At 66.1% G+C, this 230686-nt stretch carries 206 protein-coding genes, 7 tRNA genes, 1 other RNA gene and 6 pseudogenes (2 of these 220 only partly in view); 145 read left to right on the top strand and 75 right to left on the bottom strand.

What is annotated here, in order from left to right; genetic code table 11:
• From ACZI8W_RS12745 to ACZI8W_RS12710, 8 genes are all read left to right on the top strand, one after another.
• On the top strand, positions 1–69 hold the end of the coding sequence (locus ACZI8W_RS12745; RefSeq protein ID WP_463368846.1) for a DUF3152 domain-containing protein. The gene continues 972 nt to the left of window position 1, outside the view; only the last 69 of its 1041 coding nucleotides appear in the window; its start codon lies off the left edge, out of view; it ends in the stop codon at positions 67–69.
• Positions 70–245: 176 nt separating this feature from the next.
• Positions 246–1430 (top strand): adenylyltransferase/sulfurtransferase MoeZ, encoded by a 1185-nt coding sequence (gene moeZ / locus ACZI8W_RS12740; RefSeq protein WP_463368881.1) that lies wholly within the window; start codon positions 246–248, stop codon positions 1428–1430.
• Between the two features lie 159 nt (positions 1431–1589).
• On the top strand, positions 1590–2444 hold the full coding sequence (locus ACZI8W_RS12735) for a TIGR02569 family protein (RefSeq protein WP_463368845.1): 855 nt from the start codon (positions 1590–1592) through the stop codon (positions 2442–2444).
• Positions 2445–2590: 146 nt separating this feature from the next.
• On the top strand, positions 2591–4021 hold the full coding sequence (locus ACZI8W_RS12730; protein ID WP_463368844.1) for a nitrate/nitrite transporter: 1431 nt from the start codon (positions 2591–2593) through the stop codon (positions 4019–4021).
• Positions 4022–4071: 50 nt separating this feature from the next.
• Entirely contained in the window at positions 4072–6606 is a 2535-nt protein-coding gene (nirB, locus tag ACZI8W_RS12725; RefSeq protein WP_463368843.1) for a nitrite reductase large subunit NirB, read from the top strand.
• A gap of 88 nt (positions 6607–6694) precedes the next feature.
• Positions 6695–7132, top strand: coding sequence for a nitrite reductase small subunit NirD (gene nirD / locus ACZI8W_RS12720; RefSeq protein WP_463368842.1), 438 nt, complete (start codon positions 6695–6697; stop codon positions 7130–7132).
• A complete protein-coding gene (locus ACZI8W_RS12715) occupies positions 7129–8262 on the top strand; it encodes a uroporphyrinogen-III synthase (RefSeq protein WP_463368841.1) in 1134 nt (377 codons plus the stop codon). The genes nirD and ACZI8W_RS12715 overlap by 4 nt, the downstream gene beginning before the upstream one ends.
• Positions 8259–9011 (top strand): sirohydrochlorin chelatase, encoded by a 753-nt coding sequence (locus ACZI8W_RS12710; RefSeq protein WP_463368840.1) that lies wholly within the window; start codon positions 8259–8261, stop codon positions 9009–9011. The genes ACZI8W_RS12715 and ACZI8W_RS12710 overlap by 4 nt, the downstream gene beginning before the upstream one ends.
• Here ACZI8W_RS12710 and ACZI8W_RS12705 read toward each other — a convergent pair.
• From ACZI8W_RS12705 to ACZI8W_RS12695, 3 genes are read right to left on the bottom strand one after another with little or no spacing between them, the layout of a single operon-like run.
• The gene (locus tag ACZI8W_RS12705) at positions 9000–10742 is read right to left on the bottom strand and encodes an NTP transferase domain-containing protein (protein ID WP_463368839.1); all 1743 of its coding nucleotides are present in this window, start codon (positions 10740–10742) and stop codon (positions 9000–9002) included. The two genes, ACZI8W_RS12710 and ACZI8W_RS12705, sit on opposite strands and share 12 nt — an antisense overlap.
• A gap of 43 nt (positions 10743–10785) precedes the next feature.
• Complete coding sequence (locus tag ACZI8W_RS12700) at positions 10786–11079, bottom strand: MGMT family protein (protein WP_463368838.1); 294 nt, start codon at positions 11077–11079, stop codon at positions 10786–10788.
• A 2-nt stretch (positions 11080–11081) separates the two neighbouring features.
• Positions 11082–11870: an alpha/beta fold hydrolase gene (locus tag ACZI8W_RS12695; protein WP_463368837.1), complete on the bottom strand. Its 789-nt coding sequence runs from the start codon at positions 11868–11870 to the stop codon at positions 11082–11084.
• 84 nt (positions 11871–11954) lie between these two features.
• On the opposite strand from ACZI8W_RS12695, the gene ACZI8W_RS12690 reads away from it, so the two are divergent.
• Genes ACZI8W_RS12690 through ACZI8W_RS12680 form a run of 3 tightly spaced genes read left to right on the top strand, consistent with a single transcriptional unit; the run spans position 11955 to position 19314 of the window.
• Positions 11955–15281: an ATP-dependent helicase gene (locus ACZI8W_RS12690; RefSeq protein ID WP_463368880.1), complete on the top strand. Its 3327-nt coding sequence runs from the start codon at positions 11955–11957 to the stop codon at positions 15279–15281.
• Entirely contained in the window at positions 15278–18631 is a 3354-nt protein-coding gene (locus ACZI8W_RS12685) for an ATP-dependent helicase (protein ID WP_463368836.1), read from the top strand. The genes ACZI8W_RS12690 and ACZI8W_RS12685 overlap by 4 nt, the downstream gene beginning before the upstream one ends.
• Positions 18628–19314 carry an alpha/beta fold hydrolase gene (locus ACZI8W_RS12680; protein ID WP_463368835.1) on the top strand — a complete coding sequence of 229 codons (687 nt, stop codon included), beginning with the start codon at positions 18628–18630 and terminating at the stop codon, positions 19312–19314. The genes ACZI8W_RS12685 and ACZI8W_RS12680 overlap by 4 nt, the downstream gene beginning before the upstream one ends.
• Positions 19315–19324: 10 nt before the next feature.
• On the opposite strand, the gene ACZI8W_RS12675 is transcribed toward ACZI8W_RS12680, so the two are convergent.
• Positions 19325–19711 (bottom strand): DoxX family protein, encoded by a 387-nt coding sequence (locus tag ACZI8W_RS12675; protein WP_463368834.1) that lies wholly within the window; start codon positions 19709–19711, stop codon positions 19325–19327.
• Positions 19712–19777: 66 nt separating this feature from the next.
• Between ACZI8W_RS12675 and ACZI8W_RS12670 the strand changes: the two are divergent.
• Together ACZI8W_RS12670 and nudC are read left to right on the top strand one after the other, a co-directional pair.
• Positions 19778–20482 (top strand): annotated as a pseudogene (locus ACZI8W_RS12670) (potassium channel family protein); the annotation flags it as partial.
• A 10-nt stretch (positions 20483–20492) separates the two neighbouring features.
• Positions 20493–21392: an NAD(+) diphosphatase gene (gene nudC / locus ACZI8W_RS12665; RefSeq protein ID WP_463368833.1), complete on the top strand. Its 900-nt coding sequence runs from the start codon at positions 20493–20495 to the stop codon at positions 21390–21392.
• Here nudC and ACZI8W_RS12660 read toward each other — a convergent pair.
• On the bottom strand, positions 21382–22005 hold the full coding sequence (locus tag ACZI8W_RS12660) for a TetR/AcrR family transcriptional regulator (protein ID WP_463368832.1): 624 nt from the start codon (positions 22003–22005) through the stop codon (positions 21382–21384). The two genes, nudC and ACZI8W_RS12660, sit on opposite strands and share 11 nt — an antisense overlap.
• A 117-nt stretch (positions 22006–22122) precedes the next feature.
• Between ACZI8W_RS12660 and ACZI8W_RS12655 the strand changes: the two genes are divergently transcribed.
• Positions 22123–23025, top strand: coding sequence for an SDR family NAD(P)-dependent oxidoreductase (locus ACZI8W_RS12655; RefSeq protein ID WP_463368831.1), 903 nt, complete (start codon positions 22123–22125; stop codon positions 23023–23025).
• On the opposite strand, the gene ACZI8W_RS12650 is transcribed toward ACZI8W_RS12655, so the two are convergent.
• Positions 23003–23272 (bottom strand): mycoredoxin, encoded by a 270-nt coding sequence (locus ACZI8W_RS12650; protein ID WP_463368830.1) that lies wholly within the window; start codon positions 23270–23272, stop codon positions 23003–23005. The two genes, ACZI8W_RS12655 and ACZI8W_RS12650, sit on opposite strands and share 23 nt — an antisense overlap.
• A gap of 130 nt (positions 23273–23402) precedes the next feature.
• Here ACZI8W_RS12650 and ACZI8W_RS12645 point away from each other — a divergent pair, with 130 nt between their 5' ends.
• Entirely contained in the window at positions 23403–25538 is a 2136-nt protein-coding gene (locus ACZI8W_RS12645; RefSeq protein WP_463368829.1) for an ATP-dependent DNA helicase UvrD2, read from the top strand.
• A 3-nt stretch (positions 25539–25541) separates the two neighbouring features.
• Here the strand turns inward: ACZI8W_RS12645 and ACZI8W_RS12640 are convergent, their stop codons facing one another.
• Both ACZI8W_RS12640 and ACZI8W_RS12635 read right to left on the bottom strand, forming a co-directional pair.
• Complete coding sequence (locus ACZI8W_RS12640; RefSeq protein ID WP_463368828.1) at positions 25542–26537, bottom strand: alpha/beta hydrolase; 996 nt, start codon at positions 26535–26537, stop codon at positions 25542–25544.
• Positions 26538–26701: 164 nt separating this feature from the next.
• Positions 26702–27061, bottom strand: a complete 360-nt coding sequence (locus tag ACZI8W_RS12635; RefSeq protein WP_463368827.1) for a VOC family protein — start codon at positions 27059–27061, stop codon at positions 26702–26704.
• A 109-nt stretch (positions 27062–27170) separates the two neighbouring features.
• On the opposite strand from ACZI8W_RS12635, the gene ACZI8W_RS12630 reads away from it, so the two are divergent.
• Both ACZI8W_RS12630 and ACZI8W_RS12625 read left to right on the top strand, forming a co-directional pair.
• Complete coding sequence (locus ACZI8W_RS12630; RefSeq protein ID WP_463368826.1) at positions 27171–27341, top strand: hypothetical protein; 171 nt, start codon at positions 27171–27173, stop codon at positions 27339–27341.
• 123 nt (positions 27342–27464) lie between these two features.
• Complete coding sequence (locus tag ACZI8W_RS12625; RefSeq protein WP_463368879.1) at positions 27465–27776, top strand: WhiB family transcriptional regulator; 312 nt, start codon at positions 27465–27467, stop codon at positions 27774–27776.
• Positions 27777–27821: 45 nt separating this feature from the next.
• On the opposite strand, the gene ACZI8W_RS12620 is transcribed toward ACZI8W_RS12625, so the two are convergent.
• From ACZI8W_RS12620 to ACZI8W_RS12610, 3 genes are all read right to left on the bottom strand, one after another.
• Entirely contained in the window at positions 27822–29147 is a 1326-nt protein-coding gene (locus tag ACZI8W_RS12620; protein WP_463368825.1) for an ABC1 kinase family protein, read from the bottom strand.
• 40 nt (positions 29148–29187) lie between these two features.
• A complete protein-coding gene (locus ACZI8W_RS12615) occupies positions 29188–30087 on the bottom strand; it encodes a TOMM precursor leader peptide-binding protein (protein WP_463368824.1) in 900 nt (299 codons plus the stop codon).
• A gap of 94 nt (positions 30088–30181) precedes the next feature.
• Positions 30182–31609 (bottom strand): zinc-dependent metalloprotease, encoded by a 1428-nt coding sequence (locus ACZI8W_RS12610; RefSeq protein ID WP_463368823.1) that lies wholly within the window; start codon positions 31607–31609, stop codon positions 30182–30184.
• A gap of 87 nt (positions 31610–31696) precedes the next feature.
• On the opposite strand from ACZI8W_RS12610, the gene ACZI8W_RS12605 reads away from it, so the two are divergent.
• Positions 31697–32722 carry a YlbL family protein gene (locus ACZI8W_RS12605; protein ID WP_463368822.1) on the top strand — a complete coding sequence of 342 codons (1026 nt, stop codon included), beginning with the start codon at positions 31697–31699 and terminating at the stop codon, positions 32720–32722.
• 52 nt (positions 32723–32774) lie between these two features.
• Here ACZI8W_RS12605 and ACZI8W_RS12600 read toward each other — a convergent pair whose 3' ends face one another.
• Positions 32775–33374, bottom strand: a complete 600-nt coding sequence (locus ACZI8W_RS12600; protein WP_463368821.1) for a PPA1309 family protein — start codon at positions 33372–33374, stop codon at positions 32775–32777.
• A gap of 165 nt (positions 33375–33539) precedes the next feature.
• Here ACZI8W_RS12600 and ACZI8W_RS12595 point away from each other — a divergent pair, with 165 nt between their 5' ends.
• Both ACZI8W_RS12595 and ACZI8W_RS12590 read left to right on the top strand, forming a co-directional pair.
• Positions 33540–36569 (top strand): UPF0182 family protein, encoded by a 3030-nt coding sequence (locus tag ACZI8W_RS12595; RefSeq protein ID WP_463368820.1) that lies wholly within the window; start codon positions 33540–33542, stop codon positions 36567–36569.
• Positions 36570–36783: 214 nt separating this feature from the next.
• Positions 36784–36860: transfer RNA gene (locus tag ACZI8W_RS12590), tRNA-Met, on the top strand.
• 177 nt (positions 36861–37037) lie between these two features.
• Here ACZI8W_RS12590 and ACZI8W_RS12585 read toward each other — a convergent pair.
• From ACZI8W_RS12585 to hisN, 3 genes are all read right to left on the bottom strand, one after another.
• Positions 37038–38249, bottom strand: a complete 1212-nt coding sequence (locus ACZI8W_RS12585; RefSeq protein WP_463368819.1) for an acyl-CoA dehydrogenase family protein — start codon at positions 38247–38249, stop codon at positions 37038–37040.
• Between the two features lie 29 nt (positions 38250–38278).
• On the bottom strand, positions 38279–39670 hold the full coding sequence (locus tag ACZI8W_RS12580; RefSeq protein ID WP_463368818.1) for an acyl-CoA dehydrogenase family protein: 1392 nt from the start codon (positions 39668–39670) through the stop codon (positions 38279–38281).
• Between the two features lie 148 nt (positions 39671–39818).
• Positions 39819–40607: a histidinol-phosphatase gene (hisN, locus tag ACZI8W_RS12575; protein ID WP_463368817.1), complete on the bottom strand. Its 789-nt coding sequence runs from the start codon at positions 40605–40607 to the stop codon at positions 39819–39821.
• Between the two features lie 39 nt (positions 40608–40646).
• Between hisN and prfB the strand changes: the two genes are divergently transcribed.
• The 12 genes from prfB (at position 40647) to ACZI8W_RS12515 (ending at position 50471) form a co-directional block, all read left to right on the top strand.
• Positions 40647–41765, top strand: a complete 1119-nt coding sequence (gene prfB, locus ACZI8W_RS12570; protein WP_463368816.1) for a peptide chain release factor 2 — start codon at positions 40647–40649, stop codon at positions 41763–41765.
• A 105-nt stretch (positions 41766–41870) separates the two neighbouring features.
• Positions 41871–42707: a mechanosensitive ion channel family protein gene (locus ACZI8W_RS12565; protein ID WP_463368815.1), complete on the top strand. Its 837-nt coding sequence runs from the start codon at positions 41871–41873 to the stop codon at positions 42705–42707.
• Positions 42704–43147, top strand: a complete 444-nt coding sequence (locus ACZI8W_RS12560) for an Rv3103c transmembrane domain-containing protein (RefSeq protein WP_463368814.1) — start codon at positions 42704–42706, stop codon at positions 43145–43147. Before ACZI8W_RS12565 ends, ACZI8W_RS12560 begins: the two co-directional genes overlap by 4 nt.
• Positions 43148–43178: 31 nt before the next feature.
• The gene (ftsE, locus tag ACZI8W_RS12555; RefSeq protein WP_463368813.1) at positions 43179–43868 is read left to right on the top strand and encodes a cell division ATP-binding protein FtsE; all 690 of its coding nucleotides are present in this window, start codon (positions 43179–43181) and stop codon (positions 43866–43868) included.
• Positions 43869–43924: 56 nt separating this feature from the next.
• On the top strand, positions 43925–44830 hold the full coding sequence (gene ftsX, locus ACZI8W_RS12550) for a permease-like cell division protein FtsX (protein WP_463368812.1): 906 nt from the start codon (positions 43925–43927) through the stop codon (positions 44828–44830).
• 68 nt (positions 44831–44898) lie between these two features.
• Complete coding sequence (smpB, locus tag ACZI8W_RS12545) at positions 44899–45372, top strand: SsrA-binding protein SmpB (protein WP_463368811.1); 474 nt, start codon at positions 44899–44901, stop codon at positions 45370–45372.
• 104 nt (positions 45373–45476) lie between these two features.
• Positions 45477–45847, top strand: a transfer-messenger RNA (tmRNA) gene (gene ssrA / locus ACZI8W_RS12540).
• A 190-nt stretch (positions 45848–46037) separates the two neighbouring features.
• Positions 46038–47666 (top strand): phosphoglucomutase (alpha-D-glucose-1,6-bisphosphate-dependent), encoded by a 1629-nt coding sequence (gene pgm / locus ACZI8W_RS12535; protein ID WP_463368810.1) that lies wholly within the window; start codon positions 46038–46040, stop codon positions 47664–47666.
• A gap of 63 nt (positions 47667–47729) precedes the next feature.
• The gene (locus tag ACZI8W_RS12530) at positions 47730–48965 is read left to right on the top strand and encodes an MFS transporter (protein WP_463368809.1); all 1236 of its coding nucleotides are present in this window, start codon (positions 47730–47732) and stop codon (positions 48963–48965) included.
• A gap of 25 nt (positions 48966–48990) precedes the next feature.
• Positions 48991–49521, top strand: a complete 531-nt coding sequence (locus ACZI8W_RS12525) for a MauE/DoxX family redox-associated membrane protein (RefSeq protein WP_463368808.1) — start codon at positions 48991–48993, stop codon at positions 49519–49521.
• The gene (locus tag ACZI8W_RS12520; RefSeq protein WP_463368807.1) at positions 49518–50267 is read left to right on the top strand and encodes a DsbA family protein; all 750 of its coding nucleotides are present in this window, start codon (positions 49518–49520) and stop codon (positions 50265–50267) included. Before ACZI8W_RS12525 ends, ACZI8W_RS12520 begins: the two co-directional genes overlap by 4 nt.
• A 131-nt stretch (positions 50268–50398) precedes the next feature.
• Positions 50399–50471: transfer RNA gene (locus ACZI8W_RS12515), tRNA-Ala, on the top strand.
• Positions 50472–50649: 178 nt separating this feature from the next.
• On the opposite strand, the gene ACZI8W_RS12510 is transcribed toward ACZI8W_RS12515, so the two are convergent.
• Complete coding sequence (locus ACZI8W_RS12510) at positions 50650–51249, bottom strand: TetR/AcrR family transcriptional regulator (protein WP_463368806.1); 600 nt, start codon at positions 51247–51249, stop codon at positions 50650–50652.
• Positions 51250–51287: 38 nt separating this feature from the next.
• Between ACZI8W_RS12510 and ACZI8W_RS12505 the strand changes: the two genes are divergently transcribed.
• The 3 genes from ACZI8W_RS12505 to ACZI8W_RS12495 all read left to right on the top strand — a co-directional run bounded on the left by ACZI8W_RS12505 (position 51288) and on the right by ACZI8W_RS12495 (position 54410).
• Positions 51288–52364, top strand: coding sequence for a GNAT family N-acetyltransferase (locus ACZI8W_RS12505; protein ID WP_463368805.1), 1077 nt, complete (start codon positions 51288–51290; stop codon positions 52362–52364).
• Between the two features lie 9 nt (positions 52365–52373).
• Complete coding sequence (locus ACZI8W_RS12500) at positions 52374–53033, top strand: Uma2 family endonuclease (RefSeq protein ID WP_463368804.1); 660 nt, start codon at positions 52374–52376, stop codon at positions 53031–53033.
• Positions 53034–53132: 99 nt separating this feature from the next.
• Positions 53133–54410, top strand: a complete 1278-nt coding sequence (locus tag ACZI8W_RS12495) for a helix-turn-helix transcriptional regulator (RefSeq protein WP_463368803.1) — start codon at positions 53133–53135, stop codon at positions 54408–54410.
• 41 nt (positions 54411–54451) lie between these two features.
• Here ACZI8W_RS12495 and ACZI8W_RS12490 read toward each other — a convergent pair whose 3' ends face one another.
• On the bottom strand, positions 54452–56221 hold the full coding sequence (locus tag ACZI8W_RS12490) for a cutinase family protein (protein WP_463368802.1): 1770 nt from the start codon (positions 56219–56221) through the stop codon (positions 54452–54454).
• Between the two features lie 279 nt (positions 56222–56500).
• On the opposite strand from ACZI8W_RS12490, the gene ACZI8W_RS12485 reads away from it, so the two are divergent.
• The 3 genes from ACZI8W_RS12485 to ACZI8W_RS12475 all read left to right on the top strand — a co-directional run bounded on the left by ACZI8W_RS12485 (position 56501) and on the right by ACZI8W_RS12475 (position 59379).
• On the top strand, positions 56501–57586 hold the full coding sequence (locus tag ACZI8W_RS12485) for an S-(hydroxymethyl)mycothiol dehydrogenase (RefSeq protein ID WP_463368801.1): 1086 nt from the start codon (positions 56501–56503) through the stop codon (positions 57584–57586).
• Positions 57583–58221: an MBL fold metallo-hydrolase gene (locus ACZI8W_RS12480; protein ID WP_463368800.1), complete on the top strand. Its 639-nt coding sequence runs from the start codon at positions 57583–57585 to the stop codon at positions 58219–58221. The genes ACZI8W_RS12485 and ACZI8W_RS12480 overlap by 4 nt, the downstream gene beginning before the upstream one ends.
• Positions 58222–58356: 135 nt before the next feature.
• Positions 58357–59379, top strand: a complete 1023-nt coding sequence (locus ACZI8W_RS12475; RefSeq protein WP_463368799.1) for a CobW family GTP-binding protein — start codon at positions 58357–58359, stop codon at positions 59377–59379.
• 13 nt (positions 59380–59392) lie between these two features.
• Here the strand turns inward: ACZI8W_RS12475 and ACZI8W_RS12470 are convergent, their stop codons facing one another.
• The 4 genes from ACZI8W_RS12470 to ACZI8W_RS12455 form a co-directional block, all read right to left on the bottom strand.
• Positions 59393–60832: a DEAD/DEAH box helicase gene (locus tag ACZI8W_RS12470; RefSeq protein WP_463368798.1), complete on the bottom strand. Its 1440-nt coding sequence runs from the start codon at positions 60830–60832 to the stop codon at positions 59393–59395.
• Between the two features lie 282 nt (positions 60833–61114).
• A complete protein-coding gene (locus ACZI8W_RS12465; RefSeq protein ID WP_463368797.1) occupies positions 61115–61531 on the bottom strand; it encodes a molybdenum cofactor biosynthesis protein MoaE in 417 nt (138 codons plus the stop codon).
• Positions 61524–62525, bottom strand: coding sequence for a bifunctional molybdenum cofactor biosynthesis protein MoaC/MoaB (moaCB, locus tag ACZI8W_RS12460; protein ID WP_463368796.1), 1002 nt, complete (start codon positions 62523–62525; stop codon positions 61524–61526). Before moaCB ends, ACZI8W_RS12465 begins: the two co-directional genes overlap by 8 nt.
• Positions 62522–63715, bottom strand: a complete 1194-nt coding sequence (locus ACZI8W_RS12455; protein WP_463368795.1) for a molybdopterin molybdotransferase MoeA — start codon at positions 63713–63715, stop codon at positions 62522–62524. The genes moaCB and ACZI8W_RS12455 overlap by 4 nt, the downstream gene beginning before the upstream one ends.
• Before the next feature lie 89 nt (positions 63716–63804).
• On the opposite strand from ACZI8W_RS12455, the gene moaA reads away from it, so the two are divergent.
• Together moaA and ACZI8W_RS12445 are read left to right on the top strand one after the other, a co-directional pair.
• The gene (moaA, locus tag ACZI8W_RS12450) at positions 63805–64863 is read left to right on the top strand and encodes a GTP 3',8-cyclase MoaA (RefSeq protein ID WP_463368794.1); all 1059 of its coding nucleotides are present in this window, start codon (positions 63805–63807) and stop codon (positions 64861–64863) included.
• Positions 64856–65131, top strand: coding sequence for a MoaD/ThiS family protein (locus ACZI8W_RS12445; protein ID WP_463368793.1), 276 nt, complete (start codon positions 64856–64858; stop codon positions 65129–65131). The genes moaA and ACZI8W_RS12445 overlap by 8 nt, the downstream gene beginning before the upstream one ends.
• Positions 65132–65134: 3 nt before the next feature.
• Here the strand turns inward: ACZI8W_RS12445 and nadE are convergent, their stop codons facing one another.
• On the bottom strand, positions 65135–65974 hold the full coding sequence (gene nadE, locus ACZI8W_RS12440; RefSeq protein WP_463368792.1) for an NAD(+) synthase: 840 nt from the start codon (positions 65972–65974) through the stop codon (positions 65135–65137).
• Between the two features lie 164 nt (positions 65975–66138).
• On the opposite strand from nadE, the gene ACZI8W_RS12435 reads away from it, so the two are divergent.
• Positions 66139–66687, top strand: coding sequence for a nucleosidase (locus ACZI8W_RS12435; RefSeq protein ID WP_463368791.1), 549 nt, complete (start codon positions 66139–66141; stop codon positions 66685–66687).
• A 15-nt stretch (positions 66688–66702) separates the two neighbouring features.
• Here ACZI8W_RS12435 and ACZI8W_RS12430 read toward each other — a convergent pair whose 3' ends face one another.
• Genes ACZI8W_RS12430 through ACZI8W_RS12420 form a run of 3 tightly spaced genes read right to left on the bottom strand, consistent with a single transcriptional unit; the run spans position 66703 to position 68991 of the window.
• On the bottom strand, positions 66703–67497 hold the full coding sequence (locus ACZI8W_RS12430) for an META domain-containing protein (protein ID WP_463368790.1): 795 nt from the start codon (positions 67495–67497) through the stop codon (positions 66703–66705).
• Between the two features lie 45 nt (positions 67498–67542).
• Complete coding sequence (gene fepB, locus ACZI8W_RS12425) at positions 67543–68367, bottom strand: Fe2+-enterobactin ABC transporter substrate-binding protein (RefSeq protein WP_463368878.1); 825 nt, start codon at positions 68365–68367, stop codon at positions 67543–67545.
• A gap of 21 nt (positions 68368–68388) precedes the next feature.
• Positions 68389–68991 (bottom strand): TetR/AcrR family transcriptional regulator, encoded by a 603-nt coding sequence (locus tag ACZI8W_RS12420; RefSeq protein WP_463368789.1) that lies wholly within the window; start codon positions 68989–68991, stop codon positions 68389–68391.
• A 91-nt stretch (positions 68992–69082) separates the two neighbouring features.
• On the opposite strand from ACZI8W_RS12420, the gene ACZI8W_RS12415 reads away from it, so the two are divergent.
• From ACZI8W_RS12415 to nrdF, 7 genes and pseudogenes are all read left to right on the top strand, one after another.
• A complete protein-coding gene (locus ACZI8W_RS12415; protein WP_463368788.1) occupies positions 69083–69646 on the top strand; it encodes an NAD(P)H-dependent oxidoreductase in 564 nt (187 codons plus the stop codon).
• A gap of 194 nt (positions 69647–69840) precedes the next feature.
• Positions 69841–70251, top strand: a pseudogene (locus tag ACZI8W_RS12410) (molybdopterin cofactor-binding domain-containing protein); the annotation flags it as partial.
• A 289-nt stretch (positions 70252–70540) separates the two neighbouring features.
• Positions 70541–70771, top strand: a complete 231-nt coding sequence (locus ACZI8W_RS12405; protein WP_463368787.1) for a redoxin NrdH — start codon at positions 70541–70543, stop codon at positions 70769–70771.
• Between the two features lie 79 nt (positions 70772–70850).
• Complete coding sequence (gene nrdI / locus ACZI8W_RS12400) at positions 70851–71303, top strand: class Ib ribonucleoside-diphosphate reductase assembly flavoprotein NrdI (protein WP_463368786.1); 453 nt, start codon at positions 70851–70853, stop codon at positions 71301–71303.
• A gap of 97 nt (positions 71304–71400) precedes the next feature.
• Positions 71401–71916, top strand: a pseudogene (locus ACZI8W_RS12395) (ribonucleotide reductase N-terminal alpha domain-containing protein); the annotation flags it as partial.
• A 54-nt stretch (positions 71917–71970) separates the two neighbouring features.
• Positions 71971–74718: an LAGLIDADG family homing endonuclease gene (locus ACZI8W_RS12390; RefSeq protein WP_463368877.1), complete on the top strand. Its 2748-nt coding sequence runs from the start codon at positions 71971–71973 to the stop codon at positions 74716–74718.
• Positions 74719–75251: 533 nt separating this feature from the next.
• On the top strand, positions 75252–76226 hold the full coding sequence (gene nrdF / locus ACZI8W_RS12385) for a class 1b ribonucleoside-diphosphate reductase subunit beta (RefSeq protein ID WP_463368785.1): 975 nt from the start codon (positions 75252–75254) through the stop codon (positions 76224–76226).
• A 70-nt stretch (positions 76227–76296) separates the two neighbouring features.
• On the opposite strand, the gene ACZI8W_RS12380 is transcribed toward nrdF, so the two are convergent.
• A complete protein-coding gene (locus ACZI8W_RS12380; RefSeq protein WP_463368784.1) occupies positions 76297–77313 on the bottom strand; it encodes a hypothetical protein in 1017 nt (338 codons plus the stop codon).
• Between the two features lie 55 nt (positions 77314–77368).
• On the opposite strand from ACZI8W_RS12380, the gene ACZI8W_RS12375 reads away from it, so the two are divergent.
• On the top strand, positions 77369–77959 hold the full coding sequence (locus ACZI8W_RS12375) for a TetR/AcrR family transcriptional regulator (RefSeq protein ID WP_463368783.1): 591 nt from the start codon (positions 77369–77371) through the stop codon (positions 77957–77959).
• 236 nt (positions 77960–78195) lie between these two features.
• On the opposite strand, the gene ACZI8W_RS12370 is transcribed toward ACZI8W_RS12375, so the two are convergent.
• Both ACZI8W_RS12370 and ACZI8W_RS12365 read right to left on the bottom strand, forming a co-directional pair.
• Positions 78196–79293, bottom strand: coding sequence for an HtaA domain-containing protein (locus ACZI8W_RS12370; RefSeq protein ID WP_463368782.1), 1098 nt, complete (start codon positions 79291–79293; stop codon positions 78196–78198).
• Positions 79277–80335, bottom strand: a complete 1059-nt coding sequence (locus ACZI8W_RS12365; protein ID WP_463368781.1) for an ABC transporter substrate-binding protein — start codon at positions 80333–80335, stop codon at positions 79277–79279. The genes ACZI8W_RS12370 and ACZI8W_RS12365 overlap by 17 nt, the downstream gene beginning before the upstream one ends.
• Positions 80336–80659: 324 nt before the next feature.
• Here ACZI8W_RS12365 and ctaD point away from each other — a divergent pair, with 324 nt between their 5' ends.
• From ctaD to ACZI8W_RS12350, 3 genes are all read left to right on the top strand, one after another.
• Positions 80660–82429, top strand: a complete 1770-nt coding sequence (ctaD, locus tag ACZI8W_RS12360; RefSeq protein ID WP_463368780.1) for an aa3-type cytochrome oxidase subunit I — start codon at positions 80660–80662, stop codon at positions 82427–82429.
• A 122-nt stretch (positions 82430–82551) separates the two neighbouring features.
• The gene (gene serB / locus ACZI8W_RS12355) at positions 82552–83841 is read left to right on the top strand and encodes a phosphoserine phosphatase SerB (protein ID WP_463368779.1); all 1290 of its coding nucleotides are present in this window, start codon (positions 82552–82554) and stop codon (positions 83839–83841) included.
• Positions 83834–84598 (top strand): peptidyl-tRNA hydrolase, encoded by a 765-nt coding sequence (locus ACZI8W_RS12350; protein WP_463368778.1) that lies wholly within the window; start codon positions 83834–83836, stop codon positions 84596–84598. Before serB ends, ACZI8W_RS12350 begins: the two co-directional genes overlap by 8 nt.
• A 55-nt stretch (positions 84599–84653) precedes the next feature.
• On the opposite strand, the gene glgX is transcribed toward ACZI8W_RS12350, so the two are convergent.
• Positions 84654–86816 carry a glycogen debranching protein GlgX gene (gene glgX, locus ACZI8W_RS12345; protein ID WP_463368777.1) on the bottom strand — a complete coding sequence of 721 codons (2163 nt, stop codon included), beginning with the start codon at positions 86814–86816 and terminating at the stop codon, positions 84654–84656.
• A gap of 42 nt (positions 86817–86858) precedes the next feature.
• On the opposite strand from glgX, the gene ACZI8W_RS12340 reads away from it, so the two are divergent.
• Genes ACZI8W_RS12340 through ACZI8W_RS12320 form a run of 5 tightly spaced genes read left to right on the top strand, consistent with a single transcriptional unit; the run spans position 86859 to position 91604 of the window.
• On the top strand, positions 86859–87692 hold the full coding sequence (locus ACZI8W_RS12340) for an ABC transporter ATP-binding protein (RefSeq protein ID WP_463368776.1): 834 nt from the start codon (positions 86859–86861) through the stop codon (positions 87690–87692).
• 43 nt (positions 87693–87735) lie between these two features.
• Positions 87736–88572 (top strand): NUDIX hydrolase, encoded by an 837-nt coding sequence (locus tag ACZI8W_RS12335; RefSeq protein WP_463368775.1) that lies wholly within the window; start codon positions 87736–87738, stop codon positions 88570–88572.
• Between the two features lie 52 nt (positions 88573–88624).
• Positions 88625–89404: an enoyl-CoA hydratase-related protein gene (locus tag ACZI8W_RS12330; protein WP_463368774.1), complete on the top strand. Its 780-nt coding sequence runs from the start codon at positions 88625–88627 to the stop codon at positions 89402–89404.
• A gap of 52 nt (positions 89405–89456) precedes the next feature.
• On the top strand, positions 89457–90434 hold the full coding sequence (locus ACZI8W_RS12325) for a methyltransferase domain-containing protein (RefSeq protein ID WP_463368773.1): 978 nt from the start codon (positions 89457–89459) through the stop codon (positions 90432–90434).
• Positions 90435–91604, top strand: coding sequence for a THUMP-like domain-containing protein (locus ACZI8W_RS12320; protein ID WP_463368772.1), 1170 nt, complete (start codon positions 90435–90437; stop codon positions 91602–91604). It begins immediately after the preceding gene.
• Positions 91605–91726: 122 nt separating this feature from the next.
• On the opposite strand, the gene ACZI8W_RS12315 is transcribed toward ACZI8W_RS12320, so the two are convergent.
• On the bottom strand, positions 91727–93040 hold the full coding sequence (locus ACZI8W_RS12315) for an outer membrane protein assembly factor BamB family protein (protein ID WP_463368771.1): 1314 nt from the start codon (positions 93038–93040) through the stop codon (positions 91727–91729).
• A 94-nt stretch (positions 93041–93134) separates the two neighbouring features.
• Here ACZI8W_RS12315 and ACZI8W_RS12310 point away from each other — a divergent pair, with 94 nt between their 5' ends.
• Positions 93135–93899 (top strand): acyltransferase, encoded by a 765-nt coding sequence (locus ACZI8W_RS12310; protein ID WP_463368770.1) that lies wholly within the window; start codon positions 93135–93137, stop codon positions 93897–93899.
• Positions 93900–93920: 21 nt separating this feature from the next.
• Complete coding sequence (locus ACZI8W_RS12305; RefSeq protein ID WP_463368769.1) at positions 93921–95426, top strand: amidase; 1506 nt, start codon at positions 93921–93923, stop codon at positions 95424–95426.
• 2 nt (positions 95427–95428) lie between these two features.
• On the opposite strand, the gene ACZI8W_RS12300 is transcribed toward ACZI8W_RS12305, so the two are convergent.
• Genes ACZI8W_RS12300 through ACZI8W_RS12290 form a run of 3 tightly spaced genes read right to left on the bottom strand, consistent with a single transcriptional unit; the run spans position 95429 to position 99080 of the window.
• Positions 95429–96676: a glycosyltransferase family 4 protein gene (locus ACZI8W_RS12300; RefSeq protein WP_463368876.1), complete on the bottom strand. Its 1248-nt coding sequence runs from the start codon at positions 96674–96676 to the stop codon at positions 95429–95431.
• A 20-nt stretch (positions 96677–96696) separates the two neighbouring features.
• Positions 96697–98220 carry a 1,4-alpha-glucan branching protein domain-containing protein gene (locus ACZI8W_RS12295; RefSeq protein ID WP_463368874.1) on the bottom strand — a complete coding sequence of 508 codons (1524 nt, stop codon included), beginning with the start codon at positions 98218–98220 and terminating at the stop codon, positions 96697–96699.
• A gap of 26 nt (positions 98221–98246) precedes the next feature.
• Positions 98247–99080: a class I SAM-dependent methyltransferase gene (locus ACZI8W_RS12290; RefSeq protein WP_463368873.1), complete on the bottom strand. Its 834-nt coding sequence runs from the start codon at positions 99078–99080 to the stop codon at positions 98247–98249.
• Between the two features lie 176 nt (positions 99081–99256).
• Between ACZI8W_RS12290 and ACZI8W_RS12285 the strand changes: the two genes are divergently transcribed.
• The 8 genes from ACZI8W_RS12285 to ligA all read left to right on the top strand — a co-directional run bounded on the left by ACZI8W_RS12285 (position 99257) and on the right by ligA (position 108390).
• Positions 99257–100042 (top strand): electron transfer flavoprotein subunit beta/FixA family protein, encoded by a 786-nt coding sequence (locus ACZI8W_RS12285; protein WP_463368768.1) that lies wholly within the window; start codon positions 99257–99259, stop codon positions 100040–100042.
• A gap of 48 nt (positions 100043–100090) precedes the next feature.
• Entirely contained in the window at positions 100091–101050 is a 960-nt protein-coding gene (locus ACZI8W_RS12280; RefSeq protein WP_463368767.1) for an electron transfer flavoprotein subunit alpha/FixB family protein, read from the top strand.
• Positions 101051–101186: 136 nt separating this feature from the next.
• Positions 101187–102008, top strand: coding sequence for a GNAT family N-acetyltransferase (locus ACZI8W_RS12275; protein ID WP_463368766.1), 822 nt, complete (start codon positions 101187–101189; stop codon positions 102006–102008).
• Positions 102005–102862 (top strand): lysophospholipid acyltransferase family protein, encoded by an 858-nt coding sequence (locus ACZI8W_RS12270; RefSeq protein ID WP_463368765.1) that lies wholly within the window; start codon positions 102005–102007, stop codon positions 102860–102862. Before ACZI8W_RS12275 ends, ACZI8W_RS12270 begins: the two co-directional genes overlap by 4 nt.
• Before the next feature lie 25 nt (positions 102863–102887).
• Positions 102888–104123, top strand: a complete 1236-nt coding sequence (locus tag ACZI8W_RS12265) for a cysteine desulfurase family protein (protein ID WP_463368764.1) — start codon at positions 102888–102890, stop codon at positions 104121–104123.
• The gene (gene mnmA, locus ACZI8W_RS12260) at positions 104120–105235 is read left to right on the top strand and encodes a tRNA 2-thiouridine(34) synthase MnmA (protein ID WP_463368763.1); all 1116 of its coding nucleotides are present in this window, start codon (positions 104120–104122) and stop codon (positions 105233–105235) included. The genes ACZI8W_RS12265 and mnmA overlap by 4 nt, the downstream gene beginning before the upstream one ends.
• Positions 105232–106260, top strand: a complete 1029-nt coding sequence (locus ACZI8W_RS12255) for a uroporphyrinogen decarboxylase/cobalamine-independent methonine synthase family protein (RefSeq protein ID WP_463368762.1) — start codon at positions 105232–105234, stop codon at positions 106258–106260. Before mnmA ends, ACZI8W_RS12255 begins: the two co-directional genes overlap by 4 nt.
• Positions 106261–106296: 36 nt before the next feature.
• Complete coding sequence (gene ligA, locus ACZI8W_RS12250) at positions 106297–108390, top strand: NAD-dependent DNA ligase LigA (RefSeq protein WP_463368761.1); 2094 nt, start codon at positions 106297–106299, stop codon at positions 108388–108390.
• 45 nt (positions 108391–108435) lie between these two features.
• Here the strand turns inward: ligA and ACZI8W_RS12245 are convergent, their stop codons facing one another.
• Complete coding sequence (locus tag ACZI8W_RS12245; protein ID WP_463368760.1) at positions 108436–109077, bottom strand: hypothetical protein; 642 nt, start codon at positions 109075–109077, stop codon at positions 108436–108438.
• A gap of 185 nt (positions 109078–109262) precedes the next feature.
• Between ACZI8W_RS12245 and ACZI8W_RS12240 the strand changes: the two genes are divergently transcribed.
• From ACZI8W_RS12240 to ACZI8W_RS12220, 5 genes are all read left to right on the top strand, one after another.
• The gene (locus ACZI8W_RS12240; protein ID WP_463368759.1) at positions 109263–110543 is read left to right on the top strand and encodes a metal-dependent hydrolase family protein; all 1281 of its coding nucleotides are present in this window, start codon (positions 109263–109265) and stop codon (positions 110541–110543) included.
• A 95-nt stretch (positions 110544–110638) separates the two neighbouring features.
• Positions 110639–111421, top strand: coding sequence for an ATP-binding cassette domain-containing protein (locus ACZI8W_RS12235; RefSeq protein ID WP_463368758.1), 783 nt, complete (start codon positions 110639–110641; stop codon positions 111419–111421).
• Between the two features lie 3 nt (positions 111422–111424).
• Positions 111425–113410, top strand: a complete 1986-nt coding sequence (locus tag ACZI8W_RS12230) for a YhgE/Pip family protein (RefSeq protein WP_463368757.1) — start codon at positions 111425–111427, stop codon at positions 113408–113410.
• Positions 113411–113498: 88 nt separating this feature from the next.
• A complete protein-coding gene (locus tag ACZI8W_RS12225) occupies positions 113499–114881 on the top strand; it encodes a glutamate decarboxylase (protein ID WP_463368756.1) in 1383 nt (460 codons plus the stop codon).
• A gap of 243 nt (positions 114882–115124) precedes the next feature.
• Complete coding sequence (locus ACZI8W_RS12220; RefSeq protein WP_463368755.1) at positions 115125–117512, top strand: helix-turn-helix transcriptional regulator; 2388 nt, start codon at positions 115125–115127, stop codon at positions 117510–117512.
• 5 nt (positions 117513–117517) lie between these two features.
• On the opposite strand, the gene ACZI8W_RS12215 is transcribed toward ACZI8W_RS12220, so the two are convergent.
• Positions 117518–118168, bottom strand: coding sequence for an ACT domain-containing protein (locus tag ACZI8W_RS12215; RefSeq protein WP_463368872.1), 651 nt, complete (start codon positions 118166–118168; stop codon positions 117518–117520).
• Positions 118169–118513: 345 nt separating this feature from the next.
• Here ACZI8W_RS12215 and gatC point away from each other — a divergent pair, with 345 nt between their 5' ends.
• Both gatC and gatA read left to right on the top strand, forming a co-directional pair.
• Complete coding sequence (gatC, locus tag ACZI8W_RS12210) at positions 118514–118813, top strand: Asp-tRNA(Asn)/Glu-tRNA(Gln) amidotransferase subunit GatC (protein WP_440125216.1); 300 nt, start codon at positions 118514–118516, stop codon at positions 118811–118813.
• The gene (gene gatA / locus ACZI8W_RS12205) at positions 118810–120285 is read left to right on the top strand and encodes an Asp-tRNA(Asn)/Glu-tRNA(Gln) amidotransferase subunit GatA (protein WP_463368754.1); all 1476 of its coding nucleotides are present in this window, start codon (positions 118810–118812) and stop codon (positions 120283–120285) included. Before gatC ends, gatA begins: the two co-directional genes overlap by 4 nt.
• Before the next feature lie 11 nt (positions 120286–120296).
• Here the strand turns inward: gatA and ACZI8W_RS12200 are convergent, their stop codons facing one another.
• Both ACZI8W_RS12200 and ACZI8W_RS12195 read right to left on the bottom strand, forming a co-directional pair.
• On the bottom strand, positions 120297–121688 hold the full coding sequence (locus ACZI8W_RS12200; protein ID WP_463368753.1) for an alpha/beta-hydrolase family protein: 1392 nt from the start codon (positions 121686–121688) through the stop codon (positions 120297–120299).
• Entirely contained in the window at positions 121685–122302 is a 618-nt protein-coding gene (locus tag ACZI8W_RS12195; RefSeq protein WP_463368752.1) for a phospholipase A2 family protein, read from the bottom strand. The genes ACZI8W_RS12200 and ACZI8W_RS12195 overlap by 4 nt, the downstream gene beginning before the upstream one ends.
• A 154-nt stretch (positions 122303–122456) precedes the next feature.
• Here ACZI8W_RS12195 and ACZI8W_RS12190 point away from each other — a divergent pair, with 154 nt between their 5' ends.
• From ACZI8W_RS12190 to ACZI8W_RS12170, 5 genes are all read left to right on the top strand, one after another.
• Positions 122457–123641: a sensor histidine kinase gene (locus ACZI8W_RS12190; RefSeq protein ID WP_463368871.1), complete on the top strand. Its 1185-nt coding sequence runs from the start codon at positions 122457–122459 to the stop codon at positions 123639–123641.
• Between the two features lie 9 nt (positions 123642–123650).
• Positions 123651–124346 (top strand): response regulator, encoded by a 696-nt coding sequence (locus ACZI8W_RS12185; RefSeq protein ID WP_463368751.1) that lies wholly within the window; start codon positions 123651–123653, stop codon positions 124344–124346.
• A 159-nt stretch (positions 124347–124505) separates the two neighbouring features.
• Complete coding sequence (locus tag ACZI8W_RS12180) at positions 124506–125537, top strand: 6-phosphofructokinase (RefSeq protein WP_463368750.1); 1032 nt, start codon at positions 124506–124508, stop codon at positions 125535–125537.
• Between the two features lie 27 nt (positions 125538–125564).
• Complete coding sequence (gene gatB / locus ACZI8W_RS12175) at positions 125565–127076, top strand: Asp-tRNA(Asn)/Glu-tRNA(Gln) amidotransferase subunit GatB (RefSeq protein WP_463368749.1); 1512 nt, start codon at positions 125565–125567, stop codon at positions 127074–127076.
• Between the two features lie 25 nt (positions 127077–127101).
• Entirely contained in the window at positions 127102–128313 is a 1212-nt protein-coding gene (locus ACZI8W_RS12170) for a cation:proton antiporter (protein WP_463368748.1), read from the top strand.
• A gap of 13 nt (positions 128314–128326) precedes the next feature.
• Here the strand turns inward: ACZI8W_RS12170 and ACZI8W_RS12165 are convergent, their stop codons facing one another.
• The 7 genes and pseudogenes from ACZI8W_RS12165 to ACZI8W_RS12135 all read right to left on the bottom strand — a co-directional run.
• Positions 128327–129109, bottom strand: coding sequence for a hypothetical protein (locus ACZI8W_RS12165; RefSeq protein ID WP_463368747.1), 783 nt, complete (start codon positions 129107–129109; stop codon positions 128327–128329).
• Positions 129106–131511 carry a TPR repeat domain-containing protein gene (locus ACZI8W_RS12160; RefSeq protein ID WP_463368746.1) on the bottom strand — a complete coding sequence of 802 codons (2406 nt, stop codon included), beginning with the start codon at positions 131509–131511 and terminating at the stop codon, positions 129106–129108. Before ACZI8W_RS12160 ends, ACZI8W_RS12165 begins: the two co-directional genes overlap by 4 nt.
• Positions 131508–131819: a hypothetical protein gene (locus tag ACZI8W_RS12155; RefSeq protein ID WP_463368745.1), complete on the bottom strand. Its 312-nt coding sequence runs from the start codon at positions 131817–131819 to the stop codon at positions 131508–131510. Before ACZI8W_RS12155 ends, ACZI8W_RS12160 begins: the two co-directional genes overlap by 4 nt.
• 313 nt (positions 131820–132132) lie before the next feature.
• Positions 132133–133071, bottom strand: coding sequence for a hypothetical protein (locus ACZI8W_RS12150; protein ID WP_463368882.1), 939 nt, complete (start codon positions 133069–133071; stop codon positions 132133–132135).
• A gap of 117 nt (positions 133072–133188) precedes the next feature.
• Positions 133189–133395: pseudogene (locus ACZI8W_RS12145) on the bottom strand (hypothetical protein); the annotation flags it as partial.
• A 71-nt stretch (positions 133396–133466) separates the two neighbouring features.
• A pseudogene (locus tag ACZI8W_RS12140) lies at positions 133467–133832 on the bottom strand (DEAD/DEAH box helicase); the annotation flags it as partial.
• Positions 133833–133888: 56 nt separating this feature from the next.
• Positions 133889–133996 (bottom strand): annotated as a pseudogene (locus ACZI8W_RS12135) (type II toxin-antitoxin system PemK/MazF family toxin); the annotation flags it as partial.
• A 73-nt stretch (positions 133997–134069) separates the two neighbouring features.
• Between ACZI8W_RS12135 and ACZI8W_RS12130 the strand changes: the two are divergent.
• A complete protein-coding gene (locus ACZI8W_RS12130; RefSeq protein WP_463368744.1) occupies positions 134070–135581 on the top strand; it encodes an HNH endonuclease signature motif containing protein in 1512 nt (503 codons plus the stop codon).
• A 145-nt stretch (positions 135582–135726) separates the two neighbouring features.
• Here the strand turns inward: ACZI8W_RS12130 and ACZI8W_RS12125 are convergent, their stop codons facing one another.
• A complete protein-coding gene (locus ACZI8W_RS12125; protein WP_463368743.1) occupies positions 135727–136872 on the bottom strand; it encodes a PQQ-dependent sugar dehydrogenase in 1146 nt (381 codons plus the stop codon).
• A gap of 77 nt (positions 136873–136949) precedes the next feature.
• On the opposite strand from ACZI8W_RS12125, the gene ACZI8W_RS12120 reads away from it, so the two are divergent.
• The gene (locus ACZI8W_RS12120; protein WP_463368742.1) at positions 136950–137726 is read left to right on the top strand and encodes a DoxX family protein; all 777 of its coding nucleotides are present in this window, start codon (positions 136950–136952) and stop codon (positions 137724–137726) included.
• 28 nt (positions 137727–137754) lie between these two features.
• On the opposite strand, the gene ilvD is transcribed toward ACZI8W_RS12120, so the two are convergent.
• A complete protein-coding gene (ilvD, locus tag ACZI8W_RS12115) occupies positions 137755–139626 on the bottom strand; it encodes a dihydroxy-acid dehydratase (protein ID WP_463368741.1) in 1872 nt (623 codons plus the stop codon).
• A 111-nt stretch (positions 139627–139737) separates the two neighbouring features.
• Positions 139738–140277, bottom strand: a complete 540-nt coding sequence (locus ACZI8W_RS12110; RefSeq protein WP_463368740.1) for a PH domain-containing protein — start codon at positions 140275–140277, stop codon at positions 139738–139740.
• Between the two features lie 263 nt (positions 140278–140540).
• Between ACZI8W_RS12110 and ACZI8W_RS12105 the strand changes: the two genes are divergently transcribed.
• From ACZI8W_RS12105 to ACZI8W_RS12075, 7 genes are all read left to right on the top strand, one after another.
• Positions 140541–142469: an acetolactate synthase large subunit gene (locus tag ACZI8W_RS12105; RefSeq protein WP_463368739.1), complete on the top strand. Its 1929-nt coding sequence runs from the start codon at positions 140541–140543 to the stop codon at positions 142467–142469.
• The gene (gene ilvN / locus ACZI8W_RS12100; RefSeq protein WP_463368738.1) at positions 142466–142969 is read left to right on the top strand and encodes an acetolactate synthase small subunit; all 504 of its coding nucleotides are present in this window, start codon (positions 142466–142468) and stop codon (positions 142967–142969) included. Before ACZI8W_RS12105 ends, ilvN begins: the two co-directional genes overlap by 4 nt.
• A gap of 50 nt (positions 142970–143019) precedes the next feature.
• The gene (gene ilvC, locus ACZI8W_RS12095; protein WP_463368870.1) at positions 143020–144021 is read left to right on the top strand and encodes a ketol-acid reductoisomerase; all 1002 of its coding nucleotides are present in this window, start codon (positions 143020–143022) and stop codon (positions 144019–144021) included.
• Positions 144022–144126: 105 nt separating this feature from the next.
• Complete coding sequence (locus ACZI8W_RS12090; protein WP_463368737.1) at positions 144127–145908, top strand: SulP family inorganic anion transporter; 1782 nt, start codon at positions 144127–144129, stop codon at positions 145906–145908.
• Positions 145909–145995: 87 nt separating this feature from the next.
• Positions 145996–146943 carry a hypothetical protein gene (locus tag ACZI8W_RS12085; RefSeq protein WP_463368736.1) on the top strand — a complete coding sequence of 316 codons (948 nt, stop codon included), beginning with the start codon at positions 145996–145998 and terminating at the stop codon, positions 146941–146943.
• A gap of 145 nt (positions 146944–147088) precedes the next feature.
• Positions 147089–148681 carry a phosphoglycerate dehydrogenase gene (gene serA, locus ACZI8W_RS12080; protein ID WP_463368735.1) on the top strand — a complete coding sequence of 531 codons (1593 nt, stop codon included), beginning with the start codon at positions 147089–147091 and terminating at the stop codon, positions 148679–148681.
• 77 nt (positions 148682–148758) lie between these two features.
• Positions 148759–149769, top strand: a complete 1011-nt coding sequence (locus ACZI8W_RS12075) for a 3-isopropylmalate dehydrogenase (RefSeq protein WP_463368734.1) — start codon at positions 148759–148761, stop codon at positions 149767–149769.
• A gap of 49 nt (positions 149770–149818) precedes the next feature.
• Here ACZI8W_RS12075 and ACZI8W_RS12070 read toward each other — a convergent pair whose 3' ends face one another.
• Positions 149819–150994: an MFS transporter gene (locus ACZI8W_RS12070; protein ID WP_463368733.1), complete on the bottom strand. Its 1176-nt coding sequence runs from the start codon at positions 150992–150994 to the stop codon at positions 149819–149821.
• A gap of 110 nt (positions 150995–151104) precedes the next feature.
• Here ACZI8W_RS12070 and ACZI8W_RS12065 point away from each other — a divergent pair, with 110 nt between their 5' ends.
• From ACZI8W_RS12065 to ACZI8W_RS12045, 5 genes are all read left to right on the top strand, one after another.
• Positions 151105–151881 (top strand): fumarylacetoacetate hydrolase family protein, encoded by a 777-nt coding sequence (locus ACZI8W_RS12065; protein ID WP_463368732.1) that lies wholly within the window; start codon positions 151105–151107, stop codon positions 151879–151881.
• An 83-nt stretch (positions 151882–151964) separates the two neighbouring features.
• Positions 151965–153437 (top strand): glutamate--tRNA ligase, encoded by a 1473-nt coding sequence (gene gltX, locus ACZI8W_RS12060; RefSeq protein WP_463368731.1) that lies wholly within the window; start codon positions 151965–151967, stop codon positions 153435–153437.
• A gap of 264 nt (positions 153438–153701) precedes the next feature.
• A tRNA-Gln gene (locus ACZI8W_RS12055) sits at positions 153702–153773 on the top strand.
• Positions 153774–153858: 85 nt separating this feature from the next.
• Positions 153859–153934, top strand: a tRNA-Glu gene (locus tag ACZI8W_RS12050).
• Positions 153935–154022: 88 nt separating this feature from the next.
• Positions 154023–154095 (top strand) — tRNA-Glu (locus tag ACZI8W_RS12045).
• A 51-nt stretch (positions 154096–154146) separates the two neighbouring features.
• On the opposite strand, the gene ACZI8W_RS12040 is transcribed toward ACZI8W_RS12045, so the two are convergent.
• From ACZI8W_RS12040 to ACZI8W_RS12030, 3 genes are all read right to left on the bottom strand, one after another.
• Entirely contained in the window at positions 154147–154314 is a 168-nt protein-coding gene (locus ACZI8W_RS12040; protein WP_463368730.1) for a DUF5302 domain-containing protein, read from the bottom strand.
• 67 nt (positions 154315–154381) lie between these two features.
• Entirely contained in the window at positions 154382–154894 is a 513-nt protein-coding gene (locus ACZI8W_RS12035; RefSeq protein ID WP_463368729.1) for a pyridoxamine 5'-phosphate oxidase family protein, read from the bottom strand.
• 79 nt (positions 154895–154973) lie between these two features.
• A complete protein-coding gene (locus ACZI8W_RS12030) occupies positions 154974–155675 on the bottom strand; it encodes an IclR family transcriptional regulator (protein WP_463368728.1) in 702 nt (233 codons plus the stop codon).
• Between the two features lie 129 nt (positions 155676–155804).
• Between ACZI8W_RS12030 and leuC the strand changes: the two genes are divergently transcribed.
• The 3 genes from leuC to ACZI8W_RS12015 all read left to right on the top strand — a co-directional run bounded on the left by leuC (position 155805) and on the right by ACZI8W_RS12015 (position 158725).
• A complete protein-coding gene (gene leuC / locus ACZI8W_RS12025; protein ID WP_463368727.1) occupies positions 155805–157223 on the top strand; it encodes a 3-isopropylmalate dehydratase large subunit in 1419 nt (472 codons plus the stop codon).
• 24 nt (positions 157224–157247) lie between these two features.
• A complete protein-coding gene (gene leuD / locus ACZI8W_RS12020; RefSeq protein WP_463368726.1) occupies positions 157248–157844 on the top strand; it encodes a 3-isopropylmalate dehydratase small subunit in 597 nt (198 codons plus the stop codon).
• Positions 157845–158014: 170 nt separating this feature from the next.
• Positions 158015–158725, top strand: a complete 711-nt coding sequence (locus ACZI8W_RS12015) for an HU family DNA-binding protein (RefSeq protein WP_463368725.1) — start codon at positions 158015–158017, stop codon at positions 158723–158725.
• A gap of 133 nt (positions 158726–158858) precedes the next feature.
• Here the strand turns inward: ACZI8W_RS12015 and ACZI8W_RS12010 are convergent, their stop codons facing one another.
• From ACZI8W_RS12010 to cofC, 3 genes are read right to left on the bottom strand one after another with little or no spacing between them, the layout of a single operon-like run.
• Positions 158859–159845 carry an NUDIX hydrolase gene (locus ACZI8W_RS12010; RefSeq protein ID WP_463368724.1) on the bottom strand — a complete coding sequence of 329 codons (987 nt, stop codon included), beginning with the start codon at positions 159843–159845 and terminating at the stop codon, positions 158859–158861.
• 11 nt (positions 159846–159856) lie between these two features.
• Positions 159857–162049, bottom strand: a complete 2193-nt coding sequence (locus ACZI8W_RS12005) for an RNA degradosome polyphosphate kinase (RefSeq protein ID WP_463368723.1) — start codon at positions 162047–162049, stop codon at positions 159857–159859.
• Between the two features lie 37 nt (positions 162050–162086).
• Entirely contained in the window at positions 162087–162758 is a 672-nt protein-coding gene (gene cofC, locus ACZI8W_RS12000) for a 2-phospho-L-lactate guanylyltransferase (protein WP_463368722.1), read from the bottom strand.
• A gap of 214 nt (positions 162759–162972) precedes the next feature.
• Between cofC and ACZI8W_RS11995 the strand changes: the two genes are divergently transcribed.
• From ACZI8W_RS11995 to holA, 14 genes are all read left to right on the top strand, one after another.
• Complete coding sequence (locus tag ACZI8W_RS11995) at positions 162973–163971, top strand: NAD(P)H-dependent glycerol-3-phosphate dehydrogenase (protein ID WP_463368721.1); 999 nt, start codon at positions 162973–162975, stop codon at positions 163969–163971.
• Between the two features lie 4 nt (positions 163972–163975).
• Positions 163976–165100: a cystathionine gamma-lyase gene (locus ACZI8W_RS11990; protein WP_463368720.1), complete on the top strand. Its 1125-nt coding sequence runs from the start codon at positions 163976–163978 to the stop codon at positions 165098–165100.
• Between the two features lie 53 nt (positions 165101–165153).
• On the top strand, positions 165154–166260 hold the full coding sequence (locus tag ACZI8W_RS11985) for a D-alanine--D-alanine ligase family protein (protein WP_463368719.1): 1107 nt from the start codon (positions 165154–165156) through the stop codon (positions 166258–166260).
• A gap of 80 nt (positions 166261–166340) precedes the next feature.
• Positions 166341–167636 carry a glutamate-5-semialdehyde dehydrogenase gene (locus tag ACZI8W_RS11980; protein ID WP_463368718.1) on the top strand — a complete coding sequence of 432 codons (1296 nt, stop codon included), beginning with the start codon at positions 166341–166343 and terminating at the stop codon, positions 167634–167636.
• A gap of 45 nt (positions 167637–167681) precedes the next feature.
• Positions 167682–168578 carry an AAA family ATPase gene (locus tag ACZI8W_RS11975; protein ID WP_463368717.1) on the top strand — a complete coding sequence of 299 codons (897 nt, stop codon included), beginning with the start codon at positions 167682–167684 and terminating at the stop codon, positions 168576–168578.
• A 1-nt stretch (position 168579) separates the two neighbouring features.
• Positions 168580–170028 carry a vWA domain-containing protein gene (locus tag ACZI8W_RS11970; RefSeq protein ID WP_463368716.1) on the top strand — a complete coding sequence of 483 codons (1449 nt, stop codon included), beginning with the start codon at positions 168580–168582 and terminating at the stop codon, positions 170026–170028.
• Between the two features lie 19 nt (positions 170029–170047).
• Positions 170048–170701: a nicotinate-nucleotide adenylyltransferase gene (nadD, locus tag ACZI8W_RS11965; protein WP_463368715.1), complete on the top strand. Its 654-nt coding sequence runs from the start codon at positions 170048–170050 to the stop codon at positions 170699–170701.
• Positions 170702–170723: 22 nt separating this feature from the next.
• Complete coding sequence (gene rsfS / locus ACZI8W_RS11960; protein ID WP_463368714.1) at positions 170724–171125, top strand: ribosome silencing factor; 402 nt, start codon at positions 170724–170726, stop codon at positions 171123–171125.
• 71 nt (positions 171126–171196) lie between these two features.
• A complete protein-coding gene (locus ACZI8W_RS11955; protein ID WP_463368869.1) occupies positions 171197–171775 on the top strand; it encodes a histidine phosphatase family protein in 579 nt (192 codons plus the stop codon).
• Positions 171762–172529 (top strand): diglucosylglycerate octanoyltransferase, encoded by a 768-nt coding sequence (gene octT, locus ACZI8W_RS11950; RefSeq protein WP_463368713.1) that lies wholly within the window; start codon positions 171762–171764, stop codon positions 172527–172529. The genes ACZI8W_RS11955 and octT overlap by 14 nt, the downstream gene beginning before the upstream one ends.
• 5 nt (positions 172530–172534) lie before the next feature.
• Entirely contained in the window at positions 172535–173353 is an 819-nt protein-coding gene (locus ACZI8W_RS11945) for a DegV family protein (protein ID WP_463368712.1), read from the top strand.
• Between the two features lie 97 nt (positions 173354–173450).
• Positions 173451–174266 (top strand): ComEA family DNA-binding protein, encoded by an 816-nt coding sequence (locus ACZI8W_RS11940; RefSeq protein WP_463368711.1) that lies wholly within the window; start codon positions 173451–173453, stop codon positions 174264–174266.
• On the top strand, positions 174263–176653 hold the full coding sequence (locus tag ACZI8W_RS11935) for a DNA internalization-related competence protein ComEC/Rec2 (protein WP_463368710.1): 2391 nt from the start codon (positions 174263–174265) through the stop codon (positions 176651–176653). Before ACZI8W_RS11940 ends, ACZI8W_RS11935 begins: the two co-directional genes overlap by 4 nt.
• Entirely contained in the window at positions 176650–177621 is a 972-nt protein-coding gene (gene holA, locus ACZI8W_RS11930) for a DNA polymerase III subunit delta (RefSeq protein ID WP_463368709.1), read from the top strand. Before ACZI8W_RS11935 ends, holA begins: the two co-directional genes overlap by 4 nt.
• A 117-nt stretch (positions 177622–177738) precedes the next feature.
• Here holA and rpsT read toward each other — a convergent pair whose 3' ends face one another.
• A complete protein-coding gene (rpsT, locus tag ACZI8W_RS11925) occupies positions 177739–177999 on the bottom strand; it encodes a 30S ribosomal protein S20 (RefSeq protein ID WP_169686152.1) in 261 nt (86 codons plus the stop codon).
• 149 nt (positions 178000–178148) lie between these two features.
• Positions 178149–178727 carry a type II toxin-antitoxin system PemK/MazF family toxin gene (locus ACZI8W_RS11920; protein ID WP_463368708.1) on the bottom strand — a complete coding sequence of 193 codons (579 nt, stop codon included), beginning with the start codon at positions 178725–178727 and terminating at the stop codon, positions 178149–178151.
• Positions 178728–178914: 187 nt separating this feature from the next.
• Here ACZI8W_RS11920 and lepA point away from each other — a divergent pair, with 187 nt between their 5' ends.
• The 3 genes from lepA to ACZI8W_RS11905 all read left to right on the top strand — a co-directional run bounded on the left by lepA (position 178915) and on the right by ACZI8W_RS11905 (position 182719).
• A complete protein-coding gene (lepA, locus tag ACZI8W_RS11915; RefSeq protein WP_463368868.1) occupies positions 178915–180699 on the top strand; it encodes a translation elongation factor 4 in 1785 nt (594 codons plus the stop codon).
• A gap of 23 nt (positions 180700–180722) precedes the next feature.
• The gene (locus ACZI8W_RS11910; protein WP_463368707.1) at positions 180723–181655 is read left to right on the top strand and encodes an NAD(P)H-dependent flavin oxidoreductase; all 933 of its coding nucleotides are present in this window, start codon (positions 180723–180725) and stop codon (positions 181653–181655) included.
• Between the two features lie 68 nt (positions 181656–181723).
• Positions 181724–182719, top strand: coding sequence for an ABC transporter substrate-binding protein (locus tag ACZI8W_RS11905; protein ID WP_463368706.1), 996 nt, complete (start codon positions 181724–181726; stop codon positions 182717–182719).
• 6 nt (positions 182720–182725) lie between these two features.
• On the opposite strand, the gene ACZI8W_RS11900 is transcribed toward ACZI8W_RS11905, so the two are convergent.
• Entirely contained in the window at positions 182726–184666 is a 1941-nt protein-coding gene (locus tag ACZI8W_RS11900; RefSeq protein WP_463368705.1) for a glycoside hydrolase family 15 protein, read from the bottom strand.
• A gap of 67 nt (positions 184667–184733) precedes the next feature.
• Here ACZI8W_RS11900 and ACZI8W_RS11895 point away from each other — a divergent pair, with 67 nt between their 5' ends.
• The 6 genes from ACZI8W_RS11895 (at position 184734) to ACZI8W_RS11870 (ending at position 189133) form a co-directional block, all read left to right on the top strand.
• Positions 184734–184967, top strand: coding sequence for a hypothetical protein (locus tag ACZI8W_RS11895; protein ID WP_463368704.1), 234 nt, complete (start codon positions 184734–184736; stop codon positions 184965–184967).
• 60 nt (positions 184968–185027) lie between these two features.
• Positions 185028–185198 (top strand): Ms4533A family Cys-rich leader peptide, encoded by a 171-nt coding sequence (locus tag ACZI8W_RS11890; protein ID WP_463368703.1) that lies wholly within the window; start codon positions 185028–185030, stop codon positions 185196–185198.
• Between the two features lie 229 nt (positions 185199–185427).
• Positions 185428–186462 (top strand): sulfate ABC transporter substrate-binding protein, encoded by a 1035-nt coding sequence (locus ACZI8W_RS11885; RefSeq protein ID WP_463368702.1) that lies wholly within the window; start codon positions 185428–185430, stop codon positions 186460–186462.
• Positions 186463–186471: 9 nt separating this feature from the next.
• The gene (gene cysT, locus ACZI8W_RS11880; protein ID WP_463368701.1) at positions 186472–187323 is read left to right on the top strand and encodes a sulfate ABC transporter permease subunit CysT; all 852 of its coding nucleotides are present in this window, start codon (positions 186472–186474) and stop codon (positions 187321–187323) included.
• Entirely contained in the window at positions 187320–188129 is an 810-nt protein-coding gene (gene cysW, locus ACZI8W_RS11875; RefSeq protein ID WP_463368700.1) for a sulfate ABC transporter permease subunit CysW, read from the top strand. The genes cysT and cysW overlap by 4 nt, the downstream gene beginning before the upstream one ends.
• Complete coding sequence (locus ACZI8W_RS11870; RefSeq protein WP_463368698.1) at positions 188126–189133, top strand: sulfate/molybdate ABC transporter ATP-binding protein; 1008 nt, start codon at positions 188126–188128, stop codon at positions 189131–189133. The genes cysW and ACZI8W_RS11870 overlap by 4 nt, the downstream gene beginning before the upstream one ends.
• A gap of 22 nt (positions 189134–189155) precedes the next feature.
• Here ACZI8W_RS11870 and ACZI8W_RS11865 read toward each other — a convergent pair whose 3' ends face one another.
• From ACZI8W_RS11865 to ACZI8W_RS11835, 7 genes are all read right to left on the bottom strand, one after another.
• Entirely contained in the window at positions 189156–190031 is an 876-nt protein-coding gene (locus ACZI8W_RS11865) for a universal stress protein (RefSeq protein ID WP_463368697.1), read from the bottom strand.
• Between the two features lie 99 nt (positions 190032–190130).
• Complete coding sequence (gene ppk2 / locus ACZI8W_RS11860) at positions 190131–191021, bottom strand: polyphosphate kinase 2 (RefSeq protein WP_463368696.1); 891 nt, start codon at positions 191019–191021, stop codon at positions 190131–190133.
• 115 nt (positions 191022–191136) lie between these two features.
• Positions 191137–191883 carry a sirohydrochlorin chelatase gene (locus tag ACZI8W_RS11855; protein ID WP_463368695.1) on the bottom strand — a complete coding sequence of 249 codons (747 nt, stop codon included), beginning with the start codon at positions 191881–191883 and terminating at the stop codon, positions 191137–191139.
• Positions 191880–193193: a sulfate adenylyltransferase subunit 1 gene (locus ACZI8W_RS11850; RefSeq protein WP_463368694.1), complete on the bottom strand. Its 1314-nt coding sequence runs from the start codon at positions 193191–193193 to the stop codon at positions 191880–191882. Before ACZI8W_RS11850 ends, ACZI8W_RS11855 begins: the two co-directional genes overlap by 4 nt.
• A 2-nt stretch (positions 193194–193195) precedes the next feature.
• Entirely contained in the window at positions 193196–194140 is a 945-nt protein-coding gene (cysD, locus tag ACZI8W_RS11845) for a sulfate adenylyltransferase subunit CysD (RefSeq protein ID WP_463368693.1), read from the bottom strand.
• Complete coding sequence (locus tag ACZI8W_RS11840) at positions 194137–194844, bottom strand: phosphoadenylyl-sulfate reductase (RefSeq protein ID WP_463368692.1); 708 nt, start codon at positions 194842–194844, stop codon at positions 194137–194139. The genes cysD and ACZI8W_RS11840 overlap by 4 nt, the downstream gene beginning before the upstream one ends.
• Entirely contained in the window at positions 194841–196553 is a 1713-nt protein-coding gene (locus ACZI8W_RS11835; protein WP_463368691.1) for a nitrite/sulfite reductase, read from the bottom strand. The genes ACZI8W_RS11840 and ACZI8W_RS11835 overlap by 4 nt, the downstream gene beginning before the upstream one ends.
• Before the next feature lie 335 nt (positions 196554–196888).
• On the opposite strand from ACZI8W_RS11835, the gene hemW reads away from it, so the two are divergent.
• The gene (gene hemW / locus ACZI8W_RS11830; RefSeq protein ID WP_463368690.1) at positions 196889–198151 is read left to right on the top strand and encodes a radical SAM family heme chaperone HemW; all 1263 of its coding nucleotides are present in this window, start codon (positions 196889–196891) and stop codon (positions 198149–198151) included.
• Here the strand turns inward: hemW and ACZI8W_RS11825 are convergent.
• The gene (locus tag ACZI8W_RS11825; RefSeq protein WP_463368689.1) at positions 198148–198525 is read right to left on the bottom strand and encodes a type II toxin-antitoxin system VapB family antitoxin; all 378 of its coding nucleotides are present in this window, start codon (positions 198523–198525) and stop codon (positions 198148–198150) included. The two genes, hemW and ACZI8W_RS11825, sit on opposite strands and share 4 nt — an antisense overlap.
• Positions 198526–198671: 146 nt before the next feature.
• On the opposite strand from ACZI8W_RS11825, the gene hrcA reads away from it, so the two are divergent.
• The 6 genes from hrcA (at position 198672) to ACZI8W_RS11795 (ending at position 204863) form a co-directional block, all read left to right on the top strand.
• Positions 198672–199715, top strand: coding sequence for a heat-inducible transcriptional repressor HrcA (hrcA, locus tag ACZI8W_RS11820; protein ID WP_463368688.1), 1044 nt, complete (start codon positions 198672–198674; stop codon positions 199713–199715).
• Positions 199716–199757: 42 nt separating this feature from the next.
• Positions 199758–200903 carry a molecular chaperone DnaJ gene (gene dnaJ / locus ACZI8W_RS11815; protein ID WP_463368687.1) on the top strand — a complete coding sequence of 382 codons (1146 nt, stop codon included), beginning with the start codon at positions 199758–199760 and terminating at the stop codon, positions 200901–200903.
• Between the two features lie 9 nt (positions 200904–200912).
• A complete protein-coding gene (locus tag ACZI8W_RS11810) occupies positions 200913–201674 on the top strand; it encodes a 16S rRNA (uracil(1498)-N(3))-methyltransferase (protein ID WP_463368686.1) in 762 nt (253 codons plus the stop codon).
• 63 nt (positions 201675–201737) lie between these two features.
• Entirely contained in the window at positions 201738–202508 is a 771-nt protein-coding gene (locus ACZI8W_RS11805; RefSeq protein ID WP_463368685.1) for an alpha/beta hydrolase family protein, read from the top strand.
• A gap of 27 nt (positions 202509–202535) precedes the next feature.
• Entirely contained in the window at positions 202536–202958 is a 423-nt protein-coding gene (locus ACZI8W_RS11800; RefSeq protein WP_463368684.1) for a hypothetical protein, read from the top strand.
• Positions 202959–203009: 51 nt separating this feature from the next.
• Entirely contained in the window at positions 203010–204863 is a 1854-nt protein-coding gene (locus ACZI8W_RS11795) for an HNH endonuclease signature motif containing protein (RefSeq protein WP_463368683.1), read from the top strand.
• Between the two features lie 176 nt (positions 204864–205039).
• Here ACZI8W_RS11795 and ACZI8W_RS11790 read toward each other — a convergent pair whose 3' ends face one another.
• On the bottom strand, positions 205040–206617 hold the full coding sequence (locus tag ACZI8W_RS11790) for an MFS transporter (RefSeq protein WP_463368682.1): 1578 nt from the start codon (positions 206615–206617) through the stop codon (positions 205040–205042).
• 123 nt (positions 206618–206740) lie between these two features.
• Here ACZI8W_RS11790 and ACZI8W_RS11785 point away from each other — a divergent pair, with 123 nt between their 5' ends.
• The 5 genes from ACZI8W_RS11785 to era all read left to right on the top strand — a co-directional run bounded on the left by ACZI8W_RS11785 (position 206741) and on the right by era (position 211431).
• A complete protein-coding gene (locus ACZI8W_RS11785) occupies positions 206741–207379 on the top strand; it encodes a TetR/AcrR family transcriptional regulator (RefSeq protein ID WP_463368681.1) in 639 nt (212 codons plus the stop codon).
• A 166-nt stretch (positions 207380–207545) separates the two neighbouring features.
• Positions 207546–208550, top strand: a complete 1005-nt coding sequence (locus tag ACZI8W_RS11780; RefSeq protein ID WP_463368867.1) for a PhoH family protein — start codon at positions 207546–207548, stop codon at positions 208548–208550.
• Positions 208551–208599: 49 nt separating this feature from the next.
• Positions 208600–209142, top strand: a complete 543-nt coding sequence (gene ybeY, locus ACZI8W_RS11775) for an rRNA maturation RNase YbeY (RefSeq protein WP_463368680.1) — start codon at positions 208600–208602, stop codon at positions 209140–209142.
• Between the two features lie 58 nt (positions 209143–209200).
• Positions 209201–210517: a hemolysin family protein gene (locus ACZI8W_RS11770; RefSeq protein WP_463368679.1), complete on the top strand. Its 1317-nt coding sequence runs from the start codon at positions 209201–209203 to the stop codon at positions 210515–210517.
• Positions 210514–211431, top strand: a complete 918-nt coding sequence (gene era, locus ACZI8W_RS11765; protein ID WP_463368678.1) for a GTPase Era — start codon at positions 210514–210516, stop codon at positions 211429–211431. Before ACZI8W_RS11770 ends, era begins: the two co-directional genes overlap by 4 nt.
• Before the next feature lie 23 nt (positions 211432–211454).
• Here the strand turns inward: era and ACZI8W_RS11760 are convergent, their stop codons facing one another.
• Entirely contained in the window at positions 211455–212015 is a 561-nt protein-coding gene (locus ACZI8W_RS11760; RefSeq protein WP_463368677.1) for a TetR/AcrR family transcriptional regulator, read from the bottom strand.
• A 1-nt stretch (position 212016) separates the two neighbouring features.
• The gene (locus ACZI8W_RS11755) at positions 212017–213435 is read right to left on the bottom strand and encodes an amidase (protein WP_463368676.1); all 1419 of its coding nucleotides are present in this window, start codon (positions 213433–213435) and stop codon (positions 212017–212019) included.
• A 126-nt stretch (positions 213436–213561) separates the two neighbouring features.
• On the opposite strand from ACZI8W_RS11755, the gene recO reads away from it, so the two are divergent.
• Genes recO through ACZI8W_RS11740 form a run of 3 tightly spaced genes read left to right on the top strand, consistent with a single transcriptional unit; the run spans position 213562 to position 215559 of the window.
• The gene (recO, locus tag ACZI8W_RS11750; RefSeq protein WP_463368675.1) at positions 213562–214377 is read left to right on the top strand and encodes a DNA repair protein RecO; all 816 of its coding nucleotides are present in this window, start codon (positions 213562–213564) and stop codon (positions 214375–214377) included.
• On the top strand, positions 214343–215140 hold the full coding sequence (locus ACZI8W_RS11745; protein WP_463368674.1) for an isoprenyl transferase: 798 nt from the start codon (positions 214343–214345) through the stop codon (positions 215138–215140). Before recO ends, ACZI8W_RS11745 begins: the two co-directional genes overlap by 35 nt.
• Entirely contained in the window at positions 215137–215559 is a 423-nt protein-coding gene (locus ACZI8W_RS11740) for a hypothetical protein (protein WP_463368673.1), read from the top strand. Before ACZI8W_RS11745 ends, ACZI8W_RS11740 begins: the two co-directional genes overlap by 4 nt.
• 4 nt (positions 215560–215563) lie before the next feature.
• Here the strand turns inward: ACZI8W_RS11740 and ACZI8W_RS11735 are convergent, their stop codons facing one another.
• Both ACZI8W_RS11735 and ACZI8W_RS11730 read right to left on the bottom strand, forming a co-directional pair.
• Positions 215564–215980 carry a Fur family transcriptional regulator gene (locus ACZI8W_RS11735; protein ID WP_463368672.1) on the bottom strand — a complete coding sequence of 139 codons (417 nt, stop codon included), beginning with the start codon at positions 215978–215980 and terminating at the stop codon, positions 215564–215566.
• A gap of 8 nt (positions 215981–215988) precedes the next feature.
• Positions 215989–216372, bottom strand: coding sequence for an ArsR/SmtB family transcription factor (locus tag ACZI8W_RS11730; protein ID WP_463368671.1), 384 nt, complete (start codon positions 216370–216372; stop codon positions 215989–215991).
• A gap of 163 nt (positions 216373–216535) precedes the next feature.
• On the opposite strand from ACZI8W_RS11730, the gene ACZI8W_RS11725 reads away from it, so the two are divergent.
• Positions 216536–217927: a glycine--tRNA ligase gene (locus ACZI8W_RS11725; RefSeq protein WP_463368670.1), complete on the top strand. Its 1392-nt coding sequence runs from the start codon at positions 216536–216538 to the stop codon at positions 217925–217927.
• Positions 217928–217965: 38 nt separating this feature from the next.
• On the opposite strand, the gene ACZI8W_RS11720 is transcribed toward ACZI8W_RS11725, so the two are convergent.
• Positions 217966–219972, bottom strand: a complete 2007-nt coding sequence (locus ACZI8W_RS11720; RefSeq protein ID WP_463368669.1) for a TPM domain-containing protein — start codon at positions 219970–219972, stop codon at positions 217966–217968.
• Between the two features lie 117 nt (positions 219973–220089).
• Here ACZI8W_RS11720 and ACZI8W_RS11715 point away from each other — a divergent pair, with 117 nt between their 5' ends.
• The 3 genes from ACZI8W_RS11715 to dnaG are packed head-to-tail and all read left to right on the top strand — an operon-like array spanning position 220090 to position 224023.
• On the top strand, positions 220090–220752 hold the full coding sequence (locus ACZI8W_RS11715) for a YdcF family protein (protein ID WP_463368866.1): 663 nt from the start codon (positions 220090–220092) through the stop codon (positions 220750–220752).
• 31 nt (positions 220753–220783) lie between these two features.
• A complete protein-coding gene (locus ACZI8W_RS11710) occupies positions 220784–222055 on the top strand; it encodes a deoxyguanosinetriphosphate triphosphohydrolase (RefSeq protein ID WP_463368668.1) in 1272 nt (423 codons plus the stop codon).
• A 48-nt stretch (positions 222056–222103) separates the two neighbouring features.
• Positions 222104–224023, top strand: coding sequence for a DNA primase (gene dnaG, locus ACZI8W_RS11705; protein WP_463368667.1), 1920 nt, complete (start codon positions 222104–222106; stop codon positions 224021–224023).
• Between the two features lie 2 nt (positions 224024–224025).
• Here dnaG and ACZI8W_RS11700 read toward each other — a convergent pair whose 3' ends face one another.
• Positions 224026–224271 (bottom strand): hypothetical protein, encoded by a 246-nt coding sequence (locus ACZI8W_RS11700; RefSeq protein WP_463368666.1) that lies wholly within the window; start codon positions 224269–224271, stop codon positions 224026–224028.
• A 149-nt stretch (positions 224272–224420) separates the two neighbouring features.
• On the opposite strand from ACZI8W_RS11700, the gene ACZI8W_RS11695 reads away from it, so the two are divergent.
• A tRNA-Asn gene (locus tag ACZI8W_RS11695) sits at positions 224421–224493 on the top strand.
• A 198-nt stretch (positions 224494–224691) separates the two neighbouring features.
• A tRNA-Ile gene (locus tag ACZI8W_RS11690) sits at positions 224692–224765 on the top strand.
• A gap of 41 nt (positions 224766–224806) precedes the next feature.
• Here ACZI8W_RS11690 and ACZI8W_RS11685 read toward each other — a convergent pair.
• Together ACZI8W_RS11685 and ACZI8W_RS11680 are read right to left on the bottom strand one after the other, a co-directional pair.
• Positions 224807–225022 (bottom strand): hypothetical protein, encoded by a 216-nt coding sequence (locus tag ACZI8W_RS11685; protein WP_463368665.1) that lies wholly within the window; start codon positions 225020–225022, stop codon positions 224807–224809.
• 20 nt (positions 225023–225042) lie between these two features.
• The gene (locus ACZI8W_RS11680) at positions 225043–225621 is read right to left on the bottom strand and encodes a hypothetical protein (protein WP_463368664.1); all 579 of its coding nucleotides are present in this window, start codon (positions 225619–225621) and stop codon (positions 225043–225045) included.
• 75 nt (positions 225622–225696) lie between these two features.
• Here ACZI8W_RS11680 and ACZI8W_RS11675 point away from each other — a divergent pair, with 75 nt between their 5' ends.
• The 4 genes from ACZI8W_RS11675 to ACZI8W_RS11660 all read left to right on the top strand — a co-directional run bounded on the left by ACZI8W_RS11675 (position 225697) and on the right by ACZI8W_RS11660 (position 228949).
• Positions 225697–226299, top strand: coding sequence for a hypothetical protein (locus ACZI8W_RS11675; protein WP_463368663.1), 603 nt, complete (start codon positions 225697–225699; stop codon positions 226297–226299).
• 50 nt (positions 226300–226349) lie between these two features.
• Positions 226350–226847, top strand: a complete 498-nt coding sequence (locus tag ACZI8W_RS11670) for a DUF4274 domain-containing protein (protein ID WP_463368662.1) — start codon at positions 226350–226352, stop codon at positions 226845–226847.
• A 104-nt stretch (positions 226848–226951) separates the two neighbouring features.
• Positions 226952–227911, top strand: a complete 960-nt coding sequence (locus ACZI8W_RS11665) for an endonuclease/exonuclease/phosphatase family protein (protein ID WP_463368865.1) — start codon at positions 226952–226954, stop codon at positions 227909–227911.
• A 99-nt stretch (positions 227912–228010) separates the two neighbouring features.
• Positions 228011–228949: a cyclase family protein gene (locus ACZI8W_RS11660; protein WP_463368661.1), complete on the top strand. Its 939-nt coding sequence runs from the start codon at positions 228011–228013 to the stop codon at positions 228947–228949.
• A 196-nt stretch (positions 228950–229145) separates the two neighbouring features.
• On the opposite strand, the gene ACZI8W_RS11655 is transcribed toward ACZI8W_RS11660, so the two are convergent.
• Positions 229146–229718 (bottom strand): TetR/AcrR family transcriptional regulator, encoded by a 573-nt coding sequence (locus tag ACZI8W_RS11655; RefSeq protein ID WP_463368660.1) that lies wholly within the window; start codon positions 229716–229718, stop codon positions 229146–229148.
• 76 nt (positions 229719–229794) lie between these two features.
• Between ACZI8W_RS11655 and ACZI8W_RS11650 the strand changes: the two genes are divergently transcribed.
• Positions 229795–230686, top strand: partial view of an alpha/beta hydrolase fold domain-containing protein gene (locus ACZI8W_RS11650; protein WP_463368659.1) — the 5' portion only. Its footprint extends 101 nt past the window's final position; 892 of the gene's 993 nt are visible here — the first part of the coding sequence; the start codon lies at positions 229795–229797; the stop codon falls past the right edge of the window.

Raw genomic sequence — 230686 nt, 5'->3', positions numbered from 1 at the left:
GACGGGATCGTCCCCGCAGACGGCAAGGTCTGCAGCTACAACCCGTGGCCGTTTCCTCGCGGAGGATGATCGCCTCGCCCCGCCGAGCGTGACCTCTTCGGAAGGCGGTCGTCGACGGTGGGACAATCGGCGGCGTACCCGCAGAGGAGTGGATCGTGACCGAACTGTCGTCGGTGGAACCGACTCTTGCCGTGCCGCTGGAACCGACTCTTGCCGTGCCGCTGGAACCGACTCTTGCCGTGCCGCTGGAACCGGGTCTTGCGCTGCCGCCGCTGGTGGAACCCGCAGGTGAGCTGACCCGCGAGGAGATCGCGCGGTACAGCCGGCATCTGATCATCCCGAATGTCGGGGTCACGGGCCAGAAGCGGCTCAAGAACGCCAGGGTGCTGTTCATCGGGGCAGGCGGTCTCGGATCGCCCGCCCTGCTGTATCTTGCCGCTGCCGGTATCGGCACGATCGGCATCGTCGAGGACGACCACGTCGAATCCTCGAACCTGCAACGGCAGATCATTCACGGGCAGGCGGACATTGCGCGTTCGAAGGCGGAGAGCGCGCGGGACAGCATCCGTGCCGTCAACGACAACATCACGGTGCGTCTGCATCAGGAGCGACTCGATTCGAGCAACGCCGTGGCGCTGTTCGACCAGTACGACCTGATCTTGGATGGTACCGACAACTTCGCGACCCGCTATCTCGTCAACGACGCCGCAATCCTCGCCCGGAAGCCGTACGTGTGGGGGTCGATCTTCCGGTTCGAGGGCCAGATCTCCGTGTTCTGGGAGGACGCTCCGAACGGTCGGGGGCTCAACTACCGCGATCTCTATCCCGAGGCTCCGCCGCCCGGGATGGTGCCCTCGTGTGCAGAAGGCGGCGTGCTCGGTGTCCTTCCGGGCACGGTTGGCACGATCATGGCCACCGAAGCGCTCAAGCTGATCACCGGGATCGGCGACCCGTTGCTGGGCCGCCTGATGATCTACGACGCACTCGCCATGACTTTCCGCACGGTCACGCTGCGACGCGACCCGGGGCGAATGCCGGTGACCGAGCTCGTCGACTACGACGAGTTCTGCGGGATCGTGCCGGAGAGTGCGGTCGCCGCGGGCGCGGATGCGACGATCACGGCGACCGAGCTGCGGACGATGATCGATTCCGGTCGCGATCTCGCCCTGATCGACGTTCGTGAGCCGGTGGAGTGGGACATCGTCCACATCGACGGTGCACGACTCGTTCCGAAGGGCCGGATTCTGTCCGGCGATGCGCTGGCGGAGTTGCCGCAGAACACACCGCTCGTGCTGTACTGCAAGACGGGGGTCCGGTCGGCCGAGGCCCTGGCCGCAGTCAAACGAGCCGGGTTCGCCGACGCGACCCATCTGCAAGGCGGTGTTGTGGCCTGGGCGCAGCAGGTGGACACATCCCTGCCGTTGTACTGATACTGGTGGAACACTGATATTGGTGGAGCGCGGCAGAGGGAGCGGGTCGCGCGTCTGCGAGGTGGATGCAAGATCTCGGGGTGGATCGGTGCCAACTTGTGACCTGAGTGCCGGGGTGCCGTCCCTGTTGTTTCGCACACCGGCGGTACCGTTGGCCGCGTGAGTTCGCTCGAACCCCCGCAACATGTGTGCTCCACGTTCGGTCTCCGCGACGTCCAGCCGGTCCCGCTGGGGGCGGACTGGGACGGTGGCCACCGATGTGGAGATGTGGTCCTGTCCAGGGTGGCCGACCATGCGCGTGCGGCATGGTCGGCGAAAGTCCGGGAGACCCTCACGGTGGATGGGGTCCGGCTGGCCCGGCCGGTCCGGGCGACCGACGGACGATATGTGGTGTCCGGCTGGCGTGCGGACACCTACATTGTCGGCACCTCCGAACCTCGTCACGACGAAGTGGTGTCCCTGTCGCTGCGGCTGCACGCCGCTACCTCGCAGCTCGAGCGTCCCCGATTCCTGATGCAGCCTCCTGTCGCGCCGTGGGCGGACGTGGACGTCTTCGTCGCTGCGGACCGGGCCGCGTGGGAAACGGTGCCGTTGCGTTCGGCTCGCGCTGCCGGTGCGCCCGAAACGGTCACCCCCGACGGACGTAAGAGCCTCGACCTGATCGCGCAGCTCGCCACGTTCCGCAAGCCGGTGCATCTTCCCGACCAGCTCGTCCATGGCGACCTGTTCGGCACGGTGCTGTTCGCCGGCCGAGCCGCTCCGGGGCTGACCGACATCACTCCGTACTGGCGACCGGCGTCGTGGGCTGCAGCGGTGGCCGTCGTCGACGCTCTGTCGTGGGGCGGCGCCGACGATGCATTGATCGGCAGGTGGGAGGACTTGCCGGAATGGCCGCAGATGCTCCTGCGTGCGGCGATGTTCCGGCTGGCGGTGCATGCATTGCACCCGCGGTCCACGGAGGAAGCGTTTCCGGGTCTCGCGCACACCACAGACCTCGTGCGTCTGCTCCTCTGATTCTGCTCTGCCGTCCCCGGGACGGCCTCACACCGGACGCCGGAGTTCGGTGAGGAACTCTTGACGTTCCAGTCATCGCAGGCAGCACCGCGGCAACACCCGTTCCATACCTTGGGTTCATCAGAAACCTGAGAGGGGTGGCCGGCGTGAGTGTTGTACTCGAAAAAGAGCCGCTGCGAAGCAAATTCGCGCGCAAGCACTACATCGACAAATGGGACGCCGAGGATGTCGACGCGTGGGAGGCGGGCGGCAAGGACGTTGCCAAGCGCAACCTGATCTGGTCGGTGATCGCCGAACACGTGGGCTTCTCGGTGTGGTCGATCTGGTCGGTGATGGTGCTGTTCATGCCCACCGAGATCTACGGCATCGACGCTGCCGGCAAATTCTTCCTCGTCGCGGTACCCACCCTCGTCGGTTCGATCCTGCGCATCCCGTACACAGTCGCGACCGCGAAGTTCGGCGGGCGCAATTGGACGATCTTCAGCGCGCTGGTCCTGCTCGTCCCAACCGTGGCAACGCTGTACCTGATGCTGAACCCGGGTCATTCCTACACCACGTTCATGCTGGTCGCGGCCCTCGCGGGTGTCGGCGGCGGCAACTTCGCATCGTCGATGACGAACATCAACGCGTTCTATCCCCAGCGACTCAAGGGGTGGGCCCTGGGCTTGAACGCGGGCGGCGGCAACATCGGTGTGCCCGTGATCCAGCTGATCGGCCTGCTGGTCATCGCGACCGTCGGGAACACCGAACCGTGGATCGTCTGCGCGATCTACCTGGTCCTCTGCTCGGGAGCGGCCCTCGGCGCAGCCCTGTTCATGGACAACCTCGGTGACCAGCGCGCCGATCTCCGGGCGATGGGCGAGAGCTTGAAGTTCAGCGAATCCTGGGTCATCTCCTTCCTCTACATCGGTACTTTCGGTTCGTTCATCGGGTTCAGTTTCGCCTTCGGTCAAGTGATGCAGATCAATTTCCTCGCCGGTGGTGACACCCCCGCGCAGGCCGCCCTCCACGCCGCGCAGATCGCCTTCATCGGCCCCCTGCTCGGCTCGGTGGCGCGTCCCCTCGGCGGCAAACTCGCCGACCGCATCGGTGGGGGACGGATCACCGTCTGGACGTTCGTCGCCATGGCGTTGGCTGCCGGTGTCCTCATCGTCGCGGGCACTCTCGACGACGCCACCGAAGGTGCCGCATCCGGTGGGATCATGGCCGCGTTCGTCCTAGGATTCGTCGCGCTGTTCCTGCTGTCCGGTCTCGGCAACGGCTCGGTCTACAAGATGATCCCGTCGATCTTCGAAGCGAAGGCACAGGGTTTCGAGCATCTCGATCGGGCCGGAAAGGCAGCCTGGTCGCGCAGCATGTCCGGTGCACTCATCGGCTTCGCCGGTGCCATCGGCGGTCTGGGTGGGGTCGGTATCAACCTGGTGCTCCGCGCCTCCTATTCCGGTGAAGCACAGTCCGCGACGATGGCCTTCTGGGTCTTCGGTGCCTTCTACCTGGCCTGCATCGTCGTGACCTGGGCGGTATTCCTGCGGGTCCCGCGGCAGAACGCGGAAATCGAGCCGGCCCCGGCCCCCTGACCTGCACCACCAGCACCTGCACCACCTGCACGAAGAGAAAGCGAAGAACCATGAGCCGCAAGAACGTACTCGTCGCCGGTCACGGCATGGTCGGACACCGTTTCGTCGAGGCACTGCGCGCCCGCGACGATCAGGACGCTTGGTCGGTCACGGTGCTGTGCGAGGAGACGGACCCGGCCTACGACCGTGTCGGCCTGTCCTCGTATGTCGGCTCGTGGGACCGCAAGGAACTCGCCCTCGCCGGCAACGACTACCGCGGTGACGACCTCGTCGATCTTCGGATCGGGGCCCGTGCCGCGTCGATCGACCGGTCGGCGCGCACGGTAACCACCGGCGATGGTGACGTTCTGCCCTACGATGCGCTCGTCCTCGCGACCGGTTCGTTCGCGTTCGTGCCGCCGGTCCCCGGCCACGACCTGCCCGGATGTTTCGTCTACCGCACGCTCGACGACCTCGACGGCATTCGCGACGCCGCAGCACGGACCGTCGCCGAGGCCCAGACGACCGGGCGCAGCGCGGACGGCATCGTGGTCGGAGGTGGCCTGCTCGGCCTCGAGGCCGCGAACGCCCTGCGTGGCATGGGTCTGACCGCACACATCGTCGAGTACAACGACCGGCTCATGCCCGCCCAGGTCGATGAGGGCGGCGGCAAGGTTCTGGACCGGCTCGTCACGGGCATCGGTCTGGTCACGCACACCGGGGTCGCCACCGAGAAGATCGAACCGGGCTCCTCAGGTCTGCAGGTGTCACTGTCCGACGGCAGCGTCATCGACGCAGGGCTGGTCGTGTTCTCGGCGGGTGTGCGCCCCCGAGACGAACTCGCACGGGAGGCCGGACTCGACCTCGCCGGCCGAGGCGGCGTGCTCACGGACCTCTCGTGCCGTAGCACCAACGACGAGGCCGTCTACGCGATCGGTGAGGTCGCCGCAGTCGACGGAGTCTGCTACGGACTCGTCGCGCCCGGCTACAGCACCGCCGAAGTCGTCGCCGATCGGCTGCTCGGCGGTGACGCCGAGTTCCCCGGTGCCGACATGTCGACCAAACTCAAGCTCCTCGGGGTCGACGTTGCGAGCTTCGGTGACGCACACGCACGAACCCCCGGCGCACTCGAGGTGGTGCTGTCGGACTCTGCCAAAGGCACGTATGCGAAGCTCGTCGTCTCGGATGACGCCAGAGTCCTGCTCGGCGGCATCCTGGTCGGAGATGCCTCGGCGTACGGTTCGCTCCGGCCCCTGGTGGGTCGTGAACTGCCCGGTGACCCGGCCTCGCTGATCTCACCCGCGGGCGAGAAGCCCGGAGCCGGAGCATTGCCCGACGACGCCGAAGTGTGCTCGTGCAACGGCGTCACCAAGGGGGCGATCTGCGGGGCGATCGCCGAGGGCGCATGTGATATCGCGCAGATCAAGGCATGCACCACCGCCGGCACCACCTGCGGGGGCTGTCTCCCCACCGTCAAGCAACTGCTTGCGTCGTCGGGGGTCGAGATGTCCAAGGCGCTGTGCGAGCACTTCGGCCAGTCTCGCGCCGAGCTGTTCCAAATCGTGCAGGCCACCGGAATCCGCACGTTCTCGGCGTTGATCGAGCGGCACGGTACCGGCCGCGGCTGCGACATCTGCAAGCCGGTGGTCGCCTCGATCCTGGCGTCGACGGACTCCGACCACATCCTGCACCGCAGCCAGGCGGGGCTGCAGGACACCAACGACCATTTCCTCGCGAACATCCAGAAGAACGGGACGTACTCGGTGGTGCCGCGGATGCCCGGTGGTGAATGCACCGCCGAGCAGCTCATCGTCATCGGCGAGGTGGCGCGTGACTTCGGGCTCTACGTGAAGATGACCGGCGGACAGCGCGTCGACCTGTTCGGTGCCCGTGTCGAGCAGTTGCCGCAGATCTGGAAGCGATTGGTCGACGCAGGGATGGAATCCGGCCAGGCCTACGGAAAGTCGCTGCGGACCGTCAAGAGCTGTGTCGGTTCGACCTGGTGCCGCTACGGTGTGCAGGACTCGGTGGGCATGGCCGTCGATCTCGAGAACCGCTACCGGGGATTGAGGTCTCCGCACAAGCTCAAGTTCGGTGTGTCCGGGTGCGCGCGCGAATGTGCCGAGGCCCGGGGTAAGGACGTCGGCATCATCGCCACCGACGGCGGCTGGAACCTCTACGTGTGCGGCAACGGCGGTCAGTCGCCCACGCATGCGCAGTTGCTCGCCGGCGGGCTCGACGACGAGACCCTCGTCAAGTACATCGACCGATTCCTCATGTTCTACGTGCGGACCGCCGATCGGCTCCAGCGCACCGCGCCGTGGCTCGACGCACTCGACGGCGGGCTCGATCACCTGAAGTCCGTCGTCTGCGAGGACAGCCTCGGCATCGGCGACGAACTCGAGGCATCGATGGCCAAGCATGTCGCCGGGTACAAGGACGAGTGGGCCGGCGTGCTCGAAGACCCGGAGAAACTGGCGCGCTTCGTCTCGTTCGTCAACGCTCCCGACGAGTCCGATCCCACCGTGCAGTTCGACGACTCCGGCGCACGCAAGGTGCCTGTTCTGATGGGTATGCCCGGGGTGAGGACCGGGGAAGCGGAATGAGACGTGATTACCCGGTGGGAACCGCCGGGTAACGCCGTCGAAACACCGCAGGATCAGAATTTCGGGTAACAAGTCTCGAGGAGGACCCATGACCGTCATCGCGATGCCGACAGCGGAGACCACGACACGCAGAAGCGTGCTGAACGGCCGGCTGGAGTGGACATCGGCCTGCCCCCTGAGCCACCTCATCCCGGGCAGAGGAGTGGCCGTGTTGCTGCGAGGCGGAGAACAGGTGGCCCTGTTTCTGCTCGACGACGGCACCTTGCGTGCGGTCGGCAACATCGACCCGATCGGCCGCGCTGCCGTGATGTCGAGGGGGCTCGTCGGTGACCGTGCCGGTGAACCGACCGTCGCATCGCCGCTGCTCAAGCAGGTCTACTCGCTGAACGACGGTCGCTGTCTCGATGATCCCACCGCGAGCCTGCCGGTGTACGACGTCCGCGTGTGGGCGGGGGTCGTGCAGGTCCACAGCCCGCTCCGCGGTCGCGGCGGCGTCGAGGCCGTGGATACCGGCGTCGTTTCGTGAGCTCCGAGAACACGCCACTGCGCGGGTTCACCATCGGAGTGACGGCGTCGCGGCGCGCGGACGAGTTCGCGACGCTGCTCACCCGGCGCGGCGCCGAGGTCGTCCATGCCCCTGCGATCCGGATCATCCCGCTCTCCGACGACGCGGAACTCGAGCACGCCACGCGCGCCATCGTCGCTACTCCGCCGGACGTGACCATCGCTACCACTGCGATCGGCTTCCGCGGGTGGGTCGGCGCGGCGGATGGATGGGGGCTCGCGGACGATCTGTCGCGGGCGCTGAGCGCGAGCCGCATCCTTGCGCGCGGACCGAAGGTGACGGGGGCGATCAGGGCTGCGGAACTGCGGGAAGAATGGTCGCCGGAGTCCGAGTCTTCGAGCGAGGTTCTGGAGCACCTTCTTGCGGAAGGTGTTGCGGGAAAGCGGATCGCTGTGCAACTCCACGGGGAACGGACCGAATGGGAACCCGGTGAAGACCTGTGCGACGTGCTGCGGGCCGCCGGAGCCGATGTCGTATCGGTTCCGGTGTACCGCTGGACGCCGCCCGAGGATTCGACGTCACTGGACCGGATGATCGAACAGATCAGCGACCGCGCACTCGATGCTGTCACCTACACCAGCGCACCGGCGGTCGCCTCGATGCTGATGCGGGCCAAGGCAACGGGGATGCTCGAACCGATGTTGGAGGGGTTGCGCACCGGAGTCACCGCGGCATGTGTGGGTCCGGTGACCGCCACACCGTTCGCCGAACTCGACGTGCCCGTGACGATGCCGACACGGGCGAGGCTCGGATCGCTTGCACGTCATATCGCGGAGGATCTACCCCGGCGGGCCGTTCGTATCAGCATCGGCGCGCACGTGCTCGGGCTGCGGGGTCGGTGCGTCGTCGTCGACGACGATGTGCGCTGCCTCGCTCCTGCGGGCATGGCACTGATCCGCGCTCTGGCGGCGAAGCCCGGAAACGTGGTCTCCAGGGAAGAACTGCTGACGGCCCTGCCCGGAGGTGGTGGTGACACCCACGCCGTCGAGACTGCGGTGGCACGGCTGCGTTCGGCGCTCGGTGTGCCGACGCTCGTGCAGACCGTCGTCAAACGTGGATACCGGCTGGCCGTGGAGTTGGAGGAACTGTGAACGAGGCTGACCCGGCGCTGCTCCTCGTCGCCCACGGCACCCGGAATCCCCGGGGAGTCGAGATGATCGCCCAACTCGCGGGTGAGGTGTCGCGCACCGCGGGGCCGACTCGTGTGGCGTTCGTCGACGTCCTCGGACCATCACCCGCGGAAGTGCTACGTGACAGTGACCGCCCGACCGTGCTCGTCCCGGCCTTTCTCGCGTCGGGTTATCACGTGCACACCGACGTACCCCGGGAGGTGGCCGACAGCGGTCACCGCGATGTCGTGGTGACCGATGCTCTGGGGCCGGATCCGGTGCTGGCGCGCGTGCTGGTGTCGCGCTTGCGGGACGCAGGATGGCGACCCGGCGACGCGGTGGTACTCGCGGCGGCGGGATCATCCGACCCGCGGGCACTGTGCGACGTCAGGTCCGCCGCGCGGATGCTGGCGTCGCTGACTCGGACCACGGTCAGGATCGGATACGTCGCGACCGGACGTCCCCGGGTGGTCGACGTGGTGAACACCCTGCGGGCGCAGGGAGACCGCAGGGTGTTCATCGCGTCGTACCTGCTCGCCGAGGGGCTGTTCCACAGCAGGCTGTTCGAGTGCGGCGCCGACGGTGTCGCTGCGCCACTCGGGGTGACGGACTCGATCGTCGAGCTGGTCGCACGGCGCTACCGGACGGCCATCACCAGCTCGTCCCGCTCGAACTCGTCCTGCTCGAACTCAGCAAGCGTGTACACCGCTCGGCGGTTGTCAGCGGGGTAGGAGCACGAGCTCGACCACGTCGTCGTCGGCGGCATTCGGCGGCACCAGGGCGATGGCGGAACGGCCGATGAGGCCGGCCAGGTGGGACGTTCGAATCGTGTTGTCGCATACCCACTTGCCGCCTTCCAGCTGTCGCGCCGGGAGGAATCGGGTGACGTCCCCCGCAACCTCCGCCGCGTTCGCCAGTGGCGCCGTCAGGGGCGTCGCCGACGTGCGGAGGGTGCGCCCGTCGACGATCGCGGGCAACATCACCAGTAGAGTCGCCAGTGCCGCAACGGGATTGCCGGGAAGGCCGAGCACCGCTCGACCGTCCGGAAGGATAGCCGCCACCTGGGATCCCCCCGGCTTGCAACGCACTCGTTCGACGACCATCGAGGCTCCCGCCCGGTCGAGTGCACCGCGCAGCTGATCCGCCGCCCCGCGTCCGGTCGCGCCGACGATCACGATCGCGTCGGAACCGGTGGTCGTGCGCAGCAGAACGTCGAATGCGTCGGCCGTGTCGCGCAGATGCCCGTCGCCGGCCACCTCCGCGCCGCACCACGACACGAACCGCGGAAGAATCGGGCCGAGTGAATCGCGGGTCTGTCCCTCGCACAGCGGCCCGCTGCGACGGATCTCGTCGCCGGTGAGCGCCAGGTGGACCCGCACAGGGCCTCGTACGTCGACGTGCGACACCTCGCCGCTCGCTGCCGTCGAGACGACTGCCGGCGTCACAGCCGATCCTGCTTCCGCCAGGACATGACCGGGTTCCCACTCCTCGCCGATGTCGCGGAAGTCGTCACGTACCGGCGTGTCCGTGATTCGTGTGACGATCCCGTCCTCGACGACGACGTACTCGTCGCGCACCACCGACGTCGCACCCGAGGGCAGATGCGCGCCCGTAGCGATACGGGCGGCCTCCCCGGGATCCAGCACGAATTCACCTGCCGCCCCCGCGTACCGGACCTCCGTCCGCAGAGTCCACGGGCTGTCCCCGGACACTGCGTACCCGTCCATGGCGGACGTCGCGGCCGGCGGCAGCGGCGCCGCGGCAATGAGTGGTGACGCGAGCGTGACTCCGAAGGCCTCGCCGGGCGCAACACTGCGAATCGGCAACGGACGCTGAGCATCCCGAAGAAGCCTTCGCGCTTCGTTCGGGTCCACCGGGGTGCCCGTGGCTACCCGGGCTCGACGCAGGTCATCGGGTGTGTCGCAGTCCTCGGCGCCGGGCACGGCCACGGTGACGTAATGCTCAGGCAGGAGCGCCTTCATCGGCCGGCCGGACGGATCGGGTCCGAGCACCGACAGACGCGTGGCCAGGGCGCGTCCACGCCATGCTGCAAGCAGGAACTGCAGGTTCCCGTCGTTGTCGACAGCAAAGGCCGCGTCCGCGTCGGGCGCGGCGTCGAGCGCGCCGACCAGAACGGCGATCGACTCGGCGGTGACGAACGGGAGATCGGCCGCGAGGATCACGACGATCTCCGCGGTGGGGTCGGCGGAGGCCAACGCGGCGACGGGCCCGCCGCCCGCCGGAGACTCCCGAGTCTGGACGACGGTGGGATCGAGATCATTGCGGTGCGGCCCCACGAGCGTGATGCGGGGAAAACCTTCCACCGCGGCGAGCGCGGCGTCGAGCATCGATCGACCCCCGACCACGAGTGCGGGCTTGTCGACGCCACCCATCCGGGTGGCGCGCCCGCCCGCGACGATGACAGCCTCGGACCCGGACACAGAGTCGGACAGCATGGACATGCACTCATGCTGCCCGACACCGTCCGAGGATGTGCGCGCGCCGTCAGAAAGTGTGACGCGCACGGCGCATATCGACCCGATCGCCGGTGATCGGTGTGCCCTCGAGCGCGAGCCTGGACAACTGACGACGGGCGAGATGGGGGGCCGGTGTGCCGGACGCCGGGACCACGCGGTGCCACGGCAGATCGGAACTGTCGGTCCGCATGATCCACCCGACGGTGCGAGGACTGGACAGCCCCGCCGCGTCGGCGAGGTCGCCGTAGGTCGCCACGGACCCCGCGGGAATCGACGCGACGAGCGCGCGTACGTGCTCGATCTGGGCGTCCGTGGTGACCACGCCTACACCACCTTCCTGACCAGTGCTGCCGTGCTCGCCGGCATCGCCTGGTCGATCATGTGGTCGCAGTCGAGTCCGAGCATCGTCAGGTGCGAACCGAGCCGCTCCGCCAGTGCCGCGAGGAACTCGTCCGACGTGTACGCGGGACGGACCCTGTCGGCACGTGCGAGGACCGTGGGGATATGGGCGGGCGGCAGCACGAACTCGCGTGCGAGCTCGCCCCACGACGCCACCAGGGCCGGCACGCAGTAGCGCCAATTCACTCGGCCGGAGTCGAGCGCGACCAGATGCTCTGAGATCTCCGCGTCGAGAAGTTCGGGAGCCACCTCACCCCAGTCGCCGTGCACTTTTTCCGACCGGGCCTCGGCCTCATCCGTGTAGTCGGGAAAGCGCACCGTCAGCTCCGCGACCTCGAGGAGCCGGCCCGGCGGCAGTGCAATCGCAGGATCGAGCAGGACGAGCGCGCGGACCCGGTCGGGTGCTGCGGCGGCGAGGTGCAGTGCCAATGCGCCACCGAACGAATGGCCCACCACCGTGACGGCCGTGCGAGCGTACGAGTCGAGGACACCCAGCAGATCGTGAACGTGGGATTCGAAACTCCACGGCGGCTCCCACGGCGACCGGCCGTGACCCCGTAGATCCGGGGCGATCACGCGGAGGTCCGGGAGGTGCCGGTCTGCCAGGTTCTGCCAGCGTCTGCCGTGGCCGGTCAGGCCGTGCAAAGCCAGCACAGGCGGACCAGCGGCGGGTCCGAACAGGTGGGTGTGGAGGGGCGATGCGGAAGCGCTCACCTCGTTCACTATGGCACCCGGGTGACTCCGCGGGCGACAGAGGTGGTGCGCGTGCCTGTCGGACCCTTCTGGTGGGATATCGGTATGACCGACGCCGAACTCCGCACGGGGCCGCGGGGCGCTTCCGAGCGGCCGCGCCGCCCCGCCGCGCGGCTCGTCCGGCGGCCGGAAGACACGTCCCCGACCCGCGAGTGGACACAGGACGTCCAGCAGGTCTTCGCCGACGCTCCGCCCGCGCCACAGTGGCGTCCGTGGCAGGTCCTCGGCGGTCCAGGCACCGGGAAAACCTCCCTGCTGGTGGACCTCGCAGTGCATCGCATCGCCTCCGGGGCTCAACCCGACTCGGTGCTCGTACTCACCCACTCCAGGCGTGCGGCCACCGCGGTGCGCGAGGCGATCACCGCGGGTCTCCTGAGGGCAGGTGCGGCGACCGCCTCTCGCGCCACCCGCGAGCCACTCGTCCGCACGGTGCACTCCTACGCGTTCGCCGTGCTGCGTCTGCAGGCGTCCGCGCACGGGAATCCTCCGCCGCGGTTGATCACGGGTGCCGAGCAGGATGCGGTTCTGCGTGAGCTGTTGCGCGGCGACGTCGACGACGGCGCGACGATGTGGCCGGAGCGTCTCCGTCCCGCACTCGGCATGACCGGTTTCGCTGTGGAACTGCGCGATCTGATGTTGCGGGCCAACGAGCGCGGTCTGGGTCCCGAAGACCTCATCGAGCTCGGTGAGCGCCGTGAGCGCCCCGAATGGGTCGCCGCGGGGGTGTTCGCGCAGCGGTACGAGCAGGTGATGCTCCTGCGGGGCGCGGTGGGGCTCGAAGCCCCCGAAGCCACCGCTCCGGCGCTCGACGCTGCAGAACTGGTCGGTGCAGCACTCGCGGCGTTCGCGACCGACCCCGCGCTGTTGGCGGGGGAGCGCACTCGCATCCGGCATCTTCTCGTCGACGACGCTCAGCATCTCGATCCGCAGGCCGCGCACCTCGTGCGGGTCATCGGAACGGGTACACGGACGAGCACGGTCGTGGGCGACCCCGACCAGAGCGTGTTCACCTTCCGAGGAGCCGACCCGGAATTCCTCACCGGGCTCGCCGAGCACGATCCGCAGCGTCGCATCATTCTGGGCACCGCTTTCCGCGCAGCAGCGGAGATCGCGTCCGTCACAGATGCCATCGCCGGCCGTCTCCCCGGTCTTCCGCCGCACCGCGGCGCCTCGGTGCCCGAGCCGCCCGGCGCCGATGACACCGGGCAGGTACGCGTGGCGGTGATGTCGTCGCAGGCGAAAGAAGCCGCCGTCGTCGCCGATACCTTGCGCCGCGCCCGTCTTGTCGACGAGGTGCCGTGGTCGAAGATGGCCGTGATCGTCCGATCGGTTCCGCGGGTGCTCGCGCCACTTCGCCGGGCACTTCTCGCAGCCGGTGTGCCGATGACCACGGCCGCGTCCGAATTACCTCTGGCCCGGCAGCACAGCGTCGCCGGGATGCTCCTGGTGCTGCGGGCGGTGTCCGAACGCCGGTTCGGTCCCGAGGAAGCGCTCGCGTTGTTGTCGGGTCCGGTCGGGGGCGCCGAACCGGTCGCGCTGCGTCGACTACGGCGCGGACTGCGCCGGATCGAACTCGCCTCCGACGGCGACCGCGACTCGGCCGAACTCCTCAGGGCGTTGCTCGTCGAAGACTCCGCTGAATCCGACCGGATGACGCGAGGCCTGACCGACGTGGAGGCAGCGCCACTGAAACGGGTGCGGTCGGTGGTGGCCAAGGCTCGATCGGCGTTGCTGCGGGGCGGTGGTCTCGAGGACGTGTTGTGGGCTGCATGGCAGGCGACCGGCCTGGAACGACGCTGGGTGGCGGCTTCCGCGCGTGGCGGTCCGGTCGGTGCGCAAGCCGACCGCGACCTCGACGCGGTCGTGGCGTTGTTCGACGCGGCCGCCGATTACGTCGATCGGCTTCCACGCGCCCAGGTCTCCGGATTCGTCGATTATCTCACCGAACAGGAGATCCCGGGCACGGTGCGCAGCCGCGCCGCGGCCGAATCCGAGGCCGTCACCATCCTGAGCGCGCACTCTGCGGCGGGCCGGGAATGGGATGTCGTCGTGGTTGCCGGCGTGCAGGAAGGGCTGTGGCCGAGCCTGCGCGCGCGGGGCACCTTGCTCGGCATCGAAGCACTCATCGACGCGGTGTCCGGGGCCGACGGAGGCGACAGCAGCACCACCCGCCTTTCGCGTACAGCGCCGTTGCTTGCCGACGAGCGGCGGCTGTTCCTCGTCGCCTGTAGCCGCGCCCGAATGCACCTGCTCGTCACCGCAGTCGACTCGGTCGGCGGCGACACCGAACTCGTGCGATCACGGTTCGTCGACGAACTCCTCGGATCCGACGACGAGAACGGTTCCGAGGAGCCGGTCGTGCCCGACGAGGTGCGCACGCGTGTACTGGCCCTGCCCGCACTCGTCGCGGAGCTACGTTCCGTCGTCTGCGACCAGGTGCTCGCCGAGCACGAACCCGACCGGGTGCATCGTGCCGCCGTACAACTCGCGCGGCTCGCCCGCGCAGGAGTGCAGGGTGCTCACCCCGACAAGTGGTACGGCACAGCGGATCCGAGCACAGCGCTGCCGCTGTGGGAACCGGACGACGACGTAGTACGCCTGTCCCCGTCCACCGTCGACCAACTCGTCACCTGCCCGCTGCGCTGGATGTTCGAGCGACACGGCGGATCCGATGGCGAGAACTCGCACGCAGTGACAGGCACGCTCGTACACACCCTCGTCCAGGCGCTCGCGGGGCGCATTCCCCCGGACCGGATCGACCAGGCGCTCGAGAATGCCTGGAGTTCGGTTGAGCTCGGTTCCGACTGGTACGCGCGACGCGAACTCGAACGTACGCGCAGAATGCTCGACACCTTCTCGACGTGGCTTCAGGGCACTCGCAGCGAACTCCAAGAAGTGGGCGTCGAGGTCACCGTCGACGGAATGATCGAACCCCGTGAGGCCGGTGCACCCCGAATACGGTTGCGCGGCCGCATCGACCGGCTCGAGCGCGACCCCGACGGGCGCCCCGTGGTGGTCGACGTCAAGACCGCGAAGAATCCCGTGTCGAAGGACGCCGCGCGCGATCACGCACAGTTGGCGACCTATCAGGTGGCCGTCGCCGAAGGTGCCGTTGAAGGGGAACCCGCCGCGGCGCCCGGCGGTGCGCGGTTGGTGTTCGTCGCCAAGCCGCACAACAAGGAAGGGGCAACCCAACGGGTGCAGCCACCGCTCGACGAGGCCGGGCTCGAGCACTGGCGTGAGGTTGTCCACGAGGCGGCAGCCGCAACTCGCGGACCGCACTTCCTCGCTCAGGTCAACGATGGATGCCGGCACTGCCCGGTCCACTCGAGTTGCCCCGCGCACGATGAAGGCAGGCAGGTGACCGGATGAACCGGGCCAGGGTGAGCGCGGAGCACCTCGCCGAGGCACTCGGCCAACCGTCCCCGACCACAGAACAGGCCGCCGTCATCGAGGCATCGATGGGGCCGCTCCTCGTCGTGGCCGGGGCCGGGGCCGGCAAGACCGAAACCATGGCCGCCCGGGTGGTGTGGCTCGTCGCGAACGGCTTCGTGGAGCCGGAACAGGTGCTCGGCCTGACCTTCACCCGCAAGGCCGCGCAGCAGTTGACCACCAGGATCCGTCGGCGGCTCGCGAAGCTCGCCGGGTCGCCGCTGATCCGCGATCTCGACCCCACCGGCGGCCTGCGCAGCCGTATCCTGGGCAGCGAACCCGAGGTGGGAACGTACCACGCGTACGCGGGACGACTCCTGGGCGAGCACGGGCTGCTGCTGCCGATCGAACCGTCCGCGGCGTTGCTGTCCGAAACCGAGCTGTGGCAGATCGCGTACCGCGTGGTCAGCGCGTGGGACGGCGATCTCGACACCGATCGGAATCCCGCGTCGGTCACCGAGTCCGTCCTCGCGCTGTCCGGTCAGCTCGCCGAGCATCTCGTCGATCCAGAGCAGCTGACCGAAGCACATACCGAGCTCGACAAGCTGATCCACACGTTGCCGGGTGGGCCGGGGCAACGCGGTGGGCCGTCGAAGACACTCCTCGGTTACCTCGAGACCCAGGATGCTCGTGTGCAACTGCTCCCTTTGGTGCAGCGACTCGCCGAAACTCTGCGCCGTGAAGGCGCACTCGACTTCGGTAGTCAGATGTCCCTCGCGGCACGTGTTGCCCGAGATCATCCGGAGGTCGGGGAAGGCGAACGTGCGCGGTTCAGGGTGGTCCTGCTCGATGAGTACCAGGACACCGGGCATGCTCAGCGGGTTCTGCTGTCTGCATTGTTCGGTGCCGGCCAGGACGGTGGTCTCGCCGTCACCGCCGTGGGTGATCCCATGCAGTCGATCTACGGCTGGCGTGGCGCCTCGGCAGCGAATCTTCCGCGTTTCGCGACCGACTTCAGGCTTCCCGACAGCGCACCCGCGCCGAAACTCGAACTCCTGACCAGCTGGCGTAATCCACCGGAGGCACTCGAGCTCGCCAATGTGTCGTCCGAACCGCTGCGCGAACGCGGTGTCTCCGTGAGCAGGCTGAGGCCACGCCCCGATGCGGCCCCCGGCGACGTACGGATCGCGCTGCACACCGATGTCGACGCCGAGCGCAGGTGGGTGGCCGAGCTGATCGCCGCTGAGTACGCGGCCGCGCGCGCCGAGGGCGCACCGCCGCCCACCGCGGCGGTTCTGGTGCGCCGCAACGCCGACGCTGCACCGATCGCCGAGGCGCTCCGTGCCCGCGGGCTGCCGGTCGAGGTGGTCGGCCTCGGTGGCCTTCTGCACACGCCCGAGGTCGCCGACGTTCTCGCGATGCTGCGTCTCGCCGCCGACCCGATGGCCGGGAGTGCCGCCGTGCGGGTCCTGACCGGCGCCAGGTGGCAGCTCGGCGCCGCCGACCTGCGTGCTCTGTGGCGGAGAGCGCAAGAACTGGCGATCACCGCCCGGCACGGCGTCACCGGCGCAGTCACGGATCCCGATGCGCTCGACGACGCCCTCGATTCGGCCTTGCCCGGTGAGTACGCGGATCAAGCCGGGCTTGCCGATGCGATCTCCGATCCCGGCCGGCCGGAGCAGTATTCGAAGTTCGGATTCGCACGGATCACGGCCCTTGCCCGCGAACTCGCGTCGTTGCGCGAACGGCTGGGGCAGCCACTGACCGAACTCGTGGCCGAAGTCGAACGTGTCCTCGGCATCGGTATCGAGGCGCAGGCCAGGGTCGGCAGCCGCAGCGGGGTGGCCGGCCGCCAGCACCTCGATGCGTTCGCCGATGTCGTTGCGTCCTTTGCCGGTCGCGGCCACGCGACATTACCCGGCCTGCTCGCCTACCTGTCGGCAGCCGAGGAGATCGAACAGGGGCTCACACCGGGGGAGGTCGAGGTGGACCCGGAACGAGTGCAGATCCTGACGGTGCACTCGGCGAAGGGCCTCGAATGGCAGGTTGTGGCCGTCCCGCACCTGAGTGCCGGAATCTTCCCGTCAACCACCGGAATATCGACGTGGCTCGGCGCGCTCGCCGAACTCCCGCCGGGGCTCCGCGGCGATCGTGCACAGCCGGGAGACGAACCGGGCGGGAGCACCGACGGTGTGCCCGTGCTCGATCTCGCCGACCTGTCCGATCGCAAGATGCTCGAGAACGCGATCAATGCCCACAAAGACGCCCTCAAACGGCGTAAGCACGACGAGGACCGGAGACTGTTCTACGTTGCGTTGACCAGAACCGAGCGGGCGCTGTACGTGTCGGGACACCACTGGGCCGATACCGGGTCGGAGCCCAAGGGGCCGTCGGAGTTCCTCACGGAATTGCATGCGGTGCTGACCGCACACCCGGAACTCGGTGCGATCGAGCGGTGGGACCCCGCACCCGAGCCGGATACCGCCAATCCGATGACCGAGACACCGCGCAGCGCCGTGTGGCCGCGAGACCCCCTCGGGTCGCGCCGTGGCGAGGTCGAACGCGGTGCAGCGCTGGTCCTCGACGCGGTGGCGGCCGGTGAACCCGAGCAGCTCGACGGTCCCGACGACCCCGATGAGTGGGCGGCAGACGTCGATGCCCTCCTCGCGGAGCGAGAACAACGCGCTGAACTCGGGGCCGAAGTGGTGCTGCCCGCGCAGCTGTCGGTCAGCCAGCTCGTGGACCTCGCCGCGGATCCCGACGCCCTCGCATCACGTCTGCGCCGCCCCCTGCCGTTCCGGCCCAACCCGCTCGCGCGACGCGGTACGGCGTTCCACGCGTGGCTCGAACGCCGTTTCGGTGCGACGCGGTTGCTCGATCTCGACGAACTGCCCGGCGCCGACGACGAAGACGGTGACGAATCCGACTTCGACAGGTTGCAGGAATCTTTCCTGCGGTCGTCGTGGGCTACACGCAACCCGATCGAGGTCGAGGTGCCATTCGAAACCTTCTTGGCCGGTACCGTGATCCGTGGCCGGATCGACGCTGTCTTCGAGGATCCGGACGGCGGTTGGACAGTGATCGACTGGAAGACCGGCGCCGAACCCGACGCCGACAAGCTCGCGTCGGTGGGGATGCAACTCGCTGCGTACAGGTTGGCGTGGGCGAGGTTGATGGCGACCCGTACGGCGCGGATCACCGGGCGACCCGCCGATCTTCCGCTCGACAAGGTCCGTGCGGCATTCCACTATGTGAGGACGGGCAGAACCGTGGCGCCCGACGACCTACCGGGCGCCGATTTCCTCGAACGGCTCGTGCAGTCGGCGGGCGCCGAGAACGGGAGGCGATGATGTCGACATTCGTATTGTTGCCGGGCGCGGGATCCGATTCGTGGTATTGGCACCGAGTGGTGCCGTTGCTCGAGCAGCGCGGACACACGGCGCTGCCGGTCGACCTTCCGTACGGCGACGATCAGGCGGACCAGCGCGTCTACGCCGACATCGTGGTCGCCGCGGTCCGAGGCGCCGAGCGACCGCTGATCGTCGTGGGGCAGTCGATGTCGGCGTTCACCGCGGTCCTCGTCGCCGAGCGTGTTCCCGTCGACGAACTGATCCTGGTAGCGCCGATGATCCCCGCACCAGGCGAATCACCCGGGCTGTGGTGGGGCAATGTCGGGCATGAGGACGCCAAGCGCACCGGGGACCTTCTCGACGGACGCGATCCCGATGCGGCACCCGACCCTCTGGAGTTGTTCTTCCACGATGTGCCCGCGGAGTTGCGCGACGAGGCATTCGCGCGTGATGAGAGTCGGTTGTCGGATACGGCCTTCGAACCGCAGTGGGCTGCGGTGAAGTGGCCCGACGTGCCGGTGCGGGTCATCGCCGGCCGCAACGACCGGCTGTTCCCGCTCCCGTTCCTCACGCGGTTGGCGAACGACAGGCTCGGTGTCGAGCCGGAGACGGTCGAGAGCGGTCATCTGCCTGCGCTTGTATGCCCGTCGGAGCTCACCGAACTCCTGCTGGCACGCCGGTAGGAGGACGCCGCTAACTGGCGGCGCGCCGGACCTTCACCGCTTCTGTGATCAGTGGGATCTGCAGGGGAAGGCGCGCCACGGCCAGAGCCTTCGCCGCGGGGGAGACACGGTTGCTGCGAAGCCAGCTCACCGCCATCTGTACGTTCGCGGGAAACACGGCGACGAACAACGCCGCGGCCAGGGTGCCGCCGAGCCTGCGCGTGCGGGGAACCGCCAGCGTCGTCGCGACGGCCAGCTCGGCGACACCCGATGCATAGGTGTAGTGACGTGCATTGCCCGGCAACTGTTTCGGCACGATGCTGTCGAATGGTGAGGGTCGGACGAAGTGCATGACGCCGGCGCCGGCGAGCAGAACGGCCAGGCGCAGCGCCGGGCCACGGGAACGTTGCGTAGACATGCACGCCACAGTAGCGCTCTGCGCGTAGGCTGCCGTCTGACCGGTGCGACACGCTCGGGACCGGCCGAGACTCCGCGACAGGCATTCGAGATTCAGTGATGGAGGCGCCGCGTGCGTAATCACACCGTCGTCATCGGTTACGGCACCAAGGGGCAGACCGCCGTCGATGCGATGCTCGGCGACGGGGTTCCCCCGTCCGAGATCGTGGTGGTGGACACCGACCCCCATGTCCTCGAAGCTGCGGAGCGGCAGGGACTCGTCACGGTGCAGGGTTCGGCCACGAAGTCCGATGTGCTGCGACTCGCGGGTGTTCAGCACGCCGCCGCTGTGATCGTCGCGGCGAACCGGGACGACACCGCCGTCCTGGTGACTCTCAGCGCACGCGAGATCGCGCCGAAGGCGAAGATCGTTGCGGCGATTCGTGAATCGGAGAACACCCATCTGATGAGGCAGTCGGGAGCCGATTCGGTGGTGATTTCGTCCGAGACCGCGGGCCGGCTCCTCGGTATTGCCACGACGACCCCGAATGTCGTCGATGTGATCAAAGATCTGCTGACGCCCGAGGCGGGTTTCGCGATTGCCGAGCGCGATGTGGACGAGAGCGAGGTAGGTGGGTCCCCCCGCCATTTCAAGGACATCGTTCTCGCGGTGGTGCGCGACGGCCGCATGTGGCGGATCGGTTCGCCGCAAGTCGATGCGATCGAGCCCGGCGACAAGCTCCTGTACATCCGGCTGGTGTCCGGTTCGGCTTCCGGGGCGATGCGCGGTTAGTGTGCACGGTGTGACGGCATTCGCATTGGGTGAGACACCGCTGTTGTCGCGCACGGTCGTCGAGCGTGCCGAGGAACTGCGCTCCGACGTCGACGCGTTGCGCGCCGGATGGGCAACAGCGAAGCTCCTGCGGATCGATCGCCGCGGCCAGGCGCCCGTCGACGGATCGGTGCTCGTGTTCGCCGACGCCACCGAACTGGGGTCCGAACCGGTATCCGGCGCGGTGTTCCTCGGGATTCGCGACGGTCTGCACGTGTGGGCGGTCCGTGTGCTTGCGCAGACCGGACCGGTCGGAGACCTCCGCCGGGTGGGCGAGGATCTCGGTGATGCCGACGCCGATCTGTTGGTCAGTGCCGTGGCGCTGCTCAACTGGCACGATCAGGCCGGGTTCAGCGCTGTCGACGGTTCTCCCAGCGAGCCCACCGTCGCGGGCTGGTCGCGCATCAGTACCGCGACCGGCCACGAGGAATTTCCGCGAACCGATCCGGCCATCATCTGCCTCGTGCACGACGGCGGCGGCCGTGTCCTGCTGGCCCGCCAGCCGTCCTGGCCCGAGCGTCGTTTCTCCGTGCTGGCGGGATTCGTCGAGGCAGGGGAGTCGCTCGAAGCCTGCGTCGTGCGGGAGATCCGTGAAGAAGTCGGCCTCGACGTCCACGACGTGCAGTACCTCGGAAGTCAGCCGTGGCCGTTTCCCCGCTCGTTGATGCTCGGATTCTCGGCGGTGGCGGACCCGGAGCAGAACGTCGAGTTCCTGGACGGTGAGATCGCGGAGGCGCGGTGGTTCACGCGCGAGGAGGTGCGCACTGCCCTCGAGGTGGGCGACTGGGCGTCGTCGGCAGCAGTACCGTTGTTGCTGCCCGGTGCGATTTCGATAGCCCGCGGGTTGATCTCCGGGTGGGTCAACGGTTGATCGCCTGCCCTGCCCGGCGTAGCCCGTCCAATGCGACGTCGACGATGTGGTCGGCGTAGTAGGCCGTCAGAGGCCCGGTCCGGAACAACCATCGCTGGCTCAACGGCGAGAAGATCGCGTCGAGAGCTGCGTCGAGGTCGAGGTCGTCCGGTAGCTGGCCGGATTCCTGCGCCGACCGGAGTCGCTGCTTCTTCAGCTGTCGCGTCGGCGCCTCGAACCGCTGCAGATACTCCTCGGCGAGTGTGTCGTCGGTGAGGACCGCGACGGTCAGCGCGCGGAGAGGTTTCTCGAAGGCGGGGTCGTGTAGTTCCTCGATCGTCGCGCGCATCACTGTTTTCAGGTCCGCGTCGAGATTTCCGGTATCGGGAAGACCGGGCGGACTCTCGGAGGTCTCCTCACCGGCGTTCTTGCGCAGGAAGGCGTCGAGGAGCACCGATCCTTTGGACGCCCACCAGCGGTAGATCGTCTGTTTCCCGACGCCGGCGCGCGTGGCGATTGCTTCGATCGACAGGCGCGCGTAGCCGACTTCAGCCACGAGTTCGATTGCCGCATCGAGGATCGCGGTGTGCGAGGCGACGCTGCGTCGTGACCGGTTCGGTTCGATGGAGGGCATGGCCTGATCATACGTCTGGTCAAGACGAGACGGACCGTCTTGACTCGCGCGAGGGATGTAACTACTGTTTCGTCTATAGCGAGACGGATCGTCTCGTCTTATTTCGAGGAGGCGCAGATGGCTCGATCGGATGCACGACGGCGCGTGTGGTTCGTCACCGGAGCGAGCCGCGGACTGGGTAGGGCGTTCGTCGATGAAGCACTCGCCGCGGGCGATCGCGTGGTTGCGGTCTCTCGCACGATCGACACCGTCACCGATCTCGACGACGACAGAGTGCTCAGACTCCCCATCGACGTTACCGACCGCGCCGCAGTTTTCGGAGCGGTCGATACCGCCGTCGAACGTTTCGGTCGCATCGACATCGCGATCAACAACGCCGGAACCATGTGGTCGGGGTTCGTGGAGGAGTTCGACGAAGCGCAGGTGCGCGCTCAGATGGAGACGAACTTCTTCGGGGCGCTGTGGGTGAGCCAGGCGGTCGCCGGCGCGATGCGTCGCCAGCGCGGCGGCCACCTCGTGCAGATCTCGAGCATCGGCGGTGTCGTCACTGGGCCGACCTCCGGAATCTACAGCGCCAGCAAGTTCGCTCTCGAAGGCGCGAGTGAGGCACTTGCCGCGGAGCTCGCGGAGTTCGGCGTCGCCGTCACCATCGTCGAACCCGGCGGATACTGGACCGACCTCTACGCCGGGATGGGATTCACCGAACCGTCCGACGACTACGCGCAGCTCCGCGCCCGTATCGCCGAACAGTTCGCGGACGCCGGTATCGACAGCGAACCGGCACTCGCGGCCACGGCGATCAGTGCACTCGTGGATAGTGATGAGCCACCAGTGCGTCTCATTCTCGGCAGTGCGGTACTCGACGCGGCCGTCGACGCAGCGAAACAGCGCGTCGACACCTGGTTGGCGTGGCAGGAGGTGAGCCGGGCCGCGGAGTCGGCTGTGCCGGGGCCGACGCCGCAGGCGTCACGAAAACCTCCGCCGTCGACCGGCCGATCTACAGACCCAGCGCCCGCTTGACGGCGGACAGCGGCGGATTGGTCGCAGTGCTTCCGTCCGCGTACTTCACCGTCGGGACTACATGGTTGCCGTCGTTGACACTACCGACGAACTCTGCGGCTGCGGGATCGACCTCGATGTCGATCTCGGCATAGCCGATGTCGTTCTCGTCGAGCTGCTTCTTGAGGCGCTTGCAGTACCCGCACCACGTGGTCGAGTAGATGGTGAGCGCGGGTGTGTCGGCGGTCGTCAGTTCGGAGGTCGTCATGACGGCGACAACGTCCCATGGGCACCGATCTGTTCCGTTTTCCCCGAACTGTGTTCTCCGACACAGTCGACGCGCGCGGTGGCGACGCCGGTCGATCGCGCTGTCGGTTCGCACTGCCATGATGGGGGCCATGCGTGTGGAAGCGGCGGTCGATGGTCTCGATCCGGAACAGGCAGCAGCAGTCCTCGCACCGCGGGGCCCAGTGTGCGTGCTCGCCGGCGCCGGTACCGGCAAGACTCGCACCATCACCCGCCGGATCGCTCACCTCGTGTCCGATGGACACGTCTCGGCCGGGCAGGTCCTCGCTGTGACCTTCACGGCGCGCGCTGCGGGGGAGATGCGTTCGCGTCTCCGGGAGCTCGGAGTCGGCGGATCGGGCCCGCAGGTGCAGGCCCGCACCTTCCACGCCGCCGCTCTGCGGCAGCTGCGCTATTTCTGGCCGCAGGTCGTGGGCGACATTCCGTGGCATCTGCTCGATCGCAAGTTCGCGGTCGTGTCGCAGGCGGCGCATCGCGCCGGTTTCCCCACCGACACCGACACGGTCCGTGATCTTCTGTCCGAGATCGAATGGGCGAAAGGGTCGCTCCACGCACCGGAGAACTACCCAGCGGCCGCCGCCCGGGCACGGCGCGAACCGCCCGCCGACGCCGAGCGGGTCGCGAAGGTCTACGCAGCATACGAATCCCTCAAGAACCGGGGCGAAGACGGTATCTACCTCGACTTCGACGATCTGCTACTGCAGACGGCGGGCGCACTCGAAGACAATCCGACGGTGGCGGAGGAGTTCCGCGACCGGTATCGCTGTTTCGTCGTCGACGAATACCAGGACGTCACCCCGTTGCAGCAGCGAGTGCTCGATGCGTGGCTCGGCGACCGGGACGACCTGACGGTGGTCGGCGACGCAAACCAGACGATCTATTCGTTCACGGGAGCCTCGCCGAAGTATCTGCTCGACTTCTCCCGCCGGTTCCCCGAGGCCACCATGGTCCGGCTCGAACGCGACTACCGGTCCACTCCGCAGGTCGTCGACCTCGCGAACCGGGTGATCGGTCACGCGCGGGGCCGGATCGCCGGCACCAGACTCCAGCTGATCGGTCAGCGCCCGCCCGGGCCCGAACCGGTCTTCGCCGAATACGACGACGAACCGGCCGAAGCAAACGCCGTCGCGAAGGCCATCGCCACGCTGCTGCGCGACGGCGTGGCGGCGTCCGAGATCGCCGTGCTGTACCGGATCAACGCGCAGTCCGAGGCCTACGAGCAGGCCTTCACCGAAACCGGCATTCCGTATCAGGTTCGCGGGGGCGAAGGGTTCTTCCAGCGCGCCGAGGTGCGTCAGGCGGTGAACGCCCTGCGTCAGACCGGCTCTCGCGACGATCTGCCCGACGACGCCGACCGCGGAACCAACCTGGTCAACTTGGTCCGGGCCACTCTCGTTCCGCTCGGCCTGACCGATGCCGAACCCGCAGGCGCCCAGGCACGCGAGAGGTGGGCGTCGCTCACCGCCCTCGTGCAACTCACGGTCGAGCTCCTCGAACACGAACCGGACCTCACACTCGCGAGCCTGCTGCGCGATCTTGCGGCGCGCGCCGAGGCCAGGCAGCCGCCGACCGTGCAGGGCGTGACCCTCGCGTCGCTGCATGCGGCAAAGGGGCTCGAGTGGGATGCGGTGTTCCTCGTGGGGCTCACCGACGGCATGCTGCCGATCACACACGTCACCGGCGACAAGGACACCGCACCCGACGAAGCCGGTATCGAGGAGGAACGTCGACTGCTCTATGTAGGGGTGACACGCGCGCGTGTGCATCTGCAGTTGTCGTGGGCGTTGTCACGCACCGAGGGCGGGCGGAAGACCCGCCGCCGGTCACGATTTCTCCTTGGGCTGATCCCCGACAGTTCACCGGCGTCGAAGATCATCGAACCGGTGCCGTCGAAGAAGAAACGCCCGCAATGCCGGGTGTGCGGCAAGCCGCTGATGAGTTCGACGTCCACGAAACTCGGCCGGTGCGAAGGATGTCCGTCGGATCTCGACGAGGACCTGCTGATGGCGTTGAAGGACTGGCGACGCGACCGATCCAAGGAACTCAAAGTTCCCGCGTATGTGGTGTTCACCGACAACACCCTGGTGGCGATCGCCGAACAGCAACCTGCCGACGATCGGGCGCTCGTCTCGATCCCAGGCATCGGGGCGAGGAAACTCGAACAGTTCGGGGCCGAGGTCCTCGCGCTCGTGCGTGGTGAGCGGACTGCCGACTCCCTCGACCTATAGGGCTCAGCGCGTCTGCAATGCCGGGGCGATCGTGGTGCTCCATGCTTCGCGCAGTTGATCTTCGAACAGTGCCCAGGTGTGGGCACCGGTGTCGCGCATCGACACCGTCGCCGGGACACCCGCTGCTTCGAGTGAATCGACGAACATTGCGGTGCATTGGTGGACGAGTGCTTCGACGACCATCCCGCCGACCGGTGGGATCGCGCCTTCGGGGATCTGGTCCACCGCACCCACGGCCCCGCGGGATGCGCTGACGTACACGGCGGTACCCGCCAGTTTCGCGGCGTTGGCGGCGGGATCGTGTGCTTTCCAGGCACGGCTGCCGGGCGGGCCCCACATATTGAACGGGTTGTTCAGCCCGCTGGCGATCATGGTCGAGATGCCCACGCTGGCAAGGAGATTGCTCGGGGCAGGGCACCCGCTGAACGATGCGGCGGCCTGGTACACCTCGGGTGCTTGGATCGCGAGATCCAGCGCGGGCCCACCGCTCATCGACAACCCCGCGACGGCATTGAGTCCGGTTCCGCCGAACTCGCGGTCGATCACACCCGGTAATTCCCGAGTCAGATAGGTCTCCCACATGTTGATGCCCAGGATCGGATCGGGGGCACCCCAGTCGGTGTAGAAGCTGAACCGCCCGCCGATGGGTAGTACGACGGTGACGTCCTTGTCGGCGAAGAATGCGGGAGCCTGCGAATTGTTCATCCAGCCGACACCGTCCTCGCCGCCGAGTGCACCGTTGAGGAGATACAGCGTGGGGAGCGAGCCGCCGTGTGCGGGCCGGAGAACGTCGTTGGAGATCACCCGATCCATTGCCGGGGAGTAGACGTCGACGACGGTGTGAGTGGGGGAGAGTTGCCGTGTCCCCACCACATGCGGAGCGCTGTCCGATGCAGCGGTACTCTCGGACGGCTGTGGTTCCGCGGGGGGCTGCGCCGCGGCGAGGCTGTCCGCGCTGATGGCGAGCGCTAACGCTGCAGCCGACGATACAGACAACACACGCAACATTGACCTCATATACAACTTCCGCATCACTCGATGGTCGCATTCGACACGACGCCCGGGGTTGCGTGGCGGTGTGGGGTCGGTTGCAATCCGGTCTCGTCCGGCCGTTGATCACTGATCCCGTGGCCGGAACGACCGACTTGTCGCTTCTGTCGCGGTCAGCACGAACAGAGGCAGAAGTGGTGGCCCGCCGGGTCGCGGAACACCCGGAACGTCGTCGCTGTCGACGGACCGTGGATGCGGGTGGCGCCGAGGTCGAGTGCGACCCGCTCGGCGTCGTCGAGATTCGGGACGGTGACGTCGAGGTGGGCGATGACGCCTTCGTCCGGCCATCGCTGCGGTACGAAGTCGGGTGCGAGCTGGAACGCGATCGCGGTGCTGTTGTCCCGGGCGAGTTCGACCCACTCGTCTCGGTCCGTCTCGATCTGCCACCCGAGCAGGTCGCGATAGAAGACGGCGAGTGCTCGTGGGTCGGGGCAATCGAGTACTGGAATGAATCTCGTCGTTGCGAGTGCCATGTATCCACGGGTAACCGGCGTCGGAGACGAACAAACCTGCAGGTAGAAAATAACTTGTGTCATTCGTGGGGGCATCACTACTCTGGATGACGATGTCACGGGAGAGCCCGTGCACGAAACATGGCAGGAGGTAGCACCGATGCTCGGCTTCACAGCGCTCGCGCTCATCGCTGCCCCCGCCGCCGGGGCAGCCGACGTGGCTGCTCCGCGCGCCCGTCGTGTGCGTGCAGCAGCCGTCTCGTCCGTGGCCAGGAGTCTGTCCGAGGTTTGCCTCCGGTAGACGATTCTCGAATTCCAGGCCACGGACACCGCCCAGCGGACCGTGGCCTTCTTGCTTTTCGGCCCGGTTCGCACCGCAATTCATCCGAACCATCGAAAAGGAGCTCTCGTGCCGAGCGACACCCTGTCGACCGCCCCGCACGATTCCGACGGAGATACCGGTGCGCGTGCCGGGATTCTGCCGTGCCACAACGACGACCCGGACCTGTGGTTCGCGGAGACGCCCGCCGACCTCGAACGCGCCAAGGAACTGTGTTCCGCATGCCCTGTGCGTTCGCGGTGCCTCGCAGCCGCCCTCGACCGCGAGGAGCCATGGGGAGTGTGGGGTGGCGAAATTCTCGACCGCGGGGCGGTTGTCGCACGCAAGCGCCCTCGGGGGCGTCCGCGCAAGCATCCCGTCGTCACCGACCCCGACAAGGAATTGGTGTGTGCTTGAACCTCTCCGGCGGCCGCGGGAACTCATCCCCGGCCGCCCGGACGGTCACCTGTCAGCGAATCCCGGCAGCCACTCGGTGAGGATCCGCATGTAGGGCGCGTATGCGTCCAGTTGAGCGCAGATCCCCACCGAACCCAACAGAACCCGGAAGATGCTCAGATACTCGGGCGGAAGATTCAACGTGCGGGCAGTCCGGAACTGAGGACCGGAGAAGTCGGTGGCCACACCCGCGGCTTGCTGCAGCCAGGACCGGGTGAAATGGAACGACTCGGTTCGGATCGGGTCGGTGAACGGACGGAGATAGTCGGCGATCTCCTGGTCCGTCACCGTCCGGCCGGGTAACACGAACTTGCTGTCGTACAACAGTTGCGTCAGCTCGTCGAACCGTTCGTCGAGTGCCAGCCGGACCATCCGTCCCAGTACCGGTGGGAAACCGTCCGGCATCGCTGCGGTGGCACCGAAATCGATGACGCCGAGACGCCCGTCCTCGAGGAGCATGAAATTGCCCGGGTGCGGATCGCTGTGCAGTAACCCCACTCGTGCCGGCGAGGAGAAGTGGAACTCGGCGAGCAGGGCGCCCGCCCGATTACGTTGCTCCCGCGTCCCGCCCGTGATGATCGACGACAATGGAGTGGCGGAGAGCCATTCGGTCACCGTGACTTTGGGGGCACTCGCGACCACACGTGGCACCACGAACTGCGGGTCATCGTCGAACGCTTTCGCGAAGGCGCGCTGATTGTCGGCCTCGGTGCGGTAGTCGAGTTCCTCCTCGGTACGCGCTGAGAGTTCGTCGAGGATTGCACGGATATCGGTACCCGGCATCACGGTGGAAAACAGGCTCGCGAACCGCGACAGCGTCTTGAGGTCTGCACGCAGGGCTTCGTCGGCGCCCGGGTACTGCACCTTGACGGCAACACCGCGGCCATCGGACCACACCGCCCGATGAACCTGGCCGATGCTCGCCGACGCGGTCGGAACATCGTCGAACGACGTGAAACGCTCGCGCCACTTGGTGCCGAGCTGTTGGTCGAGGACGTGATGCACGGCCTTGGCAGGCAGAGGCGGAGCCTCCGCCTGGAGTTTCGTCAGGGCCTCTCGATACGGTTCGGCGAACTCCTCGGGTACCGCAGCCTCCATCACGCTGAGCGCTTGCCCGAGCTTCATGGCGCCACCCTTGAGCTCGCCCAGCACGGTGAACAACTGCTCGGCAGCCTTCGTTGTCATCTCGGCGTCGATCTCGTCGCGATCGCCCCCGGTCAAGCGCCTGCCGAAGCCCACTGCGGCGCGTCCCGCGATGCCCAGAGGGATGCTCGCGAGTTTGGCGGTGCGGGAAGAGCTTCTGCGAGGGATGTCGGCCACGCACACCATCATGCCTGACCGAGCTGCATCCTCCCCAGCTCCGGGGGAGGACTCACCCGGAGCACTCGCAGTCCGGGTGACGAAACCAGCGGCGCCTCGACAACCGGTACGACGACAGATCGACTTCCACGGTGTGATCGACCACAGCCGGAGACACGGAGCCGGCAAGAGACACGGAGCCGGCAAGAATTGTATCGAGCTCTCCCAACGCGATGGCAGCGGTGGCGAGAACCACCGCGCGCTCGGCGTGCACGGGACGATCCCACAGCTGGGCGGCGAGGACGGGCCATGACGGATCGAGATCTGTGCGGGTCAGATCCGCACATCGCAGACAACTCGTACGCCCCGGGACGACGAATGGCCCGACGATCCCGCGCCCATCTCTCGTACGAACCGTCAGATGCGGCACACGGTGCCGCATGAGGTCGCGCACCACGAGTGGATCGGGCACCTGAATGTCGGCGAGGACCACACAGGCGAGACCCTCCTGGAGACGTTCGTCGCCGGTGTACCTCCCGGCCCGGAGCCATTTGGTGTCCCGCAACGACAGCTGCGTGCACAGTGCATCGGCGAGGGGACCGTCGCCGTAGATCCGGATCCGCTGCGCGGGCTCGGGGGCGACACGGGTCCGTGGCGGTGCAGACTTCCGGACGATCCCTGTGGCGACGAGGTCGTCGAGCAGCAACCGAACGTCGGCGGCATCCGCGCCGCGTTCGACCGCAGTCTCGACGACCTCGTCGTCCGTGTGCCGACCGTCCAGCAACTGAAGGACGGAACGCACGTCGAATTCGTCGAGACCTTCGGGTGGGACGACGACGCGGGCGGTCTCGGGCCCCCATCCCAGCTGCACACGACCATCGGCGCGTCTCAACACGAGCAGTGCGGGATCGAACAAGAGACCGTGCTGTGTGTCGGCATCGACCGCCGCTTCGATACGAACGGAACTACTCATACCGGGAAGCGTGCCAGCTCTCTCGACTGACCCGGGGTCGTTCAGGCCGGGTTATCCACAGGTGTCACGCCTTGTGACCAGCGTAAAGAAGGTTTCAGTTCGATTCGTCGGGATTCTTGTCGTCCGAGTCCTTCTCACGCTCGGCCTTCTCGCGATCCATCGTCGCCTTCAACTGCGCGATGGGGTCGTCGAACGCGTCGGTTCCGCCCCCGATCACGCGGTCGACGAACGCGGCGGGATTGTCGAGGTCGGAGGAGTCCGGCAGTAGGTCCGGGTGTGCCCAGACCTTGTCGCGCGCATCCGTTCCGGCATCGGTGGTGAGGCGTCGCCACAGCGTGGCTGCCTCCCGCAGCTTCCGCGGCCGGAGTTCGAGGCCCACCAACGATGCGAAGGTCTGTTCTGCGGGTCCGCCCGTGGCGCGCCGCCGGCGGAGTGTTTCGCTCAACGCAGACACGCCCGGGAGGCGGTCGCCGAGAGCGTCCGACACGACGATCTCGACCCAGCCCTCGACCAGCGCCAGCATGGTCTCGAGACGCTCGAGTGCGGCCTTCTGTTCCGGCGTGGTCTGGGGTTCGAACGCGCCCTGGCCCAGGAGCTCCTGGATCTTCGAAGGATCGGTCAGCGTTGCCGGGTCGATGCCCTGCGCGAGATCTTCGATGGCCGAGAAGTCCATCTTGATTCCGCGTGCGTACTCTTCGACAGCGCCGAGCAGTCGCTGACGCAACCACGGCACGTGGCTGTAGAGGCGCTGGTGGGCAGATTCGCGTGCTGCAAGGAACACCAGCACTTCCTGCGCCGGTTGCTCGAGCCCCTCACCGAACGATTCGACGGCCACCGGCATCAGCGCCGCAGTACCCTCGGGTCCGAGGGGGATCCCGATGTCGGTCGAGGTGAGCACTTCTTTCGAGAGTTGCCCGAGGGCTTGGCCTAGTTGCGAACCGAATGCGAGTCCGCCCATCTGGGCGAACATGCCCATCATCGGCCCCACCATCGCCCGGGCCTCCTCGGGAAGCCCCTGCACCATCATGCCGTTGACCTGCTCGGCGATCGGGTCGGCGAGACGCTTCCAGGTGTCGAGCGTGTTGTCGAGCCAGTCGACCGGTGTCCAGGCCACAGCCTTGGTGGCGCCGGCAGGCAACGTCGTCGCAGCATCGAGCCACAACTCCGCGAGGCGTGCCGCGTCGCGGACGGCATCGGTGGTACCCGCGGACACCGGGGTGACCGACCCGATCTGCTGGCGGGCCAGCTTGGTGGCGACGTCGTAATTGACCGGCCCGGAGTCGCCGGTACCCATCGCGCTGCCCATCCCGCTGAGCATCTGGCCGAACTGGCTCAGCATCTGCCCGAGCTGGGACGGATCGAAACCCTGCGCACCGAACGGGTTGTCGCCGCCGCTGCCGGGGGCTCCGAAGCCGAACGGGAATCCGCTCTCGGAGCCGCTTGCGCCGCTGCCGGACCCCCCGTCCTTCTTGCGGTCGGGATCGTCGTCGGGATTCGAGAATCCGAAGGGCGTGTCGCTCATACTCTCAACGGTACAAGGGACCGAGCGGGGAAACGGGCGGTGTGGTCACGCTGAACGCGAACACTGCGTGCCCGCTACCCTGGCCGGGTGAATCGACGCTTCGTGATGCCCCTTGCCGTTCTGCTCCCGGTAGTGGTCCTCGCGGTGCTGGCATTCAATGTCCGCGTGCCCTACGTTGCGCTCGGTCCGGGGCCGACCTTCGACACGCTCGGCGACGTCGAGGGGACACCGGTCATCGAAATCGAGGGTGTCGAACCTGACCCCACGACCGGTGAACTCGTGATGACGACGGTCGGTGTCACCGACAACCTGACCCTGGCGCAGACCGTTCTGGCCTGGTTCAGCGGCCGCTACGGTCTGTCGCCGCGTGAACAGGTGTATCCGCCGAGCCGCAGCAAAGACGAGGTCAAGGCAGCAGATCACGCACAGTTCGCGCAGTCCGAACGCAGCGCCGAACTGGCGGCACTCCACTACCTGGACATGCCCGTCACCCTCCGTGTCGCGCAAGTGGCCGACGACGCCCCGGCCGCGGATCTCCTCCAGGAAGGCGACCGGATCCTTGCGGTGGATGGCAACGCGGTCAGCACTGCCGGTCAAGTCCAGCGCGCGGTCGGCGATACCGTACCGGGCAGCGACGTGGAGATCACGATCGAACGTGACGGGGTCGAAGAGGTCGTCTCCGTTGTCGTCGGACGACGCCCGACCGAGCCGGACAAAGGCTTTCTCGGAATCGGCACCGAGGAGGTTCCGGATGTGCCGTTCACCGTCTCGTTCAACCTCGCCGATGTCGGTGGCCCGTCGGCGGGGCTGATGTTCAGCCTTGCCCTCGTAGACAAGCTGAGCCCGGGCGAACTGAACGGGGGCAAACTCGTTGCGGGCACCGGCACCATCGACTCCGACGGTGTTGTGGGGCCGATCGGCGGTATCACCCACAAGCTGACTGCGGCCGCGGAAGGCGGCGCCGAGTTCTTCCTGGTTCCGGCCGACAACTGCGCGGAAGCGCTGTCCGACACGCCCGACGATATCCGGCTGATCGAAGTGGAGACCCTCGAGGGCGCAATCGACGCACTCGCGTCCGTCTCGTCTGGTGGCGACGCGCCCACCTGCGGCTGATCGATCAGGGGGCGGCTGGTCGATACGGAGGCGGTCGGGGAGGAAGACGCGTTCAGTCGTCCTCGGCGGCTTCGAGGGTCGCATACAGAGCCTCGACGACATTCGGCGCGAGATCGTCGGCGATGCGTAGTTCGGCGCCCGCGAACGGATCGTCGTCGGTGGGACGAAGCTCGAGCAGGCTCATCGACGGGCCGTCGCGCAGCACCGCGGTGATCAAGCGCGCCTCGCGACGGCCGGAATGCGCTCGCGCGGTGCCGAGCGCCGCGTCGTCGGCCGCGTGTCGGTCGGTGAGCCGCGGGAGCATCGCGTCGTTTTGATCGGTTTCCGCGTTCGGGGGGAGCACGACAATCTCCTGCACGAGCGCGCACCCGGACACGGTGGCCGGCCAGCTGGTGGTCGCGAGGAACTCGTCCAGTGCCGGACCGCCACCCTCGATGTCGTCGGGCAGCAGATCCTGGACGATCGGCGTGTACTCACGGCCGTCGTCGAGTTGGTCGCTCAAGGTGGGTTCCGCGGCTGCGAGCAGTGCGGTGGGGACCAGCGCGAACATCACTGGCGGCCGGTCCCAGCCTTCTGCATCGACAAAGTCGATGATCTCGTGGACGGCATGCGAGAGCGCATCGGGGGAAGGGACGCGAAGAGGATCGTTCACATGCCTATCCTGGCATTCGAGAGTCCGCGATGTATCCACCGCAGCGGGCGGGTGCACTCACTGGACGCGGATTCCGTAGAGTAGGGCGAAACGGTCACCGGGTTGTGACACGAGGTGGAGACGGCGCGGATCGCCGCGTCGCCGTACGAGTTGGGAGCGTGGCACGTGGGCATGAGGCCCCCGACCGGAGTACCGAGTCTGACCAAGCGGAGCAAAGCTCTGTTGATTCTCGCCTTGGTGGTGGCCGTGTTGCTGCTTCTCGGTCCGAGAATCCTGGATACCTATACCAACTGGCTGTGGTTCGGGTCCGTCGATTTCCGTAGCGTTTACGTCAAAGTCCTTCTGACACGTGTGGCGTTGTTCCTCGCCGTCGGTGTCGTGGTGGCGGCGGTGGTGTGGCTGGCGCTGCTCCTCGCCTATCGTTCACGACCGGTATTCGTGCCCGCAGCCGGCCCCGGAGACCCGATCGCGCGGTACCGGACGACGGTCATGTCGCGGATGCGCGCATTCGGACTCGGCATCCCGATCGGTATCGGAGTGCTGTCCGGCCTTATCGCCCAGTCGAGCTGGGTGACGGTCCAGATGTTCTTCAACGGGGGGTCGTTCGGAACCACCGACCCGCAGTTCGGGTTGGACGTCGGATTCTACGCGTTCGACCTGCCGTTCTTCCGTTTCGTTCTCAATTGGCTGTTCGTCGCGATCATCCTGGCGTTCTTCGCGAGCCTGGTCACGCATTACATCTTCGGCGGAATCCGCCTCGCGGGCCGGGGCGGAAGCGGCGGCCACATCTCCAACGCGGCGCGTATCCAGCTGGCCGTCCTTGCCGGCCTGTTCGTCGCGTTCAAGGCGGTGGCCTACTGGCTGGACCGGTACGAACTGCTGTGGAGTGGCCGGAAGGAACCCACGTTCAGCGGCGCGGGATTCACCGACATCAACGCGGTGCTGCCCGGCAAGCTGATCCTCACGGCGATCGCCATCATCTGTGCGATCGCGTTCTTCGCGGCGATCGTGTTCCGCGATCTGCGGATCCCGGCCCTGGCGACGGCGCTGCTGGTGCTCTCGTCGATTCTCGTCGGCGCGGTCTACCCGCTCATGGTCGAGCAGTTCTCGGTCCGGCCGAACGCCGCAGAGAAGGAACGCGAGTACATCGAACGGAACATCGCGGCCACGCGTGAGGCATACGGAATCACCGACGACAAGGTGACGTACGAAGACTATCCGGGGGTGGGCACGGTCTCTCCCGAGGATGTTCCGGCCGACATCACGACGATTGCGAACACCCGCCTTCTCGATCCGAATGTGCTGCCGCGAACGTTCACCCAGCAGACGCAGCTCAAGAACTTCTACGGCTACCCCGAGTCGCTGGATATCGACCGCTACGAGATCGACGGCCGGGTCGAGGACTACATCGTCGCGGCTCGTGAGTTGTCGCCCACGAGCTTGACCGGAAACCAGACCGACTGGATCAACCGCCACACCGTGTACACGCACGGCAACGGCCTCGTCGCGGCTCCTGCGAACCGCGTGAATGCCGCGGCGAGTACCTCCGCGGAAGAGGCTGCGAACAGCAACAGCGGCTACCCGGTCTACATGGTCAGCGACCTCGCGTCCCAGGCGGCCGGCAACCAGGTCATTCCCGTCGACCAGCCACGCATCTACTTCGGTGAGGTGATCTCCGAGGCTGATCCCGACTATGCGATCGTCGGTGGCAGTGAGGGCTCAGCGCCCCGTGAGTACGACACCGACACCGAGACATACACCTATACGGGTGAGGGTGGCGTCGACATCGGCAACTGGATCAATCGCTTTGCTTTCGCCGCCACATACGCCGAGCGCAACATTCTCTTCTCCAGCGCCATCGGCAGCGAATCGAAGATTCTGTACAACCGCGACCCGCGCGAGCGCGTGACGAAGGTTGCGCCGTGGCTCACCGCCGACGGCGATGCCTACCCGGCAGCGGTGGACGGCCGCATCGTGTGGATCGTCGACGCGTACACCACGCTCGACAACTATCCGTACGCCCAGCGCAGTTCGCTCGAAGGTCTCCTCGAGGACAGCATCGATCAGAACACCGGACGCCTGCTGCCCCGCAAGGAGGTCTCGTACATCCGTAACTCGGTGAAGGCGACCGTCGATGCGTACGACGGCAGCGTCACGCTCTACCAGGTCGACGAGCAGGATCCCGTCCTCAACGCGTGGATGGGAGTCTTCCCGGACGCCGTGACATCGGAGGACCAGATCTCCGACGAGCTCCGTTCGCACTTCCGCTACCCCGAGGATCTGTTCAAGGTGCAACGGGAGATGCTCGCGAAGTACCACGTCGACGAACCGCTCGAGTTCTTCACCAACAATGCGTTCTGGTCGGTTCCGGCGGACCCGACGGTGGATACCAGCGCCAATCAGCCGCCGTACTACCTGCTGATGGGTGACGAGGAGACCGCCGACGCCAGATTCCGACTGACGTCCGCCATGGTGGGCTACAACCGACAGTTCCTGTCCGCCTACATTTCGGTGGAGGCCGACCCGGAGAACTACGGGCAGTTCAACATTCTGCGGTTGCCGACCGATACCCAGACATTCGGTCCGGAACAGACGCAGAATGCGATGATCTCCGACACCCGTGTCGCGTCGGAGCGGACGTTGCTCGAGAGATCCAACCGGATCCAATACGGCAACCTCTTGACTTTGCCGATCGCGGAAGGCGGCATTCTGTACGTCCAGCCGATGTACACCGAGCGCAACGCGACGGGTGGTAGTACATCGACGTTCCCGCAGCTCTCGCGTGTACTGGTCAGCTACCGCGAGCCGGGTGCCGGTGGCGGCGTGCGGATCGGTTACGCACCCACTCTGGCTGCGGCGCTGGATCAGGTGTTCGGGCCGGGCGTCGGTGATGTCGCGACAGCTCCGGGCGGTTCGGCTGTGTCGAGCGCGGAGGTCGAGGACGACACTCGCGATGAAGCGATCGAGGGAGGTACGGTCGTAGAGGGTGCGGTGCCTGACGGAAGTCAGCAACCGGAGCCCGGAACGCCCCCTGTGACGGTTCCGCCCGCGAGTCGTGAGGCCGCGGTGACCGAGCTCGATTCGGCACTCGACGATCTCGCCAACGCGCAGCGCAGTGGTGACTTCGACGCGTACGGCAATGCTCTTGCCCGGGTGCAGCGCGCCGTCGAGGGTTACCAGTCGAGTGGGGGCTGACCACCGGCTGTGCACGCGGTGGCGCCACGCCACGTGACGAGATGACGACGTCGCGCCGATCGGCGCGACGTCGTCATGTCTCGGTAGGTGCGGGCATGGCCGGAAGTGGTTCAGGGCCGGAAAGTGGTGCAGGTCACCGAATTCCGTGTCGGAGGCGGGGATGTCCAGGCGATTTGCCTTTCGTTTCCCCGCTCGTGTAGCTTTGTTCTTGCAACGCGGGGTGGAGCAGTTCGGTAGCTCGCTGGGCTCATAACCCAGAGGTCGCAGGTTCAAATCCTGTCCCCGCTACCATGAAGGTCCGGAACGGTCATGGCCGTTCCGGACCTTTCTTTTGCCCGTCGAGGGGAAAGAGGCTGAGGGGTCATAGGCCCGAAAAGAAGGATCGATGATCGACCCGGTGCGACGAAGCCCTCGCCACCTGCAGCGGTGGCGAGGGCTTCGCTCCATCCCCGATGGGCCTCCGAAGAACTACTTCAGTTCGGAGGACGACTTGCCGAGTACTCGGCGGGCCACGATCAGCTGCTGGATCTGCTGTGTGCCCTCGAAGATGTCGAGAATCTTCGAATCACGTGCCCACTTCTCCAGCAACGGACGCTCCGAGTATCCGTAGGTGCCCGCGAGCTCGACGGCTTTGAGCGACACGGCGGTACCGGTGCGACCGGCCTTCGCCTTCGAGATCGACGCCTCGAGCGAATTCGGCTTCTTGTTGTCGGCCATCCACGTCGCCCGCAATGCGAGCAGGTAGGCGGCTTCCCAATCTGCTTCGAGCGCGAGGAATTCGGCGGCAGCTGCGTGCTGGTTGTTCGCCGGAATGTCGTAGCTGACCTCGACGCCTGCCTCGGACAGGATGCCGCGTAGCTCTTCGAGTGCGGCACGACCGAGGCCGATCGCCATTCCGGCGACGATCGGGCGGGTGTTGTCGAAGGTCTGCATGACCCCCGCGAACCCCTTCTCGACGTTGACCTCGGGCGACCCGAGGACGTTGTCCTTGGGTATGCGGCAGTCCTGGAACAGCAGCACCGCGGTGTCGGATGCCTTGATGCCGAGCTTGTGCTCGAGCCGGGCGACACTCAGCCCGGGAGCGTCGCGCGGGACGACGAACGACTTGATCGCGGCCCGGCCCTTCGTTTTGTCCACCGACGCCCACACGACGACGTGGGACGAACGCTCGCCGGAAGTGACGAAGATCTTCTCGCCGTTGAGGACCCACTCGTCGCCGTCGAGGACGGCGGTGGTGGTGACGGCGGCCGAGTCCGACCCGAAGCCGGGTTCGGTGATGGCCATCGATGCCCACGCCTTGCCGAAACGTTCGAGTTGCTCGTCGGTCGCGACCGCTGCAAGAGCCGAGTTGCCGAGGCCTTGGTACGGGATGGACAGCGTCAACCCGACGTCGCCCCAGCAGGTTTCGATGACATTGAGGAGTCCGGCCATGTTGCCGCCGTTGGCATTGTTGCCGCTGGGCTCCTTGGCTTTGTCGTCGCGTCCGAGTGTCGCGCCGGCAGCGCCCTGCCCGGAATCGTTGAGCGCCTCGACCATTGCCGCCATCGTGTCGAGTTCCACGGGGTACTCGTGTTCGGCGAGATCGTACTTGCGGGAGACCGGCCGGAAGATCTCGGCAGCGACCTGGTGGGCCTGATTCGCGGAAGCCTTGAGCTTCTTGGGAAGTTCGAGATTGATCATCACAGGTTCCTTGTGTGTGTCCGGGCCGCTCAGACGAGGACGACGCCCTCGGCGACGCCGATGGCGCGCAGGTCGCGGTACCAACGCTCGACGGGATGTTCCTTGGTGAAGCCGTGGCCGCCGAGCAACTGGACGCCGTCGAGGCCGATCTGCATTCCCTTGTCTGCCGCGAGCTTGCGGGCGAGCGCGGCCTCGCGGGCGAACGAGAGGCCCTGCTCGGCCCGGGCAGCGCCGCGCAGTGTGACGAGTCGCAGTCCGTCGAGTTCGATCTTGATGTTCGCGACCATGAACGCGACTGCCTGACGGTGGCTGATCGGCTCGCCGAATGCCTCCCGCTCGTTCACGTACGGTACGACGTAATCGAGGACAGCTTGGCCGGTGCCGATGGCGAGCGACGCCCAGCCGAGACGCGACAGCCGCACTGCGTCGGCGTACTGCTCTGCGCGGACGTCCGGTTTCTCGTCGCCGAGCAGGGCCGATTGTGGCACTGCGACATCCTCCAGCAGGAGACGGCCGAGTCCGGCGGCCCGCAGGCCCATGCTCGGGTCGGCTTCGATGACGACGCCCTTGTTCTTGGCCTCGACGATGAAGAAGGCCGGCTTGCCGTCGAGTTCCGCGGCCACGATGAACAGTTCGGCGCTGCCTGCTGCCGGAACGAGGGCCTTGACGCCGTTGAGCCGGTACCCGCTCGGGGAGCGTACGGCCTTCGTGTGCAGCGCGAACGGGTCGAACAGTGCGCGGGGCTCGGCGATGACGACGGATGCCTGCGGAACATCTTCGCCGGCGAAGGCGGGCAGGTAGGTCTTCTGTTGCTCGTCGGTGCCCCACTCGGTCAGTGCTACGGCGACGCCGCTCGGCGCGAGGATCGGCAGTGCGAGACCCATGTCGCCGTGCGCGAGAGCTTCGGCGACCAGGCTGTTGGTCACGACCCCGCGTTCGGTGGCGGCGCCGTCGAACGCCTCGGGCACGTTGACGAGCGTGATGCCGAGTTCGGCAGCGCGTGCGAGCAGGTCGGCGGGCGCGGCTGCAACCTCGTCGGCGTCGCGCGCGGCCGGACGCAGGATTTCGCCGGCGAACTCACGCACCGTCTCCGCGATCATCTGCTGGTCGTCGGTGGGGGTGAGATCGAAGTAGTCGGCGTTCTTCGCGGTGGAGAGACGCTCGGGGCCCTTGCCTCCGGACACCTTCTTGAAGGTGCGGGTCGCGGCGCCGAGGGTTTTGAAGCCGGTTTTCGTGGACTCGTACGTCACGCGGTCGATCGTCTGCCGGAAGTTGTAGCGGTCGGCGAGTTCGGAGCCGGTGATCCGCGTGAGCACGCGCATCGCTGCTCCCATCGCGTCCCGCTTGATCGGGTTGAGACCGACGGCGGACGTGTCGCGGGGGGTATTCCGGGCCACACTGTCTTGCTTGCTCATGATCACCAGAAGTTTCTTGTATCGGAGCGGACGACCACCAACCTTACTCTGGAGTAAGGTTGGTGTCTACTTCCAAGTAGGTCCACGTGAATTCGGCACGTCGAGACCGCCCGCACTGCAGGTGAGGCGCAGTGCAGGCGGTCTCGGATGAGGGTCAGGAATTCAACCGGGTGAGGACCTGGTCGTGAAGCGAGGTGTTGGTTGCGACGGCACTTCCGCCGTGCGGTCCCGCCGTGCCGTCGAGATTCGTGAACACACCACCTGCCTCGCGGACGAGTACGTCGAGCGCCGCCAGATCCCACAGTGACACCTCGGGTTCGAGGGCGATCTCGAGCGCGCCCTCCGCCAGGAGGCAATAGGAGAAGAAGTCGCCGTACGCGCGCACGCGCCACACCTCATCCGTCAGGGCGATGAACCGATCGCGGATGTTGCGGTCCTTCCAGCCCGACAGGCTCGAGAAGCTCAACGAGGCCGACCCGAGCGAACGCACGTCGGAGACGGTGATGAGGCGCGGCTCTCCGCCGTCGTGCGACGTCCACGAGCCGAAGCCCGAGCAGGCCCACCACCGGCGGTTGAGCGCCGGAGCGCTGATCACGCCCACGACCGGCACCCCGTCGACGAGCAGCGAGATGAGGCTCGCCCACACGGGCACGCCCCGCACGAAGTTCTTGGTGCCGTCGATCGGATCGACCACCCACTGCCGCCCTTCGAATACCGGATCACCCCCGAACTCCTCGCCCAGGATTGCGTCGCCCGGTCGCTCGGAGGCGAGTGTGCCGCGGATCAGACGTTCCACCGCGAGATCGGCGTCGGACACCGGCGTCAGATCGGGTTTGTCATCGACTTTCAGATCCAGCGCGCCGAAACGGTCGCGGGTGAGTGCGTCGGCGGCGTCGGCGAGGCGCAGAGCGAGATCGAGATCGGCGGTGTAGTCGGTGGCCATGCGTCAGACGCTATCCGCTAGCCGGTAGCCTAGAGAATCGTGCACCCCGATGTTTCCGCAGACCTGGCCGAGCTCGCTACGACCCTCCAGACAGTGGAGTCGGTTCTCGATGTGGAAGAACTCCGTCGTCGAATCGACGAGCTCGAACACCAGGCCGCGGATCCCGACCTCTGGAACGACCAGGAACACGCCCAGCAGGTCACCAGCCAGCTCTCCCACGCACAGAGCGAACTGCGTCGAGTCGAGGAGTTGCGGCAGCGTCTCGAGGATCTGCCGGTGCTCTACGAGCTCGCCGACGACGAAGAGGGTGACGCCAAGGCATCCGCGCTCGCCGACGCCGACTCCGAGCGCGAGAGCCTGCGCACCGATATCGAGGCGATGGAGGTGCGGACGCTGCTGTCGGGCGAGTACGACCAGCGCGACGCACTCGTCAACATCCGCGCTGGTGCCGGTGGAGTCGATGCCGCGGATTGGGCCGAGATGCTGATGCGCATGTACATCCGCTGGGCCGACAAACACGGCTACGGTGTCGAGGTCTACGACACCTCCTATGCCGAAGAAGCCGGCATCAAGTCGGCCACCTTCGCGATCAAGGCGCCCTACACCTACGGGACCCTGTCGGTCGAGATGGGCACGCATCGGCTCGTCCGCATCAGCCCGTTCGACAACCAGGGCCGGCGGCAGACATCGTTCGCCGAGGTCGAGGTGCTGCCGGTGGTCGAGACGACCGACCACATCGACATCGACGAGAACGACGTCCGCGTCGATGTGTACCGTTCGTCCGGCCCGGGTGGGCAGTCGGTCAACACCACCGATTCCGCCGTACGCCTGACGCACGTCCCCACCGGCATCGTCGTCACTTGTCAGAACGAGAAATCGCAGCTGCAGAACAAGGTCGCGGCAATGCGCGTCCTGCAGGCGAAGCTCCTCGAGCGCAAACGTCAGGAAGAGCGCGCCGAGATGGATGCGCTCAAGGGCGACGGCGGAAGCTCCTGGGGTAACCAGATGCGCTCCTACGTGCTGCACCCGTACCAGATGGTCAAGGACCTGCGCACCGAGTTCGAGGTCAACAACCCGTCCACAGTGCTCGACGGCGACATCGACGGTTTCCTCGAAGCCGGGATCCGCTGGCGGATGAGCGAAGAACAGCGGGCGTGAACCAGTAGGTCCGGGACCTCGTATGTCCTGGCTCGGGTCTGCCTCCGGAGGGGAGGAACTCTGTTTCCTACGGAAACCCTGCTGAACTGGGTTACCTCCAAGGGCTTGCTGATTGCCCTGACGATCCTGGGCTCCGTCATCATCGCGCGGTTCGTGGCGTGGGTCGGTGACCGGGTGACTCGACGGATCGATGATCGCTACCGGCTGTCCGAGGATCTGGTGCGCTCGGAGGCCACGAAACATCGGCATTCGGTGGCACAGGTCGTCACCTGGATCGTGATCGCGTTCGTGTACATCATCGCGACGCTCAAGGTCTTCGACTACCTCAGCCTGCCGATCGGCTCTCTCGTTGCCCCGGCCACCGTGTTGGGTGCAGCGCTCGGTTTCGGTGCGCAGCGCATCGTTCAGGACATCCTCGCCGGCTTCTTCATCATCACCGAACGCCAATACGGTTTCGGCGACACGGTGCAGATCTCGGTCACGGGGTCGTCCGAGGATGCTGTCGGGACCGTCGAGGACGTCACCCTTCGTGTGACGCGGGTCCGCAGCACCGCAGGTGAGGTGATCACCGTGCCCAACGGCCAGATCAACAAGGCCATCAATCTGTCGAAGGATTGGGCACGTGCTGTTGTCGATGTGCCCATCCCGGTCAGTGCCGACATCGGTGTGGTCAACGACATCCTCCGAGATGTCGGCATCGCCGCCTACGAGGAACCGCGGGTGCGCGAACTCCTGCTGGACCAGCCCAGCGTCATGGGTGTCGAGAGCCTCGAGGTCGACCAGGTCAGTGTGCGTATGGTGGCCCGTACCCTGCCGGGGAAGCAGTTCCAGGTAGGTCGCCTGCTGCGTGCCCGGATCGCCGGCGCCTTGCGTGCGAAGGGGATCACGGTGAGCCCGCAGCTCGACACCGTGAGTGTCGTCGAACGATCGGAGGAACCGTGACGGACGACCAGGGTTCCCGCCGCGTACGGATCCCGACCCATGTGTTCAACGGGCGTGTCCGCACCGGCACCATCGTGCTGTGCCTGGTGTGGCTCGCGCTCGGGGCGACGCATCTGTTTCTCAACCAGCCCGAGGACGCTCCTGCTGGTGCTGTGTTCATCTCCGAGACCCCGTACGTCCCCTACACGCCGTCCGAGAACACCTCCGAGCAGTGGTATCCGACGACCACGGAGGCTGCCCCGACAGGTTCGCCCACCGTCACGACGACACCGGGAGAGACGCCCACGACGCAGGGCGACACGCCCACACCCGATACCGGTACACAGCAACCCACTGTCACCACGACCGATGCGAATCCTTTCCGATTGCCGGTGATTCCGGGACTCCCGGGTTTCGATGGAGAATCGGGAACGGAGCAGACCGGGGAACCGGGACAGTAGGTCACTTTCGGGTAACGGCTAGCATGGCGTCGTGATCCGCCTGGAAAATGTGTCCAAGTCCTACAAGACGTCGACCCGGCCCGCCCTCGACGGCGTGTCCGTCGAGGTGGGCAAAGGGGAGTTCGTCTTCCTCATCGGGCCGTCCGGGTCCGGCAAGTCGACATTCATGCGCCTTCTGCTGAGGGAGGAGACCCCCACCGGCGGCGAGATCCACGTCGCGGACTTCCACGTGAACAAACTGTCGGCGCGACGTGTACCGAAACTGCGCCAGAACCTCGGTTGCGTCTTCCAGGATTTCCGCCTGTTGCAGCGCAAGACCGTGGCGGAGAACATCTCCTTCGCGCTCGAGGTCATCGGCAAACCCCGTTCCGTGATCGAACGCACCGTGCCCGAAGTCCTCGAACTGGTCGGATTGTCCGGCAAGGCGGGGCGTTTGCCCACTGAACTCTCGGGCGGTGAGCAGCAGCGTGTCGCGATCGCCCGGGCATTCGTGAATCGGCCGCTGGTACTGCTGGCCGACGAGCCCACCGGCAACCTCGACCCCGAGACCAGCCAGGACATCATGCTGCTTCTCGAACGCATCAACCGCACCGGCACCACCGTGCTCATGGCCACCCACGATCACCACATCGTGGATGCGATGCGGCGGCGCGTCGTCGAACTCGACCTGGGCCGGGTGGTCCGCGACGAAGCCCGTGGTGTGTACGGCGTGGGTCGCTGACCCGGTCGTCCGTTCCGAGACCCGTCTATCCGGCAACCGAAGGACCTTGACTTCCCATGCGCGCCAGTTTCCTGTTCAGCGAGGTCAGTACCGGCCTGCGCCGCAATCTCACCATGACCGTCGCGATGATCCTCACCACCGCGATCTCGCTCGCGCTGTTCGGCGCGGGTCTGCTGGTCGTCCAGATGGCAGGCAAGACTCAGCAGATCTTCCTCGACCGCGTGGAGATCCAGGTGTTCCTGACCGAGGACATCTCGTCGCTCGATCCGGACTGTGAGCAGGACATCTGCAGTACGCTCCGCACCGACCTCGAGAACACCGAGGATGTCGTGTCCGTGCAGTACCTCAGCCGCGACGACGCCGTGGTGGACGCGACCGATCGCGTCTTCGCCGACCAGCCGGAGCTGGCCGAGTTGGTCAGCCCAGAGAGCTTTCCTGCGTCGTTCAAGGTGAAGATGTCGGATCCGTCGAGTTTCGCGATCATTCAGACCGATTTCGCGGAGCGGCCAGGTGTGGACAGCGTCCTCAATCAGCAGGATCTCGTCGAGCGTCTGTTCGGAGTACTCGGGGGGATCCGGAACGCGGCGTTCGCGATCGCGACGATCCAGGCCGTCGCGGCGATCCTGCTGATCGCCAACACGGTGCAGATCGCCGCGTTCACTCGTCGCACCGAAGTAGGAATCATGCGGCTCGTGGGTGCCACCCGTTGGTACACCCAGCTTCCGTTCCTCGTCGAGGCCGTCGTTGCTGCGATCATCGGTGCCGGCCTCGCCATCGGGGGGTTGTTCGCTGCCAAATCGCTGTTCCTCGACGACATGCTCGCCGAGGTCTACGGCGCGAACATCGTTGCGAGGATCACCGACAGTGACATTCTGCTCGTGTCGCCGTTCCTCGTCCTCGTCGGCGTCGGTATGGCCGCGATCACCGCGTACGCGACGCTGCGCCTGTACGTGCGTGAATAACGATTTGTGCGGGTTCCTATGCTGGAGTGTGTTCTTGTTCGACCGATGTGAACCTGAAAGGCCTGCACGTGAAGGAAAAGGGCCGGAAGGTCATCGCCACGAACCGTAAGGCGCGGCACAACTACGCCATCCTCGACACGTACGAGGCGGGCATCGCGCTTGTCGGTACCGAGGTGAAGGCCCTCCGGGAAGGGAAGGCGTCACTCGTCGACGCGTTCGCGACGGTCGACGACGGTGAGGTGTGGCTGCGCGGGTTGCACATCCCGGAGTACGGGCACGGCACCTGGACCAACCACACCCCGCGTCGAACCCGCAAGCTGTTGTTGCACCGGCGCGAAATCGATGCGTTGGTCGGCAAGACTCGCGAGGGCAACCAGACGTTGGTCCCGCTGTCGATGTACTTCTCCGACGGCAAGGTCAAGGTCGAGTTGGCGCTCGCCAAGGGCAAGCAGGACTACGACAAGCGCCGGGATCTAGCTCGCCGTACTGCCGAACGTGAGGTGACCCGCGAACTCGGCCGACGGGTGAAGGGAATGCGCTGACCGGATGGTGTGATCGGAATCATTCGGACATTGCGAAAACGGGAATGACATAGCGTGTACATGGCGTTAATGTAGGTAGTCCTGCGAACGTCGCAGGCGCGTACGGGGCTGAACGGTTTCGACTACGTACGTTGAGTCAAGGGAAGCGTGTCGGTGCAGGCAAGAGACCACCGTAAGCGTCGCTGCAACCAATTAAGCGCCGATTCCAATCAGCGCGACTACGCTCTCGCTGCCTAAGTAGCGAAGCGTGTCTGTCAGTCCGATCTCGCCCTCGGGTCGGGTACTGGCATCAGCTAGAGGGCTTCACCTACCGGCTCGGTCACGGAGTCGGATGGGACATCACACAGTGACTGGGATCGTCATCACGGCTTGTTCGCGAGACCGGGAGATCCAAGCAGAGACATAGCGAACTGCACACGGAGAAGCCTTGGCGAGGCGGCGGAGGACCCGGGTTCGATTCCCGGCAGCTCCACCCTCAGGCCCCCGATCTGGACACCAGGTCGGGGGCCGTTTTTCTGTATTGGGCCCGATCTGCCGACGTACCGGAGTCCCGTTCGGTTGCCGCACTGCCGGTGCTGGGGATATCACCGGGGATTGCCCAACTCGCGCGATGGCGCCCCCGCCCGGGCAAGATGGTCACCACACGTGTTCGACGAGGAGGACCCATGGCGCACGAACGAGCCGGACAACCGGCCGCACCCGAGGATCTGGTGGACCTTGCGCATCTGGTGACCGCGTACTACACGGTTCGACCCGACCCCGAGAACCCACTTCAACAGGTGGCCTTCGGAACTTCCGGGCACCGCGGATCCAGTCTCGACGCGGCCTTCAACGAACAACACATCCTCGCCACCACCGCTGCCATCGTCGAGTACCGCGCAGCGCAGGGCACGACCGGGCCGCTGTTCCTGGGCCGCGACACACACGCCCTGTCGGAGCCCGCATGGACGACCGCGCTCGAGGTCCTGGTCGCCCACGACGTCGCGGTGGTGATCGATTCGCGCGACCGATACACACCGACGCCGGCGATCAGCCATGCGATCCTGCGGCACAATGCCGGCGTCGGAGCGTCCGCAGACGGCATCGTCGTGACGCCGTCGCACAACCCGCCCCGCGACGGGGGTTTCAAATACAACCCGCCGCACGGCGGACCCGCCGACACCGACGCCACCTCCGTCATCGCGGCTCGTGCCAACGAACTCCTCGCGGCGGGTCTTGCGGGCGTCAAGCGTGTACCGGCGGCCGACGCGATGGCAGCGGCCGGTCGCTACGATTTCCTCGGCACCTACATCGACGACCTCCCGAACATCGTGGACATCGACGCTATTCGGGCGGCCGGCCTGCACATCGGAGCCGACCCGCTCGGCGGAGCGTCGGTCGACTACTGGGGTGAGATCGCCGACCGGCACCGCCTCGACCTCACCGTGGTCAACCCGCTCGTCGACGCCACCTGGCGATTCATGACACTCGACACCGACGGCAAGATCCGGATGGACTGCTCGTCACCCAATGCGATGGCGTCGCTCATCGGCGCTCGCGACAAGTACGATCTCGCGACCGGCAACGACGCGGACTCGGACCGTCACGGCATCGTCACTCCCGACGGCGGCCTGCTCAATCCCAACCACTACCTCGCGGTGGCCATCGACTATCTCTTCCGAAACCGGCCGGGCTGGCCCGCGGGCAGTAAGGTCGGCAAAACGCTGGTGAGTTCGTCGATGATCGATCGTGTTGCGTCGGGGATGGGACGTGACTTGCTCGAAGTACCGGTGGGCTTCAAGTGGTTCGTGCCGGGTCTGCTCGACGGCAGTCTCGGATTCGGGGGAGAAGAGAGCGCGGGTGCTTCTTTCCTGCGTCGCGACGGCTCGGTGTGGTCCACCGACAAGGACGGCATCGTGCTGGCTCTGCTGGCCGCCGAGATCACGGCGGTCACCGGTGCGACGCCCTCTGCGCGGTACGCCGAACTTGCCGGCCGGTACGGAGCTCCGGCCTATGCGCGGGTCGATGCACCGGCCACGCGCGAACAGAAGGCGATTCTCGCGAAGCTGTCGCCGGAGCAGGTGAGCGCCACCGAACTTGCGGGTGAGAAGATCACCGCGACACTCACCGAGGCGCCCGGCAACGGCGCGGCGATCGGCGGACTGAAGGTGACGACCGAGAACGCATGGTTCGCGGCACGCCCGTCCGGCACTGAGGACGTGTACAAGATCTACGCAGAATCGTTCAAGGGCCCCGAGCACCTCGCGCAGGTGCAGGATGCGGCGCGGGAACTGGTGTCGTCGGTGCTGGGCTGACGGCGGGCGGCACGTCGGGCTCGAACCCGGCCTGGTCGTGCGCGTCGCTAACATTGCCGCATCATGCGTACACGTGAGGTGGCTCTGCCGCGGGAAATCTGGGTTCTGGTTGCGGCGAGTTTCGTCATCGCCCTCGGTTTCGGTCTCGTCGCTCCCGCTCTGCCGCAGTTCGCGCGGAGCTTCGACGTGGGTATCACCGCAGCGACGGTCGTCATCTCGGCGTTTGCCTTCATGCGGCTCGCGTTCGCGCCGGCCAGCGGCTTGCTCGTCCAGAAGCTCGGCGAGCGACCCATCTACATCACCGGCGTGCTCATCGTCGCTGTGTCGACGGGGGCGTGTGCCTTCGCGCAGACGTACTGGCAGCTCCTGGTCTTCCGAGGGCTCGGCGGGATCGGCTCGACGATGTTCACCGTCGCTGCCTTGGGGTTGCTCGTGCGGATCGCACCGCCCGATGCGCGCGGCCGTGTGTCGGCGCTGTATGCGACGAGTTTCCTCCTCGGCAACATCACCGGGCCGCTCCTCGGCGGGGCTCTTGTCGGGCTCGGGCTGCGTGCCCCGTTCCTCATCTACGCGGTCGCGCTGCTCGTGGCGGCCTCCGTAGTCGGGATCAGCCTGCGCAAGTCGCATCTGGCGCAGCCGGCTTCGGGCGACGGTGCTCCGGTGATGCGCCTACGTACCGCGCTCCGGTCGTCGACCTATCGGGCGGCACTGACCTCGAACTTCGCCAACGGCTGGGTGGTGTTCGGTGTCCGCGTCGCGATGGTCCCGCTGTTCGTCGTCGAAGCCCTGAACCAGAGCGAAGGAATCGCGGGTGTCGCACTGACCGCATTCGCGGTGGGCAACGCGATCGTGCTGGTCAAGTCCGGCGCGTGGTCGGACAGGTACGGTCGGCGCCCGTTCGTTCTTGCGGGGCTCGTCGTCTGCGGTGTGAGCACCGTCGTGATGGGGCTGTCCTCCGACCTCACGGTGTTCCTGATCACGTCCTTCGTGGCAGGCATGGGGTCGGGCCTGATCAACCCGTCGCAGCAGGCCGCGATCGCCGATGTGGTGGGCAGCAAGGCGCGCGGGGGTCCGGTGCTCGCCACGTTCCAGATGACCTCGGACGTCGGGGCCGTGATCGGCCCGATCGTCGCGGGCATGATTGCCGAGCGATGGTCCTATTCGGTGGCGTTCGGCGTGACCGGCGCGATCATGTTGGCGGCGACGATTCCGTGGGTGCTGGCACGGGCGCCACGTCAGGATGCGCCGATCGTCGAACCGGTCGCCGAGAAACCTGTGACAGGGGATACGGAGCGCTGACCGTTTCGTCTGTACTGTCGTCCGCGTGTGGATTCGCATCGTCTCCGTGGCGGCGCGGCTGGGCCTGGCCGCGGTCTGGCTGATATCCGGGTGGATCAAATTCTCCGATCCGACCCAGACCGTCGTTGCGGTGCGCGCCTATCAACTTCTTCCCGGCGACCTGGTCAGGCCTGTGGCCGCGGTACTCCCGATGGTCGAACTGGTACTCGGACTGTTGCTGCTGGTCGGACTGGCGGTGCGACCGGCGGGCGTGTTGTCCGCGCTGACGCTCGTGGTGCTGATCGGTGCGATCGTGTCGGCCTGGAGCCGGGGATTGTCCATCGACTGCGGATGCTTCGGGGGCGGCGGCGTGGCAGAAGGTATAGATGGTGGTGATTACGCCCGCGAGATTGCCCGCGATGTGGGTTTCCTCGCGCTGTCGGTGTGGTTGGTTGTGTTTCCGCGCACACCCCTTGCGCTCGGCCCGCGGTCCCGGGCCGATCTCAGGACGAACTCAGGCCCCGGTGGCACAGTGAAGCCGGATTATTCACCGATCAACGAAGGACAGCATTCGTGAGTGCGAAGAAGATCAAGCCGGTCAAGTACTCGCCGGAGCCGACATCGAACACATCCACCTACATCCTGGGTGGTATCGCGGTCGTGATCATTGCGGTACTCGTCATCGGCGGAGTGCTGTGGCAGTCGGGTAGCACCGAGTCCCGCAACGACGGGTACGGCGCCGTCAGCAACAGCGCCGTAGAGGTGTCCCTCGACGACGACGGCACGATCCTGCTGGGGTTGCCGGATGCCGCGACTACCATCGACGTCTTCGAAGATCCGATGTGCCCGTACTGCGCCGAACTCGAACACAGGCACGGACAAGAACTGGCACAGGAGATCGACGAAGGGTCCATCGCGGTGCGCTACCACATCCTCGCGTTCCTCGACCGATTGTCCGGCAGCGGCGACTACTCGACCCGGGTCGTGGCAGCAAACCAGTGTGTCGCTCAGACCGGTGACGCGATCGCGTTCTCCGCATTTCACAATGCAGTGTTCTCCCCGGACAATCAGCCCGCGGAAGGCGGCAGCAGCGATCACAGCAACGAGCAGCTCGCGCAGATGGCCCGCGATGCCGGAGCATCCGAAGACGCGGTGTCGTGCATCGCGGACGGTGCTCGCGTCGAGCAGGCCGCGGAGGCTGCTGAGGCGGGTCGTCAACTGCTTGCCACCACGGGCGCTGCGGGCACTCCCGCCGTCATCCAGAACGGAACCGTCATCGATGCGTTCGGCAACGACAACTGGGTGTCCGAGCTCGCTGGCTGACCGGCCGGGGCGGTGACGGGCACTCGTGCTCATCATCGCCCTGACCAGGCGATTTGTTGGCTCAAAGACCGATGGTGTAGTTTTTCTTTCAGTGCGCGAAGGGGTCACCCTGGTCGCGGAGAAAAGAATATGGGGCTATGGCGCAGCTGGTAGCGCACCACACTGGCAGTGTGGGGGTCAGGGGTTCGAGTCCCCTTAGCTCCACCGGGAAACGAAAGAACCTTGTCACTCGTGATCGAGAGACAAGGTTCTTTCGTTGTGTGACCGTCTCTCAGTCGAGGTGTCCTTTCAGTCGAGATGGCCTCACCCGTGATTCGCAGCGGGAGCGTCCGTGGGTGTGCCGGAGGGTGATCGGCTGGCGTTCTCCCGCCCAGGAGAGGTGTCAACGCCGGAGTAGGGCCCGGAGGCCGGCATCGGTGATGGCTTCGTTGTCGACTCGGTGGGTCGCGTGGAGTGATGCGTAGAGCGGCGCAATCGCGCTGTCGACAGCGGTTGCTCGCTCATCGTCTGCCACCGGGGTTGTCGTGGCGCACCCGATCACGAAGTTCGACAGTGTGTAGGCGTCGCCGAGGGGATCTGCCGAGCCGTCCTCGGCCAGGAGCGCGCACATACGCTCGGACAAGCGCAGATAGCTGGGCCCTCTGGGGGCGCGCATGGCGATCACCTGGCAGGCCCAGGGGTGCTGAACAAGGTGGCGGTAGTAGGTGAGCATCAGGGCGTGCAATCCGCTGTGGTCGACGGCGTCCTGAAGCCGGGTGTCGTGACCGAGCGCAGCGTCGAGCGCGAGGTCGAACAGATCGTCGACCGACGTGACCCTCGAATACAGGCTGGCCGGGGCGACATCGAGTCGGAGTGCCACTGCGCGGATGGTGAGCGCGCGTAGACCACCCTCGTCCAGTAGGTCGACGGCGACGTCGGCGATCTCGCGCACATTCACGGCGCGCGTCCTGCGGACGGGTTTGCGATGCTCCCAGTAGCTCACACTTCTCACCTTATCCGATCTATGTTAGCTTTATAAACGTGTTGTGCGACAGACTTCTTCCGCTTCGCAGCGACCGGGCGGTGGTGCGTGCGATGCGTCCGAGCGACGCAGGCGCATACGTCTCGGGTACTGCAGACCCTTCGGTGCGCCGGTTTGCGCACCTTCCGGAGCCGGATTACACCGAGGAGTCGGTGATCGCGCTGATCGAGGGGACGATCCGTGAAGGACTGGAGCGCGGCGACCTTGCGGTGCTGACGATCGGCGACCCCGTCACGGACGACTTCGCCGGCAGTCTTGTGCTGTTCGGTGTCGAGGAGGCCGCTGTCGAGGTCGGCTTCTGGGTGCATCCCGCGCACCGGGGCAAGGGGATTGCTGAGGCCGCACTCGCTCTCTCAGTCGAATTCGCCAGAAGAAGTGGGTTCACACGGGTCACCGCTCGCACTGTTCCCGAGAACCAGGCATCTCAGCGGGTACTCGAACGATCTGGTTTCGTTCACGGGGAAGCGACACGTGATGTTGCTCCGTCGGGGCAGGAACTCGTCTTGCTGCACTACCTGCGTGACATCGAACCGATCACACTGTTCCCCATGGAGACGGCGCGGCTGCGGCTGCGGCTGCACGAACATGCCGATGCGTCGGCGTTGCAGCACATCTACAGTCGCGGCGATGTTGCCCGGTATCTGCTCGATGAGCCGTGGTCGGAAGCAGACGCCACGCGCCGCCTCGGTGAACGGATGGCGAAGACCGGCGTTGATGCTGGAGGTGCTGTCGCACTGATCATCGAGCACGACAGTGCGGTCATCGGTGACGTGCAGCTCTGGCCTACCGACGTAGCGGGTCGAGTCGCTGAGATCGGCTGGGTGCTCGACCCGGCGTACGGCGGCAGAGCCTTTGCGACCGAAGCCGTGCAGGCCGTGCTCCATCTGGCGTTCGGCCGGTACAAGCTTCATCGGGTCACGGCTCAGATGGATGCCCGCAACGGCGCCTCCGCTCGACTCGCGCAGCGCGCCGGAATGCGGCAGGAAGCGCATCTGCGACAGGACTGGTGGAGCAAGGGTGAGTGGACGGACACGCTCATCTACGGCGCACTGTCCACTGACCCGGTCGGTCGGTAGCATGTGCCCATGCTCCCGCCGAGCGCTCGCAGCGCTGAGCATCCTGACCTTCCCGAGTTCATGACATGGGACGAATTGGAGGAGTTGCCCTACGAGGTCGCTTCGCGGATCGAGTTGTGGGATAGGCGAGTGGTGTGGCTACGCCGGGGTCCTGGCGAGCACCAGACGGCGATGCGTCGCGTGACGAACGAACTCGAGCGCTGTGCCCGCAGCGATATGGTTGAGCATCCAGAGGGGTGCTGGCGGGTGAATCTCGAGACCAATGTCTTCTTCGGGCACACCGGCAAATCCGACTTCGTCACCCCCGACTTCCTGGTACATCGATGCCTCCCGCCGGGCTCCGATGTGCGGGCAGGCGATACCGCCCTCGTCGGTGAGGTGCTCTCACCGTCGAACACACCGGGAGACGTCGAAGCGAAGAAGGCACGGTACTCGAGCGCTGGCATTCCCTCATACTGGGAGGTCGAACTACTACAGGATCTCACCGGTATCGGAGCCCTGCGTGTGTATGTCCTCGAAGTCGGCCACGCAGAACTCCCCGCGCGAGTACGGCCGCTCCGGTCCGCGAATTACCTGCTTGCAGGGCAGTGGGGGCCGGGGGCAGTGTCCGGCATTTCTTTCCCGTATCCGTTCCAGATCGAGATTTCCTGGTCGTCGCTGGCATTCTGATCGTCTGGCAGACCGACCGTTCGCGCACTGACGTTCCACACTGCGAGCGCTGCCACTGGTGATCGGAAGAGAGACGATACCGGCCGATATCGTGGGGTGGTGAGTACCGCACTGCCTCGTCCCGAGATTCTGATCACCGACCTGCGGGACGCGCTGGTAGGCCCGCTGACCGAGATCGGTCAGCGGTTCTCGGTGCTGATCGACGCATACGTTCCACACAGCGCTCTCGTGGTGTTCACACGCGAGTGCACCGGACGGCCACGCAAGGTGGCCGGCGATCCCGCGATCGTCGATCGGGTCACGATCGCGGAACTCGACCGTATCCGCACCGAGCTGACGGCAGGCGAGATCCGGCGCGGTCCGGCACGGGTCGCGGGGCGAGACCGGGACGTGTGCGTGATGCTGGATCGCACCGACACCCTCCTCGTTCTGGTACCGCATGGAGCTCGGGCTTCCGCGGCGTCCCTCGAACTGGTGCGGTCGCTGTTCACGATCGTCGCGACCGGAATCCAGCTCCAGGTGCACAGTGCCAGCCCCGCGTACCTGGCGGAGTCGAGGGCAGCGTCCGCGGAGCGTGCGCGTACCGTCGCCGAGCTCACGGAAGCGCACGCTGTCACGCTCGAAACGATCCTGGCGACGCTGCGTTCGAAGGATCTCGACGACGCTCGTGCGCGCGCCACGGCACGCGACACCGCGACGGGTGCGTTGATCGCGTTGCGCTCGGCGGTCGATGCACACCGTGAGCTGGCGGAGGAGGCGGTGACAACAGCGTTTGCCCGGATGCACGGCGAATTGCGGACGCTTGTTCGGCACCGAGATCTCGACCTGGAGATGGTGGCGCCACCCGGCCACGGACGCGCCCTTCCCGGTGAGGTCGCGCACGCTGCCCGCGCGCTGGCCCGCGGGGCCGTCCTCGCTATGTCGGCGCAGAGCGAAGTCACGCGTATCCGAGTCGCGTGGAGCTGTGACGGCGCGCACTTGGGTGTCGACATTCGGGACGACGGCAGAGGTGAGGCCGACGCCGCCGAACTCGAACGTCAGCTACGTGACCGGGTCGAAACGATGGGCGGCACCATCGAATCCGAGTCGACGGACGGATGGGGGTGCCGCGTGAGTGCGTCACTGCCCTTGGATCTTCCGGTCGGGCTGACCGACGGTGCCGCGGTGGACGCCTTGGCCGGGCTCGGCGCTCGCGAGATCGAGGTACTCGAACACCTCGTGGCGGGACGACGTAATCGGGTGATCGCCGAACGCCTGGGTGTCAGTGAATCCACGGTCAAGTTCCATGTTGCGAGCCTGCTGCGAAAACTCGATGTCAGTACCCGCGGCGAGGCAGCGGCACTCGGTGCCGAGGCGGGTGTCAAAGCTGCGGGCTGACGTCGGAGTTCGTGACGAGGGCAGATCTCACAGGTGGCACCTCAGGCCGCTGCAGGTTGCCGCGGCGTCGTGGTGCTCGTCGGGTTCGGTGCTGTGGTCGTCGTGGTGGAACCCGAGACCTGCGGCTCGGGTGAGGTCACGCTGCCGTCACCCGCCGGTGGAGCCTGCGTGGTCGTCGTGGGTGCCGGGGTCAGCCCGGGTGCCGGGATGTCGAGTCCCTCGGACGGTGCAGTTGCCGGGTCGGTCGCGCCGGGAGCGGGGACGGTGAGCGGGTCCACCGGTGCGGCGGTGTCGACAGGTGCGGGAACCCCGGCCTCCGGCAGTGGTGCGGTGCCCTCTGTGGAGGTGACGGTGTCGGTCGCGGCAACCTCGGTCGGCGAGCTGGTGGCCGTGGTCGAGGTGGTCTCGACCATGAGCGCCTCATCACCTGCGATACCGAGCTTCGCGGTGTTCGGGTCCACGTCGGTCTTCACGGACTCACCGTTCTTCGCCTGTTCGGCGAGGTGAGTCAGCCATGCGGCCGCGTACTCGGCGGAGGTCAACGGCTTGCCTTCGCCGTTGTCGCGCCAGTAGTCGAAGTGGTGACCGGTATCGGGGCCGAGAGTTTGCTGGTACGGATCGCTCAGCGCCACCTGGAGAGTGTTCTGGTTGTCCTCGATGAATCCGACGACCTCCTTGAGGAGCTTCTCCGGCAAGTACGCCAGGTTCGCGAGACGGTCGGCCGGGATCGGCTCCTCGGTGCTCTCGGTGCCGTCAGCTGAGACATTCTTCACCGCGGGGTCGTTCGGAACGTACGCCGGATCCGACACCTTGATCAGGACATCGAGGAAGGTCTCGTCCGATCGCATCCACTCGTCGTTCGCGCTGATGTCTGCGAGAGCGGCAAGGGCCACACCACTGAGCACCTGGGCGACGTTCATTCCGGTTTCCGGGGTGAGTCCGTCACGCTGCAATGCATCGATGTTGAGCTGCCGGCCGACGTTGATCGCGAGCTCCAAGAGCGCGATATTCTCAGGTGCCGAGCAGGTCAGATCTCCTTCGGAGCAGAACGACGCGACCTTGCCGTCGAGCGCACCGAACCCGCCCCCGGTACCCGGCAGAGCGCCACTCCCGGACGCGCTGTCGTTCCCGTCCTGGTACTCGCGGTCGAATCCGTCGGGATTGCGGTACTCGTTCTCGGCGCCCGGGAACGGGCCCTCACCTGCCCCGCGACCGGCATCTGCGAGGATCACCACGCCGACGACGGAATCGGGGTCGATGATGTCGTACGACCCGTCCTCGTTCGGTTTCTGGTTGCCGATCTCCTGGGCTGCCCGACGCGCGACGTCGGCGCCCTGGCTGTATCCGACGATGGCGAACTTCGTGTCGGGGCACGAAACCTGGATGGCCTGGATGATCGTCTTGGTGTTCTCGACGCCCCCGTTGACGGCATCCTCGTAAGAGTCCATGTGAGCCGGGTAGTCGACGTAGACGGCCGCGTAGGATTCGTCACCCACAGTGTCCCGCGGTGCATTGACAACCGGGTCGACCCAGTGACTGTGGTAATCGTCCGACAGCGCTGCGGGCAGCGTGGTCCCGTCCGGCGTGACCAGCATCTTGCTCTGGTCGCGCGGCGCGTCGCCCCTGCCACCGAGCGAGATGGTCACCATGTCGTAGCAATCCTGTGTCGACACCACGAGTGCGGGGTCGGCGGTGGTGGGCACGTTGGGCTGCGCCACGGTGACCGCGACGATGGCCGCGACGCCGAGTGTCACAGGAGCCAGGATGCCGGCGAGAATCCGGCGTCGGGACGACGAGTTACGAGTTGCCATGGGTTATTACCAATCCGATCTCACCAGTCGGAAAATCCGGGCGGGAATTGCGAGCGGGTCAACACAGACGTCGCCGGAACCGACTGCGGCGTTACAAATCGATCGGTACTCCACATCGACCGGCGTTGTATCCCCACGATTTGTCCGACGACCACCACAGGCTGTTCGTTCGGACAGGTAGGTCTCGTCGTTCGAACAGGTCCAGAGAGTCGCGGCGGTGGATAGGGTCGTGTGGGAGCCCACCCAGGCTCCCGCCACAGTCACGAAGGAGACATCACCATGTCGCAGACAGTCCGAGGAGTCGTTGCACGCGCGAAGGGTGCTCCCGTCGAGGTCGTGCCCGTCGTCATCCCTGATCCGGGACCGGGTGAGGTGGTCGTCGCGATCGCGGCGTGCGGTGTGTGCCACACCGACCTGCACTACCGCGAAGGCGGCATCAACGACGAGTTCCCGTTCCTGCTCGGCCACGAAGCGGCCGGCGTCGTCGAATCCGTCGGTGTCGGCGTCGACTCGGTGGAGGTGGGGGACTTCGTCGTTCTGAACTGGCGCGCCGTGTGCGGTCAGTGTCGTGCCTGCAAGCGTGGTCAACCGCAGTACTGCTTCTCGACGTTCAACGCCACCCAGAAGATGACCCTCGAGGACGGCACCGAACTGTCGCCGGCGCTCGGCATCGGCGCATTCGCCGACAAGACGCTCGTCCACGCGGGGCAGTGCACCAAGGTCGATCCGACCGCCGATCCGGCAGTCGTGGGACTGCTCGGCTGCGGCGTGATGGCAGGCCTGGGCGCTGCCGTCAACACCGGCGGAGTCACCCGCGGTCAATCCGTCGCCGTCATCGGTTGCGGCGGTGTCGGTGATGCCGCGATCATGGGTGCACGGCTCGCGGGTGCCGGCACGATCATCGCGGTAGACCGCGACGACACGAAGCTTGCATGGGCCACCGATCTCGGCGCCACCCACGTGATCAATTCGACCAGCGTCGATCCGGTGGAGCGCATCCAGGAGATCACCGGTGGTTTCGGCGCCGACGTCGTCATCGACGCGGTCGGTCGTCCCGAGACCTACAAGCAGGCGTTCTACGCCCGCGACCTCGCGGGCACGGTCGTGCTCGTCGGTGTGCCGACCCCCGACATGACCCTCGAGATGCCACTGATCGACTTCTTCTCGCACGGTGGGTCGCTCAAGAGTTCGTGGTACGGCGACTGCCTGCCCGAACGCGACTTCCCGACCTACGTCGACCTCTATCAGCAGGGACGGCTTCCGCTCGAGAAGTTCGTCACCGAGCGCATCGGCATCGACGACGTCGAGAAGGCCTTCGAGACGATGCACCACGGTGAAGTCCTGCGTTCGGTGGTGGTGTTGTGAGCGCGACGAGCCCGATCAGGGTCGACCGTGTCGTCACCTCGGGCGTGTTCGCGCTCGACGGCGGCGAGTGGGAGGTCGACAACAACATCTGGCTGGTCGGCAACGACGACGAGGTGGTGGTGATCGACGCAGCGCACACCGCGCAGCCGATCATCGACGCCGTCGGCCACCGTCGGGTGGTGGCGATCGTGTGCACGCACGCGCACAACGACCACATCACCGTCGCTCCCGAGTTGTCCGAGAAGCTCGACGCGCCGATCCTGCTCAACCCGGCCGACAACATGCTCTGGGAAGCCACCCATCCGGGGGTCGCGCACGGCACGCTCGAGGACGGCGACAGAATCAGGGTTGCGGGCACCGATATCCAGGCGATCTCCACGCCCGGCCATTCGCCGGGCTCGACCTGCCTGTATCTGCCGGAAGCCGGGGAACTGTTCACCGGCGACACCCTGTTCTCGGGTGGGCCCGGCGCGACGGGTCGCTCCTTCTCGGACTTCCCGACGATCATCGGATCGATCCGCGACAAGCTGTTCGTTCTCCCGGCGGAGACGACGGTGCACACCGGGCACGGTGACGGCACCACGATCGGTACCGAATCGCCGCACCTCGAGGAGTGGATCAGGCAAGGCGGCTGACGCCACCCGTGCGTGGTTCCGGTAGCACCGGCTACCGGAACCACGCACCGGCGTGTCGAGGGTGGGTGAGGAGGCCGACGCGTGCACGTCCTAGCATGGGTTGCCCGGGCGAACGACGGTCGAGGAGGAAAGCGCGTGGCGAAACGGAAGATTCCGGTCGTCGTTGTTGCAGGCTTCCTCGGATCGGGAAAGACCACCCTGCTCAACCATCTGTTGCGCAATACCCGGGGCGCTCGAATTGGAGTGATAGTCAACGACTTCGGCGCCGTGAACATCGATTCGATGATGGTCGCGGGGCAGGTCGACTCGATGGTTTCGCTCAGTAACGGATGCCTGTGCTGCGCGGTCGATGTCAGTGAGATGGACGCGATGCTCGACAAGCTTGCGCACCCGAAATCCGATCTCGACGTCATCGTCGTCGAAGCAAGCGGGTTGGCGGAACCGCGCAACATGATCAGGCTCGTTGTCAGCACGGAGAACGAACACATCACCTACGGCGGACTCGTGCTCGTCGTCGACGCATACGAGTTCGACACCACGCGGGAGCGGCACCCCGAACTCGACCAGCACGTCGCGATGGCCGACTTGATTCTCCTGAACAAGACCGACCTCGTCGACAGCGATGCTCATGACGACCTGCTCGGTCACCTGTGCCGACTCAATGCACGGGCGGCGGTGGTGTCGACCGACCACAGTCGGATCGACCCGGGTCTACTGTTCGATTTCACCGAGCGCACCGAGGCGAAGCCGGGCGAACAACTGACCCTCGACGACCTGCTGCGGGAGTGCAACGAACACCGGCATCGACACCTGCACGACGGATACGACTCGATCACGTTCGAAAGCGACGCGCCACTGCATCCGCGCGTGCTCGTGAACCTTCTGGAGAATCAGCCCGCGGGAGTCTTCCGGATCAAGGGCTACGTGACAGTTACCGCGGGACTGCGCTCGACGAGGTATCTGTTGCAGACCGTCGGCGACCACATCCGATTCGAACCACCCGGACGTGGTGACGAGGCTCCGGGCACCACCCGGCTCGTCGTCATCGGGGCCGATCTCGATTCCGACGCGGTACGCGATCGGTTGCGTCGATGTGTCGCGGGCGAACCGGTGTCGGCGGACGCGATGTACGCCGTCCACCGGTTCACGGCGACCTGAAGAACTCCCCTGCCTAGCGGGCGGCTGCGCTGCGGCGTGGTGCCCGACGCTGGCCGCCACCCGCCGCGCCCTGTCCGGCCGCGGCACGACGGCCCCCCGTACCACCCTGGCGTGCGGCGGAGCCGGTGCGTGCACCCGAGCCCTGCCGACCGGATCCACCCTGGCGTGCTCCACCTTCGTTGCGTGCACCGCCACTCTGTCGGGATCCGCCGGTGCGGCGGGCACCACCCGAGCGTGACGGCCGGTTCGATCCGGACGTCGCTGCCTGCTTCGGTGCCGGCGGCACGTGCGGTGCGATCTCGCCGACGAGCGCGAGGACGTGCTCGGAGCTGGCGGTGGACTTCACCGGAGTGACGCTGATCGATGCCTTGCGCATGATCGTCGCGAGGTCTTTGCGCTGATCCGGGAGCACGAGCGTCACCACGTCACCGGTGCTGCCTGCGCGCGCGGTCCGGCCGGACCGGTGCAGGTACGCCTTGTGCTCGGCGGGCGGATCCACGTGCACCACCAGCTGTACATCGTCGACGTGCACACCGCGTGCCGCTACGTCGGTCGCGACCAGCACGCGTGCTGCGCCCGACGAGAATGCCGCCAGGTTCCGGTCGCGTGCGTTCTGCGACAGGTTGCCGTGCAGATCTACCGCGGGGATTCCGGAGTCGGTGAGCTGCTTGGCGAGCTTGCGCGCCTGATGCTTGGTGCGCATGAACAGGATGCGGCGCCCCGTACCCGAAGCGAGGGTGCGGACGAGGTCCTTCTTCGCGTCGACGCCGGCAACGTCGAACACGTGGTGGGTCATCGCGGCGACGGGGGAGTGGGCCTCGTCGACCGAGTGGAGAATCGGATTCTTCAGGAACTTCTTGACGAGCTTGTCGACACCGTTGTCCAGCGTCGCCGAGAACAGGAGTCGCTGCCCGCTCGTGGCGGTGGCGTTCAGAATGCGGGTGACCCCGGGGAGGAATCCGAGGTCGGCCATGTGGTCGGCCTCGTCGAGGACGGTGAGTTCGACGGCATCGAGGCTGATGAAGCCCTGACGCATCAGGTCCTCGAGACGACCCGGGCAGGCGATGACGATATCGACGCCGCGTCGGAGGGCCTCGACCTGACGGTTCTGCGACACCCCACCGAAGATGGTGGTGACCCGCAGGCCCGCGGTGTGTGCGAGGGGTTCGACCACCGCGGCGATCTGCGTTGCGAGTTCGCGGGTGGGAGCGAGCACGAGGCCGCGGGGACGCCCGGCCGCACGCGTCGAGCCTCCGGAGAGACGAGCGGTGAGCGGGATGGAGAACGCCAAGGTCTTACCGCTACCGGTTCGGCCGCGGCCGAGAACGTCGCGACCTGCGAGGGAGTCGGGAAGGGTGTCTTCCTGGATGGGGAACGGGCTGGTGATACCCGAGTCGCTCAGTGCGGCGACGAGCGGACGGGGAACCCCGAGATCGGAAAAGGATGTGGTCATGGAACAGCGCTGCCTTTCACTGCGGCGTGTATGCACGCATGCGGGAGTGAACCCGAATGGTGCGGTGTGATCGCCGCGAGGAAGGCCGATGCGTGTCCTTGCTTGCGGGCCGGGCACGATCCCGGGCCGCCGGTATCCCACGACGGTGGGTGTCGTCGTGACACCCGAACCGGATCAGACTACCTCACCCGTCGCCGAATCCTGCTCCCGCTTCAGAACGAATGGATCCTTCGATCGGTCTGACGAGACGAACGATTCGTTCGTTCGGAAGGGAAGGGGCGGTCAGCAGACCCCGACCCACTCGGAGATGCCGTCGGCGAACTGCTGCCGTTTCCAAATGGGCACTTCATGTTTGATGCGTTCGACGAGTTCGGCGCACGTCGCGAAGGCCTCTGCTCGATGCGGTGCGGCGACTGCCGTGACGATCGCGAGATCGCCGATGGTGAGTTCGCCCACCCGGTGGACCGCAGCGACCGGAAGACCGGATTCTGCGGCCACCTCCTCGCAGACCCGTCGCAGGAATGCCTCGGCGTCCGGATGCGACCTGTACTCGAGCGCCGTCACCGCCTGGCCGCCGTCGTGGTTACGCACCGCACCGGTGAACACCACCACTGCGCCGTGCTCGGGTCCGGCAACCGCGGCGTCCACCGCGGCAGGATCCAACGGCTCCGACGAAATTCTTGCCAGCAGGTCACTCATGGGCTCCGCCTCCGGACACTTGCGCCAACAGATGATCGAGGATCGGGTCGAGTGCGGCGAGTCCGTCCTGGACGCCGCCCGGTGATCCGGGCAGGTTCACCACGACGGTGAACCCGGCCAGACCGGCGACGCCGCGGGAGAGCACCGCGTGCGGGGTGACGTCGAGCCCGCGCCGCCGAATCGAATCGGCGACGCCGGGCAGCTCACGGTCGAGGACTCCGAGGGTGGCCTCGGGTGTCCCGTCTGTGGGCGACGCTCCGGTACCGCCGGTGGTGATGACCAGGGCGGGACTGCCGGTGAGAGCGTCGGCCAGGCCAGCGCTGATCTGCGCGTCGGCGTAGATCAGCGGGCCTCGCACCGAGAAGCCGCGTTCGGTGAGCCACTGTTCGATGACCGGGCCGGTCTTGTCGTCGCGCGTGCCCGCGGCCACACCGGTCGAGGACACCACGACGACCGCGGAACGCGCGGATGCCGTGTCGAGTGCCGGTGTGTCGGTTGGTGTCGACGCCTCGTGCGCGGAGGCCTCGTCACGAAACCACCGTCCGCGCTTGCCACCTTCCTTCGAGACCAGGCGTACTCCGTTGAGAACCGCTGCAGGATCGACGGCCTTGACCATGTCGTGCAGGGTGAGTCCGGCGACAGCCACCGCGGTGAGCGCCTCCATCTCGACACCGGTCGGGCCGGTGGTCTTCGCGACCGCTTCGATCGTGATCGCGGTGTCGGTGAAACCGAAGGTCACCTTCACCGTCGACAGCGCCAGCTGGTGGCACAGGGGAATGAGTTCCCACGTACGCTTGGCGGCGCCGATGCCCGCGATGCGGGCGGTGGCCAGTACGTCCGCCTTCGGCATGTCGTCGGCGCGAACGAGTGCGATCACCTCGGCGGTGGTCGCCAGCTCGCCGGCAGCGACAGCGACTCGATGAGTGTCGTTCTTCGTCGAGACATCGACCATCCGAGCGCGGCCCTGATCGTCGAGGTGGCTCAATTCGCTCACAGTGGAAGCACTTTCACGAGGTCTCCGGATTCGAGGGTGGTGATGTCGGGATCGATGTCGAGAAGTGCATCGGCGGTGGCCAGGCCCGCGACGAGATGAGAACCGTGTCCGGCAAGCGGTATCACACCGTCTCCGTCGAGACACGCCCGTAGGAACTGACGACGGCCCGCGATGGACGTGACGCCGGTGGTCAGCGGTCGTGTGCCCGAGGCGATGGCCGGCAGACCTGCGATGTCGCGCAGTAACGGACGGGCGAACACCTCGAACGAGACGAGCGCGCTCACGGGGTTACCCGGGAACGTCAGGATCGGTACGCCGTCGACGATGGCGGTTCCCTGTGGCCCGCCGGGCTGCATCGCCACCGACACGAAGCTACCGCCGCGCGGCTCGAGGGTGTCCTTGACGACCTCGAAATCTCCCTTCGAGACGCCACCGGAGGTGAAGACCACGTCGGCGACCGCCACCGCGTGGGCGATCATGGCCGCGAACTCCTCGGGGTCGTCATCGCAGTGTGCGATCGACACGACCTCGGCACCGTTCGCGGCGGCGCTGGCCGCGAGCGCCGGACCGTTCGAGTTGTAGATCTTCCCGGGCCCGAGGTCTTTACCGGGAGTGACAAGCTCACTGCCGGTGGAGATCACCGCGACCCGGGGTCGCGCCCGAACCGGAATGTCGGTCAGGCCCACCGCGGCGAGGACCGAGATGTGCCGGGCCGCCAGGACGGTGCCCGCCGGGAGCAGGAGTTCACCGGCGTGCACATCGCTGCCGGCTTCGCGTACATAGGTGCCTGGCGTGGTTGTGCGATGCACGGTGACGGTGCCGGCATCCTCGTCCGTCTCGGTGTCCTCGATCGGAACGATCGCATCAGCGCCGTCGGGGATCGGGGCGCCCGTCATGATCTTGAGGGCGGTGCCCGCGGACAGGGTGGAGACGGCATCGCCGGCGGCGATGACGGCCTGCACGGGCAGGGTCGCCGGCACCGTGCCCACCGACGTGGCGTCGACGGCGTAACCATCCATCTGTGAGTTCCGGAACGGGGGGAGTGAGATCGGTGCATGGACCGGCTCGGCGAGTGTCCGGTCCAGTGCGCGTGCAAGCGGTACCTGCACAGGAGATATCGACCGTAGCGGCTCGAAAAGCGTCGCTACGTGCTGTGCATGTTCCTCCACGGACCGCCTGCCGCCTGCCATGGCGACTACCGTACCGGTGTCCCTTCCGGGGCATTCGTATCCCCGGTTGCGTTTCATAGGCATACTGGCGATATGAGGCCGGTGGTTCTGTGACAGCAGTGGATGTGGGAATGCCGTCCGTCCGCGCGGAGACGGACGACGTGTCCGACCGTCCTCACGTGCCCGACCTGCTCGACCGGTTCGGCCGCGTCGCGCGAGATCTGCGCGTCTCCATCACCGAGAAGTGCTCACTGCGCTGCACGTACTGCATGCCAGAGCAGGGCCTGCCCGCCATCCCGCGCGAGCAACTGCTCGACACCGCGGAAATCGTGCGGTTGGTGGGGGTCGCCACCGGCCTGCTCGGGGTGCGGGAGGTGCGGTTCACCGGCGGTGAACCCCTGATGCGACGCGACCTCGAAGACATCATCGCGGGCTGCCGCCGAGTTGCCCCCGACGTGCCGTTGGCACTGACCAGCAACGCGGTCGGACTCGCCCACCGGGCACAGGGCTTGCGTGACGCCGGCCTGTCTCGGGTGAACATCTCCCTCGACACCGTCGACCGTGATCATTTCGCCCGGCTGACCCGCCGCGACCGGCTCGATTCGGTGCTCGCAGGCATCCGCGCGGCCAAGGCCGTCGGGTTCACCAGGGTCAAGGTCAACGCGGTACTCATGCCGGACACTCTCGATGGCGCCGCAGACCTGCTGCGCTGGTGTCTCGATGAGGGCGTCGAACTGCGGTTCATCGAAGAGATGCCCCTCGACGCCGACCACGAGTGGGCCCGCGCGAACATGGTCACCGCACAGCGCCTGCTCGAGGTACTCGGCGCCCACTTCACCTTGACGGAGGAGCCCCGTGAGGATCCGTCGGCTCCCGCGGAACGGTGGTCTGTCGACGGGGGTCCGGCGACCGTGGGGATCATTGCCTCGGTCACCCGGTCGTTCTGCTCGGACTGCGACCGTACGCGCCTCACCGCAGAGGGCACTGTCCGATCGTGCCTGTTCAGCGATCGTGAAACCGATCTGCGCGCGGCGGTGCGCGGTGGTGCGACCGACGACGAACTGGCCGCGCTGTGGCGCGGCGCGATGTGGAACAAGTGGGCCGGACACGGCATCGACGCGGCGGATTTCGTTCCGCCGGAGCGCAGTATGGGAGCTATCGGTGGTTGAACGGGTGACCGGGGTCGAGGTGCGGTACTTCGCGGCAGCTGCAGACGCGGCCGGACGTGAGAAGGAGACGATCGACCTCGCCGTGGGCTCCGACCTCGCAGCGCTGCGCGCGGCTCTGATCGAGCGACACGGGCCCGATATGGAACGGGTCCTGTCGGTTGCCGCCTATCTCGTCGAACCGGGGCCGGACGGCGGCGAACTCACCCGCGACCCGACCCACCCGGCGGGAGCGAAGGTGGACGTGCTGCCACCCTTCGCCGGTGGGTAGCTCTCAGCGCCACCAGGTGTCGAGCGGAGTGACGGGCACGGTCCGCTTGTGCCTCGTCGCGAGGAACACCCGCTCGATCTTGTCTGCCACCTCCGCTGTGACGTCCTCACCTTCGAGGTAGTCGTCGATCTCGGCGTAGGTCATGCCGAGTGCGACCTCGTCGGGCAGGGCAGGCCGGTCGTCCTCGAGATCTGCCGTCGGAACCTTCTGCCACGTGCTGTCCGGTGCCCCGAGCTCACGGAGGAGTGCCGCGCCCTGCCTCTTCGTCAACCCGGTGAGTGGAGTGATGTCCACCCCGCCGTCCCCGAATTTCGTGAAGAAGCCGGTGACGGCCTCCGCCGCGTGGTCGGTGCCGACCACCAGGTAACCGAGCTCGCCCGCGATGGCGTACTGCAGCACCATTCGCTCGCGGGCTTTGATGTTGCCGCGGACGAAATCGCGGAGTGCGGCGCCGTGTCCGAGGAGTTCACCGATGCCCTGGGCTGCCTCGACGGCAGTCGCGTCGGCGCCGGGCTTGACATTGACCCGGAACTCGCGATCGGGCCCGATGAAGTCGAGGGCGATCCGCGCATCGTGTTCGTCGGCCTGCTCACCGTACGGGAGGCGGACGGCGACGAATTCGGCGTCGTGCCCTTCGGTACGCAGCGTGTCGACGGCAAGCTGGGTCAGCTTGCCAGCCAGCGTGCTGTCCTGACCGCCGCTGATGCCGAGTACGAATCCCTTGGCGGGAGTCGACCGAAGGTAGTCGGCGAGAAACTGTACCCGAGAGCGGATTTCGTCGTGGGGAACAACGGTGGGCCGGACGCCGAGTTCATCGATGATCCGAGCGCGAAGGTTCGTCATCTGGGAACTCTAACCTGGGAATTCGACACCATTGACAATGCCGTGGTGGCAGGGCCGGACGCGCACCCCGTTCTCTCTCCGCGGGCCCGCGCCCGGCGGGATACGGTCGTGTACTGCACCGGGCCGCGGACGCGAACCGGGACACGGAGGCGGAAGGACAGCGGGTGAAGGACATTCTCGTCGTGTCGGCGACGAAGGCAGAAGCTGCCCACGTGCCGGATCGGTTCGACGTGCTCGTCGTCGGGATCGGCAAGGTCGACGCGGCAGTTGCGGTGACGGCGACCCTCGCGCGATATGCGGTGTCCGAACGGCCCCTGGTGGTGAACATCGGGACCGCTGGCGCCCTCCACGACCAGCACAGCGGCATGTTCGTACCGTCGACGGTGATCAACCATGATTTCAGCGGGGAGGTCCTGCGGAGCCTGGGGTACCCCGCCCGCGACACCCTGGCACTCGACGCCGGCGACGGAACCGTTCTCGCCACCGGCGACGCGTTCGTCTCGGACGCCGAGGTCCGCGCCGCACTTGCGGCGCGTGCCGACCTCGTCGACATGGAGGGCTACGCGATCGCTCATGCCGCGGCGCACATGGGTGCGCGGTGCCGGTTGGTCAAGCACGTCAGCGACAACGCTGATGAGTCGGCGATGGACTGGCCCGATCGGGTCGACGCGAGTGCGCGGGCGCTCGCACGATGGCTCACTGATCGGTACTGACGCCGATGGAGCCGGTCAGCGGGCGGTGAGACCCACGCCGTTCATCCCGTCGGCGGCGGTGATGATCATCGTGGAGCTGTCCACGGAGTAGGTGGTCTCCCCGGCCAGAACCGCAAGAATGTGGTGTTCGATGTCGGTGGTCTCCGGGTCGCTGCACGCGATCGTCGTGGTCGCCAGAGCACCGAACGTGATGGTTCCCTCACCCACCTCCGCGGGGCCGGAGAACCGATTGCATCCGGCGTTGCCGCTGACGGTGCCGTCATCGGCGATCGTGAGTGTCGGTGCTGCAGACTCGAGCGCGAGCGAGGAGATGACGGCATCCGGGGTGCGTAGCGTGGTGACCGTCCATTCGGTGCCCGTGACCGGTCGGTCGGGCTCGACGACTTTCTTGTCGCCGAGAGTGACGGTGGTGTCGCCGCCGGTGAGCGTGAGAACGTCACCGTCGAGTCGCCACCGGGGGGAGGACTCGAACAGAGTGCTCAACCACTGGTCCGCGCCATCGCGCGGCGGAGGACACGCCATCATCGTGCTCGCCAGGCTCGGCGCAGTCAGCGTGTCGTCAGCGAGATCGACGGCTCCGGTGAATTGGTTGCAGCCGGCGGTGGCGGCGATCCGCCCGGGTTCGGGGAACTCGACCGTCAGCGGCCCCTCTCCCGGAATGGGAGCGCCTGTGACCTCGGTGGAGAGGAAGGTGCGACCGGTGAGGTCATCGATCGAGCCAGTCCCGGAGGGGTCGGGTGGGCTGGTACTGCATGCGGAGACACCGACTGCCACGGAACACAGTGCGAGGACACCGAGGATACGAGTCATCCGCCCACGCTACGTGGAGTGTTGTGCCCTCGGGTTCATGCGGGATCAGCCGAGCGCGTCGATGATGCGGTCGACAACGTTGTTCGCACTGTAGTAGTCGAGGCGGAAGCTGTCGTAGCCCAGCGCGTAGACAGAGTCGTTCTGGACCGACTTCGTGTTGGCCAGCGTCGGATCGGCCTTCAAGCGGTCGGCGTCCTCTGGCAGGGCGTTGATGATGAACGTGGTTCCGCCGGTCAGAGCCAGCGGCAGGTTCTCGGTTGCCACGGCGATGATGTCCGAGCGTCCGGCAGCGGCCGCTCCTGCTGTCTCGGGAACCGCCGCGATCTCGAAGCCCAGCCGCGTCGCGAGGCGGCCCTGAGCGGACTCGTCGGTGAAGATCCGGGAATCCTCTGGCGAATTGTAGGTGAGGATGCTCACCGTGTTGTCTCCGGCGAGGGCAGGTTCGATCGTGCCCTTCGCCTCGTCGACCCTGCTGTCGAATTCTTCGAGAAGTTCGGCTGCGCGTTCCTCGGCGCCGACCGCCTCGGCCATCTGCGTGGTCAGGTCCTGCCACGACTTGTCCGAGTAGTCGTAGACGAGGGTGGGTGCGATCTGGGAGAGCAGCTCGACCTGATCGATCGTGGAATCCGCTCCGCTGGACGAGACGACGATGAGGTCCGGTGTCGCGGCGGTGATCGCCTCGAGGCTCGGCTCGCCCTGGTAGAGGACCTCTACGTCACGCTCGGTTGCGACGTCGGCCCACTGTGTGAACAGACCGTCCTCATTGGTCACGGTGCTCGGAGGCTGTGCAGCGGTGCCGTATAGCGGCGCATCGAGGGCGAGCAGTGTGCCGGTGAGGGCTGCTCGATACCCGACATCAGATCTCCGCAGATGCTGGTGTGCGTGGCGTTGCTACGGGTGGTGACCGACGACACGCCGGGACAGATCGGCCCAGTTGTCGCCCAGTCGACGCAGCGAATACCCCGCGTCGCGCCACAGGTGCAGCACCAGCGTCGCCTCGAGGGATGCCAGCAGGGACTCTGAGAGGAGTCGGGTGTCGCCGTCGACGTCCATTTCACGGAGCAGCGATTCGACATGGACGAGCGAGACCTGCCGCGCGGGCACGGAGTACCGGGTGTCGACCCCCGCCTCGACCGCGCGCAATACCTCACCTTGGATTTCGACGAGATCAATGCGGGCCCGTCCGAAGGCGATGAGCCGTTCGAGGGCAGGCGCACCAGGGCCCAGCGGTGGCGGACCATACAGGAACGCCTGTTGGAACTCGCGTTCGCTGTGGTCGAGAAGTGCTGCCATCAGTCCTGCACGGGATCCGAAGCGTCGGAATACTGTGCCCTTGCCGACTCCCGCGCGCCCCGCCACGGCGTCCATGGACACACGGTCGGCGCCGTGCTCGGAGACGAGCAGCGCGGCCGCGTCGAGCAGACGTCTGCGGTTGCGGGCGGCGTCGCACCGCTCGGCGTCGTCGGAGTCGGCGCGAGGCAGTGGCTTGTTCACAACGTCACACTTTAACGGGTCGACTACACAATTGGACCGCGGTCCGCTTATGATTGCGTAGTCAATTACTCCGCACGCTGAAGGACGCATCATGACCCAGACCCGCGTAATCGCACTCACCGGTAGCCTGCGCACCGGTGCCGTCTCCCGTCAGCTCGCCGAGACCGCTGCCGCAGTCGCCCCGAATGGCGTCGAGGTCACCGTCTACGACGGACTTGCCGACATTCCGTTCTACAACGAGGACCTCGACGGCGAGAACGTCCCCGCTGCTGCCGTCGCACTGCGTGACGCTGTCGCGGAAGTGGACGCAGTCCTGCTCGTCACTCCGGAATACAACGGGACAACCAGCGCCGTCCTCAAGAACGCCATCGACTGGACATCGCGTCCATACGGCGCGGGTGCCTTGCGTGGCAAGCCGGTCGCTGTCATCAGTCAGTCGCCGAGTGCAAACGCCGCGAAATGGGCGCTCGACGACACGGTCAAGGCCACCGGCATCGCGGGCGGCACCGTCGTCGAGGGTGCCTCGCTGGCCGTCGGTGAGACTTTCGGCAAGTTCGCCGGGGCACACGCGAAGGACCACGGTGAAACCGCCCAGCAGATCGCAGCGGTCGTCGAGACTCTCGTCGCTGCAACCGAGGTGCTCGAGCACGCCTGACGGCCAACGCGAATGATCGCGGGTCGGGAAGGGGTCCGGCTACGCGATCATTCTCGGCCCTGTTGGACCACAAGACTGTTGGATCACAAGACTGTTGGACCACAGGCCGATGCAGCGGATGAATGAGGGTTCCCGACCAGGGCATGCCGACCGACGTCAGCCGGCCCATAGCTGACAAAGGGTTCCCGGGAAATCGTCCGGTGGACCAGTGGTATTCCACACCCGAAGAACACAACAATCCGCTCGAGTCACACACCGTCGTCGCCCGTTGGGCCGATGACACCTTGACGACGTACGACTCGACGCAACACCCGCACGGCGTGGTGAAGGCGCTCGCCCCCGTGCTCGGACTCGAGCTCCCGGATTCGGGTCATCGCTCCGTACATCGGTGGCGGATTCGGCTCCGAAGGAGCCCTGCACGCCCACGACGTGCTTGCGGCGATGGCCGCGCTGACGCTCCCCGGGGTCGCCGTGAAATTCGCGGTGTCGCGGCAGGGCATGTTCGCTTACGTCGGGCACCGGGCCCCACTGTGTCGCACGTGCGTATCGCCGCGACACGGGACGGCGACATCACCGGAATCGTCCACGACGCCTATTTCCGCTCACTCGACCGTCCTTGTCGGTGGGGTGCGTCACACTGGTGCACGACACGCCGAGTCACCCCGCGGGGCCGGCAGAATCACGAGGGCGACCTGGGAATATCATGCATGTAAGTCACAACATCCTGGGTTCTATGTATCTGTCGGGCACAAGGTGTAGTGTCGAGACCGTTGGAAGCCCATACGGCATGAATCTCTCGGGGAAGTGAGATTCACGCGAGTTCGGTGGGTATTCGAGCATCGCGCAGCAGTCAGTCGTCCGGCCCGTCGCGGCCGTGTTGAAGAGGGGAATCCTATGAACATCACCGTCTACACCAAGCCTGCCTGCGTCCAGTGCAACGCCACCTATCGAGCCCTCGACAAGGCCGGAATCGAGTACTCGGTCGTCGATATCTCCGAGGACCCCGAAGCCCGCGACTACGTGATGGCCCTGGGTTACCTCCAGGCTCCCGTCGTTGTGGCGGGCGAAGACCACTGGTCGGGTTTCCGTCCCGACCGCATCAAGGCGCTCGCGGTCGCTGCCTGATCCCGCACGGATCACTGCAACGGCAGGCACTGTACGACGGGCAGCCTTTCGTAATCGACCGAAAAGTTGGTGAGTACCGATGACCTCGCAGGGGTCTACCCCGGGGACGTCTCTGGTGTACTTCTCGAGCGCATCCGAGAACACCCACAGGTTCGTGCAGAAGCTCAGGCTTCCGGCTACCAGGATCCCGCTGCACGACCGTGAGGGCGTGTTCGAGGTCCACGATCCGTATGTGCTGATCTTGCCCACATACGGGGGCGGCACCACCATCACCGGCCGCGACACGAATTTCGTGCCCAAGCAGGTGATCCGCTTCTTGAACAACCGGCGCAACCGAAGCCTGATCCGCGGGGTGATCGCGGCAGGAAACACCAACTTCGGTGAATCGTTCTGTTTCGCGGGCGACATCGTCTCGCGAAAGTGCAAGGTGCCGTACCTGTATCGGTTCGAACTGATGGGCACGGCCGACGACGTCGAGCGTGTCCGAGATGGTCTCACGCAATTCTGGGGGCAGAACCTCCGGACGGCATGAATGCACAGGCGGGTCTTCGGTCCGCCGTCTACGAGTACCGCGCGCCAGTCGGCCGCGCGGCTGATTTTCATACCTTTCGATATGTAGGGGCAGCACTGTGACCATTACCGATCCCGCTCGGACGACGAGTGCCGCGGCAGACGAATCGCTCGACTATCACGCACTCAACGCGATGTTGAACCTGTACGGCCCCAATGGTGAAATCCAGTTCGACAAGGACGTGGCCGCGGCGCGCCAGTACTTCCTGCAGCATGTGAACCAGAACACCGTCTTCTTCCACAACATCGACGAGAAGCTCGACTACCTCGTCGAGGAGAAGTACTACGAACCGGAGGTGCTCGACAAGTACTCGCGAGTCTTCGTCAAATCGCTTTTCGACCAGGCGTATTCGAAGAAGTTCCGCTTTCCGACGTTTCTCGGGGCGTTCAAGTACTACACCTCGTACACGCTCAAGACGTTCGACGGCAAGCGGTATCTCGAGCGCTTCGAGGACCGTGTGTGCATGGTCGCCCTGACCCTCGCGGATGGCGACGAGATCCTCGCCCGGCACCTCGTCGACGAGATCATCTCCGGACGATTCCAGCCTGCGACCCCGACGTTCCTGAACTCCGGCAAGAAGCAGCGCGGTGAGCCGGTGAGTTGTTTCCTCTTGCGCATCGAGGACAGCATGGAGTCGATCGGTCGCTCGATCAACTCGGCGCTGCAGTTGTCCAAGCGTGGTGGCGGAGTTGCTTTGCTACTCAGCAATATTCGTGAACATGGCGCCCCGATCAAGAAGATCGAGAATCAGTCGTCCGGTGTCATCCCGATCATGAAGCTGCTCGAGGACTCGTTCTCGTACGCCAACCAGCTCGGGGCCCGTCAGGGTGCCGGTGCGGTGTACCTGCATGCGCATCACCCCGACATCTACCGCTTCCTCGACACCAAGCGGGAGAACGCCGACGAGAAGATCCGCATCAAGACGCTCTCGCTCGGTGTCGTGATCCCCGACATCACGTTCGAGCTGGCAAAGAAGAACGAGGACATGTACCTCTTCTCGCCGTACGACGTCGAGCGTGTCTACGGCAAGCCGTTCGCCGACATCGACGTCACCGAGAAGTACTACGAGATGGTCGACGACAAACGCATCCGCAAGTCGAAGATCAAGGCGCGCGAATTCTTCCAGACGGTCGCGGAACTGCAGTTCGAGTCGGGCTACCCGTATGTGATGTTCGAGGACACCGTGAACCGGGCGAATCCCATCGCGGGTAAGATCACCCACTCGAACCTGTGCGTCACCGGCGACACTGAGATTCTCACGGCGAACGGCTACCGTCGGGTGGTGGACCTGTATGAGTCCCAGGAAGATTTCGATGTCGTCGTGGACAAGCGGGCGCGCGATATGGATCTCGCGACTCCGGGTATTGCGGTGGAGCCGTCCACGCGCATGTTCAAGACCGCCGAGGCTGCCGACATCTTCAAAGTCGTCACGGCAGAGGGCTTCGAATTGCGCGCCACCGAGTGGCACAAGATGTATGTCGACCGTGACGGCGAGTTGGTCAAGATTCCGCTGATAGAACTCGAGCCCGGCGATCGGATTCTGGTTCAGTCCGGCGAAGGGGCTTTCGGTGTGGAGTCCAACTCCGAACTCGCGTATATTGCAGGGGTTCTCGCTGCAGACGGGACTATCGTCGAGCAGGCGGAGGGGCGCTCGCACTCGGCTCGTCTTTATCTCCACGGGCCCAAAGCCGAGTTCGGTAACGCGCTCGAGGACGCGATCGCCAAGGTGCTGGCCGGACGGGTCGAGTTGATCGAGAGGCAGGCGACCCTCACTCCGACATTCGTCGAATCCACGGCCTACGGTCGCATGCAGTTGCAGTCGGCTCCGCTGGCCAAGGTACTCGCCGAGCGGGGTGTCACTCAGCGGACCAAGACCGATGTGCCGGAATTCGTGCTCCGTGGAGATCGCGAGACGCAGCGAGCGTACCTGAGTGGACTGTTCCAGATGGATGCGTGCATCACAGGTTCCACGTCGGCCGGTGTACTTTCGATCGAACTCGGATCGATCGATCGAAAGCTGCTCGTCGATGTACAGCGCATGCTGCTCAACTTCGGCATCTTCACCCGCGTCTACGCCAATCGCAAGGCATCGAGTCGCGCGATGTTGCCGGATGGCAGAGGCGGTCACAGGGAGTACAATCAGAGCCCCAATTGGACGCTACGGGCGACCAACCGTGCGGATCGTGACGCACTCTACGCACTGCTCGAGTGGTCGACCACGCAGCGCGCAGGCTGGGAGGCGCGGTACACCGAGCCTATTCGTCCGGTCTATGCAACGCACAAGCACCGGGCGACGGTCTTGACGATCGAACCGGACGGCATCGAAGACGTCTACGATGTCACCGTCGAGAATGGTCATTCGGTGGTTTTCTCGGGAATCGCAACCGGAAACTGCTCCGAGATCCTCCAGGTCTCTACACCGTCGGAATTCAACGAGGATCTGTCCTACAGTCATGTGGGCAAGGACATCTCGTGCAACCTGGGTTCGCTCAACATCGCTAAGGCCATGGACTCCCCGGACTTCGCGCAGACGATCGAGGTGGCGGTCCGCGGCCTGACCGCGGTGTCCGATCAGACAAGCATTGCGTCGGTGCCGTCGATCGAGAAGGGCAACAACGAATCCCACGCCATCGGCCTCGGCCAGATGAACCTGCACGGGTATCTCGCTCGTGAGCGCATCTTCTACGGTTCGGCAGAGGGTATCGACTTCACGAACATCTACTTCTACACCGTTCTGTTCCATGCGCTGCGGGCATCGAACCGGATTGCCATCGAACGCGGCAGCCATTTCAGTGGGTTCCCGGAGTCGAAGTACGCCTCGGGTGAGTTCTTCGACAAGTACACCGAGCAGGCCTGGGAGCCGGAGACCGACCGCGTCCGGGCACTGTTCGCCGACGCCGGTGTGGTCATCCCCACCCAGAACGACTGGCGCGAGTTGAAGGCGTCGGTGCGTGAGCACGGCATCTACAACCAGAACCTGCAGGCGGTCCCGCCGACCGGGTCGATCTCCTACATCAACAACTCCACCAGTTCCATCCACCCGGTGGCGTCCAAGGTCGAGATCCGCAAGGAAGGCAAGATCGGCCGGGTCTACTATCCCGCGCCGTACCTGACCAACGACAACCTGGACTACTACCAGGACGCGTACGAAATCGGCTACGAGAAGATCATCGACACCTACGCCGCCGCGACACAGCACGTCGACCAAGGTCTGTCGCTGACGCTGTTCTTCAAGGACACCGTCACCACGCGCGACGTGAACAAGGCGCAGATCTACGCATGGCGGAAGGGAATCAAAACGCTGTATTACATCCGCCTGCGGCAGCTTGCGCTGGAAGGGACCGAGGTGGAGGGCTGCGTCGCCTGCACTCTGTAATTCCGAGCACTTACCTCTGAACCCAGGGAGTTAACCGTGACGACGGCGACAGGTGGAGTGATCTACGGGGTGCGCTTGCGGTCGTCATATGACTACCGTTACCTCGGCCTCACGACGAAAACTGCCGAAATCCGCTTGCGCCGGAATCTCAAAATTGCTGCCGGAGAGTGGAAGACGCCATTCTACGACTGGCTGCGCAACCAGGATCGAGCGGAAGTCGTCGTCGACACTCTCGACTGGGTGGAGGTCTCGCCGAATCGGACGGCGGCCTCGGCCCCACCGGCGTCGTCTGGACCGACGAGATGCGGGAGGCCGCTCGAGTCAGGTCCACGGGGAGGCCGGGAGTCAGTCGGTTCGGTAAGCACGCTCCGTTCTACGGGCGTAGCCACTCCGATGCGCGGCCGATGCCATTGAGTAGGCGTAGTGCCCACGCGCGCTACCACACCAACAAGGGTGTCGTGAAGGACACGTGCCAGTACTGCATCGAAGATGCAACTCGAACAGATGATGAGTGAAAGAAAGCGACAGCTGCCATGAGCCAGAAGATCAAACTGATCGACCGGGTGTCGGCGATCAACTGGAACCGCGTCCCCGACGACAAAGACGCCGAGGTGTGGGATCGCCTCACGGGTAACTTCTGGCTGCCGGAGAAGGTGCCCGTATCCAACGACATCCCGTCGTGGGGCACCCTCACCGAGTACGAGCAGCAACTCACCATGCGGGTGTTCACCGGGCTGACCCTGCTCGACACCATCCAGGGCACCGTCGGTGCCGTGTCGCTGATCCCCGATGCGGTCACGCCGCACGAGGAAGCGGTGCTGACGAACATCGCGTTCATGGAGTCGGTGCACGCCAAGAGCTACTCGCAGATCTTTTCGACGCTGTGCTCGACACGCCAGATCGACGACGCGTTCCGCTGGTCGGAGGAGAACGAGAATCTGCAGCGCAAGGCGCAGATCATTCTCGAGTACTACCAGGGTGACGATCCGCTCAAGCGCAAGGCCGCCTCGACACTGCTCGAGTCGTTCCTGTTCTACTCGGGCTTCTACCTGCCGATGTACTGGTCGTCGCGGGCGAAGCTCACCAACACTGCCGACGTGATCCGGCTGATCATCCGCGACGAGGCGGTGCACGGCTACTACATCGGATACAAGTTCCAGAAGGGACTCGAGCAGGTCACTCAGGCCGAGCGGGACGACATCAAGGACTGGGTCTTCGATCTGCTGCTCGAACTGTACGACAACGAAACCCACTACACCTCGGATCTGTACGACGAGGTCGGTCTCACCGAGGACGTCAAGAAGTTCTTGCGGTACAACGCCAACAAGGCCCTGATGAACCTGGGCTACGAAGCGCTGTTCCCGAAGGACGAGGCCGACGTGAACCCGGCGATTCTGTCGGCACTGTCGCCGAACGCCGATGAGAACCACGACTTCTTCTCGGGGTCGGGTAGCTCGTACGTGATCGGCAAGGCCGTCGTCACCGAAGACGAGGACTGGGACTTCTGACCCTGAGCCCGTGCGTGTTTCTGGTAGCAGCCGCTACCAGAAACACGCACGGGCAGCAGCGTTTTCTGCCTCACCTACCAGCTTCGGCGTGGTGTGCGCGCTCCGGCCGGGTTCGCCGAAGAACTACCCACGCGAGTAGCGCAACGCAGGAGAGTAGCGCGATGTTCTGACCGAATTTGGCCGCAATGCTGACGCCTTGGGGCACAGGAGCCAAGAAGCCGATGAGCGTGCGGCCGATCAGCGCGCCGGCGGCCAATGTGCCGATTTCAGCAGAGCCCCACGATCGGAACCTCCCGATGGTCCGGAGAACCCCCGCTGTCACTGCGAGCAGGAGCACAGCAATTGCCGTCCCCGCCCACGTCCAGGGCAAGACATCGAAGGAGAACATGGCCACCGCTCCCGAGATGAGTACGAGATAGGGCGACACCTGCACCCGCCCGGACGAGGGGCCGGCACGGCCGATGCGAGTGAACGCTGAGGCTGCCAGGATGGCGACCACTGCAAGGACAACGACCGATTGAGTCACAGTCGGGCTGTATCCGTACATGTTCTCGGCATCGTCGCGGATGACGAGCGCGGCAACTACCCATAGGCCGGAGAGAATCCCGATGGCCCAGCGCCCGAGAAGGGGTCGTCCGCGATGTTGCGGAGCGAGGGCACCCAGGATCGCCAGCGGGGCGCCGATACTCATCAGTACATGTCCGCCAACCCACGCGACCGCATTGAAGGCGGTGATCCCCAGAGGATTGATGAAGGTGGCTTCGCGCATGTCATCCCAGAACACGAAGTCGGCCCGGTGCTCGGCGAAGAGCGCAAGATCGATGATTCCCGGCATCGCCACACCGAATGCTGCTGCTAACAACGTGATCCCCATCCACCCGAGGTCGAAGCGAACTGCTACCTCTCGGATGAGGAGGGCTGCACCGCCGTACAGCGGACCGAGGATGAGAAGGGAGGTCGCCATGACCACGACATCGCCGGTGGAAGACAGGTACGCCTGCAGATATTCCGCGCAGATCGGAGCACCCAAGAGGACGGCGAAAATCGGAATGATTCGTTCTCGCAGCGACAGAGTTTTCAGGCGCATGTGGGGAGGGTAGCAGTTAATGGATTCGCGAATCCATTAACGGTATGATGGCGAAATGCCAAGGCCGGTAGATCAGGAGCGGCGCCGCAGTCGCGAACTGCATATCATCGATGCGGCGCTGACATGCTTCGCCGAGCACGGATACGAGCGCTGTACGGTGGCATCCATCTGCCGCGTTGCCGGCATCGGTTCCGGAACGTTCTTCCACTATTTCCCGACGAAATCCGACGTGCTCCTGGGCATTCTCGAGCTCGGGCACAGGGAGACAATAGAGTTCTTCGAGAGACAGACCCCCGAGTGCGATGCACGGGGAGTGCTGCTCGCCTACGTCGAGCACGAAGCCGCCGGCCTGTGCGATCCGCGCACGGCGGGGTTCGTACGAGTTGTGGGTTCCCTGGTGGGGGAGCCCAAGATTGCGCGGGTGCTCGGGGACGAGCAATCTACAGCCCACCGCATGCTCATTCCATGGGTCGAGTTGGCTCAGGAAGCGGGAACGATCCGTACCGACCTCACGGCCGACCAGGTCGCTGCGTGGGTACGGGCCCTCGTGGACGGATTCGCGGCCCGGATCGCCGAAGCACCCAGGAGCGCGAACGTCGAGGCCGAAGTATTGGTCGATCTCACGCGCAGGTTCCTGGCCCCGTGACGTTTCTCTAGGCATCCCCAGGATGATGGGACCACGCTTCCGGTCGCCCTGTGAGTGCCTTCCCCAGTCTCAGGGCCGACGTTGCGGTCAACGGATCCGGCAGTGAACCCGGAGTAAAGCACCACACCTCGAGGTTCTCGTCATCAGTGACTCGGGCGAATCCGCCGGTCGCGCGCATCGCGAAGGATACGTCCAGATGACGAATTCGGGGATGGGCGTGTACCTATCCCGACACTTCAGAAGTGGAACGACACCGGGGAGGCAGCCTGACCGGAGTACGGCAGCAGCACGGTGGGCTGCAACGGCACCGAGAACCGGGCCGGTACATTGCTCCACTCGGTGCGCCCGCCCTCGGCGGGTGTATCGAGCCGGGCGAGCGTGATGCGGTTCATCGAGTCGGCCCCCACCTGATCGCCGGTGGAGGACTCCGCGGAGAGGTAGGTGCCGTCGGCGGTGAACTCGATCCACGGATTCGCGAGCGCGATTTCGAGCAGATGGAAGCGTGTGAACGACACCACCGTGCCGTGGTATTCGATACGTCCGAGCCCGGTATCCGAATCGACCCGTGCCTCGGAGAGCTCGAATGTCATCGTCCCGTCGTCGCGGACCGAGGCCCCGTCGCTGCCGACGACCGAGCCCTGTGCGGTGCCCGTGACGAGATCGCTGAATCCGGGCGCGAAGCCCCACACAAGACCCTCGGACGGTGCCACCGGAGCGTTCGGGCCGGGGGAGGAGTCGAAGTTCACCGGCACCGAGAGTTCCTGCGCGGCGTTGACCGCATCGGCCGCCCCGAAGGTGTAAATGCCGTACCGGGCGTCGTCGGGAACGGTCTCGGGCGCGTCGATGGTGATCGTTGCCGAAAACGAGCCGTCGTCGGCGAGCGGCACCCACTGCTGCCGCACGGTGCGGCGAAGGTCGAACGGACGATCCGGAACCTGGTTCAAAGCGCGTTCCGACAGCACCCACGCGTTCGTGGAACGGACCGTGGCGCGGTTCTCGGTGGGGGCGTTCTCGGATGGCCGCCAGTGCTCGGCAAAGCCGCCGAACGAGACGAAGGTGCCGTGCGGCACACCGGGCGGCACCGGCAGTGGCAGTCCGCCGGAGCGGTTGGCGTCGGGGTCGAACCCGGTACCGCGGACGACCACCGTATCGCCTTCGTGGACGGGAGTGTCGCCGAGCGGAGTCACACCGTCGGAAGCGAACACCTCGATGGCCGGTTGGACGACAGGCTGGGCGGTTGCCGGCGCGACGACCAGTGTGCCCAGTGCGAGTGCGCCCGCGAGAACGATGCCGATCCGGCGGATACCTGCAGCGGTGTCAGTTCGAATAGCCATTGAGTGAGTGCCTCAGATCTGTCAGTACTGCACGGGCCGCGACCGGGCCGGGCGTGGACCACACGTCGTCGGAGACGGAGAACAGACGGTTGTCGGTGACAGCACCGAGATCGAGCCACTCGTCCCGCTTCATGTACTCGGTACCCTGATCGAGGCCCTCTTGTCCATCGAATCGGACGAGGATCACATCCCCGTCGGCTGCGGTGGGATCCTCGGTGTCGAGCGGTCGGAATGCGCGGCCGTCCTCGACCCCGAATCGCTGCGGAGCGGGCCGCTCGGCCCCGAGGTCGGCGAGGACCTGGCCGGCGAACGAGGCGGTGCCGTCGATGGTCGGTCCGTCTCCGGTGAACCGCACGAGTGATGCCTGCGTCTGCGAGGAGGTGAGTTCCCGCCCGAGTTCGCTCGCCGCGACGGAGTACTCCTCGAGCACTCTGCGTGCCGCCTCGGACCGGCCCAGCGACTCGCCGACGCGCTGGAATTGCTGCCGCCAGAACACCTGGTCGGACCCGACAACGACGGTCGGTGCAACGGACGACAGGGATTCGTAGAGTCCAGTGTCGGCCGACGCGCCGACGATGAGATCCGGTTGTGCCTGCTCGACCGCAGCGAGATCGGGGGAGTCGGGCGAACCGATCGCGGGGATCTCCGTGACACCCGTGCCGAGATACTCGGGGCGCTCGTCCGGGGGGATGCCCACGCCGACGACGCGTTCCCACAGTCCCAACGCACACACGGCGTCGAGTGAAGCGGCGTCGAGGACGACGATCCGCTGCGGATCGTTCGGGACCTCGGACACACCCGCCGTGTGGATGACACCGTGTGTGCGGTCGGCGGGCAGGCCGGGGTCGGTCGGTGTCGGCAGCGCGCATGCGGTCGTCGTGTCGCGTTCGATGCCGACCACCGCAGCGCCCGCGATGCTGGTGGTGGTGCGCACGATCTCGGAGGCCGGGTCGTCGGCCGGAGCGGAACAGCCGGCGAGTGTGAGAGCGGCCGTAGCGGCGGCGAGTGCGACGATGCGGACACGGTGCGCGGGCAATTCCACCACTTCCTGTAGAGAGGACGAGTCTGGCTACTGCGTGTGCAGATCTGCCCCGGCGATCCTGCCACAGTGAGGAGCGGTGGAGAACGGACCTCGGCGCGACCGATTCTGCATGCGGTGATGTGCATCACACGTGCCCGGCGAGGTGCTGGACGCGGCGATTCGCTCGAGCGCGGATTGCCGGTTCGGCGGTAGTGTGACGCCCGAGTACGACAGCGAGTAGGACCCGGTTAACGAGTGGTATGCGCACGGTCTACGATTCGATGAGCGCAAGCCAGAGAGACCGTTCGCCTCCAGCCCGAGTCGAGCGCGCATTCAGGAGGATTAGTGACTGCCGTAGCGCCCCAGCCAGTCCCAGAGATAGCTGCAGCAAGGCCATACCCGCCGCGGCAGGGACCGAAGGGTTCGTTCATCTACAAGATGATCACGACCACAGATCCCAAGGATCTCGGGATCATGTACTTGATCACGTCGATCTCGTTCTTCCTCATCGGTGGCTTGATGGCCCTGCTGATCCGCACCGAGCTTGCGGTACCGGGTCTGCAGTTCTTGTCGAACGAGCAGTACAACCAGCTGTTCACCATGCACGGCACGATCATGCTGCTGATGTACGCGACCCCGGTCGTGTTCGCATTCGCGAACTACATCCTGCCGCTGCAGATCGGTGCACCCGACGTGGCGTTCCCGCGACTGAACGCGTTCAGCTACTGGCTGTACCTGTTCGGCGCGACGATCGTGATGCTCGGCTTCGTGACCCCCGGTGGCGCTGCCGACTTCGGCTGGACTGCGTACACGCCGCTCTCCAGCGAGCTGCATTCTCCGGGCGTCGGCGCGGACTTCTGGATCCTCGGTCTCGGTGTCATGGGTCTGGGCACCATCCTCGGTGGCGTCAACTTCATCACCACCATCGTCTGCCTTCGTGCGCCCGGCATGACGATGTTCCGGATGCCGATCTTCACCTGGAACATCCTGATCACCAGCATCCTGATCCTGCTGGTCTTCCCGCTGCTGACCGCCGCGTTCATGGGCCTGTTCGTCGACCGACACCTCGGTGGCCACATCTACGACCCGGCCACCGGTGGTGTGCTCCTGTGGCAGCACTTGTTCTGGTTCTTCGGCCACCCCGAGGTCTACGTCATCGCACTGCCATTCTTCGGTATCGTCTCCGAGATCTTCCCGGTCTTCAGCCGTAAGCCGATCTTCGGGTACACGGGTCTGGTGTACGCGACCATCGGCATCGCCGCGCTGTCTGTTGCGGTGTGGGCTCACCACATGTACGCCACCGGCGCTGTGCTGCTCCCGTACTTCTCGTTCATGACGTTCCTGATCGCGGTGCCGACGGGCGTGAAGTTCTTCAACTGGATCGGCACCATGTGGCGAGGCCAGATCACGTTCGAAACACCGATGCTGTTCTCGGTCGGCTTCCTGATCACCTTCCTCTTCGGTGGTCTGTCCGGCGTCATTCTGGCGAGCCCGCCGCTGGACTTCCACCTGCACGACACCTACTTCGTCGTCGCCCACTTCCACTATGTCGTGTTCGGCACCGTCGTGTTCGCCACCTACGCCGGCATCTACTTCTGGTTCCCGAAGATGACGGGCCGGATGATGGACGAGCGTCTCGGCAAGTGGCACTTCTGGCTGACGTTCATCGGCTTCCACCTGACGTTCCTCGTGCAGCATTGGCTGGGCAACGAGGGCATGCCCCGCCGCTACGCGGACTACCTCCCGACCGACGGATTCACCACGCTGAACATCGTGTCGACGATCGGTGCCTTCGTTCTCGGTGCCTCGACGCTGCCGTTCATGTGGAACGTCTTCAAGAGCTACCGCTACGGTCAGGTCGTCACGGTCGATGATCCGTGGGGCTACGGCAACTCGCTCGAGTGGGCCACCAGCTGCCCGCCGCCGCGCCACAACTTCACGGAGCTGCCGCGGATCCGCTCGGAACGCCCCGCGTTCGAACTGCACTACCCCCACATGGTCGAGCGGATGCGGGCCGAGGCGCATGTCGGTCCGGGCAGCCACAAGCACAATGTGAACGTGCTCGAGGGTGCAGAACGCACGCCAGGCGACCATCCGCGCGCCGACGAGAAGTAGGCGCGACCCCGGAGCTGCGACGATGACCCCGCCCGCAACGGCGGGGTCATCGTCGTCCTGGTTCCACGCCCGGATCCCACACGCTCGACCCCCGCACCTCGAGGGCGCGTCCGACTGCAACAATGGACGCGCATGTGCTTCGACCGTGCGCGACTCGACTGACGAAGATCGGAGACGTAGTGGCGTCTGAGACCACTGTGCTTGTGACGGTGACGGGGCCGGATCATCCCGGTGTGACCTCGGTGCTGTTCGCCGCGTTCAGCCGCCACGACGTGGATCTGCTCGACGTCGAACAGGTCGTCATCAAAGGGCGGCTGACCCTCGGTGTGGTGGTGGTGTGCCCGGGCGACCCCGAAGCCCTCCAGGACGAGGTCGAGGCCGCCATGGCGACGATCGGCATGCAGGCCGATGTCGAGGTCGGAGCCCGCCCCGAGAACGGCCGCGCCGTCTCCACACATGCCGTCGTCGTGCTCGGCAGCCCCGTGAGTGCTCGCGCCATGCGCTCCGTCGGCCGCGCCCTCGCCTCGCTCGGGGCGAACATCGACTCGATCCGCGGCATTGCCGACTACCCGCTCACCGGCCTCGAGTTGATGGTCACCGCCACTGACCAGGGCGCCGACGCCGACAAGGCGTTGCGCACGGCACTTGCAGAACTCGCGGCCGGACTCGACATCGACATCGCGGTCGAGCGAGGGGGCCTCGCACGCCGGTCCAAGCGACTGATCGTGTTCGATGTCGACTCGACCCTGGTCCAGGGCGAGGTCATCGAGATGCTTGCCGCACATGCCGGTGTCGAAGACAAGGTCCGCGCCGTCACCGAAGCGGCGATGCGCGGCGAACTCGATTTCGCCGAGTCACTCGAGCAGCGTGTCGCCACGCTCGAGGGGCTGCCTGCCACTGTGATCGACGAGGTCGCCGAGCAGATCGAACTGACGCCCGGCGCACGCACCACCATCCGGACCCTGCGTCGGCTCGGATTCCGCTGCGGCGTCGTATCGGGCGGATTCCGCCAGGTCATCGAAGGGCTCGCACACGATCTCGAACTCGACTTCGTGCGCGCCAACACGCTCGAGATCGTCGACGGCAAGCTCACCGGCAAGGTCATCGGAGATGTCGTGGACCGCGCTGCGAAAGCACGGGCGCTCCGGGAATTCGCCGACGACGCCGGTGTCCCGATCGAGCAGACCGTGGCGGTCGGCGACGGCGCCAACGACATCGACATGCTCAGTGCAGCGGGTCTCGGTATCGCATTCAACGCGAAGCCCGCGCTGCGTGAGGTTGCCGACACCGCCCTGTCGTACCCGTACCTCGACGCCGTCCTGTTCGTCCTGGGCGTGACGCGCGACGAGATCGAAGCGGCCGACCGCGGCGACGGAACGCTTCGGCGCGTCCCGCTCGAACACGGTGCCTGAGCCGCACCCGGTCGTCGCCGATCCCGGATTCGTATCCAGGCACGGTGTACTCGCCCGCGGGTACGGAAGCCGGGAGGACCCGGACGATCCGTCGGAGGTGCTCGCGATGCCACTCGTGCTCCACATCCCCAAGGCGGAGGCTCCCGAACGCAGCGCGCTGCTCGAGGCCGCGGCCATCGCGACCGTGACGCTGTGCCTGGACTCCCGGGTCGGTGCCGGGGAGGACGGTCGGCCGGGTGAGTGGCAGGACGCATTCCTCGCGTGGAACGACGCCCGGATCCGTAAGGTGAGCCGACGTGCCCGCGGCGCGCACTGGCGTGCCATCCAGGACCTCGACGGCGTGACCGTCGACCGTGGCGGCGCGCAGGCCCGCGCGCTGGTCCCGGGCCCCGTCGGCCGACTCGACCCGCGGGTCGCGCGGCTGCAGATCGGTGGCACGGACCTCCCATCCGACGATCCGGCCGACGTTCCAGCGGGTGTGCCGGTCCTGTGGATGAATGCGGCACTCGGGATGACCGTCGGGAAGGCCGCCGCGCAGGTGGGCCACGCCTCAATGCTGCTGGCCGGAGCTCTCGACGTCGACTCGGCACGGGCGTGGGCTGCAACAGGCTTTCGATGCGCGGTCCGCGACGCGGACCCCGACAGGTGGGCCGAACTCGTCGTCCGGGTCGCTGAAGGCACCGGCGTCCCGGTGCACGATGCGGGTTTCACCGAGGTCGAGCCGGGCTCGACCACCGTGATCGCCACCGTGTCCTGACCAGCCCTCGTCCCGACCAGCCCTCGTCCGGACCACCGGTCCTCGGGATCCCATGTCAGTCCGCGATCCGGAACACCAGGACGGTCGGGCCCGTCAGCGAGAACGACGAGCCCACCCGGTATGCCGCCGAATCGACGGGACGACCGTCGACCGCGGAGGAATCGAACACACATCGGATGTCGCCGTGATACCACTCTGGGCCCGCCAACGTCACCGTCGTCGCATCATCGGCATGAAGGACGAACAGACCACTGCTGTCCGGTAGCGGCCTTCCCGTAGGCAGCACCGTACCGAGCTCGGATCCGTCCAGCCATGCCTGCACTGTGCGGCGGTCGTCGTCGTGCCAGTCGGCATCCTTCAGTTCGATGCCGTCGCATCCGAACCAGACCAGGTCGGGATAACCGACCGCGCGGGCTCGACCGTCGAAGAACCGACGTTGACGGAGCACGGGCACTCTCCGCCGCAGCTCCAGCAGGGAACGGACGAACTCGATGCGTTCGCGGTCGGCGTGCTCCCAGTCGAGTGGCCACGACTCGGACACGGGTGTTCCAGCAGGAACGCAGTACGCGTTGTTGTTGCCGCCCTGGGAGTGAGCGAACTCGTCGCCGGCGAGCAGCATCGGAGTACCCGTCGAGAGCAGGAGTGTGGCAAGGAGAGCGCGGATGTGACGGGCGCGCGCGGCGAGAATCGCCGGGTCATCGGTAGCTCCTTCGACGCCGTGGTTCACCGACTCGTTGTGGTCGGACCCGTCCCGGCCCTCCTCACCGTTCGCGTCATTGTGCTTGTGTGTGAACGAGACTGCGTCGACGAGGGTGAAGCCGTCGTGCGCGGTGACGAAGTTGATCGACATCCACGGCTGGCGTTCATGCCGTCGATACAGATCTTCCGACCCCGTCAGGCGCGACGCGATCTCGCGCACTCCCGAATGTCGTGCCCAGAACCGCCGGGTGGCGTCGCGGTAGCGGTCGTTCCACTCCGACCACTGCACACCGAACCGGCCGAGCTGGTATCCGTCCGCCGTCGCGTCCCACGGTTCGGCGATGAGTTTGCAGTCGGTGAGCACGGGGTCGGTGGTGATGGCGGTGAACAATGCGGCGCGCGCATCGAACGCACCGCCGTGCGGGCGCCCCAGGGCACTCGCGAGATCGAACCGGAATCCGTCGACACCCATGTCCGTCGCCCAGTAACGCAGGCTGTCGCACACCATCCGCACCGTGATCGGCGACGTGCCGTCGACGGTGTTGCCGCAGCCGCTGAGATCGATGTCGTGGCCGTCGTCGTCCAGCAGGTAGTAGCCGGGAGCATCGAGCCCGCGCCACGACAGGCTCGGCCCCGCGACCGACCACTCGCACGTGTGGTTGAAGACGACGTCGAGGATCACCTCGATGCCGGCGTCGTGCAATGCCGCGACCATGGTGCGGAACTCCGTGATCTCGTTGCCGGGTGTCGCGGCGTACCCGGGGTGCGGCGCGAAGAACGACGCGGTCGAGTATCCCCAGTGGTTGCGCATTCCCCGTGCCCGGACCGGGGGTTCGGTCACGAACGCATGCACCGGCAGGAGTTCGACAGCGGTGACGCCCAGGTGTACGAGGTGGCCCGTCACCGCCGGGTGGGCCAGCCCGAGGTAGGTACCCCGAAGCGCACGCGGTACGTCGGGATGCATTGCCGTGTACGAACCGACGTGCAGTTCGTAGAGGACGGTGCTCTCCCACGGGGTGCGTGGTCGCGGATGCGGTGTCTCGTCGGGGGTGGTCGCCGCGGTGACGACCGACAACGGTGTGTGTCCGAGCGAATCGACGGTGGACATCGAGCCGAAGGGGTCGTGGTCGTACGCGAGCAGCCGCGATGCATCCGCGGAGTCGCTCCGCGGATCGGTACCCGTCACTCGGCGACCCCACGGATCGAGCAGGATCTTGTGCGGATTGGTGCGGAGCCCATCGTGCGGGCGCCACGGGCCGTATGCGCGGTAGCCGTATCGCAGACCGGGACCGACATCGGGAACCGTGCCGTGCCAGACACCGTATGTGCGGTCGGGCAGGTCGACGCGATGTTCGTGGCCGCCGTCGTCGATCAGGCACACCTGCAGTCGATCGCAGTGCGGAGCATGGACAGCGAAGCGGGTACCTGCCTCGACCGGGGTTGCGCCGAGAGGGAACGGCGACCGATCGGGCTCGGCCGCAGGGCCGGTGGGGGTCTGCACACGAGTGGATGACGACACGAATGAGATCCTGCCGTGTCCCGAGTCCGGGTGTAAGCGAAGATGGACGGCGTGGCACAACCTGATCCTGATCTGCTCATCGAATTCGACAACGTTGTGGTGCGGCGAGGCGGAAATGTTCTCGTCGGGCCCGTGACCTGGAAGGTGGAGCTCGACGAGCGTTGGGTGGTGCTCGGTCCGAACGGTGCGGGCAAGACGTCGTTGCTGCGTGTCGCTGCCGCGGAGGAGTTCCCGACATCCGGTACCGCGCATGTGCTGGCCGAGACCTTCGGCCGCACAGACCTGTCCGAGCTGCGACCTCGCATCGGCCTGTCGTCGTCCGCGCTCGCCAACCGCGTCCCGCGTGACGAGCTGGTCGTCGATCTGGTGATCTCCGCCGGGTACGGGGTGCTGGGCCGGTGGCGGGAGAAGTACGACGACATCGACAATGCCCGCGCGGTGGAGATGCTCGAGAGCCTCGGCGCCGAGCACCTTGCCGAGCGCACCTACGGAACGCTGTCCGAGGGTGAGCGCAAGAGGGTGCTGATCGCGCGGGCCCTCATGACCGACCCCGAACTGCTACTGCTCGACGAACCTGCCGCGGGCCTGGACCTCGGTGGGCGGGAGGAGCTGGTAGCGAGGCTCGCGACACTCGCAGCCGACCCGGATGCCCCGGCCACCGTCCTGATCACTCATCACGTCGAAGAGATCCCGCCCGGTTTCACACACGCAATGCTTCTCGACGAAGGCCGCGTCGTTGCGCAGGGCCTGATCGGCGATGTGATCACCGCGGAGAACCTCAGTACGGCGTTCAGCCAGGCGATCACCTTGGACCGGGTCGATGGCCGATTCTTCGCCCGCCGCACGAGCGAGCCGGGACGGCACCGCCGAGGCTGAGACGGGGCGGGTTCGTGCCCGTCTGGTCGACTACGCTCCGAGCATGACTGACCAGCGCTCGGCAAGTACCTTCGATCCCACGTCCGTACCGGTCAAGGACGCCTCCACCGTCATGCTCGTCCGTGATTCGGCACGTGGCGTCGAGGTCTTTCTCCTGGAGCGTGTCGTGGGTATGGACTTTGCAGGCGGCATGACCGTGTTCCCGGGCGGCGGGGTCGACCGCAGCGACGGTGATGCGTCCGTGCGATGGACGGGGCACGATGTGGCTTGGTGGGCTCAGCGCTTCGATGTCACGCCGGTACGCGCGCAGGCGCTCGTGCTCGCGGCGGTGCGGGAGACGTTCGAAGAGTGCGGTGTCCTGCTCGCAGGTCTGGACCCGGAATCGGTACTCGCCGACACCGCGCCCCACGCGCGGGCCCGTAGACAGCTCGAAGCACGCGAGCTGTCGTTCGGCGACTTCCTGACCCGCGAAACACTCGTGTTGCGCGCGGATCTCCTCCGCCCGTGGGCTCGGTGGATCACCCCGCTCGGCGAGCGACGACGCTACGACACGCACTTCTTCGTGGCTGCCGCGCCGGACGGCCAGGATGCCGACGGGGAGACCAGCGAGGCCGAACACGTGCTCTGGCAGACGCCCGCGGAATCCCTCGAACACTGGAAGTCCGGCCGGTCGGTGCTGCTTCCACCCACCTGGGCTCAGCTCACTGCACTGTCGAAGTATGCGACGGTCGCCGAGATATTGGCGGCCGAACCGAAGATCCCCACGATCCTGCCGATCATGAGCCGGAGCGACACCGGAATCCACATCGCGTTCGACGGTGACGAGGGTTATTACGAGGCCGGCGGTCCACACCCCTGGGCGAATCGAGACGACATCTGACGACACCGGTCTCACCGCGACGATACAGCGGGGGCCCTCTAGGGTGAGATGCATGGCTGAATTCGTGACACTCGAGGTTTCCGACGGCATCGGCACGATCCGACTGGACCGCCCCCCGATGAACGCTCTGAACCGGCAGGTCCAGGAGGAGATCCGGGGCGCCGCGCGTGACGCCACCGTGCGCGACGATGTCAAGGCCGTGATCGTGTACGGCGGCGAGAAGGTCTTCGCTGCCGGCGCAGACATCAAGGAGATGGCCGATCTGAGCTTTGTGGAGATGAGCAAGATCATCGACGATCTGCAGTCTGCGCTCGGTTCGGTGGCAGACATCCCGAAGCCGACTGTCGCGGCACTGACCGGGTACGCACTCGGTGGCGGTCTCGAGCTCGCCCTCGGTGCGGATCGTCGTATTGCCGGCGACAACGTCAAGGTGGGTACCCCGGAGGTGCTGCTCGGAATCATCCCCGGCGGCGGCGGGACCCAGCGTCTGGCGCGTCTCGTCGGACCGTCGAAGGCCAAGGACATCGTCTACACCGGGCGTTTCGTCGGAGCCGACGAAGCGCTGGCGATCGGGCTCGTCGACGAGGTTGTCGCACCCGACGCCGTCTACGACGCCGCACGTACGTGGGCCTCACAGTTCACCACGGGTGCAAGCCGCGCACTCGCCGCGGCGAAGGCCGCGATCGATCAAGGGCTGGACACCGATCTCGACACCGGATTGAAGATCGAGCAGCACGTCTTCGCCGGACTGTTCGCCACCGAGGATCGCGGGATCGGCATGGCCTCGTTCATCGAGAACGGGCCGGGCAAAGCGGAATTCCTGGGTAGGTAATCGTCGGGACGGGGCACTTGTCGAGGTCTTACTGCCGGGTAGGATCTGCGTCATGACTGCCAGCAGGACCGACGGGACCGATCCCGCGCCGAACCCGCACGCCACCGCCGAACAGGTCGCGGCTGCTCTCGAGGACTCCAAGCTCGCTCAGGTGCTCTATCACGACTGGGAAGCCGAGACCTACGACGAGAAATGGTCGATCTCCTACGACGAACGGTGCATCGACTACGCTCGCGGCCGCTTCGACCTCGCAGCCGGTGAGCAGCAGTTACCGTACGAGCGCGCTCTGGAGCTCGGGTGCGGCACGGGCTTCTTCCTCCTCAATCTGATGCAGGGCGGGGTTGCGAAGAGCGGGTCGGTCACCGATCTGTCGCCCGGTATGGTCAAGGTTGCCTTGCGCAACGCAGAGAACCTCGGACTCGACGTCGACGGCCGGGTCGCCGACGCCGAGACCATTCCCTACGAAGACGACACCTTCGATCTTGTCGTCGGACACGCGGTGCTCCATCACATCCCCGATGTCGAGCAGTCGCTGCGCGAAGTGTTGCGTGTGCTCAAGCCGGGCGGACGTTTCGTCTTCGCCGGGGAGCCCAGTACCGTCGGCAATTTCTACGCACGGTGGCTCGGTCGGATCACCTGGGAAGCGACCACCACCGTCACCAAGCTGCCGTTCCTGAACGAGTGGCGTCGGCCGCAGACCGAGCTCGACGAGTCCTCGCGTGCTGCGGCGCTCGAGGCGGTCGTCGACCTGCACACATTCGATCCCGCCGATCTCGAGAAGCTCGCCGACTCGGCGGGCGCCGTCGAGGTCAAGGCGTCGAGCGAAGAATTCGCCGCTGCGCTGCTCGGTTGGCCGGTCCGCACGTTCGAGGCCGCGGTTCCCGAGGAGAAGCTGGGCTGGAACTGGGCCAAGTTCGCGTTCGGTGGCTGGAAGACTCTCAGCTGGGTCGACGAGAACCTGCTCAAACATGTCGTGCCGCGAAACTTCTTCTACAACGTGATGATCACCGGCGTGAAACCCGGCAAGTAGTTGGGCTACGAGTTCACGCTCGCCGACGTCGAGTACCTGACGTCGGGTCCGGGGGTCGCAGCATTGTCCGCTGTTGACGATCGGGAACTGTCGACGCGTACGCGCCTGTCGGATATCGGTTGGGCGCGTAGGCGTTTCGGCGACCGTGCAGCGCCGCTCGTCGAGACGGTGTTGGCGCGTCGCAAGGGTGCGCTCAAGCTCGAGGGTGCGCACCGATGGTTGTTGACCGACGACGCGGTGCAACAGGCGACCCCGTCGCCGGTCGCCGCTCACCGAGCGCGCAGGCTCGTGGGCCGACAGGTTCACGACGTGACCTGTTCGGTGGGAGCCGAACTGGCGGCGCTCGTCGATGTGGCCACCACCGTCGTGGGAAGCGACCTCGATGAGGTGCGGCTCGCGATGGCGGACCGCAACGTTCCCGCTGCCCATATCGTGCGGGCCGATGCGTTGAGACCGGTGACGCGCCGCACCACGGTGATCGCCGATCCGGCACGCAGGTCCGCAGGCCGGCGCACCTACGATCCGGCTGCTCTGCAGCCGCCGCTTCCCGACCTGCTCGATGTCTACTCCGGCCGCGACCTCGCCGTGAAGTGCGCTCCGGGCCTCGATTTCGACACGCTGGGCTGGGACGGCGAGGTCGAGATCGTCTCCCTCGATGGAGGCGTGCGGGAGGCGTGCCTCTACTCGCCGGGTCTGAGTGTCCCCGGCGTCCGGCGTCGGGCCACCGTATTGCGTTCGGGCGGAACGACAGTCGAGGTCACCGACGCGATGCCCGACGACGTCCCCGAGCGGGCGCCGGGGGAGTGGATCGTCGACCCGGACGGCGCGATCGTGCGCGCGGGTCTCGTACGGCACTATGCTGCGATCCACGGCCTGTGGCAACTCGATCCGCGCATCGCCTATCTCACCGGCAACCGACTCCCCTCCGGAGTGCGGGGCTTCCGTGTTCTCGACCGGTTCAAATACACGGAGAAATCGTTGAAGCAGGAACTTGCGCGGCTCGACTGCGGCGTTGTCGAGATTCTCGTTCGGGGCATCGACATCGATCCCGCGTTGCTGCGGCCCCGTCTGAAACTGAAGGGGGCGCAATCATTGTCGGTGGTGCTCACGCGGGTCGGGCGTACTGCCGAGGCGTTCGTGTGCGAGGCTTCGCGCTACGGTGTCGCGTAGGTGTCTGAAATGACGGTTGGTGTATCGAAATATTGGGCACCAACCATCATTTCGGTCGTCGATAGGTCAGGGTCGATAGCGGCGAGTTGTGTGATCGGTGACGCGTCTGGCGTGTGGGTCGATCAGTCCTCGGGCTCGGCCAGCACGTAGATCTGGCCCTCGACGGTGGTGGCCACCAGTTGGCCGTCCGGTCCGACGGCCGTTCCCACCGAGAATCCGGACGCGTCGGGGAGGGGCTCTTCGTCCAGGGTCTGTCCGTCGGCCACGTCGAACACGAGGGCGGTGAGGCCGTCATCGCCCTGCGTGATCGTGTAGCCGCGACCGTTCGCTGTGAGCGCCGGGACACCTGCCTGCCGAATCTCGTCGCGTTCCCACGCGACCTCGACGCCGTCGCCTGTGTCGCGTAGGGCGAACAGTGCGCCCGAGGGGCCACCGGCCGATATCACGAGCAGGCCGTCCTCGGAGACCGCGGGGCCGGTCGCCGGGGTGTATCCGAGGTCGCGGCTCCAGCGGGGCTGCCCCGTCTCGGCGTCGATCGCCCACAACGCGCCCTCGCCGTCGTGGACGTACACGGTGGTGGCATCGGCCGAGAGTACCGGACTCGTCGTGACGCCGCCCGGAAGCTCGACGTTCGACCATTCTTCGGTGATCACCGGGTTGTCGCCACCCGGGTACCGGAGGGCAACCAGAGCCGTACGATCGGCGCCGGGGCGCCATACCGTGGTGAAGATCCGGCCGGTGCTCTGGTCGACCGCGGGGGTGGTTGCGACGGGGCAATCGGGGGAGCCTCCGAAGCATCCGGCCAATCCGTGGTCGGGATCCTGACGCGGAATATTGGTGCCGTCCGCAACCCCGGGGATGGGGACCAGATCGAACAGCGGCGCACGAAGCATCCCGGTCTGAGGATCGACGATGTTGACCTGGCCGAAATGCGTGATGACGATGAGGCTTCCGTCGTCGGCGAACTGGGCCGCGCGCGGAGTTCCGCTCACCGGGATCCGCCAGCGGCGCTGGCCGTGCTCGTTGAACGAGAACAGACCACCGGCTTCGCCGACGTAGATGTTGGCGACACCGTCCGTCACCGGGCTGATGTCCGTCACCCCGGCGCCGAGGCGGGTGCACCAGCGTTTGCGCCCGTTGTCCATCTGGTAGGAGAAGATGTTGCAGCCTGCGTCCGTGGCGGAGGTGATGGTGATCTGGCCGTTCGGTGCCACCGTCGCCGGTGATCCGACAACTCCACCGGTTGCCCGCGACCACGACGGTGCGACGTCACCCAGTCCGTCGCTGGTGGTCGCGTTGCTGTTGCGCGCGTCCGAATGGCGTCCGGGCCACGCACCGGCCGAGTACGGTCCACCATCGTCGTTGCTGCCGCCGCACCCGCTCAACACCAGTGCTGTTGCCGCCGTCAGCACCGCAGCTCGCCGGGCACCCCGCATCGCTCAACTCCTTCAGGACTGTCGGATTCGAGTCGCCAGCGTATCGGGCCGGGTGTTTCACGCTCCGGGCGAGGCAGACCGTAGGCTTCCTGGCATGACGAGCATGTGGGGTGCACCGTTGAGCACCAGGTGGCGTGGGTCGCGACGCCGCGATCCGGAGCAGGCCCGATTCCTGACACCGTCTTCGCTGCGGTGGGTGATGACCAACAAGGCGTATACCCCGTGGTACCTCGTGCGGTACTACCGGCTGGCGAAGTTCAAGCTGGCGAATCCGCATGTGGTGCTGCGCGGGATGGTCTTCCTGGGGAAGAATGTGGAGATCCACGCGACACCGGAACTGGCGCGGCTCGAGATCGGCAAGTGGGTCCACATCGGCGACGGCAACGCCATCCGGTGCCACGAAGGATCCCTGCGCATCGGCGACAAGGTCGTGTTCGGCAAGGACAACGTGGTGAACACCTACCTCGATATCGAGATCGGCGCATCGACCCTGGTCGCCGACTGGTGCTACATCTGCGACTTCGACCACCGCACCGAGGACATCACCTCTCCGATCAAGGACCAGGGCATCGTGAAAAGCCCTGTCCGAATCGGCCCCGACACCTGGATCGCTGCGAAGGTCTCGGTGCTGCGCGGCACCCGGGTCGGTCGCGGGTGCGTCCTGGGAGCACACGCCGTCGTCAAGGGCGACATCCCCGATTACGGCATCGCCGTCGGATCGCCGGCCAGGGTCGTGAAGAACCGCAAGGACGCGTGGGAGGCCGGCGCCGCCGATCGCGCGGCCTACGTTGCGGCGCTCGAAGACATCGCGCGCAAGAAAGCGGGGGACCCGCCCGTCGACGCGAACCCTGCGCCCTGACGGGCCTCGGAGGAGGAAACCGTGGACTATGCCGAGTATCGCCGCTACGACGCGGTGGGGCTCGCGGGTCTCGTCGCCCGACGCGAGGTGTCGCCGGTCGAGTTGCTCGACTCGGCCCTCGCACGCCTCGATGCTGTCGATCCGACGCTGAACACGGTTGTGCACCGTCTCGGCGAGCGTGCCCGCGTCCGCGCCTCCGGCACCATGACAGGGCCGTTCGCGGGCGTGCCGTTCCTGGTCAAGGACCTGCTACAGGATGTGATCGGAACCCCCACCGGGAGCGGTTCCCGTGCGCTCGCCGAGCTCCCCGCGACCCGGAACTCCGTGGTGGTGGATCGCTGGCTCGGGTCCGGGCTGGTGATCTTCGGAAAGACCAACACACCGGAGTTCGGCGCGAAGGGAGTCACCGAGCCGGAGGCGGGTGGGGTAACCCGCAATCCGTGGAATCCCGAGCTCACGCCCGGCGGGTCATCGGGTGGGTCCGCAGCAGCCGTGGCTGCCGGTGTCGTACCCGTGGCGGGCGCCAACGACGGCGGCGGCTCGATCCGCATCCCGGCGGCGTGCTGCGGCCTTGTCGGTCTCAAGCCAGGTCGGGGCCTGGTGCCCACGGGGCCGATCGGTGGGGAACCGTTGCACGGCGCGGTGTCCAACGGAGTGATCAGTCGGACTGTTCGCGACTCGGCTGCGATGCTCGACGTGATGGCGGGTACCTATCCGGCGGCGCCCTATGCGGTAGGTGCTACACCCGGATCCTATGCCGCAGCAGTGTGTACGCCGCCGCAGCGCCTGCGGATCGGCTACGCGACCGTCTCTCCGATCGGCACCGGCGTCGACCCCGAGGCCGTCGCAGCGGTGGACCGCGCAGTGGTGCTGCTCGACGAACTCGGGCACCGGGTGGAACCGGCCGAAACGGGAATCGACGAGCGTCGCCTCGCCGCCGACTTCCTGACGATGTGGTTCGCGTCGCTCGCCCTCGAAGTCGAGGATGCCCGCCGGCGTACCGGTTGCGGATCGGACGGTTTCGAGTTCGACACCCGCATCATGGCCGCACTCGGCAGATCCGTATCGGCCCCGGACTACCTTGCCGCTCATGCTCGATGGGCAGACTACATCCGCGACCTGTCCGCGTTCCACGAACGTTACGATCTGTTGCTCACCCCGACTCTGGCGTATCCGCCGGCGCGGGTGGGTGAACTGGCCACCCCCGCGTGGATGCGGGGAGTGGGATCGGTGCTGATGGCGGCGCGGTTGGCGCGGCTCGCGCGCTGGGGTGGAGTGATCGACAAGGTGATCGACGACAACCTCGGTCGCACTCCTTACACGCAGTTGGCGAATATCACGGGGCGGCCGGCGATCTCGATTCCATTGCACTGGACTGCGGATGCGGTGCCGCTGGGCGTGCAGTTCGTCGCACCGCTCGGTGGGGAAGCCCTGTTGCTCTCTCTTGCGGGCGAGCTCGAACAGGCGAGCCCGTGGTTCGACAGGCAGCCACCGTTGTTGCCTGCGCCGGACGTGTCGACGGATTGATGTCAGCTGCGATCCGGCAGGGGACGCTGTGGGATCGTCGGCCGCGCCATCGGATGCCGGACCCGACGTTTCGCGGCGGCGTAGACCTGGACGGTCTCCTCGGCGACCACACCCCAATCGAACTGATCGGTGAGTCGATCGCGGGCCGCACGCGCTCGCTCCTGGGCCGCGGACGGATCGTCGAGGGTCTCCCGTACCGCGGACACCAGGCCCGCGACCTCACCGGGCTGGAACGACAGGCCGGTCGCACCGTCGACCACGGCTTCACCGAGACCACCCGCCGTGGACGTGACGAGCGGGATGCCCGCTGCGGCAGCCTCGAGGGCAATGATCCCGAACGGTTCGTAGCGGCTCGGCAGGACGATCGCGTCCGCGCCGTGCAGCCAGCCGAGCAGCTCGGTGTGGTCGAGGTTGCCCACGAAGGTCACCGACCTCGCAACCCGGTGCAGGCGGGACTGTTCACGCAGCCACTCGAACTGGGTGCCTTCGCCGGCGATGACGAGCGTGGTGCCCGGATGTGAACGCCGGATCTTCGGCATCGCCGCGATCGCGTCCTGCACACCCTTCTCGTACTCGAGCCGGCCGACGTACAGCAGCTGCGCGGGCCCGGTCCGAGGCTGCCGCTCCCGGTACGACCAGGTGGTGACGTCGATGCCGTTGCGGATCACCGAGATCGTCGGCAACGTGGGGCCGTACAGTTCGGTGACTTCGTCGCGCATGGATGCCGAACACGTGATGAGCGCGTCCGATTCGTTGGCCAGCCACCACTCGACCGAGTGCACCTGCCGGTTGATACGACCCGACAGCCATCCGCTGTGACGACCCGCTTCGGTCGCGTGGAGGGTGGAGACCAGTGGAACGTCGAAGTACTCGGCGAGGGCGATCGCGGGATGCGCGACGAGCCAGTCGTGCGCGTGGACGACGTCGGGGTGCCAGCCGTCGCCGATACCGCCCCGGCTGAGCCCGACTCCCGCGCGGACCATCGCGTGCCCCATCGCGAGGGTCCAGGCGAGCATGTCGGTGCCGAACTCGAAGTGCGGTGCATCCTCGGCCACCGCGACGACGAGGACACCCTCGGAGATGTGGGTGATCGTCGGGTGGGTCGACGCGTCGGTGCCGGTGGGGCGGCGCGACAGCACCACCACCTCGTGCCCCACCGCGGCGAGTTCGGTCGCCAGATGGTGGACGTGCCTGCCGAGGCCACCCACCACGACCGGGGGGTACTCCCAGGACACCAGGAGGATCTTCAGCCGCGGAGCAATCGTCGATGTCACAGGGGGCCTCCGTGTCTGCCGGGGAGACGCCGTGCGTCGAGTCCGGGGAACAGGTTGTCGGCTCGGTTCCAGGCGTCGGCGAGTCGTCGCGCTGCGGTGTCGCGCCCTTCGGCGACTGCGGCGGCGATCTCCCGTGTCGCGTGCGCGTGCTTGTGGGCGCGGTCGCGTGCATAGCCCGCCGCGGTGTCCTTGCTGACCATGAACGCCCAGTCGCTCGAGACGGTCAGCAGCGCCTCACGTAGAAGCTGGTCGTGCACCCGGTTACGCAGAGCGGGTGTGTGCGATCCGAGGGCGTCGCGGGACTTGTCGATGGTGTCGAGCGCGGTGGCGACGACCTCGTCGTCGAGTTGGACGAGGTCGGCGACCTGATCTCCGGCCCACACCCGCCAATCCTTCCCCGAACCCCATGACGAGTCCTCGAGTGCCACCGGCCCGCCGACGTACCCGCGGTCACGCGCGTCGGAGAGTGTGCCCACCTCGATGCCGGCTTCGGGTAGCGCACGCAGCAGGCGCTCGAGGAAGACAGGTCCCTCGTACCACCAGTGCCCGAACAGTTCGGTGTCGAACGCAGCGACGACGAGGGCATCGCGCCCGATGCGGGTCGATTCGCTGCGCAGCCGCTGCCGGACGGTGTCGACGAAATCCGCAACGTGCCGATCGAGTGCGACCGACGCGAGATCGGGGTCGTACGGGGCCTTGTCCTCCGACGCGACGGTGCGACCGGTGACACGTGAGGGCTTGAGGCCGGTGTCGTGGCAGTAGGTGTGGAAGTCGCGGTATGCCGAATGCCCGGGGTATCCGGACTTCGGGGACCAGACCCGATAGGAGACCTTCAGGTCGCGGCCGAAACACACGACGTCGGACTCACGGACGGTGCGTCCCAGTGCGGTGTCGCCGTGCAGAGCCGGTCCGTCGACCATGAAGTGCTCGACACCCGCTGCGGCATAGCCTTTCTCCATGCCCGGGGTGTACCCGCATTCGGGCCCCCAGATTCCGCGGGGGGTGTGCTGCCACCGCCGGTGTGCGTCGTCGAGTCCCTCGGACAGCGAGAACGCCCGCAGTCGAGGATCGAGCAATGGCTGGAACGGATGCGCGAGCGGACCGCCGAGCAGTTCGATCGTGTCGGCGTCGACGAGTTCGCGGATGACGGGAGATCCGCCGTGCCGCCACCGGGTCTCGAACGTCTCGAGTGCTCGCTCGGCGGCGCGGTGCTCACGGGCGCCGAGCGCGCGATAGGACGGTTCGAGCATCCCGGCGGCCTCGTGCGCGCGCAACTTCCAGTTGCCCAGCCAGTGATGCATACCGGTGAGGCTGTGCGGATCGTCGAGCTGTGCGGCGAGCACGGGCGTGACCCCGAGGGTCAGCAGCCGAGTGCGCCCTTCGTCTGCGAGGCGATGCAGGACGTCGGCGACGGGCAGGTACGTCGCGGCCCAGGACTGATACAGCCATTCTTCGCCGACCGGCCACCGTCCGTGGTTCGCGAGCCACGGAAGATGGGAGTGGAGGACCAGGGCGAACATCCCCGGTTCGCGTGTCGGTTCGGATCTCACGGTGCAGGATCCTTCACTGCGACTGCCACCAGGTCGAGACTGTCGTCGAGGTTCTCGGGGGAGAGGGCGAAGTGGTCGGCGGTGACGGCCGCGACGTCGGCGGTCAGCCCATCGGGCCACGGCTCGCCGGCGAGGGCGCGCTCGATCTGTGCGTCGATGAACGAGCCACCGTGCTTGGCGTCGAGTGCACGCAGAGAACTGCCGTGGTGGACGCCGGTGACGAGGTCGAGGCGGAAACCCGCGTCGACGAGGAGCTCGGTCAGTTCGGCGGCGTCGAGTTCGCGGGTGTGGAACGGGTTGAGCGGTGTGTCGCGCCCGGGGGAGAAGGTGATGCGATTGGGGGTGCTGATGAGCAGCTCGCCCCCGGGTGTCAGGACGCGGTGGCATTCCCGAAGGAACTGAGATTGATCCCAGAGGTGTTCGATGACTTGGAAATTCACGACCACGTCGACGGAGGCATCGTCGAGTGGGAGTTCGGCGAGGTTGCCCTGACGGATGTCGATGCGCGGGTACCGGGTGCGGATGTGCGCGACGGCACCCTCGTCGTAGTCGAGTCCGATGACACGAGTAGCGACGTCGGCGATCATATCGGCCCCGTAGCCCTCGCCGGCACCGGCCTCGAGGACGATGCGGTCGGCACATCGCTGCAACATGTCGCGGTAGACCACTTCGTGGCGGCGGAACCAGTAGTTTTCTTCGGCGATGCCGGGGACTGTCCGTTCGCCGGTCAGTGGCAGCTGTTGCGCGCCGTCGGCGCGGACGGTGGAGTCACTCACCGCCCCGAGAGTAGACCCACCGCCTGCGGAGTCGGACTCGGTGGTCCAGATCACAGCCATTTCGCTCCTCGTCTGCGGTTATGGTGAACCGGGAATTCCACAAAGTTACCACCCAGTAACTTAGCGTTTGGTAATCTGGCGCACATGCCGTGCGACAGGCACGAGTAGTCGGTTCAGGCATCGCCGCTCCGAATCCGAAGTAGCTACACACAGGAGGTCGACGTAGACCCATGGCGAACATCGTCGTTTTGATCAAGCAGGTCCCCGATACGTGGTCCGAGCGCAAGCTCACCGACGGCGACTTCACTCTCGACCGTGAGGCCGCCGATGCCGTGCTCGACGAGATCAATGAGCGGGCCGTCGAAGAAGCCCTGCTCGTCAAGGAGCGCGACGGCGGCGAGGTGACCGTCCTCACCGCAGGTCCCGACCGCGCCACCGATGCGATCCGCAAGGCGTTGTCGATGGGTGCCGACAAGGCCATCCACCTCAACGATCCCGCCCTCCACGGATCGGACGCCATCCAGACCTCGTACGCGCTTGCTGCCGCGCTCGGTCAGATCGAAGGCGTCGAACTCGTCATCGCGGGCAACGAGGCCACCGACGGCCGCGCAGGTGCGGTGCCGGCGATCATTGCCGAGTACCTCGGCCTGCCCCACCTGACCCACCTGCGCAAGCTGACCGTCGCCGACGGTAAGGCTTCCGGCGAGCGCGAAACCGACGAGGGTGTCTTCGGCGTCGAGGCTCCGCTGCCGGCCATCATCTCGGTCACCGAGAAGATCAACGAGCCGCGCTTCCCGTCCTTCAAGGGCATCATGGCCGCGAAGAAGAAGGAAGTGCAGACCCTCACGCTCGCCGAGATCGGTCTCGACCCGGAGATCTTCGGTGTCGCCAACGCTGCCACCACCGTCACCGGTGTCACGCCGAAGCCCCCGCGCACCGCGGGCGAGCGTGTCGCGGACGAGGGCGAGGGCGGCAACCAGATCGCCACGTACCTGGTCGGCCAGAAGATCATCTGATCGCGCCCCACGGCACACAGCAGACATATCTAGGGAGAGAAACAAGCAATGGCAGAAGTACTTGTGCTCGTCGAGCACGCCGAGGGTGCACTGAAGAAGATCAGCGTGGAACTCATCACCGCCGCCCGTGCGCTCGGTGAGCCGTCCGCCGTCGTGGCAGGCCCGGCCGGCACCGCAGACAAGCTGCAGGAAGCCCTCGCCGCGGCCGGTGCCGTCAAGGTCTATGCCGCCGAATCCGACGTGGTCGACAGCTACCTGGTGACCCCGAAGGTCGACGTCCTCGCCGCCCTCGTCGAGTCCACCAGCCCCGCAGCGGTCCTCACTGCGGCATCGGTCGAGGGCAAGGAGGTGTCGGGCCGCCTCGCCGCGCGCATCGGTTCCGGCCTGCTCGTCGACGTCGTCGACGTCAAGGGCGATGGCTCGGCCGTCCACTCGATCTTCGGTGGCGCGTTCACCGTCGACGCCAAGGCCAACGGCGAGGTTCCGGTCATTTCGGTTCGCCCGGGTGCCATCGAGTCCGCTCCGCAGGCCGGTGCCGCGGAGCGCGTCGACGTCGAGGTCCCGGCGCAGGAGGAGAACGCCGTCAAGATCACCTCCCGTGAGCCTGTCGTCGGTGGCGACCGCCCCGAGCTCACCGAGGCATCGATCGTGGTCTCCGGTGGCCGCGGTGTCGGCTCCGAGGACAAGTTCCACGAGGTCATCGAGCCGCTCGCCGACTCGCTCGGTGCCGCCGTCGGCGCTTCGCGCGCCGCCGTGGACTCCGGTTACTACCCGGGCCAGTTCCAGGTCGGTCAGACGGGTAAGACCGTCTCGCCGCAGCTGTACGTGGCCCTCGGAATCTCCGGTGCCATTCAGCATCGCGCCGGCATGCAGACGTCGAAGACCATCATTGCGGTCAACAAGGACGAAGAGGCCCCGATCTTCGAGATCGCGGACTACGGCGTCGTGGGCGACCTGTTCAACGTCGCACCGCAGCTGACCGAAGCCGTCAAGAAGCACAAAGGCTGAGACGTTCGTCGCGTAACGCTCCGCGCGGCCCCGTTCCGGACTTCCCGGAACGGGGCCGCGCGGTTGTTCCACCCTGTTCACGAACGCGACACCCCATCGCTGCCGTCGTGCCGCACCGCCGCGTTACACCTGCAGCATGACCACATCAGCGGTGCTGTCACACACACGAGAATTCACGGTTCCGGTGCTGTCCGGCCCGCGATATTCGCTGAGTATCTCCACCGAGGCGCACCATCGGGAGGCGGCACAGCGGCTGCGTCGCCGGGTGTTCGCCACCGAACCCGGCTTCGCGCTCCCCGGCGATGGCAACGACCTGGACGCCGACCCGTTCGACGAATTCTGCGACCACCTTCTTGCGCACGAGGCCAGTACCGGCGAACTCGTCGGCTGCTATCGGATGCTGCCGCCGACCGCGGCGCACGAGGCGGGCGGCTATTACACCGCCACCGAATTCGACCTGTCCGCGCTCGACCCCGAAGGTCTGCGTGCCGTGGAAATGGGTCGCGCGTGCGTTGACGCGGCGCACCGTTCCGGCTCCGTCCTGACCCTCATGTGGGCCGGGATCCTGCGGTACCTGGAGCTGACCGGCCACGACCTGGTCATCGGCTGTGTCTCGGTGCCGATGCAACTGCAGCCCAGTGACGCTGTGGGCGCCAACGTCCGCGGCGTGCGCGACATGGTGCTCGGGCGCCACGGCATCGACCCGGAACGACGGGTGCGCCCGTTGAACCCGGTGGTGGTCGACGGCCGTTGCCTCGACGAGATCGAAAGGCCCGCACGGGTCGTCGTGCCGCCGCTCATGCGCGGATATCTGCGCCTCGGCGCCCAGATCTGCGGCGAGCCCGCACACGATCCAGACTTCGGCGTCGCGGACTTCGTCGCCATGCTGAGCCTGCACGACGCGAACATCCGCTACCTCGAACGCCTGCGGGCAGCCGCCGAAAGTGCCGAAGCATGACCACGCGCACGCATGCGTGGATGCCCGCGAGCCCGTGCGGCGACGGCTGCCTTCCCTCGACGTCACCCCGGGTCGCGTGGGTGACCGTCGCCATTCGAGCGTGCACCGTCCTGGTGGTCCTCGCCTGCGCGCCCGTCCTCGTGGCGGCCCGGCTCGTCCCGGCCTCGGCACGAGAGGTCTTGCTGCGGGCAGGTGCCCGCGGCCTGCTGCGGTGCGTAGGGATGCGTGTCGCCGTCACCGACCTGCGCGACCGCCGGGGGTACGACGGGGGTCTCCTCGTCGTGGCACCCCACGTGTCCTGGACCGACGTGCTGGTGGTCATGGCCGTGACCCCCGCGGGGTTCGTGGCACGCGCCGACCTACTCGATTGGGGCACACTCGGCGCGCTTGCGCGGCGGATGCGGGTGATCCCGATCGAACGTGACCGTCTGCGAGCTCTACCAGGTGTCGTCGACACCGTCCGGACCCGGTTGGAGGCCGGCGAGCGCGTCGCCTTCTTCCCCGAAGGGACGACCTGGTGCGGTCGCGCGTACGGGACGTTCCGCTCGGCGCTGTTCGAAGCCGCCATCGACGCGGAATGCCCGGTGCAACCCATCGGGTTCACGTACCTCGACCACACTGGTGCGCGGACCACCGGTCCCGCATTCGTGGGGGAGGAGACGATCGGGACCTCGATCAGCAGACTCGCGCGCTCTCGGCGGCTCGTCGTGGCGGTGACTGTCGCACCGCTCGAGTGGCCGGGGACCGATCGCCGCGACCTCGCAGCCCGGTGTGAACGGGCGATACGGCCGACGGAGCGGAGTGCCGCCCCGCACGTGGTGTCGACAGCGGGGCCGGTGGTGACGCCCACCTGATCGGACCGGCTATCCTGGATCGGTCATGACCTTGCCCGCCGCCGGTCCCTCCGGCACCTCGAAGACCGTCTACCTCGACCACGCCGCGACCACGCCCATGCTGTCCGCGGCGATCGAGGCGATGACACACGTGTTCGCGACCGTCGGAAACGCGTCGTCCCTGCATGGTTCCGGTCGTGCCGCCAGACGCCGCATCGAAGAGGCCCGCGAATCGATCGCGGCGGATCTCGGTGCGCGCCCCTCCGAGGTGATCTTCGTCTCGGGCGGTACCGAGGGCGACAACCTCGCCGTCAAGGGCATTTACTGGGGTCGGCGCGCGCAGAACCCGCGTCGTCACCGCATCATCGCGAGTGCGGTGGAACACCATGCGGTGCTCGATGCCGTCGAATGGCTCGTGGAGCACGAAGGCGCGGATGTGACCTGGCTGCCCGTCGACGAGAGCGGGCGTGTCGACCCACGCACGTTGCGCCAGGAACTCGAGGCACACGCCGACGAGGTCGCACTCGTGACCGTGATGTGGGCGAACAACGAAGTCGGCACCGTGATGCCGATTGCCTCTCTCGCTGCGGTGGCCGCAGAGTTCGACATCCCGATCCACAGCGACGCGGTCCAGGCGGTGGCGCACCTTCCCGTCGACTTCACGGCCAGCGGACTGTCCGCACTCACCGTGGCCGCGCACAAGTTCGGTGGCCCCCAGGGCGTGGGTGCGCTACTGCTGGGCCGGCAGGTGCCGTGCGTTCCGCTGGCCCACGGTGGCGGTCACGAACGCGACGTGCGGTCCGGTACGCAGGACACCGCCTCGGTCGTGGGTATGGCGACGGCGCTTCGCCTCGCGACCATCGAACTGCAGGCACGGACCGCCGAACTCGAGGTCCTGCGCGATGAACTGATCTCCGGCGTCGAACGAGTCGTGCCCGATGCGATACTCAACGGGCCACGCGGCACCGACCGCTTGGTCGGCAACGCACATTTCACTTTCCCCGGGTGCGAAGGCGACTCGTTGCTGATGTTGCTCGACGCCGCCGGGATCGAATGCTCGACAGGTTCGGCATGTACTGCGGGAGTGGCACGGGCGAGTCATGTGCTGGTGGCTATGGGATGCGACCCGGCCGTCTCGCGGGGTTCTCTGCGGTTTTCGTTGGGGCACACCACGACCCGAGGCGATATTGAAGTGCTGCTCGCGGCGTTGCCGCAGGTGGTGGACAGAGCGCGGGCCGCCGGGATGGCGAGCGTCGGCGGACGAGGAGGTGACCGGGGATGAGGATTCTTGCGGCGATGAGCGGCGGTGTGGACTCGGCGGTTGCCGCAGCCCGCGTTGTCGATGCAGGTCACGAGGTGGTCGGTGTGCATCTGGCACTGTCGACGGCGCCGGGGACGTTGCGCACCGGTTCGCGTGGATGCTGCTCCAAAGAGGATGCCGGCGATGCGCGTCGCGCCGCCGATGTGCTCGGAATCCCGTTCTACATATGGGATTTCGCCGATCGCTTCAAGGAAGAGGTGATCGACGATTTCGTTGCGTCCTACGCCGCGGGGCAGACACCGAACCCGTGTCTGCGGTGCAACGAGAAGATCAAGTTCTCGGCGCTGGCGGATCGCGCCGTCGCGCTCGGTTTCGATGCCGTCGCGACCGGCCACTACGCACAACTTGGTGCCGGTGTCCTGCGTCGTGCGGTCGACGCAGACAAAGACCAGTCCTACGTGCTGGCAGTGCTGACGGCGGAACAGCTTTCGCGTGCGATGTTCCCCGTGGGCGACACCCCGAAGGAACGGATCCGCGAAGAGGCTGCCGAGCGTGGCCTTGCAGTAGCCGACAAACCCGACAGTCACGACATCTGCTTCATCCCGTCGGGCGACACCCGGGCTTTCCTCGGCGCCGAGATCGGTGTTCGTCCAGGCGCGGTCGTCGATGCCGACTCCGGGGAGATTCTCGCCGAACACGAAGGTGTGCACGGCTTCACGATCGGACAGCGCAAGGGCCTCGGGATCGCCGGACCGGGCGCAGACGGGCGCCCTCGCTACGTCACGGAGATCGAACCCGAGACCGGCACCGTGAAGGTGGGTAGCGCCGAACGCCTGCAGGTGTCGTCGATCAAGGCCGAACGTGCCGTGTGGACATCGGGTTCCGCGCCGGTCGGACCGATCGAATGCGTCGTGCAGGTCCGCGCACACGGCGGGCTCGCGGAGGCGGTTGCCGAATCCGTCGGCAGCGTCGACGATGTCGCGAACCCCGGCGCCATCGAGATCTCGCTTCGCGAACCCCTCACCGGTGTCGCGGCAGGCCAAGCGGCGGTCCTGTACCGTCCCGATCCGGGGGGCGACATCGTCCTCGGTAGCGGCACGATCACGGCAACCGGTACGGCCGGAGACCAGTGACCCCAGCACTGGCGGGTGCGAATCCCTGGGCGGGATCGACCACCGGAATCGGATCATGGCCGGGCACCGACGCCCGGGAGGCCGCCGCGGTGATCGTCGGCGAACTCCCGTCGCTGCCGCACGTGGTCGAACTGCCCGCACGGGGGCTCGGAGCCGACATGATCGGCCGCGCGAGCGCACTGCTCGTCGACCTGCATCTCGACGCCACCACCACCGGTTACCGCCTGCGGTCCGGACGCGGCGCTGTCGCACGTGTCGCGGAGGACCTGCTGAAACAAGATCTCGACGCGCTCGAGGAGGCATGGGAACTCGCCGGAGCCGGATCCGACCGCACCGTCAAGGTGCAGTCGATCGGGCCGTGGACACTCGCCGCGCACACCGAGCTCGCGACAGGCACCCGCGCTCTCGTCGACCGAGGCGCGGTCCGCGACCTGTCGGAATCTCTCGCGGAAGGTGTCGCGAGGCACGCGGCCGAACTGCGCCGGCGTCTCGGCGTCTCGACCGTCGTTCAGTTCGACGAGCCCGCATTGCCGGCCGTACTCTCCGGATCGTTGCGGGGACGTACCATGCTCGAAACCGTGCCCGCCGTGCCCGAACCGGAGGTCCAGCACGTCCTCGATGCGACCCTCACCGGCGTCGGACTTCCGACCGCGGTGCACTGCTGCTCGGGTGATCTTCCCGCAGACCTGCTGCGCCGAAGTGCGGCCGGCGCCGTCTCGTTCGACCTCGCGCAGCTCACCCGCGCGGACCTCGACGCGGTGGGCGAACTGCTCGATTCGGACACAACTCTGCTGCTGGGCCTGATCCCGACGACCGCGCCGGAGAAGCGGCTGACCTGGCGGGAGTCGGCAGCACCGGCGGTGGCATTGATCGACCGCCTCGGATTCGCGCGGGCAACGCTCCGTTCGGTGTCGGTTACTCCGGCATGCGGCTTGTCGGCCGCCGACCCGGCCTGGGCCCGGACCGCGCTCGGACTGGCGAACGATGTCGCCGCTGCATTCGCGGAAGACCCCGATTCGCTCTGACGGATTCGTCGGTCTCCTCGACTACGCTTGCAAGCTGTGAGTGAACCGACGGACGTGGCCGATACAGCTCCAGCAGACGCACGTGAGCGCTGGCAACAACTCGCGGAGGAAGTGCGCGAGCACCAGTTCCGCTACTACGTGCGCGACGCCCCGATCATCTCCGACGGTGCATTCGATCAATTGCTCGGGCAGCTCAACGCGCTCGAAGACGAGTACTCCGACCTTCGCACCCCCGATTCGCCCACGCAGCTCGTCGGTGGCGGTTTTGCCACCGACTTCACGGCTGTCGATCACCTCGAACGCATGCTCAGCCTCGACAACGTCTTCGACGAGGACGAACTACGCGCCTGGCTGTCCCGCGTCGAATCCGAGGCCGGATCGGATCTGCATTATCTGTGCGAGGTGAAGATCGACGGCGTGGCGCTGAGCCTCGTCTACGAGGACGGGCGGCTCGTGCGTGCGGCAACGCGCGGCGACGGCCGCACCGGCGAGCTGGTCACGCTCAATGCCATGACCATCGATGCCGTCCCGGAACGACTCACTGCCACAGCCGAATATCCGATTCCCTCGCTCCTCGAGGTTCGCGGCGAGGTGTTCTTCCGCCTCGAAGACTTCCAGGTTCTCAACGCAAGTCTCGTCGCCGAAGGCAAAGCACCGTTCGCCAATCCCCGGAACTCGGCGGCAGGATCGCTGCGTCAGAAGAACCCCGCTGTGACGGCGAAGCGCCGACTCGGAATGATCTGCCACGGTCTGGGCCGGATCGACGGCTTCCGGCCCGAATCTCAATCCGACGCCTACGCCGCGCTCGCTGCGTGGGGGCTACCCGTCTCGCCACACACCGTGCGGGTCACCGGCGCCGATGCGGTGATCGAACGGATGACGTACTGGGGTGAGCACCGGCACGACATCGAACACGAGATCGACGGACTCGTCGTGAAGATCGACGAGATGGCCCTGCACCGCCGTTTCGGCGCGACGTCGCGCGCCCCGCGCTGGGCGATCGCCTACAAGTACCCTCCCGAGGAAGTGACCACCACGCTTCTCGACATCCGGGTCAGCGTGGGGCGTACCGGTCGCGTGACCCCGTTCGCCTACATGGAGCCGGTGGCGGTCGCGGGATCCACGGTGTCCCTCGCGACTCTGCACAATGCCTCCGAAGTGGAGCGCAAGGGTGTTCTCATCGGCGACACCGTCGTGCTGCGCAAAGCCGGCGACGTGATTCCGGAAGTACTCGGACCGGTCGTCGATGTCCGCGACGGCAGCGAACGTGCCTTCGTGATGCCTACGGACTGCCCGGAGTGCGCGACCCCCCTCGCACCGGCAAAGGAGGGCGACGTCGACCTGCGGTGCCCGAACCAGCAGTACTGCCCGGCGCAGTTGCGTGAACGCGTGTTCCATGTGGCGGGGCGCGGCGCATTCGACATCGAAGCCCTCGGCTACGAGGCGGCGACGGCCCTGCTCGAATCCGAAGCGATCGGCGATGAAGGAGATCTGTTCTCGCTCACCGCTACCGACCTGATGCGCACGTCGATCTTCAAGACCACGAAAGGAGTGCTGTCGAAGAACGGCGAACGTCTGCTGCAGAACCTCGCCACGGCGAAGGAAAAGCCGCTCTGGCGGGTTCTGGTGGCCCTGTCGATCCGGCATGTCGGCCCCACCGCCGCACGAGCCCTGGCCACCGAATTCGGCAGTCTCGACCGTATCCGGGCGGCGTCGCTCGATGAGCTTGCCGCTGTGGAGGGTGTGGGGGCCACGATCGCGGCCGCTGTCGTCGAATGGTTCACCGTCGAGTGGCACGTCGCGATCATCGACAAGTGGGCTGCGGCCGGTGTGAGCATGGAGGACGAGCGCGACGAATCCATCGAACGCACCCTCGAGGGAATGTCCATCGTGGTGACCGGCACGCTGGCCGGGCTCTCACGCGACGAAGCGAAGGAAGCGATCCTCGCTCGCGGCGGCAAGGCGGCAGGCTCGGTGTCGAAGAAGACCGCGTTCGTCGTGGTCGGCGACAATCCGGGGTCCAAGGCCGACAAGGCCTCGGACCTGGGTATTCCGATTCTCGAGGAAGACGCGTTCCGTGTCCTGCTGGAACAGGGACCCGACGCGGTTCTCGGCCCACCCGAGTCCTGACGCCGCGCGGAACCTCGGCGGCGACCATCGGGTGCAGAACGGCCATCAGGACGCGGCGGAAGGCACCGGTTCGGGCGCGCGCTGTCTGCCGAGATAGGCGGTCGATGCGAAAAGGAAGCACAGGGCCCCGACGAACGTTCCGACATTTGCGAGACTCGGATCGAGTGTGCTGCCGGTTGCGAGGACGAACGAGCCGACGGCGGACACCCCGAAGGCGATTGACCCGAGCATGTTGAGCCAGACACTCTGCCAGTCCTTCGAGCGCGGTGCCCAGTACGATTTCGCGCGCCACAGGATCAGCACGGCGAGCGCACTGGAGGCGAGAAAGCACAGGGACCCCTCGAGGTTCGGGTTCCACACCAAGTGCTCCTCACCTTTGACGGTGTGTGCGTGTAGAGCTGCTCCGGTGCTCACGTTGAACAGAAGCGTGCCGATGAATTGGACCAGTGCCGAAAGCCACTCGGCCCGGATCCCGATGCCCTGCTTGTCCGAGACCGTCGGGGCGCCGCTCAACATCAACTGTACGAATGCAGCGCCAGTGAAGAACCACGAGCCGATGAAGAACGACGTGTTGGCACCGGTAGTGCCGAGCATGCTCGAGACCCCCGGGGCCGAGCCGAGTGCGAAGAGGAAGGCTCCGACAACGAATCCCCAGGACTGCAGACGCAAGGTCGGACGGATCACCATGGCGGCAGTGTAGAACACCGCAGAGCGTCTCGCACCCGATACGGATACGCCTGTTACAGGACGAAATCCCCTGCCCTGGAGCTCTTCTGCCGTCACCGGTACGAGGGTGAAACCGGAGGGTGAATTCTTCCGGACGGCAGTGGGATCGCGCGCGCGCCGAGAACAACCGGATTAACGTCCGGCTCATGACGGCAACCCCGGATTCGAGCAAGCGCCTGTTGTTCCGAAACGTCCGTGTATTCGACGGTCACTCCGGTGATCTGGTCGGTGGCGACGTGCTGATGGATGGGGACAGAATTGCCGCGGTGTCCACGTCGCCCATCGGCGACGAACCGGGCCGCGAGACCGTCGTCATCGACGGTGCCAACCGAGTACTGATGCCCGGCATGAGTGATGCCCACGTCCACCTGGTCGGCAACGCCAATTCCTACGTCGACATGGTGATGGGATCCGAGTCTCACATTGCGCTGAACGGGCTCGCAGAGGCCAAGAACATGTTGCACCGCGGGTTCACCGCGGTACGCGACATGGCCGGAGATACGGCCAGCATCAAGTCGGTGATCGATCGGGGACTGTTCGAAGGCCCACGGATCTACCCGTCGCAAGCAGCCCTCTCACAGACGAGCGGGCACGGTGATTTCGGATTCGTCTACGACTGCCCGACGGTGTTCGGAGGCGACCAGGGCCGTGCCGAACAGATCGGGTTCATGCGGGTCGCGGACGGGGAAGATCAGGTCCTCGCCGGCGTGCGTGAGCAGCTGAAGAAGGGTGCGTCGCAGATCAAGCTGATGGTGGGCGGCGGTGCGGCGTCGATGTACGACCCGCTGTACACCGTGCAGTTCATCGACAAGGAACTCAGGGCCGCGGTGAACGCAGCAACCGACTACGGCACCTACGTGGCGACCCACGTGTACAACGTCACCGGGATTCGGCGCGCACTTGCGGCGGGTGTTCGGTCCATCGAACACGGCCATCTTGCCGACGAGGAGACCATTGCGCTGATCGCGGAGAAGGAGGTGTGGCTCTCGATGCAGCCCTTCGCTCTCGGCGACCACCACTATCCCGACCCGGATCGCGCGGAGAAGGACCGGGAGATCTGCACAGGTGTGGACCACATCTACGAGTGGGCGAAGAAGCACGGCGTCAAGACTGCATGGGGCACCGATCTTCTGCTCGAGCCGCAGCTCGCGCCGCGGCAGAGCGAGATGGCCGCTCGTCTGGGCGACCATTACACCAATCTGGAGTCGTTGACGATGCTCACGTCGGGCAACGCCGAACTGTTCCGGCTTGCAGGTGAACGGGATCCGTACCGTCAAGCCGAATTCGGAGTGATCCGACAAGGGGCCTGGGCCGATGTGCTCCTCGTCGACGGCAATCCGCTCGACGACCTGAACTTGCTGGCGGATCCGGGCAAGAACCTGTCGGTGATCGTCAAGAACGGTCGAGTAGTCAAGAACCAGCTCTGAACGCGTCGCCCCGACAAGTGACGCCGCACGCGATGTCACCCGCTGGGGCGTGCCCGGATGTTTTCGCTGAAGCGACGAGGAAGTGTGGGTGACCAGTGGCCGATACACATCTCGACGAATATGAATCCGAGGACTACGAGACCCTCGAGGCCTCCGACACACCCGAATCCGGGTGGGGTCGGATCCCCGGCAGCCTGGTGTCGGCCCGAGGCATCGAACTTCACGGCCCGTGGGGTCCCGTGTTCGGTCCCCTCGACATCGACATCGACGAGGGCGGTGTGACGGTCGTGTCGGGACAGGCGGGTGCGGCCCGTACCGCGCTCATGATGGCGCTGTGCGGCAGGATGCGGCTGACTCGGGGATCGATCACCGTCCTCGGTTTCAAGAACAAACCGACGAAGGTGTTCGCGCAGTCGGCCATCGCGTGCATGAACGAGCTCGACGACGTACTGCCGTCGGTCACCGTGCGCGACCTCGTGACCGAGCAGAAGCGTTGGGATTCACCGTGGTACAGGTTTGTTCCGCGTGTCGACGAGGGCGGGGTCGCCGATATGTGCGAGGAGGTCTTCGGCGAGGTGCCGCTTCCACGGCTCAACGCATTCGTCGACGATCTGCCCGAGATCCAACAGTTGCTGCTGCGCATTGCGGTTGCCAACACCCGCCGGCCTCCGCTGCTGGTGGTCGGGCGGACCGACAAGATCGCCGACGACAGGGAGCGTGCCACATTGCTGGGAAGGCTGGTTGCGCTCGGAGGGCAGCAATCAGTGATCACCGCCGACGTGAACCCGCTCGAACCGGGAACGGGAGTGCGAGCGGTGGTCGATATGCACGGTCTTCTCGGTCCCGGCGACATCGGCGTCATGACAGAGGTGAGGTGATCCATGCTGGCAGGAATCTCTCTCGGTAGCGACTCGAAACGTTACTTCCGCGGCACCATGCCGCGCATCGCGATCGCCACGATCATCCTCATGCCGCTTCTGTACGGCGCTATGTACCTGTGGGCCTTCTGGAATCCGTTCGGTGCGGTCGACAAGATTCCGGCCGCGATCGTCAACAACGACACCGGTCGATCGTCGACCGGCCAGCAGGTCGATGCCGGCGACCAGGTCGTCAAGTCGCTCATCGCATCCGGTCAGCTCGATCTGGACGAGGTGTCGGAGAGCGAGGCGGTCGACGGTCTCGCACACGGAAAGTACTTCTACACGATTACCATTCCCGAGAACTTCACCGAAGCGGTGGAGTCGCCGAACGGTGACAACCCCGAGAAGGCGAATTTGACCTTCACCTTCAACGATGCGAACAACTACCTCGCCACGATCATCGGGCAGGATGCGTCGGAGCAGGTGATCGGCCAGGTCAACTCGACGATCGGTGCCCAGGGCGTCGGACAGGTGCTCACCGGTCTGGAGACCGCCGGCTCCGGACTGAAGCAGGCCGCAGACGGCGCGACAACTCTCGCGGATGGAATCGACACGGCGAAGTCGGGTGCCGACCAGCTCAGCTCGGGCGCGACCGAACTCTCCGACAACATGGTCACTGCGCGCGACGGGTCGGCTCAGCTGGCGGCCGGTGCCGATCAGCTCGCCACCGCAATCGACGGTGTCACCGGTCCGCTTCTGAACGCTCTCGGCAGCGGGCAGTTGTCGAGCGTCGGAAGTCAGGCCTCGCAGCTTCGGGCATCGATCGTCGCGCTGGAAGACCGGATACCTCAACCGGCACAGGCTTCGGCGGGGATCGCGGTTCAACAGGTCATCGACATTCTGGGACGGAGTTCGGACCCGATCGTCCAGCAGGCCATCAGCGCATTGACGCCGTTCACTGCACAGGAGGTGGTTTCCGATACGGAGGCGTTGCGCGCCGAGATCGTACGACTGCAGGGGGATGCGCGAGCTCTGGAATATGAGCTGAACGATCCGAACAGCCCCCTCCAGAGCGGTCTGGCGATGCTCCAGGGCGGCGGGCTCGCGGCCGAGGTCGGCGAGCTGCAGAGCGGTGTGAACGAGCTGAATTCAGGTGCGGCGACACTGCATTCGGGCCTGGTTCAGCTGACCGACGGCAGCTTCCAGCTGTCGGACGGCGCCGGTCAGCTTTCCTCCGGAATGGTCGAACTGCAGTCCGGATCACACGAGTTGGCGGATGCGCTCGCTCAGGGAGCGCAGCAGGTCCCCAGCTGGAACGACCAACAGCGCACCGCGACAGCAGATACTTTGTCGACGCCCGTGGCGCTTCAGCAGAACACGAACAACGAGGCATCGACGTTCGGTACCGGATTCGCTCCGTTCTTTCTCTCGTTGGCCCTGTTCGTCGGCGGTATCATCACCTGGATGCTGCTGACACCGCTGCAGTCCAGGCCGACGGTGAGCGGGCTCGGACTGTATCGAACCGTTCTGGCGTCGTACTGGCCCGCGCTGCTGGTCGGTGTTCTCCAGGTGATCGTCATGTACACCGTCGTGCATTTCGGAGTCGGTCTCGACGTCAAGCATGTGGCCGGGACGATTCTGTTCCTCATGCTGGTCTCCGCGACGTACCTGGCGATGATCCAGGCATTCAACGCGGTGTTCGGCGTCGCGGTCGGGCGTGTCGTCACGCTCGCATTCCTGATGCTGCAGCTCGTGTCGGCCGGGGGCATCTACCCGGTGCCCACCACCGCGAAGCCGTTCCAGTACATCCACCCGTTCGATCCGATGACCTACACGGTCAACGGACTCCGGCAGCTCACCGTGGCTGATCAGATCGACTCACGGTTGTGGATCGCGATCGCAGTACTCACGGGAATCCTGCTCGGATCGCTGACCGCGAGTGCCCTCTCGGTCCGGCGAAACCGTCGCTACACGATGGAAAGGCTCTACCCGCCGATCGAGGTCTGATCGGAAGTGACCCAATTCAGCCGAATTTCAGTTCATAGTTGTCATCGGATGGGATGAGTGTTCGATGCACCAAGTATCGGAGGATGAGATGTCAGACCGCATTGCCGCCCCTACAGAGACACTCGCGCCCGCATACACCGGCAGGCTCGGAACCGACCCGATTCCTGCGCTGCGGCTGCCCAAATCGGAAACCGAACCCGAAGCGGCCTACCGGTTCATCCACGACGAGTTGATGCTGGACGGAAGTTCGCGCCTGAACCTGGCGACGTTCGTGACCACCTGGATGGATCCGCAGGCCGACCGTCTCATGGCGGAAACCTTCGACAAGAACATGATCGACAAGGACGAGTACCCGGCCACGGCAGAGATCGAGACCCGCTGCGTCAACATGGTCGCTGCGCTCTTCCATGCCGAGGGTCTGTCCCCTACAGATCCGACATCCGCGACCGGTGTGTCGACCGTGGGTTCGTCCGAAGCGGTGATGTTGGCGGGCCTGGCGCTCAAATGGAGGTGGCGGCAGGCTCGCGACGCCGCAGGCAAGGACTCCAACAAGCCGAACTTGATCATGGGCAGCAACGTTCAGGTGGTCTGGGAGAAATTCTGCAGGTACTTCGACGTCGAACCCAAGTATCTGCCCATGGAGAAGGGACGGTACGTCATCACTCCGGAGCAGGTCCGCGATGCTGTGGATGAGAACACCATCGGTGCGGTGGCAATTCTCGGGACGACCTTCACCGGAGAGCTGGAACCGGTCGCGGAAATCGCCGAGGCCCTGGACGAGATTGCTGCAGGCGGGGGTCCGGACGTTCCGATGCACGTGGATGCGGCGAGCGGCGGGTTCGTCGTGCCCTTCCTGCACCCGGAGTTGAAGTGGGATTTCCAGATCCCTCGGGTCGTCTCGATCAATGTCAGCGGCCACAAATACGGCATGACGTATCCGGGTATCGGGTTCGTGGTCTGGCGCTCGAAGGAACACCTCCCCGAGGAGCTCGTGTTCCGTGTCAACTACCTCGGAGGCGATATGCCGACCTTCACTCTGAACTTCTCCCGTTCCGGCAATCAGGTGGTCGGCCAGTACTACAACTTCATCAGGCTCGGGGTTGCGGGCTACACCCAGATCATGGAGTCGTTGCGGGATACCGCTCTGATGCTGTCCGAGCAGATCTCGAAGATCGACAACATGGAGATCATTACGGACGGGTCTGCAATTCCGGTGCTGTCGTTCCAGGTGGTCGGGGATCCAGGGTTCACCGTCTTCGATATTTCGCACGAACTGCGCGCCCGCGGTTTCCAGGTTCCCGCCTACACGATGCCTGCGGATGCGGAAGACATCGCGGTGCTGCGGGTCGTTCTGCGCGAAGGCTTCAGTCGCGACCTCGCGTACAAGTTGTCCGAAGCAATCGGAGATGTTGTCGATGGACTGCGCGCGGGTGTGGGCACCGGGCATCGCGCGCGGGGATTCGCGCACTGACACTTTCTCGCTGGACCGGGTTTCTGAACAACGAAGCAGGGCGGCCGAATCGATGTGATCGATTTCGGTGCTTCCGGCTATTGTCTCTTTTCCTCACTTTGACCTCATGATGCTGTTAAAGTTCACGTAAGTCTGATTATAGTATTCGAGGGGACGCGAATACGTGTGGTGGTGTCACGCGTTCTTGGGAGCGGAGAGGGCGTCGCGTCGGTGCCGAAAAAACTGCCACTGTTCCGAGGTCGCTTGTTTTCGATTCTGTCGGGCTCGGACGATCTGGTGGTCGTCCACGGGAGTCGGTTCTCGGGAAAGACCACGCTGGTCCGAACCTGGCTGATGACCGATCCGATTCCCGCCGCCGTCCCGGTGTTCGTCGAGTTGCCCCCGGAGGGCATCACGAGCGACCAATATTGGGGCAGGGTGCTCTCCTGTGTGTGCGCATGCGCAGGAATTGCGCCGATTGCACACGGCCGCACCAATTTCGACACTCTTCGTTCGGCTCTCGCCACACGGCATGCTCCCATCGTTCTCATGCTCGACGGGCTCGATGCCGTCGAGTCGGCCGAGGATCGTGTCGGTGAACTTCTCGAGTGCGGTGCGCAGCTACGGATCATTGTGACCACACGCATCGGGGGCAGGTGGCCTCAGTGTCTTCGCGGGCGGCCGGATCGGACGATGATCAGTTCGGATACCCTCGCGTTCACCGTGGCGGAGACGGAAGCCTTTCTTCGTGCATCCGCGGTACCCCGAAGTCTGAGAGTGGTCGACCGGATCACGCGACGGACCGGCGGGCTGCCGGCTCTGATCGCGGCCGTGTGCGAGGCGCTGAAGGCCGAAGGTGTGCAGACATCGAACGATCCCGAGCGGCTCGACGCTCTCGTCGACTCCACCGTCGACACGCTGGTCTTGCACACGGTAGCCACCGACCCCGTCCTGGACCCGTTGTTCCGGGTAACTCCGGTGTCGTCCGACGTCGCGACCTCGATAGTGTCGTCCACCGTCGCCTTACCGCAGGTGACCGACCCGATCGGTTTCGCTGACACATTGGAATCCGCGGGTTTGGTGGCGTCGGAACCAGGAACCGACGAACCGACCCGGAAGTATCCGGTCGCTGTCGAGGAATCGTTGCAGCGTTCGGCCGACGCCGAGTACCCCGACCAACTACAGACTGCCCGGTTCCCGTTGGTCCGGTACTCGCTGGATCGGAGAGACGCGCACTGCCCCGGGCGATCTCTTGCGACACTCGGCGACGCGTCGATCGACCGGATTCCTGCCGAGGTGGTCGACAGCAACCCCGCAGTCGCGGCGATTCGCCGGCTGCACCGCAAATGTGCTTCTCCCCGTGATGTTCCCGCTGCGGTTGATGGTTCCGACTTGGCTGCCGACGTCTCGTGTGAGCCCGCTGCGACGATCATCCGCGCGATGAATCTTCGTGTCGGCGGGCAATTCGACGAGGCGGCCGCGGTCTGCGATGCGCTCGCGTCCGAGCCGGTCCCGGTGTTCGAGAAGCTCGACGACACAGCGAGGTATGCCCACGCTTTCTGCTACCTGCACACCGGCATCTCGTACTTGCTGGCCGACCGACCCGGCGAGTCCACGATCATGCTCCGTCGCGCTCACAGCAGTGGGGCCGGCACGTCTGTCGAACGCGACGCTGCCGGCACACTTGCTCTCACCCATGCGGTACGCGGCGCAACCTTCGACGCTCAGCTCTGGATCGATGCCGAGCGGGAGCATCGTTCTCTGTTGTCGGAGACCTCGGAGGCGCAGGCGAAGACGGCGGGCCTCGTCGCCTCCGTGCTCGTTGCCCTGGACCGACTCGTTCCTGATCGCGCAATCGGATTGCTCGTCGAGCTCGGTGTTCCCCGTGAGAGCGAAGAGTTGTGGGCTTTCGTGCTGTATGCGAGTGGGCAATATGCGCTGCTTGCCGGCCTGCCCGCCGACGGTCTCCGCTACGTGGAGGCGGAGATGCGGACATTCTCCCGGGCGTACGGCGGCATCTCCGGACAGCTGCTGGATGCCGTCCGAGCCGATCTCAATCTGGCACTCGGTCATCCGGACGAGGCGGAACAGTTGGTGGGTCGGTCGACCGACCCGCTCACCGCGGCCGTTCGTGCCCGGATCTGTCTGTTCACGGGAGACTTCGTCGGAGCCGAGACGATCGTCTACAGCTACGGAGAAGATCCGCATTGCCCACTCCGGGTGTCCATGGAGCTGTTCGTGATCGGTGCTGCCGCCGCGTGCTCACTGGGGCGGCGAGCCGATGCCCGTCGCCACATGTCCCGTGCGGCCGCGCGGTCTCGACAGACCGGGATGCTGCGGCCGTTCACCGGTCTCGCTCCTTCGATGGCCCGGGACATCGCGGCACTCGGCGTGGAGCTGCCCGTGGATCTGGCGCAGATCGCGCCCGAGTTCGTCACTTTCCGCCCGTGTCGCCCTGTCGTGCGGCTGACCCCACGCGAGCGCGCTGTTCTCGATGGGCTGCTCGCGGGGGGCAGCGCGGGAACGATCGCCGAGACTCAGTTCGTGAGCCTCAACACGGTGAAGACTCAGCTGCGTTCGCTGTACCGCAAACTGGGCGTGCACTCACGCGGGGATGCAATCGCCGCCGCTCGCCGGGTGGTTCTCGACTGAGTCCGTCAGCCGAGAACGGTGCCGATGATGCCTGCGAGGTAGCCCATCCGCGCCACCTCCGAGGGCCGGAACTCAGGCCCGCCGGGCCTGCCCAGCACCAGGACCCGATCCGGCGAGCCGAGGGGTGCCGCCGCGAGCATCGTGTCCATGTCGCGCCACAACTGCGGAACCCAGTCCGCTTCGTGGTCGAGCAGCACAGGCTTCTCGAGGGGCATCCAGGGCGTGTCCGCGAGCTGAGTTTCGGGCGCCCCCGGGCTACCGGCGACGCGATACACGCCACGCTTGCCGATCTCGAGGACCGTCGCCCAACTCACACGCAGCACCCGAGGGGCACCGTCCACGAGGACCTGGAGACGGTCATCGCGCGCAGCCGAGACCTGATCGATGAGTTCGAGCTCGCGATGCGTGTCGAGGATGCCTGCGTAGGGACGAATCGAGTCGACCGTGACGCCGTCGAGTGCTTCGGCCGCCGTGATCAGGGTGTCGGGGAGTTTGCCCGGTTCGACGTCGACCACGAGGTCGTCGATGGCGAAGCCGACTCCTCGATCGACAACGTCGAGCGACAGTATGTCCGCGCCGACCGAGCCCAGAGCCAACGCGAGCGCGCCGAGGCTACCGGGACGGTCGGGAAGCTGGACACGCAGCAGGTACGACACGTGCGTCCTTTCCCACATTTCTCGCCGACGCGTGAACACCCGCCGGCCCGGGGCGCAGTGTGCATCCACTACAGCAGCAATCAGAACCCCGGCGTCGTCCATCTTTTCACCCTCGCGTCATGCGTAGGGACGCTCGACCGCGGAATCATCACATGGCGGAAGAAAACACCCGGTCATAGGTGGCGTCTTCACACGAACGCAACAAGGCTTTCTCGCGTATGCAACGCAGCGGGCCGGTACGGGTAGCGGCCGAACCGAGTACACGGCCGCGAGGGTGGGGCATTACCCTGGACAGGACCTTCGAACGCCAGCTGATCCATCACCACTGGAAAGGGGCCACCTACGGTGCCTGCCATTTCCCGTGACGAGGTTGCGCACCTCGCCCGGTTGTCCCGTCTCGCGCTGACCGATGCGGAACTCGACGAGTTCTCCGGCCAGCTCGATTCCATCCTCAGCCACGTCAAGGCGGTATCCGAGGTGGCCGCGGACGACGTGGCACCCATGGCGAACCCGAACGCGGTCACCAACGTCACCCGCCCCGACGTCGTACTGCCCGGGCTCACTCCGGGCGAGGCACTCTCCGGTGCACCCGCCGTCGAAGAAGGACGCTTCGCCGTTCCTCAGATCCTGGGGGAGGGCGAATGAGCACCGATCTCACCAAGCTTGACGCCGCGACGCTCGCGTCCCGCATCCACGCCGGCGAGGTCTCCTCGGTGGAGGTCACACAGGCGCATCTCGACCGTATCGCCGAGGTCGACGGTGAATACAATGCGTTCCTGCACGTCGGATCCGAGCGGGCCCTCGCCGCCGCGGCCGAAGTCGATCGTGCGGTTGCCGCCGGGGAAAAGCCGGCGTCTGCTCTCGCGGGCGTTCCGCTCGCGCTCAAGGACGTGTTCACCACCACCGACATGCCCACTACCTGTGGCTCGAAGATCCTCGAGAACTGGGTTTCGCCGTACGACGCGACGCTCACCACGAAGCTTCGCGAGGCCGGGATCCCGATTCTCGGCAAGACCAACATGGACGAGTTCGCGATGGGTTCGTCCACCGAGAACTCCGCGTACGGGCCTACCCGCAACCCATGGGACACCACGCGCATCCCGGGCGGATCGGGTGGAGGCTCCGCTGCTGCACTCGCGTCGTACCAGGCGCCACTGGCGATCGGCACCGACACCGGTGGTTCGATCCGTCAGCCCGCGGCCGTGACCGCGACGGTCGGCACCAAACCCACCTACGGCACGGTGTCGCGCTTCGGATTGGTGGCCTGCGCGTCGTCGCTCGATCAGGGTGGTCCGTGTGGACGCACCGTACTCGACACCGCACTGCTGCACGAGGTCATCGCCGGACACGATCCCCGCGACAGCACATCCGTCGGGGCCGCTGTGCGACCGGTCGTCGACGCAGCGCGACAGGGCGCGGCGGGCGACTTGAAGGGCGTCAAGGTCGGCGTCGTCAAGGAGTTGCACTCCGACAGCTACCAGCCCGGCGTGATCGCGTCGTTCGACGCCGCCGTGGACATCCTCACGAAGCTCGGTGCCGAGGTCGTCGAGGTGTCGTGCCCGCACTTCGAATACGCCCTCGCGTCCTACTACCTGATCCTGCCGTCGGAGGTGTCGTCCAACCTCGCCCGCTTCGACGCGATGCGATACGGCATGCGCGTCGACGACGGTTCGATGAGTGCAGAGCAGGTCATGGCCGCGACCCGCGCCGCCGGATTCGGAAAAGAAGTCAAGCGCCGCATCATGATCGGTACCTACGCCCTGTCGTCGGGATATTACGATGCCTACTACGGCCAGGCGCTCAAGGTGCGTTCGCTCATCGCACAGGACTTCGACAAGGCCTACGAACAGGTCGACGTCCTGGTCTCGCCCACGAGCCCGTTCACCCCGTGGAAGCTCGGCGAGAAGGTCGACGATCCGCTCGCGATGTACCTGTCCGACCTGTGCACGCTCCCGACGAACCTCGCAGGGCATTGCGCGATGTCGGTGCCGTCGGGTCTGTCTGCCGATGACGGACTTCCCGTCGGGTTGCAGATCATGGCTCCCGCACTTGCCGATGAGCGGCTCTACCGTGTCGGCGCTGCATTCGAGACGGCGCGCGGCCCGATCGTGGCCTGACTTCCCAACCATCAACCGCAGTGCGCCTGATCCGGCCCGTACCGATGGCCGTGCCCGGCGGCCGAATCGAGTGAGGTCAACAGATCGACAGTGGTCTGCAAGAACCCCACCACCGGCAGCCACGTCGGTACGGGTGCATCCTGCACGGCGCGTGAGAGGTCCGGTGGCGACCACAGCAACGACGGCTGCCACCACACGACGGGATCCGACGTGTTCGCCAGTACGGTCGCCCCATCCATGCGCACGGATCCGGCGGGGGGCCCCGCCCACAGGGCGTCGCACGGACCGGGTTCGATGTCGTCGAACGCGGCGCTGCCACCGATCGAACCGAGGCTCTGTCCGTACACGTGGAGGTCGGGTCGTCGGGCGGGAGGAAGCGTGACGATATGTTCGCGTACGGCGGAGACGAGAGCGCGAGCAGACTGAGTGGCCGCGTCGCGGTCGAAGACGAACGTGACCCAACTCGGAGTGTCCGAATACTGCTGTGCCGCGATGGCGACGTCGTCGCCCCAGCGGTCCTCGAATCCCCGCACGGCGTTGGCGTCGATCCACCCTGATCCGGTGGGAACGGCGACGACGAGATGATCCCGCTCGAACCCACCGGTGCGTTCGAGTTCGCGGACGGCGAGTGCGGCGCGAGATTGGTCGTCCGGGGCCGCGGCGAGCCCGACATAGACCCGAACCGGTGAGCCGGCCGACTCGATCGAGACGAATCGCCGGCCCTGCTCACCGAGACCGGTCCAGCTCACCAGCGACACGGGGGAACCGGACAGTTCGGGATCGAGGGTGGCGACCGGAGGCGCCGCCGAGGCCGTATCCGGAGACGGGGTGATGATGGACGTGGCCCCCCATGTGGCCAACACGACGGCCGTAACCATCGCGGCGGCCGAGCGCTTCCACCCCGCCATCCGGCACAGGATGCGCATGCCGCAGACGCCTCCCACGAGAAGCGTTGCCGTCACGATGCTTCCCGCCAGCACCTCGAACCAGTAGCGGAGACCGATCGGTGGAAGGTTCATCGCATCGCGAAGTCCGTTCTGCCAGTGATGCGCCCACGTCACACTCACTGTCATTGTCGCAGCGGCCACCGCCACAGCGAGCCAGCGAGACTCGGCGTCGGGTTGGCCACACCGCGATCGGAATCGTCGTCGCGCACCCCACCGGCACAGGGCGGCCACCGCCAGGGCGAAGGAGACGAACACCCCCGAGACGATCGCCTGGGTCAAGGAAGTGCGAGGCAGCAGTGACGGTGCGAGTGAGATCGCCACCGCGATGGACACGGCGATCGTCGAACCGAACCGGGGGCCGGTGGCGCGATGCGGAAGCAGCGGACGACCTCGTCGACCGGGGTGGTGGCTCGGTGCGGTCGGAGTCGGTGTGGTGTCGATCAGTTTCGTCGTCATCGGTGTGCTCGCTTCAAGAAGGTGCCGCCGGCGGTGATCGCGATACCGGCCGCAGCCAGGTAGGGAATCGGTGATTCGGACACGGGGAGTCGGTAGCCCTGTCGCCACGAGTTGATCTGCACGGCTGCGGAGGCCACCCCCGCCATCACGTCGCACCGCGGTGCCAGACCGGACTCTGTGGTGCAGGCCGCGTTGAGATTCCGCTGCAGATGCGTGTCGAGGTCGCGCCGCGCCTGCGGCCCGAGCTCGCCACCAGCATCGCGGGCGTACCGGAGCAGGTCGTAGCCGAGGTCGTGAGCACGGCACGCGGGTTCGAACTCCGCGGGAAGCGGAACCGGAGACGAGCAGTCGCCGTGCGGATTGGTGAGTACTCCGTCGGATGTCGACCCCGGTTCGAGAATCGGGTGGTAGCCCATCATTGTGGAGAAGTCGGCCGGCAACGCCGTGAGTGCACCCGCGGTGTCGTCGGCCACCAGTGCGGTGATGGTCGCCGCGGCGGCGGAATTCTCCTGCGCAGTGATGCTCGTGGGTGAAGCGGCACCGACACAAAGTGCGGCTCCGGCGCTGAGCAGTACAGCGGCCGCCGCGCGGCGGATGGCGCGTCTGTTGATCATGGCCTGACGCTATGAAGCACACACACTCTGCGGGATCACGCGCCGGTGTGGTTCCGCGAGGGTGCTCTCACCCCGGAGGAGTGCAGCGAACTCACTCTCAGGTATGAGGACAGTCGAGACGCGGACTCCTAGCGTGGAGTGCGTGAAATCGTTGATGCGTACCGGAGCGACCTCCACGGTGAAGACCTCGGCGAACCTGGGACGTGGTAGGTGGCCGACCATCATCGTCGTGCTGGTGATGTTGATCCTGTATGCGGTGGCATGGCCGACGCTGCAGGTCACGCATGATGTGTCGGCGCCCTTGATGCCGCTCGTCGCCGGTTTTGCGGTGTTCCCGTTCGTGCTGGTCCTCAGCCGCCCGGCTCTGGGTTGGGCCGTCACCGCGCTCGCTGCGCTGGTGATCCCGTTGGCTTTCGATCGGATCGGTGACTACACCTATCCCTGGCAGGTCGTGCACATCATCGTGATCCTCTCACTCGTGCTCGCGGTGGCCATCCGGGAAGAGATCCGCGTCGTGCTGGTGGTGTGGATCGCGACGGTCTTGTTGTTCTTCCTGTACATGCCGGGAGATGACGGGTGGGGCTGGATGGTCGGGCTCACCGCCCTCGTCGTGTTCGGTCTGCTGGTGCGCTGGTTGGTGATCTCGCGGCGGCAATTGGCCCACGAGGAGGAGGTCAGTGAGCTCGAGCGCGCACGCCGTACGGTGCTCGAGGAGAAGGCACGCATCGCGCGGGACCTGCACGACATCGTTGCCCACCACATGTCGATGGTCGTCGTGCAGGCGCAGAGCGCGCCCTATCGACTCCCCGCCGTGTCCGATGAGGTGCGGGCCGAGTTCGACTCCCTCGGAGCAACTGCACGCGAGGCTCTCAACGAGGTACGTGGCCTACTGGGTGTGCTGCGCAGCGACGGATACACCCCGGAGAACGAACCGCAACCCGGCGTCGAGCGAATCGGCGAACTGCTCGCCGCGTCACAACGTGCGGGGATGCAGTTGAGCACGAACATCACCGGTGATCCGGTGGGCGTCGGTGACGTCGTAGGTCTGGTGGTGTACCGGATCCTTCAAGAATCCCTGACCAACAGCGCTCGCCATGCGCCCGGTGCCGCCGTCGATGTCCGCGTCGAGTTCGGTCCCCGCACTGTCGAGATGGACGTGAGCAACGGTCCGGGGACCCGGAGTGGGCCCGCGGTGGTGCCGTCGGATCGGAACGGCGGCAGCGGTATCAAGGGCATGGGGGAACGCGCAGCATCGGTCGGGGGACAACTCGTCGCGCATCCGCGCCCCGACGGCGGATTCGAGGTGCACGCAGTTCTGCCGACCGCAATCGCAGCCTAGGCTGTGGCCGTGACCGAGCCGACTTCTCTTGCCCCAGAATCCGTACCCACCACGGTGTTCATCGCGGACGACCAAGCCATGGTGCGGCAGGGCTTCGGCGCGCTGCTCGCGGCGCAGCACGACATCAGTGTCGTCGGCGATGCACCTGATGGGCGTATCGCGGTGACGGAGGTTGCGCGGCTGCGCCCCGACGTCGTGTTGATGGACGTGCGGATGCCCGAGATGAACGGTCTCGACGCGGCGCGTCGGATCCTCGCCGACACTCGCGAACCGAAGACCCGCGTGCTCATGCTCACGACCTTCGACCTCGACGAGTACGTATACGAAGCGCTCGGCATGGGCGCGAGTGGGTTCATGCTCAAGGACGCACCGGCCGACGAACTTGTCCGCGCGGTTCGCGTGGTAGCGGAGGGGCAGGCGCTGCTCGCGCCGACAGTCACCCGCAGATTGATCGCCGACGTCACCCGTCGGCGTGCGCCGGCGCGTGGTCGGACCCGAGCACTCGACGCCCTGACACCGCGTGAACTCGAAGTGCTCGAACTCATCGCACACGGCCTGTCGAATCAGGAGATCGCTGGGAAGCTCTTCGTTGCCGAGCAGACGGTGAAGACCCATGTGGGAAAGGTGCTCGGCAAGTTACACCTCCGCGATCGGGCTCAGGCCGTGGTTCTTGCATACGAATCGGGCGTCGTCACGCCCGGGTGAGCGCTTCCCGCGCGGTCCCCGGCGTCCCGCGTCAGCAATTGCACTCGCGGGAGGCTGGCGACCGCGCGGGAATCATCGTCGGCTTCCGATCGACGTGCACTCGGTGCCGGTAGGGCAGGATGTCGTACGGCACGTGCAGTCGGCGGAAGGGTTCGGTGGATGACGAGGATCGGTATTCTCACCAGTGGCGGCGACTGCCCCGGCCTCAATGCGGTGATCCGCGGGGCGGTGCTCAAGGGCACCGAGGTGCACGCGCAGGAGTTCGTCGGTTTTCTCGACGGCTGGCGAGGCCTTGTCGAGGGCGATGTGATCCCATTGGACCGCAGCCGGGTTCGGGGTCTCGCGCAGCAGGGCGGCACCATCCTCGGAACAAGCCGGTTCGGTCCCTATCAAGGGCCGGACGGCGGAGCGCAGAACATCCAGGCGACCCTGGACAGGCTCGGGATCGACGCGGTCGTCGCGATCGGCGGCGAAGGCACGGCGTCGGCCTCGAAGCGACTGTTCGAAGAAGGTATCCGGATCGTCGGTGTCCCGAAGACCATCGACAACGATCTCAGCCGCACCGACTACACCTTCGGCTTCGATACGGCGGTCGAGATCGCCACGGTCGCCATCGACCGTCTCCGCACCACCGGGAACTCGCACAAGCGCTGCATGGTGCTCGAGGTGATGGGCCGTCACGCCGGGTGGATAGCGCTGCACTCGGGAACAGCCGGGGGAGCACACGCCATCCTCATCCCCGAACATCCCGAGAGCCTCGAACAGATCTGTGCATGGGTCACGAGTGTGCGCGACCGCGGTCGCGCACCGATGGTCGTTGTTGCCGAAGGCTTCACCTTGCCCGAAATGACGGAAGCGCACTCCACGAAGGGGCTCGACGGGTTCGATCGACCCCGGCTCGGGGGTATCGCCGAACTCCTCGCACCGCTCATCGAAGAACACACAGGTGTCGAGACCCGCGCGACGGTCCTCGGGCACATCCAGCGCGGTGGCGTCCCCACCGCGTTCGACCGGGTTCTCGCGACCCGGCTCGGCATGGCCGTCACCGATCTCGTGGCCGACGAGGAATGGGGGCACATGGTGGCCCTGCACGGAACCGACATCGCTCGTGTCGGATTCGAGGAGGCGCTCGCCGATCCCAAGTATGTGCCGGACGAGCGCTACCAGGAGATGCGGGTCATCTTCGGCTGACACCGGCCGCCGTCTAAAATCGTGAGCATGACTGCCTCCGTGTCTGCCGACCTGCTCGCCTACGACGACGTGCTCGCGAAGTTCGAGCCAGTGATGGGCATGGAGGTGCACGTCGAACTGCACACCGCCACCAAGATGTTCTGCCCGTGCCCCACCGCGTTCGGTGCCGAGCCGAACACCCAGGTCTGCCCCGTGTGCCTGGGCCTGCCCGGTGCACTGCCGGTGGTCAACCAGCAGGCCGTCGAATCCGCAATTCGCATCGGCCTCGCGCTGAACTGTTCGATCACCCCGTGGGGCCGGTTCGCGCGGAAGAACTACTTCTACCCCGACCAGCCGAAGAATTACCAGATCTCGCAGTACGACGAGCCGATCGCCACCGAGGGCTACCTCGACGTCGTGCTCGACGACGGCACCACGTGGCGCGTCGAGATCGAACGCGCCCACATGGAGGAGGACACCGGCAAGTCGCTGCACGTCGGCGGTGCCACCGGGCGCATCCACGGCGCCAGCCACTCGCTGCTCGACTACAACCGTGCCGGGGTTCCGCTCGTCGAGATCGTCACCAAACCCATCGAAGGTGCGGGCGCGCGTGCCCCAGAGGTGGCTCGCGCCTACGTCACCGCCCTACGCGACCTGCTGAAGGCGCTCGACGTCTCCGACGTGCGGATGGACCAGGGTTCGATGCGGTGCGACGCCAACATCTCGCTGATGCCGATCGGCGCGAAGGAATTCGGCACCCGCACCGAGACGAAGAACGTCAACTCCCTCAAGTCGGTCGAGGTCGCCGTTCGTTACGAGATGCGCCGGCAGGCGGCGGTTCTCGTCGGTGGCGGTGAAGTGATTCAGGAGACGCGCCACTTCCAGGAGGCCGACGGCACCACCTCACAGGGGCGCCGCAAGGAAACCGCGGAGGACTACCGCTACTTCCCCGAACCCGACCTCGAACCGGTCGCCCCCGCCGCCGCGTGGGTCGAGGAACTGCGCACGACGCTGCCCGAGTTGCCGTGGCTGCGTCGCGCCCGCATCCAGGCCGACTGGGGCGTGTCCGACGAGGAGATGCGCGACCTCGTCAACGCCGGCGCTCTCGATCTGGTCATCGCGACCGTCGATGCGGGCGCCCCGGCCTCCGAAGCACGCTCGTGGTGGGTCGCGTATCTCTCGCAGCAGGCCAACACCCGCGGCGTCGAACTCGGCGATCTGCCCATCACCCCGCCGCAGCTGGCTCAGGTCATCGCGCTGGTCGCCGAGGGCAAGCTGACGAACAAGCTCGCGCGCAAGGTCGTCGACTACGTTCTCGAAGGCGAGGGTGAGCCCGCGCAGATCCTCGAGGCGCACCCCGAACTCGTCGTCGTGCGCGACGACAGCAAACTCCAGGCCGCCGTCGACGAGGCACTCGCCGCGAACCCGGACATCGCCGACAAGATCCGCTCCGGCAAGGTTGCGGCTGCCGGCAAGATCGTCGGCGACGTCATGAAGGCCACGCGCGGCCAGGCCGACCCTGCCCGGGTGAAAGAACTCGTAATCGCTGCGTGCAGCTGATCTTGTGCCGCTAACGTAGCGGTACATGACCGCCGCCGTCGCCACCTCGCTCTTGTGGATCGTGGTGGCGGCGGTACTCGCACCGGTCATCGCCGGTGCAGTGCCTCGCAGGCTCGTGCCGGAGGTCGTGCTGCTGCTCGTGGCCGGTGTGCTCATCGGGCCCTACGTGTTCGAGCTCGCGTCGGTCGACAGCGAGATCGAAATGCTCCGGGAGTTGGGGCTGGGGCTGCTGTTCCTGCTCGCGGGGTACGAGATCGACCCGAAGGAACTCACCGGTCGCGGAGGTCGCCGCGCGCTGGTCGCCTGGCTGGTGTGTTTCGCACTCGCCCTCGCGACCATGGGCACCCTCTCCGCGGCCGGGGTGGTGCACGCGGGCGTCGCGGTCGCGATCGCCCTCACGTCGACTTCGCTGGGCACGCTGTTGCCGATCCTCGCCGACCGCGGTCTCATCGCGACCCGGCTCGGTCGCGCCGTCCTCAACCACGGCGCTGTCGGTGAACTGTTTCCGATCATCGCGATGGCGGTCCTGCTCGGAGCGCGTGGCGCCGTGTTGTCGCTGGTAGTACTGGCGGTGTTCGCGGCGATTGCGGTACTCGTAGCGTGGCTGCCGCGACGGATCCTGCGCGAAGGATCGCAGTTCCTGCGCTTCGTGCAGCGCACATCCGAAACGACTGCGCAGACACCGGTGCGGTTGACGATGCTGCTGCTCGTCGGGCTGATCGCGGTGGCTGTCGTGTTCGATCTCGATGTGATCCTCGGCGCGTTCGCGGCGGGATTCATCCTGCGGCGGCTCGTACCGGCAGGTGACGAACGTCTCGAGTCGAAACTCGACGGACTCGCCTACGGATTCCTCATCCCGATCTTCTTCGTCACGTCGGGAATGGCGATCGATGTTCGTGCCGTCGCCGACGCCCCAGGTGTGCTCGTGACCTTCTTCGCGCTGCTCGTCGTCATCCGAGGTGTCCCCGTGTTCGTGGCGTCGCGCACCGACCGATCGCCCGGCGGGGGCCGGTTCGACACGTCGCAGCAAGCGCAGATCGCGTTGTATTCGACGACGGGCCTCCCGCTGATCGTCGCAGTGACGGGGGTTGCGGTGGCGGCGGGGGAGATGAGCAACGCGGCCGCGTCGATCCTCGTTGCGGCCGGTGGCATCACCGTGCTGACCCTGCCGGCACTGGCCGGTCTGCTACCGAGTCCCGACCGACCGCAGTCACCCACGGATCGGGGTCCACATTGATGTCAGCGTGCAGTTACTCCCCCTGCCTCTCGTGTTCGGCGACCGTGGGCCACCCCGGATCGAAGGGCTCGACGACGGGGGGACCCGGACGGCGCTCCGTGATCGGGGTGTCCTCGTCGATCCCCGACGTCTCGTAATAGCAGGTGCTTCGTGGTCCGCCGTCATCGTTCCGGTAGTCGGTGAAGGTGTGGATCTCCCAACCGTCGAAGACGTTCCATGTGGGGTATGGGATTCGGTGATCGTAATCGAGCGATGGTGGGGTGGCGGTGTCCCATCCGGTCCGTTGGATACGGAGGGACCAATAGCGCAGTCGTTCCTTGCGTACCCAGTCGGTGTCGGTCGGGGTGGCGGTGTTCAAGAGGAGATTGCACACATGGACTTCGGTGGTCGGTGTTCCGTCCGCGGTGGTGGAGTGAATTTCGAGGACATGGTGGTCGATGGTTCCTGTTCGCGGAGCGGGAGTCCTGGCCACGTACTCTCGGACGTCTACGAAACCGGGGTAGGCGGCGGCCAGGTCGGCGGTGCGCCAGTAGTTGTGGTCGCTTTCGATGAAGGCACGCGCGACTTGCAATTCGGGTGAGTCGAGGTCGATGCCGGGCGAGGCGGTCCAGCGGTGGGACATGACCTGTGCGTTGGCGTCGAGAGCGGCGAAGGGATCCGGTTCGGGTGCCGGTGGCGTGGTGTCGGAAGTGCACGAGACGGTCGCGAATGCGCACACCAATGCCAGGGCCGCTGTTTTCAGCGTGGGGAATCGATTGTGCCGAGAATGTTGTTCCTGCCGTAGCGAAGAACTCATCGAGGAGCGGCCTCCTCGGTTCCGACCCGCACGGTCGGAGTAACCTGCGAGTATCCTTTCTCGTAGTATTCTCGATATCCTTCGTAATCAATTCCGCAGCTGGTCAAGGCATTATCGGCTGCGCTTATAATTACGATTCTGCGCGAATCGTCGGCGGGGTATCGAAGGGTGTTGTCGTCACCCAGTAGGTTCGCTTCCCGAAGGTCACCCAAGACTGCCGGATCGTCAGGAAGCCCGTACTGACCAACAGCGCTGTCCAGAAGAAAATACGAGTTCGTTGCTTCGTAGTTGCTGAAGTCTCCCGTGAAGGGTGATGCTTCACGGCTGTCGAAGGCGGGAACAAAGGCATCGTGGATGGCCGTGCTGTTGATGTCCAACAGCAGGCCGACGGTCGAGCTGAGTCGCGGGTCCAACGCCACGAGATTTCTGACAACCGTGTAGTTCGTGTTGTATGTGTCTTCCCTGCGCTGCTGCGCGAACTGCTCGCGCTCGGTGGTGTCGTCGAACATTTCGTCAGCGACATTGTAGATTCCCTTGTCGACCAATGCTTGGAGTCGTCCCGCGGCTGCGGCAGGGGTGTGGCTGATGGATGCGTCGCCGGCGTACTCGGCGGCGAGGTGTCGGGTGAAGGTGGTAGCAGCACTGCCGAAAGTTGTGCTGGATTCCGAATCGGTCGCCATCAACGTGAATATGCGCTGGGCATGCTTGAATGAATCGGTAGGCTCGAGGCTCCCTACGTTCCACACCCCCGAATCGTCGGCTTGGATCATCTCGGGAATGTACCCGTGCAACCCGTCCGCGAACGCTCGGACGAGCTCAGGATTGACCTCTCCGATGTTGGAGGTGTTCTCGCCGTGCACGTCCATCAGGGTGTCGTAGTTCTCGTCGTGCGAGAGATACTGTGCGAGGCCGAGTGCGGAACTTTCCGCGCGGTCGATGAGTGCGCTATCGCCGCTGGTGTGCGCGGTTCCCATCTCGTGGGTCATCCAATTCGTCAATCGTCCGGCGGATTCGCCGTCGTCGTCCCACGAATGGGTGAACAGGGGTGTGAGAAGATCGTCCCGCTCGATGTCCGTCCGTCCGTCACCGTTCAGGTCGCCGGTGAGCACCCGAGCGCTCACGTCGTGGTTGCTGGTGGCGACGTCGAGCATCGATTCACCCGCGTGAGGGATCGGAATGGGGACAGAATCGAACGGTCCTGACGGATCGGTTCCGATCGCGCTGATCACGGCAGCTTGGGACGCGGCGGATTCGACCAGTTTTGTTCCCAGGTCCGCACCGGGAATGCCCTCGCCCGACCCGACGAACGTCCAGAACTCACGGCCGCGGAGCACCGCGTCTACGTAGGCGGCGTCGTCGACATGGGCCAGGGCGTCGCGATGTGCCGTGGCGGCCGCACCCGGCTCGGACTCCAGTTCGGTACGTACATCCGGCGGCAACGAGTCGAGGAAACCTGCCAACGTGGCTGGCACCTCGTATCCCGGCACGGGGGTTCCCGGGCGCACGTCGACCAGATCGCGCACCTGTTGTGGGAGGCGATCCCATCCGCCGCGAGCATCGTCGACATCGCGTACGTTCTCGTTGGACAGGACCAGTAGTCCGTTCGCCAGGCTCTCGCGTGCGTCGAGGGACGCGGGGGTGGCGTCGTCGAGGAGTTGTTCCTGCAGTCGGAGGAGGCCGTCGACGCCTGCTCGTGCATACAGATCTTCGAGGTAGTCGAACGCTCCGGCGGGCAATGTGGTGACCACGTTGCCGGCGGCCAGTTCGTCAAGGGTGCGTGGATCGAGGCCGGCGGCAGCGAGATTCGCGGTGACGCGTGCGAGTTCCTCGGATGTGATGGTGCCGTCCGTGAGCGCTTCCCAGTCGTGGACGGCCTCGGCGGGGGAGAAGACCGCGGGTCGAGGTGTCATGTGGATGAGGTTCGAGACGCAGTCGGAAATACGGCGGGCGCCTTCGGTGTCCAGGACGCCGACGACGCGAAGGGCTTCTTGGATCATTCCCCAGTGTGCGGTCGCGTCGGGTTCTCCCCGGTAGGTTCCTCGGAAATCGGTGCCTTCCGTGATGCCGGTGTCGCTGACGACGAACCCGGCGCGTTCTGCTTCGGAGATCTTGTCGAGAGCAACTCTCACGGCGTACCCGAGGTCTTCGTCGACGTTCCGTACCGTGGAAGCGATGCTTCGTATTTCCTCGATGATCGAGGTTGCCGATCGTTCTTCGCGATCGAGGTGATCTTCGGCTGCGTCTGCGGCGATACCGGTCCACGCATACCAGAGGTCCCTCGTCGCACTGTTCGTCGTGTCACGCGAGGTCTCCAGCAGGCGTGCGATCGTGTCGGTGGAATCCGCGCTGTAGCCGAAGGCATGCCGGTCCCAGTGACGGACGTCGGCGATCGACGGAGTCATGCTGAAACTGCTTTCCGGAGTTCGTCGCTGAAGTACTGGTCGGTCTGCGAGTAGTCTTCGCAGACGCGGTTCATGGTGTCGTGCAATGACCACGCGCGGTCGGCGAGGATCAGCAGTGCTCGCCGGATTGCGTTCTCGGCATCGCCGATCGCGGCGACGGACGCCGAACTCCGGAGGAAGCCTCCGATAGAGGTGATGCGCATCGACGATGCGTCGATGTCGGTGAGTTCTTGCGCGTGTGCGTCGAAGCGTCCGGACACCACCTGAATCTGTGGGAGGTCGACTTCGATCGTGTCGGGCGTTCCCATGTGAGCCTCTTTCGTCGATGTGCGTGTGGAGTTCGAGCGATCGGATGTGTTCCGGCTACGACTCGGAACCACCCTGATGCCACGGAAATCTGGGTTCCGGTGGGCGGCACGATTGGTAGGTGCCGACACGAACGGCAACGCTGCGGTGGCCGGCCGACGGCACTGCGCTCAACGGAAACGATGTCATGGACTCCCCCTTCCGACCTCATGCCCCCGCGAGATCAACAGCGAGACAGTAGCAGAACTGAACCACGCCAGTACCTACTTGCACGCGTGTGCAGGCAGGTGGCTGAGCCGTGCGTCACGGTGCGACTCAGGTCGCAGACGGCGACTTCTGAATCAGCGCGCGTTCATTCAGTGCTGTGGCCGCCGATGTCGGATCGACGAGCCGGGTCGACAGCGTCCGTCGGGCGAGAGCTTCCGGCAGGGCAGAGGAGAACTTCAGCCCCGTGAGCGCGTTCTTGTCCACCGTCGGCAGGCGCCGCTCCCCGTTGTGATTTCGCAGGGCTGCAAGCCCGGCTCGAATCTCGTCGACCGAGAGGTCGCCGTGCAGGCGGAGGGATTCGGCTCCGATGCGCTGACGTGGTGGAACCAGGTCCGGCGCCCACGCCGCGAGGGTGCGGTTCGCTTTCGCGCCCGCCCACGTCCACCAGCGCCAGTCGTCGCGACCGTCACGCGCGATGACGAACGCACCCTCGGCGACGTGGGCGGCGCGCTGCACGCGCACATCGTCCAGGGTCGCGACGGCCCGGCGTGTGAGCGTGACGCCGTTCGGCAACGCGCCCAGCACGACGTCGCGCACACCACGGGTGATCTCGAACGATGCGCCGTCGGGCAGCGACATCCACTTCGCGCGACCCCGAAGGTCGGTGTTCTCGACGAACACGTGGCGGCGTTTCCAGTCGATGTGGGTGACCTTCCATGATCGGCCGCCGAGCAGCAGGACACGAGGGCCTTCGATCTCGTCGGTGAGTACCCCGGTCTCGACGGAGCCGATTTCCTGCCGTCCCGCGAACACCGTGAACTCGGGTGCGGCGGTGAACACGGCGAGCAACTCCTTGAAATGCCTTCGCCCGAAATGCTTCTCCGCTTCCGGACCGATGAAGGCGGTCCCCGAATCGTGTTCGAGGAAGCCTCCCTCGAGGAGGTGATCGAAGATCTCCTGCCCATCGGATCCGAACAGCGGCAGGGGTCCCCAGGTTCGCTGCCGCCCGGCGGACCAGCACTGCAGCATTCCGAGGGTGCTGAGCACCGCCTCGTCGGTGACGCCGAGAAACAGGCAGTTGCGGGTGGTGCCCGGACGCCACCTGGTATGGCCGAGGCGCTGCAGGAATGACGATACCGTGCGAGGCGCGTTGATCTGGATGACGCGGTCGAGATCACCGACGTCGATACCGAGCTCGAGCGTCGAGGTGGCGACGGTGACACAGTCTCGGGCCTCGGCGAACGCCTGCTCCGACTCGCGGCATTCTCGACGCTGCCGACCGAATCGACGGTGATCTCGGGCGCCGCGGTGTTCCCGGCGACGGCCGGCGCGATCACCCGACCGGGCGAGATGTGACCGCCCTGCAGCCAGCCGAGCAGTTCGTCGGGGTTGCCGACGGTGGCGGACATCCCGACACGCTGTAGCTTCCTGCCGAGGAGCGACTCGAGCCGGGCGAGCACGGCCAGCAGATGCCAGCCGCGGTCGTCGCCCGCGAAGGCGTGCACTTCGTCGACGATGACGGCCTGCACACCGCCGAGAACCTCGGTGGCGTCGACACTCTCCGACACGAGCATCGACTCGAGGGATTCCGGGGTGGTGAGCAGGACATCGATCCGGTCCCGCTTGATGCGGCCGCGCACCGAGTGCCCGACATCGCCGTGCCGGGTCATGGCGCCGCGCCCCATCCACGCGGCGTACTCGTCGATGCGGGGTTGCAGGTTGTTCAGCAGCGCCTTGAGTGGGCACAGGTACAGCACGGAGATGCCATGCCATCGTTCGCGTTGCATTCGGGTGAGGATCGGGAACATGGCGGCCTCGGTTTTGCCGCCCGCGGTGGGTGCGAGCAGGATCGCGTCGGGTCGCGCAGGTGTGCGCGCGGCACCGTGGTGACCTTGTCGACCATGATGCGACTCGGCTGGTCGAGGCCGGTGGCGGGAGTCGCGTCGACGGCGATACGAAGGAGTGGCGCGTCGACGAACGCCTGGTCGTCGGTCTCGTGTTTGTCGTCGCGGATTCCTGTCGGTGGGTGTCGATACGATTCGCACATGCTTTCGACAGTGGTGGGAGGGGAGGCGATCGAGGCGCGATTGACCGCCCTCGAGTCGGCGATCGGCGGCCTGCTCGGCGACGACCTGTCCTCACTGTCGGAGGACGGCCTCGTCGAGGTTCTGCAGCGGGTGGAAGTGTCGCTGAGGAAGGTGTCGGCCGTGGGGAACCGGCTGATCGTCGAATCGGTCGAACGGTCGATCCCCGGAAACCTGGCCTGCCGGTCGATCAACGATTTCCTCATCGGTACGTTGCGGATTTCCGCGTCCGATGCGGCGCGCAGAGTCGAGGGCGCGAAGAAGGTCGGCATGTGGCGCACCCTCGGTGGCGAAGCTCAGGAGCCGGACCTGCCTGCTACCGCTGCCGCGCAGCGGGTCGGCGCGATCGGGCCGGATCATGTCGCGGCCGTCGCGCGGATCATGCGGAAGGTTCCGTATGGCGCCGAGGCGGATGAGATCGAGGCGGCGGAGAAGATCCTTGCCGATGCGGCCTGCTCGGTCACACCCGAGGACGTCACCAAAGTCGGCGTTCGTCTGCTGGCGCACCTGAACCCGGACGGTGACGTGCCCGACGAGAAGGAACGCAAGCGCCGGCGTGGTGTGCGGATCGGCAAGCAAGGTGCCGATTTCATGTCGCCGATCTCAGGGCTGCTCGATCCCGAGACGCGGGCACTGCTCGAACCGGTGCTGGCGAAACTCGCTCGTCCGGGTATGAACAACCCGGACGACCCCGAATCCCCGTCCGGGGATGTCGACTCGCCGGATCTGGACCGCACCGCTCTCGTTCAGGCTGCGGCCCGCGACACGCGGACGGTCGCGCAGCGAAATCACGACGCGGTGAAGGTGGCGTTGCGGCAGTTGCTGTCGTCCGGTGTGCTGGGCAGTCATCGAGGGCTGCCGGTCACGGCGATCATCACGATGAGCGTGCAGCAGCTCGAGGAGGCGTCGGGTGTGGTGACCACCGCGACCGGTGGTCTGGTGCCGATCAAGGATGCACTGCGCATGGCCGAGCGTGCGCACCCGGTGCTCGCGTTGTTCGATCACCGCGGTAGGCCGTTGCACCTCGGGCGGGCGAAGCGTCTCGCGTCGGTGGATCAGCGGCTCGCGTTGATCGCCGCGTCGCGGGGTTGCACGCGGCCGGGTTGCGACGCACCCGCGACGTTGACTGCGGTGCATCATATTCGGGAGTGGAAGGATGGCGGACCCACCGACATCACCAACGAGGATCTCGCGTGCGATGCCTGCCACGCGCTCGTGCACGAGGGGCCGGGTGGTTGGCAGACGCGGGTCGCGTCACCCGGTGCGGAGTATCCGGGCAGGACGGAGTGGATTCCGCCGCCGCATATCGATCCGGAGCGGACGGCTCGGGTCAATCATCGTCACCACCTCGGCGATCTGTTGTCGGCGGCGTTGGCGCATTATCGTGCGCGGCGGGAGTCGGAGGCGCGGGAACGTCGGGTGAGGTGGCAGCGTGAGGCAGGTGGAGATTCCGGCGGTGACGACTGCCCGTAGGGTGTGGGCTTAATTGAGTTGGGCACGTGGATCAGTTCGCGCGCCCGCGGACCTGCGCGCGAGCGAGGAAAGCATCGACGGACGTCGAACCATCATCGGCCGGATCCCACCGGTCACTGCCTTGTGCCACTTCACCGCACCCCGGTCAGTCGAATCCTCCACCACCTGCGGGGAACTGGATGCGGATGACACGATCGTCGTTGGGTCCGGGTTCGCCCCCGTCTTTGTTGACCGTCGACACCCACAGCAGGCCATCGGGTCCGGCCGACGCCCCACGCAGCATGCCGTAGCGATCGTCGAGTGTGAGGACGGGTGCGGCCGTCACAGCGCCGGTTGCGGGATCGATCGACACCACCGACACCGCTTTCCCGTCGGTGAGTGATACCGCGAGTCCATCGGGGGAAGCGGCACACCCCGCCACTCCCGGCTTTTCCGGCCAGGTCCAGGCGGGTCCGGCTGCCGCCGCGCCGTCCATGCTCACCCGCTGCAACCGGTCTTCGAGCACCGTGCGATCGGTGACCCACAGACTGCCGTTCGGATCACGGCACACGTCGCCTGCTTCACCGAGGCCGGACAGCGTGACGGTCGGTGCCGCGGGCGCGCCGGGTGCGGGCAGCGGAAGCGACAGCAGCTTGCCCGACAGAGACGACGGATTTGCTGCCGCGGCCGGATCACCCGCATTGCCGGTGAGAACGGCGAGTTCGGTGGGCGAGGAGAATTCGAGGGCACCCGCATTCCCGGTGGCGCCGCGCGGGATCCCGGTCAGCACATCCTTGGGGACATCGCCGGCCGCGATCCGCACGACCCGATTGTCGGATGGAGTGGTGATGTAGGCGTAGAGCAGACGGTCCTCGTTGTAGGTGGGGGACAGGACGACATCGTGCAACCCGCCGTCTCCCGAGCCGTCGACCGGTACCGTCGCGACCTCGACGGGTTCCTCACCGACCGCGACACGCAGGATGCGACCTGTGCGTCGCTCGGTCACGAGTGCGGAATTGCCGTCGGGAAGGGCGATGAGTCCACCGGTGGTATCGAGGCATGTCGCGATCACGGCGGGATCAGGATCGACGCACGGACCCGGGGGGACAGGTGGTGCGCTCGGCGTGGTCGTCGTGCTCGGCGATTCCTCGGGGCCGACGCCACCGGCGTCGAACGACGGTGCAGACGTGAACGGTGTGGTGGCTGCGTCGTCGAATTGCGCGCATGAGGGAACGAGAAGGACCCCGATAGCCAGGGCCACCGCGCTCGTACGCATCTTCCACGAACCTGCCGACCGCGTGCCCCTCGTCATGGCGCAAACGTTACCGGGACGACGCGCGGCCGTGCGTATGCCGGGTCCTCGGCGGCACGGAGACCTACCCTGGGCTGGTGACCGACAATGAGAACGGCCGCGCGCCGGACACAGGTTCGAGTCCTTTCGACCGACCGACGCTGCCGCTGCGCCGGGATCGGCCTGCCATGCTCGAATCCGACGACGACCTCGGCTTCGACAATTCCGCCCTCGATGATTCCGGTTTCGATGGTTCCGGTTTCGGTGACGTCGGGTACGGCGGCGTCCAGTACGCGGCACCCACCGAACAGATCTATCAGCCCGTCCCGGCAGGAACAGCTGTCGCCGACGAGCCCGCCGTCGTGAAACCGCGGCGCGGATCCCTCGATCTCGGGCTCGTCGTGCTGCGCCTCGCGGTGGGCGGCATCATGATCGTCCACGGACTGCAGAAGCTGGTGGGATTGTGGGGCGGTCCGGGGCTCGACGGGTACGAGGAACTGCTCCGCGACGCCGGCTATCAGCAGCCGGGAATCCTTGCGATCGTCGGTGCCGCCGGAGAGATCGCGGCGGGAGCGTTCCTCGTGCTCGGTCTGCTCACGCCGCTCGCAGCGGCCGCGGTGGTGGCGATCATGATCAATGCGGTGTTGTTCACCCACGAACTCGAGCCCGGCGTGCAGTTCTTCGCCAGCGAGCAGTCGGGATTCGAGTTCGAGGTGCTCCTCGGTGCGGCCGCGGTAGCGCTCACTCTCACCGGTCCGGGGCGCATCGCGATCGACGGTCCACGCAAGTGGGCGACCCGGCCGTTCGTCGGATCGTTCGTCGCGTTGCTGGTCGGTGTCGCGGCGGGGGTGTGCCTGTGGGTCTTCGGCCGCTGAGACCTGCCCATCTCTCGAGCGGCGCGGTCTACGGCACCTGCCGGACCGCGCCCTTGTCGGCGGAGGTCGCGAGCGCGGCGTAGGCGCGCAGCGCCTTCGAGACCGTGCGCTCACGCGCGACCGGCTGCCACGGACGTTCGGAGGCCTCCATCTTCGCGCGACGTTCGGCGAGGACGTCGTCGTCGACGAGTACCTCGAGTGCGCGGGTGGCCACGTCGATGCGGATGCGGTCGCCGTTCTCGATCAGTCCGATCACGCCGCCCGACGCCGCCTCGGGGGAGACGTGCCCGATGGACAGACCCGACGTGCCGCCGGAGAAGCGTCCGTCGGTGATCAATGCGCACACCTTGCCGAGGCCGACACCTTTGAGGAACGACGTGGGATGCAGCATCTCCTGCATACCGGGGCCGCCGGCCGGCCCCTCGTAGCGCACGACGACGACGTCGCCTGCCTTGACCTTCTTACCCAGGATCACCGAGACTGCCTCTTCCTGGGATTCCACGACGAGCGCGGGACCTTCGAAGTGGAAGAGGTCCTCGTCGATGCCCGCGGTCTTGAGGATCGCACCGTCCGGGGCGATGTTGCCACGCAGCACGCACAAACCACCTTCGACGGTGTAGGCGTGTTCGATGTCGCGGATGCAGCCACCCGCAGCATCGGTGTCGAGGGAAGACCACCGGTTGTCGGTCGAGAACGGCTCGGTGGTGCGTACTCCACCGGGAGCGGCGTGGAAGAGTTCGAGCGCCTCGTCCGTGGCCTTGCCGGAGCGGACATCCCACTCGTCGAGCCACTGTTCGAAACTCTCGGTGTGGACGGTGTGCACTTCGGTCTCGAGCAGTCCGCCGCGGCGGAGTTCGCCGAGGATCGCGGGGATTCCGCCGGCGCGGTGCACATCTTCCATGTGGTAGTCGGAGTTCGGCGACACCTTTGCCAGGCACGGCACCTTGCGGCTGATCGCGTCGATCGTCGCCAGGTCGAAGCCCTCGCCGTCTCCCGTCGCTCCGCTCGCCCCGATCTCCCCCTCCTGCGCGGCCGCGAGGATGTGCAGCACCGTGTTGGTGGATCCGCCCATCGCGACGTCGAGTGCCATCGCGTTGCGGAACGCTGCCGGGGTGGCGACGTTGCGGGGCAGGACAGACTCGTCCTCGTCGCGGTAGTACCGCAGCGCCGCCTCGACCACGGTCGTCCCCGCACGCTCGAACAGTGCACGGCGTGCCTCGTGGGTCGCGAGGGTCGAGCCGTTACCCGGCAACGCGAGTCCGAGTGCCTCGGTGAGGCAGTTCATCGAGTTCGCGGTGAACATTCCCGAGCACGAACCACACGTCGGGCAGGCACTGCGCTCGACCTCGTCGAGACCGGCGTCGTCGACAGCGTCACTCGCAGACGCGGAAATCGCGGTGATGAGGTCGGTGGGTGCCTGTGCCACGCCGTTCACGACGACGGCCTTGCCGGCTTCCATCGGGCCCCCGGAGACGAACACTGTCGGGATGTTCAGGCGCATGGCCGCGTTGAGCATTCCGGGTGTGATCTTGTCGCAGTTGGAGATGCACACGAGAGCGTCGGCGGTGTGCGCGTTGGCCATGTATTCGACCGAGTCGGCGATGATTTCGCGGCTCGGAAGCGAGTACAGCATCCCGCCGTGGCCCATGGCGATGCCGTCGTCGACGGCGATCGTGTGGAATTCACGCGCGACGCCGCCGGCGGCCCGTACTGCGTCGGCGACGATCTCACCGACCTCTTTGAGGTGGACGTGGCCGGGCACGAACTGGGTGTACGAGTTCGCGATGGCGACGATCGGCTTGCCGAAATCGGAATCGGTCAGGCCGGTGGCGCGCCACAGGGAGCGCGCGCCGGCTGCATTGCGTCCGACGGTGGTGGTGCGTGACCTCAACGGGGGCATGGGCTGACTTCCTTGACGGGGCTGGTGGTGCTGCGCGTCGACCTGGTGTTGCCCGACTGCGCCGGGCTGTGGCGGTACTGGGGGCGCGACACGAACGAATCTACCCCCGTGCTATTTGCTGTCGGGATCCGACCTCTCGCGATCCGACTCGGTGTCGGCCGGTGTATCGGAAGTCACGATGTCGTCGTCCGCTTCGTTTTCTGTGTCGGCACGCTGCGCTTCTCTGGCTGCCGCATACGGGTCGGTGATCCGTCCACCGCTGGCTTCGGCGAGTTGCGGCAGGCGTCCGAAGGTGACGACGGGAAGTGCGACCTCGGTGTCGTCCGTGAGGGTCGCGCGCGCCCAGCCGCGTTTGGGGAATCGGATGCCCTTCAGTGAATCCCAGCCGATCGTCGTTGTGGACAGCGTCGCGCGCGCGACGATTCCGTCGGGGCCGACGACGGTGCGTACCCGCAGCACCCACGCGGCGACGAGGAACGGGATCACCAGCATCCACGAGAACGCGGCGGGCCATGCCATCGCGGGGGACAGCACCGCGAGGAACAGGAAGCCGCACGCGAGGAACGACACCCGCGAGATCTGGATGACCCGCGTTGTCGGCTCGGGAGTGCGGGCAGGTTCGGGAGTGTGGGAGGATGGAGTCGGTGGCACGGGCTGCTGTGGAGATGACACCTCACCATCTTCTCACTGCGGCCATGGCATCTCACATTCTGGGACAGTGACCGAACCAAGTTGACTGTTGCATCGCACGCGCCTACCGTCGACCGCGTGAATCAGAATGGGTTGCTCGTAATCGGCCGGCGCGTCGTCGCCTGAGCCGCTTATTGCAACTCGCCCACGACGCGCCACCCTCGTACAGCACAATGCTGACGAGGGTTTTTTGTTGCCCGGAGCCAGAATCAGAGGAATTCGTAGTGAGCGCACCAACCGCACGACCTCAACCCTCGCCGCGGAAACCGGGGTCTGCGACCCCGGCTACTGCAGCGCAGCCCGCGAACCGACGCCCGGTCGCCCCTGAGCGGATCACCGGAGCTCAGTCGGTTGTCCGAGCTCTCGAAGAGCTCGAGGTCGACACGGTATTCGGCATTCCCGGCGGTGCGATCCTCCCTGTGTACGATCCGCTGTTCGATTCGAAGAGTGTGCGCCACGTCCTCGTTCGGCACGAGCAGGGCGCCGGCCACGCCGCGACCGGATACGCGCAGGCCACCGGCAAGGTCGGTGTGTGCATGGCCACATCCGGTCCGGGCGCGACCAACCTCGTGACCCCGCTCGCCGATGCCCAGATGGACTCGGTGCCCATCGTGGCGATCACCGGCCAGGTCGGGCGACCGTTGATCGGCACCGATGCCTTCCAGGAAGCCGACATCTCGGGCATCACGATGCCCGTCACCAAGCACAATTTCCTCGTCACCGAGGGCACGGATATTCCCCGCATCCTCGCGGAAGCGTTCTACCTGGCCTCCTCGGGGCGGCCCGGGGCGGTGCTCGTCGACATCCCGAAGGACATCCTGGCGGCACAGACCACGTTCAGCTGGCCCCCGGAAATGCACCTGCCCGGGTATCGCCCGGTGACCAAACCGCACGGCAAGCAGGTCCGTGAGGCCGCGAGAATGATCGCCGACGCCAAGAATCCCGTCCTGTACGTCGGTGGCGGTGTGATCAAGGCCGATGCGTCCGCCGAGTTGCTCGAACTAGCGGAACTGACCCGCATCCCCGTGGTCACCACCCTCATGGCGCGCGGTGCGTTCCCCGACACTCACGAACTGCACTGCGGGATGCCCGGCATGCACGGCAACGTCGCAGCCGTGGCGGCGCTGCAGAGAAGCGACCTGCTCATCACCCTCGGAGCCCGGTTCGACGACCGCGTCACCGGTCAGCTCGACACGTTCGCGCCCGATGCCAAGGTCATCCACGCCGACATCGATCCGGCAGAGATCGGCAAGAACCGGCACGCCGACGTTCCGATCGTCGGCGACTGCAAGGAAGTCATCGTCGAACTGCTCGAAGCGGTCCGCGCCGACCTCGCGACGGGCACCACTCTCGACTACGCGACGTGGTGGACCTACCTCGACGACCTCCGCAGCACCTACCCGTTGTCCTACGACCGGCACACCGACGGCACCCTCTCGCCGCAGTACGTGATCCAGGCCGTCGGCAAACTCGCCGGACCCGACGCGATCTACTGCGCGGGCGTCGGCCAGCATCAGATGTGGGCTGCGCAGTTCGTCGACTACGAGAAGCCCCGCACGTGGCTGAACTCCGGTGGCCTCGGCACGATGGGGTACGCGGTGCCGGCTGCGATGGGCGCCAAGATGGGCAAACCCGAGACCGAGGTCTGGGCGATCGACGGCGACGGTTGCTTCCAGATGACCAACCAGGAACTCGCGACCTGCGCGGTCGAGGGGGTTCCGATCAAAGTCGCGTTGATCAACAACGGCAACCTCGGCATGGTGCGCCAGTGGCAGACCCTCTTCTACGAGAAGCGGTACTCGAACACCGATCTGTCCACACACAGCCTGCGTATCCCCGATTTCGTGAAGCTGGCCGAGGCGCTCGGCTGCGTCGGCATCCGTGTCGAGCGCGAGGAAGACGTCGAGGATGCGATCCGGCAGGCCCAGGCCATCAACGATCGTCCCGTCGTCATCGACTTCATCGTCGGCAAGGACGCTCAGGTATGGCCCATGGTTGCGGCGGGCACCAGCAACGACGAGATCATGGCTGCCCGCGACATCCGCCCGTTGTTCGACGACGATGCGGCCGACGACCCCACCGTGATCCACGAGACCATCGAGCGCGACCGTGCGCGCAGCGAACAGGCTGCCGCCGAGGAGGAAACCAAGTGAGCACGAGCCACACCCTCAGTGTTCTCGTCGAGGACAAGCCGGGCGTGCTGGCCCGCGTTGCATCGCTGTTCTCACGGCGTGGCTTCAACATCGAATCGCTCGCAGTCGGAGGGACCGAAGTCCCGGAGATCTCCCGGATGACGATCGTCGTGACGGTCGACGAATTCCCGCTCGAGCAGGTCACCAAGCAACTCAACAAGCTCGTGAACGTCATCAAGATCGTCGAGCAGGAAGACGAGGCGTCGGTTGCGCGTGAACTCCTGCTGATCAAGGTGCGGGCCGACGCCAGCGTGCGCACACAGGTCATCGAGACGGTGAACCTGTTCCGCGCCAAGGTGATCGACGTCTCACCTGAATCGTTGACGATCGAGGCCACCGGCACCCGGTCGAAGCTCGATGCGCTGCTGCGGATGCTCGAGCCGTATGGCATCCGCGAGATCGTGCAGTCCGGAGTGGTGGCGGTCGGACGCGGTCCGAAGTCCATCACGGCGACCCGTTAGCCTGAGCACACCCATATTTTCTGAAAGAGGTAACCACTGTGGCAGTCGAGATGTTCTACGACGACGACGCCGACCTGTCGATCATCCAGGGCCGCAAGGTCGCGGTCATCGGATACGGCAGCCAGGGTCACGCGCACTCGCTGAGCTTGCGCGACTCCGGCGTCGAGGTGCGTATCGGCCTGAAGGAAGGCTCCAAGTCGCGGGCCAAGGCCGAAGAAGCGGGCCTGACCGTCGGTACCCCGGCGGAGGTTTCGGAGTGGGCCGACGTCATCATGGTGCTCGCACCCGACACCGCTCAGGCCTCGATCTTCAGCAATGACATCGAGCCCAATCTGAAGGACGGCGACGCGCTGTTCTTCGGCCACGGTCTCAACATCCACTTCGACCTGATCACAGCTCCGGCGAACGTCACTGTCGGCATGGTTGCGCCGAAGGGCCCCGGTCACCTCGTGCGTCGCCAGTTCGTCGACGGCAAGGGTGTTCCGGCTCTGATCGCCATCGACCAGGATCCGAAGGGTGAGGGCCAGGCGCTCGCGCTGTCCTACGCCAAGGGCATCGGAGGCACCCGCGCCGGCGTCATCAAGACCACGTTCAAGGAAGAGACCGAGACCGACCTCTTCGGCGAGCAGGCCGTGCTCTGCGGCGGCACCGAAGAGCTGGTCAAGACCGGCTTCGAGGTCATGGTCGAGGCGGGCTACGCCCCCGAGATGGCCTACTTCGAGGTGCTCCACGAGCTCAAGCTCATCGTCGACCTCATGTACGAGGGTGGCATCGCTCGCATGAACTACTCGGTGTCCGACACCGCGGAGTTCGGTGGCTACCTCTCCGGCCCGCGCGTCATCGACGCCGGCACCAAGGAGCGCATGAAGGCGATCCTGGCCGACATCCAGTCCGGCGAGTTCACCCGCCGCCTCGTCGCCAACGTCGAGAACGGCAACACCGAGCTCGAGGGCCTGCGCAAGGCCAACGCCGAGCACCCGATCGAGGTCACCGGCAAGAAGCTGCGCGACCTGATGAGCTGGGTCGATCGCCCGATCACCGAAACCGCATAATCTGTTCGGATTCACCCCGGAGGCCCGGTACACCGAGAGGCGTACCGGGCCTTCGGCGTGTGTGGACCGGCCGCGTCCCGCGGCGTCGGGAGAGATACTGGACGAATGTCGCTCTGGACCGGGATCGGTCGGTTACCGGGTATCGCCACCGCACGTGCGTACCAGCGCGGCTGGTTGCGGAGCGACATCGGCGCCGGACTCGCACTCAGTGCGCTCCTCGTGCCCGCGGGGATGGGATATGCGCAGGCGGCGGGCCTGCCCCCGTACACAGGCCTGTACGCGACGATCGTGCCGATGCTGGTGTACGCGGTGGTCGGGCCCTCCCGAATCCTCGTACTCGGACCGGATTCCGCGCTCGCCCCGCTCATCGCGGCGGCGGTGATCCCCCTTGCATCCGACGGTGACCCGCAGCGGGCGATCGCGCTCGCCGGTGTGCTGTCGGTACTGGTCGGCCTTGTTCTCCTGCTCGGGGGAATCCTCCGTCTCGGGTTCATCACCGAACTGCTGTCCAACCCGATCCGCCTCGGTTTCCTCAACGCGATCGCGGTCATCGTCATCGTGGGGCAGTTGCCGTTGCTGGTGGGTACCGACGGTGACGAGACGGGTGTGCTCGCCGAGTTCGCGGATGTCGTCGACGACGTCCTCGAAGACGGTGTGCACCTGCCTGCGTTCCTGATGGGAGCCACGTGCATCGCCGTGATCGTCGTTGCCCGACGATTTGTTCCGATCGTCCCCGGTGTGCTGATCGCGGTTGTCGGCGCGGTGGTGGCAACAGCAGTGTTCTCCCTCGCCGACAGGATGACGATGGTCGGTGCACTGCCCGGGGGCTTTCCCGCGCCCGCGATCGGGGGTGTCGGGTGGGGAGATGCCGCCGGATTGATCGGCCCCGCAATCGCGATCGCTGTGATCGCGTTCGCGGACACAGCGGTCCTGTCCCGTACGTTCGCGATGCGGCACGGTGAGCACGTCGACGGCAGCTCGGAGATGCGCGCGCTCGGGGTAGCGAACGTCGCTGCGGGGGTCACGGGTGGATTTCCCGTGTGCGGAAGTGGCAGTCGCACGCCGGTCGTCGAAGAGGCCGGGGGGCGTACGCAACTCGTGGGTGTGGTCGGCGCGTTGACCGTCCTGGTCTTCCTGCTGGTCACGCCGGGGCTCACCGCCTACCTCCCGCAGGCGGCGCTCGGAGCGGTCGTGATCGTCGCGGCGAGTTCTTTGATCGACGTGGCTGCGCTCCGGCATCTGTGGATGGTGAGCAAGGTCGAATTCGGCCTTTCCGTCGCGGCATTCGCCGGTGTCGCCTTTGCGGGGGTCCTGCAGGGCGTACTCGTCGCCATCGGGCTGTCGCTGGTCGTCGTGCTGGTGCGTGCGTGGCAGCCGCACCGTACCGAGCTCGTCGAATTGCCCGATGTTGCCGGATATCACGATGCGGAACGGCATCCCGAGGGTCACCGGATCGACGGACTGGTCCTGGTGCGGTTCGACGCACCGCTGTTCTTCGCGAACGGATCGATTCTCACCCGGTACATTCGGGATCGCGTGAGCGACGCCGAAGGCTCCGTGCAGTGGGTCGTGCTTGCCGCGGAGCCGATCACCGATCTCGATACCACCGCGGTGGAGGCCATCGAGGAACTCGACGAATACCTCGCACGGAAGGGCATTCGTCTCGGCTTCGCGGCGATGAAGGGGCCTGTCAAGGATCGGTTGAAGAGAATGGCCGCCGAGGGCCGATTCGACGAGGAGCGCTTCCATCCGACCGTGCGCACCGCGGTCATCGCGTTCCGGCACCGTGAGGACGGCGTCGATCGCCGTGAGGTGGATGCACCACCGCGCGACGTCGTAGACGGAACCGCCGGGCGGGGGGATTCGGTGCGAGGCGAGGACGCGTGATCGCGCAGGTCAACGTGTCTGAATTGTGATGGGTGTGCCTGGTGTGGCTGCTCGGTCCGGGACCCGAGGCATTTTACGGTATCGCCTATGGGACGGTATCTGAGGGCGGCGGCCGGAGCGATGATTCTGGCGGTAGTGTGCGCCGGCGGCACCACGATGTCTGCAGGGGCGCAACCGGCAGTGCCGGGCATCGTCCTCCCCGAAGCCGACGTCCCCGCGATCGGCGACCTCCCGACACAACCGGAACTCTTCGGCGGCGGGCGAAATCTGTTCCCCGACAGGAGGTACGTCGCCCTGTACGGACACCCCGGCGGCCCCGCGCTCGGGGCCTTCGGGGAACAGGACACTGCCGGAGCGATTGCGCGGGTGCGCGATCTCGCGGGCCAGTACCAACAGTTCTCGGCAGAACCGGTGCTACCCGCGTTCGAGATCATCGCGACGGTCGCCTCCGCCGATCCCGGTACCGATGGGCGTTTCTCGCGTGTCACACCACCCGATCAGTTGCGGCCCGTGATCGACGAAGCCGAGGCTGCGGGTATCTATGTGATCTTGGATCTGCAACCAGGCCACAGTCACTTTCTCGAACAGGCTCGGATCTACGAGGAGTTCCTCGTGCGACCGAATGTCGGTCTCGCACTCGACCCGGAATGGCGGCTGGCGCCGGGACAGCAGCACATGGTACAGATCGGCTCCGTCGATTCGGTCGAGATCAACGAGGTGGTCGCGTACCTGGGCGACCTCGTGCAACGGCACGATTTGCCACAGAAGATGCTCGTTCTCCACCAGTTCCGCAGTTCGATGATCACCGGACGCGAGTTCGTCGACGCAGGCAGGTCGGACGTCGCGGTGGTACTACACGCGGACGGACACGGCTCACCGGGTCAGAAGCTCGACACGTGGAACGCGTTGCAGAGCGGGCTTCCGCCGCAGATCCACATGGCATGGAAGAACTTCTACGATGAGGACCTACCGACCTTCACCCCGGAGCAGACCATGGCGATCGAGCCGAAACCGGTGTTCGTGTCGTTCCAGTGAGTACCGGCGGGTAGGTGCCGTATCCCCACGGTCCCGCGGAGCCCGCCGGGGCACTAAACTGTGGGCGGTCGCGGCTTGAACACGCCTACCGTCAGGTGCCCGCGCCGTCGACCAGTCACCCATCCACGACACAGGGAGTTTGCACGTGAGCCAGAATGGCCGTCCAGTAGTCCTGATCGCCGACAAGCTTGCGCAATCGACCGTCGATGCCCTCGGTGACGGAGTCGAGGTGCGCTGGGTGGACGGCCCGGACCGCCCGGCCCTGTTGGCCGCTGTGCCCGACGCGGACGCATTGCTGGTGCGCTCGGCCACTACCGTCGACGCGGAGGTCCTCGCCACGGCGCCGAAGCTGAAGATCGTCGGCCGCGCAGGTGTGGGCCTCGACAACGTCGACATCACCGCGGCCACCGAGCGTGGCGTGATGGTCGTCAACGCTCCCACCTCGAACATCCACTCGGCCGCCGAGCATGCTGTCGCGCTGCTCATGTCGGCTGCGCGTCAGGTTCCTGCCGCCGACCGCACGCTGCGTGAGCGCACCTGGAAGCGCTCGAGCTTCAACGGCACCGAGATCCTCGGTAAGACGGTCGGTGTCGTCGGCCTCGGCCGGATCGGCCAGCTGTTCGCCCAGCGGCTCGCGGCATTCGAGACCCACGTCATTGCATACGACCCCTACCTGCCCGCCGCGCGCGCCGCACAGCTGGGTATCGAACTGGTCGACATCGACGAGCTCGTCGCACGCGCCGACTTCATCTCGGTACACCTCCCGAAGACGAAGGAGACCGCAGGCCTGATCAACGCCGAGCGTCTGGCCACGGCCAAGGACGGCGTCATCATCGTCAACGCGGCCCGCGGTGGTCTCATCGACGAGGACGCGCTGTACGACGCGCTCACCTCCGGCAAGGTCCGCGCTGCCGGACTCGACGTGTTCAATACCGAACCCTGCACCGATTCGAAGTTGTTCGACCTGGACAACGTCGTCGTCACCCCGCACCTGGGCGCCTCGACCGCCGAGGCGCAGGACCGCGCCGGCACCGATGTCGCCACGAGCGTGCTCCTCGCCCTCGCCGGCGAATTCGTTCCCGACGCCGTCAATGTCTCCGGCGGTCCGGTCGGCGAAGAGGTCGCACCGTGGCTCGAGCTGGTCCGCAAGCTCGGCTTGCTCGCCGGTACTCTCTCGCCCGAGGCGGTGCAGAACGTGCAGGTCGTTGCGAGCGGCGAGCTGTCTGTCGAGAACACCGAGATCCTCGGTCTGGCTGCACTCCGCGGGCTGTTCTCGGCCAGCAGTGACGAGCCGGTCACCTTCGTCAACGCACCGCAGCTCGCCGAGCAGCGCGGCGTGAGCGTCGAGGTCGAGAGCGTGAGCGAGGCCCAGACGCACCGCAGCTCGGTCGAGGTGCGCGCTGTGGCAGCCGACGGTGGCGTCACCACCGTGGCAGGCGCGCTCACCGGCCTGCAGCAGGTCGAGAAGATCGTCAACATCAACGGACGCAGTTTCGACCTGCGTGCAGAGGGCCACAATTTCATCGTCCACTACCAGGATCGCCCGGGTGTTCTCGGAACGCTGGGTACCGTCCTCGGCAACGCCGGTATCGACATCCAGGCTGCGGCGCTCAGCCAGGACGCCGAGGGCCCCGGTGCGACGGTGATCCTGCGCGTCGCCCGTGTCGTTCCCGACGCAGAGGTCGAGCAGATCACCTCGCAACTGGAAGCGCGGGTCGCGCAGGTCGACCTGTCCTGACCATTGCATCGCACCGTTCGGTGGCCGCGACCGTCTGCAGGGTCGCGGCCACTGTCACACAGGAAGAGAGCACAGAAATGAAACTTGCGGTCATCGCCGGTGACGGCATCGGCGTCGAGGTCACCGCGGAGGCGCTGAAGGTCCTCGGCGCACTCGTTCCGGACCTCGAGACCACGGAGTACGACCTGGGTGCGCGCCGGTACAACGAGACCGGTGAACTGCTGCTCGAGTCCGACCTTGCGGCGATCCGTGAGCACGATGCGATCCTGCTCGGCGCGATCGGCGATCCGTCGGTCACCCCGGGTGTCCTCGAGCGCGGCCTGCTGCTGAAGATGCGTTTCGCGCTCGATCATCACGTCAATCTGCGTCCGTCGCGGCTGTACCCGGGGTCGGCGTCTCCGCTTGCGGCGAATCCCGATATCGACTTCGTCGTGGTGCGCGAGGGCACCGAAGGCCCGTACACGGGCAACGGCGGAGCGATCCGTGTCGGTACGCCGCACGAGATCGCGACCGAAGTGTCGATCAACACCTGGTTCGGCGCCGAGCGCGTCGTGCGGTACGCATTCGAGCTCGCCCAGACCCGCCGCAAGCACCTCACGCTGATCCACAAGACCAATGTGCTGTCCAACGCCGGTGCGATCTGGACTCGTGCGGTGGAGACGGTCGGCAAGGAGTTTCCCGAGGTCGAGACGGCGTACTGCCACATCGACGCGGCAACCATCTACCTGGTCCAAGACCCGTCGCGCTTCGACGTCGTCGTCACCGACAACCTGTTCGGCGACATCATCACCGACCTTGCCGGTGCCGTCACCGGCGGCATCGGGCTGGCGGCGAGCGGCAATATCGATGCGTCGGGAACGAATCCGTCGATGTTCGAGCCGGTCCACGGTTCCGCACCGGACATCGCAGGCAAGGGCATCGCCGATCCGACGGCCGCGATTCTGTCTGCCGCACTGTTGCTGCGCCACCTGGGGCGCGACGACGATGCAGTGCGTGTCGAGACCGCTGTCGTGGAGGATCTCGCGTCCCGCGGTGATTCGCCGATCGTGACCACCGAGATCGGCGACCGCATCACCGCCGCGCTCTAGCCGCCGGTGCGTGGTTCCGGTAGCGGGTGCTACCGGAACCACGCACGGGTCACTCCTTCTTCGGAACCACCGGCACGGCCGCTGCCGGGGCGAGTGCCGAGAGAGCGAATGCTGCGGGGAATCCGACCGCGGCGACGAGGGTGCCGAACACCGGACCCACGGCAGCGGCGAAGACGAACTGGCCGGTGTTCTGCACCCCGAGTGCGCGCCCACCCCAGTACGGTCCGGCGATCTCGGCGACCGCCGTGAATGCGAGGCCGTTGGGGCTCGACGAGGCGACCGATGCCACCAGCAATACGACAACGGCGACGGGGGAGTCCACGAGCGAAGTCGCCGCGAGTGCCACCATCGACACCGCGGTGATCACCGCAACGATCCGGAGCGGACCCAGCCGGCTGCCGACACGATCCGACCACGCTCCCGCGACGACCCGGCCCAACGCACCGAGAACCTGTGCCACAGTGATGACCAGCCCGGCGCCGGTCTCGTCCCAGCCGCGGTCGACGATCAGCCAGACCAATGCGTATGTCCACACGACGTATTGGGGGATCACCAGCAGAATCGACGCGACATGGATGCGGGTGAGTGCGGCAGAGGTCCGGTACGGGTTCGTCAGCGCGCCGGTGCGTGCTGCTTCGGCACGGTCGGGTCGGGGCGGGTCGACGATACCGATGGCGCACGCAACAGCGGCGATACCGCACACGATCGCGGGAAAGGCCAGTGCCCATGCGATCCCGTGATCGCGCGCTACCAGTGGAATGACGAGTGCAGACGCTGCGACGCCGAGCGGCACCGACATCTGACGGATGCCCATCGCGAGTCCGCGTTGATGCATCGGGAACCAGCCGACGACCACGCGTCCACTCGCCGCATTGGCGCTCACCGCGCCCGCGCCGGCGAAGATGAGCAGCACTCCGAGAACGGCCGGTGATGTGGCGAACGTCGCTGCGGTGACGGCTGCGGCAGTGATCGCCATGCCGGCGGACAATGCGAGACGTTCGCCGAAGCGATCGGCGAGGGCACCCCACAGGACGAGAGTGAACATGCCGCCGAACAACGGTGCGGCGGCGAGAGTCCCCGCCTGCGCGAGAGTGAACCCGGCGTCGTCGTGCCAGGTGGGGATGAGGAAAGCGGCACCGTTGACCACCGTTGCCTGTGCGGTCTGAGCGAAGACGCCCAGCGCCAGGATCAGCCATCGCCGGTTCCCGATGGTGAGCGTATTCATGCTATCTCACTATCTGAGAAACATATCCCGTAGTTTGAAACGTGAACGAACTCTATACCGATGGGGGCCGCGCGTCGATCGGAGGGGATGGCGCCCGATAGACTTCCCGCATGCGCCTTGGTCGAATCGCCAGTCCGGACGGTGTCGCTTTCGTCAGTATCGAAGGGGAGGGGGATTCCGCGATCGCGAAGGAGATCGCCGAGCACCCGTTCGGTACCCCGACTTTCACCGGCCGGAGCTGGCCGCTCGCGGATGTCCGGCTGCTCGCGCCGATCCTGGCGAGCAAGGTGATCGCCGTCGGACGCAACTACGCGGCTCACGCGGCGGAATCGGGCAACGAGGTGCCCGACGAACCGGTGATCTTCCTCAAACCGAATACATCCATCGTCGGCCCCGGCGCACCCATTGTGATTCCGCGGAACACCTCGCTGGTACACCACGAGGCCGAGCTCGCGGTCGTCATCGGGCGGCCGTGCAAGGACGTTACTGCGGCCAAGGCTCGGGAAGCGATCCTCGGGTACACGGTCGCCAACGACGTATCCGCCCGCGACCACCAGGCGAAGGACGGTCAATGGGCCCGCGCCAAGGGGCACGACACGTTCTGCCCGCTCGGCCCCTGGATCGAAACCGCGCTCGACCCCTCCGATCTCGAAATCTCCGCCGAGGTCAACGGGCAGCCCCGTCAACGCAGCCGGACTTCGATGATGGTGCACGACATCCCGGCACTCGTGGAATGGGTGTCGGCAGTGATGACCTTGCTGCCGGGGGATGTGATCCTCACCGGTACCCCGGAAGGTGTCGGGCCGATCGAAGCCGGCGACACTGTCTCGGTCACGGTCGAGAAGATCGGCACGCTCACCAACCCGGTGGTCGCGAAGGGGGCGTGAGCACTCGGTCCGCCGTTGCTCCGGCGGGCTCGGCGACTAGCCTGGGAGGGTCTTGATTTCCGTCCCTCGACCCGAGTGAGCCGATGACCACCAGCGAAGTTCGCGTCCGTTTCTGTCCGTCCCCCACCGGCACCCCGCATGTCGGCCTCGTGCGTACTGCCTTGTTCAACTGGGCGTTCGCACGGCACCACGGGGGCACGTTCGTCTTCCGTATCGAAGATACCGATGCCGCCCGAGACAGCGAGGAGTCCTACCAGGCCATCCTCGACGCATTGCGTTGGCTCGGTCTCGAATGGGACGAGGGACCGGAGGTGGGTGGCCCCTACGAGCCCTACCGGCAGTCGCAGCGACGGGATCTGCATCTCGACGTCGTTGCGAGGCTTCTCGAAGCAGGTGAGGCATACGAGTCGTTCTCGACACCGGAGGAGGTCGAGGACCGGCACAGGGCGGCGGGGCGCGACCCCAAGCTCGGATACGACAATTTCGACCGTGACCTGAGTGCAGAGCAGCGCCAGGGCTATCTCGATGAGGGTCGTAAGCCGGTCGTGCGACTCCGGATGCCGGCCGAAGATCTGACCTGGAACGACCTCGTCCGCGGTGAGACGACGTTCAAAGCGGGCACCGTACCCGACTTCGCGCTCACCCGAGGCAACGGCATCCCGTTGTACACGCTCGTCAACCCCGTCGACGACGCTCTGATGAAGATCACGCATGTGCTGCGTGGCGAGGATCTGCTCTCCTCGACACCACGTCAGCTGGCGTTGTACGCTGCCCTGCAGCGTATTGGTGTGGCCGAGTTCACCCCGGAGTTCGGGCATCTTCCGTTCGTGATGGGGCAGGGCAACAAGAAGCTGTCGAAGCGCGACCCGGAGTCGAATCTTTTTCTGCATCGGGACCGCGGGTTCGTACCCGAGGGCCTGCTCAACTACCTCGCGCTCCTCGGCTGGGGTCTTGCCGACGACCGCGACGTCTTCTCGCTCGGCGAGATGGTCGCGGCCTTCGACATCTCCAAGGTCAACTCGAATCCGGCCCGCTTCGACCAGAAGAAGGCCGACGCGATCAATGCCGAGCACATCCGGTTGCTCGAGCCGGCGGACTTCGCGGCACGTCTGAAGGCATTCCTCGTCGAACACGGGCACATCACCGCGGATGTCGACGACCAGCTCTTCACTGCCGCCGCGGACCTCGTCCAGACCCGCATCGTCGTCCTCGGCGACGCATGGGGGCTGCTGAAGTTCCTGTTCGTCGACGAGGCGGACTTCGAACTCGACGAGGCGTCGGCGGCGAAGAACCTCAAAGAGGACGCTGCAGCGGTACTCGACGCGACGATCGGAGCCGTCGAAGACCTCGATGCGTGGACCACCCCCGAACTCGAGGGCGCGCTCAAGGCGAAGCTGATCGACGATCTCGGCCTCAAGCCGAGGAAGGCGTTTGCGCCGGTCCGCGTCGCCGTCACCGGCTCGCATGTGAGCCCACCGCTCTACGAGTCGATGGAACTCCTCGGTCGCGAGCGGTCGCTCGCGCGTCTGCGGGCAGCGCGCGCGACGATCGCCTGATCGGACTGCGCCCTGATCGGACTGCGCCCTGATCGGACTGCGCCCTGATCGGACTGCGCCCTGATCGGACTGAAAGCGGGCCGCTCGCCGTCACGGCGGGCGACGTCCGTTCTTTCCGCTCTGCGGGGTCTGTGTCGGAGCCTGCGCGAATTTATGGGCTATGACCAGGCGATTTGTAGTTCTACACCCCGTTGGTGTTAATCTTCTTCTCGGTCCGGAACGGAGGCCGCAGCACTCGCAGTGCAGGCTGAAGGAACGAACCATTGGGGTATGGTGTAATTGGCAACACAGCTGATTCTGGTTCAGCCATTCTAGGTTCGAGTCCTGGTACCCCAGCTGCGATACGGTGATTTGCTATCGTATCTCTGCCGGTTTAGGCTGGCTGAGCTTCCCGCGGGAAGCGCACACAGAAGAAGATCCTGGCCCCGTCGTCTAGCGGCCTAGGACGCCGCCCTCTCACGGCGGTAGCGTGGGTTCGAATCCCATCGGGGCTACCATGGATCTCCTCCGACCTTCGGTCGGAGGGGTGCTTCTTCTGCAGGGTTCGATCATCGGAAACGGCGGATCGAGTCCGGGTGAGTTCCTGGCCCCGTCGTCTAGCGGCCTAGGACGCCGCCCTCTCACGGCGGTAGCGTGGGTTCGAATCCCATCGGGGCTACAACGAGGAAGACCCTCCGGAAATCCGGAGGGTCTTCCTCGTTTCTGGTGGTCAACCACTCTTGCGCCGGAATTGGCGGTGGTGGTCTGCATTGGCGTGCGGACCGTGCGCTTTCGACGTGGCGTCGAGATGTGCGGTGCCGCCGCTCGTGCTCTGTTTCTTACGTTCGAGTGCCGCGAGGAACTCCTCCTTGAGGCGTTCTTTTGCTGGGTCGGTCATCTTCCTACCTCCCTCCTGATGGCGAATGTAGCGCGACAGGGGCGCGCGTGTCGCGTGAATTTTGCCGTCAACGATCGATACGAGGCAGATACGCGGCGGTCGTACCACCGAGCGGGACGGCGGGATAACCGAGTTTGCGGTGATCCCAGGACCGAATGCGTTGCGGCACCACCCGTACCGCCACCCTCTTGTGCATCATCTGTTCCACCGCGGGATGCATGTCCTCTGTGTAGGGGCCGGTATAGCGCTCCCACACATCGCGGCAGACGTCGAACAGGGTGTCGTGATCTTCGACGATTTCGGCGCGACCCTCGATCGAGACGCCGCGCAACTGATCGTATGTGTCGCCGGCTTCGACGAGTGCCGTGATGCGATCGTCGCGGCGAAGGTTCAGGACCTTCTGGGATTTCGCCTTCGTCTCGAACCAGATCTCGTCGGCCTGCACGGCGTACCACATCGCCACCAGATGCGGTGTACCCTGCGGTCCCAGTGACGCCAGTGTGGCAACGCGGCTCTGGTGGAGGAAGTCGCTGATTTCCGGTTCTGTCATCGCGATCTCGGCGCGGCGGTTCGTTCCCATGCGGAGAACTGTGGCACACCCTGTGAGGGGATGTCACCACGCGCGCCCGCGTGCCTCGTCGGCACGCGAATTACCTGGACTACAAACGCTTGTGCAGTGCGTCTGCGGCGGCGAGCAGGTCGGCGGCCCAGCGTGCGCCCGGTCTCCGGCCCATTCGGTCGATCGGGCCGGAGACCGAGATCGCTGCTACCACCGCGCCATTGCTGTCGCGCACGGGCGCTGCCACGGAGGCGACGCCGGGTTCGCGTTCGGCCGCGCTCTGCGCCCAACCGCGTCGGCGGACCTCGGAGAGTACGCGTTCCCCGAATGCGGCATCGGCGAGGATGGTGCGCTGGGTGGCCGTATCGGCCCATGCGAGCAGAACTTTGGCACCGGATCCGGCTGTCATGGGCAGTCGGGCGCCGACGAGAACGCTGTCGCGTAGGCCGGTCGGCGGTTCGAGTGCGGCGATGCAGACGCGTTGGGTGCCGTCCCGGCGGTAGAGTTGCACGCTTTCCCCGGTGATTTCGCGAAGCCGGGGGAGAACGAGGGAGGCCGCCTCGATGAGCGTATCGCCTGCGCCTGCTGACAGTTCGGCCAGACCGGGGCCCGGTCGCCATTGGCCGTCGCCGTCGCGCATGAGAAGACGATGGACCTCGAGTCCGACGGCGAGGCGGTGCGCTGTCGCGCGTGGTAGGCCGGTACGCGCACACAATTCGTTGAGGTTGCATGGTTGCTCTGCCACCGCGTGGAGGACCGTCACAGCTTTGTCCAGCACGCCGATCCCGCTATGCTGTCTCATAGGTCGATACCTCCGTCTCGCATAGTGGGAAGCATAGCGCATCCGATTCGGGACGGAAGCGGCACCAGGCGCGACTCGGACAGCCCCGAAATCCGGGTTCGCGTACGGCACGTACGACAGGTGGAGAGAATGGCTGGAAAGACTCTGGCAGAGAAGGTGTGGGACGAGCACGTGGTCGTGCGCGGTGAGGGCGACGGTTCGGCCCGTCGGCCCGATCTGATCTACATCGATCTGCATCTCGTGCACGAGGTCACCAGTCCGCAGGCATTCGACGGTCTGCGGCTGGCCGGGAGAGGCGTGCGTCGCCTCGACTTGACGATTGCGACCGAGGATCACAATGTCCCGACGATCGACATCGACAAACCGATCGCTGATCCGGTGTCGCGTACACAGGTCGAGACGCTGCGCCGCAACTGTGAAGACTTCGGTGTGCGGTTGCATCCGATGGGCGACCTCGAACAGGGCATCGTGCACGTGGTCGGGCCGCAGCTCGGGCTGACCCAACCCGGTATGACGGTGGTCTGCGGCGACAGTCACACCGCCACCCACGGCGCGTTCGGATCTATCGCAATGGGCATCGGCACCAGCGAAGTCGAGCACGTCCTGGCGACGCAGACCTTGTCGCTGCGTCCGTTCAAGACGATGGCGATCAACGTCGACGGCGAACTGCCGCCGGGTGTCACGAGCAAAGACTTGATTCTCGCGATCATCGCGCAGATCGGTACCGGCGGCGGACAGGGCTACGTGCTCGAGTACCGGGGCGAGGCGATCCGCACGCTCTCGATGGAATCTCGGATGACGATCTGCAACATGTCGATCGAGGCGGGTGCACGCGCGGGAATGATCGCACCTGACGAGATCACCTACGAGTTCCTGAAGGGACGCCCCCACGCACCGCAGGGCGCTGACTGGGACGCCGCTGTAGCCGCGTGGGAGCAACTGAAGACCGATGAGGACGCAGTTTTCGACGCCGAGGTCCACATCGATGCCGGTGCACTGACTCCGTTCGTCACGTGGGGAACCAATCCGGGCCAGGGGCTCCCGCTCGGCGCGTCCGTGCCGATCCCGGACGAGATCGCCGACGAGACGGAGCGCGTCGCAGCCGAAAAGGCCGTGCGCTACATGGACCTCGAGCCGGGTATGCCCTTGCGTGAGATCAGGGTCGACACCGTCTTCGTCGGATCCTGCACCAACGGCCGCATCGAGGACATGCGGGCGGTCGCCGACGTTCTGAAGGGCCGCAAGATAGCCGAGGGTGTTCGGATGCTCGTCGTTCCCGGATCGATGCGTGTTCGTGCTCAGGCCGAGTCCGAAGGTCTCGGCGAGATCTTTGTTGCTGCGGGCGCGGAATGGCGTCAGGCGGGGTGCTCGATGTGCCTCGGGATGAACCCCGATCAGCTTGCGCCGGGCGAGCGTTCCGCTTCGACGTCGAATCGCAATTTCGAAGGCCGCCAGGGTAAGGGTGGGCGAACGCACCTCGTGTCCCCGGTTGTGGCAGCCGCCACCGCCGTTCGCGGCACACTGTCCGCCCCGGCGGATCTGGACTAGAGCACGGGACGAGGAGAGAATTCGATGGAAGCCTTCACCACGCACAAGGGCATCGGCGTCCCTCTACGCCGGTCCAATGTCGATACCGATCAGATCATTCCCGCGGTGTACCTGAAGCGGGTCACCCGCACAGGATTCGAGGACGGACTGTTCGCCGGATGGCGCACCGACCCGGCGTTCATTCTCAATACACCACCGTTCGAGCGCGGAAGCGTACTCGTTGCCGGTCCCGATTTCGGAACGGGATCCTCTCGAGAGCACGCCGTTTGGGCCCTGTCCGACTATGGCTTCCGGGTGGTGATCTCATCGCGATTCGCCGATATCTTCCGCGGCAACGCCGGAAAGGCCGGATTGCTCGCCGCTCAGGTCGGCCAGGACGATGTCGAACTGCTGTGGAAACTCATCGAGCAGCAGCCGGGTCTCGAACTCGAGGTGAGTTTGGAAAGCTGCACTGTGACCGCCGGAACAACCGTGGTGCCGTTCACCATTGACGACTACACGCGGTGGCGTCTGATGGAGGGCCTCGACGACATCGGGCTGACATTACGCCAGGTAGAAGCGATTTCCGAGTACGAAAAGACAAGGCCTTCTTGGAAACCGCACACCCTCCCGGCGCCCTGACACAGACCCTCCGACACCGCCCGACAGGCCCGAGCCGACACGGTCGCCGGCTCGGGCCTGCCCGTGTATTTGCATGAGAATTGGCGTGGCACATAGACTCTTGACCGTTTGCGGGGCTACCGTGGACTCGAGTCGGTCTGACGGTGGACCGTGATATGCGGAGGAAATCAATGAACAAGGCAGAATTGATCGACGTTCTGACCGAGAAGCTCGGTTCGGACAGGCGCACCGCGACGGACGCTGTCGAGCACATCGTCGACGCGATCGTTCGTGCGGTGCATGCCGGTAACAGCGTCACCATCACCGGTTTCGGTGTGTTCGAGCAGCGTCGTCGCGCGGCTCGTGTTGCTCGCAACCCGCGTACGGGTGAGACCGTCAAGGTCAAGCCGACGTCGGTTCCTGCGTTCCGTCCGGGTGCTCAGTTCAAGGCGGTCATCGCCGGCACACAGAAGCTCCCGGCGAGTGGCCCCGCAGTCAAGCGTGGTGCCGCTGCGGCAGTGAAGAAGTCTGCTGCCGCCAAGAAGGCTGCGAAGAAGGCCGCGGCCAAGAAGACCACCGCGGCCAAGAAGGCTCCGGCCAAGACCACCGCGGCCAAGAAGACCACCGCGGCCAAGACCACGGCGGCCAAGAAGGCTCCGGCCAAGACCACGGCGGCAGCCAAGAAGACCACCGCGGCGGCCAAGAAGACCACCGCGGCGGCCAAGAAGACCACCGCGGCCAAGAAGGCTCCGGCCAAGACCACGACGGCAGCCAAGAAGACCACCGCGGCGGCCAAGAAGACCACCGCGGCCAAGAAGACCACCGCGGCCAAGAAGACCACCGCGGCCAAGAAGGCTCCGGCCAAGAAGACCACGGCTCGCAAGACCGCGGCCAAGAAGTAGGCCCGGTTCGCGACCCGATCGGCCGTGCACTTCGGCCAAGCACTTCGGCGGCTACCGGAATTCCGGTCGCCGCCGAAGGTGTATCCGATGGAGGTGCGGAACGGGTGCCTGAGCACCCGAAACCCTGTCGTGCTCAGGAGTGGTCGTCGGAGGCCAGCGGCGAGTCCAGATAGTCGGCCGCGACCAGCCGCCCGCCCGAGAACGACAGGACCCACGTGCTCGCTTTACGAGTGCGGCCGACAGGGAGGTCGAAACCCGACTGGTCCGACCACCACTGGAGGAGATTCGGAATCACTCCCCCCTGGCTGCACAGGACGGGAACAGACCCGTTCTCGATGACATCCGCGATCCGTTTGTGGGCCAGCGCAGGATCCGCTGTGTAGTCTTCTTCCGACAGTGACGGTTCCAGAGCGATATCGACGTCGAGAAGATCGGCGAGCGGTTCGATCGTCTCGATGCAGCGTGCGCGGTCGGCTGAAAAGAGGGCGTCGGCTCCGAACGCCGACAGTTGCGGCACCAGCGCCGCAGCCTGTCTCACCCCCTTCTCCTCGAGTGGGCGCGCCCGGTCGTCACCATCGTAGTTCTTACGACTCCCCGCCTTCGCATGGCGCACCACGAGCACCGTCCGCGTATCGGCCGGCAACTCCAGGAACCGGCGCAACACCATGTGGTCGATCGAATACGACAGTTCTTCGAAGGCAGCGTCGGGCGAAACCCACCGAAGAGCGTCCACTTCGTCGTTCGCCACGAACTCGCCGGACACACACCGCGCCGACCAGTAATCCACCTGCTTGCGCCGGCGCGCCCCACTTCCCGTCGCTTCGCTCGCCCCGGCCCCACTTCCCGTCGCTTCGCTCGCCCCGGTCGCCGGCATGGGATAGCTGACTCTTCCGAGACTACGCCCCAGGACAGCCCGGAATCCGGTTTCCTCCGCGGTTTCCCGGAGCGCCGCAATGATTGCCGTTTCCCCGGGATCGAGCTTCCCCTTCGGGAGAGTCCAATCGTCGTACCTCGGCCGGTGGACCAAGGCAATGTCGAGGCCACCTTCACGCGGCCTCCAGAGCACCGTCCCCGCCGCGAAGATGTCGTCGGGTGACGATTGATCCGGTGTCGTGGTCACCTGTCCTCCGTTCATGAGGCGCGAATCCGCATGAGCTCGACCTGATGATCGCGTGCGGCGGTACCCGGCGCAGGGCTCGCGGACCAGGCGCCATCGGATTCCAAGGTCCAGCATCGGGTTGCGGGGTCCAGCGCGGAGTCGAAGATCTGGCCCAGCTGCACGCACAGCTGGGGATCCTTCACCTGGACCATCACTTCGACGCGGCGATCGAGATTGCGATGCATCATGTCGGCGCTGCCGATCCAGAATTCGTTACTGCCACGGAAATGGAGGATGCGGGAGTGCTCGAGGAATCGTCCCAGAATCGATCGCACCGTGATGTTCTCGCTCAGCCCCGGCACACCCGGCTCGAGCGCACAAATGCCGCGAACGACGATCTCCACGGAGACACCGGCACGGGACGCACGGTACAAGGCGTCGATGACCTGTTCGTCGACGAGCGCATTGGCCTTGAGGCGGATCCCGGTGGGCTTACCCGTCGCATGATGCTCGATCTCGCGCTCGATGCGTTCGATGATGCCCTTGCGTACTCCGTGCGGGGCCACAAGGAGATTGCGGTACTGCGCCTTTCGGGAGTAACCGGTGAGAGTATTGAACAGATCGGTCAGGTCGGAGCCGATCTCGGGTGAGCACGTGAGCAGACCCACATCCTCGTACAGTCGGGCCGTCTTCGGATTGTAGTTTCCGGTACCGATGTGGCAGTAGCGCCGGATCGTCGATCCCTCACGGCGAACCACGAGCGAGGTCTTGCAGTGGGTCTTGAGCCCCACGAGTCCGTACACCACGTGAACGCCGGCCTGTTCGAGCTTGCGAGCCCACTGGATGTTCGCCTGCTCGTCGAACCTCGCCTTGATCTCGACGAGCGCGACCACCTGCTTGCCCGCCTCTGCGGCGGCGATGAGCGCATTGACGATGGGGGAGTCGCCGGAGGTGCGATACAACGTCTGCTTGATCGCCAGCACCTGGCCGTCTGCCGCCGCCTGCTCGATGAAACGCTGCACGCTCGTCGAGAACGATTCGTACGGATGATGAACGAGCACGTCGCCCTCCCGCAGCGTGGAGAACACGCTCTTCGGGGTCTCGCGTTCGCCGAATGCCGGGTGCGTGGCAGGAACGAACGGAGCATCCTTGAGGTCCGGGCGGTCCACAGCGTGCACTTGCCAGAGACTGGACAGATCGAGCAGACCGGGCAGTTGCACCACATCGGACGGATCGACATCGAGTTCACGCAACAGCAATTCGAGCATGTGCTCGGTCATGTCATCGGAGACCTCGAGACGCACAGGAGACCCGAAGCGGCGGCGTGCCAGCTCACGTTCGAGTGCCTGTAGCAGGTCTTCGTCGCGGTCCTCCTCGACGTCGAAATCCGCATTGCGGGTGACCCGGAACGCGTGATGCTCGACGACCTCCATTCCCGGGAACAGAACGTCCAGGTGCGCAGCGATCAGCTCTTCGAGAGGAAGGAACGCCGGAATCTCGTGTGACGCGTCGACCTGGTCGACCCGGACATACCGGTCGACGTTGTCGGGAACCTTCACGCGTGCGAAATGTTCGCCCGCCGAATTCAGATCCTTCACGGTGACAGCCAGATTGAGGCTCAACCCACTGATGTACGGGAACGGATGGGCGGGATCCACGGCGAGCGGAGTGAGCACGGGGAAGATCTGCTCGGCGAAATATCGGGTCAACCGCGTCTTCTGGGGCTCATCCAGATCGGACCAGCGAATGATCGAGATACCTTCAGCGGCAAGAGCCGGAAGCACCGACTCGAGAAAGGCCTGGGCCTGTCGGCCGGCGAGTTCCTGTGTGCTCGACGCTATGAGTGCGAGTTGGGCTCTCGGTGACAGGCCGTCGGCAGACCGCACCGACAGTCCTGTTTCCGCGCGGCGTTTGAGGCCGGCGACGCGGACCATGTAGAACTCGTCGAGATTGGATGCGAAGATCGCCAGGAACTTCGCTCGCTCGAGAAGCGGGATCGACTTGTCCTCGGCGAGCGCGAGCACACGCGCGTTGAAATCGAGCCAGCTCAGTTCCCGGTTGAGATACCGATCGGCCGGGAGCGCATCCGCCCCCGGGACACGATGCTCGGCTGCGGCCGGCGGGGCAGCGGGCGTAGTGGTGCCTCGCACCGATCGGGAGAGGGCGCGGGCGGGGACTGCATCTTCGGTTCCGACATTCGAGTCGGTGGTATCGCCGGGGGTCACCACCTCATTGTTGCAGGAACTTCTACGGACGCGTGAGTCAGCGGATGCCCGGCGATCGTTCCGGAAGCGCGAATCCGATCCGGTCGAGGACTCGGCTCGTGGCGGTACCGGTGCCGAGTCGGACGGCCGCCTCGAGATCCTCGATGGTGTCGACATCCAAGCGGAGCCCCTCCAGCGGCTCCGTCAGTGCCCTCGCGCCCGATCGGACGTGCCGTCGCGCGGAGTCGACACCGAACATCGGCTCGAGCGGACGATCCGGCACGCACTGGAACAGGGCCGCGGTTCCACTGCCCGTGTGGTCCGCAACGATCGCTCTGCCGGACAGTCGCGCTCGGGTGAGCGCGACTTCGAGTTCCGATGAGCGCAACGCCGGAAGGTCCGCCTGGAGTGCCACGAGATCGGTGCCTGGTGATTGGGCGCGAATGTGCGCCGCGGCCACCTCCAGCGCTGCGTTGAGGGGATCGGACTCGCCACGATGCGCGGGGTCGGGCAATACTCGGGCGCCGAGGGTGCGCGCGACCTCGGATGCAATACGATCCGACGTCACCACGGTGGCGACCGAACCCGGCAGTTCCAGAGCTGCGGTGAGGGTGTCGACGAGCATCGCGACGACCAGGTCGGATCGTGCGGACGGTTCGAGGACGTGCGCGAGCCGCGTCTTCGCCAGGCTCAATGCCTTGACGGGGACAAGCACGTGCACAGCGGTCATCTTCGCGATTCTGCCAGTTCCACGACCGGATGCATTTCCGGCGTCCGTCTCGCGGTGCGCACGTCGGGTTTGGGCGATACTGGATGCGCCCGTGGTGGAATGCATCCGGCGATGCCGCGATGGTGAGACGCGCGATGTGATGAGACGCGCGATGTGATGAGACGCGCGATGTGATGAGACGACAGTGCGGTGAGACGAGTAGTAGGGAGACCGGGTGACGAAAGCGGCGATTCTGGGGGCGGGTTCATGGGGGACTGCATTTGCGAAAGTTCTCGCGGAGGCAGGGACCGACGTGACCGTATGGGCGCGCCGGGAGGAGGTTGCGCGTTCCATTCGTGAACGGCACGAGAACCCGGACTATCTTCCCGGTGCCGCTCTGCCGGCCACCCTGTCGGCAACCTCCGATCACCGGGTGGCACTCGACGGCGCCGACTTCGTCGTTCTCGCGGTGCCGTCCCAGACGCTTCGAGTCAATCTCGAGCAATGGCGTGACGACATCGCCGCCGACGCGACTCTGCTCAGTCTCGCGAAAGGAATCGAGAGCGGCACCCTGATGCGAATGAGTCAGGTGGTCGGTCAGGTCACGGGAGCGGACCGGAATCGGATCGCGGTGTTGTCCGGACCGAACCTCGCACGCGAGATCGCCGCACGTCAGCCCGCTGCCACGGTGATCGCCTGCCCCGAGTCGACCCGCGCAATACAGATTCAGAAAGCTTGTGCCACAGGGTATTTCAGACCATATACGAACACCGATGTCATCGGGTGTGAAATCGGTGGAGCGTGCAAGAACGTCATTGCGCTCGCGTGCGGCATGGCCGCCGGGGTCGGTCTCGGGGACAATACCGTGGCGAGCATCATCACCCGTGGTCTCGCCGAGATCATCCGGCTCGGAACCGCGCTCGGGGCCAAGCCCGCAACCCTGGCAGGTTTGGCGGGGGTGGGCGATCTCGTCGCCACGTGCACGTCTCCGCTGTCGCGCAATCGGACTTTCGGCGAACGTCTCGGTCGAGGGGGGACGCTCGAGAGCGCACAGGAGGCCACACACGGTCAGGTGGCCGAAGGAGTCAAATCCTGCACGTCGGTGCGGGAACTCGCCGCCAGTTACGACGTCGAGATGCCCCTCACGGATGCGGTGCATCGCGTCTGCCATGAGGGCACGTCGGTTCAGGACGCGATCGAATTGCTGCTCGGGCGACGTGTGAAACCGGAGTGATGTGATGCTCGGAGATTCGACCCGGTGTGTTGAAGCCGTTGCTGTGGACGGTGCCCCCGGAGATCCACTGCAGCCGGGGCCGGTGTTCGCGGCGCCGTATCGACTCGGTGAGGACGAACTCACCGAGTCGGATACCTACGCACGTGCGTCGAACCCCGGATGGCGCACCCTCGAACGGGCCCTCGCTACCCTCGAAGACGCGTCCGCAGCTCGCGTCGTGGGCTCCGGAATGTCCGCGATCACCGTCGCGCTCCGTGCGTTCGCCCGCCCCGGCGGGGTCGTCGTGGTCCCGTCGGACGGGTACTACCAGGTGCGTGCGTATGTGCGTGACTGCCTCGAACCGTTCGGTGCGGTGGTTCACGAGCTTTCCGTGTCCGAGTTCGGCGACGGCACGCTCGGCACCGTGCTCGCCGACGCGTCCGAGGGTGCCGTGGTCCTCGTCGAGAGTCCGTCGAATCCGGGCCTCGACACGGTGGATCTTGCGGCAACCGCAGCGACCTGTCGCGCGGCAGGTGCGCTCCTGCTGGTCGACAACACCACCGCCACGCCCCTCGGTCAACAGCCGCTCTGCACGGGAGCCGACGTCGTGGTGGCCAGCGGTACCAAATCGCTCAGCGGGCACAGTGATCTGCTGTTCGGATACATCGCCGTACGCGACGACGCGCTACTTCCACAACTCGATCGTGAGCGGTTGTTGTCGGGGACCGTGCTGGGCCCGTTCGAGACCTGGCTCGCCCATCGGAGTCTGGGTACGGCAGGTCTGCGCTTCGAGCGACAGTGTGCGAACGCGCAGGAGATCGCGCAGATGCTGGTAGCGCATCCTGCGGCGGCGGGCGTGCGGTATCCAGGTCTGCCGACGGACCCGGCGCATCGTGTCGCGGCGGCACAGATGCGCAGGTTCGGACCACTGGTCACCTTCCAGCTCGAGAACGCCGAGGCCTTCCACCGCTTCGTGCGCTCATCACAACTGGTCGTCTCTGCAACCAGCTTCGGTGGGATTCACACAACCGCCGATCGGCGCGCTCGTTGGGGTGATCCGGTGGCTCCGGGGTTCGTACGCCTGTCGTGCGGTATCGAAGACACCGGCGATCTACTTGCCGATCTCGATGCGGCGCTGCGCACCCTGTGAACGACGGGAAACCGGCTGGGGTGAAGGCCGCCGTTAACGGTACGGTGTGTGCCGTGAGTAACCCCCGCACTCGGGTGGCTGTCGTGTTCGGCGGCCGCAGCAACGAACATTCCGTCTCCTGTGTCTCGGCCGGCAGCGTCCTGCGCAACCTGGACGCCGACCTCTTCGAAGCCGTCCCGGTCGGGATCACCGTGGATGGCTCCTGGGTACTCGCAAGCGCGGATCCCGAAAAACTCGCCATGGCCGGGCGTGAACTACCCGTCGTGGACACCACCGGGTCTGCGCTGGTGCTCACCGCCGACCCGACGCGAAACGGCGACCTCGTCGCGCTCGACGAGGGCGACTTCGGCAAGGTCTTCGCGTCGGTCGACGTCGTCTTTCCCGTGCTGCACGGCGCCAACGGTGAGGACGGCACCCTCCAGGGGCTGCTCGAGCTCGCGGGAATTCCCTATGTGGGGCCGGGCGTACTCGCGAGTGCCGCCGGTATGGACAAGGAATTCACCAAGAAGCTGCTCGCCGCCGAAGGCCTGCCGGTCGGTTTCCAGATCGTGCTCCGCCCCGGCGTCGCTACGCTCACCGACGACCAGAAGGACCGTCTGGGTCTTCCTGTGTTCGTCAAGCCCGCCCGCGGCGGATCCTCGATCGGCATCAGCCGCGTCGCCGAATGGGCGTCGTTCGACGCCGCCGTGGACAAGGCACGCCGGCACGATCCGAAGGTCATCGTCGAATCGGCGATCGTCGGCCGCGAGGTCGAATGCGGCGTCCTCGAGTTTCCGGACGGCGACGTGCGTGCCAGCGTCGTCGCCGAGATCCGCATGCCCGATTCCTCGGGCAATCATGATGCGTTCTACGACTTCGACACCAAGTATCTCGACGATGTGTGCGAGTTCGACGTCCCTGCCAAGCTCGACGACGACGTCTCGGACGAGATCCGCGACCTGGCGGTACGCGCATTCCGCGCACTCGACTGCCAGGGACTCTCCCGGGTGGATTTCTTCATCACCGAGAACGGTCCGGTGATCAACGAAATCAACACGATGCCCGGGTTCACCTCGATCTCGATGTATCCGCGCATGTGGGAGGCCGCCGGCATCGACAACCGCGAACTCGTATCCACCCTGATCCGTACCGCACTTGCGCGGGGCGCCGGGCTGCGCTGAAGCCCTTCCAGCCGAGGCTGAAGCCCGTTCCGGCCCGAGCTGCCTGTCGGCTCGGTCACCATCGCGACTACGCTGTGGCCATGACTGCCGTGACCCCTGACTCCACCGCATCCGATTCCGCGGAAGCCCAGGCGATCGACACTCGCGAGGCGGTGCACGCGGCCGCCCGCGGCGCCCGTGTCGCCTCCCGGAGTCTCGCTCTGCTCACCACCGCGCAGAAGGATGCCGCGCTGCACGCGGCGGCCGACGCGCTTCTCGCTGCATCGGACGTGGTGCTCGCCGCCAACGCCGTCGACATCGATGCCGCGCGTGCGGGTGGTACCGAGGAATCGCTCCTCGACCGGCTGCGCTTGACCGAGGCCCGCATCGAGGGCATCGCGTCGGGTCTGCGGCAGGTTGCCGGACTGCCCGACCCGGTCGGTGAAGTCGTGCGGGGTGGCGCGCTGCCCAACGGACTCGAACTCCGCCAGCTCCGCGTGCCGCTCGGCGTGGTCGGCATCGTCTACGAGGCCCGCCCGAACGTCACCGTGGATGCGTTCGGTCTCGCTCTCAAGTCGGGCAACGCGGTACTGTTGCGCGGCTCGTCGTCTGCGGCAGCGTCGAATGCGGCCCTCGTCGAAACGCTGCGGGGGTCGCTCGCCACTCAGGGATTACCCGACGACGCCGTGCAATTACTGCCGAGTGCCGACCGGTCGTCGGTGACCCACCTGATCCAGGCCCGAGGCCTCGTCGACGTGGTGATTCCGCGCGGCGGTGCGGGCCTGATCTCGGCGGTGGTCCGCGACGCAACGGTGCCCACCATCGAAACCGGGGTGGGTAACTGCCACGTCTACATCCATTCCGCTGCCGATCTGGCGATGGCGGAAAAGATCGTCGTCAACGCCAAGACACGTCGCCCCAGCGTGTGCAACACCGCCGAGACGATCCTCGTCGACAAGACCATCGCCGACATCGCAGTACCGAAGCTGCTGCAGGTTCTCCAATCGCACAGCGTCGCCGTCCACGGCGACCTGCCCGGACTCGTACCCGCAACCGAGAACGACTGGGCCGAAGAATATCTCACCCTCGACGTGGCACTCGCGGTTGTCGATGACCTCGATGCCGCGGTCGATCACATCGACAAGTACGGTACGGGCCATACCGAGGCCATCGTCACCTCGGACCTCGCTGCGGCGCGTGAGTTCACCGCGCGGGTCGACGCGGCGGCCGTCATGGTCAATGCTTCCACCGCGTTCACCGACGGCGAGCAGTTCGGGTTCGGTGCCGAGATCGGAATCTCCACCCAGAAACTGCACGCTCGTGGCCCGATGGGCCTGCCCGAGCTGACCTCCACCAAGTGGGTGGTGTGGGGCGACGGCCACACGCGGCCCGCCTGACGACAGCCGACCACTCGATCGATCAGCACGACGAAAGGACACAGCGTGGATCGTGCGCTGCCGACCACCGCGCCGATCTTCGCGGACGTCCAGGATGTGATCGACCGGCTCGCCGAGACGGGCTACCTCGCCGACAAAGCGACGGCCACGTCGGTGTTCCTCGCCGACCGGCTCGGCAAGCCGCTGCTCGTCGAGGGCCCCGCCGGTGTCGGCAAGACCGAGCTGGCGCGCGCCGTCGCGCAGACCTCCGGTGCCGAACTGGTGCGACTGCAGTGCTACGAGGGTGTCGACGAATCCCGCGCGCTGTACGAGTGGAACCACGCGAAGCAGATCCTGCGCATCCAGTCGGCCGGAGCGAACGCCGGGGCCGGTGAATCGTGGGATTCGACGAAGGAGGACGTGTTCTCCGAGGAGTTCCTGCTGTCGCGGCCATTGCTCACGGCGATCCGGCGCGACGACCCGACCGTTCTGCTGATCGACGAAGTCGACAAGGCCGACATCGAGATCGAGGGGCTGCTCCTCGAGGTGCTCAGCGACTTCGCGGTGACGGTCCCCGAACTCGGCACCATCCGGGCGTCCCGTAAGCCGTTCTCGGTCCTGACGTCCAATGCGACGCGCGAACTGTCCGAGGCACTCAAGCGACGCTGCCTGTTCCTGCACCTGGATTTCCCGGATGCCGACCTCGAACGACGCATCCTCGCGAGCCGGGTCCCCGAGTTGTCCGAGACGGTCGCGGAACAACTCGTCCGCACCGTCCACGTGCTGCGCAGCATGCAGCTCAAGAAAGTGCCGTCTGTCGCCGAAACCATCGATTGGGGCCGGACGCTGCTCGCCCTGGGAATGGACACCCTCGACGATTCGGCTGTACGCACCACCCTCGGCGTCGTCCTGAAACACCGGTCCGATCAGGACCGTGCGGCGGCCGAGCTCCGGTTGAACTGACATGGCCGCGGCACCGACCTTCCGTCCGGGCGGAACGCTGAACGCGCCGCACGGAATTCCCGGGCATCTTGTCGGATTCGTTGCGTCGCTGCGGCGTCGCGGTATCGCAGTGGGGCCGTCCGAGACCGTCGATGCGGGCCGGGTCATGACGGTGATCGATCTGCTCGACCGGGAGATGCTGCGCGAGGGTCTCGCATGCACGCTGCTGCGCAGGCCCACTCACCGGCCGACCTTCGACGCGCTGTTCGATCTGTGGTTTCCCGCGGCGATCGGCCGCCGCGGTGCCGAAGACATCCAGTTCACCTTGCCCCGCGCACCCTCCGGCGAGATCGACCTCGAGGCGGTGCGCGATCTGATCGCCGAACTGCTAGCCGACGATTCCCCGGATGCACTCGCCACCACCGAAATTCTCACCGCGCAACTCGTAGAAGAGCTCGGTCAGTACACGTCGTCGAACGGGCCGTCGTTCTCGGCGTACCAGACACTGCGCGACGTCTCCCCGGAGACTCTGCTCACTCGAATTCTCGAGGGGCTTCTCGGCCACGCGTCGCGCGACGACCACGATGCCGCTGACTACGAGACCGAGGTCGCGCGACAGACCGCAGCACGACGGATCGCCGATTTCCGGGCGATGATCGAACGAGAGACCCGCCGCCGCACCGCGGAACAACTCGGACGTGATCGAGTGGAGAAGTACGGGGTTCCGAAGCTTGCGGACGAGGTCGACTTCCTGCGTGCGTCCGATGCCGAACTCGTCGCGTTGCGACGTCAGGTGATGCCGCTCGCGCGGCTACTCGCGAGCAGGCTCGCGGCCCGTCGGCGCCGGAGCCGCGCCGGCGCGATCGACCTGCGGCGGACGCTACGTAAGTCGATGTCGACGGGCGGTGTACCCATCGACCTCATCACCCGCAAGCCTCGCCCGGCGCGACCGGAACTCGTCGTCCTGTGCGACGTGTCGGGCTCGGTCTCGGGGTTCTCGCACTTCACGTTGCTACTCGTGCATGCGCTGCGCGAGCAGTTCTCCCGAGTCCGGGTGTTCGCGTTCATCGACACCACTGACGAAGTGACCCACCACTTCGCCGCAGGCTTCGACCTCGGGACAGCGATGTCGCAGATGCTGCGCGAAGCCGAGCTGATCACCTACGACGGGCACTCCGACTACGGCAATGCCTTCGCCACTTTCGACGAGAAGCACGCGCACAGCCTCACCAGCCGCAGTTCCCTGCTGATCCTCGGCGACGGGCGGAACAACTACCGAAACCCCAACCTCGACGCCCTCGGGCACATGGTGCAGGTGGCGCGGCACGCCCACTGGCTCAACCCCGAGCCGCGTGGGCAATGGGGTGCAGGAGATTCAGCAGCGCGGGTGTACGGCGAGGTCGTCACGATGCACGAATGCCGGTCGGCGAAACAGTTGGCCGAGGTGGTGGCCGCTCTGCTGCCGGTATGACACCGTAAGCTGGACAACCGTGCCTCAGCCATCCGACCGACACCCGGACCCTCCGCGACGTCTGGGCGTCATGGGCGGTACCTTCGATCCCATCCACAACGGGCACCTCGTCGCCGCCAGTGAGGTCGCCGCCCGCTTCGGCCTCGACGAGGTGATCTTCGTGCCGACCGGGCAGCCCTGGCAGAAATCCGGGCGCTCGGTCAGTGCCGCGGAAGACCGGTACCTGATGACGGTGGTCGCGACAGCGTCCAATCCCCGGTTCACCGTCAGTCGTGTCGACATCGATCGCTCCACTGCGACCTACACCGTCGATACCCTCCGTGACCTGCGGGAACAGTATCCGGATTCGGAGCTGTACTTCATCACGGGCGCCGACGCCCTCGCGTCGATCCTGTCGTGGCAGGACTGGCCGACCTTGTTCGAGCTCGCGCGGTTCGTCGGTGTGTCCCGGCCCGGTTACGACCTCAGCGTCGAGCACCTGGCCCCGCATCTCGAGGGGCTTCCACCCGAGGCCGTGAGCCTCGTCGAGGTCCCGGCGCTGGCGATCTCCTCGACGGACTGCCGCACACGAGTCCAGCATCACCGTCCGGTCTGGTACCTCGTGCCCGACGGTGTGGTGCAGTACATCAGTAAGCGTCACCTCTACGTGGACGCACCGACATCGACCACGTGAACACCGAGAGAAAGAGCACGTAGTGAGCGCAACGGCACAAGCCCTCGAGATGGCCCGCATCGCGGCCCTCGCCGCAGACGAGAAGCTGGCGACCGACGTCGTGGTGCTCGACGTATCGGAGCAGTTGGTGATCACCGATTGTTTCGTCATCGCCTCGGCGCCCAACGAGCGTCAGGTCAACGCCATCGTCGACAACGTCGAGGAGAAGTTGCGCGACGCCGGCCACAAGCCGGTACGTCGCGAAGGCACTCGTGAAGGACGATGGACCCTACTCGACTACATCGACGTCGTCGTGCACATCCAGCACGAAGAGGAGCGGCATTTCTACGCTCTCGAACGGTTGTGGAAGGACTGTCCCACAGTCCCGGTCGACGGCGTCCGAGGCCCGCGTCCCGCTGCGGACGACAACGCGGAGGGCGAGTGAGGGCGCCGGTGCGGGTGCGGCACCTGATCCTGCTGCGCCACGGGCAGACCGAGTACAACGCGACCAGCCGGATGCAGGGACAGCTCGACACCGAGCTGTCGGATCTCGGTCGACGTCAGGCGCTGGCCGTGGCCCACACGGTCACCGACGTCGATCCGATCACCATCGTGTCGTCCGATCTGCGACGTGCGTACGACACCGCGACGGTGATCGGGGACCGGGCCGGCCTGCCGGTCGAGATCGATCCACGGCTGCGTGAGACTCATCTGGGACAGTGGCAGGGACTGACCCACACCGAGGTCGATGCGAGCAATCCGGGTGTGCGCGCACATTGGCGCGGCGACGCCGAGTGGGCGCCACCCGGCGGGGAGAGCCGCGTCGACGTCGCCGAGCGGAGCCGGCCCGTCGTCGACGAGTTGCTCGCCAAGCACGAAGAGTGGGGCGTCCGGCCGATCGTGCTCGTCGCCCACGGCGGGTTGATCGCTGCGCTGACGGCATCCTTGCTCGACCTACCTGTCGACCGATGGCCGATCCTCGGGGGCCTCGGTAACACCGGCTGGGTGCAGCTCAGCGGCTACGGTGATTCGCCGACCTGGCGTCTCGATGTCTGGAACGCGTCGGCAACGGTGTCGCCCGATGACGCGCTCTGAACCGGGCGTGGCCTCCCCGCGGCCCTCGCTGCTGGTGATCGGCGACTCCCTCAGTTATTACGGGCCGAAAGGCGGCCTGCCCGCGGATGATCCGAGGATCTGGCCGAATTTGACCGCAGCAGCGCTGGGCTGGGACGTCGAACTCGTCGCCCGCATCGGATGGACGACCCGCGACGCATGGTGGGCGATGACGCAGGATCCGCGTGTGTGGGCAGCCATTCCACGTGCCGGTGCGATCGTGCTCGCCGTCGGCGGGATGGACACATTGCCGTCGCCGTTGCCCACGGCCCTGCGCGAAAGCATGCGTTATCTGCGGCCTGCCGTGCTGCGGAGGACTGTGCGTACCGCGTACGGCTGGGCCCAGCCGCGGTTGTCGCCGCTCGGATGGCCGGTCGCGCTCCCTCCTCGGGTGAGCGTCGAATATCTCGAAACCATCCGAGATTCGCTCGCGTACATGCGCCCCGACCTGCCGGTGATCGGGACATTGCCGTCCGTGCACGACAGTGAACAGTACCGGTCGGTGCATCGGGGACGTCGTCCTGCGGCCCGGGCGATTTCGCACTGGGCCGACAAGAAGTCGGTTCCCCTCGTCGATCTCGGTGAAGCAGTGCGGGAGAACATCTTCTCCGACGATGCGAACCCCGACGGTATCCATTGGGGGTGGGACGGACATCGCAGGGTTGCCGACGCGATGATCGACGCGGTGCGGATGGCTCGTCCGGATGCGCATCCCGCCGCGGACGGCATACGGTAGGTGCTGTGTCAGTAGTGGTGGTCACCGATTCGTCATGTTGCCTCGATCCGATGATGGCGGAGCGATACGACATCCGGATCGTTCCCCTGCACGTGATCTCCGACGGGCGAGACTTTCGCGAAGGCGTGGACGAGCTTCCCGAGGATCTGTCGGGAGCCACCACGTCCGGGCCGTCCCCGGCCGAACTGCTCGAGGTCTATTCCCGTGCCCTCGACGACAGTGCCGGCGACGGCGTGGTGGCGGTGCACTTGTCCCGGCTACTGTCGGGAACTTGGGAAGCTGGTAAGCAGGCCGCCGACTCGCTCGGTAGTCGCGTGCGCTTGATCGATTCGCAGAACACCGCGATGGGCCTGGGATTCACCGCACTCGAGGCGGCACGTGCGGCCGAATCCGGTGCCGATCTCGACGATGTCTACTCGCGGGCCGTCGAGGTGGCCGCATCCGCACGCACCCTGCTCGTGGTCGACCGACTCGATCATCTTCGCCGCGGCGGCCGAATCGGCACGGCCACCGCCCTGCTGGGCACAGCCCTCGCAATGAAACCCGTTCTCCATCTCGTGGACGGGAAACTCGTACTGCGCGAGAAGACGCGGACGATGACCAAGGCGATAGCGAAACTGGTCGACGGCGTCGCCGCTGAGGCCGGACCTGCCCCACTGCTCGCGGTACACCATCGCGGAGCACCCGAACGTGCGCACCGACTCGCGGACCAGCTGGCCCAGCGGATCCCCGACGCGGCCGAACTCCTCACCTGCGAGATCGACGGCGTGCTCGGGACCCACGTCGGTCCGGGGGCGATCGGCATCGTCGTCGCACATCGCTGAGCAGGCGGTTATCCACAACCGCCTCATCCATCCACAGATTCCCCGATCCAGGAGTTTGCGAGCATTCTCACGCCCGTGACGGGATTAGCGTCGCACCATGGGCAGCGACGGGGACCTCGCGAGAACGCGGCTGGACGCGATCGTGCGATCCGCCACGATCGGCCGAGCCGGGCACGATGACGCAGAGGAGTACGACCACCACCTGCTTCCGGACCGCACCGGACAGGACGAGGCGACCGGGCCGCAGACCGTGATCGACCGGATGCGTGCTGCGCGCTGGGACACCGGCCGTGGCGGCAGTATGGCGCTCGCCGGCGTGGCCGTCGTGGCGGTACTCGTCGCGGTGGTCGTCGTGTGGAGGGATCGGCCCGTACCCGAAGCCGTTCCGCCGTTGCCCGCGGTCGAAGTGGTCGCGACGTCGTCGCGGGATCCCGTTCCGGAACCGCCGGCGGAGGTGGTGGTCAGTGTGGTCGGTCTGGTGGCGACACCGGGGCTGGTGCACCTCCGGCAGGGCGCGCGAGTCGCGGATGCACTCGCCGCGGCGGGTGGACCCGGTGAGGGTGCAGACCTGCTGGGCCTCAACCTCGCTCGGCGGGTAGCCGACGGCGACCAGATCATCGTCGGTGTGGCACCACCGGATCCGGTTCCGGAGGGCAGCGCGGTGTCGGCGACCGGACCCGGAGGTGAGGGCGAAACCGGTGGTGAATCAGCGCCGGGCCAGAATCTACTCGATCTCAACACGTCCGATGAGGCCGCACTGGATGCACTGCCCGGCGTCGGTCCTGTCACCGCGTCGGCGATCGTCGCGTGGCGGGAGAACAACGGGCCGTTCACCGACGTCGAACAACTCTCGGAGGTGGACGGGATCGGCCCCGCCAGGCTGGCCCGACTACGCGAACTGGTGACCGTGTGACGGTACCTGCCAGCGTCGATGCCCGACTTCTGCCGTGCACCCTTGCGGCGTGGGCGGCGACCTTGACCGGTCTGTATGCGGGTTGGCGTGTCTCGGTTGTGGTAGCCGCGGTGGCGGTGCTGGGAGCGTTGGTCGTCGTACTGCCGGTGGTGGTTCCTGCCGGCTCATGGTCGCGAAAGCGCAGGGGGCGTTCGCGAGTGCGAGCCGGGGTGATTCCGGCGGCGCTCGCCGTTCTCGTTGTCACCGCTGGATTCGGCGGCGCCGTGGCAGTGCGGATGTGGTTCGTCGAACAGCATCCGCTTGCGACGGCACCGGCCGGTGCATGGACCACCGTTGTGGTGGAGCCGACCGATGATCCCCGGACAGTTCGGACTTCGCCGTTCGGAGGTGAGGCACAGGTACGCATTCCTGTTGCTGTCCGACACGTGACGCTCGGCGGCGAGTCGATGACCGTCGGCGGACGGGCAGTCGTGTTCGCTCCCGCCGACGGCTGGCGGCATCTGCTGCCGGGGCAGCGAGCCACCCTGCGGGGTCGGGTGTCCGAGAACGTGGCCTCGGGAGGCGCGGGCCCGGGGACCTCGGTGGCGGTCCTCCGGGCCGACGGACCACCCCGCGCGACGGAAACGCCCTCGGCGCTTGCCGAATGGGCCGGAGGCGTTCGTGTGAACCTCGCCGACGTATCCGAACGGGCACTCGCGCCGTCGGAAGCCGGATTGTTTCCCGGACTGATCGTGGGCGACACGAGCCGGCTCCCGGACGACGTGCGCGAGGACTTCCGGGTGTCCGGTCTGACACATCTGACGGCGGTGTCGGGCGCGAACGTGAGCATCCTGCTCGGCGCGGTACTGCTGTTGGTCAGGTTCGTCGGAATAGGACCACGGGCAGGCGCTGTCCTGGCGGGTGTGGCGTTGGTGCTGTTCGTGATCATCGTCCGTCCGTCGCCGAGTGTGGTGCGTGCTGCCGCGATGGGCGCGGTCGCGCTCCTCGCGCTCGTCGTCGGACGGCAGCGGCAGGCGCTTCCCGCGCTCTGCGCAGCGATCGGAATTCTGGTGCTGGTGTGGCCTGATCTCGCAGTGGATGTGGGATTCGCGCTGTCGGCATCGGCCACCGCCGGACTTGTGCTCGTCGCTCCGGTATGGGTTGCTCTGCTGCAGTCACGTGGCTGGCCACGTGCAGCGGCCGAGGTATGCGCAGTCTCGTGCGCGGCGTACATCGTGACCGCTCCGATCCTCGCGGCTGCGACGGGAACGGTCAGTGTCGTTGCGGTGGCTGCGAATGTTCTGGTGACCCCGGTGCTCGCTCCGCTGACCGTCCTCGGCTCGATCGTGGCGCTGTGTGCGTCGGTGGCTCCGGGGCCGGCCGAGTTCCTTGCGGGCGGAGCGGCACCACTCCTGTGGTGGCTGGTGACCGTCGCTGCTCGCGCAGCCTCGGTGCCCTCGGCGGAGTTTTCGCTGCCGGAAGGGATTCCGGGACCAGTAGTGATCGGCGGCGCTGCGGTGGTCGGTTGGGTCCTGCTGCGCTACAGAAGAATCCGCGTTGTCGCCGGTATCGCATTGATCTCGACACTCGTGGTGTGGATTCCCGTGCGACTGTTCGCACCTGGTTGGCCACCGAACGGCTGGGTCTTCGCGGCCTGCGATGTGGGGCAGGGAGACGCGGTGGTCGTCTCGGCCGGTGGCGCAAGCGCGGTGGTCGTCGACACGGGTCAGGAGGCATCGCAGGTCGATCGGTGCCTGCGACGATTGCGGATCGACTCGGTACCGGTCGTGATCGTCTCGCATCTACACGCCGACCACATGGGTGGATTGCGCGGAGTGCTGCAGGATCGTCGAGTGGGGGAGGTGGTCGTGGGTCCCGGGGCGGTGTCTCGCGACACGGCAGGAGATCTCACCGATACGGTCGCCGCGTTCGGGGTGCCCATCCGGGAACTGACGGCAGGGGAGGTGCTGCGTGTCGGAACTGTGACGATGCGGGTCCTCGGGCCTTCGGCCGAGCGGTCGGGCGACTCGGAGAACGATCTGTCTCTGGTGGTGGTAGCGGAGACGGCAACGGGACGTGTCTTGCTGCCGGGCGATGCGGAAGCACCTGCACTCGACGCGTTGATGCGCAGCGGGGCCGACGTGCGCGCCGACGTCCTCAAGGTTCCCCACCATGGCTCGCGGACGACGTCGATGTCCTTCCTGGCCGCGGTACGACCCCGGGTCGCGGTGATCAGTGCGGGACGCGACAACATGTTCGGTCACCCGCACCCGGAGATCGTCGAGGCATTGGAGGACATGGGCTCCCGGATCCTACGCACCGACCTGCACGGAGACGTTGCGGTGGTGCGGGCCGGGTCCGGGGCGCTGGCCGTCGTGTCGGACTCGCGTGGCACGATCGGTCCGTGAGCGACACACCCTTGCACCTCGTTCTCGGCGACGAAGAACTCCTCGTCGATCGCGCCGTCACGAAGATCATCGCGGATGTGCGTGCCCGGAGTGGGGCCGGCAACGACCTTCCGGTGTCGCGGCTGCGTGCAGGGGATGCGGGCGTTCCGGAACTGGCAGAGCTCCTGAGCCCGTCGTTGTTCGCGGAGGATCGGGTCGTGATCCTCGAATCCGCGGCCGACGCAGGCAAGGATGCAGTGGCCCTGATTCTCGATGCTGCTGCCGCACCCCCCGACGGCGTCACCCTGGTAATCCTGCACACCGGCGGAGGCCGCACGAAAGCGATGGTGGGGGCACTGCAGAAATGCGGTGCCGAAGCGCACGCATGCCAGGCTCCCGACAAGGCAGGTGAGCGCTCGAGGTGGGTGCGCGCGTTCGTACACGAAGAGTTCCAGAAGGCCGGTGTGCGGGTCGCGGGCGACGTCGAACAACTCGTGATCGACGCGGTCGGATCCGACCTTCGCGAACTCGCGGCGGCGTGCAGCCAACTCATGGCCGACACCGGTGGCAAGATCGACGCGAACGCGGTCCGGCGGTACTACTCGGGCAAGGCCGAGGTCACCGGATTCGACGTCGCAGACAAGGCCGTGGCGGGAGATACCGCAGGCGCGTTGGAAGCGCTGCGGTGGGCGATGCATCGGGGGGTTGCACACGTCCTGCTGGCCGATGCTCTCGCCGATGCCGTGCACACGATCGCCAAGGTGGGTTCCGCGGGGCGGGGAGATCCGTTCTCCATGGCATCGGGGCTCGGTATGCCACCGTGGAAAGTCAAGAAGGCGCAGGGCCAGGCGCGTCGCTGGGCACCGGATTCGATCGGAACGGCATTGGGGGTGGTGGCGACACTCAACGCCGACGTCAAAGGTGCCGCCGCCGACGCCGATTATGCGGTGGAGTACGCGGTACGCACCATCGCGGAACTGGTCGCCTGACGGGGCGCTCCAGGCCGATCGCCGTCATTCGGTCGGGTATTCGACGAAAGGCCGCGCCCTCGAAAGGGTGCGGCCTTCGATCAGCAGAGCTTGCGTCGTCTACCTCGGAGCCGAGGCTCAGAGCTTGTTGGCAAGCTTTGCGAGAGCAGACTTCTTGTTGGCAGCCTGGTTGGCGTGGATGACGCCCTTGCTGGCTGCCTTGTCGAGCTGACGGCTGGTGGCGACGAGGAGCTCGTTGGCCTTGTCCTTGTCTCCGGCTGCCGCGGCCTCGCGGAAGGAGCGGATTGCAGTGCGCAGCGAGGACTTCACCGACTGATTCCGGAGCCGGTTGCGCTCGTTGGTGCGAATCCGCTTCACCTGGGACTTGATGTTGGCCACGCGTAAAATCCTGTCGTCTTGCTGGTAGTTGATAGGAAAGCTCTGGGTGCCCTACGGCACGACGGTCGACGATACCAGTGTTGCCGCGCAATACCCAAACCGGTGCAACCGCTGCCTCCGGCTGCACCGAATTCTCGATCCTGCCTCTGCTACACCCAGCCGAAGTCCACGCGGAGGCGCGCCGCCACCCGATCGAAACGGGCACGTTCGAGGATCGCGCCTTCTCGGCGGATGCCGTCTTCCGGGACATCCAGGACGCGGTCCAGCCGGATCCAGCTCGGACGGTTCCGGCGGTCCCACGGACCGGTACCGATGCCGACCCAATCGGGGTGTCCGTCACGGTCGCCGTTCGACGAGAGCATCAGGCCGAGCAACGTCGACCCGTCGCGCCCGACCACGAGTACCGGCCGGTCCTTGCCCTGGCTCGCATCATCCTCGTACTCGACCCACGTCCACACGATCTCGCCCGGATCGGCGCGACCGTCGAGGGCGGGGGAGTAGTCGATCGTCCGTGCGCGCTGGGCCGTGGGGGTGGTGCGAGACGCGACGGGGCGACCCGGGACGGGCGCGGGGGCGGCCCGGCCGGACGGCTGGGTCAGTGCCCCCTTCGCGGCGCCCTTCGCGCGGTCGAGTGCTCCCGATTCCTGAAGCTGCTTGTACAGTCGCGGGCCGTGTTCGGCTGCGAGGCGTCCGAGTTGCTTACCCATCTTCATCCACTTGCCAGCCACGATCGGCCAGTCTAGCCGCGGCCTGGTGCATCTTGTCGGCACAGCCGACGACCCGGCGATCGGGCGACTTGGATATTCTTCAAGGTGACCGCGGCCCCGGGCCGCTGCCGCCCCGAGTCAGGAGCACGACATCAGCACGTTCGCCGACACCACGTTCACGAACCCCGCCAAGATCCGGAACTTCTGCATCATCGCGCACATCGACCACGGAAAGTCGACGCTGGCGGACCGCATGCTGCAGCTCACCGGGGTGGTCGAGGAACGGCAGATGCGTGCCCAGTATCTCGACCGGATGGACATCGAGCGTGAGCGTGGCATCACGATCAAAGCGCAGAACGTCCGCCTGCCGTGGAATCTCGACGGCGAAGAGTACGTCATGCATCTGATCGACACCCCCGGCCACGTCGACTTCACCTACGAGGTCTCACGTGCGCTCGAAGCATGCGAAGGAGCTGTGCTCCTCGTCGACGCCGCACAGGGTATCGAGGCACAGACACTGGCAAACCTGTACCTCGCGCTCGACAAGGATCTGACGATCATCCCGGTGCTCAACAAGATCGACCTGCCGGCCGCCGACCCCGACCGCTATGCGGGCGAGATCGCCAACATCATCGGGTGCGAGCCGTCCGACGTCCTCCGCGTCTCCGGCAAGACCGGTGAGGGGGTCCCCGCATTGATCGACGAGGTGATCCGCCAGATCCCGCCGCCGGTCGGCGATCCCGACGCCCCCGCCCGCGCGATGATCTTCGATTCGGTCTACGACACCTACCGCGGCGTCGTCACCTACGTCCGCGTCGTCGACGGCAAGATCATGCCACGCGAGAAGATCAAGATGATGTCGACCGGCACGACCCACGAACTGCTCGAAGTCGGCATCGTCTCGCCGGAACCGAAGGCGGCAACCGGGCTCGGGGTCGGCGAGGTCGGTTACCTGATCACCGGGGTGAAGGACGTACGACAGTCGAAGGTCGGCGACACGGTGACGCTCGCGCGCGGCGGTGCCACCGAGCCGCTCACCGGCTACCGCGAGCCCCGGCCGATGGTCTATTCGGGTCTGTATCCCGTCGACGGGTCCGACTACCCGGTGTTGCGCGACGCACTCGACAAGCTCCGGCTCAACGACGCCGCACTCACCTACGAACCGGAGACCTCGGTCGCGCTGGGTTTCGGGTTCCGGTGTGGCTTCCTCGGCTTGCTGCACATGGAGATCTCTCGCGAGCGCCTCGAACGTGAATTCGGGCTCAACCTGATCTCCACCGCTCCGAACGTCGTGTACCGCGTCGTGCTCGAGGGTGGGGAAGAGGTGGTTGTCACCAACCCGTCGGTGTGGCCCGACGGCAAGGCCCGTGAGATCTACGAACCCATTGTCAAGTGCACGATCATCGCGCCGAGTGAGTTCATCGGGTCGATCATGGAGCTGTGCCAGTCGCGGCGCGGCGAACTCGGGGGTATGGACTATCTGTCCGAGACCAGGGTGGAATTGCGCTACACCCTGCCGATGGCCGAGATCATCTTCGACTTCTTCGACTCTCTCAAGTCGCGTACCCGCGGCTACGCGAGCATGGACTACGAGGAAGCCGGCGAACAGGAAGCCGCGCTCGTCAAGGTGGACATCCTGCTCCAGGGTGAGGCGGTCGACGCGTTCAGTGCGATCGTGCACAAGGATGCCGCCGCCGCATACGGCAACAAGATGACGACCAAGCTCAAGGAACTCATCCCTCGCCAGCAATTCGAGGTGCCGGTGCAGGCCGCGATCGGCTCGAAGATCATTGCGCGTGAGAATATCCGTGCTATCCGCAAGGACGTCCTCGCCAAGTGCTACGGCGGCGACATCAGCCGCAAGCGCAAGCTGCTCGAGAAGCAGAAGGAAGGTAAGAAGCGCATGAAGACGATCGGTCGCGTCGATGTTCCGCAAGAGGCGTTCGTCGCGGCACTGTCGTCCGATGCGGCCTCGGACAAGCCCAAGAAATAGCTGCTCGACGAAAGGAGCCGCCAGTGCTCGCGACCTGGTTGACAAGGGAACTCGGCATCACGATTCCGTTGGTGGGTGCACCGATGGGCGGGCGTGCCGGTGGAACGCTCGCCGGCGAGGTCACCAAGGCCGGGGGGCTGGGGATGATCGGGGCGGCGAGATACAACAATGCGGACTGGCTCGAAGTTCAGGCCCGCACCGCCCGCGAGATCGGTGGGGGACTCCTCGGCTTCGGACTCATGACGTGGTCTCTGCACGACGACGATTCGCTTCTCGGCGCGGTTCTCGAACACCGGCCGCAGGTGGTGGCGCTGTCCTTCGGCGACCCGTCCCCGTACGTGCAGCGGGTCCACGATGCCGGTGCCGTTGTGATCTCCCAGATCAACACCCTCGAGGATCTTCGGGTGGTCGAGGCTGCCGGGGTCGATGCGGTCGTGGCGCAAGGGCATGAGGCCGGCGGTCACACCGGGAAGATCGGGACTCTGCCGCTGCTGCAGGAAGTGCTCGAATCCACCGCACTTCCGGTTGTCGCCGCGGGCGGCATCGCATCGGGTCGGGGGCTCGCCGCCGTACTCGCTGCCGGTGGAGCCGGTGCGCTGGTGGGCACGGCGCTCCTGGCCAGCCCTGAAACCGTGGGACCGGATTACGCGCGAGGTCGGTTGATCGCGGCAGGGAGTGCCGACACCGTGTACACCGATGTGTTCGACAAAGCGCGTCACCAACCGTGGCCTGCCCGGTGGGGTGGCCGGGCCCTGGTCAACTCCTTCACCGAGACGTGGCACGGGCGCGGCGCCGATGAGCAGACCCTTGCGGACGGATACACCGCCGACGACCCGGACATCGGTGTGGTGTACGCGGGTGAAGCCGCGGGTCTCGTCCGATCCGAGCGGCCCGCCGGTGACGTGATCCGGGATATCGGCGCGCAGGCCGAGGAGTTGCTCGGTCGTTTCCGCTGAGGCAGGTTCCTCTCCCTTCCCGTTTAGGTTAAGGTATGCCTCACCTAAGTGAAAGGTGGGGTTGTTTCATGCGTGTGCGCTTCCCGGCGTTGTTCGCCGTCGTGGCTGTGATCGGTGTCGCTGTGGCGGGCTGCTCGACCGCCGACGAACCCGGTGCCGAATCCTCCGGTGTCGACGACACCGTCAGTGTCGAGCATGTGTTCGGCGCCACTGTCGTCGAGGGGACTCCCGACCGCATCGTCGCGACGTCGAGCCAGTGGGTCGATGCCCTCCTCGAGTTCGGGATTCAGCCGGTCGGATACATCAGCGCGGGAACGATGGGCGACGAGCGCGGCCTGTACCCGTGGCAGAGTGACGTGTCGGCCGACGCCGTCGACCTCGCGGCCGGGAACGTCGCTGCAGTGGAGGGACCGCTGCCCGTCGAACCGATCGCAGCCCTCGAACCGGACCTGATTCTCGGCAACTGGCAGATCGACAGCGCTCAGTCGTACGACCTTCTGACAGCGGTCGCTCCGACCCTGGCGCCACTGAGCCAGATGGGAATCGACAATTGGGACGACCAGCTTCGTGCCCTGGGAACGCTCCTCGGCCGCTCCGATGACGCCGAACAGATCATCGCCGACCGCAACGCCGAGATCGAGGCCGCCGCACTTCCGGGGCTCGAGGGAAAGACCGCCGTCCTGGCGCAGTTCAGGTTCAATGTGCAGGAGTTCGTGCTGGTTGCCGATCCCGCAGACGGTGCCGCAGCAGTGTTCTCGCAGCTGGGTATGACGCTTCCCCCGTCGCTCGTGGAGGAGGCCGGAGTCAGCCAAGGGCGGGTGACACTCAGCCCCGAACGCGTCGACGCGCTCGTCGCCGATCTGCTCGTCATCTTGCCCAACGGCGGAACCGCGGACGACCTCATGGCATTGCCCGGATTCGATCAGCTGCCGTCCGTGATGAGCGGCGGCCTCGCCCTCGTCGACTATCCCGCGGTCGTCGCGTTCAACACCCCGTCGTCGTTGTCGACCGTCTACGGACTCGACATCATTCGGCCGCAACTCGAGGCGGTCGCCACCGCATGATCCGGTTCAGTGCCGCACATGCGCCGGTCTGAATTCACCTGATTCGGTGTGCTGCTCCGCGCGGATGACATGGACCACCGCGTTGATCTGAGCGAGATGAGTGAAGGCCTGCGGGAAGTTGCCCAGGTGCCGCCCCGTTACCGGATCGATCTCCTCGGCGTACAACTTCAGCGGGCTCGCGAAATCGAGCAACCGCCGGCACAGGGCAGACGCTCGCTGCACCTCACCGATCTCGACAAGTGCGGACACCAGCCAGAACGAACAGATGGTGAACGAGCCCTCCTCGCCGGAGAGTCCGTCGTCGGTGTCCTCGACCCGGTAGCGCAGCACGAGTCCGTGTTCGGTCAGCTCGTCTTCGATCGCGAGTACCGTGGCGCGCACTCGGGGATCGTCGGGTGGCAGGAATCGGAGCAAAGGGATCAGCAGGTTGGACGCGTCGAGTGCCCGATGCCCGTACCGCTGTGTGAAGACGCCGCGTTCATCGACCCCGTGTTCGAGGATGTCCGCCTTGATCTCGTCGGCGACGGCCGACCAGCGTTCGGCGTGGTCGGGCTGACCGTGCATCTCGGCGAGTTTCGCGCCGCGGTCCAGAGCGACCCAGCACATCACCTTCGACGATGTGAAATGCTGTGGTTCGCCGCGCACTTCCCACATCCCGCGATCGGGTTCCCGCCAGTGCTCAACTGCCTGCTCCACCTGGCCGCTGAGTATGGGCCACAACGATTCCGGGATCTGCTCACGCGATTTCACATGCAGATACACCGAATCGAGTAGGGCTCCCCATGCATCGTGCTGGCGTTGCCGGTATGCGTCATTGCCCACGCGGACGGGCTTGGCCAGGTCGTACCCGGACAAATGGTCGAGCGTGGATTCCTCCAGCACACGTTCGCCGCCGACCCCGTACATCACCTGCAGGGGATGATGATCCGTGCCGTCGGCGCCCTGGGAGACGTCGAGGATGAACGAGAAGAAGTCGTCTGCCTCGCGATCGAGGCCCAGGGTGTACAGACCCCACAGGGCGAAGGTGGAATCGCGGACCCACGCGTATCTGTAGTCCCAATTACGGTGGCCTCCCGGTGTTTCCGGAAGTGATGTCGTGGCGGCTGCGAGTAGTGCGCCGGTCGGGGAGTACGTGAGTCCCTTCAGAGTCAGGGCGCTGCGTTCGAGATAGGTGCGCCACGGGTGGTCGGGGAATCTGCCGGTCGTGACCCACTCGCGCCAGTAGTCCTGTGTGGTGAGCATTTTTGCTGCGGCCTCCTCGAACGTGCGCGGCGGGGCCGGCTCACCCCACGACAGGGCCACGAACACGGTGTCACCCTTTTTCATTCGGGTGCGGGCACGCGCTTCCCTGCCCTCGAGACCGAGGCGCATGTTGGAGGTCAGGCGCAGCCGGGGATGCTCTCCCGGTGCATCCGCGCACACGGCCGTCGCTTCCTCGTACACCGCGCCGGTGTACTCCCACCGTGTGCCGCCGCGGTGGTAGTCGAACGCGGGTTCGCAACTCATGTTCAACTCGACCGTGCCGTTCACACACCGAACCGTACGCAGAAGGATGTGTTCGGCCTCCCAGTCAGACGGGGTTCGCTGTTGGATGTCGGACCGTTGGTGAAGGTCGTACCACGGTCCCACCGCCAATGCGTCCCGGACGACGAGCCACCCGGTCTCGGTCTGCCACGTCGTCTCCAGCACGATCCCGCCCGGAAGGTACCGGCGGGCAGCCGGCACCGTCCGGTCGTGTGGTCCGATGCGGAAATGTCCGGCGCTGCGATCCAGCAGTGAGCCGAACACACTGGGGGAATCGGGGCGCGGCACACACAGCCATTCGATCGACCCGTCGCGGGCAACCAGGCACGATGTCTGGCAGTCCGACAGAAAGCCGTAGTCGCCGATCGGCGGGAACAGGGCGCGGTTCGGGACAGTCGACGGTAGATGCACGGTGGAGGCCATCTCTCCATGATCGGGGCCCGACGGGTGTGACGCGGGGCAAATGAGCGGACGCACTACAGTGGACGGGATGGAACGGGTGGCATCGTGGTGGGACGGGTTCGAACTGTGGCTCGCGGGCCTGTCGTTCGTGCCCCAAGCCGCCTTGGTGCTGGTCGTGATGGTGCCGCTGTGCGGTGCGGTGGCCTGGCTGCTCGACCGCGTCATCGCCACCGGCTTCGCCGTGGTGGGGCGAGGCGAACCCGAGCCGACCTTGCCTGACGGGGGCCCCGCACCATCGGCATCGAACATGGAGGACTGCTGACATGCCACGCTCGCGGGTGACCCTGGCGCTCATTGCGCTACTCGTTCTCGTTGTCGTCGCGTGGTTGCTGACTCTCTAGCGGGCCGCGAACTCTCACTGCTGGACCTTCGTCCAGGCTCTGCTAGAGTCTTCCGGGTGTCTGCAAACGTTCTGCCCAGCGCGCGCCATGAATTGGCGTTGATTGCTGTCGGCATGCCGTCTGTTGCCGACATCGACTGTCGCTTTCGCTGATCCACCCGCACCGATGTCAGCGGTTTCGCCGCACCGGCAACCGGGTTCTGCGACCTGTGGTGTACGTAGTGCAGCGTGTCTTCGGAGATTTCCCGGCTGCGCTGCGCCCAGCCGGCTCCGCGACCCGGCTACCCCCGCAGCACCCTCGCGACGACATCGATCCGACTTCCGGAATCCCAGATCTGTCCGCTCTGCTCCCGCCTGGAACAGCCTGCAGGAGGCACCCTCGATGAAGATCCGTTCCACATTTTTCGGCACGGCGACGCTTGCCGTCGCAACGGCGACCGCGTTGACCGCGTGCTCGGGCGGCGGCGCCAGCGACACCGTTGGCGGTGACACGGGTGCCGACGGCTCCGGCGGCACCGTCAACCTGTATGCGTACGCCGTGCCAAAGGTTGGTTTCGACCTGTTGATCCCGGCCTTCCAGGAGACCGAGGCAGGTGAAGACGTCGTATTCCAGCCGTCGTACGGGCCCTCGGGCGACCAGTCGCGCAAGGTACGTGATGGAGCCGCCGCCGATTTCGTGAATTTCTCCGTCGAACCCGACATCACCCGACTCGTCGAGGCAGGGTTGGTCGACGAGGGCTGGAACGCCGGCGCAGACAAGGGGGTGCCGTTCGGTTCGGTGGTCACCATCGTGGTGCGGGAAGGCAACCCCAAGAACATCCAGAACTGGGGCGATCTGCTGCGTGAGGACGTCGAGGTCGTCACACCGAATCCGTTCAGCTCCGGATCGGCGAAGTGGAACCTGCTCGCCCCCTATGCGGCCGAGAGCAACGGCGGTCAGGACAGGCAGGCCGGCCTCGACTACGTGACAGCGCTCGTCCAGGACCACGTCGAGGTGCAGCCGAAATCCGGACGAGAAGCCACCGAGACGTTTCTCCAGGGCACCGGCGACGCGCTGCTCAGCTATGAGAACGAGGCCCTGTTCATCGAGCGCAAGGGTGATCCGGTCGAGCATGTCACGCCGCCGACCACGTTCAAGATCGAGAACCCCGCTGCGGTGCTCAGTGATTCGGCGAACGCGGAGAAGGCCCAGGCTTTTCTCGACTTCCTCTACACGGAGGAAGCCCAGCGACTGTGGGGCGAGGCAGGGTTCCGGCCCGTCGACCCCGCCGTTGCCGAGGAGTTCGCCGCGGACTTCCCGGAGCCGGAGACGTTGTGGACGATCGACGACCTGGGTGGCTGGGATGCCGTCGATGACGAGCTCTTCGCCGAAGGTACCGGAGCCATCGCCGTGATCTACGACAATGCAACGAAATAGAGCGCGACCGTGAGTGCTTCCGCAACGGCCTCCGCCCCGAGGCAGCGCGGCCGACGCACCGCGAAAGTGACCGGTGCCGTAGGCCCACTCGGGATCGGCGTCGCCACCCTGTGGCTGAGTATCATCGTCCTGCTACCACTCGCAGCCCTGGCCACCGAGGCCTTCTCGGAGGGCATCGGCGGCTTCTGGAACGCGGTCACCGCACCGAATGCTCTGGCGACCCTTCGTATCACGGTCACCGTGTCGATCGTCGTGGCGTTGATCAACGCAGTGATGGGTACGTTGATCGCGTGGGTACTCGTACGCGACGAATTCCCGGGTAAGCGGATCGTCAACGCGCTGATCGACCTGCCGTTCGCGCTTCCCACGATCGTGGCGAGCATCGTGCTGCTCGCGCTGTACGGGCCGCAGAGCCCCATCGGTATCCAACTCAATGCGACACAACCCGGACTGGTCGTCGCCCTTGCATTCGTCACCTTGCCGTTCGTGGTGCGGTCGGTGCAACCCGTCCTGATCGAGGCCGACCGGGAGGTCGAAGAGGCCGCAGCATCACTCGGAGCCGACAACGTCACGATCTTCCGTACCGTGGTGTTGCCGACCCTGGCGCCCGCGGTCCTCGGTGGCGTCGGGCTCGCGTTCGCCCGCGCCATCGGGGAGTACGGTTCGATCGTGCTGATCGGCGGGAACATTCCCGGTCAGACGCAGGTGGCATCGCAGTACATCCAGCAGCAGATCGAGATCGACCGGCCGGTCAACGCCGCAGCAGTCTCAGTGGCGCTGTTGCTCATCGCATTCGTGGCACTGTTCGTGCTGCGGTTCGTCGCGCATCGCGGCCGTGTCCGTGAGGAGAACGACGCGTGAAACTCTCCCCGCTCTCGCGTATCTCACTGCGCGTGATCGCGCTCGGCTACCTGGTGGTGCTGCTGCTCGTACCGATCGGCGTGATCCTCTACCGCAGCTTCGAGAACGGGGTGATGGCCTTCGTCGACTCGATCACCACGCCCGCCGCGATCTCGGCGTTCAACCTGTCGTTGCTCATTGTCGCGATCGTCGTCCCGGTCAATGTCGTGTTCGGTATCGTCGTCGCGCTCGCGCTGGTGCGCGGGCGATTCCCCGGACGCGGACTCCTGCAGTCTGTCGTGGATCTGCCGTTCGCGGTGTCGCCGATCGTCGTCGGCGCCGCACTGATCATGTTGTGGGGGGCCAACGGCTGGTTCGGCGGACTCGAATCCTTGGGATTCAAGGTGATCTTCGGACTACCCGGCATGGTCATCGCGACGATCTTCGTGACCTTGCCGTTCGTGGTCCGCGAGGTCGAACCTGTTCTGTACGAGATCGGTGAGGAACAGGAACAGGCGGCCGCGACGCTCGGGGCCGGTACGTGGCAGACATTCCGGCGGATCACCCTGCCGGCGATCCGTTGGGGATTGACGTACGGCATCGTCCTCACCGTCGCCCGCGCGCTCGGTGAGTTCGGTGCGGTCATCATGGTGTCGTCCGGCTTCCCCGGGCTATCCCAGACCCTCACACTGCTCGTCCACGCCCGCTACATCGACGACCACAACACCTTCGGCGCGTACAGCGCAGCCACCCTGCTCATGGCCATCGCAGTAGTGGTCCTGCTATTGATGACGTTGCTCGACCGCAAGAGGAGCACCCAGGCATGATCACCGTTACCGGGGCATTCAAGAACTATGGCGACTTCCCTGCCCTCGATGACGTCTCCGTCGATATCCCGTCCGGCTCGTTGACCGCGCTGCTCGGCCCGTCCGGTTCGGGTAAGTCGACGTTGCTGCGTTCGATCGCCGGGCTCGAATCTCTCGACGGCGGCACCGTCCACATCGCAGGACGCGACGTCACACACGTGACACCGCAGAAGCGTGGGATCGGCTTCGTGTTCCAGCACTATGCTGCCTTCAAGCACATGACCGTCCGTGAGAACGTCGCGTTCGGTCCGAAGATCCGCAAGATTCCGAAACAGCAGATCGCGGCCAAGGTCGATGAACTCCTCCGGGTCGTCGGACTCGATGGATTCCAGCATCGGTACCCCGCTCAGCTGTCGGGCGGGCAGCGGCAGCGCATGGCGCTCGCGAGGGCGCTCGCAGTGGACCCGCAGGTGCTGCTTCTCGATGAGCCGTTCGGTGCGCTCGACGCGAAGGTTCGCGCCGACCTGCGGACCTGGCTGCGCCGACTCCACGACGAGGTTCACGTGACCACCGTGCTGGTTACACACGACCAGGAGGAGGCGCTGGACGTCGCCGATCGCATCGCCGTGATGAACCGCGGCCGAATCGAACAGGTCGGCACCCCCGAGGATCTCTACGACCGCCCGGAGAACGACTTCGTGATGTCGTTCCTCGGGAACGTCTCGAAGTTCAACGGCAGCCTCGTGCGGCCGCACGACATCCGGCTCGGCCACGAACCCGGACTCGAGATCGCGCAGGCGTCCGGCACACAGGACCTCGGTGTCGCCCGCGCCACCGTCGAGCGTGTGGTGCATCTCGGATTCGAGGTGCGCGTCGAGTTGACGAACGCCGCCACGGGCGAGCCGTTCATCGCGCAGATCACGCGGGGTGACGCGCGTGCACTGGGTCTGAGGGCGGGCGACACGGTCTACGCGCAGGTCACCGCGGCGCCGGGTGAGCCTGCCGACGTGAGCCTGTCGGAGTGAGCCTCGGGGCTGGTCGCAAGACTCAGCTCCGGCAGATGAGCACCGGGCACATCGAGTGGTGGATCAAGTTCTGGCTCGTCGACCCGAACAGCGCCGACGCGATGGTGCTACGTCCGTGACTACCGACGACCACCAGTTGCGCGTGCGCGGAATGCTCGAGCAGGATCACATCGGGTTTGCCGCGTTCGACGCTGTACGAGACCTTCACGTCGGGATGCTTCTCGCGGTGGCCCGCCAGGCTTTCCGCGAGTTCCGCAGTGCGGTGCTCCCGGTAGGCCTCCCAGTCGGTGAACCGTGACCCTTCGCCGTAGGTGAGGGTCGACTGCTCGGTCCAGGTATGCACCGCGGTCAGGGGTGCGCCGGCCTTGTCCGCGATCTCGAAGGCGTGGTGTATGGCTTTTGCGCTCAATGCGCTGCCGTCCACTCCCAGAACGATGGGTTTGTCGTCGAGTTCGGACGGACCGGGTTCACCGCGCCACGACACGACCGGGCAGTGCGCGTGGTTGGCGGTGTGGACGACATCGGATCGCGCGAACATGGATTGCAGTTCGCTCGTCGTGGTGTGGCCGAGCACGATCATGCGCACGCCGTCCGAGATGTCTACCAGGGTCTGCGCGGGCTTGCCCAGCTCGATGGCGCGTTCGACGACCACCTCGGGTTGTGCGGCGCGCACCGCGGCCTCGGCCGCATTGAGCGCCCCCTCCACATCGAGGACTTGTTCCCTGTCGGCATCGGTGGCGGCGCTGTTGCTCGGCTGTCGTTCCGACGCGACGTGTGTCAGTTGAAGACGCTGGTTGAACCGACGCGCGACCGACGCGGCCCAGCGCGCTGCGTCGAGCGCGCTGTCCGAGCCGTCGATGCCTGCGACGATTCCACGTCTCATCGATTCTGTGCCCATGTGGTCTCTCCTCACTCTGTCACCAGTGTGGTACAGACCACATCCACTCGCCAGGATTCGGTGATCTCCGTCCAGGAAAGCTGTCGCCCGGTAGCGTGTTCAGTCGCCGACCGCGTCCTTACCTCGCTGCACGATCTTCGGATCCGCCGGGAACACCACCTGGCTGTCTTTGCCGTCGTACTCGAACTGGTCGAGGAAGAAGCGCATCGCATTGATGCGGGCACGCTTCTTGTCGTTGGATTTGATGGTCGTCCACGGCGCGTGGTCGGAATCGGTGCGCCGGAACATCTCTTCTTTCGCGGCGGTGTATTTGTCCCATTTGTCGAGAGACTCGAGATCCATGTCCGAGAGCTTCCATCGCCGGACCGGATCGAGCTGGCGGATCGCGAACCGGGTGCGTTGCTCGTTCTGGGTGACCGAGAACCAGAATTTGGTCAAGGATATGCCGGCCTCGGTGATCAAACGCTCGAACAGCGGGACGTTCTTCATGAACCGTTCGTAGTCGTCGTCGGAGCAGAAGTTCATCACCCGCTCCACGCCGGCGCGGTTGTACCAGGAGCGATCGAACATCACGAGCTCGCCGGCGGTGGGGAAGTGCTCGATGTAACGCTGCAGGTACCACTGGCCGGACTCGCGGTCGGATGGTTTGTTCAGCGCGACCACACGGGCGTGCCGCACGTTGATGTATTCCTGGAAGCGTTTGATCGTGCCGCCCTTGCCTGCGGCGTCGCGGCCCTCGAACACAATGATGTGCTTCGACTTGTTCTCCTGCGCCCAGGCCTGGAATTTCAGCAGTTCGATCTGCAGAAGGTACTTCTCGACCTCGTACGTCGCGCGGTCCATCCGCTTCTTGTACGGGTAGTTCTCACGCCAGGTGTCGACCGCGCGACCTCGGGTGTCGATCAGGTCGGGATCCTCGCCGTGATCGTCGCGCACAGAATAGCCTTCGGTGCGGAGACGGTCGATGTACTGGCGTAGTTCGTTCTGCACGTGTTCTCCTCGCGGATCCCGGGTTCCGACGGAATGGGTAATACCGTTCTAGACCAGGAACGTGAATAGCGCACGAACAGATCGCAGTGTGGATGTGTGCTTCGTGTGATCTGCGTCAGGCCGCGACGAGCGACCGGGGTGCGGTGACGGCGTCGCGGTAGCGCTCGGCGATGACCCGGCCGACGGCGTCGTGCGCGGTCAGTGTTGCGGCAATGCGCACGTTCGGTAGTGCCTCCGCTGCGGCGCACGCGCGATCCCACAACAGCCCGGGTGCGAGCATCCATGGCGCGAGGACGAGTGTGCGCGCACCCGATCGCGAGAGCTCGGCCAGCGTCGCCGCGATGGACGGGACGGCCGTGGTGGCGAAACACGTACGCGCTGTCGTCCACGACGTCCCGGCGAGTACACGAGATGTCACCGTCGCAGTGGACGCGTTCGCGCCGTCCCGGCGAGATCCGACCGCACACAATGCGATCCCGACTGCAGGATCGTCCGGGGCCGCACCTGCTGCGACGATGTTGTCGCGTGCCGCCGCAACCAGCAATTCGTCGTCGCCGAGGATGTCGGAGCACACCACGTCGAGGCGCGGATTGCGGTTCCGGGACTCGGCCAGGAGGGCGGGGAGGTCGATACGTGCGTGGAAGGCGCTGCCGAGAAGCAACGGCACGATGACGGCACGTCGGTGTCCGTCGGCGGCGATGGCATCGAGTACCTGGGGAACTGAGGGCGTGTTCAGGTCCAGAAACGCGAGCCGCACGTCCCATTCGGGATGTCGACGGCGCAGGACTGTGAGCGCGGCAGCCACGGCCCGCGCCGAACGCGGGTCACGGCTGCCGTGCGCGACAGCGATCAGCGGGATCATGCGGGGACGTGGTCCTCGGTGCCGATTCCGCCGAGTTCGATGTCGGAGAGCCCGTTGCCGACCAGACCGGCCGCGAGAGTGTTTCCGCCGGCCGGATCGATGAGGAGGAAGCTGCCGGTGCGACGGTTGACCTTGTAGTCGTCGGCTGCGATCGGCTCGGCAACCCGCACCGAGATCCGTGCGATCTCGTTGAGTTCCAACGACTCCGGGTTGGGAACGGACGTCAGGTTCTGCTCGTCGAAACGCTCCTCGAGCGCGCCGACGATCGCCTGGGTGGTGCGGGTGCCGTGCTTGAGCAACAGACGTGCACCGGGGCGCAGCGGCTTCTCGGCCAACCAGCACACGGTCGCCTCGAACTCGCCGATCGGTTCCGGTGCGCCCGGGGCGGCGATGACATCGCCGCGCGAGACGTCGACGTCGTCGGCCAGGATCAGGGTCACCGACCGGCCGGCGTGCGCGACGTCGAGTTCGCCGTCGGCGGTGTCGATGCGTTCGATCGTCGTGCGGATGCCGGACGGCAGAATCACGACCTCGTCTCCGGGACGGACCGATCCGGCACCGATCTGACCGGCATAGCCGCGGTAGTCGGGGTACTCGGCGGTGCGGGGCCGGATGACGTACTGGACGGCAAACCGCAGGCCGACGTCGTGTCGTCCGTGGACATCGGCGTCGACCGGTACCGACTCCAGGTGCTCGATGAGGGTCGGGCCGTCGTAGTACGGGGTGTTCTCCGAGCGGACCGCGACGTTGTCGCCGTGCAGCGCCGACACGGGGATCTCCTGCACGTCCTCGGGGGCCCAGCCGAGCGAGCGGGTGAGCGCGTTGAACTCGTCCCTGATGTCGGCGAACACCTGTGCCGGATCCTCGACCAGGTCGATCTTGTTGACGGCGAGCACCAGCTTGGGTACACCGAGCAGTGCGAGCACCGCTGCGTGCTTGCGGGTCTGCTCGATCACGCCCTTGCGTGCGTCGACGAGCAGTACCACGAGCTGTGCGGTGGACGCACCGGACACCGTGTTACGGGTGTACTGCACGTGACCGGGGGTGTCGGCGAGCACGAAGCTGCGTTTCGGTGTGGCGAAGTACCGGTAGGCAACGTCGATGGTGATGCCCTGCTCTCGTTCGGCGCGCAAGCCGTCGACGAGCAGTGACAGATCGGGGGTGTCCAGGCCGCGGTCGACGGATGCGCGGGTCACGGCATCGATCTGGTCGGCGAGAACGGACTTGGTGTCGTAGAGCAGTCGGCCGACGAGCGTCGACTTGCCGTCGTCGACACTCCCGGCGGTAGCCAGGCGAAGGAGGTCGCTCATGATCAGAAGTAGCCCTCTCGCTTGCGGTCTTCCATGGCCGCTTCGGAAACTCGGTCGTCGCCGCGGGTTGCGCCGCGTTCGGTCAGGCGCGATGCCGCAACCTCTGCCAGGATGGCGTCGTTGTCGGCGGCGTCGGACAGGACCGCGCCGGTCGTGGAGCCGTCGCCGACGGTGCGGTAGCGCACCGACAGGGTCCGCAGCTCTTCGCTGTCGTTCGGACCGCCCCACACGCCGGGGGTCATCCACATTCCGTCACGCTGGTAGACGGGACGTTCGTGCGCGTAGTAGATGCTTGCGAGCTCCACGTTCTCACGTGCGATGTAGCGCCAGATGTCGAGTTCGGTGAAGTTGCTCAGCGGGAAGACACGGACCTGCTCACCGGGTGCGTGCCTGCCGTTGTACAGGTTCCACAACTCGGGTCGCTGCCGCTTGGGATCCCACTGGCCGAATGCGTTGCGCAGAGAGAAGATCCGCTCCTTTGCGCGTGCGCGTTCCTCGTCGCGACGCGCGCCGCCGAAGACGGCGTCGAACCGGTTCTCTGAGATGGCGTCGAGCAGCGGCACGGTCTGCAGGGGATTGCGGATTCCGTCGGGCCGCTCGGTGAGACGCCCGTCGGCGATGTACTCCTCGACACTCGCGACGTGCAGCCGCAGATTGTACTTCTCGACGACGTGGTCGCGGAACGCGAGCACCTCGGGGAGATTGTGGCCGGTGTCGACGTGCAGCAGCGCGAAGGGCAGCGGCGCGGGCCAGAACGCCTTGATCGCGAGATGGAGGAGGACGGTCGAGTCCTTGCCGCCGGAGAACAGGATCACGGGACGTTCGAACTCGCCCGCAACCTCACGGAAGATGTGGATCGCTTCCGATTCGAGTGCATCGAGAGTGTCGAACTTGTCGCCGTCCAGGACTGTCCGGCTGTCGGCGAGGTTCGTTTCGGTGAGTGTCATGAGGCGTGCAACCCGCATTCGGTCTTGGCTTGGCCGGCCCAGCGTCCGCTGCGCGGGTCGGACCCGGGGAGTGGTTTGTTCGTGCACGGGGCGCACCCGATGGACGGGTAGCCCTCGTCGACGAGGGGATTGACGAGAATCCCGTGCTCGTCGATGTAGCTCTGCATGTCCTCATCGGTCCATGCCGCGATCGGGTTGATCTTCACCAGCCCGAACGCCTCGTCGAACGAGATCAGCGGTGCATTCGCCCTGGTGGGTGATTCGACCCGCCGGATGCCGGTCACCCACGCGCGGTATCCGCTCAGGGACTCCTTCAGCGGCACCACCTTCCGCAGGCGGCAGCATTCACCGGCATCGCGCGCGAACAGGTCTTTGCCGAGCAGTGCGTCCTGCTCGGCCACGCTCTGCTTCGCTGCGGCGTTGATCACGTTGACCCCGTACACCTGCTCCACGGCGTCGCGGGTGCCGAGGGTCTCGGCGAAGTGGTAGCCCGTCTCGAGGAACAGGACGTCGACGCCGGGGTGGACCTGCGCGGCGAGGTGCACCAGGACGCCGTCCTGCATGTTCGACGCCACGATGTACGAGTCGCCGAAGGTCTTCTCGGTCCAGCGCAGCAGTTCCGCGGCCGACGCCCCTTCGAGGTGCGCCGCGCCGTGTGCGGCGAGCTCCCGAAGGTCATCGGAGGAATGTGTCGTGATGGTCATCGCAGATCTCCCTCGTCTGCACGTACGGTCCATTCGGCGAAGCGTTCACCCGCATTGCGGTTCTTGATGAAGTTCCGCACGAGCCGCTCGATGTAGTCGGTCGCCTCGTGCGCGAGGATGCGGTGTTGCCGCAGTTTCCGGCCGAATCCGATGTCGAATCCGAGGCTGCCGCCCAGGTGCACCTGGAATCCCTCGATCTGATTCCCGTCGCCGTCGTCGACCAGCATGCCCTTGAAACCGATGTCCGCGATCTGGATGCGGGCGCACGAGTTCGGGCAGCCGTTGAAGTTGAGGGTGATCGGTACGTCGAGTTCGGAATTCAGTTCGGCGAGCCGTGCCTCGAGTTCGGGAACGAGATTCTGTGAGCGGCTGCGGGTTTCGGTGAACGAGAGCTTGCAGTACTCGAGGCCGGTGCAGGCGATCAGGTTGCGGCGCCAGCGTGACGGGCGTGAGTTCAGGCCGACGGTTTCGAGCGCGCTGTCCACGCCCGCGACCTTGTCGTCGGGAATGTTCGCGACGATGAGCTTCTGGTACGGGGTCAGCCGCAGTGAGTCGGTACCGGCTTCGTCCATCGCATCGGCGATGACGTCGAGGATGGTGCCGGACACCCGGCCGGACACCGCGGAGAAGCCGAGCGCGTTGAGCCCATCGGTCTGCTTGGTGAGCCCGACATGATCGATCGGATGGAGTGGCCGTTCCGGCGCCGGCCCATCGAGCAGCGGTCGCTTCAAGTACTCGGTCTCGAGCACATCGCGGAACTTTTCGATGCCCCAGTCCTTGATGAGGAACTTCAGGCGCGCTTTGGAACGCAGTCGGCGGTAGCCGTAATCGCGGAAGATCCCGACGACGCCTTCCCATACGTCGGCAACGTCGTCGAGCGGAATCCAGGCTCCGGTGCGTTCCGCGAGCATGGGATTGGTGGACAGACCGCCACCGACCCACAGGTCGAAGCCGGGTCCGTGCTCGGGGTGGTTCACGCCGACGAACGACACGTCGTTGATTTCGTGGACGACGTCGGGCTGGCCGGAAATCGCAGTCTTGAACTTGCGCGGCAGATTCGAATACTCAGGGTTGCCGATGTAGCGACGCTTGATCTCGGCGAGGGCGGGGCTCGCGTCGATCACCTCGTTCGGCGACAGGCCCGCGAGGGGAGAGCCGAGCATGCCGCGTGGGCAGTCACCGCACGCCTCGGTGGTCTCGAGGCCGACCCCTTCGAGACGGCGCCAGATTTCCGGGACGTTCTCGATCTCGACCCAATGGAACTGGATGTTCTGGCGGTCGGTGATGTCGGCGGTGTCCCGCGCGAAATCCTTCGACACACTTGCGATGGCGCGCACCTGCGCGGTGGTGAGCTGCCCACCGTCGGTGCGGACCCGCATCATGAAGTACGGGGCTTCGAGCAGGTCGGCGTTGTCGTCGCCCGTCCACGTGCCGTCGTATCCTTCGGCGCGCTGTGTGTAGAGGCCCATCCAGCGGAATCGGCTGCGGAGGTCGGCCTTGTCGATGTTGTCGAATCCGACATGCTGGTAGCTGTCGATGATCCGCTGCCGGACGTTGAGCGGGTTGTCGTCCTTCTTCGTCTGTTCGTTCGCGTTGAGCGGCTCGCGGTACCCGAGTGCCCACTGGCCCTCGGCGCGGCGCTTCGCCGGGCGGCGACGGGCGGGGGGTGGCGTGTCGGCGGGGGGTGCGACGTCGGTGGTCGACGACATGCAGGTCTCCTGGATTCGAAGGACCGGACCGAGGGCGCGAGGGGGCTGGCCTCATGCGAACACGCCTCGACCCGGCGGGATCTGAGATTTGCCGGGGTGGTGCCGAACTAGCGACAGGCGGCGCAGGGCAGACAGATGGACGCGCAGACACGCTTGAGGTCGACGTGGCGTCGCGCCACGAGTCGCACTCCGAGTCCGGTCATGACGACCATTGTGCCACGTCACGGGGCGGATTCCGAAACCCGGAGGGTATTTCCACCCAAAATGAGGGAAATGTCGAGGTAGGGACGCCGCGCGTGGCGGGTGCCTACTCGATCTCTGGAACACTGGACGACGTGAGTGAGACGAGAACCGGCAGTGGGCCCGGAAGGGAACTCGGCGCGACGCGTGGGTTCGAACTGCCGGCGAGCGCACTCGAGGGGGTCGGCAGCCGGCCGTTCGGGGTGTACATCCATGTGCCGTTCTGCGCGACCCGGTGCGGCTACTGCGACTTCAACACCTACACGGCCGGTGAACTGGGTTCCGCGGCATCGCCCGAGTCATGGCTCGAGGGGCTCCGCCGCGAACTGGACGCCGGCGCCGAGATGCTCGATCGCGGAGGTCGTGGTGCGCCCGCTGCCGAGACGGTGTTCGTCGGCGGCGGCACGCCATCGTTGCTCGGAGCCGACGGGCTGTCCGAGGTGTTGAGCGCCGTCCGTTCGTCGTTCGGGCTCGCACCCGGTGCCGAGGTGACCACCGAATCGAACCCGGAGTCGACCTCCCCCGAATTCTTCGCACATATACGTGATGCCGGCTACACGCGGATCTCCCTGGGCATGCAGTCCGCGTCCCCCCATGTGCTCGCGGTGCTCGACCGCACACACACTCCGGGGCGACCGGTCGCCGCCGCCCGCGAGGCGCGCGAGGCCGGTTTCGGTCATGTGAACCTCGACCTCATCTACGGCACCCCTGGTGAAACCGACGCCGATCTCGACGCGTCGCTCGCCGCGGTCCTGGACGCCGGTGTCGATCACGTCTCCGCGTACGCGCTGATCGTCGAGGACGGCACTGCGCTGGCCCGGCGGGTACGTCGAGGTGAGTTGCCTGCGCCCGACGACGATGTGCTCGCATCCCGGTACGAGCGCATCGACCGGCAGCTGAACGCGGCCGGCCTCACCTGGTACGAAGTGTCCAATTGGGCTCGTGGCGACGATCTTTCAGCTCGATGCCGCCATAATCTCGGGTACTGGGACGGAGGCGACTGGTGGGGCGCCGGACCAGGTGCGCACAGTCACGTCGGTGGGGTGCGCTGGTGGAACGTCAAGCATCCCGCGCGGTATGCGGGGGTCCTCGCCGGCGGGCGCTTACCCGTCGCGGGAAGCGAGACGTTGACGGCGGACGACATCCACACCGAATCGGTGATGCTCACCGTTCGACTGCGTACCGGACTGCCACTGGCAGAACTGGACGCGGGCGAACACGCCGCCGTCGTGACAGTGGTCGAGGACGGTCTCGCCGTCGTGGTGGATGATCATCTGATCCTCACCGACCGCGGTCGGTTGCTCGCCGACGCCGTGGTGCGCACCGTTCTGCTCGGTGCCGACCGGGAAGCGAGTTAGAGGAACCGGGGTTCGCCGAAGATCTCGGGACCGGCCGGATCGGTCTCTTCGGGCGATGCGACACCGGAGAGTGGCGCAAGTGCGTCGTAGTCGAAGACGCGGGCATGGAGAACGGGCCGGTTGCGGAGTGCGGATTGCACGGCCCGGTGCAGGCCGTCCTCGAGATACAGCACCCCTTTCCACTGCACAGCGTGGGGAAACAGGTCGCCGTAGAACGTGGAGTCCTCCGACAACAGTCGGTCGAGTTCGAGAACCTTCGTGGTCGTGACGATCTCGTCGAGGCGGATCTGACGCGGAGGGATCCTCGACCAGTCGCGCAGCGACAGTCCGTGATCGGGATACGGTTTTCCGTCCCGGACACCCTTGAAGATCATGCGCCCACAGTACGCACGGGGTGGCGGATGGATCTCCTCGGCTCCGAGACGATTAGACTGGGCGGATACGGCACACAATGCACCCGTGACTCCGCGCGCGAGGTGCATGTGTTCGGGCATGCACGTGGTGGAACGGAGGTGGGCAGATGTCGAGCACCGAGGAACGGAGATTCCAGGTCCTGCGGGCGATCGTGGCGGACTACGTGTCCACCAAAGAACCGATCGGATCGAAGACCCTCGTCGACCGTCACAACCTCGGTGTGTCGAGTGCCACGGTCCGTAACGATATGGCGGTCCTCGAAGCCGAGGGATACATCAGCCAGACACACACCAGCTCGGGGCGGGTACCCACCGACAAGGGCTACCGGCAGTTCGTCGACCGGATCTCCGAGGTCAAGCCACTGTCTGCGGCCGAGCGTCGCGCGATCCTGCAGTTCCTCGAATCCGGTGTCGATCTCGACGATGTGCTGCGCCGCGGGGTCCGACTCCTGGCGCAACTGACCCGGCAGGTCGCCGTGGTGCAGTACCCGACCCTGTCGTCGTCGTCTGTGCGGCACCTCGAAGTGGTCGCCCTGACCCCGGCCCGTCTCCTGCTCGTGCTCATCACCGACTCCGGGCGTGTCGACCAGCGGATCGTCGAACTCGGCGACCTCCTTGGGGACAACGATCTCGTGCGGTTACGCGACCTGCTCGGCAACGCGCTCAGTGGTAAACGCCTCGCGGCGGCGTCGATTGCCGTGTCCGAACTCGCCGAGGATGCACCCGAAGACCTGCGTGACGCCGTGATCCGCTGCGCCACCGTGCTGGTGGAAACCCTCGTCGAGCATCCCGAGGATCGACTCGTGCTCGGCGGTACCGTCAACCTGACTCGCAACGCCGCCGACTTCGAAGGTCACCCCGGGATGCCGGGATCGTTGCGTACCGTCCTCGAGGCTCTCGAGGAGCAGGTGGTGGTTCTCAAACTGCTCGCCGCCAGCCAAGACGCCAGCCGGGTGACCGTCCGAATCGGCGAGGAGACTCAGGTCGCCGAGATGCGCAGCACCTCCGTGGTGTCCACCGGATACGGTGCGGCAGGCACGGTGTTCGGCGGGCTCGGCGTACTCGGCCCCACCCGGATGGACTACCCGGGAACCATCGCGTCGGTCGCAACCGTTGCGAGATATATCGGTGAGGTGCTCGGCGAGCGCTGAGCATCCAATTCTGTGTAGACGAAGTAAGGACGAGGACCAATCGTGGACTACTACGGGACGCTCGGTGTGTCCAAGGATGCGACCGATCAGGAGATCAAGCGGGCGTATCGCAAGCTGGCGCGCGAGCATCACCCCGACGTCAACTCGGGGGAGACGGCGCAGAAACGATTCCAGGAGATCTCTGCCGCCTACGAAGTACTCTCCGATCCTGAGAAGCGGCGCATCGTGGACCTCGGCGGCGACCCGCTCGCTTCCGGCGGCGGTGCAGGCGCCGGAGGTTTCGGGGGCGCGGGGTTCGGTGGTCTCGGCGATGTGTTCGAGGCGTTCTTCGGGGGAAGTGGAGGTGGAACCCGAGGTCCTCGCGGCCGCGTCCAGCCCGGTGCCGATTCTCTGCTGCGCACCCGCTTGACGTTGGACGAATGCGCTCGCGGCATCACCAAGAGCGTGACCGTGGACACCGCGATCCTGTGCGACTCGTGCACAGGCTCCGGGACGAACGGCGATTCCAAGCCTGTCCGATGTGAGACCTGTGGTGGCGTCGGCGAAGTGCAGTCGGTTCAGCGTTCGTTCCTGGGGCAGGTCATGACCTCACGCCCGTGCCCCACCTGCCGCGGGGTCGGCGAAACCATCCCCGACCCCTGCCGGAAGTGCGGCGGCGACGGCCGAGTGCGTGCGCGCCGCGAGATCACGGTGAAGATCCCGGCCGGAGTCGGGAGCGGTATGCGGATCCGCCTCGCGGCGCAAGGTGAAGTCGGACCGGGCGGCGGTCCCGCAGGCGACCTGTACGTCGAGGTACAGGAACAGCAGCACGATGTGTTCGTGCGCGACGGTGACGACCTGCATTGCACCATCCGCGTGCCGATGGTCGACGCGGCACTGGGCACGTCCGTCAGCCTCGACACGATCCTCGACGGGACCGTCGACATCACCGTCGACGCCGGAACGCAGCCCGGCTCGGTGTCGGTGATCCGCGGGCACGGCATGCCGAAACTGCGCTCGGGGGCACGCGGCGATCTCCACGCGCACCTGGAAGTGGTGGTGCCGGCCAAGCTCGATCACAAGCAGACCAAGCTGCTCGACGAGTACCGCACGATGAGCGAACGGGAGCGCGTCGAAGTCGTGTCGAAGTCGTCTCAACACTCGTCGGGCCTGTTCTCGCGTCTGCGCGACGCCTTCAACGTCCGGTAGACGACCACGGTGGCCGCGACGCTGTTCTATCTCGACCCGCTGCCCGAAACCGGGGCGATCGCCGTCCTCGACGGCAAGGAAGGCCGCCACGCGGCGACCGTGCGTCGTATCGCGGTCGGGGAACGGCTCGTGCTGTCCGACGGACGAGGCGGTGTCGCCGACGTCGAGGTGAGCGCGGTCGCGAAGGACCGCCTCGAAGCGACGGTGCTGGATCGTCGGGAACTGGCCGCGCCGTCGCCGTCGGTGACGGTGGTGCAGGCGCTGCCCAAGTCGGAACGGTCGGAACTGGCCGTGGAACTCGCCACCGAGGCCGGTGCGGACGGGTTCGTGCCGTGGCAGGCGGCGCGGTGCGTCGCCCGGTGGGACGGACCGAAATCGGACAAGGGTGTCGCGAAGTGGCAGGCCGTCGCGGTCGCGTCGGCGAAGCAGTCGCGGCGAGCGCACGTTCCGCACGTGACGGACCTGCACCGGACCGCGGCCGTGCTGGACCGGGTGCGCGACGTCGTCGCGGCGGGCGGGGTGGTGCTGGTGCTACACGAGTCCGCCACCGCGGAATTGACGTCGCTGAAGCTGCGGGCAGCCCCCGAGGTCGTGCTGGTCGTCGGGCCGGAGGGCGGTCTCGCCGACGACGAGGTGGCCGCCCTCACCGACGCGGGTGCGACCGCGGTCCGGTTGGGTCCGACCGTGCTGCGCACCTCGACGGCCGCGGCGGTCGCGTTGGGTGCGCTCGGTGTGCTCACCGACCGCTGGGCCGCGGCGCCGCTGCAGTAGAAAGCGCTGCAGTAGACGGTGCCGCGTGTAGATGGTGTCGCTGCGCGCCCGGATTGGAGACTCATGCCCCGCATCCGAATCGACTACGGCCCGCACCCCGCCCAGTTCGGGCACCTGTACACACCGGTCGGGGTGGACGTCCCGGTGCCGGTGGTGATGCTGCTGCACGGCGGCTATTGGAGCGCCGACTTTCATCTGAATCTGGCGACGACGCTGGCGTCGGAGTTGGCTCGGCGCGGGGTGGCGGCGTGGAACGTCGAGTATCGGCGGGTCGGTGCGGGCGGCCGGTGGGCGGAGACCAGCGCGGACGTGCAGGCAGCGTTGGCGGCGACGGCGACGCTGCTGCCCGAGTGCTCGCCGGTCCCGCTCGATGATGGTGACGTCCGGCTTGTCGGGCATTCCGCTGGGGCGCAGCTCGCAGTATGGGTTGCCGGACAACAGGATTCGCCGGTGCGGCCGAGTCGGGTGATCTCCCAGGCGGGTGCCCTCGATCTCGCGTCCCGCGCCGCCACACGCACCGGCGGCGCGGCCCTGGAAGCCCTGTTCGGGGTGCCCTACGCCGACAGTCCGCAGGTGTATCGGGATGCGTCGCCGATCCACCGGGTGCCGACCGGGATTCCGACGGTGTGCCTGCACGGTGTGGACGATGTGCAGGTGCCGGTGGCGGCCAGTCGCGCGTACGCCGACGCTGCCCGCGCCGCAGGTGATCGTGTCGCGCTGTGGCAGGTGCCGGGGGAGGGGCACAACGCGTTCCTGGACCGCAGTACCCGCAGTTGGGCGCTCACGTTGGACGCGGTCTTCGCTCCCGAACCGGAGCTGATGAGTACGCGATAATCGGGGCTATCGGTGTGCGGTCCGCTCGTGTCAGTGCCGCCGCGTCGGGCACTATTCGGCGGACGCGGTGGTGCGGTGGATCACGGCGTCAAGGTGCTCCTCGGTCACCAACTCGCTGACCTCGACGCCGAGGACCTGCTCGACGAGGCCGACGAACTGTTCGAGGTCGATGCTGTCCGCGAGTTCATCTCGATGCTCGACGACGATTTCCGGTGCTGGCTGTTCTTCTGCTGCACAGCAACGTCATCGCTGCAGACGATCGCGCTGTGTCACTTGCCGCCGTTCCTGACCGACGAGGGCAAGCGGAAGCATTTCGGTCGAGCTCTCGCAGATCTGATGCTTGGCCGGTGGATTCCCGCGCTCAACGAGGTCGCGGGCTTCGCCGGGCTCGACCAGACCCGGCTCGAAGTTCTGTCCGACGACGCGATCGGCTACTTTCCCGCACGATGATCGGTGTCGAAACTCTCGACACGGCAGACTAATTAGCGTATGATCGAATGCATGTTCGACACGGGGGATTCGATGCAGACGCCGGGGGCGGCAACGTCTGGGGTGCTGTCCGGGCTTCCCGAATCGGAGTGGTCTGCGGTGCTGCGCGAACAGCATGCTGTGATTGCTCGGGCGCAGTTCCTCGAAGTCGATGCGATCGCCACCATCTACCTGACTCGCTGCGCCGAGGATGCGCGCCGCGGCTTCAACGACGCATTCCAAGGCGAGTTCACCTCCGCTGAAATCGGATTCGTGTACCGATGGTCGGAACCTGCCGCGCAGCGAGTGATCGGACTGTCGATCGACCTACGCTGGCGGCTGCACGCCACCGCGACCGAATTCGCGGCCGGGCGGATCGACCAGCAGCGCGCGCAGGCGATCTCCGACGCCCTCGCCGCCGTGTCCGAAGACAAGATCGAACTGGTCGAGAAGATGCTGCTCGACGGGTCCGAGCACCTGAACCTGCCGAAACTGCGAGCCAAGGCCCGCAGGCTCGTTGCCCGCCACGACCCCGGGGGCGCGAAAGCCCGACGGGAAAGCGCCGAAGCCGACCGCGACATCCGCTTCCGCGCCAACGGAGACGGCACCTGCACGGTCGAGGCAACCCTCCCCGGTCCGGGCGGGCAGATCGTCGCAACGAGACTGCGACGCATGTGTTTCGAGGTGTGCTGCCACGACGAACGCACCTTCGCGCAGCGTCGCGCCGACGCGCTGGTCGCCCTCGCCTCCGGTGCCGGTCACCTGGCCTGCGCGTGCGGTCGCGGCGACTGCACCGCGACCCCCACCGCGGCCCCTGCTGCGACGACGGAACCCGACACCACGAGTGACGCATCCGGGCCAACAGGCCCGGCGCGAACAGAACCGGCGCCAACAAACCCGACACCAGCAGAACCGACGGTGACAGACCCGACAGCGGCAACTCCCGTGGCCGGTGCCGCTGCGGAGTCCGCACCCGGCGAGCCCGTCCCGTCTGCGCTGCCGCCCCTACCGTCGGCCACGATCCACGTCGGCGTCAACGCGACCACCCTGCTCGGCCTCGACGATCTGCCCGGCTACCTCGCCGGGCACGGATGGATCGACGCCGACCTCGCCCGTGAGATCGCCGCCGACGGCACCTGGCGAAAAGTTCTCACCCTCACCGACGCGGACCGAAACGCGATCCTTGACGCACTGCACGGCGACACCGACCTCCCGCCGCAGTCACGGGACGCTGGGGCGTCCAACCTGCGCGTCGCCACACTCGCTCACGGCGCGGTCCTCGACGTCGGCCGGGCATTGAAAGCCGCGGGCATCACCCCGGCCGCGATCCGCGACCGCAGCGGCGCCCGCGACGAACGGTTGACCTACCGGCCGTCCGCCCGTCTCGCCGAGATCGTCCGCACCCGCGACGGCGGATGCCGCTTCCCCGGGTGCAGTGCCCGCGCCGCGATCTGCGACCTCGACCACACCGTCCCGTTCGATCACACCGATCCCGCGCGCGGCGGCCCGACCGTCGAACAGAACCTCGCCTGCCTCTGCCGACGACACCACCGCCTCAAGACCCGCGGCGACTGGACGGTCCGGCAACTTGGCGGTGGAACACTCGAATGGACCACGCCGACACACGAACGCGTCGTCACCGAACCCGGTGGCGCGTTCGCGGACGAGGTGTTCGCCGCTGCCCACGGTGCCACCCTCACCACCACAGCCACCCTCGACGACCTGTTCGCCCCGAATCGTGGCCGCGACATCGAAACCGACCTACGTAACCTCCTCGGCATCGACAGTCTCACCGCGCCGATCGCGGTGATCGCCGACCTCGGCGCCGTCACCGTCTTCGACGCTGCCCGCGAACCGGCGCCGTTACACGAACCGGCGCCGTTCTGAACATCGAGACGAAACTGCGATAATGCAGGTCATCAAGCTGGCTCACCCGTACCTGGAAACGTGAAATCTACGATCGGGTCATCGCTGGGAGCATCTCGCCCTGGACACGCTCGGCGAACTCGGCTGGAGTCTCGGTACGGGAGCGGACATCGCCCCCGATATGGCGGCGTGACGGTTCAGTGCGATGGTCGGCCCGGCAGGATCAGCGCAACCACCAGCGCGCCGACCGCCAGCGTCAGGCCACCGACCAGGCTGGCCTGGCCGATGGCATCGCCGAACGCGACACCCGCGGCCTCACGCAGCGGTTCCGCATACGACGACGCGAACGGGTTGGCCGTCAGTTCCTCTGCGACCAGTGTGGCGCCGCCGACGGATTCGCCGGCCACCTCCAATGCGTAGTCGGCCTGCGCGGCCATCTCCCCGGTCAGTGCCGGCAGCGGGGTGGAGTTGAGGAACCCGGCGATCGACTCCCTGTATCCGGCGGCGAGGACCGAACCGAGAACGGCGATGCCGAGGGAACCACCGAGTTCGATGGCCGTGTCGTTCAATCCACCTGCGGCACCGAGAGCATCCTCGGAGAAGCGGTCCATGATCGCGTCGGTGGCGGGCGGTACCGACAGTCCGATACCCAGGCCCAGCAGCACCAGTGGCACCGCGAACGCGAGGTAGGTGGAATCGGCGTCGACCCGGACCAGCAGCAGCACCCCCGCCGCAGCGACCGCCATACCCGCGGTCACCGACCACCGCACCCCGATCCGCGGTGCGACGGGCCCGGCCGCGAGCGCACCGACCGTGACCGCGGCGGCCAGCGGCAGCAACCGGACACCGGTGTCCAACGGTCCGTAGCCGAGCACGAACTGGAACTGCTGGGCGACGAAGTAGATCGCGCCGAACACGGCCAGGAACAGCAGCAGCACCGCGAGGGTGGCGCCGCCGATCGCCCGGTCGCCGAGCCGGCGGACGTCGAGCAGTGGCTGTGGATGCCGCAATTCCCAGATAGTGAACACGGCCAGGCCGCCGACGGCCACAGCGGCGGCAGCGACCGGTCCTTCGGTCCAGCCGAAGTGGAGACCATTGATGATCGCGTACACCAGGGAACCGATCGCGATCACCGACAGCAGCCCACCGACCCAATCGATCCGGCCCGGCGTTGCGGCTTTCGACGGTGGTACGAGGATCAGTGCGGCGACCGCTGCGACCGCCGCGATCGGCACGTTGATGAGAAATGTGGTGCGCCACGAACCGGATTCGAGAATCCAGCCGGCCAGCAGGGGCCCGAACGCGATGGCCAGACCGGACGTCGCGGCCCACACGGCGATCGCGCGGGAACGCTCGGCGCGGGGGAACGTGGCGACCAGCAGGGACAGGGTCGCGGGCATGATGATTGCGGCGCCGACGCCCATCGTGATCCGCGCGACGATCACCGCGGTGGTGGTGTCGGCGACGCTGCCGTACACGGCACCGGCGCCGAACACGACCAGTCCGGCGAGCAGCGCCCTGCGCCGACCGTACCGGTCGCCGATCACACCGCACAGCAGCATCAGCGCCGCATACGGGACGGTGTATCCGTCGATCACCCATTGCAGGTCGGCGCTGGTCAACCCGAGGTCGCGGGTCATGTCGGGGGCGGCGACGATCAGCGACGTGTTCGCCATGACGACGATCAGCAGCGACAGGCACAGCACGCCGAGGGCTGCCCACCTCCAGCGGTACGGCGACCGGAGGTCGGTGGCGGGTCTGGTGAGCAGGGTCATGACTGGCTCCGTTCCGGAATCGCACGCCTTATTGCACAACGGTGTGCAATTTAGTTGGTTGCACACTGGCGTGCAATGTTGATGTGTTGGGGATCACAGGCTGCGGCGTGAAACACTGCTGGTGTGGATGTAGTCGGGCGGCGCAGTCGGTCTCACGCCAACCGGGCGCGCATCATCGAGGCGGCGATCGCCGCTTTCGCCGCCAACCCGGACGCAAGCATGGACGACGTCGCTCGCGCGGCAGGGGTGGTCCGGCGCACCGTGTACGGGCACTTTCCGAACCGGGGAGCCCTGGTCGAGGGTATTGCCGACGAGGCATCCGCGGCGCTTGCCGCCCTCATCGACAAGCTGCCCGCCCTGCCGGACCGGCCGGATCTCGTCGCTGCCGTGCTGGCCTTGCTCGGCTGGCCGATCGGTGACCGATTCCGAGTGCTACTGACCTTCGCGCGTAAGGAACTCGGCGAAGAACGCATCCGCGACCTGCTCGGACCGGCGCGTGCGCCGAGCATTGCGATCGTCGAGCGGGGTCAAGCCGACGGGACCTTCTCGGCCTACCTGCCTGCGCAGGTCCTCGTGACGATGATGGATGCGGTGACGCTGGCCCTGCTCGAGGAGGCGAATCGCGGGACGATCGCCGACAATGGCGAGTCGTTCGCCGTCGCTTCCCTCGTGCTCCTCGGTCTCGCGCCGGAGCGGGCCGCCCAGGTCGCCGACGAGGCCGCGCGATGGTTGCGGGAGAGCGCCGCCACGCCCGAACACTGACCGCCGTCTACTCGGTGGGAAGGCAGGTACGGGCGCGATAGACTGCGTACGTCAACGCCGCCGGATCAGGAAAGTAGGCCGAAACAGCCACGTGAGTGCAGACAACGAAACGGGTGAGGCCACATCGTCCGCCTCGTCACGGTCCGGTGACTCGGCGCACGCGAGCATGGAGATCCCGCCGGACTCGATGCTGCCGCTGCTTGGTTCCACAGACCAAAACCTCGAGGCCCTCGAACGTGTGCTCGACGCGGACATCCACATCCGCGGCAATTCGGTCACCCTCACCGGAACCCCCGCCGACATCGCCCTTGCCGAACGGGTCATCGATGAACTCGTCACCCTCACCGGCCGCGGCCAGCGGGTCACCCCCGACACGGTCCGTCGCACCGCGGGAATGCTCACCCAGGGCCTGTCCGAATCTCCCGCCGACGTGCTGAGCTTGGACATCCTTTCCCGGCGTGGAAAGACGATCCGGCCCAAGACGCTCAATCAGAAGCGCTACGTCGACGCGATCGACGCCAACACGATCGTGTTCGGGATCGGCCCGGCCGGTACCGGCAAGACGTACCTCGCGATGGCGAAGGCTGTTCAGGCGCTGCAGAGCAAGCAGGTCAACCGCATCATCCTCACCCGTCCCGCCGTCGAGGCCGGTGAACGCCTCGGTTTCCTGCCCGGCACCCTGCACGAGAAGATCGATCCGTATCTACGGCCGCTGCACGACGCGCTGCACGACATGATGGACCCCGAGGCGATCCCGAAGCTCATGCAGGCCGGAGTCATCGAGGTCGCGCCGCTCGCATATATGCGGGGTAGAACGCTCAATGACGCATTCATCATTCTCGACGAGGCGCAGAACACCACCGCCGAGCAGATGAAGATGTTCCTCACTCGCCTCGGTTTCGGATCGAAGATCGTCGTGACCGGCGACATCACCCAGGTCGATCTGCCCGGCGGTGCGCGCTCGGGCCTGCGCGCGGCCACCGAAATCCTCGACGACATCGACGACATCCACTTCGCACTACTCGACAGCAGCGACGTAGTGCGACATCGGCTGGTCTCCGACATCGTCGACGCGTACGGACGATTCGAGGACGCCGCGAGAAGTGACGCCGCGGGTATCGGGAATCGAGCCCAGCGACGTGCCGCGCAACACCGGGTCCCGCGCCGGTGATCATTCCCGACGAGCCGAATCCATCAGTAGTGCAAAAGGAACCACACGCATGAGCATCGAGATCTCGAACGAATCCGGAACGGAGGTCGTCGAGGAAGAACTGCTCGACGTCGCCCGTTTCGTCATCGCCCGAATGGACGTGCATCCTGCCGCGGACTTGTCGATGGTGCTCGTGGATTCGAACACCATGGCCGATCTGCACGTGCGCTGGATGGATCTGCCCGGCCCGACCGACGTCATGTCGTTCCCGATGGACGAACTCGAGCCGGGCGGTCGCCCCGACGCGCCCGAGCCAGGCCCGTCGATGCTCGGCGACATCGTGCTGTGCCCCTCGTTCGCTGCCGATCAGGCGGAGAAGGCGGGCCATTCGCTCGACCACGAACTCGCTCTTCTCACCGTGCACGGCATGTTGCACCTGCTCGGCTACGACCATGCCGACCCCGAGGAAGAGAAGGAAATGTTCGGCCTGCAGAACCAGTTGCTCGCAGAGTGGTACGAGGAGTTGCGGCTCGCCGAGCGCGATGCCCAGCTTGCTGCGCGCGATCAGCAGCTGCTCGGAAAGGCCGGATTCGTCGACAATCCGGAGCTGTGATCGTGTCGCCGGATGATGCACCCACCGATGGTGCAGGGCACGCAGAGGTGAGCCCCGCATGAGTATCGTGATCCTCTCGTACGTCCTCGCAGTTCTACTCGTGATATTCGGTGGACTCTTCGCCGCAATCGATTCGGCGTTGAACACGGTTTCCACGGCACGCGTGGACGAGCTCGCCAAGGAAGGTCGTGCAGGCGCCCGCCGTCTTCGCGCTCTCCTCGAGGATCGCCCCCGGTACATCAATCTTGCAGTGCTCCTGCGCATTCTCTGCGAGTTGACCGCGACGGTGGTGCTTGCGGGAGAATTGCTCGATCATCTCAGTCGTACGTGGGCGCTCGTCATCAGTGCCGCGGTCATGGTGGTGATCGACTACGTCGTGATCGGCGTCGGGCCTCGTACTCTCGGCCGTCAACACGCCTACACGATCGCCCTCACCGCCGCCGTACCGCTGCGCGTGCTCGGTGTGATCCTGGGCCCGATCAGCAGGGTCCTGATCCTCGTGGGTAACGCCGTTACCCCTGGCCGAGGGTTCCGGAACGGTCCGTTCGCCAACGAGATCGAGCTGCGCGAACTCGTCGACCTGGCGCAGGAACGGGGAGTCGTGGCCGATGACGAGCGGCGGATGATTCAGTCGGTCTTCGATTTCGGCGATACCACGGCGCGCGAGATCATGGTGCCCCGTCCGGAGATGGTCTGGATCGAGAGCACGAAGACCGCCGGGCAGGCGACGTCGCTGGCCGTGCGCAGTGGGCACTCCCGCATCCCGGTGATCGGCGAGAACGTCGACGACATCTGCGGAGTCGTCTATCTCAAGGACCTGGTGCAGCAAACCTACGATGCGAGCGACGGCGGGCACAGCGTCTCGGTCGCCGACGTGATGCGTCCGCCGGTGTTCGTGCCCGATTCGAAACGCCTCGACGACCTGCTCTCCGACATGCAGCGCGACCGCAATCACATGGCCGTACTCGTCGACGAATACGGTGGTATCGCAGGTTTGGTCACGATCGAGGATCTCATCGAGGAGATCGTGGGCGAGATCGCCGACGAGTACGACGCCGGCGAGATCCCGGACATCGAGGATCTCGGTGACGGCCGCTACCGGGTCTCCGCGCGGCTGCCGGTCGAGGACCTCGGCGAACTGTTCGACATCGAGATCGATGACGACGAGGTCGACACAGTCGGCGGACTCCTCGGCTACGAACTCGGTCGCGTTCCGCTGCCGGGGGCAGAAGTACGAACCCACGGCCTTCTTTTGCGCGGTGAAGGTGGACCCGACCCCCGTGGCCGCGTCCGTGTGAACACCGTATTCGTGCTGCGCGCCCCAGAACCCGAAGACTCCGAGAGCGTTTCGGCACCGACCGAGGAGAATGCATGACCGACCGTGATTTCCGTTCCGGCTTCGTCTGCTTCGTCGGTCGTCCGAATACCGGGAAATCGACACTGACGAATGCGTTGGTGGGCAGCAAGATCGCCATCACCTCGTCTCGTCCGCAGACCACGCGCCACACGATTCGCGGGATAGTTCACCGTGAGCACACTCAGCTGATCCTCGTGGACACCCCCGGATTGCACCGGCCCCGGACTCTGCTGGGGCAGCGCCTCAACGACCTCGTGCGCGACACCTACTCCGAGGTCGACGCCATCGGCATGTGTTTTCCCGCCGACGAGAAAATCGGTCCCGGCGACCGCTGGATTCTCGAACAGGTCCGCACCGTGGCGCCGCGCACCCCGCTGATCGGAATCGTGACGAAGATCGACAAGGTGGGCAAGGAACGGGTCGCTGCGCAACTGCTCGCGGTGTCCCAGCTGCTCGGCAGCGATACCGACGTGGTTCCCGTGTCGGCGACGTCGGGGGAGCAGGTCGAGGTCCTGGTCGACGTGCTTGCCTCGCACATGGAACCGGGACCGGCGTTCTACCCCGATGGAGAGCTCACAGACGAGCCCGAGGAAACTCTCATGGCCGAGCTCATCCGGGAGGCGGCGCTCGAAGGGCTCGGTGACGAGCTTCCTCATTCGCTTGCCGTGGTGATCGAGGAAGTCCGAGAGCGTGAGGGGCGTACGGAGAAGCAAGGCGAGATGCTCGACGTGCATGCGCTGCTCTATGTGGAACGCCCGAGTCAGAAGGGGATCGTCATCGGGAAGGGGGGTGCTCGACTCCGTCAGGTCGGGACGGCCGCGCGTACCCAGATCGAGAAGTTGCTCGGGGTGAAAATCTTCCTGGATCTGCACGTCAAAGTCGCGAAGGACTGGCAACGGGACCCCAAGCAGTTGGGCCGCCTCGGATTCTGATCCCCCGGTTGTCGGGTCGTGTCTCAGGGGTGGCCGACTGCTCCCCGGAGAAGGAGCAGCGTCGCGGTGGCCAGATCCGTGCCGGATCCGGTCGACAGGCGTCGCAGTTGCAGTCCGGCGATCGTCGCAACCAGGATCGGCCCGAGTGTCTCCGCAGTGGGGACGTCGAGGGCGCGCAGAATCGTCACGGTCAGTGCGTCGTACGCTGACCAGCATTCGTCCGCGGTCGCCCGCAGGTCGGGATCCCGGCCTGCTTGGATCCACAGTTCGTACGGCGCGATCTGCTCTGCGGTGAATGCGAGACCCTCCGCGATCAGTTCTGTCAGTGTTGCGGCTTCCGTGACCGAAAGAGATTGGGAACGATACGATTCCGCGATCGTGCGTAGCCGGTCGGTTTCCTCCTGGACGAAGGCCGTGAGCGCGGCCTTCAGGAGATCGGATTGGCTGGGAAAGTGGTAGGTGATCGACCCCAGCGAGACCTCGGCGCGAGAAGCGATGCGTCGATTGGTGATTCCCGCGATTCCGTGCGTCCCGACGAGATGAAGTGTCGCGTCGATGATGCGATGCCGAGCATCGGCGGCCACCCTACCACCACCCGGCAGGGCTCTGGTCGTGCCAGCGCAGTACCGATTCGAGTTGAGCTGCAAGCGAGACCAGCATCGGCTCCGAGTCGTCGTGTCCGAGAAGTTGTGCACCGATGGGCAATCCGTCGTCGGTGAAACCCGCGGGTACATTCACGCCGGGCCATCCGAGTACGTTCCACGGCCACGCATACGGGCATGCGGCGGTGATCACCTTGTCGGTGGCCCACCCGCCGAGCCCGTCGATCGCGTCGACCGGCGGTGGCGGTGTCGCGGTGGTGGGGGTCAGCACGACATCGACCTGGTCGAAGATCCGGCCGACACGGCGGCGGAGCCGAGGTTCGGCTGCTCTCGCGGCGCGAAGCGGTAACCCGTGCAGAAGTCTTCCGGTACGAGCGTTGGCGCGCGTGCGGGGATCGGCGAGCGACGGGTCGGGGAGTGTGCTCACCCAGTCGTGGATGCCGGCCATCGACCGCGGGAGGAAGCCCAGCCCGAATGTGATTCCGTAATCGGGGTCGGCGAGAATCACCTCGTGCCCGAGATCGCGGAGGGTCGTGGCGAGTGCGGTGATGCGGGTTCGTACCCGGGGATCGAGTCGCCTCGGTGTGGCGGTGTACGGAAGCTTCAGTGACAGCGCGATTCTCAGTCGGCCCGGATCGCGTCCGACTGCGTCGGAGACCGTCATCGGGTCGCGGTGATGGAGATCGCCGGGCTGGTTGCCGCTCACTACGTCGAGAAGGAGGGCAGCATCGGCGACGGTGTGGGCCAGCGGGCCGTGGGTGGTCAGCCCGTAGAACGCCTCGGCATGGGGCCCCATGGAGATCCGGCCGCGCTGCGGCTTGATGCCCACCAGATTGGTCCAGGCGGCCGGGATTCGAACCGAACCGGCGCCGTCGGACCCGAGCGCTGCGGGAACCAGTCCGGCAGCGACCGCCGCAGCACTCCCGCCTGACGATCCACCTGGCGTGTGCCCGCGCGACCAGGGATTCCGTGTGTGTCCGTAGGTGGCGCTCCCGGTCAGTGGCCACTGACCGACCTCGGAGGAGTGGGTCTTGCCGACGATCACCGCGCCGGCGTCGCGCAGTCGGCGGACCACCTCTGCGTCGTGGTGCCGAACCGGGAAGTCGCCTGCGCAGCCGAAGGCCGTGGTCTCGCCGGTGATGTCGGTGTCGTCCTTGATGGCGATCGGGATGCCGAGCAGGGGAGCATGTTCGGCCCCGGCGCGGCGGCGATCGGCCTCTTCGGCTTCGGCGAGTGCCGCTTCCCGTCGTACGACGCGGAAGGCGTTGAGCGTGGGTCGGCTCGAGTCGATCCGGTCGAGTGCGGCCCGGACGAGGTCGATGGACGTGGTGGTGCCCGCGTCGAGCGCGGCAGCCATGTCGCTCAGCCCGGCGGGCCGGGCGGGTACGTCGTGCGTCGTCATGCATCCCCCGATTATCGTTCGTTCGAACGAACAGTAACGTGTTCCAGTGCTCGTTGTCGAGACTTCGGGAGGCCGGGCCGCCCTGCGTGGCAGATGCTGTCGTGCCGACATGACACACTCGGATGTGTGAGGCTGTACAGGGACGATGCCGTGGTGCTGCGCCAGCACAAGCTGGGCGAGGCCGACCGTATCGTTACCTTGCTCACCCGCCGTCACGGGTTGGTCAGAGCCGTCGCGAAGGGGGTCCGCCGCACCCGCTCGAAGTTCGGTGCGCGCCTCGAACCCTTTGCGCACATCGACGTGCAGCTGCATCCCGGGCGCAACCTCGATATCGTCACTCAAGTTCAGACGCTCGACGCCTTCGCGATCGGCATCGTCGACGACTACGGGCGCTACACCACTGCGTGCGCGATCCTCGAGACGGCCGAACGTCTCGCGGGTGAGGAGCGCGCACCCGTACCCCGGCTCCACACGCTGACCGTCGGTGCCCTGCGTGCGGTGTGCGACCGAACGCGTCCTCCCGAACTGATATTCGACGCCTACCTGCTGCGTGCGATGCTCTACGCCGGGTGGGCGCCCGCGATCACGCACTGTGCCCGCTGCGATCGGCCGGGCCCGCACACGGCATTCCATGTCGGAGCGGGGGGCGCGGTCTGCGTGGAGTGTCGGCCACCGGGAGCTGCGACTCCCGCACCGGGCGTTCTCGACTTGATGGACGCGCTCAACCATGGCCGCTGGGAAATCAGTGAAACCGCGTCGGGGGCGGTCCGCGGGCAGGCGAGCGGTCTGATCGCCGCGCACCTGCAATGGCACCTCGAGCGTCAGCTGCGGACGCTGCCGCTCATCGAACGCAGCAGTCCCCACGGGGCCGGAAACCCAGGATCCAGCGTCAGGCAGGATGGAGACCGTGATTCGACGACGCGAACCGCATCGACCGGCTGACCGCACCATTCGCCCACCCGACCCGCATCCGTCGGGTGCGCGCGCCCCGATCATCCAGCCCGAGCTGATCCCGCAGCACGTCGCTCTGGTCATGGATGGAAACGGTCGCTGGGCGCAGGAGCGCGGGCTGCCCCGCACCGCCGGTCACGAACGCGGTGAAGCTGTACTCATGGACACCGTGTGCGGCAGCATCGAGGTGGGCGTCAAGTGGTTGTCCGCCTACGCGTTCTCCACCGAGAACTGGAAACGCAGCCCCGACGAGGTCCGATTTCTCATGGGCTTCAACCGCGACGTGATCCGCCGCCGCCGCGACGAGATGCACGAGATGGGCGTGCGCGTTCGGTGGGCGGGGCGCCGCCCGCGCCTGTGGCGCAGCGTCATCAAGGAGCTCGAGATCGCCGAGGAGCTCACCAAGGACAACGATGTCATGACACTCGTCATGTGCGTCAACTACGGAGGCCGGGCCGAGATCGCCGATGCGGCACGCGAGATCGCGCGCCGCGTCGCGGCCGGGGACGTCGACCCGGAGAAGGTCACCGAAGCCACGGTGGCGCGCTATCTCGACGAGCCCGACATGCCCGACGTCGACTTGTTCCTCCGGCCGTCAGGGGAGCAACGGACCTCGAATTTCTTACTGTGGCAATCCGCCTACGCCGAAATGGTATTCCAGGACAAAAACTTTCCCGACTTCGACAGACGTGATCTCTGGGCGGCCTGCGTCGAATATGCTTCCCGCGACCGCCGGTTCGGCGGTGTGAAATGACAGCGTTCCGGGAGCGAATAGCCGGTCTGCTCGCGCCGTTCGTCGACATGCGGATCTCCCAGGCGAACGGCGACGACGCCCTCGGTTTCGATTACGGTGCCGTCCCCTTCGCGGTGCAGGTGGTCACCCTCACCGAGGGGCTCGACGTCGTGTCGCTCACCGGCATCCTCGGCTGGGATCTCTCGCTCGGCGACGACGTGCGCGACCGGGTCGCGACGGCCGCCGACGCCGTACAGTTCGGTTCGGTGCATCTGATCGAACGCAACGCGGAGGCGGATGTCGTCCTGCGCTACTCGTTCCCGATCACGGGTCTCGAAGACACCGCGCTGACGACGATGCTCCTGTTGGTTCTCGACGGTGCCGCGAGCGCTCGTGAGGTGGTCGACGCCTCGACGGATTCTGCCGGCGAGACGACGTGATCCCTCAGTTCTCGGTGAGTGCGCAGTCCTGGCACGTGCCGAAGATCTCGATGGTGTGACTGACGTCGACGAATCCGTTCGCGTCCGCGATCTCGTGCGCCCAGCGCTCGACCTCTGGTCCATCGACCTCGACGGTGAATCCGCAGCGGCGGCAGACGAGATGATGGTGGTGCCCCGAAGAGCAGCGCCGGAACATCGACTCTCCGGAATCGGTGCGGAGTACATCGACGCTGCCCACCTCGGCGAGCGACTGAAGTGTGCGGTACACGGTGGTCAGGCCGATCCCGTCGCCTCGTTTGCGTAGGTCGTCGTGGAGTTCCTGGGCCGTCCGGAATTCTTCGGTGGCGTCGAGCAGGGCGATGATGGCACTGCGTTGCTTGGTTGAGCGAACCCCGACGAGGGGTTTGCGGGCGGAGGTCAAGGTGGAGGTCAGCCTTCCTGTTCAGGCGTTTCCTGGGCATGGGCGAGCGCGTCTACGACGATGTGGGCGAGATGATCGTCCGCGAGCCGGTACAGGACCTCACGTCCGGACCGGTCGCCGCGGACGACGCCAGCGGTCTTCAGGACACGCAGGTGCTGGCTGATCAGTGGTTGAGTGACGCCGAGTGCTCCCACGAGCTCATGGACGCAGCGCGCGGATTCCTGCAGTTGCAGGACGATTGCGATCCTGATCGGCGCGGACAGCGCGCGTAGGAGTTCGCCTGCGGTGATCAGTGTGTCGTGGGGGATCGACTGCCCGAGCCCGGCGGGTTCGGGCGATTCGGGAGTGCGAGCGTCCACCGTGCAGTCCTGGTGACCGGCGTCGAGACTCAAGGGCGCTCCTTCAGAGGTGAACCGCGCGTTATTGCAAATCGATCCCATTTTGATATGCACGGATGTGCATGTCAACCGCCGCCTGTTCGGTGCCCGGCCACGGAGCGATAGTCTTGGAGGCCGACGCATGCTGCGAACCCGCATCGAGATGGAGAGAATCCGAGTGGCACCCAAATCCAAGATCGATACCGTCGCCAACCTCGCCAAGCGCCGCGGGCTGGTCTACCCCTGCGGTGAGATCTACGGCGGCACCAGGTCGGCCTGGGATTACGGGCCGCTCGGCGTGGAACTCAAGGACAACATCAAGAAGCAGTGGTGGCGCAACATGGTCACCAGCCGCGACGACGTCGTGGGTCTCGACTCGTCGGTGATCCTGCCGCGCCAGGTATGGGTGGCCTCCGGACACGTCGGCGTGTTCAACGACCCGCTCGTCGAGTGCCTGAGTTGTCACAAGCGTCACCGGCAGGACCACCTCCAGGAGGCATACGCCGAGAAACACAAGGTCGACGACCCGGACACGGTTGCGATGACCGAGATCGCGTGCCCGGACTGCGGCACCAAAGGCCAGTGGACCGAGCCCCGCGACTTCAACATGATGCTCAAGACCTACCTCGGTCCGATCGAGAGCGAAGAGGGCCTGCACTACCTGCGCCCCGAGACCGCCCAGGGCATCTTCGTGAACTTTGCCAACGTGCTCACCACGTCACGCAAGAAGCCGCCCTTCGGCATCGGCCAGATCGGCAAGAGCTTCCGCAACGAGATCACGCCGGGCAACTTCATCTTCCGCACCCGCGAGTTCGAACAGATGGAAATGGAATTCTTCGTCAAGCCGGGTGAAGACGAGGAGTGGCACCAATACTGGATCGACTACCGCATGGATTGGTACACCGGTCTCGGTATCAACAAGGACAACCTGCGCCTGTTCGAGCACCCCCAGGACAAGCTTTCGCACTACTCGAAGCGCACCGTCGACATCGAGTATCGCTTCCACTTCCAGGGCAGCGAATGGGGTGAACTCGAGGGGGTCGCCAACCGTACCGACTTCGACCTGTCTACCCACGCGCAGCATTCGGGCGCCGACCTGAGCTTCTTCGACCAGACCACCAATGAGCGCTACACGCCGTACGTGATCGAACCGGCCGCCGGCCTCACCCGCTCGCTGATGGCATTCCTCGTCGACGCCTATACCGAGGACGAGGCGCCCAACGCCAAGGGCGGTGTCGACAAACGCACCGTGCTTCGCCTCGACCGTCGGCTCGCGCCGGTCAAAGCCGCGGTGCTGCCGCTCTCGCGCAACGCGGATCTCAGCCCCAAGGCCAAGGACCTCGCGGCCCAGCTTCGCCAGAACTGGAACATCGAGTTCGACGACGCGGGCGCGATCGGCCGCCGCTACCGGCGCCAGGACGAGATCGGGACGCCGTTCTGCATCACCGTCGACTTCGACACCCTCGAGGATCAGGCCGTCACCGTTCGCGAGCGCGACACGATGGCGCAGGAGCGAGTGAGCCTGGATCAAGTCGAGGGCTACCTCGCTCAGCGCCTGATCGGCTGCTGATCGCGGGAACGCCCGCCGGAGTGAGGATCGGGCGCACGTCAGAAGCGGCCACCGCTCGATCCGCCGAAGCCGCCGCCCCCACCGCCGCCGAAGCCGCCACCTCCGAAGCCGCCACCGAAGCCGCCCCCACCGCGGCCACTGTTCAGGACGCTGTTGATGAGGATGCCGCCGAGGATCGCGCCGGTCATGTTGCCCCCCGACGCGCCGCCACCCGGCGGACGCTGCTGACGGTCCCAGTTCTGCACGTCGTTCTGGGCCGTGCGCAACGCCTTCGCTGCCAGGCTCGCGGCGGCTTGGGCGTGCTGCATGGCGGCCGCGGAATCCGAGGGCGCCAACTGCTGCGCCGCCTGTAGGTGACGCTCGGCCTCCGACAAGCGGGTGCGGGCCTGGGCGCCGACCACGCCGCGCCTCGTGCCGATGAAATCCGATGCGGCGGTGACCTGCGCTTGTGCCGCTGCAAGATCCTGCTCGAGGCGCCGGCGGGCCTGTTCCGCGGCTTCCTGCGCTTCGCGGGTCTGCGCGCGCAACGCGTCGAGCCGCGCATCCGTCTCCACCACACGGGTGAAACTGCCCAGCGGATCATTGTGCTGCTCGGCCCGCGCATGGTCGAGCGCGTCCTGAGCTGCCTTGCGTGCCTCGTCGAGTTCCGGTCCGCCCGCCGCTGCCAGCTGCGCGGCGTCCGCGATTCCCTGCGCCGCATCCTCCATCGCTGCGGGAAGGGTCGCGATGGCTCGTCGAATGTCCTCGGCCGCGTGGTCGAGGGAGTCGAGCAGCGTAGTGGCGTGGCCCAGGGCACTCTCGGCGGCCCGGATCGCCGGGACCGCTTCGCCCTGCTCGCCGGCGGGTCGTGCGACGGCGGTCCGGCCATCGTCGATCGTCTTCTCCGCGAGCTCGATTTCCTCCTGTGCGAGGGCGACGTTCTCGGCCACCGGGGTGAGCGCGCCGGCCGGGAACTCGCCGTGCAGTTGTGTGAGCGTCGTCTCCGACTCGGGGAGCCGTGCTCTCAGTCCGATCGCACGCTGAGTGAGCGCGTCGAGGCGTTCCGGAGCGTCGAGCAGCAGGTTGCGCATGGTGTCGAACGCCTCGACCTGCGCGTCGAGATCGTTGTTGGCCTTACCGCACGACGAGATCAACTGCACGAGCATGTCGCGCTGCTGCTGCGGCGTCTCCGGGCTGTCGTCGTCGAGACGCTGCCGGATCTCGAATGCAGACATGAGCGCCGCTCGAGCCTGATCGTGGGCACGGTCGAACGGTTGCACCGCCGACTGCCCGAACTCACCGCGCGCCAGTTCGAGCGCCTCAGAACTTGATCGGACCGCGTTGTCGGTCTCCACGAGCACTTCGTGCGCGTACAGTTCGAGGCCCTCGAGCGGCAGGGAACGCAGACTCTGGATATCGTTCGGATCGGTCTGGGCGGCCTGTGCGGCACCGGCCTCCGCGCGTTTGGTCTTCGACCGGCGCGAGTACAGGTATACCCCGCCGGCACCTGCGGCGATGACCCCGCCACCGACCAGCAACGTGGTCACGGGTGCGCTCGACGGCGTCAATGCGTTGTCGAGACCCGCTGCGGCGGCGACTGCGGCTCCCGCCCAGTCCGTGGGCTCGCGCAATTCGGGGGTGATGTCGTTCGAGCTGATGCGGTCGCGGTCCGACTCGCTGACCTCGGACCCGGTGGGAGTCCACAACGCGAATTCGCGATCGTCGGTCGCCACCGCCAGCAGTGCGCTGTCCGGTCCGAAGTTACTGGCGCGTGCAGTGGCTTCGGCCCAGCTGGCGTACGGCTGTCCGTCGAAGGTCGACACGTATGCGACCCACAGTTGCAGTTGGTGCTCGTCGTACAGTGCGTTCGCCGCCGCCTGTATGCGGGCGGTGTCGTCACCGTCCAGAACACCGGCGGTGTCGGTGATCGGTTGCGGGAGCCGCGACGGCGGCTCGGCGGAGGCCATAGCGGGAGCCATCAACCAGGCTGCGACCGCGAGGAGGACGGGGACGAAGGTGAGCGAGACTGTCGAGGGATGCCGGTCCGCGGCCGATGAGTGAGCCATGGTGACGAATCTAATGGTTCTGCCCGTGCGGGCGGCACCGCGGCGCGTGTCCACGCAGGTATCCGGTCGGGGCACTGGCAGAATCGGGGAGTGAGTACCGCATCCCGCCACCCCCGTGTGGTCACGAGTGTCGACGACCGGCGCAGTCTCGGGTCCCGCCTCGCCCGGTGGTGCCGTCGTCTGATCGCCGGTCTGCTCCTCGCTGCGGTCCTGGTGGTCGGCGGTACGGCAGTGCGGGTGTGGCAGGTCGCGCGTATCGACGACTGGACGAGGGCCGACGCCATCGTCGTACTCGGTGCCGCGCAGTACTCGGGGACTCCGTCGCCGGTGTTCGAAGCGCGGCTCGAGCAGGCCCGCAAGCTCTATTACAACGGTGTGTCCGACACCATAGTCACCGTCGGCGGCAAACAGGAGGGCGACCTGTTCACCGAAGCGGCTTCCGGAAAGAACTACCTCATCGAGGCGGGGGTGCCCGCCGACGCCATCGTGGCAGTCGAGGAGGGGTCCGACACCCTCTTGAGCATCAAGGCGGTCAGCGAAGAGATGAGTGCCATGGGCCTGTCGTCGGCGGTGCTGGTGAGTGATCCGTGGCACGGTTTGCGCACTCGGACGATGGCACGCGATGCGGGGCTCGACGCGTGGACCGCGCCCACCAGGCAGGGGCCAGCGGTGTTCACGCGCGAGTCGCAGTTCCACGGCATCGCTCGGGAAACCGGGGCGCTCATCTGGTACCAGATCACGCACTACTCGGCAGATTTCGACTACACGGCCGACCAGTGAAATAGGGTCGCATCGACGAAGGGGCGGCGGGATGCCGGGATACAGCGAACACGATCTCGAGCGGCGTGTGCAGGAAGCGCCGAAGCGTTCGGGGCTCGCCGGTGCGGAAGCGGCTGCAGCCGACCGCACCGCCTTCGCACGCGACCGCGCCCGCGTCCAGCACTGCGCCGCGCTGCGTCGTCTCGCGGACAAGACACAGGTGGTGGGGCCACGTGACGGCGACACTCCACGCACCCGACTGACCCACTCGATGGAAGTGGGCCAGATCGGTCGCAGCATCGCCGAAGGGCTCGGGGCAGACCCCGATGTCGTCGATCTGGCAGGGCTCGCCCACGACATCGGCCACCCGCCCTACGGGCACAATGGCGAACGCGCGCTCGACGAGGTGGCGGCGCCGTGCGGTGGTTTCGAGGGTAACGCTCAGAACTTGCGCATTCTGACCGCACTCGAACCGAAGATCCTCCACCCGGACGGCACGAGCGCGGGATTGAACCTCACTCGGACCTCATTGGACGCCACACTCAAATACCCGTGGATTCGTCCCACGCCAGGCGCGAAGTTCGGTGCCTACGATGACGACACCGACGAACTGCACTGGATCCGCGACGGTGCGCCCGAACACCGCCGATGCCTCGAAGCACAGATCATGGACTGGTCCGACGACGTCGCCTACTCGGTGCACGATGTCGAGGACGGTGTGATCGACGGTCGTATCGACCTGCGAATCCTCGGCGACACCGACTCGGTGGCGGGCCTCATCACGCTGGGCATGAGGGAGTTCTCCGGACTCGACCCCGCGGAGCTGTCGGAGGCCGCGCAGCGCCTGTTCTCGCTGCCCGTCGTGGCCGGGGTGGGAACCTACGACGGCACCCTCACCAGCTCTGTCGCGCTCAAGCGGCTCACGAGCGAACTCGTCGGCCGTTATGCGACAGCCGCGATCAGCGGAACCCGTGAGGTCATCGGCACCACACCGAGCACTCGGTACGATACCGATCTGGTGATCCCGCCGATCGTGGCTTCCGAGGTCGCGCTGCTCAAGACCATGGCTCTGCAGTTCGTGATGTCCGACAATGCCCATCGAACGAGGCAAGTCGGCCAGCGCGAACGCATCCATCGGGTCGCCGAGTGGTTGTTGCGCACGGCGCCTGTGGGCCTCGACCCGATCTTCGTGGCCGAGTGGGAGACCGCGCCCGACGACGCCGCGAAGGTGCGGGTCATCGTCGATCAGATCGCGTCCTGCACCGAATCGCGACTCGAGCGGGTCGACCGCGACAGCTTGGCCGCGCAGGCCAGCTGGGGTTAGCAACCACCGACGCCGGACAGGTCGAGAACACAGCCTAGACTCGTCGGCGTGGCCGGCAGAATTCCAGACAGAGACATCGCGGCCATTCGCGACCGCGTTCGGATCGAAGACATCGTGGGCGACTACGTTGCCCTCAAACGTGGCGGTGCCGACTCTATGAAAGGGCTCTGCCCCTTCCACGACGAGAAGTCTCCGTCGTTCCACGTGCGTCCCAATCACGGGCATTTCCACTGTTTCGGGTGCGGTGAGGGCGGCGACGTGTACTCCTTCATCCAGAAGATCGAGCACGTCAGCTTCGTGGAGGCTGTCGAGCAGCTTGCGGAACGTGTCGGCTACAGCCTCAGCTATGAAGGTGGCGGACCGTCCGTGCAACGCGACCGTGGGACTCGTGCCCGCCTGGTCGCGGCGAACGCCGCCGCGCAGCAGTTCTACGCCGAACAACTCCGCAGCCCGGACGCGCAGGCCGCGCGTGACTACCTCACCGAGCGCAATTTCGACCAGTCGGCCGCCGAGATGTTCGGGTGCGGCTACGCGCCTGCGGGCTGGGATCGGCTCACCAAGCATCTCCTCGGCCGCGGATTCGAATTTGCGGAGCTCGAGGCCGCGGGACTGTCGCGGCAGGGGCGTCGCGGTCCGATCGACCGATTTCATCGTCGACTGCTCTGGCCCATTCGCAATCTCGCCGGCGACGTCATCGGCTTCGGTGCCCGCCGCCTCTACGATGACGACACCATCACCGCCAAGTACATGAACACACCGGAAACGGTGCTGTACAAGAAGTCTCAGGTGTTGTTCGGACTCGATCTCGCAAAGAGGGAGATCGCCAAGTCGCATCAGGCGGTGATCGTCGAGGGCTATACGGACGTCATGGCCATGCACCTCGCGGGAGTGAAAACCGCCGTCGCCTCGTGTGGTACCGCGTTCGGCGACGAACACCTCGCGATGCTGCGTCGGCTGCTCATGGACGACAGCTACTTCCGGGGTGAGGTCATCTACACCTTCGATGGTGATGCGGCCGGACAGGCCGCGGCGATGAAGGCGTTCGAGGGCGATCAGAAGACCGCAGCGAAGACGTACGTCGCGATCGCTCCGGCGGGGATGGATCCGTGCGAACTCCGGCAGGCGTCCGGCGACACAGCCGTCCGCGATCTCGTCGCGCGGCGCACCCCGATGTTCGAGTTCGTCGTCAAGTCGATCCTGCTCGAGCACGATCTCGACACCGCGGAGGGACGCGTCGAGGCGCTCCGGCGCTGTGTGCCTGTTGTGGCGCAGATCAAGGACCGGTCCTTGCGCGACAACTACGCCGTGCAACTGGCGCACTGGGTGGGCTGGGACGACATCCCCATGGTCCGCCGCCGGGTTCAAGAAGAGGCGCGTCGAGGGGGCGGCCGGGCGTCGGCGTCCACAGCCCGGTCCGCTGCCGCGCGCAACGGGGGCTCGTCGCGGGAGACAGGGTTGCGCCGCCCTCGCCCGGGCGATCCTGCGTTGTGGCCGCAACGCGACGGGCTCAAGGCTGCGCTGCAGTATCCGGGTGTCGCGGGGACGGTGTTCGATTCATTGCCCGCGGAGACGTTCACCGACCCGGCCTATTCGGCCGTCCGTGAGGCGATCGCTTCCGTCGGTGGTGTCGGTTCGGGGATGGGTGGCGCCGAATGGGTCGACGCTGTCGGTCGTGCAGCGACCGACCCGGTCGTCCACTCGTTGGTGATGGAGCTCGCGGTCGAGCCGATCCCCGCAGAAGAGGACCGTATGCCCCGCTACATCGGGGGAGTGCTGGCACGTCTGCAGGAAGTGTGGGTGGGTGAGCAGGTGGCGGAACTCAAGTCGAGGCTGCAACGCATCTCGCCTGCGACGGAGTCCGACGAATTCCACGCGTTGCTCGGCGACCTCGTCGCGTTGGAGCAGTATCGGCGAAGCTTGCTCGACCAGGCCATCGGCGACGTGGGCGGCGACGGCCTGGCCGGCTGACGTTACTTCCCGAGTTGATCCCGCGGGATCATGATCGTCGTCGTCTCGTCGATCGGTTTCATCGGTTCGAGCTTCGGCTGTGGGTTCAAGGAGTCCGAGAGCTTCTGGCGTCCCACCTCGATGGCCTTCTTGGTGACCGGGCTGGCGGCTACCGCCTTGGCGGTCTTGCTGATCTGTTCATATCGGGCTCGGCCTGCCCGGGTGCCGAGTACGTACCCCGCGGCAACCCCGACCAACAATCCCATCAATGTGTCGTCCCTTCCACCCTGTGTGCGAGTCCTCCCTATCCTGCCCGATGACGCTTCTGCTGCCCACATGCAGGCGATTTGGCGCTGCGGTGGAAGGGGCGCTATGGTTTCTCACGCACCGAGGGAAACCTCGGAGCACCGCAAGGCAATCCCCTGTAGCTCAATTGGCAGAGCATTCGACTGTTAATCGAAGGGTTGCTGGTTCGAGTCCAGCCGGGGGAGCGCACAAAATCCTCCCACCCATGCGGGGTGGGAGGATTCTTTCGTTTCGTCGCCCGTCGGGTGTGACGTATCCGACAGCATGGTCTCTTGAAACCGCACCGGTCGGGACCCGGTGCGGAGGAACGCGTCGGCTGCCGGGTACCATGCGTACGCGCTGTCCGGAACGGGGAGCGTTCTGCAGCGATGTGTCGTTGTGGAGGGGCGGTAGCTCAGTCGGTTAGAGCCGTGGACTCATAATCCATTGGTCGCGGGTTCGAGCCCCGCCCGCCCCACCCACTATTCGATCCTCGAACACGCGACGTCCGCAGGGTGCTCACTCAGGAACGTCGATGCGCCAGCCGTCCTGCGGTGGCGCCCCGTGGGCGAGAACTCGGCCGATCAGTTCGAGTGCGACCGGGATCGTTACGGTGTCACGATCAGCGTACTCGTCTTCTTGCCCGTTCTCGAGCAGGAATCCATCGCTTGTTCCGGCTGCGTCCGGATCGATCGCGTGGCCTGCCGCGTTGCCGGGGCCAGTGAGCATGACCATGACTCGCCGCCGATTCGTGGTCAGGTGCAGCGTGCCGCCAGTGTTCGATTCCAGAATCGTCGTGGGATGCCCTGACGCCATCCGGTTGATGAACAGTGTACGAACCTCCGCGATGGTGAGCGAACGTTCATCGGAACCGGAAAGCCACCACCTGGAGACGCGACGATCCTCCTGGTGTCGCCGTCGGCTCGGCTGTCGTCGGGCACCTCGATCGACGGGAAACTACGCTCGAAGCGCGCTCGAAGCGTGTCTGATCGTCGGAGTGCGGTCCTGGCTTCGCCTCGACGGATCGTGTCGTCACGGAACCCTGAGAAGCGGGCGTAGGCCATCCCCACGACCCCCTTCCTTTCTGAGTTCGAGAGCGAGGATACGGGCCAGAAACCGAGGAGATCACGCCATCCCATGATCAGCTCGCGCTTGTGTTCCACGTCGCTCAGGTCGATGAGATAGTCAGGGAACTCTTCCGAATCCTCGATGACGAGATAGATCCACGTTTTGAATTCATCGAGTGTGATCGCACCGCGGACGAGGCATGAGAGCGCGAACCCCAGATCCTCGGAGTCGTCCGACGTGACATGCCAGGAGCGCTCGTCAGTCATCGACTCGATGATATCGAAGACCTGCCTGCATACTATGGGCGGTATGACCAGGAATTCGCCGAGGCCTGAGTGCTGATGAGCCCTACGGTCGCATATGGCGACGGCTGGATCACAGGAGTCGATGCTGCACCGCCGAGTGCATCGATCGGCGCAGCGCTCGTGGATGTACAGGAGTCACCGCTGCAGGCGCAATACGAGCTCGAGCCGGGCCAGATGCAGCGCGGGCCATCGGGGTCTCCGCCCACGCATCTGAGTGCTCTCGATGGCGAGACGCGTCTGCTGCTCAGCACGCAGTTGGTCGAGTTCTTTTCGTATGCGCGATTCTGGAGACACAGCGTGCTGCTGCACAACGTGATCGACCCCGACGACTATCTCGACCATCTCACCGACCCTCGTGTCGATCTGCCGGGCCTCCTCGAGCACGAGTTCGAAGCTCCCGCTGTGCTCGTAGACGCACGCGGCGGTGGGCTTGATCCGTCGCGCTGTGCCCTGTTCTGGCTCGACACGCTCGACAGCTACCCATACAACCGCGCGTACTTCGTGTTCGACCCGCCGGCGCACTCCCTCACAGCCGGGCACTCCGATGGTGAGCCAGAGATCTGGGGGTTCGAGAACGAGCATTTTCATGCCCCAGACTTGCTCTCCTACCTCATCAACCACGTGCTCGGCCCCGGATGATCAGCCCTGGCGGAAGTACACCCGGACGAGACCAGGAGAAGGACATCATCATGCGCGACGCAGTTGCCGCGATCATCGACCATGATTGCGCTCGCCACGAGGACCTGCCGACCTTGGTCGCTGCCCTTCCCGATGAGTTGGCGCTGTGGGAACTGATGAGCGCATACAACTGGGATGACGGGTTTGCGGTTCCGCTCGCGGTGATCAAGCACCCCCGGTGTGATAGGGCGCTCGCGCTACGTATGTTCTGGGAACTGGATGAAACTGGGCAGCTCCATCACAGCGACGAAGGTGCAACCATCCGTGAGCTCTACGCGAGAGATGCCGAGCGCGATCCCGACGGCCTTCGCACGCTGCTGTCCTATTGCACCGCGCTCGTGAGTCGGCTCCGCGAGCAGACCTTCCCGAACGGTCGAAACCGCTTCGACACTGGATATTTCAATCTTGACGACCCGACCCTGACCGAACGCCAGCGCGCGATTCGCGCAGCGCACACGAAACGTGCTCGGAAGGAGTTCGAGGACGCCTTCCTGCAACCCGTGCTCTGAGCAACGGGATGGGGCGATGCGGGCACGACTATGCGCGTGTTCGGAAATCACTTGCGTAGGTCTACGTCCTCGTCGCATCTTCGCGTGCTTTGCTGTCGGGTGTGATGGTGACGGCGTTCAGGTGGGCTGCGGCAGTTCTGGCGGGTCTCGCGACCCTCGTCGGCGCGGTCGGGGTCGTGCTGCACTACAGCACCTCGTCGGCGCGACTACCCGTTCTCGCAGCGTCGGCGGCGTCGTACATGATGATCGGTTCCGTACTCGGGGCGGTGGTCTTCGCGCTGCTGCGGTACCGCGTCGCCGCGGCGGTGGCGCTGCTGGTCGTCGTCGCAGCGGTGTGGATCCAGGCTCCCCGGTACGTGGGCGAATCGACCGGCGGCGGGGGAGACGTGCTCACCGTGATGCAGGCGAACGTCCTCTTCGGTGAAGCCGACCCGGCAACGGTGGTCTCCGAAGTCGAGGAGCGCCGCGTCGATCTGCTGACCGTGAGTGAGCTGACACCCGAAGCGGTCGAAGCCTATGCGCGCGAAGGCCTCGATCGGATATTGCCGTATCACTTCGTGGCGCCGGAACCCGGCGCGGCCGGGACCGGCATCTGGAGTCGCTTCCCGTTGTCCGACGACGTCGAATACGACGGATTCGTCATGAACCAGGTCTCGGCGACGGCAGACGTGCCCGGGGCAGGGCCCGTCGCGGTCTACGCGTTCCATCCGGTGCCGCCGGTCTACGACACGAAGGTCTGGGCCGACGAATTGTCGCGCCTGCACGAGATACTCGAGTCCGCGCCGCCGTCGGTGCCGGTGGTCGCCGGTGCCGACTTCAACGCGACCTACGATCACGCGCAGTACCGGGCGATGCTGACGGGCCGCCTCAGAGACACCGCAGAACAAGTGGGCGCCGGCCTCCTCTTCACCTATCCGACCGACAGGCGAATTCCCCCACTGGTCGGCATCGACCACATCCTCGTCGCGGGTGGGCGTGCGACGTCCGTGGAGACCGTGACGCTACCGGGATCGGATCACCGGGCGGTGGTCGCGCAGATTCAGCTCGACCGGTCGCCGCGGTGACGTCGAGTTGTTCCGACGCCGGTGTTGCCAGGGGCGCCCAGGAGAATTATGTTCTTCTCACACGGAAGTAGAGTTCTAGGACGGCGGCGGGAGGCCGAGTTGGCGACGATCGACCTGGACGGGGTTCGCGAAGTCGGGCGCGAGTTGAGCAACTGGGGTCGCTGGGGTGACGAAGACCAGCGCGGCACACTCAACCTCCTCACGCCGGCGAAGGTTCGAGAGGCCGCGGCGGCCGTCCGGCGCGGTGTGTCGTTCTCGCTATCGATGCCCGCCGATGAGCACGGCCCTCACGACGTCCGGACCAGCGGGCGCTTCAATCCGATCCACACCATGACCCGATATCGCGGTGACATGCCGAAAGGCCAGGTTCTCGATGTGTGTTCGTCGGAGGACATGCTGATCCTCGGGACACATTCGACGACGCACTTCGACGCGCTGGCACACGTCTGGTACGACGATCTGCTCTACAACGGCTTCCATCACGACACCGCCGTCACGGCCTGGGGCGCGGAACGCTGCTCGATCCAGAATTTGGTGGCAGGGGTCGTGTCCCGCGGGATCCTCGTCGATGTCCCGCGTCATCTCGGCGTCGACTACCTCGCACCGGGTACCCGGATCACGCCGGACATTATCGACTCCGTGTTGGACGAAGCGCGAATCACTGTGTCCGAGGGCGACATTCTGTTGTTGCGTACGGGTACGTATCCCCATCATCGACGCGGCGCCGACGTCGGACTCAGCGGATCGCCGGGACTCACGTGGGAGTGTGCCCGGTGGATCCGGGATCACGGCATCGCGGCCGTGTGCGCAGACAACCTGGCCGTCGAGGTGCTCGGCGGGAATCCCGGCGGGCCGATGATTCCGTTCCACATGCTCGCGCTCCGCGACATGGGTCTGCTCATGGGTGAGATGTTCGACTTCGAAGACCTCGCCGAGGACTGTGCCGCGGATGGTGTGTACGAGTGCATGTTCGTGGCGTGCCCGCTCAACATTCCGGGCGGTGTCGGATCACCGCTCAATCCGATCGCGGTCAAATAGCGGGTCGCTGGTCGGTCAGGTTCGACGTATCGCGTCGAAGTCGATGATCAGGGCATCCACCGTGAGCGACACGCGTGACTCGATGCGAACAGGATGACCGTTCCGGGATGAGCCTTGAGCCCGTGGTGCAGCGTCATGGCCTCGCTGCTGATCATTCCGTTGTTCCCGGGAGTCAACGCGCTCCTTGCCGCGTGGGTCAAGGCTCCTCCGCGGTGAAGTGAGCCAGAACCATGTCGATCAGCGCGGTGACATCCGCGTGGTCCATCGGTCGGCCTGTCATACCCAGTCGGTGGAGTAGTGTCCCGACGACCGTGTCGATGTAGAACAGGACGCGATTCTCCGGCTCGCCGAGTGTTTCCTGTAGTGCAATCCGGTACGGGTCTTGAAATCTCGTAGACAGAATCCTGCGCAGGTCGGGGTCGCTGACGGCATCGCTGAATACGCCGGCGAACGCATCGCCGACCCCAGGTTCGGCAATCTTGTGGGCGATCCAGTGGATGGATGACGACATGACTTCGGCTCGGTCCGCACCCTCGAGTGGTGCCGGTCCGAACGCATCCAGGAGGCAATCCACGATGAGTGCGCCCTTGGAGGGCCATCGACGGTAGACCGTCGTTTTCGCGATGCCCGCCTCGGTGGCGATCCGGTCGACGGTGGCGTGAGCGTAGCCGAGCTGGTCGACGCACGTCAGCGTTGCGGCAAACACTGCGGCGTTGATACCGGCCCGAGGGCGACCTGGTCTTCGGGGTGATTCTTTCGCGGGAGCCATGTACGCACGATATCAATTACGCTACAGTAAGTATCGAGACTTGAGGTATCGAAATTAACCCGCTCTGGGAGGAAGCATGAATCAGCTCATCGAAACAGCCCGCCCGCCGTTGAGGATCCGACTGTTGAACGCTTTGGGTGGCACTCCGGATCGGTCGACGATCACAGTCGACGAACTCGCTGCGCTGCAAGCAGCAGTGAACAAGAAACGGTCGTCTCGTGTGGCGCGGGTTGTTACCGGTTTTCCCGATCGCAGCGTCGACATTCGGTGGCACGAGGTGGAGCTGTCTGACCGTGCGCTGCGTGTCCGGGTGTACCGGCCCTCACGAGAACCCGCCGGTAGCGCCGGTAGTCTGTCCGGTCTGCCGTTGGTGCTCCACGTGCATGGGGGCGGATTCGTGGGTACCGCGGCGCAATGCGACTGGTCGAACAGCTTCTTCGCGGCACAGGTGCCTGCGGTTGTCGTCTCGGTCGAACACCGTCTGCTCTCCCACCACACCGCGCTGTCCGCTGCCGTCGACGACGGCTGGGATGCGTTGCGGCATGTGGCCGCCAATCATGCGGACTGGGGTATCGACCCGGACCGTGTCGCAGTCGTCGGAGAGAGCACCGGCGCGTTGATTGCAGCTCTCGCCGCGATTCGCGCGAGGGAAGCCGGTTCGACTCTGCGAGGGCAGGCGCTGGTCAACCCAGTCGTCGATCTGACACCTGCAGGACTCGAGTACACCTCGATGTACCGCCACGCCGACAGTCCGACCCTTACTCGGCAGCAGATGCGGCTGCTGTTGCGGTTCGCCACCCAACCGGGAATGGACCCTCGTGAGCTCTCGCCCGTGTACGCCCACGACTTGGGTGGGCTCGCGCCTGCCCTTGTTGTGGTACCGACCATCGATCCGGTGGCCGACCACGGTCGCTGTTACGCGGAGCGTCTCGGGATTGCTGGGACTTCTGTGCGCCTCACCGAGTATT

The organism is Rhodococcus ruitaii (assembly GCF_055230935.1).
Note: the sequence above shows the minus strand (reverse complement) of the source record. Positions and strands in the feature narration are given on the sequence as shown.

Coding starts and splice junctions, on each gene's coding strand:
- ACZI8W_RS11805 (WP_463368685.1), top strand. CDS start 201,738: ATGCCCCGCATCCGAATCGACTACGGCCCGCACCCCGCCCAGTTCGGG.
- ACZI8W_RS11850 (WP_463368694.1), bottom strand. CDS start 193,193: ATGAGCGACCTCCTTCGCCTGGCTACCGCCGGGAGTGTCGACGACGGC.
- ACZI8W_RS12155 (WP_463368745.1), bottom strand. CDS start 131,819: ATGGGAACGCCCGACACGATCGAAGTCGACCTCCCACAGATTCAGGTG.
- era (WP_463368678.1), top strand. CDS start 210,514: ATGACCGACCGTGATTTCCGTTCCGGCTTCGTCTGCTTCGTCGGTCGT.
- ACZI8W_RS12330 (WP_463368774.1), top strand. CDS start 88,625: ATGGCTGAATTCGTGACACTCGAGGTTTCCGACGGCATCGGCACGATC.
- cofC (WP_463368722.1), bottom strand. CDS start 162,758: ATGACCGCTGTGCACGTGCTTGTCCCCGTCAAGGCATTGAGCCTGGCG.
- hisN (WP_463368817.1), bottom strand. CDS start 40,607: ATGGCCACCGACTACACCGCCGATCTCGATCTCGCTCTGCGCCTCGCC.
- nrdI (WP_463368786.1), top strand. CDS start 70,851: ATGACCTCGCAGGGGTCTACCCCGGGGACGTCTCTGGTGTACTTCTCG.
- ACZI8W_RS12530 (WP_463368809.1), top strand. CDS start 47,730: ATGCGTACACGTGAGGTGGCTCTGCCGCGGGAAATCTGGGTTCTGGTT.
- ACZI8W_RS11670 (WP_463368662.1), top strand. CDS start 226,350: ATGCGCGACGCAGTTGCCGCGATCATCGACCATGATTGCGCTCGCCAC.
- ACZI8W_RS12270 (WP_463368765.1), top strand. CDS start 102,005: ATGACCACGCGCACGCATGCGTGGATGCCCGCGAGCCCGTGCGGCGAC.
- ACZI8W_RS12490 (WP_463368802.1), bottom strand. CDS start 56,221: ATGGCAACTCGTAACTCGTCGTCCCGACGCCGGATTCTCGCCGGCATC.
- ACZI8W_RS11790 (WP_463368682.1), bottom strand. CDS start 206,617: ATGACCCTGCTCACCAGACCCGCCACCGACCTCCGGTCGCCGTACCGC.
- ACZI8W_RS12430 (WP_463368790.1), bottom strand. CDS start 67,497: ATGACTCGTATCCTCGGTGTCCTCGCACTGTGTTCCGTGGCAGTCGGT.
- ACZI8W_RS12390 (WP_463368877.1), top strand. CDS start 71,971: ATGGAGTCGATCGGTCGCTCGATCAACTCGGCGCTGCAGTTGTCCAAG.
- ACZI8W_RS12165 (WP_463368747.1), bottom strand. CDS start 129,109: ATGAGTTCTTCGCTACGGCAGGAACAACATTCTCGGCACAATCGATTC.
- ACZI8W_RS11835 (WP_463368691.1), bottom strand. CDS start 196,553: ATGTCGTCGACCACCGACGTCGCACCCCCCGCCGACACGCCACCCCCC.
- ACZI8W_RS11720 (WP_463368669.1), bottom strand. CDS start 219,972: ATGGCTCACTCATCGGCCGCGGACCGGCATCCCTCGACAGTCTCGCTC.
- ACZI8W_RS11740 (WP_463368673.1), top strand. CDS start 215,137: ATGACAGCGTTCCGGGAGCGAATAGCCGGTCTGCTCGCGCCGTTCGTC.
- ACZI8W_RS11755 (WP_463368676.1), bottom strand. CDS start 213,435: ATGACGACGCACGACGTACCCGCCCGGCCCGCCGGGCTGAGCGACATG.
- ACZI8W_RS12485 (WP_463368801.1), top strand. CDS start 56,501: ATGTCGCAGACAGTCCGAGGAGTCGTTGCACGCGCGAAGGGTGCTCCC.
- ACZI8W_RS12655 (WP_463368831.1), top strand. CDS start 22,123: ATGGCTCGATCGGATGCACGACGGCGCGTGTGGTTCGTCACCGGAGCG.
- ACZI8W_RS12195 (WP_463368752.1), bottom strand. CDS start 122,302: ATGATCAACAGACGCGCCATCCGCCGCGCGGCGGCCGCTGTACTGCTC.
- ACZI8W_RS12335 (WP_463368775.1), top strand. CDS start 87,736: ATGACTGACCAGCGCTCGGCAAGTACCTTCGATCCCACGTCCGTACCG.
- ACZI8W_RS11905 (WP_463368706.1), top strand. CDS start 181,724: ATGCGTGTGCGCTTCCCGGCGTTGTTCGCCGTCGTGGCTGTGATCGGT.
- ACZI8W_RS11675 (WP_463368663.1), top strand. CDS start 225,697: ATGAGCCCTACGGTCGCATATGGCGACGGCTGGATCACAGGAGTCGAT.
- ACZI8W_RS12130 (WP_463368744.1), top strand. CDS start 134,070: ATGCTTTCGACAGTGGTGGGAGGGGAGGCGATCGAGGCGCGATTGACC.
- ACZI8W_RS12690 (WP_463368880.1), top strand. CDS start 11,955: ATGACCGACGCCGAACTCCGCACGGGGCCGCGGGGCGCTTCCGAGCGG.
- ACZI8W_RS12325 (WP_463368773.1), top strand. CDS start 89,457: ATGACTGCCAGCAGGACCGACGGGACCGATCCCGCGCCGAACCCGCAC.
- ACZI8W_RS11680 (WP_463368664.1), bottom strand. CDS start 225,621: ATGACTGACGAGCGCTCCTGGCATGTCACGTCGGACGACTCCGAGGAT.
- ACZI8W_RS11955 (WP_463368869.1), top strand. CDS start 171,197: ATGCAGGGACAGCTCGACACCGAGCTGTCGGATCTCGGTCGACGTCAG.
- ilvD (WP_463368741.1), bottom strand. CDS start 139,626: ATGCCCCCGTTGAGGTCACGCACCACCACCGTCGGACGCAATGCAGCC.
- ACZI8W_RS12295 (WP_463368874.1), bottom strand. CDS start 98,220: ATGTTCGCCCTGGTCCTCCACTCCCATCTTCCGTGGCTCGCGAACCAC.
- ACZI8W_RS12315 (WP_463368771.1), bottom strand. CDS start 93,040: ATGCGGGGTGCCCGGCGAGCTGCGGTGCTGACGGCGGCAACAGCACTG.
- ACZI8W_RS11780 (WP_463368867.1), top strand. CDS start 207,546: ATGGAGATCCCGCCGGACTCGATGCTGCCGCTGCTTGGTTCCACAGAC.
- ACZI8W_RS12415 (WP_463368788.1), top strand. CDS start 69,083: ATGACCCAGACCCGCGTAATCGCACTCACCGGTAGCCTGCGCACCGGT.
- nirB (WP_463368843.1), top strand. CDS start 4,072: ATGAGCCGCAAGAACGTACTCGTCGCCGGTCACGGCATGGTCGGACAC.
- ACZI8W_RS12660 (WP_463368832.1), bottom strand. CDS start 22,005: ATGCCCTCCATCGAACCGAACCGGTCACGACGCAGCGTCGCCTCGCAC.
- ACZI8W_RS11980 (WP_463368718.1), top strand. CDS start 166,341: ATGACTGCCGTGACCCCTGACTCCACCGCATCCGATTCCGCGGAAGCC.
- ACZI8W_RS12380 (WP_463368784.1), bottom strand. CDS start 77,313: ATGCGCCTGAAAACTCTGTCGCTGCGAGAACGAATCATTCCGATTTTC.
- ACZI8W_RS12585 (WP_463368819.1), bottom strand. CDS start 38,249: ATGATCAATCTCGAACTTCCCAAGAAGCTCAAGGCTTCCGCGAATCAG.
- ACZI8W_RS12615 (WP_463368824.1), bottom strand. CDS start 30,087: ATGAGTAGTTCCGTTCGTATCGAAGCGGCGGTCGATGCCGACACACAG.
- ACZI8W_RS12170 (WP_463368748.1), top strand. CDS start 127,102: ATGACCGCCGCCGTCGCCACCTCGCTCTTGTGGATCGTGGTGGCGGCG.
- ACZI8W_RS12065 (WP_463368732.1), top strand. CDS start 151,105: ATGCGCCTTGGTCGAATCGCCAGTCCGGACGGTGTCGCTTTCGTCAGT.
- ACZI8W_RS11900 (WP_463368705.1), bottom strand. CDS start 184,666: ATGGCCTCCACCGTGCATCTACCGTCGACTGTCCCGAACCGCGCCCTG.
- ACZI8W_RS12635 (WP_463368827.1), bottom strand. CDS start 27,061: ATGGCACTCGCAACGACGAGATTCATTCCAGTACTCGATTGCCCCGAC.
- ACZI8W_RS12465 (WP_463368797.1), bottom strand. CDS start 61,531: ATGAGTGACCTGCTGGCAAGAATTTCGTCGGAGCCGTTGGATCCTGCC.
- ACZI8W_RS11710 (WP_463368668.1), top strand. CDS start 220,784: ATGCCGGGATACAGCGAACACGATCTCGAGCGGCGTGTGCAGGAAGCG.
- ACZI8W_RS11655 (WP_463368660.1), bottom strand. CDS start 229,718: ATGGCTCCCGCGAAAGAATCACCCCGAAGACCAGGTCGCCCTCGGGCC.
- ACZI8W_RS11770 (WP_463368679.1), top strand. CDS start 209,201: ATGAGTATCGTGATCCTCTCGTACGTCCTCGCAGTTCTACTCGTGATA.
- ACZI8W_RS11665 (WP_463368865.1), top strand. CDS start 226,952: ATGGTGACGGCGTTCAGGTGGGCTGCGGCAGTTCTGGCGGGTCTCGCG.
- ACZI8W_RS12265 (WP_463368764.1), top strand. CDS start 102,888: ATGACCTTGCCCGCCGCCGGTCCCTCCGGCACCTCGAAGACCGTCTAC.
- ACZI8W_RS11825 (WP_463368689.1), bottom strand. CDS start 198,525: ATGATCTTCAAGGGTGTCCGGGACGGAAAACCGTATCCCGATCACGGA.
- ACZI8W_RS12685 (WP_463368836.1), top strand. CDS start 15,278: ATGAACCGGGCCAGGGTGAGCGCGGAGCACCTCGCCGAGGCACTCGGC.
- ACZI8W_RS12085 (WP_463368736.1), top strand. CDS start 145,996: ATGGGACGGTATCTGAGGGCGGCGGCCGGAGCGATGATTCTGGCGGTA.
- nrdF (WP_463368785.1), top strand. CDS start 75,252: ATGAGCCAGAAGATCAAACTGATCGACCGGGTGTCGGCGATCAACTGG.
- ACZI8W_RS12285 (WP_463368768.1), top strand. CDS start 99,257: ATGGCGAACATCGTCGTTTTGATCAAGCAGGTCCCCGATACGTGGTCC.
- ACZI8W_RS12240 (WP_463368759.1), top strand. CDS start 109,263: ATGACGGCAACCCCGGATTCGAGCAAGCGCCTGTTGTTCCGAAACGTC.
- octT (WP_463368713.1), top strand. CDS start 171,762: ATGACGCGCTCTGAACCGGGCGTGGCCTCCCCGCGGCCCTCGCTGCTG.
- ACZI8W_RS12190 (WP_463368871.1), top strand. CDS start 122,457: ATGCGTACCGGAGCGACCTCCACGGTGAAGACCTCGGCGAACCTGGGA.
- ACZI8W_RS11870 (WP_463368698.1), top strand. CDS start 188,126: ATGATCACCGTTACCGGGGCATTCAAGAACTATGGCGACTTCCCTGCC.
- ACZI8W_RS12125 (WP_463368743.1), bottom strand. CDS start 136,872: ATGACGAGGGGCACGCGGTCGGCAGGTTCGTGGAAGATGCGTACGAGC.
- gltX (WP_463368731.1), top strand. CDS start 151,965: ATGACCACCAGCGAAGTTCGCGTCCGTTTCTGTCCGTCCCCCACCGGC.
- ACZI8W_RS12015 (WP_463368725.1), top strand. CDS start 158,015: ATGAACAAGGCAGAATTGATCGACGTTCTGACCGAGAAGCTCGGTTCG.
- ACZI8W_RS12375 (WP_463368783.1), top strand. CDS start 77,369: ATGCCAAGGCCGGTAGATCAGGAGCGGCGCCGCAGTCGCGAACTGCAT.
- serB (WP_463368779.1), top strand. CDS start 82,552: ATGGACGCGCATGTGCTTCGACCGTGCGCGACTCGACTGACGAAGATC.
- ACZI8W_RS11940 (WP_463368711.1), top strand. CDS start 173,451: ATGGGCAGCGACGGGGACCTCGCGAGAACGCGGCTGGACGCGATCGTG.
- ACZI8W_RS12405 (WP_463368787.1), top strand. CDS start 70,541: ATGAACATCACCGTCTACACCAAGCCTGCCTGCGTCCAGTGCAACGCC.
- ACZI8W_RS11685 (WP_463368665.1), bottom strand. CDS start 225,022: ATGGTCATGCTCACTGGCCCCGGCAACGCGGCAGGCCACGCGATCGAT.
- ACZI8W_RS12280 (WP_463368767.1), top strand. CDS start 100,091: ATGGCAGAAGTACTTGTGCTCGTCGAGCACGCCGAGGGTGCACTGAAG.
- ACZI8W_RS12705 (WP_463368839.1), bottom strand. CDS start 10,742: ATGTCCATGCTGTCCGACTCTGTGTCCGGGTCCGAGGCTGTCATCGTC.
- ACZI8W_RS12650 (WP_463368830.1), bottom strand. CDS start 23,272: ATGACGACCTCCGAACTGACGACCGCCGACACACCCGCGCTCACCATC.
- ACZI8W_RS12180 (WP_463368750.1), top strand. CDS start 124,506: ATGACGAGGATCGGTATTCTCACCAGTGGCGGCGACTGCCCCGGCCTC.
- ACZI8W_RS12070 (WP_463368733.1), bottom strand. CDS start 150,994: ATGAATACGCTCACCATCGGGAACCGGCGATGGCTGATCCTGGCGCTG.
- ACZI8W_RS12675 (WP_463368834.1), bottom strand. CDS start 19,711: ATGTCTACGCAACGTTCCCGTGGCCCGGCGCTGCGCCTGGCCGTTCTG.
- ACZI8W_RS12040 (WP_463368730.1), bottom strand. CDS start 154,314: ATGACCGACCCAGCAAAAGAACGCCTCAAGGAGGAGTTCCTCGCGGCA.
- ACZI8W_RS11885 (WP_463368702.1), top strand. CDS start 185,428: ATGAAGATCCGTTCCACATTTTTCGGCACGGCGACGCTTGCCGTCGCA.
- ACZI8W_RS12680 (WP_463368835.1), top strand. CDS start 18,628: ATGATGTCGACATTCGTATTGTTGCCGGGCGCGGGATCCGATTCGTGG.
- ACZI8W_RS12370 (WP_463368782.1), bottom strand. CDS start 79,293: ATGGCTATTCGAACTGACACCGCTGCAGGTATCCGCCGGATCGGCATC.
- ACZI8W_RS12500 (WP_463368804.1), top strand. CDS start 52,374: ATGCTCCCGCCGAGCGCTCGCAGCGCTGAGCATCCTGACCTTCCCGAG.
- pgm (WP_463368810.1), top strand. CDS start 46,038: ATGGCGCACGAACGAGCCGGACAACCGGCCGCACCCGAGGATCTGGTG.
- cysD (WP_463368693.1), bottom strand. CDS start 194,140: ATGACACTCACCGAAACGAACCTCGCCGACAGCCGGACAGTCCTGGAC.
- nadE (WP_463368792.1), bottom strand. CDS start 65,974: ATGACGAACCTTCGCGCTCGGATCATCGATGAACTCGGCGTCCGGCCC.
- ACZI8W_RS11990 (WP_463368720.1), top strand. CDS start 163,976: ATGCTCGGAGATTCGACCCGGTGTGTTGAAGCCGTTGCTGTGGACGGT.
- ybeY (WP_463368680.1), top strand. CDS start 208,600: ATGAGCATCGAGATCTCGAACGAATCCGGAACGGAGGTCGTCGAGGAA.
- ilvC (WP_463368870.1), top strand. CDS start 143,020: ATGTTCTACGACGACGACGCCGACCTGTCGATCATCCAGGGCCGCAAG.
- mnmA (WP_463368763.1), top strand. CDS start 104,120: ATGAGGATTCTTGCGGCGATGAGCGGCGGTGTGGACTCGGCGGTTGCC.
- leuD (WP_463368726.1), top strand. CDS start 157,248: ATGGAAGCCTTCACCACGCACAAGGGCATCGGCGTCCCTCTACGCCGG.
- ftsX (WP_463368812.1), top strand. CDS start 43,925: ATGCGCGCCAGTTTCCTGTTCAGCGAGGTCAGTACCGGCCTGCGCCGC.
- ACZI8W_RS11865 (WP_463368697.1), bottom strand. CDS start 190,031: ATGGGCACAGAATCGATGAGACGTGGAATCGTCGCAGGCATCGACGGC.
- ACZI8W_RS12160 (WP_463368746.1), bottom strand. CDS start 131,511: ATGACTCCGTCGATCGCCGACGTCCGTCACTGGGACCGGCATGCCTTC.
- ACZI8W_RS12030 (WP_463368728.1), bottom strand. CDS start 155,675: ATGAGACAGCATAGCGGGATCGGCGTGCTGGACAAAGCTGTGACGGTC.
- leuC (WP_463368727.1), top strand. CDS start 155,805: ATGGCTGGAAAGACTCTGGCAGAGAAGGTGTGGGACGAGCACGTGGTC.
- ACZI8W_RS11855 (WP_463368695.1), bottom strand. CDS start 191,883: ATGATCCCGCTGATCGCTGTCGCGCACGGCAGCCGTGACCCGCGTTCG.
- hrcA (WP_463368688.1), top strand. CDS start 198,672: ATGTCGAGCACCGAGGAACGGAGATTCCAGGTCCTGCGGGCGATCGTG.
- ACZI8W_RS12275 (WP_463368766.1), top strand. CDS start 101,187: ATGACCACATCAGCGGTGCTGTCACACACACGAGAATTCACGGTTCCG.
- ACZI8W_RS12090 (WP_463368737.1), top strand. CDS start 144,127: ATGTCGCTCTGGACCGGGATCGGTCGGTTACCGGGTATCGCCACCGCA.
- ACZI8W_RS12470 (WP_463368798.1), bottom strand. CDS start 60,832: ATGACCACATCCTTTTCCGATCTCGGGGTTCCCCGTCCGCTCGTCGCC.
- ACZI8W_RS11795 (WP_463368683.1), top strand. CDS start 203,010: ATGTTCGACACGGGGGATTCGATGCAGACGCCGGGGGCGGCAACGTCT.
- ACZI8W_RS12310 (WP_463368770.1), top strand. CDS start 93,135: ATGACGAGCATGTGGGGTGCACCGTTGAGCACCAGGTGGCGTGGGTCG.
- ACZI8W_RS12610 (WP_463368823.1), bottom strand. CDS start 31,609: ATGAGCGACACGCCCTTCGGATTCTCGAATCCCGACGACGATCCCGAC.
- ACZI8W_RS12035 (WP_463368729.1), bottom strand. CDS start 154,894: ATGGGAACGAACCGCCGCGCCGAGATCGCGATGACAGAACCGGAAATC.
- ACZI8W_RS11970 (WP_463368716.1), top strand. CDS start 168,580: ATGGCCGCGGCACCGACCTTCCGTCCGGGCGGAACGCTGAACGCGCCG.
- ACZI8W_RS12200 (WP_463368753.1), bottom strand. CDS start 121,688: ATGACGACGAAACTGATCGACACCACACCGACTCCGACCGCACCGAGC.
- ACZI8W_RS11895 (WP_463368704.1), top strand. CDS start 184,734: ATGGAACGGGTGGCATCGTGGTGGGACGGGTTCGAACTGTGGCTCGCG.
- gatA (WP_463368754.1), top strand. CDS start 118,810: ATGAGCACCGATCTCACCAAGCTTGACGCCGCGACGCTCGCGTCCCGC.
- ACZI8W_RS12340 (WP_463368776.1), top strand. CDS start 86,859: ATGGACGGCGTGGCACAACCTGATCCTGATCTGCTCATCGAATTCGAC.
- ACZI8W_RS11840 (WP_463368692.1), bottom strand. CDS start 194,844: ATGACCATCACGACACATTCCTCCGATGACCTTCGGGAGCTCGCCGCA.
- gatB (WP_463368749.1), top strand. CDS start 125,565: ATGACTGCCTCCGTGTCTGCCGACCTGCTCGCCTACGACGACGTGCTC.
- nirD (WP_463368842.1), top strand. CDS start 6,695: ATGACCGTCATCGCGATGCCGACAGCGGAGACCACGACACGCAGAAGC.
- ACZI8W_RS12230 (WP_463368757.1), top strand. CDS start 111,425: ATGCTGGCAGGAATCTCTCTCGGTAGCGACTCGAAACGTTACTTCCGC.
- ACZI8W_RS12075 (WP_463368734.1), top strand. CDS start 148,759: ATGAAACTTGCGGTCATCGCCGGTGACGGCATCGGCGTCGAGGTCACC.
- ACZI8W_RS12645 (WP_463368829.1), top strand. CDS start 23,403: ATGCGTGTGGAAGCGGCGGTCGATGGTCTCGATCCGGAACAGGCAGCA.
- ACZI8W_RS12620 (WP_463368825.1), bottom strand. CDS start 29,147: ATGATGGTGTGCGTGGCCGACATCCCTCGCAGAAGCTCTTCCCGCACC.
- ACZI8W_RS12245 (WP_463368760.1), bottom strand. CDS start 109,077: ATGGTGATCCGTCCGACCTTGCGTCTGCAGTCCTGGGGATTCGTTGTC.
- ACZI8W_RS12225 (WP_463368756.1), top strand. CDS start 113,499: ATGTCAGACCGCATTGCCGCCCCTACAGAGACACTCGCGCCCGCATAC.
- ACZI8W_RS12455 (WP_463368795.1), bottom strand. CDS start 63,715: ATGGCAGGCGGCAGGCGGTCCGTGGAGGAACATGCACAGCACGTAGCG.